Annotated in this window: 235 protein-coding genes, 3 tRNA genes and 6 pseudogenes (1 of these 244 running past the window's edge); 103 read left to right on the top strand and 141 right to left on the bottom strand. The window is 61.8% G+C overall.

Translation table 11 applies throughout. The annotated features are described in order from the left end of the window. Window positions 1–820, bottom strand: the 5' portion of a protein-coding gene (recA, locus tag NKI32_RS08715) for a recombinase RecA (protein ID WP_023669117.1). 284 nt of this gene lie to the left of the window's left edge; 820 of the gene's 1,104 nt are visible here — the first part of the coding sequence; the start codon lies at window positions 818–820; its stop codon lies beyond the left edge, outside the window. A 282-nt stretch (window positions 821–1,102) separates the two neighbouring features. Here recA and NKI32_RS08710 point away from each other — a divergent pair, with 282 nt between their 5' ends. Both NKI32_RS08710 and NKI32_RS08705 read left to right on the top strand, forming a co-directional pair. After that, a complete protein-coding gene (locus NKI32_RS08710) occupies window positions 1,103–2,047 on the top strand; it encodes a carbohydrate kinase family protein (protein ID WP_353002508.1) in 945 nt (314 codons plus the stop codon). A 70-nt stretch (window positions 2,048–2,117) separates the two neighbouring features. Continuing rightward, complete coding sequence (locus NKI32_RS08705) at window positions 2,118–3,035, top strand: pseudouridine-5'-phosphate glycosidase (protein WP_353002507.1); 918 nt, start codon at window positions 2,118–2,120, stop codon at window positions 3,033–3,035. 200 nt (window positions 3,036–3,235) lie between these two features. Here the strand turns inward: NKI32_RS08705 and NKI32_RS08700 are convergent, their stop codons facing one another. After that, entirely contained in the window at window positions 3,236–3,559 is a 324-nt protein-coding gene (locus NKI32_RS08700; protein ID WP_352624552.1) for a TfoX/Sxy family protein, read from the bottom strand. Between the two features lie 83 nt (window positions 3,560–3,642). Here NKI32_RS08700 and NKI32_RS08695 point away from each other — a divergent pair, with 83 nt between their 5' ends. Then, a complete protein-coding gene (locus tag NKI32_RS08695) occupies window positions 3,643–4,140 on the top strand; it encodes a GFA family protein (RefSeq protein ID WP_023669121.1) in 498 nt (165 codons plus the stop codon). A 143-nt stretch (window positions 4,141–4,283) separates the two neighbouring features. Here NKI32_RS08695 and sufA read toward each other — a convergent pair whose 3' ends face one another. The 7 genes from sufA to NKI32_RS08660 form a co-directional block, all read right to left on the bottom strand. Beyond that, window positions 4,284–4,664, bottom strand: coding sequence for a Fe-S cluster assembly scaffold SufA (gene sufA / locus NKI32_RS08690; protein WP_013532156.1), 381 nt, complete (start codon window positions 4,662–4,664; stop codon window positions 4,284–4,286). A gap of 105 nt (window positions 4,665–4,769) precedes the next feature. Further along, window positions 4,770–5,156 carry an SUF system Fe-S cluster assembly protein gene (locus tag NKI32_RS08685; protein ID WP_023709315.1) on the bottom strand — a complete coding sequence of 129 codons (387 nt, stop codon included), beginning with the start codon at window positions 5,154–5,156 and terminating at the stop codon, window positions 4,770–4,772. Window positions 5,157–5,177: 21 nt separating this feature from the next. Further along, window positions 5,178–6,419, bottom strand: coding sequence for a cysteine desulfurase (locus NKI32_RS08680; protein WP_023684864.1), 1,242 nt, complete (start codon window positions 6,417–6,419; stop codon window positions 5,178–5,180). A gap of 137 nt (window positions 6,420–6,556) precedes the next feature. Further along, on the bottom strand, window positions 6,557–7,825 hold the full coding sequence (sufD, locus tag NKI32_RS08675; protein ID WP_353002506.1) for a Fe-S cluster assembly protein SufD: 1,269 nt from the start codon (window positions 7,823–7,825) through the stop codon (window positions 6,557–6,559). A 40-nt stretch (window positions 7,826–7,865) separates the two neighbouring features. Beyond that, on the bottom strand, window positions 7,866–8,621 hold the full coding sequence (gene sufC, locus NKI32_RS08670; RefSeq protein WP_353002505.1) for a Fe-S cluster assembly ATPase SufC: 756 nt from the start codon (window positions 8,619–8,621) through the stop codon (window positions 7,866–7,868). 27 nt (window positions 8,622–8,648) lie between these two features. Then, the gene (gene sufB, locus NKI32_RS08665; protein WP_023706434.1) at window positions 8,649–10,166 is read right to left on the bottom strand and encodes a Fe-S cluster assembly protein SufB; all 1,518 of its coding nucleotides are present in this window, start codon (window positions 10,164–10,166) and stop codon (window positions 8,649–8,651) included. Window positions 10,167–10,353: 187 nt separating this feature from the next. After that, complete coding sequence (locus NKI32_RS08660) at window positions 10,354–11,517, bottom strand: cysteine desulfurase family protein (protein WP_352624546.1); 1,164 nt, start codon at window positions 11,515–11,517, stop codon at window positions 10,354–10,356. A 256-nt stretch (window positions 11,518–11,773) separates the two neighbouring features. Here NKI32_RS08660 and NKI32_RS08655 point away from each other — a divergent pair, with 256 nt between their 5' ends. Continuing rightward, the gene (locus NKI32_RS08655; RefSeq protein ID WP_023669128.1) at window positions 11,774–12,448 is read left to right on the top strand and encodes an alpha/beta hydrolase; all 675 of its coding nucleotides are present in this window, start codon (window positions 11,774–11,776) and stop codon (window positions 12,446–12,448) included. Between the two features lie 212 nt (window positions 12,449–12,660). Further along, window positions 12,661–13,308 (top strand): FMN-binding negative transcriptional regulator, encoded by a 648-nt coding sequence (locus NKI32_RS08650; protein ID WP_023743150.1) that lies wholly within the window; start codon window positions 12,661–12,663, stop codon window positions 13,306–13,308. 38 nt (window positions 13,309–13,346) lie between these two features. Here the strand turns inward: NKI32_RS08650 and NKI32_RS08645 are convergent, their stop codons facing one another. The 4 genes from NKI32_RS08645 to NKI32_RS08630 are packed head-to-tail and all read right to left on the bottom strand — an operon-like array spanning window position 13,347 to window position 17,016. Next, window positions 13,347–14,243: a phosphatase PAP2 family protein gene (locus tag NKI32_RS08645; protein WP_023743151.1), complete on the bottom strand. Its 897-nt coding sequence runs from the start codon at window positions 14,241–14,243 to the stop codon at window positions 13,347–13,349. Between the two features lie 30 nt (window positions 14,244–14,273). After that, window positions 14,274–15,917 carry an ArnT family glycosyltransferase gene (locus NKI32_RS08640; RefSeq protein WP_352624544.1) on the bottom strand — a complete coding sequence of 548 codons (1,644 nt, stop codon included), beginning with the start codon at window positions 15,915–15,917 and terminating at the stop codon, window positions 14,274–14,276. A gap of 39 nt (window positions 15,918–15,956) precedes the next feature. Then, window positions 15,957–16,289, bottom strand: coding sequence for a lipid-A-disaccharide synthase N-terminal domain-containing protein (locus tag NKI32_RS08635; RefSeq protein ID WP_023748554.1), 333 nt, complete (start codon window positions 16,287–16,289; stop codon window positions 15,957–15,959). After that, on the bottom strand, window positions 16,282–17,016 hold the full coding sequence (locus NKI32_RS08630) for a glycosyltransferase family 2 protein (protein ID WP_023690217.1): 735 nt from the start codon (window positions 17,014–17,016) through the stop codon (window positions 16,282–16,284). Before NKI32_RS08630 ends, NKI32_RS08635 begins: the two co-directional genes overlap by 8 nt. Before the next feature lie 254 nt (window positions 17,017–17,270). Here NKI32_RS08630 and tyrS point away from each other — a divergent pair, with 254 nt between their 5' ends. Next, the gene (gene tyrS / locus NKI32_RS08625) at window positions 17,271–18,524 is read left to right on the top strand and encodes a tyrosine--tRNA ligase (protein ID WP_352624542.1); all 1,254 of its coding nucleotides are present in this window, start codon (window positions 17,271–17,273) and stop codon (window positions 18,522–18,524) included. Between the two features lie 17 nt (window positions 18,525–18,541). On the opposite strand, the gene NKI32_RS08620 is transcribed toward tyrS, so the two are convergent. Beyond that, window positions 18,542–21,928, bottom strand: a complete 3,387-nt coding sequence (locus NKI32_RS08620) for a hypothetical protein (protein WP_353002504.1) — start codon at window positions 21,926–21,928, stop codon at window positions 18,542–18,544. A gap of 162 nt (window positions 21,929–22,090) precedes the next feature. Here NKI32_RS08620 and NKI32_RS08615 point away from each other — a divergent pair, with 162 nt between their 5' ends. From NKI32_RS08615 to NKI32_RS08605, 3 genes and pseudogenes are all read left to right on the top strand, one after another. Continuing rightward, window positions 22,091–22,558 (top strand): peroxiredoxin, encoded by a 468-nt coding sequence (locus NKI32_RS08615; RefSeq protein ID WP_352624538.1) that lies wholly within the window; start codon window positions 22,091–22,093, stop codon window positions 22,556–22,558. Window positions 22,559–22,744: 186 nt separating this feature from the next. Next, window positions 22,745–24,022 carry a M23 family metallopeptidase gene (locus tag NKI32_RS08610; RefSeq protein WP_352514094.1) on the top strand — a complete coding sequence of 426 codons (1,278 nt, stop codon included), beginning with the start codon at window positions 22,745–22,747 and terminating at the stop codon, window positions 24,020–24,022. Between the two features lie 93 nt (window positions 24,023–24,115). Then, window positions 24,116–24,373: pseudogene (locus NKI32_RS08605) on the top strand (ABC transporter permease); the annotation flags it as partial. A gap of 47 nt (window positions 24,374–24,420) precedes the next feature. Here NKI32_RS08605 and NKI32_RS08600 read toward each other — a convergent pair. Further along, window positions 24,421–25,602, bottom strand: a complete 1,182-nt coding sequence (locus tag NKI32_RS08600; protein WP_352624534.1) for a M24 family metallopeptidase — start codon at window positions 25,600–25,602, stop codon at window positions 24,421–24,423. 211 nt (window positions 25,603–25,813) lie between these two features. Here NKI32_RS08600 and NKI32_RS08595 point away from each other — a divergent pair, with 211 nt between their 5' ends. The 5 genes from NKI32_RS08595 to NKI32_RS08575 all read left to right on the top strand — a co-directional run bounded on the left by NKI32_RS08595 (window position 25,814) and on the right by NKI32_RS08575 (window position 30,762). Further along, window positions 25,814–26,980: an ROK family transcriptional regulator gene (locus tag NKI32_RS08595; RefSeq protein ID WP_352624532.1), complete on the top strand. Its 1,167-nt coding sequence runs from the start codon at window positions 25,814–25,816 to the stop codon at window positions 26,978–26,980. Continuing rightward, a complete protein-coding gene (locus NKI32_RS08590; protein ID WP_023706423.1) occupies window positions 26,977–27,741 on the top strand; it encodes an ATP-binding cassette domain-containing protein in 765 nt (254 codons plus the stop codon). The genes NKI32_RS08595 and NKI32_RS08590 overlap by 4 nt, the downstream gene beginning before the upstream one ends. Window positions 27,742–27,782: 41 nt before the next feature. Continuing rightward, window positions 27,783–28,823 (top strand): sugar ABC transporter substrate-binding protein, encoded by a 1,041-nt coding sequence (locus NKI32_RS08585; RefSeq protein WP_352624530.1) that lies wholly within the window; start codon window positions 27,783–27,785, stop codon window positions 28,821–28,823. Window positions 28,824–28,983: 160 nt separating this feature from the next. Further along, window positions 28,984–29,979 (top strand): ABC transporter permease, encoded by a 996-nt coding sequence (locus NKI32_RS08580; RefSeq protein ID WP_352624528.1) that lies wholly within the window; start codon window positions 28,984–28,986, stop codon window positions 29,977–29,979. A gap of 12 nt (window positions 29,980–29,991) precedes the next feature. Further along, entirely contained in the window at window positions 29,992–30,762 is a 771-nt protein-coding gene (locus tag NKI32_RS08575) for an SDR family oxidoreductase (RefSeq protein WP_352624526.1), read from the top strand. Here NKI32_RS08575 and NKI32_RS08570 read toward each other — a convergent pair whose 3' ends face one another. Beyond that, complete coding sequence (locus NKI32_RS08570; RefSeq protein ID WP_352511300.1) at window positions 30,763–31,584, bottom strand: M15 family metallopeptidase; 822 nt, start codon at window positions 31,582–31,584, stop codon at window positions 30,763–30,765. 87 nt (window positions 31,585–31,671) lie between these two features. Here NKI32_RS08570 and NKI32_RS08565 point away from each other — a divergent pair, with 87 nt between their 5' ends. Next, window positions 31,672–32,235, top strand: coding sequence for a hypothetical protein (locus tag NKI32_RS08565; protein WP_031203220.1), 564 nt, complete (start codon window positions 31,672–31,674; stop codon window positions 32,233–32,235). Window positions 32,236–32,312: 77 nt separating this feature from the next. Here NKI32_RS08565 and NKI32_RS08560 read toward each other — a convergent pair. Further along, window positions 32,313–32,388: transfer RNA gene (locus NKI32_RS08560), tRNA-Val, on the bottom strand. Window positions 32,389–32,606: 218 nt separating this feature from the next. Here NKI32_RS08560 and NKI32_RS08555 point away from each other — a divergent pair. After that, a tRNA-Asp gene (locus tag NKI32_RS08555) sits at window positions 32,607–32,683 on the top strand. 45 nt (window positions 32,684–32,728) lie between these two features. On the opposite strand, the gene NKI32_RS08550 is transcribed toward NKI32_RS08555, so the two are convergent. From NKI32_RS08550 to NKI32_RS08540, 3 genes and pseudogenes are all read right to left on the bottom strand, one after another. Continuing rightward, a complete protein-coding gene (locus NKI32_RS08550) occupies window positions 32,729–33,466 on the bottom strand; it encodes a hypothetical protein (protein ID WP_352511302.1) in 738 nt (245 codons plus the stop codon). 26 nt (window positions 33,467–33,492) lie between these two features. Continuing rightward, complete coding sequence (locus tag NKI32_RS08545; RefSeq protein ID WP_352511304.1) at window positions 33,493–33,678, bottom strand: hypothetical protein; 186 nt, start codon at window positions 33,676–33,678, stop codon at window positions 33,493–33,495. 261 nt (window positions 33,679–33,939) lie between these two features. Continuing rightward, window positions 33,940–34,144, bottom strand: a pseudogene (locus NKI32_RS08540) (adenylate/guanylate cyclase domain-containing protein); the annotation flags it as partial. Between the two features lie 833 nt (window positions 34,145–34,977). Here NKI32_RS08540 and NKI32_RS08535 point away from each other — a divergent pair. The 5 genes from NKI32_RS08535 to NKI32_RS08515 all read left to right on the top strand — a co-directional run bounded on the left by NKI32_RS08535 (window position 34,978) and on the right by NKI32_RS08515 (window position 38,004). Next, a complete protein-coding gene (locus NKI32_RS08535; RefSeq protein WP_023745949.1) occupies window positions 34,978–35,238 on the top strand; it encodes a hypothetical protein in 261 nt (86 codons plus the stop codon). 321 nt (window positions 35,239–35,559) lie between these two features. Continuing rightward, window positions 35,560–35,844 carry a hypothetical protein gene (locus tag NKI32_RS08530; protein ID WP_352511305.1) on the top strand — a complete coding sequence of 95 codons (285 nt, stop codon included), beginning with the start codon at window positions 35,560–35,562 and terminating at the stop codon, window positions 35,842–35,844. A 592-nt stretch (window positions 35,845–36,436) separates the two neighbouring features. Beyond that, on the top strand, window positions 36,437–36,703 hold the full coding sequence (locus NKI32_RS08525; protein ID WP_353002503.1) for a hypothetical protein: 267 nt from the start codon (window positions 36,437–36,439) through the stop codon (window positions 36,701–36,703). A gap of 383 nt (window positions 36,704–37,086) precedes the next feature. Continuing rightward, window positions 37,087–37,386, top strand: a complete 300-nt coding sequence (locus NKI32_RS08520) for a DUF1236 domain-containing protein (protein ID WP_023669226.1) — start codon at window positions 37,087–37,089, stop codon at window positions 37,384–37,386. 324 nt (window positions 37,387–37,710) lie between these two features. Further along, entirely contained in the window at window positions 37,711–38,004 is a 294-nt protein-coding gene (locus NKI32_RS08515; protein WP_081726104.1) for a helix-turn-helix domain-containing protein, read from the top strand. 144 nt (window positions 38,005–38,148) lie between these two features. Here the strand turns inward: NKI32_RS08515 and NKI32_RS08510 are convergent, their stop codons facing one another. The 3 genes from NKI32_RS08510 to NKI32_RS08500 form a co-directional block, all read right to left on the bottom strand. Beyond that, the gene (locus NKI32_RS08510; protein ID WP_196814989.1) at window positions 38,149–38,475 is read right to left on the bottom strand and encodes a sensor histidine kinase; all 327 of its coding nucleotides are present in this window, start codon (window positions 38,473–38,475) and stop codon (window positions 38,149–38,151) included. After that, window positions 38,423–38,965 (bottom strand): sensor histidine kinase, encoded by a 543-nt coding sequence (locus tag NKI32_RS08505; protein WP_352511307.1) that lies wholly within the window; start codon window positions 38,963–38,965, stop codon window positions 38,423–38,425. The genes NKI32_RS08510 and NKI32_RS08505 overlap by 53 nt, the downstream gene beginning before the upstream one ends. A 366-nt stretch (window positions 38,966–39,331) precedes the next feature. Further along, window positions 39,332–40,081, bottom strand: a complete 750-nt coding sequence (locus tag NKI32_RS08500; RefSeq protein WP_023708903.1) for a Crp/Fnr family transcriptional regulator — start codon at window positions 40,079–40,081, stop codon at window positions 39,332–39,334. A gap of 270 nt (window positions 40,082–40,351) precedes the next feature. Here NKI32_RS08500 and NKI32_RS08495 point away from each other — a divergent pair, with 270 nt between their 5' ends. From NKI32_RS08495 to NKI32_RS08485, 3 genes are all read left to right on the top strand, one after another. Next, a complete protein-coding gene (locus NKI32_RS08495) occupies window positions 40,352–40,753 on the top strand; it encodes a Ros/MucR family transcriptional regulator (RefSeq protein ID WP_353002502.1) in 402 nt (133 codons plus the stop codon). Window positions 40,754–41,174: 421 nt separating this feature from the next. Next, window positions 41,175–41,426, top strand: a complete 252-nt coding sequence (locus NKI32_RS08490; RefSeq protein WP_023708906.1) for a hypothetical protein — start codon at window positions 41,175–41,177, stop codon at window positions 41,424–41,426. Window positions 41,427–41,865: 439 nt separating this feature from the next. After that, window positions 41,866–42,234: a hypothetical protein gene (locus NKI32_RS08485; protein WP_155923565.1), complete on the top strand. Its 369-nt coding sequence runs from the start codon at window positions 41,866–41,868 to the stop codon at window positions 42,232–42,234. Here NKI32_RS08485 and NKI32_RS08480 read toward each other — a convergent pair. From NKI32_RS08480 to NKI32_RS08465, 4 genes are all read right to left on the bottom strand, one after another. Beyond that, window positions 42,231–42,440 carry a hypothetical protein gene (locus NKI32_RS08480; protein WP_023708908.1) on the bottom strand — a complete coding sequence of 70 codons (210 nt, stop codon included), beginning with the start codon at window positions 42,438–42,440 and terminating at the stop codon, window positions 42,231–42,233. The two genes, NKI32_RS08485 and NKI32_RS08480, sit on opposite strands and share 4 nt — an antisense overlap. A 98-nt stretch (window positions 42,441–42,538) precedes the next feature. After that, entirely contained in the window at window positions 42,539–42,688 is a 150-nt protein-coding gene (locus NKI32_RS08475; protein WP_023834193.1) for a hypothetical protein, read from the bottom strand. 169 nt (window positions 42,689–42,857) lie between these two features. Beyond that, the gene (locus tag NKI32_RS31550; RefSeq protein ID WP_023743175.1) at window positions 42,858–43,250 is read right to left on the bottom strand and encodes a hypothetical protein; all 393 of its coding nucleotides are present in this window, start codon (window positions 43,248–43,250) and stop codon (window positions 42,858–42,860) included. 36 nt (window positions 43,251–43,286) lie between these two features. Next, window positions 43,287–43,718, bottom strand: a complete 432-nt coding sequence (locus tag NKI32_RS08465; protein WP_353002501.1) for a hypothetical protein — start codon at window positions 43,716–43,718, stop codon at window positions 43,287–43,289. A 714-nt stretch (window positions 43,719–44,432) separates the two neighbouring features. Here NKI32_RS08465 and NKI32_RS08460 point away from each other — a divergent pair. The 5 genes from NKI32_RS08460 to NKI32_RS08440 all read left to right on the top strand — a co-directional run bounded on the left by NKI32_RS08460 (window position 44,433) and on the right by NKI32_RS08440 (window position 46,871). After that, window positions 44,433–44,945, top strand: coding sequence for a DUF4142 domain-containing protein (locus tag NKI32_RS08460; protein WP_353002500.1), 513 nt, complete (start codon window positions 44,433–44,435; stop codon window positions 44,943–44,945). 188 nt (window positions 44,946–45,133) lie between these two features. Continuing rightward, a complete protein-coding gene (locus NKI32_RS08455) occupies window positions 45,134–45,490 on the top strand; it encodes a hypothetical protein (protein ID WP_352511312.1) in 357 nt (118 codons plus the stop codon). Between the two features lie 38 nt (window positions 45,491–45,528). Then, on the top strand, window positions 45,529–45,969 hold the full coding sequence (locus NKI32_RS08450; protein ID WP_156033661.1) for a hypothetical protein: 441 nt from the start codon (window positions 45,529–45,531) through the stop codon (window positions 45,967–45,969). Window positions 45,970–46,164: 195 nt separating this feature from the next. Further along, a complete protein-coding gene (locus NKI32_RS08445) occupies window positions 46,165–46,371 on the top strand; it encodes a hypothetical protein (protein WP_353002499.1) in 207 nt (68 codons plus the stop codon). 23 nt (window positions 46,372–46,394) lie between these two features. Continuing rightward, window positions 46,395–46,871, top strand: coding sequence for a hypothetical protein (locus NKI32_RS08440; protein ID WP_352511314.1), 477 nt, complete (start codon window positions 46,395–46,397; stop codon window positions 46,869–46,871). 274 nt (window positions 46,872–47,145) lie between these two features. Here NKI32_RS08440 and NKI32_RS08435 read toward each other — a convergent pair whose 3' ends face one another. The 14 genes and pseudogenes from NKI32_RS08435 to NKI32_RS08370 form a co-directional block, all read right to left on the bottom strand. After that, window positions 47,146–47,463 (bottom strand): hypothetical protein, encoded by a 318-nt coding sequence (locus tag NKI32_RS08435; protein WP_352511316.1) that lies wholly within the window; start codon window positions 47,461–47,463, stop codon window positions 47,146–47,148. 368 nt (window positions 47,464–47,831) lie between these two features. Next, window positions 47,832–48,126: pseudogene (locus tag NKI32_RS08430) on the bottom strand (Rieske 2Fe-2S domain-containing protein). A 27-nt stretch (window positions 48,127–48,153) separates the two neighbouring features. Beyond that, window positions 48,154–49,248 (bottom strand): fatty acid desaturase family protein, encoded by a 1,095-nt coding sequence (locus NKI32_RS08425; protein WP_023709721.1) that lies wholly within the window; start codon window positions 49,246–49,248, stop codon window positions 48,154–48,156. Between the two features lie 117 nt (window positions 49,249–49,365). After that, window positions 49,366–50,541: an aldose 1-epimerase family protein gene (locus tag NKI32_RS08420; RefSeq protein WP_352511318.1), complete on the bottom strand. Its 1,176-nt coding sequence runs from the start codon at window positions 50,539–50,541 to the stop codon at window positions 49,366–49,368. Window positions 50,542–50,551: 10 nt separating this feature from the next. Then, a complete protein-coding gene (locus tag NKI32_RS08415) occupies window positions 50,552–51,334 on the bottom strand; it encodes an ATP-binding cassette domain-containing protein (protein WP_196814833.1) in 783 nt (260 codons plus the stop codon). Then, window positions 51,331–52,335, bottom strand: a complete 1,005-nt coding sequence (locus tag NKI32_RS08410; RefSeq protein WP_050586906.1) for an ABC transporter permease — start codon at window positions 52,333–52,335, stop codon at window positions 51,331–51,333. Before NKI32_RS08410 ends, NKI32_RS08415 begins: the two co-directional genes overlap by 4 nt. 61 nt (window positions 52,336–52,396) lie before the next feature. After that, window positions 52,397–53,338 (bottom strand): sugar ABC transporter substrate-binding protein, encoded by a 942-nt coding sequence (locus tag NKI32_RS08405; protein WP_023689426.1) that lies wholly within the window; start codon window positions 53,336–53,338, stop codon window positions 52,397–52,399. Between the two features lie 55 nt (window positions 53,339–53,393). Further along, on the bottom strand, window positions 53,394–54,308 hold the full coding sequence (locus NKI32_RS08400; protein ID WP_352511320.1) for a sugar phosphate isomerase/epimerase family protein: 915 nt from the start codon (window positions 54,306–54,308) through the stop codon (window positions 53,394–53,396). A gap of 26 nt (window positions 54,309–54,334) precedes the next feature. Further along, entirely contained in the window at window positions 54,335–55,432 is a 1,098-nt protein-coding gene (locus tag NKI32_RS08395) for a Gfo/Idh/MocA family protein (protein WP_352511322.1), read from the bottom strand. Between the two features lie 35 nt (window positions 55,433–55,467). After that, window positions 55,468–56,529, bottom strand: a complete 1,062-nt coding sequence (locus NKI32_RS08390; protein ID WP_352511323.1) for an ABC transporter ATP-binding protein — start codon at window positions 56,527–56,529, stop codon at window positions 55,468–55,470. A gap of 1 nt (window position 56,530) precedes the next feature. Beyond that, entirely contained in the window at window positions 56,531–57,622 is a 1,092-nt protein-coding gene (locus NKI32_RS08385) for an ABC transporter ATP-binding protein (RefSeq protein ID WP_352511324.1), read from the bottom strand. Continuing rightward, the gene (locus NKI32_RS08380) at window positions 57,619–58,575 is read right to left on the bottom strand and encodes a carbohydrate ABC transporter permease (protein ID WP_023834197.1); all 957 of its coding nucleotides are present in this window, start codon (window positions 58,573–58,575) and stop codon (window positions 57,619–57,621) included. Before NKI32_RS08380 ends, NKI32_RS08385 begins: the two co-directional genes overlap by 4 nt. Continuing rightward, on the bottom strand, window positions 58,572–59,432 hold the full coding sequence (locus NKI32_RS08375) for a carbohydrate ABC transporter permease (protein WP_352511325.1): 861 nt from the start codon (window positions 59,430–59,432) through the stop codon (window positions 58,572–58,574). Before NKI32_RS08375 ends, NKI32_RS08380 begins: the two co-directional genes overlap by 4 nt. Before the next feature lie 81 nt (window positions 59,433–59,513). Further along, entirely contained in the window at window positions 59,514–61,127 is a 1,614-nt protein-coding gene (locus NKI32_RS08370) for an extracellular solute-binding protein (RefSeq protein WP_353002498.1), read from the bottom strand. A gap of 353 nt (window positions 61,128–61,480) precedes the next feature. On the opposite strand from NKI32_RS08370, the gene NKI32_RS08365 reads away from it, so the two are divergent. The 4 genes from NKI32_RS08365 (at window position 61,481) to NKI32_RS08350 (ending at window position 65,106) form a co-directional block, all read left to right on the top strand. Beyond that, window positions 61,481–62,509, top strand: a complete 1,029-nt coding sequence (locus tag NKI32_RS08365; RefSeq protein WP_023689433.1) for a LacI family DNA-binding transcriptional regulator — start codon at window positions 61,481–61,483, stop codon at window positions 62,507–62,509. A 416-nt stretch (window positions 62,510–62,925) separates the two neighbouring features. Continuing rightward, entirely contained in the window at window positions 62,926–63,816 is an 891-nt protein-coding gene (locus NKI32_RS08360; RefSeq protein ID WP_353002497.1) for an adenylate/guanylate cyclase domain-containing protein, read from the top strand. Window positions 63,817–64,512: 696 nt separating this feature from the next. Further along, on the top strand, window positions 64,513–64,686 hold the full coding sequence (locus NKI32_RS08355) for a winged helix-turn-helix domain-containing protein (RefSeq protein WP_084014410.1): 174 nt from the start codon (window positions 64,513–64,515) through the stop codon (window positions 64,684–64,686). Window positions 64,687–64,845: 159 nt separating this feature from the next. Next, window positions 64,846–65,106, top strand: coding sequence for a hypothetical protein (locus NKI32_RS08350; RefSeq protein WP_353002496.1), 261 nt, complete (start codon window positions 64,846–64,848; stop codon window positions 65,104–65,106). 276 nt (window positions 65,107–65,382) lie between these two features. On the opposite strand, the gene NKI32_RS08345 is transcribed toward NKI32_RS08350, so the two are convergent. Continuing rightward, entirely contained in the window at window positions 65,383–66,354 is a 972-nt protein-coding gene (locus NKI32_RS08345) for a DMT family transporter (RefSeq protein ID WP_353002495.1), read from the bottom strand. A gap of 137 nt (window positions 66,355–66,491) precedes the next feature. Between NKI32_RS08345 and NKI32_RS08340 the strand changes: the two genes are divergently transcribed. The 5 genes from NKI32_RS08340 (at window position 66,492) to NKI32_RS08320 (ending at window position 71,050) form a co-directional block, all read left to right on the top strand. Further along, entirely contained in the window at window positions 66,492–67,106 is a 615-nt protein-coding gene (locus NKI32_RS08340; protein ID WP_352650110.1) for a CGNR zinc finger domain-containing protein, read from the top strand. Window positions 67,107–67,379: 273 nt separating this feature from the next. Then, the gene (locus NKI32_RS08335; RefSeq protein WP_023682266.1) at window positions 67,380–67,583 is read left to right on the top strand and encodes a CsbD family protein; all 204 of its coding nucleotides are present in this window, start codon (window positions 67,380–67,382) and stop codon (window positions 67,581–67,583) included. A 170-nt stretch (window positions 67,584–67,753) separates the two neighbouring features. Beyond that, complete coding sequence (locus NKI32_RS08330; protein ID WP_352625255.1) at window positions 67,754–69,241, top strand: ATPase domain-containing protein; 1,488 nt, start codon at window positions 67,754–67,756, stop codon at window positions 69,239–69,241. Beyond that, on the top strand, window positions 69,241–70,278 hold the full coding sequence (locus tag NKI32_RS08325) for a sensor histidine kinase (RefSeq protein ID WP_353002494.1): 1,038 nt from the start codon (window positions 69,241–69,243) through the stop codon (window positions 70,276–70,278). Before NKI32_RS08330 ends, NKI32_RS08325 begins: the two co-directional genes overlap by 1 nt. Before the next feature lie 580 nt (window positions 70,279–70,858). Further along, window positions 70,859–71,050, top strand: coding sequence for a DUF3606 domain-containing protein (locus NKI32_RS08320; protein ID WP_023715431.1), 192 nt, complete (start codon window positions 70,859–70,861; stop codon window positions 71,048–71,050). Between the two features lie 13 nt (window positions 71,051–71,063). Here the strand turns inward: NKI32_RS08320 and ligD are convergent, their stop codons facing one another. The 13 genes and pseudogenes from ligD to nanR form a co-directional block, all read right to left on the bottom strand. Further along, window positions 71,064–72,833: a DNA ligase D gene (ligD, locus tag NKI32_RS08315; RefSeq protein ID WP_352625259.1), complete on the bottom strand. Its 1,770-nt coding sequence runs from the start codon at window positions 72,831–72,833 to the stop codon at window positions 71,064–71,066. 96 nt (window positions 72,834–72,929) lie between these two features. Then, window positions 72,930–73,289, bottom strand: a complete 360-nt coding sequence (locus NKI32_RS08310; protein WP_032911339.1) for a DUF4112 domain-containing protein — start codon at window positions 73,287–73,289, stop codon at window positions 72,930–72,932. A gap of 55 nt (window positions 73,290–73,344) precedes the next feature. Then, on the bottom strand, window positions 73,345–73,839 hold the full coding sequence (locus NKI32_RS08305) for a YidB family protein (protein ID WP_352625261.1): 495 nt from the start codon (window positions 73,837–73,839) through the stop codon (window positions 73,345–73,347). Between the two features lie 129 nt (window positions 73,840–73,968). Continuing rightward, window positions 73,969–74,124, bottom strand: a pseudogene (locus tag NKI32_RS31545) (DUF6894 family protein); the annotation flags it as partial. 155 nt (window positions 74,125–74,279) lie between these two features. Continuing rightward, window positions 74,280–76,253, bottom strand: a complete 1,974-nt coding sequence (locus tag NKI32_RS08300) for a D-apionate lactonase family protein (protein ID WP_352625263.1) — start codon at window positions 76,251–76,253, stop codon at window positions 74,280–74,282. Continuing rightward, on the bottom strand, window positions 76,250–77,344 hold the full coding sequence (locus NKI32_RS08295; RefSeq protein ID WP_352625265.1) for an ABC transporter ATP-binding protein: 1,095 nt from the start codon (window positions 77,342–77,344) through the stop codon (window positions 76,250–76,252). The genes NKI32_RS08300 and NKI32_RS08295 overlap by 4 nt, the downstream gene beginning before the upstream one ends. An 11-nt stretch (window positions 77,345–77,355) precedes the next feature. Continuing rightward, window positions 77,356–78,162, bottom strand: a complete 807-nt coding sequence (locus NKI32_RS08290; RefSeq protein WP_352625267.1) for a carbohydrate ABC transporter permease — start codon at window positions 78,160–78,162, stop codon at window positions 77,356–77,358. A gap of 41 nt (window positions 78,163–78,203) precedes the next feature. After that, window positions 78,204–79,190: a carbohydrate ABC transporter permease gene (locus NKI32_RS08285; RefSeq protein WP_353002493.1), complete on the bottom strand. Its 987-nt coding sequence runs from the start codon at window positions 79,188–79,190 to the stop codon at window positions 78,204–78,206. A 41-nt stretch (window positions 79,191–79,231) separates the two neighbouring features. Further along, window positions 79,232–80,887, bottom strand: coding sequence for an extracellular solute-binding protein (locus NKI32_RS08280; protein ID WP_352650121.1), 1,656 nt, complete (start codon window positions 80,885–80,887; stop codon window positions 79,232–79,234). A gap of 120 nt (window positions 80,888–81,007) precedes the next feature. Next, window positions 81,008–82,060 (bottom strand): NAD(P)-dependent oxidoreductase, encoded by a 1,053-nt coding sequence (locus tag NKI32_RS08275; RefSeq protein ID WP_352625271.1) that lies wholly within the window; start codon window positions 82,058–82,060, stop codon window positions 81,008–81,010. 14 nt (window positions 82,061–82,074) lie between these two features. Next, window positions 82,075–82,851 carry an HpcH/HpaI aldolase family protein gene (locus tag NKI32_RS08270; protein WP_023726880.1) on the bottom strand — a complete coding sequence of 259 codons (777 nt, stop codon included), beginning with the start codon at window positions 82,849–82,851 and terminating at the stop codon, window positions 82,075–82,077. Window positions 82,852–82,898: 47 nt separating this feature from the next. Then, on the bottom strand, window positions 82,899–83,204 hold the full coding sequence (locus tag NKI32_RS08265) for a putative quinol monooxygenase (protein WP_023742807.1): 306 nt from the start codon (window positions 83,202–83,204) through the stop codon (window positions 82,899–82,901). After that, complete coding sequence (nanR, locus tag NKI32_RS08260) at window positions 83,204–83,911, bottom strand: transcriptional regulator NanR (protein WP_023689446.1); 708 nt, start codon at window positions 83,909–83,911, stop codon at window positions 83,204–83,206. The genes NKI32_RS08265 and nanR overlap by 1 nt, the downstream gene beginning before the upstream one ends. Window positions 83,912–84,945: 1,034 nt before the next feature. Between nanR and NKI32_RS08255 the strand changes: the two genes are divergently transcribed. The 7 genes from NKI32_RS08255 (at window position 84,946) to NKI32_RS08225 (ending at window position 93,346) form a co-directional block, all read left to right on the top strand. Beyond that, window positions 84,946–86,583 (top strand): methyl-accepting chemotaxis protein, encoded by a 1,638-nt coding sequence (locus tag NKI32_RS08255; RefSeq protein WP_023689447.1) that lies wholly within the window; start codon window positions 84,946–84,948, stop codon window positions 86,581–86,583. Between the two features lie 23 nt (window positions 86,584–86,606). Further along, window positions 86,607–87,074 (top strand): chemotaxis protein CheW, encoded by a 468-nt coding sequence (locus tag NKI32_RS08250; protein ID WP_023700505.1) that lies wholly within the window; start codon window positions 86,607–86,609, stop codon window positions 87,072–87,074. Continuing rightward, window positions 87,071–88,312: a CheR family methyltransferase gene (locus NKI32_RS08245; RefSeq protein ID WP_023734098.1), complete on the top strand. Its 1,242-nt coding sequence runs from the start codon at window positions 87,071–87,073 to the stop codon at window positions 88,310–88,312. Before NKI32_RS08250 ends, NKI32_RS08245 begins: the two co-directional genes overlap by 4 nt. Continuing rightward, the gene (locus NKI32_RS08240) at window positions 88,312–89,016 is read left to right on the top strand and encodes a chemotaxis protein CheW (RefSeq protein WP_081725531.1); all 705 of its coding nucleotides are present in this window, start codon (window positions 88,312–88,314) and stop codon (window positions 89,014–89,016) included. The genes NKI32_RS08245 and NKI32_RS08240 overlap by 1 nt, the downstream gene beginning before the upstream one ends. Beyond that, window positions 89,013–91,286 (top strand): hybrid sensor histidine kinase/response regulator, encoded by a 2,274-nt coding sequence (locus NKI32_RS08235; RefSeq protein ID WP_023669442.1) that lies wholly within the window; start codon window positions 89,013–89,015, stop codon window positions 91,284–91,286. Before NKI32_RS08240 ends, NKI32_RS08235 begins: the two co-directional genes overlap by 4 nt. Window positions 91,287–91,308: 22 nt before the next feature. Then, on the top strand, window positions 91,309–92,328 hold the full coding sequence (locus tag NKI32_RS08230; protein WP_023715424.1) for a chemotaxis response regulator protein-glutamate methylesterase: 1,020 nt from the start codon (window positions 91,309–91,311) through the stop codon (window positions 92,326–92,328). 64 nt (window positions 92,329–92,392) lie between these two features. Next, window positions 92,393–93,346, top strand: a complete 954-nt coding sequence (locus NKI32_RS08225; protein ID WP_023669440.1) for a response regulator — start codon at window positions 92,393–92,395, stop codon at window positions 93,344–93,346. Between the two features lie 13 nt (window positions 93,347–93,359). Here NKI32_RS08225 and NKI32_RS08220 read toward each other — a convergent pair whose 3' ends face one another. The 5 genes from NKI32_RS08220 to NKI32_RS08200 form a co-directional block, all read right to left on the bottom strand. After that, the gene (locus NKI32_RS08220) at window positions 93,360–94,049 is read right to left on the bottom strand and encodes an RraA family protein (RefSeq protein WP_023715423.1); all 690 of its coding nucleotides are present in this window, start codon (window positions 94,047–94,049) and stop codon (window positions 93,360–93,362) included. Beyond that, entirely contained in the window at window positions 94,042–95,214 is a 1,173-nt protein-coding gene (locus NKI32_RS08215; protein ID WP_050588691.1) for an alpha-hydroxy acid oxidase, read from the bottom strand. Before NKI32_RS08215 ends, NKI32_RS08220 begins: the two co-directional genes overlap by 8 nt. A 68-nt stretch (window positions 95,215–95,282) precedes the next feature. Next, window positions 95,283–96,188: an SMP-30/gluconolactonase/LRE family protein gene (locus NKI32_RS08210; RefSeq protein WP_023819371.1), complete on the bottom strand. Its 906-nt coding sequence runs from the start codon at window positions 96,186–96,188 to the stop codon at window positions 95,283–95,285. A 142-nt stretch (window positions 96,189–96,330) separates the two neighbouring features. Next, window positions 96,331–96,735 (bottom strand): MAPEG family protein, encoded by a 405-nt coding sequence (locus NKI32_RS08205; RefSeq protein WP_023682292.1) that lies wholly within the window; start codon window positions 96,733–96,735, stop codon window positions 96,331–96,333. A gap of 194 nt (window positions 96,736–96,929) precedes the next feature. Further along, window positions 96,930–97,862 (bottom strand): LysR family transcriptional regulator, encoded by a 933-nt coding sequence (locus tag NKI32_RS08200; protein ID WP_353002492.1) that lies wholly within the window; start codon window positions 97,860–97,862, stop codon window positions 96,930–96,932. A 91-nt stretch (window positions 97,863–97,953) separates the two neighbouring features. On the opposite strand from NKI32_RS08200, the gene NKI32_RS08195 reads away from it, so the two are divergent. Next, the gene (locus NKI32_RS08195; protein ID WP_353002491.1) at window positions 97,954–98,964 is read left to right on the top strand and encodes an NADP-dependent oxidoreductase; all 1,011 of its coding nucleotides are present in this window, start codon (window positions 97,954–97,956) and stop codon (window positions 98,962–98,964) included. 61 nt (window positions 98,965–99,025) lie between these two features. On the opposite strand, the gene NKI32_RS08190 is transcribed toward NKI32_RS08195, so the two are convergent. The 5 genes from NKI32_RS08190 to NKI32_RS08170 form a co-directional block, all read right to left on the bottom strand. After that, a complete protein-coding gene (locus tag NKI32_RS08190; RefSeq protein ID WP_023753595.1) occupies window positions 99,026–99,661 on the bottom strand; it encodes an SGNH/GDSL hydrolase family protein in 636 nt (211 codons plus the stop codon). Between the two features lie 130 nt (window positions 99,662–99,791). Continuing rightward, entirely contained in the window at window positions 99,792–100,592 is an 801-nt protein-coding gene (locus NKI32_RS08185; RefSeq protein ID WP_353002490.1) for an alpha/beta fold hydrolase, read from the bottom strand. A gap of 272 nt (window positions 100,593–100,864) precedes the next feature. Then, entirely contained in the window at window positions 100,865–101,794 is a 930-nt protein-coding gene (rbsK, locus tag NKI32_RS08180; protein WP_353002489.1) for a ribokinase, read from the bottom strand. 4 nt (window positions 101,795–101,798) lie between these two features. Then, the gene (locus tag NKI32_RS08175) at window positions 101,799–102,251 is read right to left on the bottom strand and encodes an RbsD/FucU family protein (RefSeq protein ID WP_023669431.1); all 453 of its coding nucleotides are present in this window, start codon (window positions 102,249–102,251) and stop codon (window positions 101,799–101,801) included. A 42-nt stretch (window positions 102,252–102,293) separates the two neighbouring features. After that, on the bottom strand, window positions 102,294–103,346 hold the full coding sequence (locus tag NKI32_RS08170) for an ABC transporter ATP-binding protein (RefSeq protein WP_352538792.1): 1,053 nt from the start codon (window positions 103,344–103,346) through the stop codon (window positions 102,294–102,296). A 273-nt stretch (window positions 103,347–103,619) separates the two neighbouring features. On the opposite strand from NKI32_RS08170, the gene NKI32_RS08165 reads away from it, so the two are divergent. The 3 genes from NKI32_RS08165 to NKI32_RS08155 all read left to right on the top strand — a co-directional run bounded on the left by NKI32_RS08165 (window position 103,620) and on the right by NKI32_RS08155 (window position 107,425). Next, entirely contained in the window at window positions 103,620–105,284 is a 1,665-nt protein-coding gene (locus NKI32_RS08165) for an ABC transporter substrate-binding protein (RefSeq protein ID WP_023705031.1), read from the top strand. Window positions 105,285–105,382: 98 nt separating this feature from the next. Beyond that, a complete protein-coding gene (locus NKI32_RS08160; protein WP_023711518.1) occupies window positions 105,383–106,498 on the top strand; it encodes a carbohydrate ABC transporter permease in 1,116 nt (371 codons plus the stop codon). Window positions 106,499–106,507: 9 nt separating this feature from the next. Then, the gene (locus NKI32_RS08155; protein WP_353002488.1) at window positions 106,508–107,425 is read left to right on the top strand and encodes a carbohydrate ABC transporter permease; all 918 of its coding nucleotides are present in this window, start codon (window positions 106,508–106,510) and stop codon (window positions 107,423–107,425) included. Between the two features lie 234 nt (window positions 107,426–107,659). Here the strand turns inward: NKI32_RS08155 and NKI32_RS08150 are convergent, their stop codons facing one another. Together NKI32_RS08150 and hxlB are read right to left on the bottom strand one after the other, a co-directional pair. Beyond that, window positions 107,660–108,403 (bottom strand): creatininase family protein, encoded by a 744-nt coding sequence (locus NKI32_RS08150; RefSeq protein ID WP_353002487.1) that lies wholly within the window; start codon window positions 108,401–108,403, stop codon window positions 107,660–107,662. Between the two features lie 3 nt (window positions 108,404–108,406). Beyond that, entirely contained in the window at window positions 108,407–108,973 is a 567-nt protein-coding gene (hxlB, locus tag NKI32_RS08145) for a 6-phospho-3-hexuloisomerase (RefSeq protein ID WP_353002486.1), read from the bottom strand. Between the two features lie 184 nt (window positions 108,974–109,157). On the opposite strand from hxlB, the gene NKI32_RS08140 reads away from it, so the two are divergent. Beyond that, window positions 109,158–110,180 (top strand): aldo/keto reductase, encoded by a 1,023-nt coding sequence (locus NKI32_RS08140; protein ID WP_353002485.1) that lies wholly within the window; start codon window positions 109,158–109,160, stop codon window positions 110,178–110,180. Window positions 110,181–110,271: 91 nt separating this feature from the next. On the opposite strand, the gene NKI32_RS08135 is transcribed toward NKI32_RS08140, so the two are convergent. From NKI32_RS08135 to clpP, 4 genes are all read right to left on the bottom strand, one after another. Then, window positions 110,272–110,544 (bottom strand): HU family DNA-binding protein, encoded by a 273-nt coding sequence (locus NKI32_RS08135; RefSeq protein WP_023669423.1) that lies wholly within the window; start codon window positions 110,542–110,544, stop codon window positions 110,272–110,274. A 196-nt stretch (window positions 110,545–110,740) separates the two neighbouring features. Then, window positions 110,741–113,152 carry an endopeptidase La gene (gene lon, locus NKI32_RS08130; protein ID WP_023682304.1) on the bottom strand — a complete coding sequence of 804 codons (2,412 nt, stop codon included), beginning with the start codon at window positions 113,150–113,152 and terminating at the stop codon, window positions 110,741–110,743. A 273-nt stretch (window positions 113,153–113,425) separates the two neighbouring features. Next, entirely contained in the window at window positions 113,426–114,700 is a 1,275-nt protein-coding gene (clpX, locus tag NKI32_RS08125) for an ATP-dependent Clp protease ATP-binding subunit ClpX (RefSeq protein WP_023682305.1), read from the bottom strand. 295 nt (window positions 114,701–114,995) lie between these two features. Continuing rightward, window positions 114,996–115,625: an ATP-dependent Clp endopeptidase proteolytic subunit ClpP gene (gene clpP / locus NKI32_RS08120; protein ID WP_023682306.1), complete on the bottom strand. Its 630-nt coding sequence runs from the start codon at window positions 115,623–115,625 to the stop codon at window positions 114,996–114,998. A gap of 309 nt (window positions 115,626–115,934) precedes the next feature. On the opposite strand from clpP, the gene NKI32_RS08115 reads away from it, so the two are divergent. The 3 genes from NKI32_RS08115 (at window position 115,935) to NKI32_RS08105 (ending at window position 118,381) form a co-directional block, all read left to right on the top strand. Further along, entirely contained in the window at window positions 115,935–116,525 is a 591-nt protein-coding gene (locus NKI32_RS08115; protein ID WP_023730886.1) for a hypothetical protein, read from the top strand. 107 nt (window positions 116,526–116,632) lie between these two features. Further along, the gene (locus NKI32_RS08110; RefSeq protein ID WP_353002484.1) at window positions 116,633–117,880 is read left to right on the top strand and encodes a cytochrome P450; all 1,248 of its coding nucleotides are present in this window, start codon (window positions 116,633–116,635) and stop codon (window positions 117,878–117,880) included. Window positions 117,881–117,898: 18 nt separating this feature from the next. Beyond that, entirely contained in the window at window positions 117,899–118,381 is a 483-nt protein-coding gene (locus NKI32_RS08105) for a transporter substrate-binding domain-containing protein (protein WP_353002483.1), read from the top strand. Between the two features lie 253 nt (window positions 118,382–118,634). Here the strand turns inward: NKI32_RS08105 and NKI32_RS08100 are convergent, their stop codons facing one another. From NKI32_RS08100 to NKI32_RS08075, 6 genes are all read right to left on the bottom strand, one after another. After that, entirely contained in the window at window positions 118,635–118,967 is a 333-nt protein-coding gene (locus NKI32_RS08100; RefSeq protein ID WP_373420123.1) for a cupin domain-containing protein, read from the bottom strand. Between the two features lie 209 nt (window positions 118,968–119,176). Next, a complete protein-coding gene (locus tag NKI32_RS08095; RefSeq protein ID WP_023693295.1) occupies window positions 119,177–120,457 on the bottom strand; it encodes an O-acetylhomoserine aminocarboxypropyltransferase in 1,281 nt (426 codons plus the stop codon). A 167-nt stretch (window positions 120,458–120,624) separates the two neighbouring features. Next, complete coding sequence (locus NKI32_RS08090; protein WP_023669414.1) at window positions 120,625–121,146, bottom strand: CoA-binding protein; 522 nt, start codon at window positions 121,144–121,146, stop codon at window positions 120,625–120,627. Beyond that, window positions 121,143–121,919: an AAA family ATPase gene (locus NKI32_RS08085; RefSeq protein WP_023693294.1), complete on the bottom strand. Its 777-nt coding sequence runs from the start codon at window positions 121,917–121,919 to the stop codon at window positions 121,143–121,145. Before NKI32_RS08085 ends, NKI32_RS08090 begins: the two co-directional genes overlap by 4 nt. Before the next feature lie 8 nt (window positions 121,920–121,927). Next, the gene (locus NKI32_RS08080) at window positions 121,928–122,350 is read right to left on the bottom strand and encodes a VOC family protein (RefSeq protein ID WP_023689472.1); all 423 of its coding nucleotides are present in this window, start codon (window positions 122,348–122,350) and stop codon (window positions 121,928–121,930) included. 12 nt (window positions 122,351–122,362) lie between these two features. Further along, entirely contained in the window at window positions 122,363–123,184 is an 822-nt protein-coding gene (locus NKI32_RS08075) for an enoyl-CoA hydratase (RefSeq protein ID WP_023743588.1), read from the bottom strand. Window positions 123,185–123,330: 146 nt separating this feature from the next. On the opposite strand from NKI32_RS08075, the gene NKI32_RS08070 reads away from it, so the two are divergent. The 3 genes from NKI32_RS08070 to rpsI all read left to right on the top strand — a co-directional run bounded on the left by NKI32_RS08070 (window position 123,331) and on the right by rpsI (window position 124,960). Beyond that, window positions 123,331–123,795: a PaaI family thioesterase gene (locus tag NKI32_RS08070; RefSeq protein WP_023693292.1), complete on the top strand. Its 465-nt coding sequence runs from the start codon at window positions 123,331–123,333 to the stop codon at window positions 123,793–123,795. A gap of 216 nt (window positions 123,796–124,011) precedes the next feature. Continuing rightward, window positions 124,012–124,476, top strand: coding sequence for a 50S ribosomal protein L13 (gene rplM / locus NKI32_RS08065; RefSeq protein WP_023669409.1), 465 nt, complete (start codon window positions 124,012–124,014; stop codon window positions 124,474–124,476). A 1-nt stretch (window position 124,477) separates the two neighbouring features. After that, on the top strand, window positions 124,478–124,960 hold the full coding sequence (gene rpsI, locus NKI32_RS08060; RefSeq protein WP_023669408.1) for a 30S ribosomal protein S9: 483 nt from the start codon (window positions 124,478–124,480) through the stop codon (window positions 124,958–124,960). A 267-nt stretch (window positions 124,961–125,227) separates the two neighbouring features. Here rpsI and NKI32_RS08055 read toward each other — a convergent pair whose 3' ends face one another. Further along, entirely contained in the window at window positions 125,228–126,127 is a 900-nt protein-coding gene (locus NKI32_RS08055) for a LysR family transcriptional regulator (RefSeq protein ID WP_353002482.1), read from the bottom strand. A 91-nt stretch (window positions 126,128–126,218) separates the two neighbouring features. Between NKI32_RS08055 and NKI32_RS08050 the strand changes: the two genes are divergently transcribed. Continuing rightward, window positions 126,219–127,091 (top strand): aldo/keto reductase family oxidoreductase, encoded by an 873-nt coding sequence (locus NKI32_RS08050; protein WP_353002481.1) that lies wholly within the window; start codon window positions 126,219–126,221, stop codon window positions 127,089–127,091. A gap of 200 nt (window positions 127,092–127,291) precedes the next feature. Here NKI32_RS08050 and NKI32_RS08045 read toward each other — a convergent pair. Then, window positions 127,292–127,511, bottom strand: a pseudogene (locus tag NKI32_RS08045) (glycerophosphodiester phosphodiesterase family protein); the annotation flags it as partial. Window positions 127,512–127,609: 98 nt separating this feature from the next. Between NKI32_RS08045 and speB the strand changes: the two are divergent. From speB to NKI32_RS08030, 3 genes are all read left to right on the top strand, one after another. Further along, a complete protein-coding gene (gene speB / locus NKI32_RS08040) occupies window positions 127,610–128,611 on the top strand; it encodes an agmatinase (RefSeq protein ID WP_023669405.1) in 1,002 nt (333 codons plus the stop codon). A 29-nt stretch (window positions 128,612–128,640) separates the two neighbouring features. Then, entirely contained in the window at window positions 128,641–129,567 is a 927-nt protein-coding gene (gene argC / locus NKI32_RS08035; RefSeq protein ID WP_023669404.1) for an N-acetyl-gamma-glutamyl-phosphate reductase, read from the top strand. Window positions 129,568–129,628: 61 nt separating this feature from the next. Further along, a complete protein-coding gene (locus NKI32_RS08030) occupies window positions 129,629–130,468 on the top strand; it encodes an aminoglycoside phosphotransferase family protein (RefSeq protein WP_353002480.1) in 840 nt (279 codons plus the stop codon). 53 nt (window positions 130,469–130,521) lie between these two features. On the opposite strand, the gene NKI32_RS08025 is transcribed toward NKI32_RS08030, so the two are convergent. Next, entirely contained in the window at window positions 130,522–131,646 is a 1,125-nt protein-coding gene (locus NKI32_RS08025; RefSeq protein ID WP_023669402.1) for a COX15/CtaA family protein, read from the bottom strand. A 150-nt stretch (window positions 131,647–131,796) separates the two neighbouring features. On the opposite strand from NKI32_RS08025, the gene NKI32_RS08020 reads away from it, so the two are divergent. Continuing rightward, window positions 131,797–132,012, top strand: coding sequence for a DUF2842 domain-containing protein (locus tag NKI32_RS08020; protein WP_023669401.1), 216 nt, complete (start codon window positions 131,797–131,799; stop codon window positions 132,010–132,012). Window positions 132,013–132,027: 15 nt separating this feature from the next. Here NKI32_RS08020 and NKI32_RS08015 read toward each other — a convergent pair whose 3' ends face one another. Continuing rightward, window positions 132,028–133,086: a polysaccharide deacetylase family protein gene (locus NKI32_RS08015; protein ID WP_023693288.1), complete on the bottom strand. Its 1,059-nt coding sequence runs from the start codon at window positions 133,084–133,086 to the stop codon at window positions 132,028–132,030. A gap of 91 nt (window positions 133,087–133,177) precedes the next feature. On the opposite strand from NKI32_RS08015, the gene NKI32_RS08010 reads away from it, so the two are divergent. Beyond that, window positions 133,178–134,407, top strand: coding sequence for a GNAT family N-acetyltransferase (locus NKI32_RS08010; protein ID WP_023669399.1), 1,230 nt, complete (start codon window positions 133,178–133,180; stop codon window positions 134,405–134,407). 3 nt (window positions 134,408–134,410) lie between these two features. On the opposite strand, the gene NKI32_RS08005 is transcribed toward NKI32_RS08010, so the two are convergent. Next, window positions 134,411–135,121, bottom strand: a complete 711-nt coding sequence (locus NKI32_RS08005; RefSeq protein ID WP_353002479.1) for a GntR family transcriptional regulator — start codon at window positions 135,119–135,121, stop codon at window positions 134,411–134,413. Between the two features lie 264 nt (window positions 135,122–135,385). On the opposite strand from NKI32_RS08005, the gene NKI32_RS08000 reads away from it, so the two are divergent. The 6 genes from NKI32_RS08000 to NKI32_RS07975 all read left to right on the top strand — a co-directional run bounded on the left by NKI32_RS08000 (window position 135,386) and on the right by NKI32_RS07975 (window position 141,370). Further along, on the top strand, window positions 135,386–136,486 hold the full coding sequence (locus NKI32_RS08000; RefSeq protein ID WP_023689478.1) for an ABC transporter ATP-binding protein: 1,101 nt from the start codon (window positions 135,386–135,388) through the stop codon (window positions 136,484–136,486). A gap of 34 nt (window positions 136,487–136,520) precedes the next feature. Next, window positions 136,521–137,810, top strand: coding sequence for an ABC transporter substrate-binding protein (locus NKI32_RS07995; RefSeq protein WP_023682324.1), 1,290 nt, complete (start codon window positions 136,521–136,523; stop codon window positions 137,808–137,810). A gap of 237 nt (window positions 137,811–138,047) precedes the next feature. After that, window positions 138,048–138,959 (top strand): ABC transporter permease, encoded by a 912-nt coding sequence (locus tag NKI32_RS07990; protein WP_023823251.1) that lies wholly within the window; start codon window positions 138,048–138,050, stop codon window positions 138,957–138,959. Window position 138,960: 1 nt separating this feature from the next. After that, on the top strand, window positions 138,961–139,779 hold the full coding sequence (locus NKI32_RS07985; protein ID WP_352538782.1) for an ABC transporter permease: 819 nt from the start codon (window positions 138,961–138,963) through the stop codon (window positions 139,777–139,779). Window positions 139,780–139,781: 2 nt separating this feature from the next. Continuing rightward, window positions 139,782–140,528, top strand: a complete 747-nt coding sequence (locus NKI32_RS07980) for an aspartate/glutamate racemase family protein (RefSeq protein ID WP_352741793.1) — start codon at window positions 139,782–139,784, stop codon at window positions 140,526–140,528. Between the two features lie 5 nt (window positions 140,529–140,533). Further along, window positions 140,534–141,370 (top strand): GNAT family N-acetyltransferase, encoded by an 837-nt coding sequence (locus tag NKI32_RS07975; RefSeq protein ID WP_023823254.1) that lies wholly within the window; start codon window positions 140,534–140,536, stop codon window positions 141,368–141,370. A gap of 98 nt (window positions 141,371–141,468) precedes the next feature. Here NKI32_RS07975 and NKI32_RS07970 read toward each other — a convergent pair whose 3' ends face one another. Next, on the bottom strand, window positions 141,469–143,694 hold the full coding sequence (locus tag NKI32_RS07970; protein WP_353002478.1) for a GumC family protein: 2,226 nt from the start codon (window positions 143,692–143,694) through the stop codon (window positions 141,469–141,471). 264 nt (window positions 143,695–143,958) lie between these two features. Here NKI32_RS07970 and NKI32_RS07965 point away from each other — a divergent pair, with 264 nt between their 5' ends. The 4 genes from NKI32_RS07965 (at window position 143,959) to NKI32_RS07950 (ending at window position 148,520) form a co-directional block, all read left to right on the top strand. Next, entirely contained in the window at window positions 143,959–144,522 is a 564-nt protein-coding gene (locus tag NKI32_RS07965) for a polysaccharide biosynthesis/export family protein (protein WP_023669390.1), read from the top strand. Between the two features lie 7 nt (window positions 144,523–144,529). Further along, window positions 144,530–145,660: a glycosyltransferase gene (locus tag NKI32_RS07960; RefSeq protein WP_353002477.1), complete on the top strand. Its 1,131-nt coding sequence runs from the start codon at window positions 144,530–144,532 to the stop codon at window positions 145,658–145,660. An 86-nt stretch (window positions 145,661–145,746) separates the two neighbouring features. Next, a complete protein-coding gene (locus NKI32_RS07955; protein WP_023708658.1) occupies window positions 145,747–147,282 on the top strand; it encodes an undecaprenyl-phosphate glucose phosphotransferase in 1,536 nt (511 codons plus the stop codon). Continuing rightward, window positions 147,279–148,520: an O-antigen ligase family protein gene (locus NKI32_RS07950; protein ID WP_353002476.1), complete on the top strand. Its 1,242-nt coding sequence runs from the start codon at window positions 147,279–147,281 to the stop codon at window positions 148,518–148,520. Before NKI32_RS07955 ends, NKI32_RS07950 begins: the two co-directional genes overlap by 4 nt. Before the next feature lie 66 nt (window positions 148,521–148,586). On the opposite strand, the gene NKI32_RS07945 is transcribed toward NKI32_RS07950, so the two are convergent. Then, a complete protein-coding gene (locus NKI32_RS07945; RefSeq protein WP_353002475.1) occupies window positions 148,587–149,570 on the bottom strand; it encodes a glycosyltransferase family 8 protein in 984 nt (327 codons plus the stop codon). A gap of 47 nt (window positions 149,571–149,617) precedes the next feature. Beyond that, complete coding sequence (locus NKI32_RS07940) at window positions 149,618–150,586, bottom strand: glycosyltransferase family 8 protein (protein WP_353002474.1); 969 nt, start codon at window positions 150,584–150,586, stop codon at window positions 149,618–149,620. 143 nt (window positions 150,587–150,729) lie between these two features. On the opposite strand from NKI32_RS07940, the gene NKI32_RS07935 reads away from it, so the two are divergent. Then, window positions 150,730–150,806, top strand: a tRNA-Pro gene (locus NKI32_RS07935). 289 nt (window positions 150,807–151,095) lie between these two features. Here the strand turns inward: NKI32_RS07935 and NKI32_RS07930 are convergent. Next, the gene (locus tag NKI32_RS07930; RefSeq protein ID WP_353002473.1) at window positions 151,096–151,341 is read right to left on the bottom strand and encodes a hypothetical protein; all 246 of its coding nucleotides are present in this window, start codon (window positions 151,339–151,341) and stop codon (window positions 151,096–151,098) included. Between the two features lie 95 nt (window positions 151,342–151,436). On the opposite strand from NKI32_RS07930, the gene NKI32_RS07925 reads away from it, so the two are divergent. The 7 genes from NKI32_RS07925 (at window position 151,437) to NKI32_RS07895 (ending at window position 154,814) form a co-directional block, all read left to right on the top strand. After that, window positions 151,437–151,649, top strand: coding sequence for a helix-turn-helix domain-containing protein (locus NKI32_RS07925; RefSeq protein WP_352558736.1), 213 nt, complete (start codon window positions 151,437–151,439; stop codon window positions 151,647–151,649). Window positions 151,650–151,742: 93 nt separating this feature from the next. After that, complete coding sequence (locus NKI32_RS07920) at window positions 151,743–152,036, top strand: Y4lK-related protein (protein WP_353002472.1); 294 nt, start codon at window positions 151,743–151,745, stop codon at window positions 152,034–152,036. An 83-nt stretch (window positions 152,037–152,119) separates the two neighbouring features. After that, on the top strand, window positions 152,120–152,671 hold the full coding sequence (locus NKI32_RS07915) for a hypothetical protein (RefSeq protein WP_353002471.1): 552 nt from the start codon (window positions 152,120–152,122) through the stop codon (window positions 152,669–152,671). 126 nt (window positions 152,672–152,797) lie between these two features. After that, window positions 152,798–153,262 (top strand): hypothetical protein, encoded by a 465-nt coding sequence (locus NKI32_RS07910; RefSeq protein WP_353002470.1) that lies wholly within the window; start codon window positions 152,798–152,800, stop codon window positions 153,260–153,262. A gap of 456 nt (window positions 153,263–153,718) precedes the next feature. Further along, window positions 153,719–153,904, top strand: a complete 186-nt coding sequence (locus NKI32_RS07905) for a hypothetical protein (RefSeq protein WP_353002469.1) — start codon at window positions 153,719–153,721, stop codon at window positions 153,902–153,904. Between the two features lie 85 nt (window positions 153,905–153,989). Then, window positions 153,990–154,490: a hypothetical protein gene (locus NKI32_RS07900; RefSeq protein WP_353002468.1), complete on the top strand. Its 501-nt coding sequence runs from the start codon at window positions 153,990–153,992 to the stop codon at window positions 154,488–154,490. Window positions 154,491–154,511: 21 nt separating this feature from the next. Beyond that, entirely contained in the window at window positions 154,512–154,814 is a 303-nt protein-coding gene (locus tag NKI32_RS07895) for a DUF4236 domain-containing protein (protein ID WP_353002467.1), read from the top strand. A 228-nt stretch (window positions 154,815–155,042) separates the two neighbouring features. On the opposite strand, the gene NKI32_RS07890 is transcribed toward NKI32_RS07895, so the two are convergent. Next, window positions 155,043–157,307 carry a phage tail length tape measure family protein gene (locus NKI32_RS07890; protein WP_353002466.1) on the bottom strand — a complete coding sequence of 755 codons (2,265 nt, stop codon included), beginning with the start codon at window positions 157,305–157,307 and terminating at the stop codon, window positions 155,043–155,045. After that, entirely contained in the window at window positions 157,297–157,557 is a 261-nt protein-coding gene (locus NKI32_RS07885) for a hypothetical protein (RefSeq protein WP_353002465.1), read from the bottom strand. The genes NKI32_RS07890 and NKI32_RS07885 overlap by 11 nt, the downstream gene beginning before the upstream one ends. A gap of 384 nt (window positions 157,558–157,941) precedes the next feature. Here NKI32_RS07885 and NKI32_RS07880 point away from each other — a divergent pair, with 384 nt between their 5' ends. Together NKI32_RS07880 and NKI32_RS07875 are read left to right on the top strand one after the other, a co-directional pair. Further along, window positions 157,942–158,208, top strand: a complete 267-nt coding sequence (locus tag NKI32_RS07880; RefSeq protein WP_352825487.1) for a DUF3892 domain-containing protein — start codon at window positions 157,942–157,944, stop codon at window positions 158,206–158,208. A 52-nt stretch (window positions 158,209–158,260) separates the two neighbouring features. Next, on the top strand, window positions 158,261–158,944 hold the full coding sequence (locus NKI32_RS07875) for a hypothetical protein (protein ID WP_353002464.1): 684 nt from the start codon (window positions 158,261–158,263) through the stop codon (window positions 158,942–158,944). Between the two features lie 368 nt (window positions 158,945–159,312). Here the strand turns inward: NKI32_RS07875 and NKI32_RS07870 are convergent, their stop codons facing one another. The 12 genes and pseudogenes from NKI32_RS07870 to NKI32_RS07815 all read right to left on the bottom strand — a co-directional run. Then, window positions 159,313–159,654: a hypothetical protein gene (locus NKI32_RS07870; protein ID WP_353002463.1), complete on the bottom strand. Its 342-nt coding sequence runs from the start codon at window positions 159,652–159,654 to the stop codon at window positions 159,313–159,315. 322 nt (window positions 159,655–159,976) lie between these two features. Further along, window positions 159,977–160,636 (bottom strand): HK97 family phage prohead protease, encoded by a 660-nt coding sequence (locus NKI32_RS07865; protein WP_353002462.1) that lies wholly within the window; start codon window positions 160,634–160,636, stop codon window positions 159,977–159,979. A 204-nt stretch (window positions 160,637–160,840) separates the two neighbouring features. Next, on the bottom strand, window positions 160,841–161,440 hold the full coding sequence (locus tag NKI32_RS07860; protein ID WP_353002461.1) for a hypothetical protein: 600 nt from the start codon (window positions 161,438–161,440) through the stop codon (window positions 160,841–160,843). Continuing rightward, window positions 161,433–161,954 (bottom strand): hypothetical protein, encoded by a 522-nt coding sequence (locus NKI32_RS07855; protein WP_353002460.1) that lies wholly within the window; start codon window positions 161,952–161,954, stop codon window positions 161,433–161,435. The genes NKI32_RS07860 and NKI32_RS07855 overlap by 8 nt, the downstream gene beginning before the upstream one ends. Window positions 161,955–162,296: 342 nt before the next feature. Next, window positions 162,297–163,559, bottom strand: a complete 1,263-nt coding sequence (locus NKI32_RS07850; protein WP_353002459.1) for a hypothetical protein — start codon at window positions 163,557–163,559, stop codon at window positions 162,297–162,299. A gap of 70 nt (window positions 163,560–163,629) precedes the next feature. Further along, a complete protein-coding gene (locus NKI32_RS07845) occupies window positions 163,630–163,794 on the bottom strand; it encodes a hypothetical protein (RefSeq protein ID WP_353002458.1) in 165 nt (54 codons plus the stop codon). After that, window positions 163,791–164,939, bottom strand: coding sequence for a hypothetical protein (locus NKI32_RS07840; protein ID WP_353002457.1), 1,149 nt, complete (start codon window positions 164,937–164,939; stop codon window positions 163,791–163,793). Before NKI32_RS07840 ends, NKI32_RS07845 begins: the two co-directional genes overlap by 4 nt. A 302-nt stretch (window positions 164,940–165,241) precedes the next feature. Continuing rightward, a complete protein-coding gene (locus tag NKI32_RS07835; protein ID WP_353002456.1) occupies window positions 165,242–165,370 on the bottom strand; it encodes a hypothetical protein in 129 nt (42 codons plus the stop codon). Continuing rightward, window positions 165,367–165,573 carry a helix-turn-helix transcriptional regulator gene (locus tag NKI32_RS07830; RefSeq protein ID WP_023834240.1) on the bottom strand — a complete coding sequence of 69 codons (207 nt, stop codon included), beginning with the start codon at window positions 165,571–165,573 and terminating at the stop codon, window positions 165,367–165,369. Before NKI32_RS07830 ends, NKI32_RS07835 begins: the two co-directional genes overlap by 4 nt. A gap of 77 nt (window positions 165,574–165,650) precedes the next feature. Continuing rightward, complete coding sequence (locus NKI32_RS07825; RefSeq protein ID WP_353002455.1) at window positions 165,651–166,016, bottom strand: hypothetical protein; 366 nt, start codon at window positions 166,014–166,016, stop codon at window positions 165,651–165,653. Beyond that, window positions 166,017–167,252, bottom strand: coding sequence for a tyrosine-type recombinase/integrase (locus NKI32_RS07820; RefSeq protein WP_196814992.1), 1,236 nt, complete (start codon window positions 167,250–167,252; stop codon window positions 166,017–166,019). 246 nt (window positions 167,253–167,498) lie between these two features. Next, window positions 167,499–167,807 (bottom strand): annotated as a pseudogene (locus tag NKI32_RS07815) (YbaK/EbsC family protein); the annotation flags it as partial. Between the two features lie 163 nt (window positions 167,808–167,970). Here NKI32_RS07815 and NKI32_RS07810 point away from each other — a divergent pair. Next, window positions 167,971–168,423, top strand: a complete 453-nt coding sequence (locus NKI32_RS07810) for a cupin domain-containing protein (protein WP_023715404.1) — start codon at window positions 167,971–167,973, stop codon at window positions 168,421–168,423. Between the two features lie 77 nt (window positions 168,424–168,500). On the opposite strand, the gene NKI32_RS07805 is transcribed toward NKI32_RS07810, so the two are convergent. Then, the gene (locus NKI32_RS07805) at window positions 168,501–168,782 is read right to left on the bottom strand and encodes a helix-turn-helix domain-containing protein (RefSeq protein WP_023715403.1); all 282 of its coding nucleotides are present in this window, start codon (window positions 168,780–168,782) and stop codon (window positions 168,501–168,503) included. A gap of 296 nt (window positions 168,783–169,078) precedes the next feature. On the opposite strand from NKI32_RS07805, the gene NKI32_RS07800 reads away from it, so the two are divergent. Further along, complete coding sequence (locus tag NKI32_RS07800) at window positions 169,079–169,693, top strand: hypothetical protein (RefSeq protein WP_023669379.1); 615 nt, start codon at window positions 169,079–169,081, stop codon at window positions 169,691–169,693. A gap of 161 nt (window positions 169,694–169,854) precedes the next feature. Then, window positions 169,855–170,055 (top strand): hypothetical protein, encoded by a 201-nt coding sequence (locus NKI32_RS07795; RefSeq protein WP_352787983.1) that lies wholly within the window; start codon window positions 169,855–169,857, stop codon window positions 170,053–170,055. Between the two features lie 234 nt (window positions 170,056–170,289). Here NKI32_RS07795 and NKI32_RS07790 read toward each other — a convergent pair whose 3' ends face one another. Further along, window positions 170,290–170,493, bottom strand: coding sequence for a hypothetical protein (locus NKI32_RS07790; RefSeq protein ID WP_023669377.1), 204 nt, complete (start codon window positions 170,491–170,493; stop codon window positions 170,290–170,292). Between the two features lie 412 nt (window positions 170,494–170,905). Between NKI32_RS07790 and NKI32_RS07785 the strand changes: the two genes are divergently transcribed. Continuing rightward, window positions 170,906–171,175, top strand: a complete 270-nt coding sequence (locus NKI32_RS07785) for a hypothetical protein (RefSeq protein ID WP_023669376.1) — start codon at window positions 170,906–170,908, stop codon at window positions 171,173–171,175. A 73-nt stretch (window positions 171,176–171,248) separates the two neighbouring features. Here the strand turns inward: NKI32_RS07785 and NKI32_RS07780 are convergent, their stop codons facing one another. The 7 genes from NKI32_RS07780 to NKI32_RS07750 form a co-directional block, all read right to left on the bottom strand. Continuing rightward, entirely contained in the window at window positions 171,249–171,551 is a 303-nt protein-coding gene (locus NKI32_RS07780; RefSeq protein WP_353002454.1) for a hypothetical protein, read from the bottom strand. 85 nt (window positions 171,552–171,636) lie between these two features. Beyond that, entirely contained in the window at window positions 171,637–172,179 is a 543-nt protein-coding gene (locus tag NKI32_RS07775) for a MerR family transcriptional regulator (RefSeq protein ID WP_023669374.1), read from the bottom strand. Between the two features lie 134 nt (window positions 172,180–172,313). Then, window positions 172,314–172,637 carry an integration host factor subunit alpha gene (locus NKI32_RS07770; RefSeq protein ID WP_006201891.1) on the bottom strand — a complete coding sequence of 108 codons (324 nt, stop codon included), beginning with the start codon at window positions 172,635–172,637 and terminating at the stop codon, window positions 172,314–172,316. Between the two features lie 104 nt (window positions 172,638–172,741). Then, window positions 172,742–173,713 carry a beta-ketoacyl-ACP synthase III gene (locus NKI32_RS07765; RefSeq protein ID WP_352671432.1) on the bottom strand — a complete coding sequence of 324 codons (972 nt, stop codon included), beginning with the start codon at window positions 173,711–173,713 and terminating at the stop codon, window positions 172,742–172,744. A 9-nt stretch (window positions 173,714–173,722) separates the two neighbouring features. After that, window positions 173,723–174,793, bottom strand: a complete 1,071-nt coding sequence (gene plsX / locus NKI32_RS07760) for a phosphate acyltransferase PlsX (protein ID WP_023700539.1) — start codon at window positions 174,791–174,793, stop codon at window positions 173,723–173,725. Between the two features lie 147 nt (window positions 174,794–174,940). Continuing rightward, window positions 174,941–175,489 (bottom strand): YceD family protein, encoded by a 549-nt coding sequence (locus tag NKI32_RS07755; protein ID WP_023715400.1) that lies wholly within the window; start codon window positions 175,487–175,489, stop codon window positions 174,941–174,943. Between the two features lie 15 nt (window positions 175,490–175,504). Continuing rightward, on the bottom strand, window positions 175,505–176,047 hold the full coding sequence (locus NKI32_RS07750; protein WP_023669369.1) for a ubiquinol-cytochrome C chaperone family protein: 543 nt from the start codon (window positions 176,045–176,047) through the stop codon (window positions 175,505–175,507). A 115-nt stretch (window positions 176,048–176,162) separates the two neighbouring features. Between NKI32_RS07750 and NKI32_RS07745 the strand changes: the two genes are divergently transcribed. Then, window positions 176,163–176,675, top strand: coding sequence for an outer membrane protein assembly factor BamE (locus NKI32_RS07745; RefSeq protein ID WP_023669368.1), 513 nt, complete (start codon window positions 176,163–176,165; stop codon window positions 176,673–176,675). Between the two features lie 100 nt (window positions 176,676–176,775). On the opposite strand, the gene NKI32_RS07740 is transcribed toward NKI32_RS07745, so the two are convergent. Further along, on the bottom strand, window positions 176,776–177,816 hold the full coding sequence (locus NKI32_RS07740) for a helix-turn-helix domain-containing protein (protein WP_352671435.1): 1,041 nt from the start codon (window positions 177,814–177,816) through the stop codon (window positions 176,776–176,778). Between the two features lie 208 nt (window positions 177,817–178,024). Here NKI32_RS07740 and NKI32_RS07735 point away from each other — a divergent pair, with 208 nt between their 5' ends. Further along, window positions 178,025–178,939: a LysR substrate-binding domain-containing protein gene (locus tag NKI32_RS07735; protein ID WP_023753646.1), complete on the top strand. Its 915-nt coding sequence runs from the start codon at window positions 178,025–178,027 to the stop codon at window positions 178,937–178,939. Between the two features lie 58 nt (window positions 178,940–178,997). On the opposite strand, the gene NKI32_RS07730 is transcribed toward NKI32_RS07735, so the two are convergent. Both NKI32_RS07730 and NKI32_RS07725 read right to left on the bottom strand, forming a co-directional pair. Further along, window positions 178,998–179,555, bottom strand: coding sequence for a hypothetical protein (locus NKI32_RS07730; protein ID WP_023715398.1), 558 nt, complete (start codon window positions 179,553–179,555; stop codon window positions 178,998–179,000). 75 nt (window positions 179,556–179,630) lie between these two features. Continuing rightward, the gene (locus NKI32_RS07725) at window positions 179,631–180,092 is read right to left on the bottom strand and encodes an anthrone oxygenase family protein (RefSeq protein WP_353002450.1); all 462 of its coding nucleotides are present in this window, start codon (window positions 180,090–180,092) and stop codon (window positions 179,631–179,633) included. A 301-nt stretch (window positions 180,093–180,393) separates the two neighbouring features. On the opposite strand from NKI32_RS07725, the gene NKI32_RS07720 reads away from it, so the two are divergent. Then, complete coding sequence (locus NKI32_RS07720; RefSeq protein ID WP_245259899.1) at window positions 180,394–180,939, top strand: dTDP-4-dehydrorhamnose 3,5-epimerase family protein; 546 nt, start codon at window positions 180,394–180,396, stop codon at window positions 180,937–180,939. A gap of 1 nt (window position 180,940) precedes the next feature. Next, a complete protein-coding gene (locus NKI32_RS07715) occupies window positions 180,941–181,939 on the top strand; it encodes a glycosyltransferase family 2 protein (RefSeq protein WP_353002448.1) in 999 nt (332 codons plus the stop codon). A gap of 76 nt (window positions 181,940–182,015) precedes the next feature. Here the strand turns inward: NKI32_RS07715 and NKI32_RS07710 are convergent, their stop codons facing one another. The 19 genes from NKI32_RS07710 to NKI32_RS07620 all read right to left on the bottom strand — a co-directional run bounded on the left by NKI32_RS07710 (window position 182,016) and on the right by NKI32_RS07620 (window position 199,841). After that, window positions 182,016–184,157, bottom strand: a complete 2,142-nt coding sequence (locus NKI32_RS07710; RefSeq protein WP_352625361.1) for a sodium-translocating pyrophosphatase — start codon at window positions 184,155–184,157, stop codon at window positions 182,016–182,018. Window positions 184,158–184,417: 260 nt separating this feature from the next. Continuing rightward, window positions 184,418–185,185 carry an ABC transporter permease gene (locus tag NKI32_RS07705; protein WP_031196635.1) on the bottom strand — a complete coding sequence of 256 codons (768 nt, stop codon included), beginning with the start codon at window positions 185,183–185,185 and terminating at the stop codon, window positions 184,418–184,420. After that, a complete protein-coding gene (locus NKI32_RS07700) occupies window positions 185,182–186,120 on the bottom strand; it encodes an ABC transporter ATP-binding protein (RefSeq protein WP_023819344.1) in 939 nt (312 codons plus the stop codon). The genes NKI32_RS07705 and NKI32_RS07700 overlap by 4 nt, the downstream gene beginning before the upstream one ends. After that, complete coding sequence (locus tag NKI32_RS07695) at window positions 186,117–187,280, bottom strand: ABC transporter permease (RefSeq protein WP_352625364.1); 1,164 nt, start codon at window positions 187,278–187,280, stop codon at window positions 186,117–186,119. Before NKI32_RS07695 ends, NKI32_RS07700 begins: the two co-directional genes overlap by 4 nt. Before the next feature lie 316 nt (window positions 187,281–187,596). Then, the gene (gene osmF, locus NKI32_RS07690) at window positions 187,597–188,508 is read right to left on the bottom strand and encodes a glycine betaine ABC transporter substrate-binding protein OsmF (protein WP_023689505.1); all 912 of its coding nucleotides are present in this window, start codon (window positions 188,506–188,508) and stop codon (window positions 187,597–187,599) included. A 178-nt stretch (window positions 188,509–188,686) separates the two neighbouring features. Continuing rightward, window positions 188,687–189,904, bottom strand: a complete 1,218-nt coding sequence (locus tag NKI32_RS07685; protein ID WP_023705069.1) for an MFS transporter — start codon at window positions 189,902–189,904, stop codon at window positions 188,687–188,689. Continuing rightward, window positions 189,901–190,401 (bottom strand): transcription antitermination factor NusB, encoded by a 501-nt coding sequence (nusB, locus tag NKI32_RS07680; protein WP_023669355.1) that lies wholly within the window; start codon window positions 190,399–190,401, stop codon window positions 189,901–189,903. The genes NKI32_RS07685 and nusB overlap by 4 nt, the downstream gene beginning before the upstream one ends. Beyond that, complete coding sequence (gene ribH / locus NKI32_RS07675) at window positions 190,398–190,892, bottom strand: 6,7-dimethyl-8-ribityllumazine synthase (RefSeq protein ID WP_023669354.1); 495 nt, start codon at window positions 190,890–190,892, stop codon at window positions 190,398–190,400. Before ribH ends, nusB begins: the two co-directional genes overlap by 4 nt. 78 nt (window positions 190,893–190,970) lie before the next feature. After that, a complete protein-coding gene (locus tag NKI32_RS07670) occupies window positions 190,971–191,150 on the bottom strand; it encodes a hypothetical protein (RefSeq protein WP_352511371.1) in 180 nt (59 codons plus the stop codon). Next, window positions 191,150–191,767 carry a riboflavin synthase gene (locus NKI32_RS07665; RefSeq protein ID WP_023708666.1) on the bottom strand — a complete coding sequence of 206 codons (618 nt, stop codon included), beginning with the start codon at window positions 191,765–191,767 and terminating at the stop codon, window positions 191,150–191,152. Before NKI32_RS07665 ends, NKI32_RS07670 begins: the two co-directional genes overlap by 1 nt. A 1-nt stretch (window position 191,768) precedes the next feature. Next, window positions 191,769–192,899, bottom strand: coding sequence for a bifunctional diaminohydroxyphosphoribosylaminopyrimidine deaminase/5-amino-6-(5-phosphoribosylamino)uracil reductase RibD (gene ribD, locus NKI32_RS07660; RefSeq protein ID WP_352511373.1), 1,131 nt, complete (start codon window positions 192,897–192,899; stop codon window positions 191,769–191,771). 2 nt (window positions 192,900–192,901) lie between these two features. Then, window positions 192,902–193,396, bottom strand: a complete 495-nt coding sequence (gene nrdR, locus NKI32_RS07655) for a transcriptional regulator NrdR (RefSeq protein WP_023669351.1) — start codon at window positions 193,394–193,396, stop codon at window positions 192,902–192,904. A gap of 138 nt (window positions 193,397–193,534) precedes the next feature. Then, window positions 193,535–194,119, bottom strand: coding sequence for a hypothetical protein (locus tag NKI32_RS07650; RefSeq protein WP_023819340.1), 585 nt, complete (start codon window positions 194,117–194,119; stop codon window positions 193,535–193,537). Window positions 194,120–194,199: 80 nt separating this feature from the next. Next, window positions 194,200–195,513, bottom strand: a complete 1,314-nt coding sequence (glyA, locus tag NKI32_RS07645; RefSeq protein ID WP_352511375.1) for a serine hydroxymethyltransferase — start codon at window positions 195,511–195,513, stop codon at window positions 194,200–194,202. A gap of 171 nt (window positions 195,514–195,684) precedes the next feature. Beyond that, entirely contained in the window at window positions 195,685–195,831 is a 147-nt protein-coding gene (locus tag NKI32_RS07640; protein WP_245265594.1) for a hypothetical protein, read from the bottom strand. A 203-nt stretch (window positions 195,832–196,034) separates the two neighbouring features. Beyond that, window positions 196,035–197,288, bottom strand: coding sequence for a L,D-transpeptidase family protein (locus NKI32_RS07635; RefSeq protein ID WP_023693255.1), 1,254 nt, complete (start codon window positions 197,286–197,288; stop codon window positions 196,035–196,037). Window positions 197,289–197,665: 377 nt separating this feature from the next. Further along, on the bottom strand, window positions 197,666–198,181 hold the full coding sequence (ldtR, locus tag NKI32_RS07630; RefSeq protein ID WP_023672997.1) for a transcriptional regulator LdtR: 516 nt from the start codon (window positions 198,179–198,181) through the stop codon (window positions 197,666–197,668). A 203-nt stretch (window positions 198,182–198,384) separates the two neighbouring features. Continuing rightward, window positions 198,385–198,807 (bottom strand): DUF6163 family protein, encoded by a 423-nt coding sequence (locus NKI32_RS07625; RefSeq protein ID WP_023689511.1) that lies wholly within the window; start codon window positions 198,805–198,807, stop codon window positions 198,385–198,387. Further along, window positions 198,804–199,841, bottom strand: a complete 1,038-nt coding sequence (locus tag NKI32_RS07620) for an enoyl-CoA hydratase/isomerase family protein (protein ID WP_352511376.1) — start codon at window positions 199,839–199,841, stop codon at window positions 198,804–198,806. The genes NKI32_RS07625 and NKI32_RS07620 overlap by 4 nt, the downstream gene beginning before the upstream one ends. A gap of 263 nt (window positions 199,842–200,104) precedes the next feature. Between NKI32_RS07620 and NKI32_RS07615 the strand changes: the two genes are divergently transcribed. Together NKI32_RS07615 and hemB are read left to right on the top strand one after the other, a co-directional pair. Continuing rightward, a complete protein-coding gene (locus NKI32_RS07615) occupies window positions 200,105–200,620 on the top strand; it encodes a pyridoxamine 5'-phosphate oxidase family protein (RefSeq protein ID WP_352511378.1) in 516 nt (171 codons plus the stop codon). Next, window positions 200,617–201,672 carry a porphobilinogen synthase gene (gene hemB, locus NKI32_RS07610; RefSeq protein WP_352511379.1) on the top strand — a complete coding sequence of 352 codons (1,056 nt, stop codon included), beginning with the start codon at window positions 200,617–200,619 and terminating at the stop codon, window positions 201,670–201,672. The genes NKI32_RS07615 and hemB overlap by 4 nt, the downstream gene beginning before the upstream one ends. Before the next feature lie 34 nt (window positions 201,673–201,706). Here hemB and NKI32_RS07605 read toward each other — a convergent pair whose 3' ends face one another. Next, window positions 201,707–202,033 (bottom strand): DUF1330 domain-containing protein, encoded by a 327-nt coding sequence (locus NKI32_RS07605; RefSeq protein WP_023673003.1) that lies wholly within the window; start codon window positions 202,031–202,033, stop codon window positions 201,707–201,709. Window positions 202,034–202,209: 176 nt separating this feature from the next. Between NKI32_RS07605 and NKI32_RS07600 the strand changes: the two genes are divergently transcribed. Together NKI32_RS07600 and NKI32_RS07595 are read left to right on the top strand one after the other, a co-directional pair. Next, a complete protein-coding gene (locus NKI32_RS07600; RefSeq protein WP_023682403.1) occupies window positions 202,210–202,905 on the top strand; it encodes a winged helix-turn-helix transcriptional regulator in 696 nt (231 codons plus the stop codon). Between the two features lie 110 nt (window positions 202,906–203,015). After that, window positions 203,016–203,660 carry a dihydrofolate reductase family protein gene (locus NKI32_RS07595; RefSeq protein ID WP_023689515.1) on the top strand — a complete coding sequence of 215 codons (645 nt, stop codon included), beginning with the start codon at window positions 203,016–203,018 and terminating at the stop codon, window positions 203,658–203,660. Window positions 203,661–203,848: 188 nt separating this feature from the next. On the opposite strand, the gene ppk2 is transcribed toward NKI32_RS07595, so the two are convergent. Beyond that, the gene (gene ppk2 / locus NKI32_RS07590; protein WP_023689516.1) at window positions 203,849–204,769 is read right to left on the bottom strand and encodes a polyphosphate kinase 2; all 921 of its coding nucleotides are present in this window, start codon (window positions 204,767–204,769) and stop codon (window positions 203,849–203,851) included. A gap of 244 nt (window positions 204,770–205,013) precedes the next feature. Here ppk2 and NKI32_RS07585 point away from each other — a divergent pair, with 244 nt between their 5' ends. Further along, window positions 205,014–206,057 (top strand): aldo/keto reductase, encoded by a 1,044-nt coding sequence (locus tag NKI32_RS07585; RefSeq protein WP_352625379.1) that lies wholly within the window; start codon window positions 205,014–205,016, stop codon window positions 206,055–206,057. 20 nt (window positions 206,058–206,077) lie between these two features. Here NKI32_RS07585 and NKI32_RS07580 read toward each other — a convergent pair whose 3' ends face one another. Continuing rightward, on the bottom strand, window positions 206,078–207,049 hold the full coding sequence (locus tag NKI32_RS07580; RefSeq protein ID WP_353002442.1) for a glycosyl transferase family 90: 972 nt from the start codon (window positions 207,047–207,049) through the stop codon (window positions 206,078–206,080). Window positions 207,050–207,227: 178 nt separating this feature from the next. Between NKI32_RS07580 and NKI32_RS07575 the strand changes: the two genes are divergently transcribed. After that, window positions 207,228–207,386 (top strand): hypothetical protein, encoded by a 159-nt coding sequence (locus tag NKI32_RS07575; RefSeq protein ID WP_023673009.1) that lies wholly within the window; start codon window positions 207,228–207,230, stop codon window positions 207,384–207,386. A gap of 72 nt (window positions 207,387–207,458) precedes the next feature. On the opposite strand, the gene NKI32_RS07570 is transcribed toward NKI32_RS07575, so the two are convergent. Together NKI32_RS07570 and NKI32_RS07565 are read right to left on the bottom strand one after the other, a co-directional pair. Then, on the bottom strand, window positions 207,459–207,692 hold the full coding sequence (locus NKI32_RS07570; protein ID WP_245259900.1) for a DUF982 domain-containing protein: 234 nt from the start codon (window positions 207,690–207,692) through the stop codon (window positions 207,459–207,461). A 109-nt stretch (window positions 207,693–207,801) separates the two neighbouring features. Next, on the bottom strand, window positions 207,802–208,467 hold the full coding sequence (locus tag NKI32_RS07565) for a GntR family transcriptional regulator (protein ID WP_023689520.1): 666 nt from the start codon (window positions 208,465–208,467) through the stop codon (window positions 207,802–207,804). Between the two features lie 149 nt (window positions 208,468–208,616). Between NKI32_RS07565 and NKI32_RS07560 the strand changes: the two genes are divergently transcribed. Both NKI32_RS07560 and NKI32_RS07555 read left to right on the top strand, forming a co-directional pair. After that, window positions 208,617–209,882, top strand: coding sequence for a multidrug efflux MFS transporter (locus NKI32_RS07560; protein WP_023682410.1), 1,266 nt, complete (start codon window positions 208,617–208,619; stop codon window positions 209,880–209,882). Between the two features lie 43 nt (window positions 209,883–209,925). Further along, on the top strand, window positions 209,926–210,300 hold the full coding sequence (locus NKI32_RS07555; RefSeq protein WP_023673013.1) for a DUF423 domain-containing protein: 375 nt from the start codon (window positions 209,926–209,928) through the stop codon (window positions 210,298–210,300). 39 nt (window positions 210,301–210,339) lie between these two features. On the opposite strand, the gene NKI32_RS07550 is transcribed toward NKI32_RS07555, so the two are convergent. After that, window positions 210,340–210,483, bottom strand: coding sequence for a hypothetical protein (locus NKI32_RS07550; protein WP_023673014.1), 144 nt, complete (start codon window positions 210,481–210,483; stop codon window positions 210,340–210,342). Window positions 210,484–210,547: 64 nt separating this feature from the next. Next, window positions 210,548–210,691 (bottom strand): hypothetical protein, encoded by a 144-nt coding sequence (locus tag NKI32_RS07545; protein WP_023700561.1) that lies wholly within the window; start codon window positions 210,689–210,691, stop codon window positions 210,548–210,550. Between the two features lie 146 nt (window positions 210,692–210,837). Between NKI32_RS07545 and NKI32_RS07540 the strand changes: the two genes are divergently transcribed. Next, a complete protein-coding gene (locus tag NKI32_RS07540) occupies window positions 210,838–211,920 on the top strand; it encodes a LacI family DNA-binding transcriptional regulator (protein ID WP_352653469.1) in 1,083 nt (360 codons plus the stop codon). A gap of 15 nt (window positions 211,921–211,935) precedes the next feature. Here NKI32_RS07540 and NKI32_RS07535 read toward each other — a convergent pair whose 3' ends face one another. Beyond that, window positions 211,936–213,150: an OpgC family protein gene (locus NKI32_RS07535; RefSeq protein ID WP_352653468.1), complete on the bottom strand. Its 1,215-nt coding sequence runs from the start codon at window positions 213,148–213,150 to the stop codon at window positions 211,936–211,938. A 217-nt stretch (window positions 213,151–213,367) separates the two neighbouring features. Between NKI32_RS07535 and NKI32_RS07530 the strand changes: the two genes are divergently transcribed. After that, complete coding sequence (locus NKI32_RS07530) at window positions 213,368–214,039, top strand: alpha/beta hydrolase (RefSeq protein ID WP_352511390.1); 672 nt, start codon at window positions 213,368–213,370, stop codon at window positions 214,037–214,039. 57 nt (window positions 214,040–214,096) lie between these two features. Here NKI32_RS07530 and sthA read toward each other — a convergent pair whose 3' ends face one another. Continuing rightward, on the bottom strand, window positions 214,097–215,485 hold the full coding sequence (sthA, locus tag NKI32_RS07525) for a Si-specific NAD(P)(+) transhydrogenase (protein WP_023682415.1): 1,389 nt from the start codon (window positions 215,483–215,485) through the stop codon (window positions 214,097–214,099). A 191-nt stretch (window positions 215,486–215,676) separates the two neighbouring features. On the opposite strand from sthA, the gene NKI32_RS07520 reads away from it, so the two are divergent. The 3 genes from NKI32_RS07520 to NKI32_RS07510 all read left to right on the top strand — a co-directional run bounded on the left by NKI32_RS07520 (window position 215,677) and on the right by NKI32_RS07510 (window position 218,068). Beyond that, complete coding sequence (locus tag NKI32_RS07520; RefSeq protein ID WP_023673020.1) at window positions 215,677–216,147, top strand: RDD family protein; 471 nt, start codon at window positions 215,677–215,679, stop codon at window positions 216,145–216,147. A gap of 139 nt (window positions 216,148–216,286) precedes the next feature. Then, complete coding sequence (locus NKI32_RS07515; RefSeq protein WP_353002439.1) at window positions 216,287–217,051, top strand: arginyltransferase; 765 nt, start codon at window positions 216,287–216,289, stop codon at window positions 217,049–217,051. Window positions 217,052–217,171: 120 nt separating this feature from the next. Continuing rightward, window positions 217,172–218,068, top strand: a complete 897-nt coding sequence (locus NKI32_RS07510) for a DMT family transporter (RefSeq protein WP_023829426.1) — start codon at window positions 217,172–217,174, stop codon at window positions 218,066–218,068. Here NKI32_RS07510 and NKI32_RS07505 read toward each other — a convergent pair. Next, the gene (locus tag NKI32_RS07505; RefSeq protein ID WP_353002437.1) at window positions 218,056–219,270 is read right to left on the bottom strand and encodes an AI-2E family transporter; all 1,215 of its coding nucleotides are present in this window, start codon (window positions 219,268–219,270) and stop codon (window positions 218,056–218,058) included. The genes NKI32_RS07510 and NKI32_RS07505 overlap by 13 nt on opposite strands. Window positions 219,271–219,383 lie beyond the last annotated feature (113 nt).

Here is a 219,383-nt window from a genome sequence, read left to right as displayed (position 1 = left end):
TGATGTCGAATTCGACCACCTTGAAGGGCGGCGCCAGCTTGTTCTTGACGACCTTGACGCGGGTCTGGTTGCCGACGACCTCGTCGCGGTCCTTGACCGAGCCGATGCGGCGGATGTCGAGGCGCACCGAAGCGTAGAATTTCAGCGCGTTGCCGCCGGTCGTGGTTTCGGGCGAACCGAACATGACGCCGATCTTCATGCGGATCTGGTTGATGAAGATGACCATGGTGTTGGAGCGCGAGATCGAGGCGGTCAGCTTGCGCAGCGCCTGGCTCATCAGACGCGCCTGAAGACCGGGCAGAGAATCGCCCATCTCGCCTTCGATTTCGGCGCGCGGCGTCAGCGCCGCCACCGAATCGACGACCAGCACGTCGATGGCGCCTGAACGCACCAGCGTGTCGCATATTTCTAGCGCCTGCTCGCCGGTGTCCGGCTGCGAGATCAAGAGGTTTTCCAGATCGACGCCGAGCTTGCGGGCATAGACCGGATCGAGTGCGTGCTCGGCATCGACGAAGGCGCAGATACCGCCTTTCTTCTGGGCTTCGGCAACTGTGTGCAGCGCCAGTGTCGTCTTGCCCGAGCTTTCCGGCCCGTAGATCTCGACGATGCGGCCGCGCGGCAGGCCGCCGACGCCAAGCGCGATGTCGAGGCCCAGCGATCCGGTCGGCACGGTTTCGATCTCGACGACCTGCTCGTTGGCGCCAAGCCGCATGATCGAGCCCTTGCCGAAGGCGCGCTCGATTTGCGACAGCGCCGCGTCCAGAGCCTTTGATTTGTCCACCGCTTTGTCCTCTACAAGCCGCAAAGAATTCTGAGCCATGATACATCACCCCTTGGTCGTCAATGAAGGCCGGACAATCCGTAATCCCTGCCCATTTTGTACTACTTTTGTTCTCGTTTGGCAAGAGGGGTCAAATATCTGAAAAGCAATCTTTATCCGGATTTGTTCTTTTTTTGTCTCACGCCTTCGTTTCCGGATGTATCCACCATTGGGCCAGACGCTCCGGCTGTTTCGATCGGCCGAATCGCCGGCTTGCCTGCGAAGCTCCGCCGCACAGCGTAGCGCTTGTGCGGCTCGAATAACAAAGGTCATATCGCCGGCATGGTGAAATCAGCAAAGATACTGGCGGTGGGCGGCGCCCATATCGATCGCCGCGGCCAGGTGTCGGGCACGTACGTGCCCGCGGCGTCCAACCCCGGCACGATGCGCGAGGATGTCGGCGGCGGCGTATTCAACGCGCTGCGCAGCCTGGTGCGGCGCGGCGTCTCGGCCTCGCTTTTGTCGGTGCGCGGCGGCGATGCCTCGGCCGAGACGGTTGCGCGCGCCATCGCCGACTCCGGCATTGCCGACCTGTCGGCGGTTTTCCTCGACCGCACGACGCCGAGCTACACGGCGCTGATCGATCGCGACGGTGAGCTGATCACCGGCTTTGCCGATATGGCGCTCTACGATTTGGCGTTCCCCAAGCAGATCCGCCGCTCCAAGGTGCGCGAGGTGGTCGCCGAGGCCGATGCGGTGCTCTGCGACGCCAATCTGTCATCAACGGCGCTGGAGCGGCTGGTGGGGCTCGCCGCCGGCAAGCCGGTGTTCGCCATTGCCATTTCGCCGGCCAAGGTGGTGCGGATGATACCGGTGCTGAAGGAGCTCGCGCAGGTCTTCATGAACCGGCGCGAGGCCATGGTGCTGGCCGGCGTCGATGCCAATGCCACCGAGCGCGAGACCATCGACGGACTGCGCTGCAGCGGCCTCACCAGTGGCGTGGTGACGGCGGGCGATGGCCCGGTGCTGGGATTCGACGAAGCCGGCGCCTTCTCTATCCTGCCGCCGGCGCCGAGAAAAGTCGCCGACGTCACCGGCGCCGGCGACGCGCTGGCCGGCGCCACCATCGCTGCTCTGCTGCGCGGCCTGCCCCTGCGCCGGGCATTGCGCGAGGGCGTTGCCGCCGCCACGCTGGCCATTGAAAGCGCCGACGCGGTTCCGGCCTTTACGGCCGCGACCTTCACCGAGGCACTGGCTCTTGTGCCCGACGCACAGGAAATGGCATGAGGGCGGCCAATTGCCATTGCCGGAGCGCGACGTCCAAGCGGACGCGCGGATCTCCGGATCGGAGACCATCATGACACCGCAAAGCGCCCGCCCCTTCATCGACATCCACGCGCCCGTGGCCGAGGCGCTCGCCGCTGGCCGCCCCGTCGTGGCGCTGGAAAGCACCATCATCACCCATGGCATGCCTTACCCCGACAATGGCGCCATGGCCGCCAATGTCGAAAAGATCATCCTCGACAATGGCGCGGTGCCGGCGACGATCGCCGTGGTTGCCGGCCGCATCAAGATCGGGCTGTCCGACGGCGAGCGCGAGTCGCTGGCGATGACCGGCGACGCCATGAAGCTGTCGCGCGCCGATCTCGGCTTTGCGGTGGCGCAAGGCCGCACCGGCGGCACCACGGTCGCCGCCACCATGATCGCCGCTGACATGGTCGGGATAAAGGTGTTCGCCACCGGCGGCATTGGCGGCGTCCACAAGGGCGCGGAAAAGAGCTTCGACATCTCGGCCGATCTCGACGAGTTGGCGCGCACGCCGGTCATCGTCGTCTCGGCCGGCGCCAAGGCGATCCTCGACATCGAAAAGACGCTGGAAGTGCTGGAGACGCGCGGCGTGCCGGTGATTGGCCATGGCTGCGAGACGGTGCCGGCCTTCTGGTCGCGGCATTCGCCGTTCCGCGCGCCGCTGACCCTGCACAGACCGGAAGAGATCGCGCATTTCTACAAGACCAGGGCGGCACTTGGCCTGGTCGGCGGCATGCTGATCGCCAACCCGGTGCCGCAGGACGATGAAATCCCGGCCGACGAGATGGCCGGCTATATCGAGGCCGCGCAGAAGGCGGCGGAAGTGCAGAATGTGACCGGAAAGGCGGTGACGCCGTTCCTGTTGGGCAAAATCCTCGAACTGACCGGCGGCCGGAGCTTGAAGACCAACATCGCGCTGGTCGAGAACAATGCGCGGTTGGCGGCGAGGATTGCGAAGGCGCTGTAGGATCGCCTACGTCGGCGGGACAGCACCCCCCTGGCCTGCCGGCCATCTCCCCCGCAAGGAGGGAGATTAACAGCTTAGCCGCAGGCTCCCATTTTCAACGTTGGTGATTGGCGAAGGCCAATGTGACAACTGATCTCCCCCTTGCGGGGGAGATGTCCGGCAGGACAGAGGGGGGTGGGAAGAAACGCGGCGGTCCCGGTTCACTTCCCCGCCCGGCGTCCCGCCTCATACGCCCGGCGCGCCCACACCCTCATCTCGTCAGGATCATCAAGCGCGTTGTCGGGAATGCTCCAGTACGGCATCGCAACCAGCTTGCCGTGGCGGGTGCCGGTATAGGTCCATTGCTTGCAGCCGGCGGCTTCGAAGTCGGACGCGCTTTGCTCGTCAGCCTTGAGCAGCAATTCGCCGCGCAGCACGATGGCGACGATGACGCCGTCGAAATAGATACCCTTGCCGCCGAACAGTTTTCGGATACTGACCGGGCCGAGGCCTTCGAACAGCTCTTCGATGCGTTCATTGTCCATGCCGCAATCATGTCACCGGGCTTGCCACGGCTGCAATCAAAAACCATGCTGGCAAGTTGAGAGTCATCCGTCGGAGTTTTGTCATGCCGCTGCTGCTCAAGGGATCCTGCCGCTGCGATGCCGTCCATTTCGAGGTGGAGAGCAACACGCCGGTGCCGTTCATGCTGTGCTACTGCTCGATCTGCCGCAAGCAGCAGGGCGGCGGCGGCTTCGCCATCAATCTCGGCGCCGATTACAAGACGCTGAAAATCAAGGGCAAGCGCAATCTCGGCGTCTACCAGGCCGAGATCGCGGACGACGAGCATCCAAAGTGTGAGATTTCGACGGGCGAGCGCAATTTCTGCAAGAAGTGCGGTTCGGCGCTCTGGCTCTACGATCCGACATGGCCGGACCTGGTCCACCCCTTCGCCTCGGCAATCGACAGCGAGTTGCCGAAGCCGCCGGAGAAGGTGCATCTGATGTTGAAATACAAGGCGAGTTGGGTCGAGCCGGTGATCGGCAAGAAGGACAATGCGTTCGACGTCTATCCCGAGGAATCCATCGCCGACTGGCATAAACGGACGAAGATGTGGGTGAAGTGAGGCTCGGAGCGCGACTTCCGATAGTCAGCGCTGCCCCTCATCCGGCCCTTCGGGCCGTTCGTCATTCGAAAAGCCAAGCAATTGGCTTTTCGCCCGCTGCGCGGACCATTTCCTCACCTCCCCGTGAACGGGGAGAAGGAAGATCAGGCCGAAGCGCGCGCCTCAGCCAGCGCCTTCAGGTCGGCGGGCTTCAGTTCGACGGATTCGCCGCAGCCGCAGGCCGAACTCTGGTTCGGGTTGTGGAAGGTGAAGCCGGTGCGCAGCGTGGTCTGCTCGAAATCCATCTCGGTGCCGAACAGGAAAAGGGCAGCCTCGGGCGCGACATAGACATGCGCGCCGTCGCGTTCGATATGGTCGTCCTTGGTATTGGGCTCGGTCACCAGGTCGACCGTGTATTCCATGCCGGCGCAGCCGCCCTTCTTGATGCCGAGGCGAATGCCATGCGCATTGTCGCGCGTGGCGACGATCTCGCGCACCCGGTCGGCGGCCTTTTCGGTCATCGTGATGACGGCGAAGCGTCCCATTCTTTTTCCTCTTCCATTCCATGCAGGTTCAAGGCCTGCCGAATGATTCCTCACCTAAAATGGTGAAGTTTTACCACTGGTGCAAGTGCACCAACCTCAGTCAACCTAGTACCAGCCCACCGCCACCTGCGCCTCTTCCGACATGCGGTCGGGCGACCAGGGCGGGTCGAAGGTCATGTTGACCTCGACGCCGGAGACGCCTTCGACGGCGCCGACGGCGTTTTCCACCCAGCCGGGCATTTCGCCGGCCACCGGACAGCCGGGCGCGGTCAGCGTCATGTCGATCTTGACCGCGCGGTTGTCCTCGATGTCGATCTTGTAGATGAGGCCGAGCTCATAGATGTCGGCCGGGATTTCCGGGTCATAGACGGTCTTCAGCGCCGAGACGATGTCGTCGGTCAGCCGCGCCAGCTCGTCGGCGGGAATGGCCGAGGCGGAAACCAGCGGATTGATGGCTGCTTCCGGCGCGGTGGTGTGGCTCGCATCATCCATGGTCGTCATCCAAAGAACCTGTCACCCGAAGAACTTGCGCGCTTTTTCCAGCGCATCGGCCAAAGCGTCGACTTCGGCCCTGGTATTATACATGCCGAACGATGCCCTGCATGTGGAGGTTACGCCAAAGCGTTTCAACAGCGGCTGGGCGCAATGGGTGCCCGCGCGGACGGCAACACCCTGCCTGTCTATCACCATCGACACGTCATGGGCATGAATGCCCTGCAATTCGAAAGAAATGATGGCGCCCTTGTCCGGCGCGTCGCCGAAGATGCGCAGCGAGTTGATGGCGCGCAGCCGTTCATGCGCATAGGTCTTGAGATCGGCCTCATGGGCGGCAATGCGCTCGCGGCCAACCTTTTCCATGTATTCCAATGCTGCACCCAGGCCAATCGCCTGCACGATCGGCGGCGTGCCGGCCTCGAAGCGGTGCGGCGGCTCGTTGTAGGTGACGATGTCTTCAGTCACCTCCTCGATCATTTCGCCGCCGCCCATGAAGGGGCGCATGCCCTGCAGAATGTCCTTCTTGCCGTAGAGCACGCCGATGCCGGAGGGCCCGTAGACCTTGTGGCCGGTGAAGACGAAGAAATCGCAATCGAGGTCCTGGACGTCGATCGGCATGTGCACGGCGCTCTGGCTGCCGTCGACAAGTACGGGAATTCCACGCGAATGCGCGATGCGCACGATCTCCTTGATCGGGGTTACCGTGCCCAGCGCGTTCGACATATGCGTGATGGCGACGAGCTTGGTCTTGTCGGTCAGGCGCTTTTCGAATTCCTCGATGTGGAAGATGCCGAGATCGTCGACCGGCACCCAGACCAGCTTGGCGCCCTGCCGTTCCCGGATGAAATGCCACGGCACGATGTTGGAGTGGTGCTCCATGATCGACAGCACGATCTCGTCGCCCGCGCCGATATTGGGCATGCCATAGCCGTAAGCCACGGTGTTGATCGCCGCGGTCGTGTTCGAGGTGAAGACGATGTTGTCGGTGCTTGGCGCATTGAGGAAACGGCGCACCGTCTCGCGTGCCTTCTCATAAGCGTCGGTTGCGGCATTCGACAGGAAATGCAGGCCGCGATGCACGTTGGCGTATTCCTGGGAATAGGCGTGCTGGATCGTATCCAGCACCACCTGCGGCTTCTGCGCCGAGGCGCCATTGTCGAGATAGACCAGCGGTTTGCCGTAGACTTCGCGCGACAGGATCGGGAAGTCGCGGCGGATCGCCTCGACGTCGTATGGGGTTGTTTCGATCTTCTGGTCCATTACAAGCTCTCTTGAGGCACCGCCTCACTTCGTCACGCACCCCTCATCCGACCGAGCTTCGCTCGGCCACCGCCCGGGGCGAGTCACTTGCCTCGCCCGTCCTTCGGACCCCACAAGGGGAGAAGGGAAAGAGGCGTTTACCCGTGCGCCACGAACCAGTCGTCCAGCCTTGTTTCCAGGGCCTCGACGATGGTTTCGTCGTCCAGTTCCTCGATCACTTCGGCCACGAACGCCTTCACCAGCAAGCCGCGGGCGCTCTTCTCGTCGATGCCGCGCGCCATCAGGTAGAACAGATGGTTGTGGTCGATCTCGGTAACGGTCGCGCCATGGCCGCAGATGACGTCGTCGGCGAAGATCTCCAGCTCAGGCTTGGTCGAGAACTCGCCATCGTCCGACAGCAGCAGCGTGTTGCAGGCCATCTTGGCGTTGGTTTTTTGCGCGTATTGGTGGACGTTGATGCGGCCCTGGAAGACGCCCCGCGCCTTGCCGGTCACCACGTTGCGGATCACTTCCGTCGAGGTCGTGTGCGGCACGGCATGGTCGAGCACCATGGTCACGTCGGTGTGGGTGTCGCCGGCGAGCAGGTTGATGCCGCGCAGTTTGAAGTCGGCGCCTTCGCCCGTGGTCTTCACCACGATCTCCTGGCGCACAAGCTTGCCGCCGGCATTCATGAAAAACAGCGTCAGCTTCGAATTCTTGCCGAGATGCGCCTTGAACTGCGCCAGATGGGTGGCCGTTTCCGGCTGTTCCTGGACGATCAGCCAGGTCACCTCGGCGCCCTCGCCCAACACCAGCTGGCTGACGGAGCTGGCCAGAGCCGCGCCCTCGCCCGCCTGACGCTCGACGATCGCAGCCTTGGCGCCGGCGCCGACACGCACGGGAAAGCGCACATGGGTCTGTCCGCCGGCTTGCAGGTTCTGCAATTCGATCGGCTTTTCCAGTGCTGCGCCATCGGCGATGTCGACGAAATAGCCGTCGGCGACGAAAGCAGTGTTCAGCGTGCCGATGGCGTCATCGCTGCCATAGGGGTCGAGGCCGGGTGCAATCGAGCCGTCGGTCAGCTTTTCCGACAGGCGCTGGATCGTCACGCCCTCGATCGCGGGGAATTTCGCACTCGAGACGCCGTTCAGAACCGCCAGCACGGCGGAACCTTCGACGATGGGCGTTAGCGTTTTGGCGGCGGCCGTCGGATCGAATGCCGGCACCGCGGTCAACAGCCGGCGCAGGTCAGTGTAATGCCAGGATTCGATGCGCCGCGTCGGCAGGCCGCGCTTGATCGCCTCGATGGCGTCGTCGCGCTTCAGCATCACCGCACCGTCGCCCGGCAGCAGCGACAGCCGCTCGCCGAAAGCGTCGATCAACGCCGTTTCAGCCTGGGTGCGCTGGGGTGTCGAATGCATGTTCATAAGCTTGGCCCTGTCTTTTGGTACAAAATGACCTGGCATCTCACGCGGCTTCGCCGATCACGCCGGCATAGCCATTGGCTTCGAGATCGAGCGCCAGCGACTTGTCGCCGGACTTGATCACCTGGCCCTTGTATAGGACGTGCACGCTATCGGGCACGATGTGCTCGAGCAGGCGCTGGTAGTGGGTGATGACGATGATGGCACGGTCGGGCGAACGCAGCGCGTTGACGCCGTCAGAGACGATCTTCAGCGCGTCGATGTCGAGGCCGGAATCGGTCTCGTCGAGCACGCAAAGTTTTGGCTCCAGCAGCTTCATCTGCAGGATCTCGGCGCGCTTCTTCTCGCCGCCGGAAAAGCCGACATTGAGCGGCCGCTTCAGCATCGCCATCTCCATCGAGAGCGAGGCTGCCGCCTCTTTCACCCGCTTCAAAAATTCCGGAATCTTCAGCGGCTCCTCGCCGCGCGCCTTGCGCTGCTCGTTCATCGCCACCTTCAGGAATTCCATGGTCGCGACACCCGGTATCTCCATCGGATACTGGAAGGCGAGGAAGATGCCCGCGGTGGCGCGCTCGGCCGGGTCCATTTCGAGGATCGACTGGCCGTTATAGAGGATGTCGCCTTCGGTGACCTCATAGTCCTCACGGCCGGCGAGGATGTAGGACAGCGTCGATTTGCCCGAGCCGTTCGGACCCATGATGGCAGCGACCTCGCCGTTTTTGACCGTCAGGTTCAGGCCGCGGATGATCTCGGTGCGGTCATCGACGATGCGGGCATGCAGGTTCTTGATCTCAAGCATTTTTTCTTTCCTGGATATATTGTCCGGTCAGCCGACCGAGCCCTCAAGGCTGATGCCGATAAGCTTCTGCGCTTCGACCGCGAACTCCATCGGCAGCTGCTGGATGACATCCTTGACGAAGCCGTTGACGATCAGCGCGATCGCCTCCTCTTCCGGGATGCCGCGCTGCATGACGTAGAACTTCTGGTCCTCGGAAATCTTTGACGTCGTCGCCTCATGCTCGAACTGCGCCGTCGAGTTCTTGGCTTCCATGTAGGGCACGGTGTGCGCGCCGCACTGGTCGCCGATCAGGAGACTATCGCAATTGGTGAAGTTGCGGGCGTTGGTCGCCTTGCGGTGCGCCGAGACCTGGCCGCGATAGGTGTTCTGCGAGAAGCCGGCGGCAATGCCCTTGGAGATGATGCGGCTCGACGTGTTCTTGCCGAGATGGATCATCTTGGTGCCGCTATCGACCTGCTGGTAGCCGTTCGACACAGCGATCGAATAGAACTCGCCGGAGGAATCGTCGCCGCGCAGGATGCAGCTGGGATATTTCCAGGTGATCGCCGAACCGGTCTCGACCTGCGTCCACGAGATCTTCGAACGGTGGCCGCGGCAGTCGCCGCGCTTGGTGACGAAATTGTAGATGCCGCCCTTGCCCTCGGCATCGCCGGGGTACCAGTTCTGCACCGTCGAATATTTGATCTCGGCATCGTCGAGCGCCACCAGTTCGACGACGGCGGCATGCAGCTGGTTCTCGTCGCGCTGCGGCGCCGTGCAGCCTTCGAGATAGGAAACGTAAGCCCCCTCCTCGGCGATGATCAGCGTGCGCTCGAACTGGCCGGTGTTCTTCTCGTTCATGCGGAAATAGGTCGACAGCTCCATCGGGCAGCGCACGCCCTTGGGCACGAAGACGAACGAGCCGTCGGTGAAGACAGCCGAATTCAGCGTGGCGTAGAAATTGTCGGAGGTCGGCACGACCGAGCCGAGATATTTCTGCACCAGCTCCGGATGCTCGCGGATGGCCTCCGAGATCGAGCAGAAGATGACGCCGGCCTGCGCCAGCTCCTTCTTGAAGGTGGTGACGACGGAAACGGAATCGAACACCGCGTCGACCGCGACACGGCCCGATTTGTAGACATTGTCGCTGGGCTCCTCGAGATCGGAGACGTCGGTCTTCTGCACGCCAGCGAGGATTTCTTGTTCCCGCAGCGGAATGCCGAGCTTCTCGTAGACCTTCAACAGCTCGGGATCGACGTCGCTCAGCGAGGTCGGGCCGGGCGTGCTCTTGGGCGCCGCGTAGTAATAGAGGTCCTGAAAATCGATCTTCGGATAATGGACGCGCGCCCAGGTCGGCTCTTCCAGCGTCAGCCAGCGCCGATAGGCTTCCAGACGCCATTCCAGCATCCAGGACGGTTCATCCTTCTTGGCCGAGATGAAGCGAATAATGTCTTCGCTCAGGCCCTTGGGGGCCTTGTCCATCGCGATCTCTGTCTGGAATCCGTATTTGTACTGGTCGACGTCGATCTTTCGGACCCGATCGATCGTGTCCTGCACAGCAGGCATAAGCGTTCTCCATCCACGCCGGGGTCAAGGCCCGACAGTTTTCAAACTATGGCATCGCCGAGGGCTGCCCATGAGGCGCCGAAGGCGGCGTAAGTTTCATATAGTGCGTCTCGGCCGGGAATTCACCCGGCCACTTGCAAACGCACGGCTCTACCAGGCCGCGAGGCCTGAATTCTTTGTCGCCGCCTCAGGCGGCTTGTTCCCTGCCCGCCCGGCGCTGGGCAATACCGGCCAGCGCAGCACGGAACAGTTCGATATCCCCGGCACTCGTTGCGTGGCCGATGGACACGCGCAAAGCGCCCAGGCTGTCGCCGTAACCCATGGCTTTCAACACATGGCTCGGCCCGACCTTGCCCGACGAACAGGCCGATCCCGCCGACAGCGCAACGCCAGCCAGATCGAAAGCGATCTGCGCCGTCTCGGCCTTGATGCCGGGAATAGCGAAGAATGTCGTATTGGCAAGCCTTGGCGCGCCGGTTCCGAAGATTTCTGCGTCCGGCACCAGTGTTTTGATGATGGTTTCGACCTCGCCGCGCCGGTGCGCGAGCGTATCGACATGGTTCAGTCCAGCCAAAGCCTGCCGCGCCGCGGCGCCAAAGCCGGCGATGGCCGCCAGGTTTTCGGTGCCGCCGCGATGGCCCTTTTCCTGGCCGCCGCCATTGATCAGCGGCTTCGGCATCATCAGATCGGCTGCCGCAACGACGGCGCCGACACCCTTGGGGCCGCCGATCTTGTGCGAAGACAGAATCAAATAGTCGGCGTAAGCCGCCGACATATCGATGGGACCACGGCCCGCAGCCTGCACCGCGTCGACCACCAGAATGCCGCCCGCCGCCTTGACGATTGCAGCGATTGCCTCGATCGGCTGGATGACGCCGGTCTCGTTGTTGGCGGCATGGATCGCGACCAACGGAAGGCCTTCGGCCTTGTCATGCGCGGCCAGAGCGGCTGTCAGCTGAGCGAGGTCGGCAATGCCATCGGCGTCGACGCCGATCCGCGAAACCTGTGTTGCCGGGAAGCGGCCGCCGTTCAACAGGCAAGGGTGGTCGGCCTCGCACACATAGAGCCGGCTCATGCGCACCGTGCCACGGCCCATCTGCCAATCCGGCGTCAGCAGCGTCGATGCGGCTTCCGTCGCGCCCGAGGTGAAGACGACATGCTCGGCCTTGGCGCCGACAAGTGCTGCCACATCGCGCCGGGCAGTGTCGATCAGGCGCCGCGCCGCGCGCCCCTCGGCATGCACCGACGACGGATTGGCGACGAGATCGAGCGCGGCAATCATCGCCTCGCGCGCCTCGGTAATGAGCGGCGCGCTGGCATTGTAGTCGAGATAGGCGCGTGCTGCGGCCATTTTCACCCAATCGATCCCGTCAAGACCCTTTCCGCAAGGATAGCGCGTTATTTCCTTGAAATTGCAAGGCAAGACGTCCTATTTACGCGGCTTGCGGCGAGGATGGCCGGGCCGTCACGGCTGGCTATCCAGTTTTGAACAATTCTAAACTAGCTTCTAAGAAGACGCTTGCCCTGCGTCAAGGCCCGGAAGGGCTGGGGCTAGAGTAAAGAGTTGTTCCGGGCGCCGCGCATTCGTATGCCATTTGGAGTAGTTCATGCCTGAGGTCATTTTCACCGGTCCGGCCGGCCGCCTGGAGGGCCGCTACCAGCCTTCCAAGGAAAAGAGCGCGCCGATTGCCATCGTGTTGCATCCGCACCCGCAATTCGGCGGCACGATGAACAACAAGATCGTCTATGACCTCTTCTACATGTTCCAGAAGCGCGATTTCACCACGCTTCGCTTCAACTTCCGCGGCATCGGCCGCAGCCAGGGCGAATTCGACCACGGCACCGGCGAATTGTCGGATGCCGCCGCAGCGCTCGACTGGGTGCAGTCGCTGCATCCGGATTCCAAGAGCTGCTGGGTGGCCGGTTATTCCTTCGGCTCCTGGATCGGCATGCAGCTTCTGATGCGCCGGCCCGAGATCGAGGGCTTCATCTCGATCGCGCCGCAGCCAAACACCTATGATTTCTCGTTCCTGGCGCCCTGCCCGTCATCGGGTCTGATCATCCATGGCGATGCCGACAAGGTGGCGCCGCCCAAGGATGTGCAGGGCCTGGTCGACAAGCTGCACACGCAAAAGGGCATCACCATCACGCAGAAGACCTTGCCAGGCGCCAACCACTTCTTCGCCAACGACGCCGATCTGCTGCTCGAGGAATGCGCCGACTATCTCGACCGACGGCTGGCCGGCGAATTGTCCGATCCGCGGCCGAAGCGGCTGCGCTAAGAGCAATTCCAGGAAAAGTGTAAACGGGTTTTCCGTCCGGAATTGCGTCAAAACAAAAACTCCCGGTCCGATGCCGTCACAGTCGTGCCCATCATGGGCGCGAAAATGCCATTTCGGCTGATCCAAACGGTGAAGCCAGCCTGACATGTGGCGCGGCTCGGCTGAACGGTGCACAATGCCGGTTCAGCCAGCGCAAGAAGGCATGACCGATCATGTACCAGCCTCCCCATTTCCAGGAAACGCGGCCGGACGTCCTGCACGGGCTGATCCGGACGCATCCGCTGGGGTTGCTGATCTCCAACGGCGCCGATGGCCCGGTCGCCAATGCCATTCCCTTCCTGCTTGATGCCGAGGTTGGGCCGAATGGCCGGCTGCGCGCCCATCTGGCCAGGGCCAACCCGCAATGGCGTCAGCTGGCCGACAATCCGACATCGCCGGTGCTGGTCGTCTTCCAGGGCGCCGACGCCTATGTGACGCCGTCCTGGTACGAGACCAAGCGCGAGACCGGCAAGGTCGTGCCGACCTGGAACTACGCCATTGTCCAGGTGCGAGGAACCGTCAGAGTGATCGAGGATTCCGCCTGGATCGCACAGCAGATCACCGAGCTGACGCTGTCGCAGGAAGGCGCCCGCGAGGCACCCTGGGCGGTGACCGATGCGCCGCCTACCTTCATCCAGTCGCAAATCAAGGGCATTGTCGGGCTTGAGATCGAGATCGCCGAAATCAGCGGCAAGTGGAAAGTCAGCCAGAACCGGCCTGTCGCCGACCGCGTCGGTGTCGCCGAAGGGCTGGAGAAGGAAGCCGCCGGCGCGCCCGACATGGCTCGGCTGGTGCGGAGTTGGGGCGGCATCGACAGCTAGCTGGGGTGGTCTTAGATGGTTCCAAAGGCGTCAGCAATTCAGTTGCCTGCCGGCGCTGCTCCAATGCCGAAATTCGTCTGTCTCGGCGCATCGTTTTGGTTTGGTTTGCGAGCCCGACGGAATAGGCGGAACGTAGTTTTTGCCACCGGCAACCCCGACGCCGTGTAGCGGAAGATACATCCCAGCCGGCCAAGCACCATCGCGCAGACGATGGCAACAGCACAGCCAAGGCCGAATCCGGCGACAGTGTCGCTCGGGTAGTGCGCGCCGATAAAGATCCGGGTCGATGCGACCGACAAGGTTGCTGCCAGCAGCACCCATCTGCGCTGGGGCAACAACAGCAGTGCAATGCCGAAAATGACGCCCATGGTCGTGGCATGGCCGGACGGGAAGCTGGCAAAGCGCGCCTCCAAGGAAAAAGGATGCAGCGACAGATCGCCGAGCTTGTCGAAATTCATCGGCCTGGCTCTGCCCACGCCATATTTCAGCACGTTGACGACCATGGCCGAGAGTGCGATCGAACCCAGCACCATGAAAGCAAAGCAGGTCCAGTTGTAGAAGGTCATCCGCGCGCGCCGGGAAAGGCTGCGCCAATCCGTCAGATTCGCGGCAATCAGCACCAGTACCGACGGGACAAGATACCAGCCGCCTAGGCCGAAGAAGGTAAAAAACTCGGCGATGCGGAAGACATTGGTCGAGCCTGAAGCCCACTGCCTCGCCATGGTCCCTCCAAGATGGTCGAAACGGAGCGACACCGCGATCGTCAGCAAAAGCCAGGCCACAACCCAGACCGACCACAGGATTTTCGGGTAGCGCGCCGGGCGCGTCGCCAGGCGATGCCGTACAATCCCGAAGGTATCGCGGAAATTAGCGACAGACTGCCGGAGCATGGCAGGCAAAGCGGCACGCGCCGGCGATGGCGACTTCATCAACATGCGGAGCTCGGCGCGATCATTGAAGAGCTATCAGTTCGCCACACGGTACAGGCCGAGCGACAATTTATCACCTGACGAATAGTTGATGCCGTCGATCTCGGCGACGCGGCTGGCCTTCTTGCCTTGCCCTGCCAGCAGGTCATCCAGCCGTTTTTCATCGCCGACCGGCGCCAGGCCCAGCGCGCAGGCCGGATCGCCAAGCAGATGTTGCGCAACCCCGTCGACATCGGTCAGTACCGTCTTTGTGCCCACCAGAAATACCAGGCTCGGTTCGTGATATTGCGCGGAGGCGAGCACGCTCATCTCACAGGGACGATCGGCGCGAACCGCCGCCTCGATTTCCCGACTCATCCAAATCGGTTTCAGTGACGGCACGATGACACCGAACAGCAGGGCGTAGGTTATACCGGCGCAAACCGCAGCCCCGCCGATGCGGACCAGCGGCACCAGCGTCTGGCGCGAAACAGCGAGGTAGCCGGCGCCCAATGCTGCCGCGGCGGCCGGAACGCTCCACCATAAAAATGTCTTCATGAGATAGATCGGCGCACCGACGCAAAGCACGGCGAGACCGACGGTCACCAGAACGGTGCCGAATGCGGTCGCCCACCACAGCCATGTCTGCCAGCGCCTGAGCGGCGCATTTGCCTCTTGCGGCGTCAGCGTCAAAAGCCAGCCGATGAGCAGGGCCATGCCGGGATAGGCCGGCAGCACATAATGCGGCAGTTTCGTCGGGATCAATTCGAAGACGAGCCAGAACGGAACGTACCAGGCGAGGCAGAAACGCAGGCGCGGATCGTCGCGCAATCGGTTGAGCGCCTGCAGTCCGGCGCCGAGCGCCACAAGGCCGAACGGCCACATGAACAGGCAATAGGTCAGCATGTAGAAGCCCGGCGGAACGCCGTGCGACTCCTCGCCTTGCGCGACCTTGCCGAGCATATCCTTGCCGACGGCCTGCTGCAGGAAGGCGCCGTTGCTCTTCCAGGTGATGAGGGCGAGCCAAGGCAGCACGATCAACAGCACCAGAATCAGCCCACGCCCGGCTTTCAGCCTCGCCAGCCAGCGCCAGTCGCGCTCGAAAGCAACCAGCGTGAGCACCGTCAGCGCCGACAGCAGCGGTGCAATCGGCCCCTTGATGAGGATCGCCGCGCCCTGCGCAGCCCAGAAAATCCACGGCAGATGGCCGGCGACAGGCTCGTCGCGGCGCGATGCCAGATAAATCTGCGCCAGCGCGCCTTGCGCCAGAACGCAGCAGGCAAGCAGCATCGCGTCGGTCTTGGCGTCACGGCCTTCGAAGGCGGTGGCGAAAATCGCCGCCATGACCAGGCCGGCGGCAAGACCGGCATTGGCGCCGAACAGATTGGCCCCGGTCCAGGCGATTGCGACGACGGCGATGGCGATGCCCAGCGCCGAGATCAGCCGGTAAATCCAGATCGGCGCCTGTGCCCCCTCGCCGCTCAGCGTGACCGCCGCCGATTGCAGCCAGTAGATGCCGATCGGCTTCTGGTAGCGCGACGCGTCCTGGAAGCGGATGTCGATATAGTCGCCGGTCTCCGTCATCTGCTTGGTCGCCTGGACGAAGCGCGGCTCGTCGCGGTCGAGCGGCGGCAAAGAGGCCAGTCCCGACGCCGTCATCATCAGGCTGAACAGGAAGAGAAAGATGTAGTTCCTGCTCATTTCGACACCGGACAGACTGAATTTGGCGGGACTGGTGGCTCAGTCGACCTTGGTCATCGCCGCCTTGCGCTCATTGGCGATGAGCCATAAATTTCTGACATAGATCACCATGCCCATGGCCTGGCCGGCGATGAACACCGGATCCTCACGCTGGATGGCGTAGACGAGCAGCAGCCCGCCGCCGAACAGCGAGAAGAACCAGAAAGCGATCGGCACGACGCTGCGCTTGGCCTTTTCCGAAGCGATCCACTGCACCAGGAAGCGCATGGTGAAGAAGAACTGGGCAACGAAGCCGAGCAGAACCCAGGCGTCGAACTGCTTGACGAAAACCTGGTGCAGCCAGATCGCCAATTCCTGAAACACGTTAGCCATGCGTGATTTCCTCTACCTTTGGCATTCTGCGGCGCCGGCGCCGAAGCCACCAAACGCCGGCGAGATCGAGCGCGCCCTGCAGGCCGCGATCGAAGATGCCGTAATTCGACTTGCCGTGGCGGCGGGAGCGGTCGACGACGTCGCAATGGACGACGCGGTAGCCTTCCTGGATGACAAGCGCCGGAACGAAACGATGCGTACCGTCGAAAAACGGCAGTTTGCGCAAGATATCGGTGTGGATCGCCTTCAAGCCGCAGCCAGTGTCGCGGGTGTCGTCATGCAGGATCGCGCCGCGCAGCCAGTTGGCGAAACGCGATGCCAATTGCTTGATCTTGCTGTCGCGGCGCTTCAACCGCTGCCCCTGCGCGGCGCCGAAATCGGGCCCTGCCCGACGCAGCGCATCGACCAGCACGGGGATATATTGCGGGTCGTTCTGGCCGTCGCCGTCGATGGTGGCGATTATCGAGCCGCGCGCCGCCCAGGCGCCCGAGCGCACCGAAAGCGACTGGCCGGCGGATTTTTCGTGCCGCAGCTGCCGAAGCGGAAACGGACGTTTGGCGGCTTCAGCGGCAAGCACCGAAGCGGTGTCGTCAGTCGAACCGTCATTGACGACGATGATTTCGAAATCGCGCCCGGTCATCGCCGCCTCGATCTCGTCGATCAGCAGCGGCAGGTTCGCCGCCTCGTTGCGGCAGGGAATGACGATGGATATCAATGCGTCCGGCATATCGCGTCGGGCTCTGTCACAAGATATGGCATTCGGTGGATGCCGTGCGGTGCCGTTCCAGCGGATCGAACCCGTTGGCGCGGCGCCTCATTACGCCAGCCGACAGGATGAAGCAAGCATGCGCGGCAGTGCAGAATAGGCTGTCCATGCCGGCGCAAAATCGGAAACCACTTTTGCTTGACGCGCTTGGATGCTAAACGCCCGCGTTCAGGCCATGCCGGGCCGTTCGGACCCGGCGCTTTCAGGAAGAAACAATGTCCGCCTTCAAGTCCGATTTCCTGCGCGTCATGAGCGAGCGCGGCTTCATCCACCAGATTTCGGATGAGACCGGGCTGGATCAACTTTTCGCGAAGGAAACCGTGACCGCCTATGTCGGATACGACGCCACGGCGACCAGCCTGCACATCGGCAATCTGATATCGGCGACCATGCTCTACTGGATGCAGGAGACCGGCCACCGGCCGATCGCACTGATGGGCGGCGGCACCTCGATGATCGGCGACCCGTCCTTCCGTGACGACCAGCGCAGCCTTTTGACGCCCGAGGCGATCGCCACCAACATCGAGGGCATCAAGCGAATTTTTGGCCGCATCCTGCGCTTCGGCGACACTGGCAGCGACGCCATCATGGTCAACAATGCCGACTGGCTGATGAAGCTCAACTATGTCGAGTTCCTGCGCGATGTCGGCCGCCACTTTTCGGTCAACCGGATGCTGACCTTCGACAGCGTCAGGCTGCGGCTCGAGCGCGAACAGTCGCTGTCCTTCCTCGAATTCAACTACATGATCCTGCAAGGCTATGATTTCGTCGAGCTCAGCCGCCGCCACGACTGCCGGCTGCAGATGGGCGGTTCGGACCAGTGGGGCAACATCATCAACGGCGTCGATCTCGGCCACCGCATGGGCACGCCGCAGCTTTATGCGCTGACCACGCCGCTGCTGACGACATCGTCGGGCGCCAAGATGGGCAAATCGGCCAAGGGCGCGGTGTGGCTGAACGGCGACCTCTTCTCGCCCTATGATTTCTGGCAATACTGGCGCAACACCGAGGATGCCGACGTCGAGCGCTTCCTGAAGATCTTCACCCGGCTGCCGCTTTCGGAGATCGCGCGGTTGGCCGCCCTTGGCGGCTCGGAGATCAACGAGGCCAAGAAGGTGCTGGCCACCGAAACCACGGCCATCGTGCACGGCCGCGAGGCGGCGCAACAAGCCGAGGAGACCGCGCGCAAGACCTTCGAGGAAGGCGTGACGGCCGAAACGCTGCCGACCGTGGAAGTGGACGGCGCCGCGCTGGAAGCCGGCATCGGCATCCTGTCGCTGCTGGTCAGCGGGGGCCTTGCCGGGTCCAACGGCGAGGCAAGGCGTCACATACAGGGTGGCGCTGTGCGCCTCAACGACCAGCCGGTGGCGGACGACCGGCGGATGGTGACGCCTCAGGATTTGAGTCCGGAAAACGTCGCAAAGCTTTCAGTGGGCAAGAAAAAGCACGTGCTTGTGCGGCCTGCCTGAGCCGTCTTCTGGGATCCTCAGCGATACTCGAAGATCGACCGGAAAATGCCCGGCGCGATTACCGATAGCGGGTTGATGTCCAGCACCGGCTTGTTGGCGTTGTCCTTAAGCCGGTAGGTGACGCCGATCAGGCCTCGGTCGCGGCCGTTGCCGAGCAGAACGCCGACCAACGGCAACTCGCCGAAGATGCGGTTGAGGCCATAGGCCGGCATGAAGGTTCCGGTCATGTCCATATTGTTGTTCTGGTCGTAGAGCGTGCCTTGGAAGGTGGTGCCGATGCGCGGGCCGCGCAGCACGCCATTCGCCAATTTCAAATAGCCCGACCCCTTGTCGATCTCGGTAAAGCCGCGCTCGAATTTTACCCGCGAGGTGTCGATCTTGCCCTTGACCGCTTCGTTCAGGCTGCGGCTGTCGCCGGCTGGCGTGGTCGATACGATCGACGCAAGCTTCGGTTCATTGACGATGAAGAAGTTGCTCGAATCGACCTGGCCCCACATCGGGCCGTCGGCCGCGCCGCTGAGCGCCAGCGTGATCGATCCGCCTTCCATATGCTCGTAGATGTTGAGGAAGCGCAATATGGCGCCTGCGTCGGCCGACTTCATGGTGAGCGCGCGAGCACCATTGCCTGCCGTATTGCTGATGGCGATGGCGGCGCCGGAACTTGCCGCGGCGCTGACCTTGAGCCTGTTCACCCTGGAGCCGGCGGCACTGTAGTCGAGCTTCAAATTGGACAGGACCTCGTCATGGAACCCGGTTAGCGAATTGACGTCGGCGCTAACCGAAACCGCGTCCGTGCCGGTGGTTTTGGTGGCGGTATCGACATCGGAGGTGAACTGCTTGATCAGCGAGCGGGCATCGAGCGCGTTGCCGCTGACATCGACTGCGAAGCCCTTGCCCGACCGCTTCACCGTCACGGCGACATCGTCGCCCCGGTTCAAGGCGACTTTGCTGAAGCGGGCCGACGACAGCGCGCCCTTGACCAGGACGACATCGCCTTCGACCGAAAAGCTCTTTCCGTCGAGGTCGAAGTCGGACAGCGTCGTGGTATCGCCGGACTTGCTCATGGTAAAAGTGGCATTGGCGGCAATGCCCGGCCCCTTGCTCCAGCCTGCCCAGGGAATGTCCAGCCTGGCGCTCGTCAGGTCGACGTCGACGTTCTGGCTGCCGCCTTCGCCGCTCTTGTCGATTGCCACCTTGATGGTGCCGGAAATCAGCGGCGACAGGCCAGGCATGGCGATGGCGCGCGTCTTGTCGTCGAGCACAAGCGCCACCTTGCGGCTGCGCGGCGGGCCGCCATCCCTGAGCGGCTCGACCAGATCGAGCTCGGCTGGAATGCCGTTCAGCCGCGCCTTGGCAGAGATCACCGCCTTGCCGGGCCCGACTTCGATCGAACCGTCGGCATCGGTCACCATCTGGCCTTCGAACGGCTTGGCGAGCGACAGGTCCTTGTAGTCGAGCGATACCAGCCAATCGAGCTTCGACGTGTCGACGCCGGATTGCAACGGAATGTCGGCCTTGACGTGGCCGGTCACCGTGCCCGACAGGTCGTCCGGCAAGATGCCGACATGGCGCATGGCGTTGATCGGTTCGTAGGAGGCAAGTTCGGCGATGGCCGGCGCCTCGCCGGCGACGTCGATGTCGAGCGCGCCGATCACCGGCGGGTGGTTTGCCGCCTTTACCGACAGTGTGCCATTGCTTGCCGCCACGGTGCGGCCGCTCGGCATATAGACGCTGCCCGAGGACAGCGCGACGTCGACATCGTTGCCGTGGAAGGAAACGACGCCGACGGCATCGCGTATCGGCGGGATGCGGCCGGCGGTGTCGAAACGCGAGCCCTCGACCTGGAAGCGGCCGAACACCTCGTCGGCCGAAAGCGGCACGCCGTTGCCGAGACGCCCCGGAACGACCTGGAACTGCAGGCTGGCATCGACGACGCGGCCGCCAAACAGGTTCTGCAGCACCCACAGCCGCGCGTTCTTGGCCGAGAACCAGGGCCACAATTGCTTGACGTGCGAGACCGCCATGTCGTGGACGTTGAGCGACACCGAGATACCCGGCGGTCCGTTGTCGATGAAGGAAACCGCAGCGGTTCCCAGCACTTCGCTCCCCGATCCCGACCTGATGCCGATCTGGTCGGCGACAAGCTTGCGGCTCTTGACCTGATAGACGCCGGCGATGCGGGCGAAGAAATTCAGCGCCGGCTCGGGCGATTCCGAAGGCGCCAGCGTCGAGCCGTCGCTGGTCAGGTCGTAACGATAGGAAGGCTCCTCGCCGGCCGCGCCGGTCGACGGCTTTGGCCCGATCGAGCCGGCGAAATTGAACGCCGAGCGCCCGGTCTTTAGAACCAGCCTGCCGACATCGATCTTGTTGGAGCCGGAGACAAGGGCGGCGTCGACATCGACATCGGCCGGCAACAGCCCGCGTGTGCCGAGGTCGAGCACCGAGCCGGTTAGCGACAGCGAGCCCGTCAGCCGCGAATCGGTCTCGCCCGAGCCTTCGGATCCCGTGAGCTTCAAAGCCATCGCGCCGGTTCGCCCGCCGGCCGCCGGCGTTGTCTCCGCGACATCCGCCATGTCGATGGCGGCGTTCAAGGCGGTGACGCGCATCGAGCTCGTATCGCGGGTGGCGGTGGCCGTGACGGTGAGCGCGCGGCCATCGACATCCGCCTCGGACGAGAACTCCACGCTGCCGGGGCCCGACTGCAGCACCGTCGCGTTGGCGATCATGACCAGCTTGACCGATCCGGCCTCGGGCAGCTCGAATGCGACATTTTTGAGATCGATGCGGCGCATCGAATCCTCGCGCACGGCATCGAGTGCACGATTGACGTCACTGAAGACGGCGGCGGCCAGTTTTTCCGGATCGATGAGACCGTCTTGATTGCGCAGGCGCGCTGTCCAGTCACCACCCGACGGCATTGCCGCGGTGACGATATGGGCGTCGGAAACCCTGGCGCTGGTCAGCCGAACCTCGCCCGAAAGCAGCGGGATCAGCCGGATGCCGAAGCGGACGCGCCCGGCATCGGCCATCGGCTTGCCGTCCGCCGTCTCGACGCTGACATCCTTGACCTGCAGCGCAATGAAGCTCGATCCGTCGAGTGTCAGGCTGGCAGGACCGACGGCGACTTTGACGTCGAAACCGGCCAGTTTCTCGATCGCCGTTTCGGCTTCCAACCGCAGCCGTTCGTTGCCGATGCCGGTGGCGCCGATGACGTAGACGGCGGCCGCTGCCAGCAGCACAAGGGCTCCAATGCCGGCAAACAGCCGGGCAAGGATGCGAAAGCCGCGGCCGATCCGTGCCTTGCCGAGCGGCGGCACGCGGCAAGCGGACGGGAAAGCCCCCAGGTCGGTGATCTCGTCACGCCTGAACCGGATTTTCTCGTGCTGCGGTTCTTCCTGATCCACGCAATTTTCCGTTGTGCGAATTCGATCGTGGACGAATCCCCGCCCGACACTATAACGACGCAGGCTAGAGCATGATGCCGAAAGGTGTGAGGCGGTTTTCGGACGACATCATGCTCTATCTCTTTGATTTAGGGCCGCGTAACCTCAAACAAGGGCATCGATATGGCTGATCTCGACGTTGGCGACGTTGCGCCGCAATTCGATCTTCCGCGCGACGGCGGCGGCTCACTCAGCCTTGCCTCGATGCGGGGGAAGCCCATTGTACTTTATTTCTATCCGCAGGACGACACCACAAGTTGTACCAATGAGGCGATCAGCTTTTCGCAGCTGAAGCCGGAGTTCGAAAAGGCCGGCGCCGTGGTGATCGGCCTGTCGCCGGACAGCGTGAAGAAGCACGACAAGTTCAAAACCAAATACGATCTCACCGTCGACTTGGTTGCCGACGAGGAGCGCAAGGTGATCGAGGCCTACAATCTGTGGGTCGAGAAGACGATGTATGGCCGCAACTATATGGGCGTCGAGCGGGCGACGTTCCTGATCGGCAAGGACGGGCGGATCGCCGGGATCTGGCGCAAGGTCCGGGTGAAAGGCCATGCCGAAGCAGTGCTGGAGGCGGTCCGCGCGCTCTGAGGCCCCACCGATCTGGCCAACGCCGCGCCCTGCATTAGGGGAATAAGACACATATGCGGTTGGCTGACACCGCTGGTCACTGGCGCGCCCGCTCGACGGCAAAACTTTGTTAACCCTAGTAAAACTTTGTTAACCCTAATAATGTGTAATCGGGCTTCGTTGGTGTCGTAACGAAAGCTTGGTCCCGTGAACCTAACCGGTCAGTCAGCGGTCTTCGGCAGGCGCAAGGAGCCGCATACGGTCATCATTGCGCGGGGCAATGAAATACGGCATTTCACCATCCGGCCGTGGCTCGTCGCCTTTCTCGGCTCGGCACTGGCGGCGATCGCCATCGGCTATCTCTTGGCGACCTCCTATCTCGTACTGCGCGACGATCTGATCGGCGCCACCACGGCCCGGCAGGCGCGCATGCAGCAGGCCTATGAAGATCGCATTTCCGCATTGCGCGCGCAGGTCGACCGCATCACCAGCCGCCAGCTTCTCGACCAGAAACTGATGGAGACCAAGGTCAGCGAATTGATCGAGCGGCAGAGCCAGCTCAGCCAGCGCCATGGCCGCCTTGGCCCGATCCTCGAACGGGCGGAAAACGAGGTCGGCACGCCGGCCGCCGCGGATGTGGCGGCAAAACTCGACGAGCATGCCGAACTGACTGGCGGCGAGCCACTCGCCTATTCGGTCGCCAGCCTCGGTTCGGGCGACACCAGGCCATTCTCGCTGTGGTCGACACGCTCCGACCCGCTGCCCAGCGAAACGGCTGCGGACCGTGCCGACAAATTGTTCGTCTCGATCAATGATTCACTGAAGGCTATCGAAAGCCAGCAACTCACCCGCATCGAGACCCTGGCCGACAATGCCTACAAGAACGCCGACGCCATCACCCAGGCGCTCGAGGCGGCCGGCCTGCCGGTCGACAGCGATTTCGGCAAGAACGAAAGCGATGTCGGCGGGCCGCTGATCCCGCTTGACAGCTCGATGATGTTCGACAGCAAGGTCAAGGAACTCGACGAGGCGCTGGATACGCTCGACCAGTTGAAGAAAGAGGCGCGGCGGCTGCCGCTTGCCAACCCGGCGCCGGGCCACTCCGTCACCAGCCCGTTCGGCGTGCGCACCGACCCCATCCTCGGCACCGCTGCCCTGCATTCAGGCATGGATTTCCGCGCGCCGGTCGGCATGCCAGCCAAGGTCACCGCGGCCGGAATCGTCACCAAGGCCGGCTGGAACGGCGGCTATGGCCGCATGGTCGAGGTCGATCACGGCAACGGCTTTGCCACGCGCTACGGCCATCTGAGCGAGATCGACGTTGCCGTCGGCCAAAAACTCGCGGCCGGCGACATCATCGGCAAGACCGGCAGCAGCGGCCGCTCGACCGGCCCGCACCTGCACTACGAGGTCCGCCACAATGGCGAAGCCATCGACCCGCTGCGCTTCCTGACCGTCGGCAAGAAGGTCGAGCAGTATCTGTAGGGTCAAGCCAGGCGGCTGGTTGCACGCCCCCGCCTCCTTCACCCGTTGTACCATCCTGTTGTTTGGCAATCCGACATCGCGTGCTCCGGCGTCACGTTCTGGAGCCTGCGGCTGCCGCGCGCTTTGCCGATGCCGTTCTCATCGCTGAGGATTGCCTCGGCCACCGCCGTGATCGGCGCCATTGTCGGCGAATGGATCGGCTCCGACCAAGGACTTGGCGCGCTGATCATCCAGGCGTCCTTCAACTACCGGTCGGACCGCCTCTACGCGGCGATCGTGCTGTCATCGGGCCTGTCGATCGTCCTGTTTTGTCTTGTGGTGCTGATCGAGCGCCGGACGATCCAATATTGAGCAGATGCGTCAGGCGGGTCGCGGTGGCGTCCGTCGTGGCTGACCGGTCAGGATTTGACATGGATGTCTCGCGGGAATTTGGTCAGCGTCTCATGGCCGGTCTCGGTCACCAGAATGGTCTCGCTGATCTCGATGCCCCAGCCATCCATCCACATGCCAAGAATGGAGTGCACGACATTGCCGGGTTGCAGCGCGGTCTTGTCGCCGGGCCGCAGGCTGATCGTGTGCTCGCCCCAATCCGGGGGATAGGCGACGCCAATGGAGTAGCCGATGCGCGATTCCTTCTTCAGCCCGTAGCGCTGGATAACCTTGCGCCATGCGGCCTCGACCGCTTCGGCTGTGGTCCCCGGCCTGACCGCGTCGAGCACCGCATCCATGCCTTCGATCACCGCCTTTGCGGTGTCGGCGACACGGGCCGGCGTCTTGCCGAGCTGCATCGTTCGGGCGAGGCCGGCGGCATAGCGGCGGCAGACACCGGCAAGTTCGAGCGCAATCGTCTCGTCCTCTCCAAACCGCCGGTCGCTCCACATGATGTGCGGAGCCGATGCATTCTCGCCGCCGAGGATGGTCGGCGGCAGTGCCGTGATGTCGCCGGCGAAGTCCGCGCTGCCGGCGATCTGCGTCGCCTGGATCGCGGCAATCGCATCGCACTCGCGCACACCTGGCGCAATGACTTCGAAGGCCCGCGCAACAGCTGCTTCAGCCAAGGTCGACGCCTTGCGCAGGTAGGCAATTTCTGGAGCGGATTTCACGGCGCGGATCCAGTTCACCAGGAGATCGGCGTCGTGCCATTTCGCATTGGGCAGGCCGGCGACCAGCCGGGCATGCGCCTTCGGCGAGAAATAATAGGCTTCGAGCTCGATGCCGATATGTCTCGCGCCCCAGCCCTTGTCGACGATCCAGGCCGCTATCCAGTCCATCGGATGGCGATCGGCGCGCTGCACGTGGTCCTCGGGGAAGCCGACCACATTCTCCGGCTTCATCCAGGCCGTCAGCAAGCCGCCTGCCGCATCCATGGCGCGGCCGATCCAGACCGGCTCGGCCTCGTTTTCGATCGGGACCAGCACGACCTGCGGCGTGTAGAACGACCAGCCGTCATAGCCGGTGATGTAATGCTGGTTGGCGACATCGTTGACCACCAGCAGTTCCAGCCCACGCGCCGCCATCTCGGCGCGGATCTTCTTGAGCCGCCGCTGGTACTCATCGCGCGCAAAAGGCAATTCGATCATCGGTTTTCCTGCTGGATTGTTGGCCGGCGAGCCCCGCGCCCGCCTGACGTCATTCACCATTGCGGTGGTTTCAGCCCGGCTGCAATCGGCCAGCGCGACGAATGGGACAGGTCCTGCAGCGCGCCCGGGAACCGTCACGAATTATTTTTGAATTCCATTTGACTGAATAAATTGCCTGTGCAAGTCTTGGTCTTCCTATGGGGCGCGGGACATGGCACTGCGGGGGACCAATCAGGAGTTCGGGCGGCCTTACAACCGGCGCATCGTGCTGGAGTCCATCCGTCTTCACGGTCCCATCGCTCGCGGCGACATTGCCGGCCGGGTCGGCCTCACCGTCCAGACCGTATCGACCATCGTTCGCGAACTCGAAGAGCATGGTTATGTGCTGTCGCTGCGCGAAGAGCCGCGCGGACGCGGGTTGCCGCCGGCGACGCTCAGGATCAACCCCGAGGGCGGCTATGCCGTCGGCGTCCACCTCACCCCGCTGGGGATCGACGCGGCGCTCATCAATCTCAGCGGCGATGTCATCGAGAGCATGCATCGCGAGGCGCCGCATGCGACGCCCGACCATGCCTTCGAGCTGATCGGCGCGATGGTGCCCGAGTTGACCGCGCTGCGGCCCGGCGGACGCGTGCTCGGCATCGGCATGGCGCTGCCTGGACCGTTCGGCGTGGAGTCGATGAGCTTCGTCGGCCCGACGACCATGGCCGGCTGGAAGGATGTCGCGCTGCCGGAACGGCTGGCGGCGTCGACCGGGCTGCCGGCCTTCTTCGAAACCGACATGGCGGCGGCGGCCATGGGCGAACGGCTTTACGGTCTCGGCTCCGGTTATTCCGAATACTACTACCTCTATTTCGGCGTCGGCCTCGGCGGCGTAATCGTGCATGACGGCGCGGTGATGCGCGGCGCCTGGGGCAATGCCGGCGAAATCGGACACATCCCTGCCGTTCCCGGTGGCGAGCCTTGCCCATGCGGCAACAGCGGCTGCCTCGAACGGTATCTCTCGCTGGAAGCACGTCGCCGCCGCAACATCAGCGACGCCGCCTGGGTGGCTGAGATCGCGCCGATCTTCCGCAACGCCATCGTCACCATAGAGAATGTGTTCGACCCCGAAACCGTCATCCTCGGCGGGCTCGCGCCCACCGACCTGCTCGAAAAGCTGGTCGGCGCGGCGGGACAGCTTCCCAATTCGGTCTCGGCGCGGCGCGACCGCAAGACACCGCGCGTGACGGTGGCGACCGGCGGCAAGCATTCGGTGCTGCGGGGCGCTGCCGCGTTGGCCGTTTCGGGCGTGCTGTCGCCGCGCTTCGGCCAGATGTTCATTGCCGAGCGCGAGCGCCGGCCAGACCTCATGCACAGCAAGGGAGTGGCGGCATGACCGAACCGCTGCTGGTACTCGAAAACGTCACCAAGAATTACGGCGCCATCCATGCGCTCAGAGGCATCAGCTTCTCGATCGGCAAGGGCGAGGTCGTGGCGCTGCTCGGTGACAATGGCGCCGGCAAGTCGACGCTGGTCAAGATCATCGCCGGCGGCCTCGAGCCGAGCTCCGGCCGCATGCTGTTCGAGGGGAAGGAATTCCTGGCGAAAACGCCGGCCGAGGCCAAGGCCGCCGGCATCGAGACCGTCTACCAGGACCTTTCGCTCTGCACCAATGTCGACGTCGTCGCCAATTTCTTCATGGGCCGCGAAATCACCCGCAAGGTTCTCGGTATCCCCATCCTCGACGAGCGCGCCATGGAGGCCGTGGTCGGCAAGGCGCTGGCCAGTGCGGGCACCCGCATCCCGTCGCTGCGCACCAATGTCGAGCATCTCTCGGGCGGCCAGCGCCAGGCCATCGAGCTCAACCGCTTCGTGCATTGGGGCGGCAAGCTCGTGCTGCTCGACGAGCCGTTCGCCGCCCTCGGCGTCGAACAAACCAGGCGCGGTCTCGAGATGATCCGCCAGGTGGCCAACCAGGGCATCGGCGTCGTCATCATCACCCACATCATGCAACAGGCCTTCCAGGTTGCCGACCGGATCGTGGTGATCCGGCAAGGCGTCGTGGCCGGCGATGTCGCGCGCAACAAAACAAGTCCCGATGCGGTGATCAACATGATCACCGGTGAGACGCTTGCCGGTGCCGGACCGGCAGGTTGAGGGACAAAAGAGGGGTCCGGTATAAAAGAGGAGCGAACGACATGAAGCGAATACTGGTTCTTGTCTTCGGTATCCTGGCACTGGCTCTTGCCTCGCTCACGCCGGCAATGTCCCAGACCAAGGGCACCGTCTATTACATGGTCCCGACCCTGCTCGATGAATTCCAGACCGGCTCGGTGAGCGCGCTGGAGCTGTTCCTCAAGCAGGTCGGCTATGAGGTGAAAACACTCAACGCCGACAACAAGACCGACGCGCAGCAATCGCAGATGAACGACGTCATTGCGCTGAAGCCGGCGGCGATCATCCTGGCCGCCGTCGATTTCAACGCGCTGAAGCCGTCCATCGAAGCGGCGCGAGCGGCCGGCATCCCGGTGGTCGAGTTCGACCGCCAGATCACCTCGACCCCGTCCGATTTCACCTCGGTGGCGGGCACGGTCGAGATCGGCTACGTCGCCGCCGAGCAGGCGCAAAAGCTTCTGACCGCCAAGAACGGTTCTGTGAAGGGCAAGATCCTGCAGGTGCTCGGCGATCCCGGCGATCCCTACACGCTCGACATCCAGAAGGGTTTCGAGGAGAAGTTGAAGGCGTTTCCTGACGTCAAGATCATCTCGCTGCCGGCCATGCAATGGGAAGCCAGCAACGCCGGCACGATCGTTGCCGACCAGATGCTCGCCAACCCCGACATCGACCTGATCTTCAGCCATGCCGCGCACCTGTCGGTCGCAGCCGTCGCCTCGCTCGAGGCCGCCGGCAAGAAGCCGGGCGACGTCCTGCTGATGAGCTCGAATGGCGCTCCGGTCGGTCTCGACCTGATCCGCAAGGGCTGGCTCAATGTCGAAGTCGAGCAACCGCTCTACGCGCAGGCCGCGGCCGTGGCGATGTTCATGGACAAGATCGCCGGCAAGCAGGAAATCAAGCCTGGCGAGTATGACGTGCTCGGCTTGAAGTCGACCGTAACGAAGGAGAGCTGGGGCCCCAACATCAAGATCCCGGGCGCCGCCATCACCAAGGAAAACGTCGACAATCCGGCCTTCTGGGGCAACCAGAAGCCGCCGACGGACACGATCAAGTCTGTCGAATAGTCGCCTAGCGAAGCGCTCCGGGCCATTGCGGCCCGGAGCCTGCCCATTCACGACGCCGCGTCCCAGGACACCGTGGCGAACCTAAACCCGCGCCTGAACCCGACGAAATCGAGTTGATTTCTCAGCCTGATTTTCTCGGGAGCGCCAACCGGATCAGCCCATGAACCCGCGCAGCCGCAAAGCCCTGGAGTTCGTCCTCGACAACCTCGTCTGGTTCATGCTGATCTTTGTGCTGGTTGTCTTTTCCATCTTCGTCCCGAACTACTTCCAGCTCGGCATCTTCGCCAACATCATCGAGGCCTCGAGCGTTCTCGGCGTGATGTCGATCGGCCTGTCGCTGGTCATCATTGCCGGCCATATGGACCTGTCGGTGGAATCGGTGGCCGCGCTCAGCGCCATGGCGGTCGGCATCCTGTTCTGCTCATCGGGCATCGGCATGGGCATACAGCTCAATCCGCAATGGCTGATGGTTCCGGTTTCGCTGCTCGTTGCGCTGGCCGTCGGTGGCCTCATCGGCGTCTTCAACGGCTATCTCGTGGTCAAGGTGAAGATGAGCGCCTTCATCATCACGCTGGCGTCCTACATCTGGGTGCGTGGCCTGGTTCTGGTGATTTCCGGCGGCCGCTCGGCACAGGATCTGGCGCCGGCCATCCGCTGGTTCGGCATCCAGCGGCTGGCGGGCCTGCCGCTGACCGCCTGGATCGCCGTCGCCTGTTTCGTCCTGTTCTCGCTGATCATGGCCAAGACGCCGTTCGGCCGCCACCTCGTGATGATCGGCGGCAACGAGACAGCGACCTTCCGCGCCGGCATCCGCGTCAACCGCAACCTGATCATCGCCTTCGTGCTGGCTGGCGCCATCGCCGGCCTCGCCGGCTGGCTGCTCGCCATCCGCACCTCGGGCGCCACCGCCAATCTCGGAACCGGGCTGTTGTTCAACGCCTTTGCCGCCGTCGTCATCGGCGGCGTCAGCCTGAAAGGCGGTGTCGGCACCTTGCCCGGCGTCTATGCCGGCGTGCTTTTGCTCTCCTCCATCAACACGGCAATCAACCTGATGGGCCTGCCGGCCAATTTCACCCAGGTGATCCACGGCCTTTTGGTGCTCGCCGCCGTGCTGCTCGACGCCTTCAAGCAAACCATTCGCCAAAGACTGGCATAGGAGACGGCTGGCATGACAGGACGGCTCGAAAGCAAGGTCGCGCTGATCGTCGGCAGCGCGCGCGGCATCGGCAAGGGCATCGCGCAGCGCTTTGCCGAGGAAGGCGCGCGGCTGGTCCTGGCAGACAGCGAAGCCGGGGCCGGTCAAGCGACCGCGGACGAGCTCGGCGCGGATTTCATTCGCACCGACATCTCGCAAATGGCCGATGCAGAAGCTGCGGTGGCGCTGGCGCTGAGCCGCCATGGCCGCCTCGACATCGTCGTGCAGAATGCCGGCATCTATCCCTGGCAGCTGATCGAAAACACCAGCCCGGACGACTGGGACCGGGTGATGGCGGTCAATCTGCGCGGCACGTTCAACGCCACGCTGGCGGCGCTGGCGCCGATGAAGGTGCAAGGTTACGGGCGCATGCTCTACACCTCGTCGATCACCGGTCCGCACGTCACCAGCCCCGGCCACGGCCACTATGCCGCCAGCAAGGCCGGCATCAACGGCTTCATCCGCTCGGCGGCGCTGGAATTTTCGGGCTACGGCATCACCGTCAACGGCGTCGAGCCCGGCAACATCCTGACCGAAGCGATCGAGCTGCATCGCGGCGCCGCCTACATCAAGAACATGGAGGATTCGATCCCGCTCGGACGCCTCGGCAGTCCGCGCGACGTCGCCAACGCCTTCCTGTTCCTCGCCTCCGACGATGCCAGCTACATCACCGGCACCACCATCGTCGTCGACGGCGGCCAGTTGCTGCCCGAAGGCAAGGATTTCCGGCTGCTGCCGCCGTGATCAGCCGGATTTCTTGTACAGCAGCAACTCAGGCCGGTATTCGAAGTGCATGGTGTCGTAGTGATACCAGCGCCCGCCCCAGATGAAGCCGTTTTTCTCGAACAATTCCACGATTTCCAGCGGAATCCGGTTCTTGAAGGGAATGTGGGCCTTCGGGTTGGTTTTGTTCCTGTTGTTGTACCAATAGTCGGAGAAGCCGACATTGATATCGAAGGCCGCTCCGAACGAGTGAACGCTCAACCGGTCGGTGCCGGCGATCGGCCGCCAGACAAAGCCGCCGCCGGGCTTGAGCCCGTAACGGCTCAGCTCCGCGGGCATCGCCTCAAGCGCAGCGGAGACCTTGCCCAGCCGGTCGTTGATGCCGAAAATCCTGGTGACCTGCACGGTCTTCTTGCCGAGCTTCGGCAACCATTTGACGTTGGCGATGTGCTTGCCCACCTCGGCGGCACTTGCCCCGTAGAGCTTCTCGAAGAAAGGTTCATTGCGGATACGGCCGGGATCGAAATCCTCCGCCGGGACCAGCGCGCCCTCGGCTGCTCCGGGATAGACGTAGCGAAACATGTCTTCGATGTCAGGGCTCTCCAGCAGCGCGTCGGCTTCGCGCGCCTTGCCGTCGTCCCACACCATCGTGGTGCCGTCGGTCCAGGTCAGTACATTGCCCGAAATGGTGAAAAGTCCGGGATAGACCTTGAGCAAGGCGGCCTTGGCCGCCGGCTGGTCGACGCCGTCGCCCGCATTCCCTGCATAGGCGAAGCGCCCAATACCAGAGATTGCCAATGCCAATAGCAGTTGTAACATCAGCCGCCGTGGATGGTCGATCATTGTGCTGCCTCCGCGAGGGCTTTCATTCATCGTGCATTTAACAAGGCAGCTGTACCATGCTGGTCGAATCGAACGGGAGACAAAATCATGTCAAAAACCTTCACTGCTTTGATCCGGATGACGTTTACATTCATTTGCCTGGTCGGCCTGGCCTCGTCCGTTTCTATCCTTTTCCCCGCCACCGCGTCGGCCCAGCGCATGCAGAAATGCGCCGATGAAGGCGGCACGTGCCGCCTGCCCTACCCCTCGGAAGTGGTCTACGGCGCGCGCGGCCAGACCACCTCCCGCTTCTTCGATCGTCGTTCCGTGCCTTGCTCGAATCGCGTCTTCGGCGACCCGGCGCCCGGCCGCGACAAGGCCTGCTATATTGCGAGGCGCGATAGCGGTAATGATTATGGTGACAACGACGACGACAATTACGGCAATGATGACAATTACGGCGATAATGATTACGGCCAGGGCCGCGGCAGATGGGTGGCTTGCGCCTCGGAGGGGCGGTTCTGCGAGTTCCGTGGCCGCAAAGTGGTGAGATACGGGGCGCGTGGCCAGTACGTCCAGGGTGTATTCAGGAACGGCGTCACATGCAGCGTCGACGCCTTTGGCGAGGATCCCATCCGCCGCGTGAAGAAGAACTGCTACGTCAAGCGATAGGCTAGCGCGCCGGGAAAGAACGGCGGGTGCGGCTCATTGCGGCCGCGCCCGGCATTCGAGATATGTCGGCCGGGATATGGTGGGCGATGACGGGCTCGAACCGCCGACATCTTCGGTGTAAACGAAGCGCTCTACCAACTGAGCTAATCGCCCGCTCCGGCCGGACCTTTAAGCGGTCGCGACCGGCTTCGCAAGGCCAAATGAACAGCTGCGAGCTTAGCCGCACAGTGGTTTTCGCGGGCAAAGTGCCGCCCGTCAAAAAACCTTCTCCTGTTTGCGTTTATGCTGTCCAGCTGCGCTTGACACCCGGTGGCGAACCCCTTATCCACCGCCCCAACGACGAACACGGCTGACACGTGCTCGTCCAATGCGCGGGTGTAGCTCAGTTGGTTAGAGTGCCGGCCTGTCACGCCGGAGGTCGCGGGTTCGAGCCCCGTCACTCGCGCCATTAATTTCAAGGGGTTAGCTACCGCCCCTTGAAAAGTTTCAACTCTCATTCTCCGGAGAGTTTCAACTTTCTGTATTCGTTCCGTTCCAGGCGAAGCAGCTTTCTGCCCTTGCGGCGGCTGGCATCGGCTGAGCGGACGGCGGCCAGATTGACCGGCATATAGGTCTTCTGCAGCGCCTTGTTCCCGTCGATCGAATTGCCCATCTTGGCCGAGATCGCCTCGACCGACGCGCCTCCGGCATTCGCCTCGACCGCGCCGGAACGCCGCATGTCCATCAGCCGCCGCTTCTCCGCTGTCCCGAACACCAGCGTCCGCAGATCGGCAAAGTCGTCGACCAGAGAATCCTTGGTGTAAGGCACGCCGGCGCGCGGCCGCCCGCCCTTCGGGCCCGGCGCGAAACCGCGCGAGCGAAAGATCGGCGCATCGTCGAGCAGGGTGACGCCTAGTGATTCGACATAGGCCAGCACCAGGCGCTGCGTGCGTGACGATAGCGTGCCGAAAGCCGCCTCGCCACTCTTGCTGCGTGCAATCAGAAAACCCCATTCCTGCGCTGTCTGCATTGCCTGCGCCGGTGTGAGAGTGCGCACGTCGACGGGTGAGAAGCTCGTGTCCCACGCAACGGCGATGATGCAGGCCAGTCCGCGGTAGCCGGAGCGCCAGGCGCACTTGACCATGCGCACCGCCTCGCCTGCCGTCCAGGTCTGGTGGCGCGGTGGTGGCGTCTGGCGGCGGATCGCCTGCGACGGGTCGGAGCCGGCCGGGCATAGCTTCATGCCGGCCATGAAATTATAGAGCGAACGCCACGTCTTTACGGCACGGTAGGCGATGTCGACACCTTTGACCCGCAGCAGACGGCCATACCGTCGTCGAGCAGCTCGAGGGTGATGTCGGCTGGCGGCAGGTCGGCGAAGTACGCCGCCTTGATCGCCGGCACCAGCCGTGGTTGTACCGGGAAGCGGATAGATGACGGTTGTAATGTGTGGGTTTGGCTCATGGCACCAAATCTCTATCCACCGTCCATCGGGCAGGGGATGGGCGCCTTGTCGTTGGGCGGGTGTGAATCTCGCCCTTGTAAGCACCTCCGCCGCATAGCATGAGATTTTCCTACTCCATGATCTCGTTATTTCCCGCATCGAGGGTGGATGAGGCTTAGAATAACGGCCTTTCTCCCCCATGCCTATTCGTCCAATTCTTAATCGCAGAATCGGCCGCCACAGGGCGAGAATACTTATATTCGGCGGCTTCGAAGCCGCTACGCCCAGGCAACCCGGATACCCTCGGCGATGTTGACGCCATTACCCATCAGGTCGTCATCGCGCTCCTGCACGACGTCACCCAGGTGAATGCCAATCCGGAACTCAATGCGACGATCATCGGGCACCCCGCTTGGCAATAGCGTTCTGACGCGCGCAGCGGACTGCTTCCACAACGCTGCTGAACTCGACGAGGCTCCCATCACCGCGATGGACAGACGCGAGCGTTGCCTGCCGGTCGCCTGGACTGCCCCCCGCGCTCCCGCCCCACACAGGATGCCGGCAAGCAGACGCTGAGCCAGGCGCCTCATCTCGGCTCGGGTGGAAATTGACTGCAGTGACGGACACAAGCCTGCTTCGCCACTTACTCGACGCTGCTGAGGAAGGCAGCTTTGCCGCTGTCGCACGAGACTGCGAAGTTGTTTCCCCTTCGTCGCACGACGCGTCGCTGCTCTCACAATATCCGAATTCTTGAAAGGTCCCGATATTCCCGAACTGGACGGCCGATGTTGCGGGCCAAAGAGCGTTAAAAAACGAGGCGCCCGGACCAATCACATTGTCGAGACAGAATTTGCGCTGTCCGGGAATAAAACGCCGCTTGCCGTGGTCCTCCATGCATAAGCTGCTGATTGACCTTGAAGGAACACCACACTGCAAACCTACACATTGACGAGCACGACGGGGTCGGTCGGCGCACTCCAGAACCTCTGGAAGGCGAGAGTTCGGCCGCCTGCGGACGGCTGCACCCAAGTACACTGCCTTGTAACGTCGCCTCAGGGCATACCTTGATGTTATCAGCGATTGCCCGTCGGCCAAGGCACCGGTTTTGAAATTCGCTTGATGGCGTCCCTGCCCTTGCCGTTCGACTCCGTCGAGTCCTTGTGTGTCAATTTGTTGCGACGAGAGCTAGTCCCTGTCGTGCTGGTCCGTCTCGTCTCATCTCTTGGGTCTGCAAAAACCGTAGCAGCATGTTCGCAACCTGTTCACCCATGTTGATTTCACGAGTTTCCGACTGTCGGCATATAAGAGGGAGAGGTCCGATGGATTTCATGTTGATGGTGAACATTGCCGGCGGCATCCTTCTGGCCATCGCGATCCTCTCGGTGTGTCTCGTCGGATGGCTGTTTTACCGTTCGGGATCCGGACAATTGAGAGGCGAAAGCTGTGACAATGAAAAGCCCGCCACCGTGCCAGACCAGAAAACTCATATTTTAGCCCCTGCGAAACAAAGCTCGCTATTCCGCGTTGAGGCTCGTCGAACAACGGAGCTTCACGAATGGATCCGGCAACTGCAGCTGTGATGATTTTGCTTTCTTGCAGTCCCGCCCAGGGAGTCTGCAAGCCACTCGATACATCACCGGCCATGTTCGGATCCCTTGACACATGCCAGTTGGCGTTAGCCGTGAGGCTCGAGGGCGCTCCCAACGGGGAGATCGTCGGGCGATGCAGTTCGATCGACCCCTCCGCTACAGGTTCCGTTCCAGCCGGGTATAGCACGATTGTCGTCACGCGGGGCACAGGGGCGGGTGCGGTGAGCAGTCGCTACATCGTGCCACACAAAAACTGAAGCCAGCCACCGTGAGGCAGCGGGCTATTCATTCTCGACCGGACAATTATAGGCCTTGCCCTCCCTCTATGAAGCCATACTCGGCATCGTTGGCTTCGCGCTCGTCGTCCGCTTCGCCATCGTCGTCGCCTTCCCTGTCATCGGTCCCGGTGACTTCGATGCCACCCGCCAGACAGGGTTCGAGATCCGGGTCGGGCTCTACGAAGTCGAGCAGCTACATCAGGCGTTCTTCATCATCGATCGAGCGACGGACCGCCATGTCCGAAAGGCAGAGGTTCGTGGCTGGATAGCGAAGAATCGCACACGGCTTTCCCTCATTCGCATGGTTCGCAGAAATTAGCATGATCGCCTACTCTCATCTCGTCCGGCGTCGTCTCCCTCAAAGCAGCGCCGGTAAGGCTCGGCGCCCTTCTTGGTTTCTCCCCGTATGTCAAAAGGAGGTCGCCGGGCCTTACCAGGCCCCGCTGCTCATCGCTTGCGGGGTGTCCTGATGGCTGAGCTTGGCCCCGTGGCCTAACGGCCAGAACCAAACGTTCCGAAAAGCTTTCCCAGGCTGGCGGCAGCCGAAGCGCTGCACAGAGGGATCGTCAGACCGCTCCTGGCGCACCACACACAGCGGCACCACCAAGCTGTAAGTCAGGTCCATCGGCCCTGCTGATGAGTGCCCTCAGATGGATTGCGTTTGCCACGAAAAAGGAATCGTACCGGCCCGTTCTCAGCACGTCAGCCGGAACGGGCCATGGGCAGAAGCAGCCGACTAGCTAAAATCGCAAGACGACCGAAGGACCCCGTCGGCGATAGCACCGGACCCGACGGCGCCCGTGTCGCCAGTAACTACGGCAGACTCTTCTCCAGCCCCGCCGGCGGCGGCGGCGCCGGTGGTAGTAATCTGGGTCGTAGTCTGGGTCGTAATCTTGGTCGTAGTAGCGCCGATGGTTGACCGGCTCCACTTCCGCGTGAGTACCTTCGTTGTCGAAGGCGTCTGGCGCGTCGAGTTCTTCGAGAATGCCGCTTTTGGCCGCTGGAACACCGGCCAATGCGTTGATAGGCCGGACCGCGCTTGCAAAGGCTGCTGCCCCTGCAACGCCAAACATCGCTGTCAAAAAGGATCGCCGATGCATAGTAAACCTCCCAACTTACATGAGCTGAACGAAGCGCCCCGCCTGCTGAAGGAGCAGGCCCAGCGCACGGTAAAATAGAGGATTCGCCAGCCGCTCAAGCAACTCGCGAATCCTATGAGCGCAGGAAGGGACCTGGCTGCGCCGATCCAAGACATGTCAGCTAAGGACGACCGCCATTACCAGAAAGGTAACGGCTGTTGCAAAAATCGGTGCGAGCAACCATCGCGCCTGGCCAACACTTTGATCCATTTGTTCTCTCCCGTTGTGGAGAACCAACAACCTGAAGCCCTAATCCGTTCCGCCTAGTCCAAAGGTAAGACCATTGCGTTGTACGGTCGGACTTTAGACCAATCGGATTAGACAAAGGTGCGTAGGCGGGAACGTTTACCCCGGTTCAAAGTTGGTTGCCGGGCAGTGCGGGACGATGATCGTCGTGTGCCGGTCCTTGCAGGAGAGAAGATATGAAGATGCACTTTGTGAACACCGCCGCAGCCATGTTGCTCTTGGCGGGGATCGGCTCCGCCGCCGCTGACGACATTATCATCCAGCCGGAACAGGACACGGTCATCCGTGAGTATGTCAAGAAGCAGCCCTTGGCTTCGGTGAACCTTCCCGGCGTGGAATTGAACGTCGGGACAGCTCTGCCGGAAACTGTGGAGATCCACGAGGTCCCGAACGTCAAATACCGTTACGTGGTGGTCGACAACCGCACGGTCCTGGTCGATCCGGGCACCCGCAAGATCGTGAAAGTTTACGACTGAGATTTCGAACGAACCCACGCTCGCCACCCTTGGGTGGCGAGTGTGTGCATTCAAACGCTACTCAGCCGGACAAATTCAAATTGCCACTCAGCTGGACAATGAACATGACGAACCCTGAACTCGAGGGGACGCAAGCCCTGGTTGCCCGCTTGGCTGATCTCCAAGCAAGAATGCAGGCAGCACGTCTTGTTGGAGCCGAGGTAACAACCGTCCGAAAGGTTGCAGCCATAATCGATGACGGCTTGCGACAGGCCGGCCTCACACCGTTAGAAATCGCAGAAGGTCAAGAGGAACAGTTTAGCGATACTAAATGTTCGACTGGCTATGGACAGCCGAACCCTACTCTCAGCAGATCAAGTCAGAGCAGCACGAGCCCTATTGAACTGGCCGCGTGTGCGACTTGCCGCCAAGGCCAATCTTAGCGAGATGGTGATCAGCGCTTTTGAGAACGGATACAGGAAACCGCGTCCCCACAACATCGCCGCCATCCGCAAAGCGTTTGAGGATGCCGGAATCGTTTTCACCGTCCAAGGCACTCCATCGCTAACCCGCTCAGAAGGTGATAGCGGCCTAGCCGCCGATAATAGACGGTGGCGCGGCCGGGAGAAAAAAGGATAAAGGGGGAAAAGCCCGTGTACCCTCTGCACCCGATCTCTAAAGCGGCCGCTAACCACCCATTATGTCGCTCTACGGGATTGCTTTGGCGGACTGGCCACGTCACTTCCGCCATACCCAATGCAAAGCGATCCCGGCAGAGCTTGGTTACTGCTTCTGCACACGCGGCAGAAAAAGGTGGACGCTTGTTCCTTCACCAGCTTCGCTCTCGATCCGAATGTGCCCGCCGGATTGTTGGACGAAGCCATAAACCTGGCTAAGTCCAAGTCCAGTCCCGCGTCCATCGGGTTTGGTGGTGAAGAACGGCTCGAAGACCTGCGCCAGAATCTCCTTGTTCATGCCGCAACCGGCATCGCGCACGGTCATACGAACGCACGAACCCGCCAGTGAATGCACGTCGTCGATGTCGTCAGGGACATCGCTAGTCTCGATTGTGAGCGTTCCCACGCCGGCCATGGCGTCCTTGGCGTTCATCCAGATTGAGCATGGCGACATCGAGCTGGTTGGGGTCGACCAGAACAGGGCCAAGCGCCGCGTCCAAGTTGCGTTCAATTTTGATTGCACTCCCGAGCGTTCGTTCCAGCAGCATCGAAAGCTGTTCGATCCGTCCGTTCAGATCAATGCCTTCGGGCGTAAGCGACTGGCGCCGAGAAAACGCAAGCAATTGCTGCGTAAGTGCCCCGCCGTTCTGTGTTCGTTTGAGCAGTTCGTCGATCAGGATGGCTGATTTCGGATCGCCGGGATTTTCGGCGAGTTGCTTTTGCAGGAGCCGCAGGCCCGAGTCGAACGCTGCTATCAGATTTTTGATATCGTGAACTATGCCGGCTGCGAGGCGGCCAATTGCTCCGAGCTTCTCGGATTGACGTCGACGTTCCTCCTGCGCACGCTGCGAGGAAACGTTCCGAAGGCTGGCAAGGAGAGCAGGTGTCCCGTCCCAGTTAACCTCCACGACCCAGACGGCCATACGGATAGTCAACGCCCGTGTGGGCCGGTAAGCATTCGAATGCACTCTGCGCGCAAGTGAACCCCTTGCGCTAACGCTTCGACGCGCCATCAAAGCATTGACCGCGCGGTAAAAGGAGCGTGCACCAAGTGAGGCCGGTTTCGTTTGGGGCCTGCGTTTGGCCTGGGGCAAGGCGGCCCCGCCTGCCGCATCAAAAAGAAGCAAGCCAGACAGGCTTGGTATCAACCTGCTGATCATTTCCGCCGCGCCACCATGGCAAAACATGTTTGGGGGGCGATCGCACCGCTGATGGTCAGCGAAGGCCAACAAGTGGTCCGGCTACCCTTGGAGCCAATCCGCATTTCTGGCGATTTTCCCCTGGAGCAATCAGTGCATTGACATGAACTCGGCCGTTTTATTGGTCCTTGCTGAGTGCAGGTAATCGTGCCGGAACTCAGCAAGAAAGGCCAGTCCTTCCCAATCATGGATGGTCAATTGGCCATTCACAAGTGATGTAAGGCGCTTCTCCCGAAGAGACTTGAGCGTGCGGTTGATGTGGACTGCCGACAGCCCTGTCGCCTCGCCAAGGTCAGCTTGAGTCACAGCAAAAGCGCAGGTTTGATCGGACGCGAGTCCGGCGTCTTCCATACGTAGCATGATTTCACAGAGAAGGTGGGCCACTCGGCCAAGCGCTTGGCGCTTCCCGACATTGACCACCCATTCGCGGAAAATCGATGCATCAACCAGTGTCGTTCGCCAAAGATTTGCCGCCAGCCTGGGGTGGCGTTCGCAGAGCAGCCGTATAGCCGAGTGATCTATGAAGCCAACACTGCAAGCGCTCACCGTTCGAACGTCGCTATCCAACAGATCGAGGTGCAGGCTCAACAGATCGGGCATGTCGCCAGGCACATGATAAGCAGTGACCTGACGCTTCCCGTCTCCTGTTACCTTCGAGGTGCTGGCTAAGCCAGCCAGGACCATTATGCACCGGGACGGCTGGTCGCCTTCCCGAACCAAGTTCTGGTTTGCGCCAATCGCAACGATCCTTATTCTTACCGCGTCGAGAGCTTGACGCTCACCTGACGTGAGGGTGAAGGCACGATGGAACTTGGCGGTTAATGGGCTTTGATAAAGCATGTCGGCTCTCCGTTTGGGCGGGAGCGCTATGGTCTCTCAGTCACCCGCGGCCAGCAGAACGCGAATGATGCCCGACCTTATATCATAAACACCGGACCGACTTAACCTGTGATAAGTCTGGCACTGCTTCGGATGGTCCTTTCCTCCATCGGCAAACACAGGCTCAACAGGATTGGTGCTTACGAGGGAAGCGGCCCATCATCGGGCCTCGAGTTGCGCAGCTGCGGCAGCAGCTATAATAGATCGTTCTCAAATTCGAGGACTCACACCATGACCGTCAGCAACAATCCCGTGCCGGTCGCGGGTTTGGCGGACCTGATAGTCTCAGTGCACGCGTCGCTGTCTGGGATTGGCCATCGCGTGGCTGCCGCGACCGAAGAACCAGTGCCTGCGGTAAATCCGAAGAAGTCAGTATTTCCCGATTACATCATCTGTCTTGAAGATGGTAAGCGGTTCAAAACCCTTCGGCGACATCTGCGCGTGGATTTCGGTCTCACTCCTGACGCGTATCGAACAAAGTGGAACTTGCCATCCACTTATCCGATGGTCGCTCCCAACTATGCGGCCTCACGGTCTGCCATGGCGAAGTCGATCGGTCTGGGTAGGAAGGCACCGCAGCCCACGGCAACTGTAACGGGCAAGGCAAGGCCGGCGGCTAAGGCTAAAGCGTAGCTTCCGCGATCACACCATTACCACTGCGGCACCAATCGACGATGTATGCATCGCGGCGGACCTGTCCGCTCTTGGCCGGTGCCCACCCAGGTTCCCCAACCCATGGCGCCGGCCATTTGTGGCCCACACCTCAGTTTCGTATTGCTGCCCAAACTCTTCTTGTTGAAGACCGCTTACGACGTTACAATCCCGTTTGGCCTGATTGCTGGGAGGCAACGCCCTGGCTGATATCATTCCAATTCGCAAAGCACGCCCTTGTGTCGAAGTTGGCGAAGCCTGTGGCGAGTGGTTTGTTCGCGTGGTCGAGGAAGACCAGGAACTCACCCGATCATTCAAGCTCGAATCCTATGCTTTGGCCTTTGCAGAAGGCCAAAGGTCGCGTCTGCATCTCAACACGTTTTCCCGGCTGTAGAGTAGCGCGATGCAGATGTCCGCAGGGTTACTGGCGAATTTGGGCGATAGCATCGAAGCCATTGCCGCCCACATTGCGACCATGGAAACGCGACAACTGCACCAATTGCTCAAGTCGTTGCCATCGAGATCGGAAATCGCCAGCGCGGAAATGGTGATGGGCACCCTGGTCTATCGCGAGATTGAACTGCGCCGCCGGCGGGGGACGGGCGGCAACGTGTTGCCCTTTCCGGGTCTCGTGACTCCACCTATTCAGCAGTAGATAGCGGCGCCGGACCTGTAAAGGCCGCCGCAATTAAGCAACGGGCCTGAGGGCGGGGTAGCGTCTTGATGCCAAGAAACCCCGCCGCGCGCGCAACAGCGGGTTTTCGTAGTCACGGCTACATCCGAGGAATCGACCGCTTAAGGCAGAATTGCTTGGTTGTCGTCGCGTTTCCATACCATTAGATCAACTGTGCCAGATGAAGACGTAAAAAAACCCGTTGCCAATTACGGCAACGGGCTTGAGCTACCGGGTAGGGTCAGGAAGGCAATATGTAGACCCAACAACACGATGCGCCACGCCTCATGATCGAGGTCTTAACCGAACCGCGACAATTCTAACCATCTTGTCGACGTGTGAATAACTTTGCTGACTCCAGATCATCGGCAGGGAAGACGTGATTTGACCTTGGCGGAACAGCCGCTCACGATGAGACGGCTTGGGAAGGCGCGAGATGCAAGTATGCAAAGACATGATTGTGGTGCCGCCGATCGGCGCACAGTTCGAGACGCCTGAATTCCTCGCCGAGATCAGCGCCCTGCTTGATGAGGCCTATCCCGACTACGATTTCTTCACGATCACCACCATAAGCAAGTTTCGGGATGACAGCTTCGTGTTGATCCCGCTGCTCGGCAGCGTCGGTGGTGAAGGCTCCGTTTTAGCGGCTTACCCGGATATGACGGCAATGCAGGAGATGGGCAATCTCCTGTTCAAGCACATCATCGGCCATCACCATCGCGACATTAGGTGCCGCACGTGGCCCCAATCCGTTCCCGGACCTCCGTCTCACATCTGCCCTGGCGGCTAATCCTTTAGTGCATCCGCGCCGCTATCGTCGTCGCGATGACGTTGACGAAGGCGCTTCAGCAGATCGCGTGAGGCTTGGATCGCCCTGCGCGATTGATCCATGTTCTGGCGAAACGTGGCGCGTTCCTCCATGGACTTCTGCCACTTCAGCAAGGTGGCCGTAGTCGCAGTGGCCGCTTGAGCGATATCTATGGGCGTTGCAACCATCGCATCCTCCCAAAAAGGCAATGGTAAACGCAATCTTTATAAGCCCGACGAAACCCTTTCTTCAATCAAAAACGAACATACGGCACATGGCAAAATGGCTATTCGTCGGGCCGCTCGACGGCGGCTTCGTCGACCTCGGCTTCCATCTCGTCGTTGACGGTCTTGGTCTTTCCAAAACCAGCCATCGGCACACCGTCAAAACCCTGCAGCCACCCGTCGGCATGTTCCTGCCAATAATGGCACCTCACGCTCCTTGCCATCCTTGCGCGCTTGGGCGCCGTACATCCAGGCGTAGGTGGCGCGCTCCTGATCTTTCTTAGGCACGGCGATTTGTGTCATCCTCAGCGAACGCCGGCTTGCCCGCTTCACGCTCGACGCCGAGCAGATCGAACTCGTCGTTCGCAAAGCACTTGGCCTTCAGCCAGTTGGTCGACGGTATTTGCTGTCCTTGCGCTTCGACACCTTGCCTTCAAGTCCGGCCTTGTCGAGCAAGTGAAAGATGGTCTTGGCTTCCCCCCGGCAGAGGCTCGCTGAGCTGAATACGCCCGCCGGGCGCGATATAGCGCGGCCTCGGTCAGTCAGCCAAGCGGCATCGCGGTGCATGATAGCACCGAGAATCGCCGCGTACACGCTGCCGACTTCCTCTGCGCAGGATATGCCCAGCTTGTCCGCGCGGTCTTCCATCGCTTGCTCGGCCAGGTCGCTGATGCCAAGCGCGATTGTCTGCTGCGGATGGAAGGACGCTGACTGTAAAAGCCCGCCCAACCTTTCGGCGGGCGGGCTTCCACTGTCGGAACTAGAGAGTGTCATGTCGACAGCCCCGACAGGTCGGAAAGGGGTCGCTGGTTAGCGGCGCGAGATCAGCAGGCAGAGCCGGCGCAGGTCACGGTCATAGGTGTCTTCGTTGCTAAGCACTTCGACGCAGCGCTTCTTCATCCGAGTGACCTGGGCGTTCGACATATCGCCGACAACGCTAGCCAGATTCGGGTTGCTCGAAGCGGTCGGGTTGCTGGGGTTGGCGGCTGGATTGGTTCCAACGCCGACATTTACGTCGGTACCAACCCCGGTGACGACACCGACATTGGCGCTGCCGGTTCCGATGGAAGCAGTCGCTCCGCCAGTGTCGCCGACGGAGGCTGCGGCATTTGCCCCAGAACCGCCTAGGGACACGCTAGCCGTAGCGCCGCTGTTGCCGCCCACATTAGCGCTGGCGCCTCCGCTGCCGACGGATACCCCGCCGACGCCTCCGACACTAATTCCAGCTGCTGTCGCTGGCATGCAAAGAATTGCGAGAACAGATCCGGCAGTCAGACTGCCCCATAAGAATTTCAAAAATTCTTGCCATAGTACGCCTCCTTGTTGCCCTTCAAAGGATGGGACATTTTTGGGCATTTACGGACCCGATAGTGACGCACTAGAGTTTAAAAACAAGCTAACCGCCCGCGAAAGCTGCGTCTTGGGTCATTACTTGGTAATAGCAAGAGTCAGACATAATAAAATTTTACTTTGACTAGGACGTGATTCCTCTACTTGTCATTCAATATCCTTGCCTAAGCACCCCATCGTCAATAATATTGTGCGGTGCAACAAGATTCAGAGATGGACCATGCGACGATCAGTAAGCGGCTAATACCGCCGATCTGACATACAATGCTATATTAGCTCCTCTTGACGAACCCGACCGGCGGGCGGAATCAGAATCCCGTCAGCGCAACCCTACAAAAATCGCACTGGTCTGCCTGAAGCATCGCGACGATGGCCGACGATTTCTTTCGGAGATTTGAATGTCGCACAACGTGCTGCCCACCAGCCGACCGCCGCGCTGAGCTCCGCGCAGTCACCGGTCTTGGCTACGGCCGGATCTATGATGAAAGCCCTGAGCCGGAGCCATCCGGGGTCTACGCCTGCCGCCCCGTATTTATTGTCACAACAAGGGGAACAACGGCAGCTCGGCCGTGTTGGGCCAGTTAAGCAATATTGCAGGAGCACAACATGCATTTCGTCAAAGCGCTTTTGGCTGCGATCGCCATCGGTCTCATCAGCCCGGGGGCAATGGCTCAGACCGCGACGACGTCCCCGCAGGAATTTGTCAAAGCAGCTGCGAGTTCAGACATGTTCGAGATCCAGTCGAGTGAGTTGGCGCTGCGGAAATCGAAGACATCACGAGTGAAGGAATTCGCTCGCATGCTGATCAAGGACCACACGACTTCTTCCAAGCGGCTCATTGCGGCGGCAAAGAAGGACGACGTCGCAGTGGCGCCGGAGATGACAAGCAAGCATGCTGCCCAATTGGAAGCGTTGAGCAACGACAGCAGCGGGGCGTTCGATAACGCCTATATCGACGCCCAGGTGGCAGCGCACCAGGAAGCCCTGACGCTGATGACCTCCTATGCAGAAAACGGTCAGGCAAAACATCTGGCGGCTCATTCGAAAAAGACCGCGCCGGTGATCCGGCAGCATTTCAAACATGCCCAGCAACTGAGCAAGAGCGGTTCTCAGGGCTGAGTGGATCTGGCCACGACGTTGGTTCTTCGCGGCGCTGTGGAGTCTGTGGCCAACACTGCCTCCGCCCTCAGGGACGCTGCAACCTTTAAGCGGTGGTCGATGCAGGAACTCTAAAGGTGCGTCGCTCAGGTAGTCCGGCGTGCAAGCACCAGCGTCGTCGAAGTTGCCAAACGAACAGGAGACCTGACATGCCAAAGCAAAACGAGACCTCGCATTCGAGACGAAGTGACTTCGCCAATGATGAATCCATTCGCCCGGAGGATGCCGCCGTGTTGGACAGCCCCGTGGGCCACGAAGACAGGCACGGCGCGGAGCCAGGTTTCGTGGGAGCCGACGATGTCGACCAGCCGCTCGGCGCAAGGCCCCGCAGCGAAATTACCGGTCGTCATGATGAAGGGGCAGGCGCCAATGAGACGATGGACGGCTTAAGCGAAACCGAGGAACTGACCCGCAGCTACGCCGAGGACATACCAACCGGTGACAATGATGAGGACGAGGAAGACATCCCTGTCTTCGAAAGAGGCCGAAGCAACACCGACCTCTGAGCGGCGCCAAGTTTGAACCCACGGTGAGGAACATGACAATGAGCACATTCGGACTTCGGATTGTGTCTTTGGGGCTCGGGCTTTTTTTGGGACTGGGGGCCTCTCTGATTTTGGGCGCTCAGGCCTCTGCGCAGACCAGTCAGCCGGCTCAACAATCCAGCGACTCATCGCAAACAGGCAAGCACGATCGTCTGCCGGCGCAAGGATCGTCGCCGACCGCCAAGGATGATGTCGGCGTTGACGTCTCGCTCGGCCGGCCGGAGGTGAAGCAACAGGTTGCAAGGCACCTGGGGGTGGCTGAGACCGAGGTACCACTGGCGGTTCATGTGCCGATCGCGCTCGCTTCGCAAGTCTGCCGGCAAGAGGTATTTGCCGCCCGCGCCAATGTAAACCGAAGCTGCACCGCGACGAAGTTCATTCCGGAAATCGCCGAGGCGGCACGCAACCATCCACAAACCTCCGCGGTACCGGAGCAGTAGCATCGAAATGTCCGAACCCGGCGCGACGGTCGCGCCATGCTTACCCTAGGATAGCGCTCCAACCCGGCGTAAATCAGCCCCACCGCCGTCTGTTGGCGGCATGCATGATGGCGTTCGCCGCCGTCTCTTAACCAATGTGAATGCTGTCGCTCCGCAGCCACGCTACGAGATCCTGTCCGAAGCGGAGGCAGGCAGATGCCACTGGAGTGCCTGATCGATCAATATGTGAGCAGCCGCAAGCGGCGGGGTCTTTTGTCGACACGGCATGCTCTCGAGGCGTTGAAAGAGGCCCTTCCGGCGCTGTCGATCGGCGAAAGCCATCTTGTCAATATGATCGCCGAGCGAGCGCTCGCCTTTGGCCTCGCCATCCACTTCGATCATTCCGGCGAGAATCCCGGGTAAGACATCCACGAGAGCGTCTGCTGATGCCACAGGACGAGGAACTCGGTGTCGCGAAGTTCCATCTTCATTGCCTGGCGGTCGGGCAAATCATTCCGAGGCTGCTCCCGTCCGTGTTCTGGGCGGGTGGTGAAGGTCGCCGACGCGATGCCACGGCGTGCGCCGACCTCACCCCGGCATTCGACAACCCTCCAGCTTTCGCCAGTTGGAGCTTTCGTCTACTTGCAGCAGCCCTAGCGAGGCTCGATCAGCCTCCGCGTTCGGCGGTTTCGGAAGTTTTGCTCCAGCGGGCGGTTCGGGCCGACGAATTGAGGTTGAAGGAGAAGATGATGACGGACAACAAAAGCGAGCGTGATTTTGGCGACAGGAACCGGGTCTCGTCCAACGAACGCAACGAACACTTCCATTTTGCCCAGCAGAACGGCATAACGCCTGAGCAGGCGATGGAGCTCATCATAGCCGCCGGGAATGACCGCGCCTCGTTGCGGCTGCGAAGGAATTGAAGTCAGTTTCCCGGGGCGGCTCGCTTACGGCATGTCGACCTTGAGCCGTGGTGAGAATTTGAGTGTATCGTCATGCTGACGCACACGCGGGCAGGTCGAGCGTGAAAGTGACAATTGTACCCTGCCCAACATGCGGCAAGCACTGGAGGTTCGAGGCTGCGCAGATCTCCTATCGTGACCCCGAACCATAATCCACTCCAACCCGAGTCCTGGACGCACGGCGCAGCAACGAGCCTACTTCCTGCCGTCGTTCAATAATAATCCCGCGCCGCAGTCAGCCAGCGAGATCACCGTCGTCTGCCGGACGCGTGTCGGCTTCCAAACTGACAAACGCACCGCCTTTGTAGCGACGCTTTCCAGCCACGATCACCTGCGCAGCTTTGCCGCGCTCGCTGCGCACCAATAATTTCCATCTCCTTCCCTCAAACTGATCTTGCGCAGGCGGTCGTTTTCCCGCTGGCAGGCGCTGTCCTTCCGCTTCGATCGCGGTAGCGCCCAGTATCAACGCTGGCGGATCAAACCGCACAATCAGCACCTCAAAGCTGATCAGCAGAAGCAGCAGTGAATCAGGATCTTGTCGATCAGGGTCCAAAGGGGCCGAGCACATATGTCTGGGCACGGTGACCGTGGCATAGCCGGCGCTGCAATGACGGCGTCGGCGCCCGGAGCCGGAAAGCCCAACTAAGAAAATCGTCGGCGGTGCCGATCTCGAAGAAATTCTAGCCCGGCACGGTGAACAGGCTGGGGGCCGCATTGCGATATAGGGTTCAGCACAGCTCCGGCGGCACCGAGTTGATCGACCCACTCCCGCTCGACGGCCCCGGCTACGTCCATGGTCAGCACGCGCAGCATGGTCAGCTGGCGCTTCATCGCGCGCAGATCGCGACGGTCGGCCTCTTTCGGCTCATGAAAACGTCACTCTGTGTTTGCTAGACGCGGTGCTGGATCGGTTACCACGCGTCAGATCTGGATCACCACGTTGCCGGCCTCGATTCTCACCGGATAGATCGCGAGATTGACGCAGACCGGCGCGCCCTGGCCTGGCCGGTGTTGTAATTGAAGCGGCCATTGTGCTTCGGGCATCGATGACGTCGCCGATCACCAGCTTTCGGCTAGATGCGCCTTCTCATGCGTCCAATATCCGTCGGTGGCGAAGAACTCGTCATCGGGCGAGCGGCAAACCGGGAGGATCGAAGCAGATGACATCCTCTTTGGAGATGTCGTCCACCGCGCACGCTTCGATCCAGTCAGCAATCTCCGGCTCCGGCAAAATTCGCTGTCGCTATTCAGCGGCCGCCGACATATCCACCTGGTGAAATTCGCCGCGATAGGGTCTGGCTGTCGGCGGCAATTTCCGCTTAAGATAGAAATCCTCATATTTCAGCTGTCGAAGCAGCACCGGCCAGACCTCGCGATAGGCATGCCACATCGACGGGTTCGCCACCGGCAGGTCGTGCTTGATCAGCTCGTGCAGTCTTGGCAGCGCATGATAGGGCACCATCGGGAACATATGGTGTTCGACGTGATAATTCATGTTCCAGTAGATGAAGCGGCTGACCGGGTTCATGTAGACGGTGCGCGTGTTCAGCCGGTGGTCGACGACATTGTCGGCCAGGCCGATATGCTGCAGCAACCCTGTCAGCACCATGTGCCAGCTGCCATAGAGGCGCGGCAGGCCGATCAGCACCAGCGGCAGCAGCGACCACGTGAACAACGCCAGCCCGACTGTCGCCGCATAGATGGCGACATGCCAGCGCGCAGCGATCACCGCCTTGTGCTGCTCCATCTCGGGGATATAGCTCTTCTCTTCATCGGACAGCTTGCCGAACGCCTGGCGCACCAGCGTCGGCAGCGAATAGCGGAAATCGAGAATACCGGTGAAGGCGAGCGCCGCCCGCAGCAGATCTGGGGGGCGCATGACGGCGATTTCGGCATCGCGGCCGACGATGATGGTATCGGTGTGATGGCGGGCATGGCTCCAGCGCCATTGCACTGGGTTGCGCATCAGCATGAAGCTTGAGATCTGGTAAACGACATCGTTCATCCAGCGCGTCCGGAACGCGGTGCCGTGGCCGCATTCGTGCCAGCGCGAGTCGCTCGACGAGCCGTAAAGCACGCCATAGACGAACAGGAACGGTACCACCCACCACGTGCCCCAGAACCATACGATGCCGGCGGCCGACACCAGGATCGCCGCGACCCAGATGATCGTGTCGCGGATCGCCGGCCCGTCGGAGCGTTGCATCAACTCCTTGATCGCCTTGCGCGGGACATCGGTGTGATACCATTCGGCCGAAGCCAATCCGGTCTCGATGGCGCGCTTGGTGCTTTCACCGACCAGGCTGTAGTCGCGCTTCCTGCTTGCCGTCATCGTCATCTCCGTTTCCCGCCTGCGCTCCGCAAGGGCCGCCTGGGGTCGGCCGGGCCGCGCCTGCTTCCGTATTCCGGCGCACTTCCCGCCCGCCGCGGCAACCGATCGTGTGTTTCAAGCCGGTCACGCCTGCAGTCTCGCAAAAGCGCCCGACGGCGCAGGGTAATCCTGTTGCGGCTGCCGGGCGATCGACCCTATCCTCGCTTCCGCTTGGGCGATCTGACCGGCACCGTCGAGCACCCGGAACACGGCGTCATAGGAGCGGCTTTCGCCATGGTCCAGCCAGATCATCTCGCCCCGTTCGCGCGCGGCGAGATTGCCGAGAACATGATGCGTCGAGGGTTCGATTCCCAACGCATATAGGCCTGCCTGGAAGTTCTGCCACTGATAGGTGCAGGGCAGCTGATCCTTGCGGGTAACGACCTCGAAGCCGAGGCCCAGGTGGTCATTGACGACGGCCACCGGCACCTCGCCCGCCGCATCGGCGCCAAGCTCGTGCTCCCAGACCTGCTCGCTGAATCCCAGCTGCGGCGCCGGCACGGTTCGGTAGCCGACTTTCTGCGCCTCGTAGCGTTCGCCGGCGTGCGCCGCCCAGACGACATCCCGGATCGGCGCCAGGTAACGCGAACCCTCGTCGAGCAGGGGATGGCTGACATTGACGTGATAGAAATACATGTGCGGCGTGCGGCTGAAACCGTGATTGACGACGCGGTCCGACAGCCGGATCTCGGTGCCGCCGACATCGGCCTCGATGCGGCGCAGCAACTGGAGATCCTCGCCGAACACGGTTGCCTGCTGGACGATGCCTTCCGCCCACAGCACGCAGCGGTCGCCGTCCCAGGCCTCGCCGTAGCCGGTCAGCCGCGCCGGCACGGTGCCGATGCGGCCATGCAGCGAGTGCAATACCCGCTTGCGCCCGGGATAATTGTAGCTTTCGGCCGGCACGTCTTGCCGGCCCAGTATATGATCGAGGCCGCAGGTGACGAGCAGCCCCGAGAACGACCGGCCAAAGGCGAAACCGTCCTCCCCTTCATGCTCGTGCAGTCCGGGGTGGCGAAAGCCGCTCGGCGAATGCCAGCCGATCGCCTGGCCCCGGAAGTCGCAATCGGCGATATCAAGCGCCCGGTCGACCAGCGCCGTGAAGCGCAGGCCGGAGCCGGTGCGGAACTCGAGCATCCGGATGCCGCGCTCCACGCCGTCGCCGAGCGTCATAAGCCGCACACCGGCAAACTGCGACAGCATGCCGGACCGCTCGGCCACCTGCCTTCGCGACAGCGTCTTGCCGTAAAGCTCTACCATGCGACGTCCTTCACTTTGCCCTCGCCTCCTTGAGCAAGGCCGACATGTCGGCGCCGGTGATGATGCTTTCCACCGTCAACAGGTCGGTGTCGGCGACCGTCTGTTCCGCGACGATTTCGCCGCGGCGCATGACGATGATGCGGTCGGCGACCTGGAACACGTGGTGGATGTTGTGGGTGATGAGCAGCACCGAGTGGCCGGCGTCGCGCACCTCCTTGACGAAGCGCAGCACGCCGTGGGTTTCCTCGACGCCAAGATTGTTGGTCGGCTCGTCGAGTATGATCACCTTGGCGGCGAACTGCATGGCGCGCGAGATCGCGATCGATTGCCGCTCACCGCCCGAGAGCGTGCTAACCAGTGCATCGGCATCGAGCTTTTTCGAAATGCCGACCCGCTTCAGCAGCGCCGAGGCGGCGTTGCGAAGCTTGGCGAGGTCGAGGGGCGCGAACACGCCGAGCCAGCCGAAATTGACCGGCTCCCGACCCAAGAAAAGATTGCGCGCGATGCTGAGGTCCGGCGCGAGCGATGTGTCCTGATGGATAGTCTCGATGCCGAGGTCCATCGCGTCGCGCGTCGAGCGGATCGACGCCTTCTCGCCGCGCACGAAGATGTCGCCGTGGTCGGCCGGGAAGACGCCGGAGATCGCTTTGATCAGCGTCGACTTGCCGGCGCCATTGTCGCCAAGCAGGGCAACCACCTCGCCTTCGTTGAGGGTGAACGAGGCGTTCTTCAGCGCACGCACGTTGCCGAAGGACTTTTGCAGGTCTTGCAGACGCAGCACTTCCATCCTCAGCTCCTTGCGGCGTTCTTCTGCAGCAAAGCGTGCAGGATGAGCATGGCGAGGATGATGACGCCGACGAAGATGTTGTATGCCAAGCCCGGCACACCGATCAGCACGATGCCGTTGCGGATGGCGCGCAGCATCAGCGCGCCGACGATGGTGCCGAGGATGGTGCCGCGCCCGCCGGTGAGCGCCGTGCCGCCGACCACCACCATGGCGATCACTTCGAGTTCGTAGCCGGTGCCGGCCACCGGCGAGGCGGCCGAAATCCGGAACGCGCTGATCATGCCGGCCAGCCCGGCCACCACCGAGGTCAGGATGAACAGCCAGATCTTGACCGCGTCGGCCGGCACGCCGCGCGCCACCGCTGCGTTGCGGTTGCTGCCGATCGCGCTGATCCAGTTGCCGAGCTTGGCGTAGCGCAGGATGTAAATCGCCAGCAGCGACAGGCCGATGAACCACCAGAGCGAGGTGTAGAACCGGAACGAGCCTACATTGAAGCTGCCGGCAAGCAGCGTGACGAAGAAGCCGGGCTGGTCCCACGACTTCAGGGGGAATCCCTGCGTGATGTAGAGCGCCGCGCCGCGCACGACGAGCAGCATCGACAGCGTGACCAGGAACGAGGAAATGCCGATCTTGGTGACGATCAGCCCGTTGATGGCGCCGATCGCGATGCACAGCACAAGCCCGGCCAGGAGGGCGACGCCGATGTCGATACCGCCATTCTGCACCAGCAGCATCACCACGACGGGCGCAAGGCCGAACACGGCGCCGACCGACAGATCGAACTCGCCCGCCGTCAGCAGCAGCGTCATGCCGAGAGCGATGATGCCGAGCTCGGGCAGGAACGCCATCATGTTGGATATGTTGAGCGGCGACAGGAAGTTGCCGTCGGCGATGGCGAATACCACGAGCAGCACGATGAGGATGATGAGCGAGGAGAATTGCGGCGAACGCAGCAGCGCAGACCTGCCCTTCGCTCGCTGCGTGTCGTCGTCTGCTGTGATTGCCATATCTGTCAGGACCATGCGTTTCGTCCGGCGCCCGCCATTTCGGGGCGGGCGCCGATTGTCGTCACTTGTTGTAGAGTTTCAGGATCGGCTCGACGCTCGAGGCGTCGTAGAGGCTGAATGTGTGAATGTCGTAGCCGATCGGCTCGCCAGAGGCCGCAAGCCCGAGCAGCGCCACCGGCATGAAGCCCTGCGCCGACGGGTACTGCCAGGCCGCAGCATTGACGAAGCCGGACTTGACCGCCTCGGCCGTCTCCTTTGAGTTGCCCCAGCCGACGACCGGGACCTTGCCGGCCGACACACCGGCCCCGTCGAAGACGCGTTTGATGCTTGCTGCCACGGAATCGCCGAGTGCAATGATTGCCGGCGGATTGTTGGCGACCATGTAGTCGGTCATCTTGGCGATGATGCCGGCCGGGTCGGTGCCGCAATCGACCACGTCGTACTTGATGCCGAGCGGATCGAAGACGCTGGCGATGCCCTCGGTCTCCAGCTGCTGGTAGCTGGCGCCCGGCACTTCGACCGGCAGGAACACCTTGTCGCCCTGCTTCACCATCTTGTGGTCGACGAGATACTTGGCCCAGATGACGCCCGCTTCCCTGAGGTCGGCCCCGACATAGGCCTGCCGCCCGGTCGCCGGATCGTCGGTGTTGAAGAACACGATCGGTATGCCGGCGGCCTTGGCGGCCTTCACCTCCTCCGTCCACAGGCCGGGCTGAGCCGAGGTGGTGGCGATGCCGTCCGGCTTGGCGGCGAGCGCCGAGTTGAAAGCCTCCTTCTGCGCCGCCATGTCGCCGCCGCTGAACGAGATCTTGCAGGTCACCTTGAGCTGGTCGCAGGCCTTGGTCGCGCCGGCATTCCAGTCGATCCAGAACGCGTCCGAAGGGCCACCATGCGACAGCAGATAGAAGGTCTTCTGGCCGTCCTGCGCGAATGCCGGCAGGCTCAAGGAGACCCCGGCCACCAGCGTTGCCGCGGCAGCCACTTTCAATGCGAATTTCAACATTCATTCCTCCCTTGGTTGGAGTTGCGCCGCCATGCGCCGGCGGCGCAACCGGCGCTCACAGGCCGTTGGCGCGGAACTTCCCGTCGAGGAATTTCTTCGCGCGCGGCACGTCGTCTTCCGAGAGATGCTCGATGATGACCGGGATGTTTGGGTGCTTTTCCGCCAGCCGCTGCAGATAGAGATCGTAATTCAGCGATCCCAGCCCGGGCGCCGGCAGCTCGATCTCGCCGACGCCGCGGAAGGTGTGGCTCTCCATCGCATCCTCGTCGCCGATGTCGGCATGCTTTTCCGACTTGTCGCTGCCCGAACGCTTGACGTCCTTGGCATGCGCGATCTTGATCTTGTCGGTCAGCGTATCGAACACCTGGTTCAGGATCTGGTCCATCCTGTCGATGTTGTGGGTTTCGAAATAGTTGGTCGGATCCATCAGCAGGCCGAGGCCGGGATGGTCGACGTGGGCGAACATCTTCACCGTCTCCTCGACCGAGCCAACGACGTTGTTGACGTAGGTCTCGAGGAGGAAGACCGCGCCATGGTCATAGGCGGTCTGGGCAAGCTCGGCGATCACCTTGCGGCATTCCTCGAATCCTTCCTCGGTCTTGTTCTTCGGGTGATGCACCCAGTCGGATTCGGTGTTGTAGGTACCGGTCTCGGAGATCACGTAGGGCGAGCCGAAGCTGCGGGCGTTGCGGAGGATCTCCTTGAGATAGCCGACGCGCTTGTCGCGCTCGGATTTGTCGGGATGGATGATGTTGGTGTAGCCCGACACGCAGCAGATCGGCAGGTTGTTGTCGCGGAAGACGTCGCGCACCTGCTTGGCCTTTTCCTCAGTGATCTGCCCGGCCGACAGATCGATATCCCTAAAATGCAGGTCGAGCTGCACCGTGTTGAAACCGAGCCCGCGGATCTTCTTTGCCGTCTCTTCGAGGCCGTACGGGAAATAGCCCGTGAAAATACCTGCCTGCATCATGATGTGAATTCCTCCCTGTAAGCGATTCAGTTGGCTGATTTTATCGAGATTTCGGAAAGCTTGACGGTGCGGCCCTCGTGGATCGAGCGATAGCCGGCCTCGACCAGTGCCATTGTCTTGACGTTGTCGGCGACGGAGAGCGCCGGCGGCGCGCCTGTCTTCACCGCATGCTGCAATTGCTCCATCACGCCGATGAAGGCATGCGGGAACCACATCGTGTCCCAGCTCGGGCTGACCCATTCGCCGCCGGTCGTCTCGGTCGACGCGTAGGTCAGCGTCGAGGCAGCGCCTTTCGGCCAGCCGATCGTGCCTTTGGCGACACCCTTGGTGCCGTCGACGCGCCAGTTGATGTGCTGGTCGTCCAGATAGCCCTCCTGGCGCGGTCCGGACCAGACATCCTCCAGCGACACGGCGAGCACGCCGGAGGGAAAGCGCAGCGTCGAGACGGTGATGCCGTCGCTATGCTCGAATGTCGTGCGCGGGTCCTTGCGTGTCAGCGTGGTGATTTCCGAGGGATCGCCGAACAGGAAGCGCAGCACGTCGAGATGGTGCACGCTCATATTGGCGAGCGTCAGCCGGTCGTAATCCTGAAGGAAAGTCTGCCAGTGCGGGATGGCATGCATGTCGATCTGCGCGAAGACGATGTCGCCCAGCGCGCCGCTGTCGATGATCTGCTTCAGAACGCGCATCGACTGGTCGTAGCGCATGTTCTGGTTGACCGAGAGGATCTTGCCGGACTTTGATGCTTCGTCGCGCAGCTTCACGGCTTCATCGACCGACAGCGCCAGTGGCTTCTGCGCCAGGATCGCCTTGATGTGAGGCTGCTTCAGCGCATGGCGGATCAGCGCCGGCTGCTGGTCGGGCGGAAAGGCAAGGTCGACGATCTCGACCTCAGAATCCTCGATCAGCTGTTCCGGCGTGTCGTGCACGGTCGGGATGTCCCAACGCGTGGCGACCTTCTGCGCATTGGAACGGGTCCGCGAGGCGATCGCCATCACGTTGAACCCCGCTTCGCGATAGGCTGCCAGATGGCACTCGGCCATGATCATGCCGGCGCCGATGCAGCCGATACGGTATTCTTTCGTGCGGACCTTCACGTCCGGCTCGAAGCCTTCGCTCGCCATGTCTTCCTCCCGCAATTCTGTTTTCGCAGCCGCGATCATCTCGCCAACGCGCCTCCGTCCTGCCCGAAATAATGCACCCGGGCCGGCTCGCAGGATATCGCTACCGCCGCATCCGGCCTGATGTCGGGCTGGCCGCGCAGCAGCGCCTTCAGCCGCGCCTCTCCGGCGGCGAGCGTTACCACCGTGTAGCCGCCAAGCGGCTCGACCTCGAACACGCGTGCCGGGCGGCCAACGCCCCCGTCGACCCAGGGCCGGACCTTGATGTCCTCCGGCCTCAGCCCGATTTCGATCGCGTCGGCCGGAGCAGCGCGATCGTCGATGCTGACCGCGCCTTCGGCGGCCTCGATGCCACCGTCGCCGCGCACGGATTTGAGGATGTTCATGACAGGCGAACCAAGCAGTCGCGCCACATAGGTGTTCGCCGGGCGGTCGTAGATCTCGGACGGGGCGCCGATCTGCCGGATCCTGCCATTCTCCAGAATGGCGATGCGGTCGGCGATCGACATCGCCTCTTCCTGGTCATGGGTGACGTAGATCAGCGTCTTGCCGAGTTCGCGCTGGATGCGCTTGAGCTCGACGCGCGTTTCCTCGCGCAGCCGCGCATCGAGCGCAGAGATCGGGTCGTCCATCAGATAGGCGTTCGGGTCGCGCACCAGGGCGCGGGCTATGGCCACGCGCTGCCGCTCGCCACCGGAAAGCTGCGCCGGCGGCTTGTGCAGGATATGGCCGATGTGGAGCTTGGCGGCCACGTCGGCGACACGCTTCTCGATCTGGGCCTCGGCGACCTTGCGCTCGACCAGCGGGAAACGCACATTTTCGCGCGCGCTCATATGGGGGAACAGCGCCAGGTTCTGGAACACCATGGCGACATTGCGCTCGGCCGGCGAGACGGTGTTGACCGGTTTGCCGCCGATCAGGATCTCTCCGGCGTCAGGCGTCTCCAGCCCGAGCACCAGGCGCAGGATTGTCGATTTGCCCGACAGCGGCGGCCCGAAGAAGCAGAAGAATTCGTTGTCATTGACGGTGAACGACGCGTCGTCGACGGCGAGCGTCGTGCCGTAACGCTTGCTGACATTGCGAAAGACGATATCGGCCATGTCAACCTGCCTTCATCGCAATGCCGCTGCGGGCATCGAAGACACGCACGGACGATGCCACGGGGGCGACGACGGCAAGCTCGCCGATCGACAGTCCGACAGCATTGTCGAACACCGCCTTCACGGCGGTCTCGCCATCGCCGAGATGGACGATGGTCCTCGCGCCGATCCGCTCGACGAAGCTCACCGGCATGGCGAGGCCCTGCCCGCTCTGCACCAGCGACACCTGTTCGGGCCGGAAGCCGTAAAGCACCTCAGAGCGCGATCCGCGCAAGGTGGCGGCCAGCGCATCCGGCAGCGTCGGCGTGACCCCCAGTGGCCCGAGATCGACCACCAGGCCCAGGTCGCTCTCCGCCGGCCTTCCCTTCAGCAGGTTCATGCCCGGAGCGCCGATGAAGCGGGCGACGAAGACATTGGCTGGATTGTTGTAGACTTCCAGCGGCGTTCCCACCTGCTGCAGCACGCCGTGATCCATGACGGCAATGCGGTCGGCCATGGTCATGGCCTCGAGCTGGTCATGGGTGACGTAGACCATCGTCTGCCTGAACTGGCGCTGCAGCTGCTTGAGCTCGGTCCGCATTACCGCCCGGAAGGCGGCGTCGACATTGGACAGCGGCTCGTCGAGCAGGAAGATGGCCGGCTCCATGATCGCCGAGCGTCCGATTGCCACCCGCTGCAGGATGTTGACCGAGAGCCGGTCGGCCTTGCGGTCGAGCAGCGGCGTCAACTGCAGCAGCTCGGCGGTGGCGCCGACGCGGCGGTCGATCTCAGCTTTCGCCGCACCACGCATCCGCGGCCCATAGGCAAGGTTCTGGCGCACCGTCATATGGGTGAAGATGGCATAGTTCTGGAAAACGAAGCCGACGCCGCGGCGGCCCATGGGCACGCCGGCCATGTCGCGCTCGCCAAACAGGATCTTGCCGCTGGTCGGCTCCTCCATGCCGGCTATCATGTTCATCGTTGTCGACTTGCCGCAGCCCGAAGGCCCGAGCAGCGCCATGAACTCGCCATCGGCGATGTCGAGGTCCATGGTCTTCAGCGCCGTGAACTCGCCAAAGGTCTTGACCAGGTTGCGCAGCTGGATCGCACTCATGCCGGCACCAGCCTTGCGCGCGCCATGCGCTTCATGGCGAATACGGCAACGATCGAAAGCACGACCAGGATGGCCAGTGCGATCGCCGCCACATAGCCCCAGATCAGGTCCTGCGTCGTGACCTTGTAGATGTAGACGGAGATCGTCTCCGTGGCGACGCCGGGGCCGCCGCCGGTCATGATGTAGAGCGTGTCGAAGATCTTGAAGTTCTCGATGACACGGATCGCCAGCGCGATGATGATGATCGTCTTCATCTTCGGCAGCACGATGGTGACGAAGCGCTGCCACGGATTGGCGCCGAGCAGGGTCGCCGCCTTGATCTGGTCCTGCGGCACGCCGACCAGGCCGGCAAGCAGAATCAGGAACATCAGCGGCGTCCATTGCCAGATATCGGCGATGATCACCGCGATCAGCGCCAGTGTGGGGTCAGACAGCCAGGCGATGGTGACGCGGGAACCGCTGAGTGCCGACAGGATGTCGTTCAGCGGCCCGCCCGACTGGAACAGCATGAAGAACATGTAGCCGGCCACCGCTGGAACCACCATCATCGGCATCAGCAGGATCGAATAGAAGATCCGCTTGCCCGGAAAATCGTCCGCGAACAGCGTCGCCAATGCCAGGCCAAGCAGGAATTCGACGGGCACGCACACGACCATGACGATGGCCGTGCGCCTCAGCGCGCTCCAGAAGCGCGCATCGGCGGCAAGGTCGGTGTAGTTGGCGAAGCTGTTCCACATCTCCCATGCGTTCCACCAGCCGAGGCCGGAGAGCGGCGACCAGTCGGTGACGCTGATGTAGAGCTGCATCAGCAGCGGGAAGACGGAGATGAAGAGCACCAAAACCTGCGCCGGCAGCGTCAGCCGGAATCCCAGCCGCGCTCCCTCGTCCCGCAGCGCGGGCTTGCCAAGCGCGGCCTTTGCGTCCTTCGAGACAGTCACGGTCACCGCGCTCATTGCTTGAGCGCGCCGAACGTCAGGCCGCGCACCAGATGGCGCTGGATGGCAATGCCCATGATGACCGGCGGCACCGCGGCGATAAGACCGAGCGCGGCCTTGGCGCCATAGAGTTGACCGGTCATCGAGGAGGACAGCGAGGCCATGTAGACGGGGATCGTCACCCATTCGCGCGTCGTCAGGAGCAGCGCGATCAGATAGTCCGACCAGTTGAGGATGAAGACGAAGAGGGCGGCGCTGGCCAGCGGTGCGCGCATCATCGGCAGCGTGATGCGGGTGAAGACGCGCAGCCACGAACAACCTTCGACAAGCGCCGCTTCCTCGATCTCGCGCGGCATGTCGTCGAAGAAGGTCTTCATGAGCCAGAAAGCGAATGGCAGGGTGACGATGCCGTAGATCAGCGCCAGGCCAAACCAGCTGTCGGTGAAGTTCAGGAAGGCCCACATGATCATGACCGGGATCATCACCGCCATTGGCGGAAACAGCCTGAGCTGGATCAGCGCCAGCGGCAGGTTCTGGCCCGAGCCGAAACGCGACAGCCCGTAGGCCGCAGCCGTGCCCGCCGACATCGCGATCGCCGTGCCGAACACCGCCGACAGCAGCGACGACAGGATCGGCTTCAGCGCGGTGCGGTCGAGCGCCACGATCAGATTGTTGTTGGATTCACCGAAGACGAACTGGAAATTGCCGAGCGTCGGGTTCTTCGGCCACCATGTCAGGTCGGCGCCGGTCGCCGACCATTCGGCGATCGGCTTGAAGGCCATCGACACCATCCACAGGATCGGCACCAGCGTCACCGCCATCGCCGCGAAGATCGCGGCGTAGCGGAATATCTCGAAGGGGACGGAACGCTTCATCTGGCTGCTTTGCTGGTGGCGTTGACTGCGGCGGGGAGGAACAGATGCTCTTCCCCTCCAGCGCTGATCCAGGGAGACGGATCAGCTGATCGGGTCGAGAACAGTCGGCCAGGCCTCCTTGTTCGTCCTGATGGCTTCGAGCAATTTGTCCTCGCCGATGCGGCGGGCGATCTTCTTCCACTCCGCTTCCGTGTCGGCCATCGCCTGTTCCGCTGTCTTGGCTTTGGTCAGCGACGCCATCAGGTTTTCGTCCAATGCGTTGTGGAAGGCGGTGGCGCCGGGATAGTTGATCGTCGGCACCGTGCGGGCGACGGTCTCGCGCACCACGTCGATGTGGTAGGCGTGGTAGGTCTGGCGCACCAGCGGATCGGAGAAATCCGAGAGCCGGAACGGATCGAGATAGCCGCCCGGATTGGCGCTCATCCAGGCATAGATGCGGGCGGAGCCCAGCCACTGCAGCAAGAGGTAGGCGACCTCCTGGTTTTTCGACTGAGACGAGACCATGCCGGTCAGCGAGAACCACAGCACGGAACGGCTGATCAGCTTGCCGTCGACTTCGCGGCCGGGCGGCAGCATCGAGCCGATCTTGCCGGTGACGGCAGAATCCTTGTTGCCGGCATTGTCGAGGAATTTCGGCAGGTTCGAGAAGGCGCAGGTCATCGCCGCGCCGCCCTTGGCGAAATTTCCATACTGCTCCGGCCAGCCCCAGGAGATCGCGTCCGGCGAGTGATGAACCAGCGAGCCGACATATTCGTTGGTGGCGGCAATGCCGTGCTCGGAATTGATCAGCGGCTTGCCGTCGTCGCCGAACAGGAACTGGTTGGGCGATGCCATCGAGACATAGCGCTGATACCAGTTGGTGTAGCCCCAGCCCTGGTTGCGCAGGTCGGTGGAGCCGAACAGGCCCTTGTCGGGCCGCTGGAAGAAGCCCGCGATGTCACTGTGCTGCTTCCAGGTCTTCGGCGGCGCCAGATCGTAGCCGAATTTGTCCTTGAACGCCTTCTGCTCGGCGGCGTCGCCGAACAGGTCGCTGCGGTAGACCCAGGTCTGGAAGTCGCCGTCCAACGACACGCCATAGTTGGACCCGCGATATTTGTTGAGCAGCGACACGCCCTTGGCGCCGTCGACATAGCCGGTCTTGGGATCGTCCCATTCGGGCTTGTACTGGGCGACGAAGTCGTCGAGCTTGGCGATGCCGCCGGTCTCGGCGAGGTCGCCTAGCCGGTTCCATTCCGTCGAGTAGATGTCATAGGCCCCACCCTTGGTGGAGATGTCCTGCATCGTCTTGGTGAATTCCTGGCCGTTCGGCAGGCCGACGATCTCGATCTGGATGCCGGTTTCCTTTTCCCACAGCTCCTTGATCGACGGCGCACCCGCAGGGAAAGGCTGTGTGAGTTGGCCAATCGAGCCATCCGACAGGCCAAGTACGATCTTGGCCGGTGCCTTGCCAGCTCCCTTCAAGGCCTTGGCCGCCTCAACGGCACGGCCTTCCGGCGTGTCGGCGCCATATTGATAGCGCTCGGCGCCCTCGAAACCGGTGGGGCCGCCGACCATGCCTGGCGCCAGCGCGTCGGCCGCAAGGGCACGGCCGGGACGGATGAATTGCGGGGCGATACCTGCCGCGGCTACGAACACCGCCGCCTTTCCTCCGGACGCCAGCAATCGGCGTCGCGATATGCGGATCAGATCAGACATTGGAATTCCTCCCTCAGGGCCAATGTTTCCTCCACGAGCCCATTGAGGGATATTGACGGCAGCACCGGAAGGCTGTCAACATCATAAATACTCAAAATACATCGTAACACCGCAACCGCGGAGAAAATACGTCATGCAAAGGTCGACACACGGGCTCAATGCCTCGATGATGGGAAATCTGCCTATCTGGCACGCGACTATCACGCCGGGCGACGCGATTTAGCCCAACCTCCTTGCGCATCGGCTAAGGCTCGATACATCATTTCCCATCAGAATCGCTGATGGCTGGCAGCTGTGGCCGTCGGACGGGCTAGCGGCATTGTGCGATCTGACGCATTGAGGAGATGAAGACGGTGCGTTCCACCTTGACTGACATAGCCCGGGAAGCCGGCGTTTCCGCCGCCACCGTCGACCGCGTGCTGAACAACAGGCCCGGTGTGCGGGCGCGCACGCGTGAGATAGTGCTCGAAATGGCGCATCGCCTCGGCTACATCGCGGAGGGCCCGAACGGAGCGCCGCCCAGGCCCTCACCTGGAGAGGTCATCCGTCTCGACTTCGCTCTGCCGGCCGGCACCAATTCCTTCATCAAGATGCTGCATCGACACATCGAGGCGCAGGCCCTAGCGCGCCCCGATCTCGACGTCCACATCGCCACCATAGAGGGCTTCAACCCCGACCGGCTCGCCCGCCTGCTGCAAGAATTGCGTGGACAGACACAAGGCGTCGGCGTGATCGCGCTGGATCATCCAACGGTGCGCGAGGCGATCCGCTCGCTGTCAGCCAATGACGTCAAGGTGGTGACCATCGCCTCCGACATCCTGCATGTTCCGAGAGTGGCCTATATCGGCATCGACAACCGCGCCGCGGGGCGGCTGGCCGGCTATCTGCTCAACCGCTTCATGGGATCGGAACGCCCAAGCAAGGTGGCGCTGTTTGCCGGCTCGCTGTCCTATCGCGGCCATGAGGAACGCGAGATGGGATTCCGGCACATCTTGACCGAGGAGTCGCCCAATCTCAAGATCGTCGAGATGCGCGAAATGCTGGATGACCGAGAGAAGGCTTATTCAGAAGCATCAGCGCTTCTGGACCGGCACCCCGATCTTGCCGCGATCTACAATGTCGGCGCCGGCAACACCGGCATCGCTCGGGCGCTCAAGGAGCGTGGACGCGCCAAAGACATTCTCTTTCTCGGCCACGAGGTGACAGACGGCACCAAGGAACTTTTGTTGGATGGGACGCTCGATGCGGTCATAGATCAAAATCCGCGCGTCGAGGCGCGGGAAGCGCTCAACATTTTAAGCCACTCTGTCAGGCACCTGAACTATGAACCGCATCAACCACGACTTCAGGTGATCTTCAAAGAGAATATACCTGAAATCTGATCAATGGATCCGTGATCTTATCGCAAAGCACAGCGTTGGCGTCGCCACCGGTCCCAAATACGAACGAGAGCCCGAATGATCTCGTCAAAGCCGCCGATCTGGCACTATTCCGTGCGAAGTCGGAGGGCCGAGATCGGGTCGTGGTTGATGGTGCATGAGAAGGCCGTCGCCCGTTGCAACTCGGTCAGCCTTTCCGAACCTAAAAAGACCAAGTCCACTCATAGCACCGAAGTCGCGAACGATTGGGGCGAAGAGGGTTCTGGATGCCGGCACGAAGCCGACGAATGGCATACGCCCGACCGTCCGCGACGATCACCTGAAGCATCGCCCCGGCCCCAGGCGCACGAGCAGATATGTCGCAGGCAACCTCGTGTGTTATACACGCACGCTGAGTTTTTGGGTCGGACACGAGATCGATGGACCAGGAAACGCTTCTTGCCGCAGTCCTCTTAGCTGATGTCGTGGGCAGCACGCCACTCTATGAGCGGATCGGAGACGATGCCGCTCTACAGCAGGTCTCGGATTGCCTGGACACGATGCGCGAGATCGTCGCCAAGCACGGTGGTGATTTCATTTACTCGAAGGGCGATGACATACTCAGCCTCTTCGAGAGCCCGGAAATGGCGCTGAGGGCCGTCTGCCAAATCAGCCACCAACTGACTAAAGGTCCGTTAAGCGCCCGTATCGGATTGCATTTCGGGGCGGTCATTCGCGCGCGGGGCGCGATATTCGGTGACGTTGTCAATGTCACAGCAAGGTTGTCCACCACGGCGAACCCCGGAGAGGTGCTGATCAGCCAGAGCTTCTGCGAAGCCCTTTCCCCGAGAAGCCGCAAGGGCCTGCGGCTCCTCGACAAAATGGCATTGAAGGGGAAGCAAGAGTTCTTCGATGTCTATACCCTGTGGAGCGACGATGGGGCCCCCGGTACGCAGATCACCAGCCATGGCGCCACTACAGATAGACGCTCGGTCCTGCCGCGGCAGATTCATCTGGTCATCCGCTACAGAGATCAGCTGCGATCCTGTCGAAACGGCGAATCCGTGACAATCGGCAGATCGGCGGAATGCGACATCATCGTCGAGCGGCCCTGGGTATCGAGGCGCCACGCCGCCTTCACCATATTGAATGGCAGAGCTCGGCTTCTCGAACGAAGCTCTTCGGGCACGTTTGTGTCCATGGGACTGGGCCATGAAGTATTCGTACGCCGTGAAGATATTATCCTCTTCGGCTCCGGCGCCATCTCGCCTGGAGTGAAGTCGGCACTCGACGAAGCCCAGCTTCTTCACTACGAAATTGTCTCGGATTGACCCGGCCCGGATACTAGCTCGACCGGTTTCGAGCTGGTTCGCTGGCGCCTCAATGTCGCGCCGTACTCTTTGACAGCCATTGGAATCGACCGTTCACAAATGTGCCAAGGCCAATCCAGGAACGTCTGCTCTCGAAGTTGAACTGCGAAGAGCTGACTTCCGTTTCCCTCGCTGAGTTCGACGGAGCCGCGGCCGGTGCATCCCCCTCGCAGGATGCGGAGTTCTACCTGCTCCGAGGCCACATTCTGCAGGTGGATGGTTTCGGCAGCAAGCTGGCCCGCTCGATCGATGACGCGCTAGGTCTTGCCGCGAAAAGGCCGGTGCGTGGGAATTGTGCTGGACTGTCGGCCAGACAATGAGCTGGCGACGGGAGCGGCCGGCTGAAGCGGGATGCCCGGACCAATTCCCTGCCCTGTGTCGCCTTGATATCCCCAGGCGCTGAAGGTCAGCACAGGCTGTTGCAGCCCGGGTCGACGAACGCTTCATCAGACCATTTGCGCCGCAATAGCTCCTCGACCACCTGCGAAGGCTCGCGATTGGGCTACCGTCACGAAATTGGCGCAGAAGCGCAGACCACTGACATATCGCGACGTCGAGATGGAGCTCGATACCACCGTGTTTGCAGCACCGGGGAAAATTCCTCTTGGGCCGATCGAGTTCAAGTTGCTGCGCCACATGGCTCGAGAATCCTGAAAGGTGATCAGCCGTGATGAATTCATCGCAGCTGGCTGGTCGCAGAAAGCCAGTGTGAGCGCCCAGGTGGTCGACGTTCACATGAGCCAGTCGCGAAAGTTGTTGAAGCAGTCGTCGCAGAGTTGCCATTCGCACCGTGCGGCTTGCCGGCTATTCTCTCGGGACACTGCGGGCTGACAATCTCGGCGGTTGGGTTCAGAAAGGTCGCTGCGTGACGCCGCAAGGGGACCAACGCGATGGGAAAGGTCTTGGCAGCTAGGGGACTTAACGCCACCGACATTGCAGCCGTGGCGCTGCTCTAATCGAGAGAAAGTCTGGGCGTATAGAACAAGCGACATGAGCATGTCGGATTGTTTGCATTCAAACAACCTTTGCGACGCTATCCGTGCCTTCGCCTTGCTGGTGCCGGAGGAAATCATGACGTCGCCCGACAATTCGGTCGAACTCGTTCGCGACAAGAAGTGGACGGTCCGCGTCACCGCCTACGGCAGCACCCTGACGTTTCCGTTCGAAGCAGAAAGCTATGCACGTTCTTATGCCGATGGTCAGGCATTCCGTCTCGGCGTTCAGGTGGCGGAACTGAAGCGATGCGGCTGACACTTTGTCGACGCGTTGGCGGATAGCCTGCATCGCGATCGGAACGAATAAGTCGCTGATTGCAGCCTCGCGATTTTTCCATCAAATCCCGCCTGCAATCTTGACAGCAACTCGGCAAAATCCCTCGCCGACTAGTGTTGTCATATGAGCTGGAGCTTTCCTCGCCGCCGGTGGTAGGCGGGATACGCTGCCGGGAAAGCCCTCTTTTCGCATAGACGCGAACCTTGTGCTTTTCCATCTCAAGGCTGATTGGCGGCTGGATGCGCGCGCCGTCTTTCATATTCTGCCATCGGCCCGCGCGGAGCGTGGAATCAACGGCGGGGAAGCGGATGATGTTTCCTGTTTGCGCTCGCGTAGCGCAAGAAACGCTGCGAAGAGCATGATAGCCATGCCGATGATGTCGATCAGGCTAACCTCCTCGCCGTAGGTGATGATGCCAAGCACGACGGCAATCACGGGTGAGACGAAGGCAAATGCTCCGGCGCGCGAGGCGCCGATTTCGTGCAGGAGCCGGATAAAGAGTGTGTAGCCTATGAACGAACCAAACAGCACGAGGAACAGCCACCCGGCCCAGGCCGGCCAGCCCCAATCGCCTTTCAGAGCCGCGGCCGCGCCTGGCTCCACAACGAGTGAGATGAGAATTAGGAATGCGCCCCCGAAAAGGGTGGTGAAGCCGGCGATGAAGTCCGATGAATATACCTCAAGAAGCGGCCGCGCGAGCACCGAACCCCATGCATAGATTACAGCTGCCGACGCCACCGCTGTCATCGCCAGCAGCCGGAGCCCCCTGCCCTGCTGGTCTGCGTGTGTCCAACTAGCATAGGCTTCGGGCCCGAACAGGACGCACAGACCGGCCGCACCGAGCAAAATCGCAAAGAGCCTGCGGCCGTCATAGCGTTCGTCCCCCAGAAGCAACGCAAACCCAAGCAGCGTGACGGGGGTCAGCGAAAGCTCAAGAACAGCCGCGGTGCCCGTATCGATGTAGAGCATGCCCCAAAAGAGTGGGCCATAGCAAATCGGAATCATGAACAACGTAACAACGAAAAGGCGCGGCCAACTCCTTTTCGCCACCCGTGGTAGAGCAGCGCCCCTTAGGCGCGTCGCACTGAGGATCAGCAAGCCGGCTACTGTAAAACGCGTGCCTGCGAACATCAGAGGCGGCACGGTGGCGATCCCTGCCTTGATACCGATCCACGTGGTGCCCCAGATCACACATAAAACCAAAAATGTCGCTGTGTTGCGGTTCATCGGAAGCAGCCTTCGCTGGGCGTTGTTGGTTCGTCGTAACGGCCAAAAGACGTTTATTTCGTTACAACGGCCTCTTGCCAATACGGTTCCGCCAACCGATGTTTCCGGGGATGGATTGTGCGAAGACTATCGTCGACATGCGCATGGTTGGCGGTCACGCCTGCCTGGACTTCGTCAACACGGTCGACGCGCGACGCGATGTATGGGGGCCAGACCTCTTGCAGACCTATGCCGACCTGGTCGTCTGGGCTGGACGTGCCGATTTGATCGACGTCGATGAGGCGCGAGCACTGCTCGCGGAGGCTTCCGCCCGCCCGCTCCTTGCGGAGGCGGCATTGGAAAAGGCCAAGATTTTGCGCGAGGCCGTTTACGCGGCTCTCCAGGCCGAGGCGGCAGGCGCCCGGGTGCCGGACGATGCCTTGCAAATCGTGCGCGATGCAGTCGCCCTAGCCCTGCCGAAGCGCTCGCTTTTCCCGTCCGGCGACCGCCTCGCTTGGCAGTGGACCGACGCAGCCAGTCTGAACACGATCGGCCACCGCGTGGCCTTTGAGACAGCCGAGTTTTTGGTGTCCAGGAATGACCGCCGCCGCGTGCGCGAGTGCACCGGGCCGAACTGCGGTTGGCTTTTCATCGACACCTCGCGTGGCGGGCGCAGGCGGTGGTGCTCGGATGAGAGCTGCGGCACACGCAGCCGGGTAAGGCGCTTCAGGGCAAAAACCGCAGGGAACATGGCTCCCAACAGCAAGAATTAGTATCTGACGCCAGGCTTGGATGACCAACGCAGCATAGTTGGCTTCACGTTATCCCTGTCGCTGTTTGTCCAACGAAGCTGGTCTCGCGAGCGACTGTGGCCAAGACTGTGGAGAACACAGCCGGCGCGGCAAGCCATCATCGCGTTCCAGAGCGGGTTGCTTCGGGGCCGCCTACCTCGCCACGCTTCGATCGGTCGATCTGCTCAAACTTGACGGGAACTCCGGTAGCGTTACGGCGTTTTTCTCAGTCCGAAACAAACAAGGATAGGTGCCATGGACTGGAACCGTGTCGAAGGCAATTGGAAGCAGGTAAAGGGCAAGGTCAAGGAACAGTGGGGCAAACTCACAGACGATGATCTGGACCGTATTGCCGGTAACCGCGATCAGTTGGAAGGCAAGATTCAGGAGCGCTACGGCATTGAGAAGGACCGCGCTCAGCGCGACATCGATGACTGGTACGGCCGGCAAGGCTGGTAGGTCGCCGGTTCCAAACTGAACTTGAAAAAGGGCTCCGAGAGGTACGGCGCCCTTTTTTGCCGCGCTTCCTGTCGCCTTTTCGTCTCACGACAATAGCGCTCACCGAGAGACGTGGAACCGCCAAAGGTGCCCGTCGTTATCTGGTTCTCGAAATTACATTGGGGGATTAGTTGGACAGAGACGACGCCTCAGCGATCGCAACTGGAGTTAGTGGGCTCGACTACATTCTTCGTGGCGGCTACGCCAGGAACCGCTCCCATCTTATCGAAGGGAAACCAGGTTCTGGAAAAACCACTCTTGGCCTCCAGTTTTTGATCGAGGGCGCCAAGAAAGGCGAGACATGCCTTTACATCACTTTGTCAGAAAGCAAGCGCGAACTGCTCTCGGTTGCTGGCCGTCACGGCTGGGACCTGAAGGGGGTGCAAATTCTTGAACTTGTGCCGCCAGAGCTCAGTTTCGATCCGGCGCAGCTACAGACATTGATCCATTCCTCGGAATTGGAACTCGGCGAAACCGTGCAGTCTGCCATGGCCGAGATCGGACGCGTCAGACCCGATCGCGTGGTGTTCGATTCGCTCTCTGAAATTCGACTTTTATCGCAAGGGTCATTGCGGTATCGGCGCCAGGTGTTGGCATTGAAGAGCTTCTTCATGCTCAACAATGTGACGGTGCTTATGCTCGACGACCTGACCGCTGAGCAGGATGACCTCAATTTGCATTCGATCAGTCACGGCGTCATACGGATGGAGCAGCTGTCGCCCGTCTATGGTGGAGAGCGCCGGCGGCTACGCGTGATCAAAATGCGTGGCGTGCAGATCCGGGGCGGCTTTCACGATTTCGTAATTCGCCCAGGCGGCGTTATCGCCTATCCGAGGCTCGTTGCAGCCGAGCATGAGGTGGCCGAGCATGATACGCCGGCCATGAGCAACAACCGGATCGACACCCTGCTTGGCGGCGGGCTGGCCCGTGGTACCAGCACGATGCTGATGGGGCCGTCTGGCGTTGGCAAGTCTACCATTGCCTGCACCTATTGCTATGCCGCACTCGAGCGTGGCGAGCGTGTGCTGGTGCTGTTGTTTGACGAGACAAGGCGCATTTTCTTGGCGCGCGCCGCCGGGCTCGGCATGCACCTGGAGCCGTTTGCCGAGGACGGCACGCTGATGCTTGAATCTGTCAATCCGGCTGAGCTTTCACCAGGCGAATTGTCTTCGCGCATCCAAGCGGCCGTCGAAGAATCCAATGTGCGGATCGTCGTGATCGACAGCCTAACTGGCTATCTCAATGCCATGTCCGAAGAACAACATCTGGTGCTTCAGATGCACGAGATCCTCACCTATCTCAATCAGAAGGCAGTGGCGACGATCCTGCTGTTGGCCAATCACGGGCTGTTTGGGCAAACGGCAGCGCCGGTCGACATGACCTATCTCTGCGATTCCATCATGCTTCTGCGCTTCTTCGAGAACGCAGGTCAGTTGAGACGCGCGATTTCGGTTGTCAAGAAACGTGTCGGCCCCCACGAAGAGACGATTCGTGAGTTTAAAATCGGCGGTAACGGCGTGGCCGTAGGTGAGCCACTGGAACAATTCCGCGGCATCCTGATGGGATCTCCGGAATTTGAAGGCAAGCCGACAGACCTTCTGAGGGATAAGGCGCTGTGATGTCGTCCAGCCCCGCCGTTCTCGTGCTGGCGCCGCTTGGCCGTGACGCGAGGATCGCGGCCTCCATCCTGGCTACAAACCAGATTGCCTCGCGTGTGTGCGGCAGCTTGGAAGAGGCAGTGCCGCTTCTCGACGAGGCTCAGTGCCTTGTCGTGGCCGAGGAGGCCCTGCTCAGTTCCGATCGAACGCAGTTTGCGGCCTGGCTTGAAGCCCAACCCGCATGGTCGGATTTTCCGATCGTGCTTCTGACGATGCGGGGGAACGAAGTCGACACGCGGATGGCATTTCTGGACCGCTATCTGATCGTGCTTGAACGGCCATTTCTGGCTTCGAGCCTCGCCAACTCGGTGCGCTCCGCCTTGCGTGCCCGCGCCCGCCAGCGTGAGGTCCAGTCCTACATCGAACAGAAGCGGGAGGTCGCCGATCGGCAGAAATTGCTCATCCGCGAGCTGCATCACCGCGTCAAGAACACGCTGGCCAACGTTCGCGCCATGATGGGCGCGACGGCCAGGTCGAGCGGCAACATCGACGATTTCGTACGCGATTTTTCAGCAAGGCTCGTTTCCCTGGCCGAGACCCATTCGATGCTTACCGACGATTATTGGCAGACTGCCTCCCTGCACAAGCTGATCGAAAGCGAGCTTGACCACTATGAGACGCGCGACAGGCCGCGTATCGTTCTGGAAGGCCCGAACGTAGCGCTAGTCGCCGACATTGCGATCCCCGTTGGGATGGCTTTCCACGAACTGGCCTCCAATTCGTCGAAGTTTGGCGCGCTTTCGCAAACGGGAGGCCGCCTTGATGTCCGCTGGTCGTTAGGCGGGTCCGGCGACACACAGATCGTCAATCTTGACTGGCGGGAACGAGATGGGCCGAAAGTCGAGCAGCCCAGTCGCCGCGGGTTTGGCACGACACTTCTGGAAAAAGTCGTGACCGTGCAATGCAACGCCAAGATCGAATTGAACTACCATCGTGACGGCTTGCAGTTCACCATGGCCTTGCCGTTGCAAAACACGCGCCTTGTGCCGGCCTACTGAGCGGCAACGGAGAGGCAGGCTGGGCACCGCGATCGGCATTAACTGAGCGTCACTCGGCAGGCTGGTCTAGCGCTTTAGCCAAAACATCAGTTCCGAAAAAGACCGCCTCTATATCTCCCATATGCCTCTGCAACATTGCGAGAGCTCCGGCGTGGTCTATGCGGCCGACCTTGGTGATGAAGTCGAACTCGTGCCGCGGCGCTGTGACCCGGGTCATGCGTCCTAGACGAAACTTTGGGCTCCCGGAGCGCAGCTTTGTCGCCTTCGTGGTCACCCCCCGCCATTTTGATCACGATCCTCGTTGATAGCCCGGATGCGCATCTGAATCATCTGCGACCCGTCGGGGTTCCGACTGGCGTCGTAAAAAACCAAGAGGCCCGCAGGCAGGCTCGATCGACGGTCAGCTATCCCGAACAGCAAACGAAATCACCCTCGCCTTTGGCCAACCAACTTTCGCCAGATCACCTTCGCAATGCCTGCGGCCCCAGTACGGTCAGACAGCCCGCGCCTCTGGCGGCCGAAGTGAGGCGCCGGGAACATACAACGTCGGTCGTTGTTTCTCTGATCAGGAGGAAAGATAATGGCAGACGATAAGAGCAAGCGTGATTTTCGAGATCGCAATCGTGTATCAGTCGATGAAGATTATGAGGTTCGCTATTTCGCCAAACAGCATCGTATCACGCCAGAACAGGTCCGCGAGCTAATCAGAGAACACGGCAACGACCGGAAGAGGCTCGAACGCGAGGCAAGAAAACGGGCTGATATCGGCTGATGGTCGCGACGCATCACGCGGCTTTTCGACGAGCGGGTCTGAAAGGCTGCGCGAGCGTGAAAACGTCTGGCCGGATGCCCGCCTCGACTTGCTTCCATGTGACCGGGTGGGCAATTGGGAAGCCGGGCCGCGCTCGCGGGGAAAAAGCGCCTATTGCGGTATTGCCCCGTCCGTTGCGGAGATAGTCGAGAAAGATCCGGCCTCCTCGGGCTGCGGGGTCAGCTGACAACAGGTATCGGTCAGGATCGGTATCAACCAGACGGTGGGCGAGCGACTTGGCCAGTTTCCGGGCGCTGTCATGGGTCATCTTCGCAACGAGCGGGGCCATCAAGTGGATGCCTTTGCCGCCAGTGACCTTTGGCCAGCTCTCCAAGCCTGCCGCTTCCAAGATGCCCCGTAGCGCCAGCGTGGCCTCGATCACAGCGTCCCATGGCACGCCTTCTCCGGGATCGAGGTCGAGGACGAGCCGGTCCGCATGTTCGATGTCTTCAATCGTCGCGTTCCAAGGATGAAGCTCAACGGCATCCATCTCGACCAAGCCAAGCAGACCATCCATGTCATCTATCCATACCCGAATGCCTTCGCCGCCTTCGCGCTTTTGAACGCGGAGCTGGTGCACGGACGCCGGTATCCGAGGTAGCGGTCCCTTGTGATAGAAGGTTGCGCCAGAGGCGTGGCGGACCAGCTTCAGCGGTCGCCGAACCAGATGAACTAGAACTTGATCAGCGACCCGCCGCCAATAGTCTGCCAGCTCTTCCTTGGAAGGTGCAACCGCATCGGGTAGCAGCTGGAGAATGTTCTCGCGCGGGACGCCGTGTTGTCCTTCCGACCTCCGCTTGGAGGGCGATGGAGGCTTGGGCGGGATTGCCTTAAGATCCTCGCGTAGTCCCTTGAAGACCGCCTCCCGCAAGATGCCGCGGTCAGACACGCCACTGAATTGTACCTCGGCAAGAACGTCTGGTTTGACCCATGTCGCCTTGGGCTTCTTGATCGGCTCCGACAGCGGTGACTTGGCGACAACAAGCGGATTAAGCCGCTCCCTAACGCGCCGGGCTGCGTCCAGCGTATAGCCGGTCTGGGCCTTCCCGGCATAAAGCAGCCGGTCGCCCTCTCGCCTGCCGATGTACAACGATGCGATGCGGCGCGGCTGCGCGCCAAGTTTCTCGACGAAAGCCACGATTGGAAAAGTGTCGCTCTTGACACATTTGACCTTGACCCAACTGGTCTGGACGCCCGAGCGGTAGTGAGCATCCGCTCGCTTCGATACGATTCCCTCTATGCCCATCCGGCAGGCATGGTCGAGCATATCCTTGCCGTTCACCTCCAGATGCTCGGCATAAGTCAGGGTTGGCTCGGTTTCGGTCAGCAGCTTCTTCAGCGCAGCCTTGCGCTTCACTAACGGTTGTTCCCGTAGATCACGGCCATCGAGGTACAGGAGGTCGAAAGCGTAGAGAGTCATCCGCAGCGAACTTGGGTTGCCCAGCTCACGTTCCAGGGCTTGATAGTCCGGCAGGCCGGTGTCGCCCAGGACGACAGCTTCACCATCGATGATAGCGGATTTGACCGGCAGGCTTGCCGCGGCCTGAACAATCCTCTTGTAACGGTGGGACCAATCGTAGCCGCGACGCGTGAATGCTCGCGCCTTTCCGCCTTCAACGACCAGCTGCGTCCTGTAGCCGTCATATTTGATCTCGTGAAGCCAATCTCCGCCTTCGGGAGCTTTCTCGACCAGTGTGGGCGATTGGAACTCGATGAACGAAAGCCGGTCAATGGCACTGGTCATATGCTCGCGACTCCAGGAATCGCGACTCAAGCCCCAGCGCCCCTGTCGGTTCCGAGCCTTTTAGAAGAATTGCATCGCGACGATTGGTTATCCGCCTCACTTGTTGATGTGGCGGCGCAGCAGAGTGATGTTGCGATTGTTCGCCTTAAAATAGACGTCGAAGATCGAGCCGAGAATTGGGACACTTCCTACGAGCGTATCCAGCAGCACGTTGCCTAGCATGCGGGCGACCAACCCATTTCCGGCACCGACGTTTCGAGCTCGCAAGACGATGTAGGCCGAGACAATGCCCGTCGCCGCATCTCCGAGTACGGGGACCAGACCTACGAGCGCATCCAGTCCAAAACGAATTGATGTGCCTGGAATGCGCCAGCGGGAATCGAGTAGCGCGGCCAATAGATCCAACTCGGCAAGTACGTTTGCTGTATCACCACCGTGACCGCCCTGCCCGATCATGCCAACTCGCGCGCCAGTACGATTTGGTATCTCTCCCTGATGGATAGCCGTCACCTTAGATATCGCTTTGACCGCCTGAATTCGCTTGCGTCCTGTGCGATGGCACGTCGTCGAGCAAGGTCGTCTCACCGGAGCTTTTCGGCGCCTCAACGGGCAATTCACCAGTAGGCGTCATTTTGCTGACGGCCTCAGGCAAATCTCGCGTGATCCGGCTTATGAGCTCCTCGCGCGAAAGGCCGGTCTGCATCGAGAGGGAAGTCAGGGTGTCTTCGTCTATGGCTGCTTCCACATCGCTCGGCTGGATCGGCTCGTTCGGCCCGGTGCCTACCCACGAATCGACCTTCGATCCGGCGCCTGCCCCTCTGAACCGGTCGAGAATATCGCCAAGCGCGGTCCCCGAAACGCCTTTTGAAAGCTGATCCAGAATCCCGCCTTGCGGATCATTTGGGTTGCGATCACCCGCTCCACGGATCATGTCGCCGATCTTGTCGCGATTTTGGTATGCCAAGACGCCGAGCATCGCGATCGCCAATTTTCCCAGGTTAGCCATTGGTACCTCCACTGTTCAATGGACAAGGGCTCAACATCACAAAAGTTCCGACTGGCGACGATCTAATTGAATAAGGGCTGGCGTATCGACACAGACGTGAGCGGTGCTGCCTAACCGGCTTGTTTCCGTTTACGGTGCGGCTTCGGCCTCGCAGACGTTGATCGTGCAAAGCTCGTTGCCTGCCTGATCGCGCATGCGCACTAACCATCCGGTCATATCGTCATCGCCCAGATCAGCCAACAGGCCAATTACGCAACGGATCGCTTCGGCGCGAGCGGCCTCAAAACTTGGCGTCTCGGCAGGCGGAACCTAGCGAGCCTGGTCGCCGTCGCGATAGTACAACGTATAAGCGAGATGGATTCCACGCGCTGCCTTAGAGTATGGAACTACCACCCTCATCTTTGACGGGGGTTTGGCCAAACAGCGAACATCGGCTAGGCCTAAGACGATCGATCGAGGTCGACTCGCGCGACGGCGTAGGCGCCAAGCGAGATGCTTTGATCATCCAGCGGTCTTGCGGAACTTTCCATGAAGTCGGGATCGGTTGCCGCCCGCTCGAACTGCTCGGCGCCGAGAAGAGCAATGCGGGCGCTGCTCGGCAAATCCGAAAGCCGCACAGATTGCGTCTTGGCGGTAAGGTTAGCGACCCACAGGGTCACGCGGCGATCTTTTTCAGCCGCGATCGTGGCGACGCCGTCAGCGCCGGAAGTTCCTACGGACAGCAAGGTGGCTCCGCCGAGCTTTGAGAGACCAGCCAAGACATGGAAAGCGGGATAGACCGTTGGGCCATCCTGCTGATCATACCATGGCTGCACGAAATCAGCCTTCCTATGGATTTGGCCAAAGGGGCCGGCGAAGTCACCGAACGCGACGGCCTCGATTCCTTCGCGAGCGCAGGCCGCGAAATATCCGACAGTCCAAGCCGCATTGAACAGCCCGCGCTGACGAGGATCAATGCGCGATAGACAGACGCGAGCGTTCGCTTCATTCGGCGCAGTGGATTTTCCGTATGGGTTCTCACGGCAGCCGAGCTGGATGGGACCGATACGCAGTGGCAAGCGTTCCCCCATGAAAGCATGCGCGGAGCGGATTAGATGGGGGATTGCCTGAAGTGTCTCCATCACCGAGACATCATCTGCGGCGTGCACGCTTGGACAGGTGGTGAAGGTCACGTAGTCGAGCGCTTCGGCTGGCGGACGCTTGCGGTTGAGTTCGGTGAAGTAAGCGGCCATGCCGCCGCCCAGCGCGATGCCCGGGAAAGCCCGGCGAGCGGCGGAGTAGCTTTCGTGGAAGCTGGGCATAGTCGGCCACGGTGCTCCCGGCTGTACGGATGTCATGTCCTGCGCCGGAAAGACGGAGACAGCTTCTAGTTTGAGGCCGAGTGAGTGGACAGCATCCGCGACCGGCGCCAATTCGCCGAATGGATCGCGCGTGCCCTTGGTGATAATCTCGAGGACCACTCCAGCGCCGGTCAGCCGTGCGAGCGCGGCGTAGCTTTCTAGTTCGTCCTGGCCGTGTGCGATCCGGAGATCGACTTGGCAGACCATCCACTGAGGAGCCATTCGTCGTAGGAGCTCGGGGGTTTCGAGCGCGTGCTTTGCCTCGTCGGCGGCGACGCCGACGCCAGTGCGGGGCACTCGGCCGACCGGTCCGCCGATCGTCAGGTTGATGAGTGGATTGCGATTTTCAGACGTCCCGGCAGGGAGCGTTCCTGACACGTGAAGCCGGACGGCCTGCGTGAATTTCTGGCCCTTGGGCAGTCTGTAAGGCCACGGGCGACGCAGAGGGCGGACATATGTTTTATACGAGGCGTCAGACCAATTGCGTTGGTCCTCCATCTCAAAGGCATCACCCTCCATGGTGCATGTCGCCCAGATCCCAGGCGCGATCTCGTGCGACAACGCCCGGATGTCGGTGAACGGACATTTTGGATCGATGTGGTCCGGAAAGAACGATAGCTCGTCGTGACCATCCTCATGCAGCACCTTTATCGGCTTGCCGGCGAAGCCCTCGATCGGATGAAGGACGACGAAGCCGGTCCGATTCGTCAAAACGTCAGTCTCGGGCTCTGCCTCCGCCACAAACGACAGCGCACCATCGCCACTGCCTGAGACGCGCGCCCGGTAAATCAGGCGGCCGGATGTTGCGGCACATGTTGCACGGTATGCAATGGCGAACGCATCCGGCCTCTCGTCGATCCGGAGATCATCGAGAACGGTGGTACATGTTCCCCAGTTTTCGTCCCGTACAAGAAACGAGATTCCGCGCAAGATCTCGATCGTCCCGACGTGGATGTAACGCAACGCCCCATTGTCGAACGCGACCGACAAGGATCCGGCGCGCAGTGTGCGCAGCGGTGCCTCGAGCTCTTCGGTGCCACACAAGCGGACTGCCAGGGAAGCTGCCGAGGTCAAATTGCGCGCTCCGTCGTGGCGTCGAAGATCGAGGCCCGGTTCATGTTGATGTCGATCGCAAGCTTCTCGCCCGGACGGCTGACATCGTGCGCCTGCAGCTCAGCCATCACCGGCGCGCCGGCCAGTCGGAATGTCGCGTAACTGCGCGAGCCGGTCGGCTGCAGCAGGTCGATCGTTGCCTCATAGCGAAACGTGCCCTGCTCCGGCGTTGCAGTGTGCGCACGAGTGAGGTGTTCTGGCCTCAACCCGAGCAGCACCTGCTGTCCGTCCGCGACGCCCTTCAGCCCCCTGCCGCGCGCTAAAGGCAGCAGTGCATCCGCGAGCCGGATGGCAGCGGCGCCTGCGTCCAAGGCAAGGGTACCTGGCAGGAAGCTCATCCGCGGCGAACCCAGGAACCCAGCGACGAACGTTGAGGCCGGGTGCTCGAACAACTCGAGTGGCGCGCCCTGCTGCTCTATCAACCCGTCGCGCATCAGCACGATGCGGTCAGCCAACGTCATCGCTTCGATCTGGTCATGGGTGACGTAGATCATCGTTGTCGCAATGTCCTGGTGAAGGCGTTTGATTTCGCCGCGCATTTCGTCGCGAAGCTGTGCGTCGAGGTTGGACAGCGGCTCGTCGAACAAAAAGATGCGGGGGTTGCGGACTATGGCGCGGCCGATGGCGACGCGCTGGCGCTGGCCGCCGGATAATTGGCGCGGAAAACGCCCCAGCAAGGGGGTGATGCCAAGCATGCGTGCCGCCTCGGCCACGCGCACCTCGACCTCTGGCTTCGGCATCTTGCGAGCCTTGAGGCCAAAGCCAATGTTCTTGGCCACGCTCATATGCGGATAGAGCGCATAATCTTGAAACACCATTGCCACGTCGCGATCGCGCGGCCGGAAATCATTAACCACCTCGCCGCCAATCTCGATCGTGCCTTGTGAGCTCTCCTCCAGTCCTGCGATGGTCCTCAGCAGAGTGCTCTTGCCGCAACCGGAGGGCCCAACCAGGACCGTGAACTCGCCGTCGCGGATGTGGAGGTCAATGCCGCGCACGGCATGGAATGCGCCGTAGCGCTTGTGCAAGCCGGTAATTCTGACTTCGGCCATGCCTTCCCTTCCTATCCGCGAACGGCGCCGAGCGTCAGCCCGCGCACAAGATGTCGTTGAGCAAGCACTCCAAGGGCGATCGACGGCACAAGGGAGACGATGGCAAGGGCCGCGGCTTCGCCATATTGCGCGCCCTGGAAGCCGATGAAGGCGCGGAAGACCGTTGGCAGCGTAAAGGCAGTTCGGCTGGTCAAGATCAGAGCGAAGAAGAACTCCGTCCAGCATGCAATGAAGGCGAAGACAGCCGCCGCGACAATGCCTGGTGCTGCGAGCGGCACGGCAACGCGCCAGAACGCCTCCCATCTCGTGCAGCCATCGACGAGGGCCGCCTCCTCCATCGACTTCGGCATGCCGCGGAAATAAGCAAACATCATCCAAACGGACACCGGCAGCGTGAAGACCGTATAGGCGATGATCAGGCCGACATGAGTGTCGTAGAGCCCGACCTGGCGATAGATCAGGAACACCGGCAGCACGATCCCGATCGGCGGCAAAAAGCGCTGCGACAGCACCCAGAAAGACAGATGCTTGCCGCCGGTGTCGTAGCGCGCCAGGCTATAGGCCATCAGCGTGCCGAGCAGCGCCGAAAGCACCGTGGCCGAAAGCGAAATAATCAGGCTGTTGATGAGCCCGTCGAGACCACGATAGGCGAACAGCGCAGCTTTGTAGTGGACAAGCGTCGGAGCGGCGGGGAACCAGACAGGCGGTACGGTGAGGTAGTCGTCGCTGGGCTTGATGGAGGTGTTGAACATCCAGTAGAGCGGCCACAGCACGAACACCAGGAAGAACCCCAGCAGCACAATTCGGCCGATCGGCAACGACCGGCGTTTCCTGGGGCGGGCGGGCGCGAGGGCGGCCATCAGACCGGTTCTACCTTCAAGAGCCGACGCACCAGCAACGTCACGATGAGCGCCGTAAAGATCAGGAACAGCCAACTTCCTGCTGTTGCCTGCGACAGATGAAACTGTGTGAAGCCGATGGTATAAAGATAATAGGAGGCCGTGTAGGTTTGTGTTCCCGGGCCACCCCCTGTCATGATGAAAATGGTATCGAACATACGGATTGCGTCGAGCAGACGGAAGGTCAGCGCCAGCAGCATCATCGGCCCGAGATGCGGGAGCGTGATCGCCCAAAAAACCTGCCAGGCGTTGACGCCGTCGAGTTCTGCCGCCTCATAGAGATTGGGTGGGATTGCGGTCAGCCCGGCGAGCAGGATGACGAACATGAACGGCGTCCACTGCCAGACATCGGCGATGATCAGCGAGACGTAGAGCCACGGGCGCTCCGTCATCCAGCCGATCGTAACCTCCTGCCCCAATAGTTGCGTCAGGATATAGTTCGTCGGTCCGAAAGGCCGCTGTAAAAGCAGCGTCCAGGCTTGGCCGACGATGACCGGGCTGATGAACAGCGGCACGATCAGGATCGACATGATCACACCGCGGCCCGGAAAGCTGCGCACCATTGTCAGCGCCACCAAGAGGCCGAGAACGAATTCTATAGCGACGCTGATGCCCGACAGCGATGCTGTCAGCAACAGGGACCAACGTGCTACGGGATCGAACACGACCCGCTCGAAGTTCTTCAATCCGACAAAGGCGTGGCCCGGCACCTGGAAGTCGTAGTTGATGAAGGATACCACCAGCGAGAACAGAAGCGGATAGATCGACAGTGCCAATATCAGCAGCACAGCGGGGCCGACCAGCAGCCACTTGAAATGACGGTCTGCCCATTGAGCAAAGGCAGACAGCCGGGGCGGTGCGCCGGCTGCCTTCAAACGACGGATCGTGGCGGTGGGCTGCATAGGCTTATCCAAAATCGCCGCTAGCGGGGAGGTGTTGCGAGCCAAGCGCCCGCAACACCGATTGCTCCAGAGAAGTCCGCCTGCCCTCAGAGGGTGACCGCCATGCCAAGTTTTTCCACCGTGTTGTCGGCGGTGGCGCCAGGCAGTTTCAAGAACTCGGTGTAGAAGCCCTTCTGCGAATCCACACCCAGTCGGTCGGTCGTCTCGTTCCACTCGGCGGCCGCCGTTTCAAGCGACGCCTTCGGATCCGCACCAGCCCACACCGCCGTGCACATGCGATCGATGCTCAAGAAGTAGTCCTGCGCGCCTGGCATGATCGGGTCGAGCAGACCGACATTTGCCGAGTTGTTGAGGTTGGCAAGGTACTCCTTGGCACTCGGGAAGAGCGCGCCGTAGAGCTCGGACTTGAAGTGCGAGATGCGGTACGGGTCGCGTAGAGCGTAGGGCAGCATGCAACGTGCCAGCGAGACGGGTGGCGAGCATACCCACTGCATGAACAGATACGCCGCCTCAGGGTTGGGCGAGTCGGCCGACAGTGCCTTGTTGTAGCCGGTGGCATGTTCCGGATTTCCCGGAACCACGGCATAGCCGACCTTGCCGGCGATCTGGGACTGCGGAATGAAGTTGATTGCCGTGGCCGACTGCGAATAGTTCGCCGCCATACGGCCGCTAGGAGGCCAGGAATAGATCATCGCGACTTTGCCGGTCAGGAAAGCCGCCCACAAGGAGACGGCGTCGAGTTCGTTGTTGCCGGGGATCGAGGCCTTGTTTGCGGCGAGCATGTTTGTCAGCGTCTTCACGCCGGCATCCGAAACCAAACCTGCCTTCATGTCGTCGCCGAAGAGTTTTCCGCCGTTGGCCCGGTACTGCTGCAGAAAGTCGAACTGATTGCCGGGGCTGCCCGCCTTGCGGAAATGTCCCGCGCCATAGACCTTTGGCGCCATCTGGTCGGTGATGAACTGGGCGATCTGGGCATATTCTTCCCATGTCTTGGGCGGTCCAAGCTTGGCGTTGAACTTCGCCTGGTAAGCCTCCACCATTTTAGGATCCTCGAAAATGTCCTTGCGGTAGTAGAGAGCGAACATGTCGCCGTCGTCGAAGAACCCCCAGATCTTGCCCTTGTAGGTCGGCAGCGCCTTGTACAGGGGATGATAGTCCTCGAGGTCTGCCGGATTCATGTATTTGGCGATGTAGTCGTCTAGAGGGGCGATGACGCCGCCATCGGCAAGCGACGGCGTCCAGGCCGGCGAGATGTCGAGGACGTCATAGGCACCCGAGCCTGCGATGTGCTCGGCGACTGCCTTGGAGTACTGGTCCGGGTTCGACAGCTCGACGACATTCGACTTCATCCCGGTAAGCTGCTCCCACATCGGCCCACTGAAATTGCGCGGGTCGAGTGCCTGCAGGCCAGCCTCGTAGGTCATGTTGAGGGTGACGCCCGAATGCGCCTTGGCCGCCTCCGCCGCGCGAAAGGCGGAACCGTCCGCAGGCCCTTCCTTCGATGCTTTCAGGGCTGCGGCCTGCGCCTGGCCGAGCGGCGACGTGGCGTCCGCCAATTCCAATGTTTGCTGCGCCAGCGCCCAATCGGTCATCATCCCCAGCAGCGGGCCGGACACGGCCAACATGCCGGTCATCTGACCGAAGCGGGTGATGAAAGTTCGGCGGGTGGTTTCGCCGCGCATGAAGGCGTCGACCTCTGCTTCGAGACCTGCCTGAAAGTCACGTTTTTCACGATCGTTCATAGTGCTTGGTCCTCCCATTTTCCTTTTGCTTCACTCGTCCGCCGGCGCAGCGGTCAAGCATTTCCTGCCGTAAGGTCGCCGCAAAGAGGCCGCGGCGGCGCGCCGAAAATCAGTGTCCTCCTAGGTTCCAAAGCGGGCGGCGAGCCCAGACAGCCTGGTCTTCCATAGCTCGCTCGAAAGCACCTCGCGATTGACCACGCCGCGCGGCTCGCGACCACGCTGCACCTCCATTACCGCTTTGACGTCGGCGGCACCGTTGCCGGCAAAGCACTGGTCGGTCCAGCAAAGCGCGTGCGGCGCCAGGATGACATTGTCGAGTTTGAGGATCGCATCGTCTGCCTCGGGAGGCTCTTGTTCCAGCACGTCGAGACCGGCGCCGGCGATGCGGCGCTCCTGCAGCGCTTGCGTCAGCGCTTTCTGGTCGACGATCGGGCCGCGCGCGGTGTTGATCAGGTAAGCTGTCGGCTTCATCAGGGCGATCCGCTCGGCATTGACGATGTGGTGGGTCTGGGGCGACAGGGGGCAACTCACCGACAGCACGTCGGCGCGGCGAAACAGATCCTCCAGCCCGACCAGCTCGACACCCAGGTCGGCAGCGACCCTCGTGTCGGCAAACGGGTCATGGGCAATGAATTGCATGTCAAAGGGCTTCGCCAAGCGGAAGACCTCGGCACCGATATTGCCGATGCCCAGCGACCCAAGCGTACGCCCGACGAGGCCGACCCCCATATGTTCGGAGCGCTTCTCAAAACCAACAGACCCTTTGCGGGTGAGCGCGTCCTTTGTCAGCAGCTTGCCGGTCAGCGCCAGCATGAAGGTGATGACGGATACGGCGACGGGCCGTCGCACGCCATCGGGCGTGATGACCAAGGCAATACCGGCTGCGGTGCATGCCTCAAGGTCGACAGTGTCGTAGCCGACCCCGAAGCGGGCAATGACGGCCAGGCGGCGGCTCCTGGGGACACTCGTGGCATCGAAACGATGGGCGAGGAGGATCAGCGCATCGAAATCCTCAAGTTGGTCGGCGCGAAGCGGACTGTTTGACTCCAGGAACACCATCTCGACACCTGTCGCATTGCGCAGCGGCTCCAGATCGAAATCTGGGTAGGTCGGCGAGCCGTCCGGCCTGCGGAAATCACCGGAAAGCGCCACCCTGAATTTCACGCTGTCCATCGTCTCCTCCGCTCCTATTGGCACCCGGCCCGGATCTTGGAAACCGCGTCGGCGATCGCGTCGTGCAGGACCCAAACGTCGCCTGAATAACAAATGAAATCGAAGCCCTGTGCGTAGAACTCGTGTCCCTGGGCGACGTTGGGCACCAAGCGTCCAAGCGATTTGTTGTGCTTCTTGGCGGCGGCAACGATTTTGGCCATTGCAGCAGTGAAAGTGGGGTGGGCGAAGTCGCCAGGAATGCCGAGCGAGACGGACAGATCGAAATGTCCGACCCACAGACAATCGACCCCGTCCAGTCCCGCGATGCCGTCAATGTTCTTGACGCCGTCGGCGGTCTCGATCAGGCAGATGAACGTCGAGCGCTTGTTGGCGGCCTCGAATTTATCAGCGACCGAGCCTGGCCGGTAGCGGTCATGAGCGATCTGCAGCGCCACGCCGCGGGCGCCGGCAGGGTGGTACTTCATGGAATTGATGATGTGCTGCGCCTGTTCGACGCTGCTCACCATCGGCGCGATCAGGCCTTCGGCGCCCATATCCATGGCGCGGGCAAGGAAGTGGTAGTCCTGCGATGGCACACGCACCATGACCGGCAGGTCAGCCGCCTCGAAATAGCGAATCGCACTCTTCAGCGTCTCCAAGCTAAATCCCGAATGCTCCATGTCGAAAAAGACGAAATCGCAGCCAGCGGACTTCAGGATGTGACCGATTCCCGGCGTGGCGAACTCGGCGACGAGCGTACCGAGCTTGACCCGCCTGTGAGAAGCTAACGCCCTGAGACTTGGCTCTGACATGCACTTCCTCCCGTTCGCCCCAATGGGGCAATCCGCCTACGTTCTCTTCAATGCGTGGCCTCAAGAACGAGGTCGCAGGTCGTCACCAACTTGGTCACGACGAGCGGCGCGCTCCGCGTATTGAATTCGTCGAAATGAGCGGTGCGGCAATGGTCCTCGAATGCGGCCTCGCTATCGTAAATTTCATAGAGCAGGACCCGATCCGGTTCGCCACGCGCCTCCGTCACGTCAAAGCGGCGGCAGCCGGCCTCGGTGCGCATCGACGCGGTTGCATTGGCGTCGACAAGTTCTCGGAACCTGTCCCGGGCACCAGGCCTCAGGCGGAAATCGACCCAGACGACAAATCCGGTCATCACTTGGGCCTCGCAAGTTGCAGATACCGCTTGGCCACATATTCGAGATGGCTGCGCATGGCCGTCTCTGACGCGTCTGGATCGCGCGCGGCGACGGCCTCGAAGATTTCGCGATGAGCCTGGTAAGCCTTGCGGTCTTCACCCTTGGCCAATGTGGTGCGACGCTGTTCGAGCAACCATTCAGCCAACGCCGCGTGAATAGCTGTAAAGATCCGATTGCGGGTGATTACCGCCAGCACGTAATGGAAGTCTACGTCCGTGCGCTCGAAGCGCGCCAGGTCGCCGATTGATTGACGGTTGAGTTCGAGCGCCTCCTTGAGGCTCTCAATGTCTTCCGGGGTAGCATGCACAGCGGCGTTGCGGGCAAGGCCGACCTCGAAAAACAACCGCGCGCTCTGGAAGTCGTGAACCCCTCCCGGCGCCGAAATCATGTGCCGAGCCGGCCCTGAAAGGGCGTCGATCACGAATTGAGGAGTGGGTCGAGTGACGCGGGCACGCTCCCCCGATTTTACCTCGACAAGGCCCATTTTGCTCAGATGCAGCAGCGCCTCACGGATGGAAGGCCGCCCTACCCCGAACTGCCGCATGAGTTCCCGTTCAGATGGGAGACGGTCGGCTTCGGCCAACTCTCCCTCTCGGATCATCCGCTCGAGGTGCGCTGCCACCTCGTCCGAAAGCTTCCGCTGTTTGATCAGAACTCCGATCATGTGGCATACCTGTTATACCAATCAGGTACGTTATGATCCCATAGCACCCCTTGTCAACGAGATCTAAGCATCCGGTGGCCGGGCCCTTAAAGCGACTCCGTCGTTGTCGAGGCGTCCTTTGCGACGCCTTCAATGTCTTCACGAAGATTTCAGTAACTTGAGGGAGAGCGAGCACAATCTGCTCGGTGTTCCGATCGGGAACGGTCTTCGAACCCTGGGTCGGTGGTCAGTTTGAACCTGCGGTGTGGACCCCAGGAGTGCCACCGGGCCGTGTGCTGGCCGAGACCTACCCAACCGCCTGCTTATGAGCTGGGACATGAGCCCTCGATGGCAAGTAGACCTCGACCTGAGCAAGATCAGCGAATGGAAGCGGGTTCACAGCCGAGGCGGAAAACGCGAACTCTCGCTGCTGGACCCCTTTGGCAATACGCCTGCTCCATCTGCGCTCGTCACGTTGTGCTCATCCTTGTGCGGTTGGCGGCCGCCGCTTGAGGATGCGCATTTGAAACTGTCTCAAGATCATTTTAGTCCTGAGGGGCCTCAGGCGGGGGCGCTTGCCATTTAGTTATCGTCACCTGCGCATGTCGAACCCGTACTCGGCGCCAATCTACGCGCTGGCCAGTTTGCGACATGTGGTTTCGGCGATCCGCTTTCAGTGCGACGATCATGCTGGACGGCTGATATGAGGCGCGTTCCCGCCTGGCAGCTTAGGGGCAGCAAGCAGGACGTCGGCTTTCTTGCCTCGACCTGGCCTAAGCAGTCATTCAATTCGTGGCCTCAAGCAGCTCGTCCACGCTCCTCCTGACGCGGCGTGCCATCCAGCCGATCTCGGGCTGATGTGCGTGGACGGCAGTCGTCCTTTGACCACCGCTTCTGGCGGCGCCGATTGGCGAGCCGCCTCGCCATCATTAGCTATGGAACGGAAAAGAAACCATTCAGCATCAGACTACCGCTTTTCGACGCACCTTTTCGAATATGTCGGAACGAGCGCTTGTCGCGCAGCCCACGATGCCCCCCATTGGTGAACCGGTTCCATGAAGAGTCTGACAATACGCCACCGCATCCTCGTCAGTTTCGCAGCCGTTCTGGTGGTCATGTCCGTGATAGCCCTCATCGCGTACGCCTGGTTTCTTCAGGCGGGGGAGGAGGCGACTGAGGTCGAGAAGGGCATCCTTCCGGACCTTTATCACAGTACCGAGATCATGACGGGCCAGATGGCGGCCCATAGTCTGCTTCAGGAATATGCCCTTCAGGACAACCCGTCAGACAGAAGCACGGTTGAAAACGCGATCACGACCAATCGCAACCAGGTGCAGCGGTCGATGGACGACTATGAGGCAACGATCGTCTCCGATATCGACAAGCAGAATTATGCAGCCGTCAAACAACTCGCCAACCAATTCCGTCTGGCTGAAACTGCTGTGCTGGAAACAAGCCGGGCTGCCTTGTCGAAAGGTGAAACTCCCAATGAAAGCCCAGCTATCAAGAACGAAGTAGAGCCGATCTTTGTAAAATTGCAGTCCGCTCTGCAGGCCATGGTTGAGGATCACAGAGGCGAGGCAAACAGCGCGACGCAGCGGATCAGCTCGATCGTCAGAACGGCCGAAGTCGGTTTGAGCGTTGGCTTGTTGATAGCCCTCGGGCTAGCCCTTCTTTTGGGTTACCAGCTGTTTCGCGCCATTACAGGTCCGCTCACCCGTTTGGTCGACGCGGTTCAATTGATGCGGCAAGGCGACTTCAGCGAACGGCTCGATCTGAGGCGCCGAGACGAATTCAGCGTGCTTGCCGACGGCTTCAACGCAATGGCGGACGATCTCACAACCCTCATTGGTCAGGTTCAAAGGTCCAGCATACAGGTCGGCACGTCGATAACTGAGATCGCCGCCACCTCCAAGCAACAGCAGGCAACTGCGACTGAAATCGCAGCGACCACAACAGAAATCCGAGCGACAGCCAAGGAAATCTCCGCCACATCAAACGAACTGGTCCGCACGATGAACGAGGTCTCCACAGTTGCCGAACAAACCGCTGCCGTGGCTGGCGGGGGGCAAGCGGGGCTGACCCGTATGGAAGAAACCATGCAGCAGGTCATGGAAGCGGCTGGCGCGATCAATTCCAAACTGGCGATCCTGAGCGAGAAAGCCGGCAGCATCAATCAGGTGGTGACGACCATCACCAAAGTGGCCGATCAGACGAACCTGTTGTCGCTCAACGCTTCCATCGAGGCGGAGAAGGCAGGCCAATATGGCCGGGGTTTTGCAGTGGTGGCGACGGAAATCCGAAGGCTCGCGGACCAGACAGCTGTCTCCACCTACGATATCGAGCAAATGGTCAAGGACATCCAGTCGGCAGTCGCGGCCGGGGTGATGGGCATGGACAAGTTTTCCGAGCAGGTCCGTCGGGGTATGCAGGACATCCAGCAGGTCGGCGGGCAACTCTTCGAGATCATTCAGCAGGTTCAGGGGCTGGTGCCACGTTTCGAAGTCGCCAATGAAGGCATGCAAGCACAGGCGACCGGCGCGGGGCAGATCAGCGACACGCTAACCCAGCTAAGCGAGGCAGCTCAGCAAACAGTCGAGTCCCTTCAGCAATCGACGCTCGCGATCGACGAGCTCAATCAAGTCTCAGGCGGCATGCGAAGTAGCATATCGAGGTTCAAGCTACGAGCATAGCGAGCCGGCAGTAGGAGGTGACAATGCTATTCCTCGCCTTCAGCATGGGTCCGGATCGCTACTTGATCGATGTCCACAAAATTGAAGAGGTGCTGCCCTATATCGACGTGAAAGTTCTTCCGGGTGCGCCAACTGGTGTGGTGGGTTTGGTCAGCTATAACGGAATACCCATCCCCCTGATCGATGTCACCCTTCTTGCGCTTGGCCGACCATCGGAGCGCCTGTTGAGCACCCGGATCGTTGTGACGCGCTATCCGGCGGATGATGGCGAGCGACGCCTGCTGGGGCTGATCGCGGAACGGGTGACGGATACGATCGAGCGAGACCCGGCCGATTTCGCGCCGTTCGGACTGGAACCAGGAACCCCGCCCTATCTTGGGCCGGTGGCTTCCGATGGTTTGGAGATCATTCAGTGGGTCAAAGTGGAAGCGCTGCTTTCGGAAGAGATTCGTACCGCTTTGCTCCGCCAGGCGGCAATAGGTGATCAATGACCGGAGCAATAGAAAAGCTCCTGACGGAAACCATTGGACTGGACAGTGCCAGCGTTGGTCCGACAGTGGTTCGTCAGGCGGTCAGAGAACGGATGGAAGCATGCCGGATAACCAACCCTCAGGCCTATAGGCAACACTTGGCCGGTTCCTCGCAGGAGCTGCAGGAGCTGATCAATGCGGTGGTGATCCCAGAGACCTGGTTCTTTCGCGACCGAGAAGCGTTCACGATGCTGGCGCGGCATGCGCGCGCGCACAAGCCTGCTCAGCCGATAAGAATCCTGAGCCTGCCATGTTCAACCGGCGAAGAGGCTTACTCGGTCGCCATGGCCATGTTCGATGCCGGCTTTGAGGCGCATGAGTTCAAGATCGATGGCGTGGACGTCAGCAGCCGCAATATCGCGACGGCTGAACACGCCATCTATGGCCGCAATTCGTTTCGCGGCAGCCATTTAGAATTCAAGGATCGCTATTTCGAAGCGGCCGAGGGCGGGTTGCGGCCTGTTGCTGGGGTGCTGAAACAGGTTCGGTTCATGGTAGGAAACTTGTTCGGTTCTCACGCGCCTTTCGGGCAAGAGGTCTATGACATCCTGCTTTGCCGCAATTTGCTGATCTATTTCAATCGAGAGCTGCAGGATCGCGCATTGATCTGCCTGAAGGACCTGCTGGCCAAAGACGGACTTCTTCTGGTCGGTCCGGCGGAAGCAGCTCTTCCAAGGGTGCATGGCTTTCTTTCCGCTGAATGGCCATTGGCCTTCGCCTTTCTGAAATCGGAGCCCGTCAAGACCACGGCGCCGAAGGTTTCGGCCGCCGTCCCGGTGCGGACGCCAAGCCCTAAGGTCAACAAGAGCGAGCCTCTTCGTCCGTTCCGACCGACAATTGGCAATGAAGGCCGCGGGCAGGCTCCGGCCAAGCCGCTTGCACGCGCCTCGGAAAGCCTCATCGCGGTTGAACGGATCGCCAATGCAGGACGCGTAAAGGAGGCACAGGAGGTCGCCCTGGCGCATCTCAGGGAGTTCGGTCCTTCCGCAGAAATCTTCTACCTGCTGGGCCTCGTCCAGGATGCGGATGGTTCTGCACCCGAAGCCGCGCAAAGTTATCGCAAGGCGCTCTATCTCGCGCCAAATCATCGAGAAGCTCTTGTCCATCTGGCCTTGCTGCTTAGCAAGCAAGGCGACCATAACGGCGCCGAGGCGCTGGCCGGCCGGCTGGGTCGGGTCCAGAAAAGGAGCGGCAGTTGATGGCGGCTTCGACAAGGATCGCTCAGCCGGTGGAGCAGATCGAAATCAACGACTGCTGGCGGCAAATAGGCGTACGGGGTGACAAGTCATGTCCGCTACTAGAGCAGCATCTCCACTGCCGCAATTGCCCGACCTACAAGAAGATCGCACGACGCCTCCTCGACCGTGCAGCTCCCTCGGCATCTCGCGACGAATGGCCTGACAACGCTGGTCGTGCAGGGATCGATTCGGCAGACAACGACGCGCTGCAGACGGCCGTTCTCTTCCGTTTGGGGGAGGAATGGCTGGCACTTCCAGTCGGTATTTTTCATGAAGTGGCTGAATCTCGTCGCGTTCATTCACTTCCACATCGCAGGAACAGTGCACTGCTCGGCATTGCGAATGTCCGTGGTGAATTGCTCATTTGCCTTTCCCTGGCCGAATTGCTCGGGATAGACGAGCGCAAGGAAGGGGAACAAGGCACACGAACCAAGGTATTTCGCCGCCTTGTCGTGGTAGGCGAGCGCGACAAGCGGGTTGCTTTTATGGTTGATGAGATCCACGGCTTACATCGGTACCAGGAACGCGACACTCTCGCTGTTCCGGCCATGATTGGGAAGGCACTGTCTGCCGCTACGGTTGCCGTGCTGCCATGGCAAGGACGAGCCGTTGGCTGTCTCGATCCACGACAACTGCTCACGATGCTGGATCGGAGCATCGCATGACAGATGAAGACTTCAGCCAGGTTTCGATGCTCAGCCTCTTCCAGGCCGAACTGGAGACGCAGTCACGGGCTCTAACCTCTGGACTTCTGGCACTCGAACGCGATCCTATAGCCGCCGACGCCCTGGAAGCATGCATGCGTGCCGCGCATTCTCTGAAAGGAGCTGCCCGCATCATCGACCTGATGCCCGCAGTCAAAGTTGCAAATGCGATGGAAGACTGTCTGGTCGCAGCGCAACGCGGGCATCTGAGGGTGCGACGGGAGCATATAGATGCGCTTCTGCAAGGTTCTGACCTTTTGAAATTGATCGCATCGGGATCATCGAGCGAGAGCGCCAACTCAGAAGTCGAAACCTTTCTCGCGAAGTTCGAGGGGTTGTCCCTCCCCCAGGCAAAGCCCGGGCCCCAAGATTCTGCAGCTGATTTCGCAACTCCAGATCATGCCCAGGAGCAACTGGCGACGACCTCTTCAGCGAACCTCCTCGTTGGGGCGGTACCGCAAGCCCACGGCAGCATCGGCTCTGATAGAATGGTTCGGGTGACGGCAGACAGCCTGAACCGATTGCTCGGGCTGGCTGGCGAGTCGCTGATGGAAGCTCGGCGGCTCAGGCCATTCGCTGACGGGCTGCTACGGCTGAAGCGACTTCAATCGGACCTCGCAAGTGCGTTCGACAATCTTCATGCAGTGCTGCCGCCGGTTTCAAACGATGCGGCGGTGGTGGAGGCGCTGGCTGAAGCGCAGCGAAAGCTTCGGTTGAGCCAAGCGTTCCTGGCGCAGCGTTTCGATGAGTTGGATTCAGTGGATCGGAAAGCGACCGATCTTGCCAACAGATTGTACGACGAAACGTTGGCGAGCCGGATGCGGCCTTTTGAGGACGGCGTGCGACACTATGCGAGAATGATCCGCGACCTCGGTCGTACCCTTGGCAAGCGGGTGCGACTGGAGATCGTAGGCGGCTCGACCGGCATCGACCGCGATATCCTCGAGCAGCTCGATGCCCCTTTGGGGCACCTTCTGCGCAACGCTGTAGACCATGGGCTTGAACCGCCTGAGGAGCGCCTCGCGATGGGCAAACCCGAAGAGGGGCTCATCAGGCTCGAAGCGAGGCACAATGCCGGGCTGCTGCAGATAGCCGTGGTGGACGACGGCAGGGGGATAGAGCTCTCGAAGCTGCGCGAGACCGTCGTCGCCCGGCAACTTGCAACCAGGGAAAGTGCTGAAACACTCAGCGAAAGCGAATTGCTCGCGTTTCTGTTTCTGCCAGGCTTTTCCATGAAAGCGGGCCTTACCGACGTCTCAGGTCGCGGTGTGGGGCTCGATGCAGTGCAAGCCATGACGAAGGAAGTCCGGGGAGTCGCAAGCGTCTCCTCAGAATTTGGCCACGGAACCCGATTTCAACTGCAATTGCCGCTGACACTGTCGGTCCTGCGCACGCTGCTCGTCGATGTCGATGGAGAGCCCTATGCTTTTCCACTCGCTGCCATTTCCAAGACTTTGAAACTGCAGCGGACGGAGATCAACGTCCTGCAGGGCCGGCCGCATTTTCGATTAAACGATCGACAGATCGGGCTGGTCACCGCTCGCGAGGTGCTCGATCGAGGTGAGCCCGGATCGGAACCGAACGAACTATCGGTCGTCGTCGTAGATGCGGGTCGGGGCGATGCGTACGGCCTGATCGTTGACCGTTTTCTCGGGGAACGCGAGTTAGTGATCAGACCTCTCGATCCACGGTTTGCCAAGATCAAGGACATCAGCGCAGCGGCCCTGATGGAAGATGGTTCGCCCGTTCTGATCTTCGATGTCGACGATCTGATCCGATCGGTGGAAAAGCTTGCATCGTCCAGCGGATTTCGAGCTCTTCGGCGCGCCGCGGGCGGCCCCGAAGCGAGCAGGCGCAAGCGCGTGCTCGTGATTGACGATTCACTGACGGTTCGCGAACTCCAGCGCAAGATGCTCGGCAATTACGGTTATGAGGTCGAAGTGGCGGTAGACGGCATGGACGGGTGGAATGCCGTCCGGTCTGGTCCTTTCGATCTCGTCGTCACCGACATCGACATGCCTCGCATGGATGGCATCGAGCTGGTGAGTTTGATCAGAAAGGACGCTGATCTCAAGAACACACCCATTATGATCGTTTCATACAAGGATCGGGAAGAAGATCGCGCGCGCGGGCTCGACGCAGGTGCGGACTATTATCTGACCAAGAGTAGTTTTCAGGACGAGGCGCTGATCCATGCCGTCGTGGACATGATTGGCGAGGCGGCTGAATGAGATCGAGATTGGAAGCCAGCGAATGAGAATCGGCGTAGTCAACGACATGCCGATGGCGGTTGAACTTCTGCGTCGACTGGTCCTGTCGACCGGCGAACATCAGGTCGCGTGGATCGCGACCAATGGGCGTGAGGCGGTCGAGGTCTGCAGACGTGATCTGCCGGATCTGATACTCATGGATCTAGCGATGCCAGAGATGGACGGCGTGGAAGCGACGCGCAGAATCATGGCGGAAACCCCGTGCTCAATCTTGCTGGTGACCGCCAGTATCGAAGCCAACCTCGCCGGCGTCTACGAAGCAATGGGTCATGGCGCGCTTGACGCAGTCGATATTCCGTCGGTGGGCATCGAAGGCAACGCGTCCTCGCAATCCGCCCGGCTTTTGACGAACAAGATACGAACGATAGGCAAGTTGATCGGTGATGCGCCTACCCAGGCGAAAAGGCGGATGTCACGTGCGGCTGAGCCGTCAACTCGACGCCTGATAGCAATCGGCGCCTCTGCGGGCGGGCCGGCTGCCGTTGCCGCAGTCCTGAGCGCGTTTCCCGTTGATTTTGGCGGCGCGATTGTGCTCGTCCAGCATCTCGATGCTCAGTTCGTTCCAGGCCTTGTTGATTGGCTAGGGCAGCATACGCGTCTCCCGATCCGTCCGGCGGGGGAAAGGGATAGCCCTCAAGCGGGCACCGTTCTCGTTGCCAGTTCTGCGGATCATCTGGTTTTCAAGTCAGCTCAGCAACTTGGCTATACGCCCAGCCCCAAGGACAATGTTTATCGGCCGTCCGTAGATGTGTTCTTCGAAAGTGCGGCGCAATGGTGGCCTGGCCCGGTGATTGGTGTTCTGCTCACAGGCATGGGCAGGGATGGTGCGCGCGGGCTGAGACAGCTCCGTGACAAGGGGCATCTCACAATCGCGCAGGATAGAGCAACCAGTGCCGTCTATGGCATGCCGAAGGCCGCCGCCGACATCGGCGCGGCTGTTGATATTCTTCCTTTGGGTGCGATCGGCTCACGTATAATCGAAGCCTGCGAGCGCTCCACGTGAAAGGCCCCTTCCGATGACGCAAGAACCAGAGTTGGTCCCGCCACTCGCAGATAACTATTCATCCATGGTTCTGCTCATCGATGATCAGATCATGGTTTGCGAGGCGGTCAGGCGCGCTCTAGCCAACGAGCCCGATATTTCCTTACACTTCTGCACCGACCCGTTGAGAGCGATGACGGTCGCGGATGAGGTAAAGCCAACCGTTATCCTGCAGGATCTCGTGATGCCAGGGGTCGATGGGCTGCATCTGGTGCGAGAATACAGGAAGCATGCGTCGACACGCGCGGTGCCAGTCATTGTGCTGTCGAGCAAGGAAGATCCAGCCACCAAGGGCGAAGCCTTCGCTGCGGGCGCGAACGACTATCTCGTCAAACTGCCGGATCGTATCGAGTTGATTGCACGCATTCGATATCACACGCGGGCCTATCTGGATCACGTCCAGCGAGACTCGGCACACCGAGCGCTGAGGGAAAGCCAGCGACAGCTGATCAGTGCAAATCTAGAGCTTGAACGTCTGACGCGGATCGATGGCCTGACGGGTCTCGGCAACAGGCGCTATTTTGACGAATATCTGGCGGCTGAATGGAAACGCGCTTTTCGCGCACAGTCCCCACTGTCGCTGTTGATGATCGATGCCGACAACTTCAAACGATACAACGATACCTATGGCCATATGGCCGGCGACGATGTGCTCAAGCAAATCGCCCGCGTAATCCAGAGCGGTTCCGGCCGCTCCACCGATCTCGCTGCGCGGTACGGAGGCGAAGAGTTCGTCATCGTGTTGGTCGACACTATACTGGAACAATCCAGTGCGATCGCCGAGCGGCTCGTCCAGAGCGTGCGGGAGTTGAACATACCCCACGGCCCGGATCGCGTGACCATCAGCGTCGGCGTCGCAACAGCGGTGCCCACCGAGAACGAGACGCCAAACGATTTCGTCAATGCCGCCGATTTGGCTCTGTTTCGTGCCAAATCGGAAGGACGAAATCGTGTTGCGCTTCATATGTCCCGCAGCTAGAGAAGCTCACATCTCAGTCAACGAAGCGCGCCCTGTTCGATTTGAGGACGACCTTGGCAAAGTCGGGCACTTCAAGACCTTGGCGCACGAGCGCATCAAGTGCCTGCTCGGACGCCCTGATGGCGGCGAGCCGCGCCAGCACAGTCTCAGCCTCCAGGCGGGGGACCACGGCGATACCGTCCCGGTCGCCGACCAGTATGTCTCCCGGCGAGATAGTCACTCCTCCAAGCACCACCGGGAATCCGACCGTGCCTGGACCATTGCGCGCAGGCGAATTCGCAATGACCCCGGCACAGTAGACCGGCAACCCGACAGCCTCGATCCCGACAACGTCGCGCACGAGGCCATCAGTGATGAAGCCGGCGACGCCCTTGTTGCGCGCCATGCCGAGCACGAGATCGCCAGTTACCGCCGTACCGGCAAAGCTGTCGGTGGAAGCGACGATGACGTCGCCACTTGCTGCGGCATCCAGTGCTCCAAACAGGGCGAGGTTGTCGGCGGGGCCGCAGTGACAGGTCACGGCGACGCCGACCATCGTCGCAGTAGCTGGCGACAGTGGCTTGATCGCATAATGCAAGGCGCCGCGTCCCCCCATCGCGTCTACGACCTGGCTAACCGGCACGCCCGCAAAAGCACTGATGATTTCTGCTGCGGGCCGTTCGAAACGGCGCTTGATGGTGAGCAGTGGTGGGTCTTCAATCATGTAGCGGCCCCATTCCCTGAACGAACGAAATACAGTCCGGCCCGAGGTCGCGCAGGCTCCGCGCGCCCATCAGTCCCATGACGCGGTCGATCTCCTTGCGGTAGAGTTCGAGCACGTGGCGTACCCCCTCCTCGCCGGCGACCGCGAGCCCCCACAACTGCGGCCGCCCGATCAGACAGCACGAGGCGCCGAGCGCCAGCGCCTTGACGACGTCGGAGCCTCGCCTGATGCCGCCATCGATAAGCACCGGTATGCGGCCTGCGACAGCCGCGACAACCGCCGTCAACGCGTCCAGCGATGCGGCGGCGCCGTCAAGCTGACGGCCCCCATGATTGGATACGATGATGCCGTCGATTCCCCGCGCTACAGCCTCGGCGGCTTCGCTGGGATGCAGGACGCCTTTCAGCAACAACGGTCCGGACCAGACAGTGCGCAGCCAGTCGACATCGGCCCAGGAGAGTCCGGGATCGAGCATTGCGGCCATGCGGCCCGCCAATGCACCGACCGTCGCCGTATCCCCGGGGCGCGCGTAGTTGCCGAAGGTCAGTTTCGGGAGTCGGGTGCGCATACGAAGAAGCCACGCCGCCTTGGTGGCGGCCGCGAGGGTTCCGGCCAAACCGAAGCGCGGCGGGATGGCAAAACCGTTGCGGATGTCGCGTTCACGGTTGCCAAGCATCTGGTTGTCGATGGTGAGCACCAGCGCGTCGTAGCTTGAGGCACGCGCCCGATCCACCATTTCTCGGGTGAAGCCGCGATCGGTATAGACGAACACCTGCATCCACCGTGGGCTACTTCCGGTGGCTGCTATATCCTCCAGCGTGCAGACGGATCCGTGGCTGGCGCAGTAGAATGTCCCTGCGGCCGCTGCGGCTCGGGCGGCTGCGCGCTCGCCGTCGGGCCAGAACAGCCCAGCCAGGCCGGTTGGCGCGATGCCCAGCGGGATGGCAAGTTTCGCGCCGAAGAGGTCAAGGGAAAGGTCTCGCGTCGTTGCACCGTTGAGTGGTCGCGGCAGAATGGCAACCTCGTTAAAAGCTTGCTCGTTCCGGCGCAGCGTTCGCTCATCCTCGGCACCGCCATCGGCGAAGTCGAACACCGGGCGTGGCAAAGTCCGCCGCGCGGCGACGCGGACCGCGGCCACGCTGTACAGGCACTTCAACGCCGCCATCGAAGCAGACGATGCCGCACCGCCGGCACCGCGGTCATCGCCTGTGTTTGAGGCGGACGAGGAGCTACTCACGGTTGCTTTCCGCCGATGCGACCATGATGCGTCGGTCCACCGCCTCCCGGAACACGCACGCAGGAGAGTGTTCCCTCAAAGGAGGGATCGCTGCCGGTCGCCAGCACGCCGGCATTTGTCACCCAAAGCATCTCGCCCGAGAAGACGCAGTTGGTCGTTGCCTTGCCGCAGACGAAGAAACCCTCCGCTGTCCCGTTGGGCTTCAGAACGTGAATGCCGTTGGCGGCAATATCCGTGACATAAAGGCGGCCATCGGCTCCGACCTTCAGCCCGTCCGGGATCGGATTGGCCCCAGGCAAGCGGCCCAGGTCTTCGACGCAACCATCCGGACGCTGCCGCTTGACGCGACCCGTATAGGACTCCCCCCAAATGATCGAGCCGTCGGCTTCGATCGCCACACCATTGGGGAACGTCGGCTTGTCGAAACCGAGAGCAAGGTACGCACTGCCGTCGGGGTTGACGGCAAAGATGTAGCTGGGGTCCGGGTTCCCCGGGTTGTATGTGCCGGGATCGCTAAAGATAAGCCGGCCGTCAGCAGCAAATACAAGATCGTTTGGACCATTGAGCCGAATGCCTGCGACTTCGCTTAGCAGGATTTCCGGCTTTCCGCCTTCGGCAACCCGCTGGATGGATGGTGTCGTCATCTCCGCGGCCCGCCAAGGTCCGGTCGTGCCGCCGTTTTGGCAGACATAGAGCAGGTCATCCGATCCAAGAACACAGGCGTTGGGCGCTCCGGCAACATACGCTAATTGGCGAGCACTTCCGTCGCGATCTATGGCCGTCAGCTGGCTTCGATAGCTTTCGACGATGACAATTCGGCCATCGGGCAGCACCGTCGGGCCCTCGGGCCAGCCAAGGCCGGTCGCGACAACCTCGACGGCCAGCTTTTCAACCTCGTTCATCGTGCGACCCCCAGAACGGCAGCCTATCAAGATTTGTTGAGCATAATCCAGCCTGGCGGTCACATGACCCGGCGACTCGAAAGATAACTAGACTGACGTGCGCGCTAGGTGGCCCACTTTTGCGTCGGGGCTCCGCCACTCTTCAGATCAACAGCAACCAGCACCAATACGCACCAATCACCATTTGCACAGCGAACGCGGTGAACCTGAGACTGACCGCGAGTTGGCTGGTTGAGACGAGGTGGATCACCGACTGCACTATACGTGCGCCTAACATCGTGGAGGCCAAGGGATCCGTGACATCTGTCTTTGAAATGATGATCGCGACTCCGAGCAGACCTCCGAAGATTGGAAGCCCTTCAATGCAGTTGGCGTGGGCACGGGCTAACCTCCGCATAAACGGGGAGAGGGCTCCGTTATCTGGCGTAAAGCCGTTTGCCGGGACTTGCCCAGAGATCACCAGGTAGCTCCGGATAACTTCCATCACGATCAGCAGGGCCAGCGCCCACGAGATGAAGCCAGTCAATGCGTAAGCACTCGCCGACATGTGCCCTCCCCGTTGCTAGCACTCTAGGTCGTTGTAGCCGATCAACTAGTCTAATGCTATTCGACGAGGAGGGGCGGCCTGTAGTGGGGCCGAAACGGAATAGCAGCTTTTGGACGTTGTGCCCGGAATAGCTGCCGTTCAGCCAATCAGCAGGATTGACCGCTTTCGCCCTTTAGCGACCCTTCCGCGCCAGATCAGTCGATGCTTGAAGCTGCCATTCGCAGAGTGAAAGCGGCGTCGAGCATGGTCAGAAAGGCGCGCACGGCGGGGTTGGCGCGTCGGCTTGCCGGCCAGAGCACGGTGACATTGTTTCGCTCGACCGCGAACGTGGACAGCACTGGGACCAGTTCGCCGCGCTTCACATAGGGAGCCGCCATGAAGGAGGCGCCTATGCCTATCCCACCGCCGGCTGCCAGCATGATGAGCACGGCATCGCTGGCATCGGCGACCACACCGGAATTGGGCACGATCTCGATTTCACGGTCGCCAATCCGGAAGGGCCAGCGAAAGGCCTGGCCTGTGCTCTGATATCGAAGGTTGACGGTGTCGTGCCCTTCCAGGTGATCGGGATGGGTCGGTGTGCCGCGTTCCTCGAGATAGGCTGGCGAGGCGAAGCAGCAAAGCCGATGGGGTGCGATCTTGCGTGATAGTAGCCGGGTGTCAGCCAGATCACCGATGCGTATGGCGACATCGATCCCTTCCTCGATCATGTCCACCATCTGGTCACCCAGCCTGAGATCGACGATCAGGTTCGGATGGAGCCGACGGAAAGCCGGCAAAGCCGGAGCGATCAGATGCAGTCCGATCGGCAGCGACGCGGCCACGCGCAACGTGCCCGATGGTTCGGAGCGCGCGGTCATTGCCGCCTGCTCTATTTCCTCCGCCTCGCGTAGCAGACGCAGCGCGCGCTCATGCAGGTCGCGCCCTTCGGGCGTGAAGGTGAGCGAGCGCGTTGTACGGGTAAACAGCGACAATCCTAAATGCCGCTCGAGCCGCTGGACGCTCTTGCTGACCGCCGACGGGGAAATCGACAGCGCGCGCGCCGCTGCCGTGTAGCTGCCCAGCGATCCCGCACGCGCGAAGGCGATGATGCCAGTGAGCCGATCCAAAGTGATATGTTCCGCCATGGCATTACTTAACCGCCATCGGCACCGATTATCAACCGGCGGTCATGCCGCTAGATTCGCTCCAATGACATGGATGAGCGGAGATTTCACCATGAGCGATAAGATGAAGGCAGTCCGTCTGCACGCATTCGGTGGTCCCGAGATGCTGGTGTACGAAGACGCGCCTAGGCCGGGTGTGAAGCCCGGCGAGGTGCTTGTCCGAGTCCAGGCGGCCGGGCTTAATCCGCCCGACTGGTATCTGCGGGATGGCTATCGCGCACTGCCGCCAGAATGGCGACCCAACGCGTCCTTCCCACTGATTCTCGGCACGGACGTGTCGGGCGTCATTGAAGCGGTTGGCGCTGACGTCGCTGAGTTCAGCATCGGTGACGAGGTCTACGCAATGGTTCACTTCCCCGATAACTTGATGACGGGTAGCAATGCCTACGCGCATTATGTCAGTGTGCCGGCATCGCATGTTGCGTTGAAACCAGCCGGCATCGACCATATTCATGCGGCTGGTGCGCCGATGTCGCTTCTGACGGCATGGCAGTTCTTGATCGAACTTGGCCACGACGAGCCGAATCCGTTCCAGCCCTTACCGCATGAGCCGGTGCCCCTCGACGGCAAGACGGTGCTCATCAATGGTGCCGGAGGCGGTGTCGGGCATCTGGCCGTCCAGTTGGCGAAATGGCGGGGCGCGCGCGTCATCGCGGTGACATCGGCCAAGAACGAGGCGCTGATGCGCGATCTTGGCGTGGATCAATTCATCGACTACAAGACAACCGCGGAAGATGTCGTTCGAGACGTCGACCTTGTCCTCGACGCGGTGGGCGGCGCGGACATGGAGCGCTTCTTCCATGTTCTGAAGCCGGGCGGCGCGCTGTTCCTGGTCAACCCACTGGGCTTCGCTGGTCACGAAGAGACAGAGAGGCTGGGGATCACGGTCTCATCCACACAGGTTCGATCCAATGGCGCGCAGTTGGCAAAAGCCGCCCGCCTGCTCGACGACGGCCTTGTGCGTGTCGTCATCGACAGCACATTCCCGCTGGCCGAGGCATCGCGCGCACACGAGCGCGCCGCCGACGGCAGTATTCAAGGCAAGATCGTGCTGGCCGTCTGAATTGTTGCTTTCAGTCCGACCGACCATCGGGAGTGCAGACGATCGGGCGCAATTACGCCGTTTAGCCGACGAAGACCACCGACCGACGTCCGGCTGAATCGTGCTCGACTACAAGTGCCGCGATGGCTGCCGCGATCTTCGCGCTGCCTTGCACTGACGGTTCGATGGGATTGGCGAAGTCCGCGTCATCATTCGATACCAAGCGCAGGTCGACGAGCGGCAAACCGCGCGAGAACGCCGCCCGGGTGATGACGTCGTTGAGGACCGTCAGGGCAGTTGCGGCAAGTCTACGACGCTGTGGGTCGGGAAAGCGCGCCTCGTAGATCGTGCAGACAGCGGTGGGTAGGTTTTGGCCCAGCGCCCCCTCGAGCATCGTACAGTAGTCGTGCTCGAATTCCTCCCGGATATCGCTGATCCTGTCCAGAACCTCGGCCACCGAACGGGCCCCCTGCTCCAGAATCCCTGCATGACGAAGAGCATCATTGCCACCGACGCTGACGACAAGATGGCTAGCATCCTGGGGGAGCCGTTCAAGCTGCCGCTCGACGCCGCTTGTGACGGCGCCGTCGACGGCGTTTAGCGTTGCACGCCACCCCTCCGGCAACCGCTCCCGCAGCTGCCGCACTACGTCGGGCCCGTGCGCGACATAGGCAGCGTTGTCAAAGATCGAATCCCCGAGAAGGACGACGTGTGGCATCGGATGCTCCGTTGAGGCCTCTGCCAATGCTGCATCAGCAGAGGAGGTAAGGTGGTGGGTTGTGACCGCGGCAGCGAGCACGGTCAGGAGATCAGGGCGAGTCAGGCCACCTACAGAACGGAACGGCATCTCAGCCGTCCAGGAACGCCAGAAGCGCGGCATTCACCGCGCTGGCCTCTTCGCGCAGTACCCAAGTCGCCTTCTCGAACGTCTGCAGGCCCCGATCGTTGCAAAGGGCCAGACTGCGCTCGGCCAGGCCATATTCCAGAGCTTGGTCCTGCATCCCCCACAGTACAAGGGTCGGCGTCGTGATCCGCTCCTTCAGGCTTGGGCGGAAGCGAAGCGCCCGATACCAGTTGAGCATGCCTGTCAGCGCCCCCGGCCGTTCCCAGGCCTGCCGATACTCTGCGATTTCCTCCGCCGTGAAGGCATCTGTTCGGCTGGATTTGATGAGCGCCCGTGCCAGCAGAGCCGAGCGCCCCGCCCCCAGAAAAGCCTCCGGCAGCAAGGGGAGCTGGAAGAAGGCCGCATAGCTGCTCCGCAGGAACTGGGTCGGAGATCGCAAGGAATGGGCAAGCAGCACCTCGGGATGGGGCGCGTTCAGGATGACGAGCCTTTCCAGGCGGTGCGGCAGCTTTGCGCCTGCGGCCCAGGCGACGATACCGCCCCAGTCATGACCGACGAGGTGAAACCTTCCGATGCCGAGCGCGTCGGCGATGGCAACGACATCGCCGACGAGCTTCGGGAGCGTGTATTCACGGATGGCTTTCGGCTTGTCACTGGTGTTGTAGCCCCTCTGGTCGGGAACGATGACCCGGAATCCGGCGGAAGCGAGCGCATCGATCTGCCGTCTCCAGCCGATCCAGAAGTCGCCGGGAGCAGTCTGTCCCGGTCCAGCCGCTAGGCTGGCAGCAGCGGAGGCGTCGATCAAAGTTAATATCTCGCGGAGTTGACGAGGAGTTCTGATAAGCAAGTTTCAATTTCGCGCTTTTTCCCGCAAATTCGAGAGCGTGAGGAATTGAAACCATTCGTTGATTAATCAGGCGTTTTCGCCGGCCTGTCACGCCGGAGGTCGCGGGTTCGAGCCCCGTCACTCGCGCCATTTCTCCTCAGGAGAAATGTGACATAATCGTCTAGAACATGGTCTTGCATGTGGAAATTCAGATCCGGTCGGATCTGAATTCGGTCTCTCCCGCAACGACGTCACCCCTTGGCCAGCAGCGCCTCGACCTCCTGCAGCGTCGGCATGGACGGCGCGGTGCCCGGCCTTGTCACCGAAATGCCGGCGACGGCGCAGGCGAAGCGGACGGCTTGCAGCGGCTCCACGCCTTTGGCGAGTGCGGCGGCCAGGCCGCCATTGAAGGCATCGCCCGCACCGGTGGTTTCGACCACTGCGCCGGCATTGACCACCGGGACATGGTCGGACCGAGCGGCCGTGTGCAGCAGCGCGCCTTTTTCGCCGAGCGTGATGATGACCGAGCCGACGCCTTTTTTGAGCAGGCTGTCGGCGGCGCTGCGAGCGTCGTCGATCGAAGAAACCTTGATGCCGGTCAGTTCCTCCGCCTCGGTTTCGTTGGGGGTCACATAGTCGCACAGCGTGTAGATGCGGTCCGGCAGCTTGGCCGCTGGCGCCGGATTGAGAATGGTGGTCACCCCTGCCCCGCGCGCGATCTCGAGTGCGCGCAGTGCCGCGTCGATCGGCTGTTCGAGCTGGGTGACGAAGACGCCGGCTCCACGGATCAGGCCGGCATTGGCCTCGATGTCTTCAGACGAGATCAGCATCGCCGCACCCGGGCTGACGATGATGGCGTTGTTGCCGGTCGTCTCCTCGATGAAGATATAGGCCGCGCCGGTATAGCTTTGCGGCGTGTCGATGACGGCGGATTTCACGCCCGCCTCTGCCCAGGTCGCCTTGGCCATGTCGGCGAAAGCATCGACGCCAAGCCGGGTCAGGAAAGAGATGTCGGCGCCGAGCTTGCCTGCCGCCACCGCCTGGTTCGAGCCCTTGCCGCCAGGCCCCAGCTTGAAGGAATTACCAAGAATGGTCTCGCCCATGCGCGGCTGTCGATCGGCCCGGTAAGCGGTGTCGGCGACGAAAACGCCCAGAATGACGACAGGCTTGCCCGACGCCATGGCCCTACTCGGCGTCCGGCGGCACGACGCCCTTGCGAAAGGCGAAGCAGCCATAGAAGCGGCGCTCGCCGGTCTGGATGACGCAATAGGCTTTCTTGGCGCGCTCGTAGAAGGCATAGCGCTCGACCGAGATCATCGGCCAGGCCTTGCCTTCCGCCTTGTCGATCTCCTTCTGCACCTCTTTTTGCACCGGCGGGATCTCGTCCGGCTTGCCGACGATCTCCATGCGCGCGGCCGCATCGTCGACGAAAGTGTCCAGCGGATAGAGCGACAGCACCGCCTTGACCACATCGGCCGCCGAGGCGTCGATGTGCAGCAGCTTGCCGAGCACGGTCTGCTTTGCCACCGAATCGGCGGGGAAATTGGTGTCGGCGATGATCAGATCGTCGCCGTGTCCCATTGCCCTGAGCGCCTGGAGCACATCGGCATTGAGCAATGGGTTGATCCCTTTGAGCATAGCAGTCCTCGTCAAACAGGTTTGGTCAAAGTCGATTGGAAATCAGAGCCGGTTGCCGGTCTCGGCGTCGAAGAGATGGACCTGGTCGAGGCGCGGCTTGAGATTGAGCGTGTCGCCGGGCTTGAAGTCGTGGCGCTCGCGAAACAGCGCCACCATCTCGCCCTCGCCGAAACGTACGAAGACCAGCGTTTCGGAACCGGTCGGCTCGACTACCGAGATCTTTGCCGGCACGCCGTCGGGATGGATTTCGAGATGCTCGGGCCGCACGCCATAGACCACGGCCTGGCCCTCCTTGGCGGCGCTGCCGGCCGCAATCGGGAACAGCGTGCCTGCTATCTCGACCTTGTCGCCTTTGCGCACCACGCCTTTGAGCAGGTTCATCGACGGCGAGCCGATGAAGCCGGCGACAAACAGATTGGCCGGCCGGTCGAACAATTCCAACGGCGCGCCGACTTGCTCGATGCGGCCGTCGCGCATGACGACGATCTTGTCGGCCATGGTCATGGCCTCGATCTGGTCGTGGGTGACGTAGATGGTGGTGGTCTTCAGCCGCTGGTGCAGTTCCTTGATCTCGGTGCGCATCTGCACGCGCAGCTTGGCGTCGAGATTGGAGAGCGGCTCGTCGAACAGGAAGACCTGCGGATTGCGCACGATGGCGCGGCCCATGGCGACGCGCTGGCGCTGGCCACCGGAGAGCTGGCGCGGATAACGTTTCAGGTACGGATTGAGGTCGAGAATGTCGGCGGCGCGCTTGACCCGCTCGGCGACCACGGCTGGATCGGTCTTGCGCAGCTTCAGCGCAAACGCCATGTTCTGCTCCACCGTCTTGTGCGGATAGAGCGCGTAGTTCTGGAACACCATGGCGATGTCGCGCTTGGCCGGCGGCAGATTGTTGACGATGCGCTCGCCAATGGCGATCGTGCCGCCGGAGACGGTCTCCAGCCCGGCCACCATCCTGAGCAGCGTGGACTTGCCGCAGCCCGACGGGCCGACCAACACCACGAACTGGCCATCGGCGATATCGACGCTGACCTCGTGCAGGACCTTGACGGTTCCGAACGCCTTGGCCACATTGCTGATCGCGACTTGAGCCATCGTCCCCCCTTTTCTCGCGGTGAAGCTAGCCATTGCCAACGGCAAGGGCAAGTCGGTATGTTATCGATAAAAAGCCATTCGTGTTGACAAGGTAATCGATTACGCAAATATTAGCTGTTGCCAATCCGGCAGTCGGATTTTTATCCGAAAATCGGAGCTCCAGGCGACGCAGGGTGGGGTCCCACGTCCCCGTATGATAAAGGAGAACCGCCGACGTTTCGGCGTCGGAGGGATTGGCATTTTAATTCACGACTGTTGTTCTGGGAGGAATAGATGAGAGTCGGTCTGTACGAAAAACTCGTCCGCGCGGGTGCCACCCGGCGTGACATACTCAAGGGCGCGGCCTCGATGGCCGCGATCGCCGCCGCATCGGGCGCTGGGCTCGGCGCTTTCACCCGCCCGGCTGAAGCCGCCAGCGAGCTACGCTCCAAAATTCTTCAGATCCCCGGCGTCGGCAAGGGTCAGCCGACGGATGCCGATTTCCAGAAGGTCGGCGAACTCTGCCTGGAAGCCACCAAGGCCAACGTCAAGGAAGGCGAATTCGCCGGCGTCGAGCTCACCTTCATGGGCCTCAACAACCAGAACCTGCACAATGTGCTGTTCCGCGGCTTCCTGAAGCCGTGGGAGGCCTATACCGGCGCCAAGATCAGCTGGATCGACCTGGCGCAGGCCGACTACAATGCCCGCCTGCAGCAGTCGATCGCAACCGGCACCGTCGACTTCGACATCATCGAGATGGGCGCGCCCTTCGAAGGCGATGTCTGCGGCAAGGGCCTGACGTCCGAGATGCCCGACTGGGTCAAAGAGCAGATCGACATGAAGGATGTCGTGGCCTATCTGCAGCCGCCGGTCGGCACCTGGGACGGCAAGCAGTACCGGATCACCGTCGATGGCGATGCGCACAACTTCAATTACCGCACCGACGTTTTTGCCGATGCCGACCTCGCCAAGGCGTGGAAGGACGGCGGCGCGACCACCGAATGGGGTGTGCCGAAGACCTGGCAGGAAGTCCAGGCCGTCACAAAATTCCTCAAGGGCAAAAAGTTCAAGGACCAGGACGTCTTCGGCTATCTCGATGCGCCCAAGGCCTGGGGCGGTTTCGGCTTCTACTTCCTCGGCAGCCGCGCCACCGCCTATGCCAAGCATCCCGACGACAAGGCCTGGCTGTTCGATGCCGACACGATGAAGCCGCGCATCAACAATCCGGCCTGGGTGCGCGCCATCCAGGACGTCATCGACGCGCTGCCGTCGGAGCCCGCCGACCAGATCAACGCCGACCCGAACACGACAGCCTTCCAGCAGTTCCTGGCCGGCACCGGTTCGATGGTCACCTGGTGGGGCGACGTCGGCTCCAACGTCAAGACCAACGATAGCTCGGTCATCGGCGACGTCACCGGCTTCTCGATCCTGCCGGGGTCCGACGACGTCTACAATGCCAAGACCGGCGCTTGGGACAAACTCGCCAGCGGCCCGAACTATGCGCCGAACTGCGCCTATCTCGGCTGGGGCGTCTACGTCATGGCCCGCGTCGATACGGACGAAAAGAAGAAGAAAGCGGCATGGTCGGCCGCCGCTCATCTCGGCGGCAAGGACCTGTCAATCTGGACGGCGATGTATCCGTCCGGCTTCCAGCCCTACCGCAACTCGCATTTCGACATTCCCGAATGGGTGGCGGCAGGCTACGACGAGGCGTTCATCACCTCGTATCTGAAGTCGGAAGCCGACAGCTACAACCATCCGAACGCGGCGATCGAACCGCGCATCCCCGGCATCTTCCAGTATTATTCGGCTGCCGAGGACATTCTGGCCAATACATTCGCCGGCAAGATGAAGGCGCAGGAAGGCGCCGACGCCATTGCCGCGGCCTGGGAGAAGCTGACCGACCAGATCGGCCGCGAAAACCAGATCAAGCTCTACAAGGCCTCGCTCGGCGTGTAGGCTGATCCTATCGTGACAACAGGTCCGGCGGTGCAAGCCGCCGGACCTGACCGGCTCGGGCCGGTCGCAGGCTTGGTTTTTTAAACGGACGGGGACGCGTGGCTGACCAGACCACCAATGCATGGCCGGCCAACGCCGGTCCAGCCGATCTGATCTCGCCGGCCCGCAAGCGGGCGGGTTTTGCCCTGATGGCGGCCGCCACGCTTGGCCTGCTGGCGGTGATCGCGTTTGAGATCCTCTACAAGAACGAGATCACCACGCTCGGCTTCGAGACCTGGCGTCCGATCGTCTACGCCTATGTTCTGTGGGGCGTGGCGCTCGGCATCGGCCAGGTGCTGACGCGCGGCGAGGACGGCCAGCGCGCGCTGTTCCTGCTGCCGGCGCTGCTGTTCACCATCGCCATGGTGATCTTCCCGACGCTGTTCGGCTTCTACATCGCGCTGACCGACTGGAACCTGTCGTCCTTTTCCGGCCGCAAGTTCAACGGGCTCGACAATTTCTGGCAGATGCTGGCCGATCCCTACTACCGCAACGCGCTGTTCAACATGGTGCTTTATGTGCTCGCCGTGCTGGTTGAGTATGTGATTGCCTTCGGCCTGGCGCTGCTGCTCAACGCGCAGATCCGGGCGCGCAAATTCTTCCGAGTCGTCTTCCTGATGCCGCTGATGCTGTCGCCGGTCGCGGTGTCGTGGATGATCGGCAAATCGCTGATGGAGTACCGTTTCGGGCCGGCGGCGACGCTGGCGCGCCATGTCGGCTGGGAAAACCCCGCCTTCTTCTCCAACCCGATCACCGCCCGCATCTCGATCATGGTGCTCGACGCCTGGACCTTCATCCCGTTCATGATGATCATGCTGCTTGCCGGCCTGCAGGCGATGTCGCGCGACGTGCTGGAAGCGGCGCGCGTCGATGGCGCCACGCCCTGGCAGACTTTCTGGCAGGTCACCTTCCCGCTGATGCTGCCGGTGTCGGTCACGGCGGTGATCCTGCGCATCATCTTCAAGCTGAAGCTTGCCGACATCATCATTACCGTCACCTCCGGCGGCCCCGGCGGCGCCACGGATTCGGTGTCGAGCTTCATCTACCGCGAATACCGCGACCGTTCGAATGTCGGCTACGGCACCATGCTGGCGATGGCCTATCTTGTCATCATCGTCGTGTTCGTGACCTGGCTGTTGAAATTCGCCAATCGCTTCGTGCGCAACGTGAACTGACGAGGCACAATGAGCGTCCAGACCACCGACTATGCTGCCTCGGAAATCCGCTCACCGCTGGGTTTTCTGGCCAATCGCATCTTCATCTATGGCGCGCTGGCGTTCTGGGCCTTCATCTGCCTGTTCCCGATCTACTGGACCATCACCACCTCGTTCAAGACCGCGGTCGATGTCACGCAAGGACACCTCATTCCGTTCGTCGACTTCCAACCGGACTGGAAGGGCTGGCGCTCGCTCGGCCTGTCGCCGGATTCGATCTTCCAGACCTCGACGGTGCGGGAGGAGTTTTTCAAGCGCTTCATGAATTCGGTCATCACCTCGGTCGGTGCGTCGAGCCTCGCCATCGTCATTGGCAGCCTCGCCGCCTATGGGCTGACCCGCTACCGCTATCAGTTCGCCTGGTTCAAGAACGAGGACATCTCCTTCTTCTTCCTGTCGCAACTGATCCTACCGCCGGTGGTGCTCGCCCTGCCCTTCCTGGTGCTCTACCGCGAAGTCGGCCTGCTCGACACACGCATCGGCCTGATCCTGCTCTACACGCTGATGGTGCTGCCGATCGTCATCTGGATCATGCGCGACCAGTTCAACTCGATCCCGGTCGAGCTCGAGGAGGCAGCGCTGGTCGACGGCCTGTCGATCTGGGGCGCTTTTTTCCGTATCGTCATGCCGATTGCGCTGCCGGGCATGATCGCCGCCTTCATCCTGGCGATGGTGCTGTGCTGGAACGAGTACTTTTTTGCGGCACTCCTGACCTCGACCGACGCCAAGACCATTCCGGTGATGGTGGCGAGCCAGACCGGCTCGCAAGGCATCAACTGGTGGTCGATGGCGGCGCTCGCCACCGCCGCGATCGCACCGCTGGCGGTGATCGGGATTGCGCTGGAGCGCTATCTGATAATGGGCATGACGGCTGGCGCGGTGAAGTAGACGAGAGGCGGCGTGCCCCTCTACTGTTGACCTCGGCGGGACAGCACCCCCCTCTGGCCTGCCGGCCATCTCCCCCGCAAGGAGGGAGATCGGCAGCTTTGGCTGCATCGCTTTTCTTGCGACGTAGGTGATTTGGCGAAAGCGGAAATGACATCTGATCTCCCCCCTTGCGGGGGAGATGTCCGGCAGGACAGAGGGGGGGTGTGAAGGATCGCTACAGAGCGACTTTGTCTGCTAGCGCCCCAATATCGCCCTCAGGTGATCCATGATCATCGCCACACCCTTTCGCCCCAGCTCCGCCGAGGCCTCCGGCGCACTCGCCGTATACCACGCGGTATTCTCGCCAAAACGCCCGGCATCGACCGCTTCCGGACACAGTGCCAGCATCAATGATGTCTCGCCAACACCGGCGTGATCGAACGGATACTTCCCGTTCATGGCAGCCGACATCAGCGGGTGCACCTGCACCCAGTTGAAGAAATTCTCGCCGGCGGCGTGCCCGGCATAATAATCGGCCATCTCGTCTGAGCCCCACCAGCCCTCGCCGCGCTGCTTCTCGAGGAAGCGGAAGATCGCCTGGCGGCCGGCGGCCTTGAAGGCGAGATCAGTCGGCATGCCGGCGGCAAAGTTCTCGGTCTGGTGGTGGATGATGGCGTTGATGTTACGAAAGCCGATGCGCAGCAGGCTGTAGAACAATTCTCCGGCGAACGGCGCCAGCTGGTTGCCGCCGACCTGCACCGAGCCGTTGCCTTCGGGTGCTGCCACCACATAGCTCGCCGCACCGTAGTAGAAAGCCGGCAGGATGAGGATGTCGGCCTCCTTCTCGTAGAGCTCCAGCGTCTTGATGACGGCCAGCGTGTCCATGCCGACAGCCATGTGCTCGCCGTGATATTCGAGCACGCCGAGCGGGAGAGCGACCGGCCAGTTCTCGGCGATCGCCTTGCGGATCTGGTGCGGCAGCATCAGTTCGTAGCGCATGATCTATTCCAGGTTGGTGTGGCGGGTGCGCATGGCCTCCGACGACTGGCCGGTCAGCGCCTTGAGCTTCAGCACCATCACCTCGAACAGCAGGAACAGCGCCCCTTCGAAGACCGAGCCCATCGGCAGCAGCGATGTCTTTTGCGGCCCCTGGTCACGCGCCATGGTCTGCGCCGGGATCAGCAAGGTGAAGTCGGCAAGGGCGACCGCACTGCTGCCTGCCTCGGCGGTGAGCAAAAGCACGGTGGCGCCGGCCTTGCGGGCGACTTGCATCAAGGTGAGCACCGTCGTCGTCTCGCCCGGGCCGGAACTGACCAGGAAGACATCGGCTGCGCCAAGCGGTGGCGTGTTCATGTCGCCGACCACCGACACCTCAAGCCCGAGGTGATAGAGGCGCATGGCGAAACCCTTGAGCTGCAAGGCCTCGCGGCCGCAGCCATAGACGACGATCTTTTGCGCGCGGGCCAGGGTTTCGCAGGCGGTGTCGATGCCGGCTTCGTCGACGCGCGCCAGTACGGCGCCCAGCTCTTGCAGGGCCGTCGAAAACATATCCGAGCCGGCATTCGTCATGAGAGTCCCATCTGTCCGGCTGGGTTGTGGCCGGTGATTTCGGGTTGCGCGCTTTCGGAAAAAGGCTTGTTTTTTGTTCATGCTATCACCGCGAAAATGCCTGTCCAACGGCCATGGCGGCTTTTGCTGAGCCAGCGGCGTGATAGTGTCATGTCAGACAATCAATCCAGGAAATCAGCACGACATGAAGACACGGCATTTCGACCGCATCGGCAATGGCGGCCTCGACTTCACCGAGCTTGGCTTCGGCAGCGCGCCGCTCGGCAACCTTTACCGCGCCGTCCCCGACGAGGATGCCAACGCGACGCTGGAGGCGGCGTGGGCGACCGGCTGCCGTTACTACGACACCGCGCCGCTCTATGGCCTGGGCCTTGCCGAAACACGGCTCAATGCCTTCCTGCGCGGCAGGAAGCGTGACGATTATGTGCTGTCGAGCAAGGTCGGTCGCCTGTTGCGCGCCTGCCCGCCGGAGGAACGAACCGGCATCGGCAAGTTCTTCGACACACCGACGCGCAAGGAGGTCTACGACTACAGCTATGACGGCGTCATGCGCTCGTTCGAGGCGTCGCTGGAACGGCTTGGCGTCGACCGCATCGACATCCTTTTCGTCCATGACCTCGACATCTTCACCCATGGCAGAAAGGAGGCGTCAGACCAGCGCATCGAGGAATTCATGGCCTCGGGCTACAACGGACTGGTTGCGCTGCGCGACCAGGGCGTGATCAAGGCCTTCGGCGGCGGCATCAACGAATGGGAGGTTTGCCAGACGCTGGCGGAGCGTGGCGACTTCGACCTGTTCCTGCTGGCCGGGCGCTACACGCTGCTGGAACAGGAAGCGCTTGCCACCTTCCTGCCGCTCTGTGAGCAACGCGGCATCGGCATCGTTCTCGGCGGTCCTTACAATTCCGGCATCCTGGCGACCGGGCCGAAGCCAGGCGCCTATTACAATTACTCCGAGGCGCCAAGGGACATCATGGATCGCGTCGGGCGCATCGAGGCCGTCTGCCAGCGCCATGGCGTCAGGCTGATCGAGGCGGCGCTGCAGTTTCCGCTGCTGCACCCTTGCGTGGTGTCGGTCATCCCCGGCGGCCAGCGGCCGAGCGAAGTCGAAAGCAACCGCGTCCTGCTCGATGCCAAGCTGCCCGCGGCGCTGTGGGCCGACCTCAAGCAGGAAGGCCTGATGCGTGCGGATGCGCCGGTGGGCTGAAGGCTCGCCTCAGCGGGCTGACGGCCTGCCGCCATCGAGGCAAAAGAAAAGCCGGGCGAACCCGGCTTTTCAACATTCTCTGAAAAAATTTTTAGTTGACCGCGTCCTTGAGGCCTTTGCCGGCCGAGAACTTCGGCACGGTACGCGCCGGAATCTTCACTTCCGCGCCAGTCTGCGGGTTGCGGCCAGTCGATGCCGCACGCTTGGAGACGGTGAAATTTCCGAAGCCGACGAGCCGTACATCGCCGCCCTTCTTCAGTTCGCCAGTGATGACGGAGAACACCGCCTCAACCGCCGACTGTGCGTCACCCTTCGAAATGCTCGCGGATTCAGCGACAGCGGAAACCAGTTCGTTCTTGTTCATAAAAATTCCCTTCCATGAGAAAACCGGAACTTTCGACTCATCCGGCAGGAGAGGGACTTTAGAAAGAAGCGCTCGCAAACCCAAGTCAAAAAGCCGGAAAAAAGTTGAAAAAAGCCCGGAAATGGTGGGTTTTTCACATGAAAAAGCCGGGCTCAAGGCCCGGCTCTCTCTTTGTGCACTGCAACTTTAGTAGTTTCTAATGTGCAAGCGACTTTCCAGCATCGTCAACGGTATCGGTGGAAGCCGGCGGATTGACTGGCTCGACCCACTCGATTGGCTCCGGCATGCGCACCAGCGCGTGCCTCAGAACCTCGCCGACACGTGAGACCGGAATGATCTCCATACCGTTCTTCACATTGTCCGGTATCTCCGCCAGATCCTTGGCGTTGTCTTCCGGGATCAGCACCTTCTTGATGCCGCCGCGCAGTGCGGCGAGCAGTTTCTCCTTGAGGCCGCCGATCGGCAAGATGCGGCCGCGAAGCGTTATCTCGCCAGTCATCGCCACATCGGCCCGGACCGGAATACCAGTCATGACAGATACGATGGCCGTCGCCATGGCAGCACCTGCAGACGGACCGTCCTTCGGCGTGGCGCCTTCGGGCAAGTGGACGTGGATGTCACGCTTGTCGAACAGCGGCGGCTCGATGCCGAAATCGATGGCCCGCGAGCGGACATAAGAGGCCGCCGCCGAGATCGATTCCTTCATCACGTCGCGCAGATTGCCGGTCACCGTCATGCGGCCCTTGCCGGGCATCATGACGCCTTCGACCGTCAGCAGCTCGCCGCCGACTTCCGTCCAGGCAAGACCGGTGACGACACCGACCTGATCGTCAGCCTCGACCTGGCCGAAGCGGAAGCGCGGAACACCGAGGTAATCGGCGAGGTTCGCCGCCGTGATGCTCACCGTCTTCTTCTTCGTCTTCAGGATCTCGGTCACCGCCTTGCGCCCGAGCTTCATCAGCTCGCGCTCCAGGCTTCTGACGCCCGCTTCACGGGTGTAGGTCTGGATGATGCCGCGGATCGCGTCCTCGCCGACGGAGAATTCCTTCGGCTGCAGGGCATGATCGCGGATCACCTTGGGCATCAGGTGACGCTTGGCGATCTCGATCTTCTCGTCCTCGGTGTAGCCGGCGATACGGATGATCTCCATGCGGTCCATCAGGGGCGCAGGGATGTTCAGTGTGTTCGCCGTCGTCACGAACATCACGCTCGACAGGTCGTATTCGACCTCGAGGTAATGGTCCATGAACGTCGAGTTCTGCTCGGGATCGAGCACCTCGAGCAAAGCCGATGACGGATCGCCGCGGAAGTCCTGGCCCATCTTGTCGATCTCGTCGAGCAGGAAGAGCGGGTTGGACTTCTTGGCCTTCTTCATCGACTGGATGACCTTGCCGGGCATCGAGCCGATATAGGTGCGGCGGTGGCCACGGATCTCGGCCTCGTCACGCACGCCGCCAAGCGCCATGCGGATGAACTCGCGGCCGGTCGCCTTGGCGATCGACTTGCCGAGCGAGGTCTTGCCGACGCCGGGAGGGCCGACGAGGCACAGGATCGGCCCCTTCAGCTTCTTCTGGCGGCTTTGCACGGCGAGATACTCGACGATGCGGTCCTTGACCTTGTCGAGGCCGAAATGATCGGTGTCGAGCACGTTCTGCGCAAACGCCAGGTCCTGCTTGACCTTGGAGTTCTTGCCCCACGGGATCGACAGGATCCAGTCGAGATAATTGCGCACGACGGTCGATTCCGCCGACATCGGCGACATCGTCCGCAGCTTCTTCAACTCGGCTTCCGCCTTTTCGCGGGCCTCCTTGGAGAGCTTGGTCTTCTTGATGCGCGCCTCGATCTCGGCGGCCTCGTCGCGGCCGTCCTCGCCTTCGCCGAGTTCCTTCTGGATCGCCTTCATCTGCTCGTTGAGGTAGTATTCGCGCTGCGTCTTCTCCATCTGGCGCTTGACGCGCGAGCGGATGCGCTTCTCCACCTGCAGGACGGAGATTTCGGCTTCCATGAAGCCCATCGCCTTTTCCAGCCGTTCCTTGACGGACAGCGTGGCCAGCATCTCCTGCTTCTCGGGGATCTTGATGGCGAGGTGCGAAGCAACCGTATCGGCGAGCTTGGAATAGTCGTCGATCTGGCTGGCGGCGCCCACCACTTCAGGCGAGATCTTCTTGTTCAGCTTGACGTAGTTTTCGAAGTCGGTGACGACCGAACGGGCGAGCGCCTCGACCTCGACCTCTTCCTCCTCCGGCTCGACCAGCGCCGTGGCGGTAGCTTCGTGGAAGTCCGGACGGTCGGTGAACGAGACGATCTTGGCACGCGAAGCGCCTTCGACCAGCACCTTGACGGTGCCGTCGGGCAGCTTCAGCAATTGCAGCACATTGGCGAGCGTGCCGATGTCGAAGATCGCATCGGGCTCGGGATCGTCATCGGCGGCATTCATCTGGGTGGCAAGCAGGATCTGCTTTTCCTGACCCATAACTTCTTCCAGCGCCTTGATCGACTTTTCACGCCCGACAAAGAGCGGAACGATCATGTGCGGGAACACCACGATGTCGCGCAGTGGGAGGACTGCGAAGACGCCGTCGCTGGGAGCCTTGGATATTTTGGCCATTGTCCAACCTTTCATGTCGCGGCCGCTAATTGAGCCAACCGCGAATCTCATATTAACGACCGGGGATCGTTCCGCCTACCACCGTTTGTGACGGGAGTTTTACAGCACAGAATTCGGCACCACGGCCTTCCGATGTTAGTTGGATGCACGAGGGGCAAAGATCAAGGGTCGACACGTTCGTTCATCCACTCCGTCACAAGGATCGGTACCTCACCACAGCAAAACGGCGCCCCGCGGGCGCCGTTCCATAAAAAGGTTAGGCCAGATGCCAGATCAGGCGCTGACGTTGCCCTTCTTTTCCTTCTGCTCGGAATAGATGTAGAGCGGCCGGGCGCTGCCGGTCACCACTTCTTCCGAAATCACCACTTCGCGCACGCCTTCCAGGGCGGGCAGTTCGAACATGGTGTCGAGCAGGATCGCTTCCATGATCGAGCGGAGGCCACGGGCGCCGGTCTTGCGCTCGATGGCGCGCTTGGCGATCGCCGACAGCGCATTCTCATGGAAGGTCAGGTCGACACTCTCCATCTCGAACAGCCGCTGATACTGCTTGACCAGCGCGTTTTTCGGCTCGGTCAGGATCTGGATTAGCGCTGGCTCGTCGAGGTCTTCCAGCGTCGCCAGGACCGGCAGACGGCCGACAAACTCGGGGATGAGGCCGAACTTCAAGAGATCCTCGGGCTCGACCAGGCGGAACACGTCACCGGTGCGGCGATCCTCGGGCGAAGCGACGATGGCGCCGAAGCCGATGGAAGTCTTCCTGCCGCGATCCGAGATGATCTTGTCCAGCCCGGCGAAGGCGCCGCCGCAGATGAACAGGATGTTGGCGGTGTCGACCTGCAGGAACTCCTGCTGCGGATGCTTGCGGCCGCCCTGCGGCGGCACGGAGGCAACGGTGCCTTCCATGATCTTCAGAAGCGCCTGCTGCACGCCCTCGCCCGACACGTCGCGGGTGATCGATGGGTTGTCGGACTTGCGCGAGATCTTGTCGATTTCATCGATGTAGACGATGCCGCGCTGGGCGCGCTCGACATTGTAGTCGGCCGACTGCAGCAGCTTCAGGATGATGTTTTCGACGTCCTCGCCGACGTAACCGGCTTCGGTCAGCGTCGTCGCGTCGGCCATGGTGAAGGGCACGTCGATGATGCGGGCCAGCGTCTGGGCAAGCAGCGTCTTGCCGCAACCGGTCGGGCCGATCAGCAGGATGTTGGACTTCGCCAATTCGACGTCGTTGTTCTTGCCGGCATGCGCCAGGCGCTTGTAGTGGTTGTGGACAGCCACCGACAGCACGCGCTTGGCGTAGGGCTGGCCGATGACATAGTCGTCGAGAACCTTCAGGATCTCCTGCGGGGTCGGCACGCCCTCGCGCGACTTCACCATCGAGGTCTTGTTCTCCTCGCGGATGATGTCCATGCACAGCTCTACGCACTCGTCGCAGATGAACACCGTTGGGCCGGCGATCAGCTTGCGCACCTCGTGCTGGCTTTTGCCGCAAAACGAGCAATAAAGCGTGTTCTTCGAATCACCGCTGTTGTTGCCGACTTTGCTCATTTTCCTGTCCTTTCATGGCCGCCCGCCGATGGTCTGGCTGAAAGGGCGCATATCCTATCTATCGCGGGAATTCGCCGCCGCCAGTGTCCCGGCTCCCGCAACGCATTCCGTACGAAACACAAATCAGAAAACGTCGCAATGATTCGCGCCAACCCTGCACAAAGCTAAGCCGTCGAAAATCAACATAGCCTTAACGTAGGCAATCCCATCCACCGAGGGAACAGCCAATTGTGGCCGAAATGCCGCAAATCCCAGCAAAAGCGCGTTATCCCGCCATCCAACTGCCATGCAGCGCTTATGCCGCAGCGCCTTCGACCGGCTCGCGCGACGAAATGACCTTGTCGATGAGGCCGAAATCCTTGGCTTCGTCGGCTGTCATGAAATGGTCGCGGTCAAGCGTCTTTTCAATGTCTTCGTAGCTCTTACCGGTGTGTTTGACGTAGACCTCGTTGAGGCGGCGCTTCAGCTTGATGATGTCCTGCGCGTGCCGCTCGATGTCGGAGGCCTGGCCCTGGAAACCGCCGGAAGGCTGGTGAACCATGATACGGGCGTTCGGCGTGGCAAAACGCATGTCCTTGTGGCCGGCGGTCAGAAGCAGCGAGCCCATCGACGCCGCCTGGCCGATGCACAGCGTCGACACCGCCGGCTTGATGAACTGCATGGTGTCGTAGATCGCCATGCCCGAGGTCACCACGCCGCCCGGCGAGTTGATGTAGAGATTGATCTCTTTCTTCGGGTTCTCGGCCTCGAGGAACAAAAGCTGTGCACAAACCAGCGTCGCCATACCGTCTTCGACCGGGCCGGTGATGAAAATGATGCGCTCTTTCAGCAGGCGCGAGAAAATGTCGTAGGCCCGCTCGCCGCGATTGGTCTGCTCGACCACCATCGGAACGAGGTTCATGTAGGTTTCGACGGGGTTCTTCATGGACTACCCTTTTTGGAGATGGGGATTCCGGCGCCGGGAAATCGGGCAGAATCGGTTCTTGATGGTTAGAATGTAAATAGGATGCCGGCTCACCCTAGCGCAAGGCCGCCTCTCCTAGCCATCTGGTTAAGTCGAATCAAGGTTTCCGCGCAAGGGAAGCCCGAAGGCGGCCAACGGCGTTTTTGCGGTGTAGCAATTCCTTAACCCCGTCGCTTAACGAAACGCGGCGAAACCGCTTTCCCCCGGAGAACCATCCCCTACAGTTCAACGTTGAACCTCACCTTCTCGCGTTCAAACAGGGGGAGTGCCATGATCAGGAAAACTGTTTGCCTCGCCATTTCCGGCCTTGCCGGTCTCGGCATGGTGTCCGATGCGGTTGCCGACGGCCGGGCCGCCGAATGCTATGAGCCGGTGCACAGGCCGGCGCTCTATGACACCGTCTATGAAGACGTCATGGTCAGTCCCGGCGGGCAGTTGGTCGACTATGATCCGCCGATCTATGGCACCATGGAGCGCGTCGAGCAGATCGCGCCGCCCCGAGTCACCTATGACATCGTACCGGCGAGAACCCGCACCGTTTACCGCACGGTCCAGGTCGACGATGGCGGCTATGCCTGGGAATGGCGCGTCATCCACGGCCGCAAGGTGCTGTGCAAGGTGTGGCGCAAGGCCCGCTACGCGCGTGTGGCCGAAACGGTGGTGGTTGAACCGGAGCGCACCCGCCGGGTTGTGCTGCCGGCCGAATATGAGAGCGTCGCCCATGAAGTGCTGGTGCGGCCCGAGCGGCGGCACGTCACCCAGATAGCGCCGTCATACCAGAGGATGGCGCGCCGGGTGGTGGTGCAGGAAGGCTCGACCAGCTGGCGCCGCGTGCATATTGCCAGGCATTGCGAGGATTAGACTTCGGTACTTCGCCGAGGTCCGCCTCGGTTGGCTCAATCCATAGGGCCGTCGGGTGCCAACATCCGGTCTGGCACCAAGCCGGCAAGCCGCGGTAATGGTCTGGCATGACCACATCCATGCCGCCCTACCTCGCCTTTGATCCAGCCACGCGCCGCCTGCGGCTCGATCCGCACGAACCGGCGTTTTTCCAGAACCCCTACGACGCCTATGCCGTCCTGCATGGCGCATCGAATGCCTTCTTCTGGGAGGAATTCGGCTTCTGGTGCTTTGGCGGCTTCGACGACGTCAACCGGCTGTTGCGCGACCGCCGCTTCGGCCGCCAGAACCCGGCCGGCATTCCCGACAGCCGCGGCATCGGCGAGGATCGCTCGCATTTGGCCGCTTTCGACGGCATCGAGAGCAATTCGATGCTGGAGCTGGAGCCGCCGGTGCACACCAGGCTCAGAACCCTGGTCAACCGCGCCTTCGTCTCGCGCCAGGTCGAGCGGCTGCGGCCGCGCGTGGAGGCGCTGGCCAATGAGCTGATCGACCGTTTCGAGCCGCGCCAGGTCGATCTATTGCCCAGCTTCGCCGCACCTTTGCCGATCACCATCATTGCCGAAATGCTCGGTGTGCCGGTCGAAATGGGGCCGCAACTGCTCGACTGGTCGCACCGGATGGTGGCCATGTACATGCATGGCCGGACGCGCGAGACCGAGGAAGCGGCCAATCGCGCCGCGCGCGATTTTTCCGACTTTTTGCGCGGCTATGTCACCGAGCGGCGCAAGAAGCCTGGCGACGACCTGCTGTCGCTGCTGATCGCGGCGCAGGAGGATGGCCAGAAGCTGTCGGAAGACGAGTTGGTCTCGTCCGCCATCCTGTTGCTCAATGCCGGCCACGAGGCGACCGTCCATCAAACCGGCAACGCCGTGCGCACGTTGCTGGCGCAAGGCGGCGACCCCGGCCGTTTCTTCACCTCGCCGGAAGCAACCGCTGCAACGGTCGAGGAGTGCCTGCGCTTCGACGCGCCGCTGCACATGTTCACCCGCTACGCCTATCAGGAGGTCGAGGTGACATCCGGGGTTGTCGTACAACCGGGCGTGACGGTCGGCCTGCTGCTCGGCATGGCCAATCATGATCCGCTTGCCTTTGCCGAACCTGGCGCCTTCCGGCCCGGCCGACCAGACCAGAAGAATGTCTCGTTCGGCGCCGGTATCCATTTCTGTATTGGTGCGCCGCTGGCGCGGCTGGAATTGCAGGTGTCGCTGAAAACCCTGTTCGAGCGGCAGCCGCAACTCCATCTTGCGGAGCAGCCGCGCTTCCGCGACACCTATCATTTCCATGGGCTGGAAAAGCTCATTGTGAGCTTGTGAGGACGGCGGAGCCGACGCATGCCCGAGAAAATGAGATTCGCCTTTCTACAGGAACCACCCTTCTGCTTTATAGACGGATCGGGACGTCTGGGCGGCAGCGATGCCCAACTGGCCAAGAGGGTCTGCCTGACGCTCGGGCTGGAACTTTTGCCCATCGAGACCGAGTTTGCCGAGCTGCTGCCTGGGTTTGCCGAAGATCGGTGGGACATAACCACCGGCCTGTTCATTTCCGACGACCGCCGGAAGCTGGTCGACTTCACAAGGCCGATCTGGATGCTGGCGGATGGATTGCTGGTCGCGAAAGACAATCCCCGCGCCTTCGATGGCTATCGGTCCGTCGCCAATGATCGGACGGCGCTGATCGGCGTCATATCGGGCCAGATCCAGCACCGGACGGCCCTGCAAAACGCTATTCAGCCCGAACGGCTAAGGATATTTGCCACCCAGGCCGAAGCAGCTAACGCCGTCGGGCCGGCGTGGTGCATGCCTATGCGAGTGTAGCGCTCGCGCATCGCGGCTATCTGAGCCGGCGACCCGACGCGCCTCTCGACGTCGTCGACGTCCCGGCAGTCGAAAAACAGCCAGCGCCCGGCGCTTTCGCTCTCGCCAAAGGCAGTGCCACCCTGCTCCAGCGCGTCGACTTATGCCTCAGTGATTTGCTTGGCAGTCCCTGGCACAGGGAGATGATGAGCGGATACGGCTTTTCCGACACTGACATCGATCGGCTTTTGTGAAGTCCAAGCGCGCCGCGAGATCAGAGCTTGACCACATACTCCTTGCGGGTCGTTTCAAGCACTTCCCAGCTGCCCCTGAAGCCTGGCCTGAGCACGAAGCTGTCGCCGGCCCGGACCGTGCGCGCCTCGCCGCCATCCTCGGCAACCACCGAGACGCCGGACAGGATGTGGCAGAACTCCCATTCGTCATATTCGATGCGCCATTTGCCCGGCGTCGCTTCCCAGATGCCGGCATAGAGGCGGCCATCGCGCTCCTCGACATTCCAGGTGCGGAACTTCGGATCGCCCGCAATCAGACGATCCGGCGCCGGGGCGCCATGTTCGGCGTCGACGCTGTCGGTCGATATTGCCAAGTAATGCGCGGACAGGGTTTGCCTCCAACAGATTAGTGACTAGTGAGTAGTGCAGTGAGTAGTGACTAGTGAGTAGTGAGTAGTGAGCGGAAAGCGCTCCCTCGAGCGGGTGGCTAATCACTAATCACTGCTAACTAGTGAATACCGACTACTACTCACTACTCACTACTCACTACTCACTACTCACTACTCACTACTCACTCAAAAAATCAAACCTTGGTCAAAGCCTGTTCCAGATCGGCGACGATGTCGTTGACATCCTCGATGCCGACGGAAAGCCGGACCGTGTCCGGTCCGGCACCCGCCTTGACCTTCTGCTCGTCGGAAAGCTGGCGATGCGTGGTCGAGGCCGGATGGATGACCAGCGACTTGGTATCGCCGACATTGGCGAGGTGCGAGAACAGTTCGAGCGCCTCGACGAACTTGATGCCTGCGTCGTAGCCGCCCTTCAGGCCGAAGGTGAAGACAGCACCGGCGCCTTGCGGCGAGTATTTCTTCTGCAGCGCGTTGTTCTTGTCGCTGGGCAGGCCGGGATAGTTGACCCAGGCGACCTTGGGGTGGTTGGACAGCCAGCCGGCTACGGTGATCGCATTGTCGCAATGGCGCTGCATCCTGAGTGGCAAGGTCTCCAGCCCGGTCAGGATCAGGAAGGCATTGAACGGCGAAATCGCCGGGCCGATGTCACGCAGGCCAAGCACGCGCGCGGCGATGGCGAAAGCGAAATTGCCGAAGGTTTCGTGCAGGACAAGGCCGCCATATTCGGGGCGCGGCTCCGACAGCATCGGATATTTGCCGGATTTCGACCAGTCGAACGTGCCGCCATCGACGATGGCGCCGCCGATCGAATTGCCGTGGCCGCCGATGAACTTGGTCAGCGAATGGACGACGATGTCGGCGCCATGCTCGATCGGCCGCACCAGATAGGGCGAGGCCAGCGTGTTGTCGACGATGAGCGGCAAGCCGTGCTTGCGGGCGATGTCGCCGATTTTCTCTATGTCGACGAAGGTGCCGCCGGGATTGGCCAGGCTCTCGATGAAGATCGCCTTGGTCTTGTCGTCTATCTGGCTTTCGAAGGTGGAGACGTCGTTGGTGTCGGCCCAACGCACCTCCCAGCCGAAATTCTTGAAGGCATGGCCGAACTGATTGATCGAACCACCGTAAAGCCTTGTGGCGGCGACGAAATTATCGCCAGGCCGCATGAGATTGTGGAACACGATCACCTGTGCGGCATGGCCGGAAGCAACGGCAAGTGCAGCCGTGCCGCCTTCGAGCGCCGCGATCCGCTCTTCCAGCACCGCCTGGGTCGGGTTCATGATGCGGGTGTAGATGTTGCCGAAGGCCTTCAGCCCGAACAGCGAGGCGGCATGGTCGGCATCGTCGAACACAAAGGAGGTCGTCTGGTAGATCGGCGTGGCGCGTGCGCCCGTCGCCGGGTCGGGCTTGGCGCCGGCATGGACGGCGAGCGTGTTGAAACCGGGCGTGCGGGTCATCGAAAACCTCCCTGAGCGGTAAACGTGTGAATGATGAAATGGTCAATGGTGAGCGATGAATGGTGGTCGCAAAGTCGGCCAGTCCCACCTTGATTGCAAGCCGCTCATATGCGGCTTTACCCGGCTTCCAGGAAAATCCTTCTATTCACCATTCACCATTCACTGCCTTACTTCTGGCGCACACCGAAACTCTGGAATCCCGACCGCATCAGCGGCTTCTTCGACGAAAGCACACCGGAGTTGACGCCGGTCCAGCCGATCTCGCCCGACAGCTTGCCATATTCGATCTTCGGGCAGCGGTTCATCACCACCTTGATACCGGCCGCCTCGGCACGCGCGGCCGCCTCGTCATCGCGCACGCCAAGCTGCATCCAGACGACTTTCGGCAAGGGGTCGAGCTTCAGCACCTCATCGACAATGCCGGGCACCGCTGCGGAGGCGCGAAAGATGTCGACCATGTCGACCGGTTCAGGCAGATCGGCAAGGCTGGCATAGGTCATGCGGCCGAGGATTTCCTTGCCGGCCTGCCCCGGATTGATCGGAAACACCGAAAAGCCCTTGGCCAGCAGGTATTTCAGCACGAAAAAGCTCGGCCTGACATCGTTGGCCGACGCGCCGACCATGGCGATGGTCTTCACAGAATTGAGGATGCCGCCGATGTAGGCATTGTCGTAGCTATCGTGATTCACTCGTCGGTCTCCCTCAGTGCTTCCTCCATAAAGGACTGCGGGTCCGTGCAGAAGTCGCGCATCATGCGAAAATGATCGGTATCGGTGAAATCTGTGGGGTCGAGGCCGAAGCGGCTGATGCGGAACAGCCGCGCGCCCGGACAGGCCATCAGCAGCGGCGAGTGCGTCGCCATGATCACTTGAGCCGTGCCGGACCGGTCCATGCGCCGCAGCATCTTCAGCAGCTCGATCTGCCGCGATGGCGACAGCGCGCTTTCGGGCTCGTCGAGGATGTAGATACCTTGCCGGCGGCAGCGCTCCTCGAAGAAGCGGATGAACCCTTCACCATGCGACCAGGACAGGAAATCCGGCGGCGCCCCGCCAGATTCCAGCGCCGCCTGATCGAGATAGCGGGCAACCGAGTAAAAAGATTCGGCGCGGAAGAACCAACCCGCTGTGACCTTCGGCAGCCAGTGGCCGCGCAACGTGTCGGCAAGCGCTGCACCACTCTCGTCGATGGCGCCGGAGTGGTCGACGGGCATGTAGCCCTTGCCGCCGCCGGCTTCGTCGTAACCGGCCAGCGCGCCGATCGCTTCCAGCAGCGTCGATTTGCCGGTGCCGTTTTCGCCGACAATGATGGTGATCGGCGTGGTGAATTCGAGCTCGAATTCGCGGCCGCGGAACAGAGGCAGGTTCCAGGGATACTTGTCCCAATCTTCCACGCGCTCGGGGTCAATCAGGATGCGTTTGAGATAAGGCGCCTTAAGCCGGGTCAGTTGCTTGCGATAGCCCATGCGGACGCTCAGTCCGGCAGCGAGATGGTGCCGTCATCCGCGATCGGGAAGGCCGGATTGTGTGCGACTTCCCAGACATGGCCGTCGGCATCGGCGAAATATCCATACCAGCCGCCCCAGAAGGCGCGGCCTGCCGGCTTGACGATCCTGCCGCCGGCCTTCTCGGCGGCCGCCAGCACGTCGTCGACTTCGGCATCGGAGCGGGTGTTGTAGGCGAGGTAGACCGCCGACGGTGCTGCGGCGAAGGCAATGCCTGAATCCTCCTCGGCGCTTGGCCTCGGGAACAGGCCGAGAATGGCGCCGCCCATCTGGAAGAAGGCGACGCCATCGGTGATGCCGGCGTGGCGCTTCAGGCCCATGCCCTCGTAAAAGCGCACGGCGCGCTCGAGATCGTCGGTGGCGATGGTGATGATGGAGATGCGCGGTTCCATGGATCGAAAAGCCTATTCGTCCGTCCATTCCGGTTTACGCTTGCCTATAAAGGCGCCGATGCCTTCCTCGGCGTCGCGGGCCAGCATGTTCTCGACCATGACGCGGCCGGTATAGGCATACGCGTCCGCCAACCCCATCTCGGCCTGCGCGTAAAAGGCTTCCTTGCCGGTCTTGACCACCAGAGATGATTTGGAGGCAATGGTTTGCGCGTATTTGGTGACGATCTGATTCAGGTATTCGCGCGGCACGACGCGGTTGACCAGGCCGAATTCCTTGGCGGTTGCGGCATCGATGGTCTCGCCGGTGAGCAGCATTTCCATGGCGTGCTTGTGAGACACGTTGCGTGACAGCGCCACCATCGGCGTCGAACAAAACAGGCCGATATTGACGCCCGGCGTGCAGAAGGTCGCCTCATGCGAGGCAATGGCGAGGTCGCAACTGCCAACCAGTTGCAGCCCCGCAGCAGTGGCGAGGCCATCGACTTCGGCGATGATCGGGAGCGGATGGCGCACGATCTGCTGCATCAACGCCGCGCAAGCCGAAAATGTCTGCTCGAAAAACCCCTTGCCCTTGTCGGCGTCGGCGCGGCGCGCGGTCATTTCCTTGAGATCGTGGCCGGCGCAAAAGACTTTCCCGGCGGCCGCCAGGACGATGACGCGGACCGATTTGTTGGCCTTGGCATGGTCGAGCTCGGCGCTCAATGCCGCCATGACGGAAAGCGACAAGGCATTGGCGGGCGGATTGGCGAGCGTCAGGCGCAGCACGCCCTTGTCCAGCCCGGCGATGACCGGCCCGTCTATGGCAACAGGTTTGATCGAAAGGATTTCGGCCATGACAAGGGTCTCCGCGATTCCGCCGGGCGCCGCCAGACTATCTAATATCGGATCGAGTTTCATCAACACCCATCGCTTGCGCCAGAGGTGTTGCCAGAAGCGCATCATTGCGTTCATACAGGCCCGGCATAGAACGAGAGACCGACATGCCCGCCCAGGACAATCTCAAGCCGGTGCTGACGGCGGCTGAAGTCAATGCGCTGATGGCCAGCGTCTACCCCCAGCTCAACGACGAGTTCACGTCGTATGAGGCGCTCGATGTGTTTCCCGGCGGCTGCACGGTGCGGCTCAACGCCAGCGAACGGCATTTGCGTCCCGGCGGCACGGTGTCCGGGCCCTCGCTGTTCACGCTGGCCGACATTGGCGGCTATGTCTGCGTGCTCAGCCATGCCGGGCCGGATGCGCTTTCGGTTACCGTCAACCTCAACATCAATTTTGTCCGCAAGGCCGAAGCCGGGCCGATCGACGGCCATTGCCGCATCCTGAAGCTGGGCAAGAGCCTGATGGTGTTCGATATCGACATCGTCGCCGGACCGAAGGGACACACGGTAGCGCATGCGACCGGCACCTATTCGATCCCGCCGAAGCGCGCCGCCGATGTGGTAAAATAATACCTTTTGATCAAACCTTTGTTTTTATTACACTTTACGAGCAGACGTGCTTTTCCCGCGCCTTGACGTGCACCACCCCCTCGCCTATAAGCCGTCACGAAGCAGCGGCCCGCAAAGGCCGCCGTTTTGTTATTGGCGGCGGGCAAGTGCCTTGTCGCCAATCCAAGCAACAAGAAACGCCTTCTTCGGAAGGTCAAAATCGAAAGCAGAAAATCCATGGCAACCTTTTCGCAGAAGCCTGCGGATGTGGTGAAGAAGTGGGTGCTGATCGACGCCGAGGGTCTCGTCGTCGGCCGTCTCGCCACTGTCATCGCCAATCATCTTCGCGGCAAGCACAAGCCCACCTTCACCCCGCATGTCGACGACGGCGATAACGTCATTGTCATCAATGCCGACAAGGTGGTGTTCACCGGCAAGAAGTTCACCGACAAGGTCTATTACTGGCACACCGGTCACCCCGGCGGCATCAAGGAGCGCACCGCGCGCCAGCTGCTCGAGGGCCGTTTCCCCGAGCGTGTCGTCGAGAAGGCCGTCGAACGCATGATCCCGCGCGGGCCGCTCGGCCGTCGTCAGATGAAGAACCTCCGCGTCTATGCAGGCACGGAACATCCGCATGTCGCCCAGCAGCCCGTCACCCTCGACGTCGGCGCGCTGAACGCCAAGAACAAGAAGGTTGCATAAGATGGCTGAGCTTTCCTCGCTCGCAGAATTGGGCGCCGCCACCGGCAACACCAACACCCAGCCGGCAGCACCCGTCCATGTCCAGAAGCTCGACAAGTCGGGCCGCGCCTATGCCACCGGCAAGCGCAAGAACGCCATCGCCCGCGTCTGGGTGAAGCCGGGTTCGGGCAAGATCGTCGTCAACGACAAGGAATTCGCGACCTATTTCGCGCGTCCGGTCCTGCAGATGATCCTCAACCAGCCGATCATCGCTTCCAACCGCGCCGGCCAGTACGACATCGTCGCCACCGTCATCGGCGGCGGCCTGTCCGGCCAGGCCGGTGCCGTTCGTCACGGCATCTCCAAGGCGCTGACCTACTATGAGCCGGCACTGCGCGCCGTGCTCAAGAAGGGCGGCTTCCTGACCCGCGACAGCCGCGTCGTCGAGCGCAAGAAGTACGGCAAGGCGAAGGCCCGTCGTTCCTTCCAGTTCTCGAAGCGCTAAGCGCTGCGACGTTCCAGACATCGAAAGGCCGCCTCCGGGCGGCCTTTTCTTTTGGGTCTCGGCAGTCACCCCACCCGGCGCTGCGCGCCGACCTCCCCATCGAGGGGAGGTAGGAGGTCGCGGCAGTTTTGCCGCCCGGACAATCCACGATGGTCCAGCGGCTAGCAAACCAGTTCGACCATAAAAACGCGGCACCCTACCTCCCCTCGATGGGGAGGTCGGCGCGAAGCGCCGGGTGGGGTGATGGCGCCGGCCTCGGTTCAAGTCTCAGAACTTGCCGGCCTTGATGTAATCGATAAACGCCCGTAGCGGCGCCGGAACCAGACGCCGTCCGGGATAGTACAGAAATGGCCCGGGAAAGCTCTGCCACCACGGTTCGAGCACGGGCTCCAGGTCACCGCATTCGAAGTGAGGGCGAAGCCACCCTACAAAGAGAGCGACGATGCCGCTGCCGGCAATCGCCGCATGGACGGCAAGATCGCTCGCCCCGCCGATGCGCACGATCAACGGCCCCGTCGTGTCGACCCGCACCACCTCGCCGTCGCGCTCGAATTCCCACGGCAGCATCGAACCACTGGCAAAACGGCCGCGCAGACAAGCATGGCCAAGCAGATCGCTCGGGTGCTGCGGCCGCCCATGGCGATCGAGATAGGCGGGGCTGGCGCCAGTGGCGAAGCGCTGGACGCGCGGTCCGATCGGCACCGCGATCATGTCCTGCTCCAGTCGCTCGTCATAGCGGATGCCGGCGTCGCAGCCGGCCGCCAACACGTCGACGAAGTTCTCATCGGCGATGACCTCCAGCCGAATGCCGGGATAGGCGGCGAGGAAGCCCGGAACGATGTCGGGCAATATCAGCCGCGCGGCGCTGACCGGGACGTTGAGGCGCAGCGAACCGGCCGGCCTGTCGCGAAAGCCATTAACCACGTCGAGGGCCGCCTCCACCTCCGACAGCGCCGGGCCAAGCCTTCCCAAGAGGCTGAGGCCTGCGTCGGTTGGAACAACGCTGCGTGTGGTGCGGTTGAACAGCCTGACGCCGAGCTGCGTCTCCAGGCGGCGCACCGCTTCGCTCAGGCCCGACGCGCTGCCGCCGCTGGCGCGAGCCCCTTCCCGAAAACCGCCGGCACGCGCCACCGTCACGAAAGCGTTCAGATCGCCAAGGTCCATCATTGTTCGCCATTCCGCACAAGCTGTACGGATTGTACCTTATTATCCCGAGGTTGAGCAGCGTCTATCTTCGCCTCCTCAAAGGAGACCGACCATGTCCACCATCCAAAAATCCGGCACATTCACCCTCGGCAGCCACACCGTGAAACGGCTCGGCTACGGCGCCATGCAACTTGCCGGCCCGCACGTTTTCGGTCCGCCGAAGGATCATGACGCGGCCATTGCAGTGCTGCGCGAAGCGGTGGCCTCCGGGGTCAACCACATCGACACCAGCGACTACTATGGCCCGCATGTAACCAACCAGCTGATCCGCGAAGCGCTGGCGCCCTATCCGCAAGACCTCGTCATCGTCACCAAGATCGGGGCGCGGCGCGGCAGCGACGGCTCCTGGCTGCCTGCCTATTCCGCCAAGGAACTAGAGCAGGCCGTGTACGACAATCTCAGGAATCTCGGCCTTGAGGTGCTGGATGTCGTCAATCTGCGCATCATGTTCGGGGTGATGGGTCCGGCCGAGGGCTCGATCGAGCCGCAGTTGACCGCGCTTGCCGAACTGCAGCGCAAGGGTCTGGTGCGCCATATCGGCCTGAGCAACGTCACCCCAGCGCAGGTCGAGGAAGGCCGTGGGATCGCCGAGATCGTCTGCGTGCAGAACCAGTACAATCTGGCGCATCGCGACGACGACGGGTTGATCGATGAACTGGCGCGCGCCGGTATCGCCTACACGCCGTTCTTCCCGCTCGGCGGTTTCAGCCCGCTGCAGTCGTCGACCTTGTCGGATGTGGCCGCGCGGCTCGGCGCCACACCCTTGCAGGTTGCGCTCGCCTGGCTGCTGCGCCGCTCGCCGAACATCCTGCTGATCCCGGGGACGTCGTCGATCGGGCATTTGAGAGAGAACCTGGCGGCGGCGGAACTGGAGCTGTCGGCCGATATGCTAAGGGAATTGGATGGGGTGGCGAAAGCGGCGTGAAGATTTTGCGGGCGGCGCTGTCACCCCACCCGCGCCTTCGGCGCGACCTCCCCATCGAGGGGAGGTAGGAGGTCGCGGCAGCCTTGCATGCCTCGCAATCGCTACGACTGTCGGAATCTAAAGCGCCAACGCCCTACCTCCCCTCGATGGGGAGGTCGGCGCGCAGCGCCGGGTGGGGTGATGGCGCCGACGTACGATTTCTAATTGATACTCGCCGTATTCGCGGCTCGGCCGGCTTCGCCTCATCCACATAAGGCACCCTAAACCCGTTGGCCCCCAGCCAGCCAATGGCAGCTTTCGGTTCGTCGGTCTGGATGATGGTGGCGCCGCGTTCGGCCCAGAAACCGTGGTCTCGGCCGGCATGCCGGCCCGCACCGCCAGTTCATCGCCGCGGCCGCCGGAGAGGATGCCGCCGGGCCTTGCACCTTGGCGATACAAGTCCTTCGCCAAGCTGTGACTGGCATCTTGCGTGCCGGTTCTGTAGTTGTGGCAGCCCGATGAACAAAGAAGGACCCGTAATGGCGAACCAGACCATCGATAACGCCTTCACCGCCCGCTCCAAGACGGGGCCTTCCTTCGAGCCGACCTATGCCGGCGCGCTGTCGTTCATGCGGCGCAAATACACCAAGGATGCAAAGGGCGCGGACGCCGTCGTGTGGGGCATTCCGTTCGATGCCGCCGTCACCAACCGGCCGGGCGCGCGCTTTGGGCCGCAGGCGATCCGCCGCGCCTCGGCGATCCTCGACAACGACCCGCAATATCCGTTCTCGCGCGACCTGTTCGAGCATCTCGCCGTCATCGACTATGGCGATTGCCTGCTCGATTCGGGCAATCACCAGAAGACGCCAGGCACGATCGAGCGCGAGGCGGCGAAAATCCTGAAATCGGGCGCCTTCCTGTTGTCGCTCGGCGGCGACCATTTCGTCACCTGGCCGCTGCTCAAGGCACATGCCGCCATCCACGGGCCGCTGGCGCTGGTGCAGTTCGATGCGCACCAGGACACCTGGCCTGACGATGGCAAGCGCATCGACCATGGTTCGTTCGTCGGCCGCGCCGTCAATGAAGGCATCATCGACCCCGACCGCTCGATCCAGATCGGCATCCGCACGCATGCCCCCGATACGTTCGGCATCAAGATCCTTTACGGTCACGAGATCGAGGAGATGCGGGCTTCCGACATCGCCTATGCGATCGTCGACCGCACCGGCGGCAGGAAGACCTATCTCACCTTCGACATCGACTGCCTCGACCCGGCCTTTGCGCCCGGCACCGGCACGCCGGTTGCCGGCGGACCGTCCTCGGCGAAAATCCTGTCGACGCTGCGCCAGCTCGGCCAGGTCGATATTGTCGGCGCCGACGTCGTCGAGGTTGCGCCGGCCTATGATCACGCCGATATAACGGCGATCGCCGGCTCGATGGTGGCCATGCACTATCTCGGCCTGGTGGCCGAGCGAAAAGCGCGGGCGGAAGAGCTGAACAGCGGCAACCATGGCGCGGCAAACCATGGCCAGGGCATATAGGCCTGAATTAGCAGGGAATTGACGGGCACATGAAACCGAAAATCTTCATCGATGGCGAACACGGCACCACCGGCCTGCAGATCCGGGCGCTGCTGGCCGAGCGCGGCGACCTCGAGATCATCTCGATCCCGGCCGAGCGCCGCAAGGAAACGGCGGCGCGCGCCGAGTTCCTCAATGCAGCCGATGTCGCCATCCTGTGCCTGCCGGATGCGGCTGCCAAGGAAAGCGTATCGCTGATTGCCAACGACACCACCAAGGTGATCGACGCCTCCACGGCGCATCGCGTCGCCGAGGGCTGGGAATATGGCTTTGCCGAGATGGAAAAGGGCCAGGCCAAGATCATCGCCAATGCAAAACGCGTCGCCAATCCCGGCTGCTGGCCGCAAGGACCGATCGCGACACTGCGGCCGCTGGTCGCCGCCGGCCTGCTGCCGGCGGATTTCCCGATCACCGTCAATGGCATTTCGGGCTATTCGGGCGGCGGCCGGCCGATGATCGAGGACTATGTCGCCAAGGGCGAGGATGCCTCTGAATTCCAGGTCTATGGGCTGACCCTGCAGCACAAGCATGTGCCGGAGCTGCGCACCTATGCGAAGCTGTCGCACGATCCGATCATGCAGCCGGCGGTCGGCAATTTCGCCCAAGGCATGATCACGGTGGTGCCGCTGCAGCTCGGCGGGCTTGACCATGTGCCGGCCGGCGCCGAACTGCACGCGGCAATCGCCGACCATTTTGCCGCCATCAAGGGCGGCGTGGTCGAGGTAGCTCCTTACGAGCACGTGGAGCGCCTGCCCGAGATCAATCCCGAGGTCTATAACGGCACCAATCGGATGAAGGTCTATGTCTTTGCCAATGACGACAGGGCGCAGGCGCTGCTGATTGCGGTCTATGACAATCTCGGAAAGGGCGCCTCGGGTGCTGCCGTTCAGAACATGGATCTGATGCTCGGCCTTTAATTCAGTTGGAGAGAGCATGTTGCCCGAAAACCGCTTAACACTTTTCGGCATCACGCTCTGAATGGACGCGCCTGCATTTCCAAAGCGCTGGAAGATCAGCGCGCCCGAGCTCATTGCGGAGACGTTTTCGAGCCGCATCTGGAAGGTGCGGCGTGAGGACGGCTCGCCGGCCATCGTCAAGGCGCTCAAACCATTCGACGATGTCGAGGACGAGTTGCGCGGCGAGCACTATCTCGCATGGCGGCGCGGCGAAGGCGCGGTGCGGCTGCTTGGCCGGGACGGCCACCGCATGCTGCTCGAATATGCCGGCGACACCCTGCTTTCCGACGTTCTGGCCAAAGAAGGCGACAACCCCGCGACCGCAATCGCGGCCGAGTTGATGGGGAGACTGTTCTCGCCCACAAGACACCCTGCCCCGCCGGACCTGCAGCCGCTGCGGACACGGTTTGCCAGCCTGTTCAAAAAGGCCGGAGCCGATCGCGACGCCGGAGAGCACAGCCTCTATATCGAGGCCGCCGAAATCGCGGACCGGCTGCTCGATGCCCCGCATGCGGTCAAGCCGCTGCATGGCGACCTGCATCACGACAACATTTTGCGCGGTGCGCGCGGCTGGCTGGCGATCGACCCGAAGGGCGTGCTCGGCGATCCCGGCTTCGACGCCGCCAATCTGTTCTACAACCCACTGGGGCGCGACGACCTCTGCCTCGATCCCGAGCGCATCGCGCATATGGCTGAGATCTTCGCCAGGACACTCGGCCAGACGCCGGCTGCCATTCTCGACCATGCCATCGCCTATGGCTGCCTGTCGGCCGCATGGCATCATGAGGACGAGAATGCGGTCGACGAGAACCGCGAGCTGTCGGTTGCGGGAGTGATCCGAAAGGTGCGGCTCAGCTTCTGACCGGCGCAGCCTCGCGCTTTAGACGTAGCGAGGCAGTTCGTTCGCGAAATAGATTATTGCGACGGCCAAGACACCGTAGACGATGTACCTGCGTTCATGGGCGGCCGCGTTGGCAGTGGATAGGCGCCCTTGTTGCCGCGCCAGTGGGCGGCGGCAAATCCCAGCAGGACCAGCGCGAAGGCCTGATGGGTCAGCGCCATGTGCAGCGGCACCTGCATCAGCAGCGTGCCGATGCCGATCGAGGCCTGCACCAGCACCAGCAGAAACAGCAGCGTTGCGCGGCGTGCGTGTGTCGTGCCCGGCAGCCGCCGGCGCGTCGCTATCATATGCCAGAGCGCGATGGCAAAGACCGTATAGGCGCCGAGCCGGTGGACGAACTGCACCGTCTTCGGGTTCTCGAAGAAATTGCGCCAGGCCGGTTCGAGCAGCAGCAGCTCGCCGGGGATGATCTTGCCGTCCATCAGCGGCCAGGTGTTGTAGCTCAGGCCGGCGTCGAGCCCTGCGACCAGCCCGCCGAGATAGATCTGGACCAGCGCCAGCAGCACGATGAAACCGGCCAGTCTTTGCGTCGACCGGCCGGCGGCAGGCTCCGAATGCGGCGCCAGCCCGCGCGCGACCACCATGGTGGCAGTGAAGATCAGGGCGGCAAGCGTCAAATGCGTCGCCAGCCGGTACTGGCTGACGGAGACGCGGTCGACCAGGCCGGAGGCCACCATCCACCAGCCGATGGCGCCTTGCAGGCCACCAAGCAGCAGAATACCGACCAGCTTTGGCCCAAGGCCGCGCTCGATGCGGCGCGTCGCCCACAAGACCAGCAACGGCAGGCCGAAGACCAGGCCGACACTGCGCGCCAGGATGCGGTGCGCCCATTCCCACCAGAAGATCGATTTGAAGGCGTCCAGGCTCATGCCCTTGTTGAGCTCGGCATATTGCGGAATCTTTTGATAAAGCTGGAATTCCTCCTGCCACTCCGCGTCATTGAGCGGCGGTATCACACCGTGGATCGGCTTCCACTCGGTGATCGACAGGCCGGAATTGGTGAGCCTGGTGGCGCCGCCGACCAGCACCAGCGCAAACAGCACCAGAAGCACGACATACAGCCAGCCGCGCACCAGCGCCCGATTTTTCAAGTCGCGATCGCGGTCAATGTAAGGCGCGGCGGCTGATATGGCGGCCATGGTTGGTCCCGGCAGGTTGACGTGGCGGATTGGTGAACCATCGCAACCCGGCTGACAAGACCGGACGGCGCGGCACGCCGTCGCGCCGCATCTCGCGGGTTGCACAGGCGCGCGGTTGGGCCTAAGCGGAGGCGATCAACGAGAACGCTCATGCCCATCCGCCTGAAAAAGCTGATCGGAACTTTCCTGCTGGTGGCGCTGGTCATCATCTATGCGCTGGTCGCGTCGATCATAGCGGTCGCGCAGCTGTCGCAATCCAGCCCGCTGGTGCACTTCCTGTTCTTCCTGTTCAGCGGCCTGTTCTGGGTGCTGCCTGCGATGGGCATCATCAAATGGCTGATCCTGGAGCCGCCGCCGAAAGGCTGAAGAGCCCGCCCCAGGTTAGATGGTGACCACCATTTTGCCGGCATTGGCCAGCGGCGTCGTTAAGCCCGACAACATGGTGCGGATATGGGCGACGCTCTGGTAGCGGCCGTTGATCGAAATGCGCGGCAGCGCGTGCAGGAAGCCGGCGTGCTCGGCGTGCAGCACGCCGTGGCGAGTGGTCACCGCCGAGGCGTAGCCGGCGTCGCGGGCAAAGCCCACTTCGCGGCAGCCGACAGCGCTGGCGTAACCATAGGGGTAAGCGAGATGACGGGGGTCTTCGCCGAGCTGCGCCTGCAGTTGGCGCCTGACGTCGACGATCTCATGGCGCGCATCGGCTTCGTCGAGCCGCTTCAGATTGCGGTGGTTGACCGTATGCGCGCCGATCGTCACCAGCCTGTGCCCGGCCACGGCGCGGATGTCGTCCCAGGTCATCAGCGTGCTTGGGCGCAAGCCATCGAGGTCGATGCCGTTCGAGTGCGCCAGATCGCGCAGCACGGCGCGCTGATCCTCCTCGCGCACCTCGAGCGTCAGATAGGCATGCAGACGCGCATTGGCGTGGAGTTTCTTGCCGTGGGTCGAGCAGTCTATGGTCACCGGCCCCTTCGGCGTCGCCAGCGTCAAACGCTCCCGCGCGTTGACGATATCCTCGACCACGTCCCACCATAAATCGGCGCTGCCGTCGATCAGACCCGGCGCGACATAGATGGTGATCGGCGCGTCGTGCTTTTCGAGCACTGGCAGCGCTTCGGTCATGTTGTCGCGATAGGCGTCGTCGGCGGTGATGGTGGCGAACTGGCCGTCCTTGCCGCCGGCCTTGATGCGCTCGATCGCCTCGTCGAGGGTGACGAAGGCATAGCCCCTCGACTTCATGTCGGCGACGAGAGCGTCGAGGAATCGCGGGGCGATGTTGAGGTGGCGGTTAACGCCGTCCGGCTTCTCCGGCGTGGCGGTGACCCGATGCAACATGAGGATGGCGCCAATGCCGCCGACAAACGGCTTGGCCAGCGGTGCAAGGCCGGTAAAGCGGGCGATATTAAGCGCCAGTTTCCGAACTGCCTCACCACCGTCGATCATTCATTCACCTTTTGCGCCTAGGCTCGATCCAAGCACGGAACGCGCCGACGCGAACTCCTGATCGCGACGAATACGCCTTAAGGATTGAGGTATGGTTGACGCCACCGCGTCATTTGACGGCAATCGGCTCGCCGCAAGCAAGGCGTCTGCGCGCACGCCGGCTGCCGACCAGACCAGTCTGTCGGTGTCGATCGCAGATGCTGCCGCGCTCGCCTCTTACGGCGAATTCTGCCGTTCGGCGCTGTTTGCGCCGGCGCAAAGCGCGGACTGGGTTCGTGCCTGGACGGCGCAGGCTAATCCCGATGCCGTCATTGCCACGCTGACAATCGAGGACAGGCCGGTCTTTGCACTGGCACTGGAAATCACGCGAACTGGTCCATTCCGCGTCGCCCGCTTCATGGGCGGGCGCCATGCCAACGGCAATTTCGCCGCCGCCGATCCGGCATGGCTGGCAAAGGCAGATGCTGGGGGGATCCGCAGGCTGGTGACGGCGATCGGCAAGGCGCGTCCCGACATCGATCTCGTTGCCTTGGAAAGGCTTCTGCCCGACCTCGATGGTGTTGCCAATCCGCTGGTGGCGTTCTCCAACTTTCCGAGCCCAAACCTGTCGCTCGCCGTCAATCTCGACGGTGGTTTCGATGCGCTGCTGTCGCGTGTGGGCGGCAAGCGCAAGCGCAAGAAGCACCGTTCGCAGACACGAAAATTCGAGGCGGTCGGCGTTCATCGCCGCATCGAGGCGCAGACACCCGAAGACGTGAACCGGCTGCTCGACGCTTTCTTCGAGATGAAGGAGTTCCGCTTCGCCAAGATGGGCATCGCCAATGTCTTCGGCGAGCCGGAGGTGCGGGCTTTCTTCCGTGCCCTCTTCGCCGGCGCGCTGGCCGAGGAGAAACCGGCCTTTGTGCTGCATGGGCTCGAAGTGGCCGGCAAGCTGCGTGCAATCACCGGCTCGAGCCGCTCGGGCAAACGCCTGATCTGCGAATTCGGCGCCATCGCCGAGGACGATCTCGGCCACACCAGCCCCGGCGATTTCCTTTTCTTCGACATCATCGAGGAAGCCTGCCAAACAGGCTTCGATGTCTATGATTTCTCGGTCGGCGACGAGCCCTACAAGCGGCTCTGGTGCGATATCGAGACCCAGCATTTCGAGGTGCTGGCGCCCCTGACGCTGAAGGGACGCGCCCTGGCGTCGGCGCTGCGGCAGGGCGCACGGGCGAAAGCCTTCATCAAGAACAACCCGACGGTCTGGAAGCTGACCAAGATGCTGCGCCGCAAGGCCGCCGGACAGGCAGCGCCCGCTCCCACGGACGACGAAAACTAGCGTTCAGAAATTCAGCGCTTCGCGGAGCGCCGGGCCGGCCCTGACCCGCAGGTCGAGATCCGCCTCGATGTGGTCGATATGGTGCAGCATCAGCCGGCTCACCAACCCGCAATCGCCGCTTTCCAGCGCGCCGACCATTTCCGTGTGCTCACTGTGTCCGCAGGCCGACACGCCGGATCGTCCGTAAAGGGCGATCACCAGCGACGAACGCGCCACCAGCTCCTCCATGAAGCGCTGCAGGATGGCATTGCCGGCGACGGAGGCGAGCAGCAGGTGGAAATCGCCTGATGCCTTGATTTCGGAGCGCCGCGCGGTTGGGCCGCGCTCGGCGATGAAGCGGCCTTCCTCGTCGAGCTGCGCGCGGAACGCAGCGATATCGGTGGCTGTGACCCGCCCGCAGGCGGCAATGGCGATGCCCGGCTCGATCAGCCGGCGCGATGCGAACATCTGGCGCGCTTCCTCGGGCGTAGGGTTGGCGACGAAGGCGCCACGGTTGCGCTCGGTACGCACCAGCCCCTCGAAGGACAGCATCTGCAGCGCCGCGCGCGCGACCGTGCGCGAGACGTCGAACAGCGTGCCGACCTCGCCTTCCGACAGCTTGGTGCCGGGCGTCAGCCGACGGTCAACGATGGCGTCCCGCAGATTGTCGCGAATCGCCTGGGCGCGATCCTGGTTGGCGCTGTCGGCGGAATGGATCTGATCGGCAATGTTCATGGCGATGATGGTTCCCAGCCTCTTTCTAGCGCAACTCGTCGCCTGCGCACGAGAGGCAAAGTGGACACGAAGCCAAAAAAGATTGCATACGATTCTTGCGCGGATCGCGCACAATCGCCCATAATTTGTGCAATGCACAAGATAGCCCACCGGCTAGGCAGTGGGCACGAATTCCGATTTTGCTGATGATTCAAACGCTTGGCCGAATCTCGCCGATTGGCACGCATAATGCATTGGTTGACGCGACCAAACGGGGAAGCCTGAATGTCCAAAGCCGCCGAGATCGACATCGTCTCCGTTTCGAAAGTGTACGGAACGACGACTGCCGTCGAGGCCATCAGCCTGAAGATACCGGCAGGCACCTATTGCTGCCTGCTTGGCCCCTCCGGCTGCGGCAAGACCTCGACGCTGCGCATGATCGCCGGCCACGAAAGCATTTCGTCGGGCGATGTCCGCCTCGGCAACATCGTCGTCACCGACTTGCCGCCGGCAAAGCGTGGCACGGCGATGATGTTCCAGTCCTATGCGCTGTTTCCGCATCTCGACCTTGTCGACAATGTCGCCTTCAGCCTGAAGATGAAGGGCGTCGACAAGGAGCAGCGCCGTGCCAAGGCGCTCGACATGCTCAAGCTGATGCAGATGGAGGCCTATGCGACGCGCCGGCCGGCGCAGCTTTCCGGCGGCCAGCAGCAGCGTGTTGCACTCGCCCGCGCTCTGATCACCGATCCCGAGGCGCTGCTGCTCGACGAGCCGCTGTCGGCACTCGACCCGTTCCTGAAGATACGCATGCGCGCCGAGCTGAAGAAATTGCAGACCTCGCTTGGCATCACTTTCGTCCACGTCACCCACAGCCAGGAAGAGGCCATGGCCTTGGCGGACCTGATCGTGGTGATGAATGACGGCCGCATCGAACAGGCGGCGCCGCCGCGAGATGTGTTCGAAAGGCCGGCCACCGCCTTCGTCGCGCGCTTCATGGGTGACCACAATGTCATCTCCGGCCGGGTTACCGGCGCGCGCGACGGCATGGTCGTCTTCGACGTCAATGGTGGCGCCTCGCTCGCCGCCCGCGGGCAAGGCCGGGAGGCGGGCCAGGAGGTGGGCACGCCGATCGACATCGCCATCCGCACCGACCATGTGCGCATCGGCGAAGCACCCTCTCCCGGCCTCGGCTTCACCGGCATCGTCTCCAACATCGAATATCGCGGCGCCACGGTGAAGCTGTCGGTCACCGGCGGCGGCATCGACGATTTCACCGTTATCATCGACGATTCCGACTTCTTCGCCAAACCCGTCGCCCTTGGCGACGCCGTACCGCTCGCCTGGGATTCCGAGGACGCCATCGTCCTCGGCCGCCTTCATTCATGAATTCAACGAAGCAAAACAAAACAGGGGAATAGGAATGACAAAAACAGTAGAAACAAAGACCGGAATTTCGCGACGTTCGTTGCTCAAGACAGGTGCGGCCGCCGTCGGCCTCGCCGCAGGCTCGGGCGCCATTACAGGCTTCCCGACCATCTGGGCGCAGTCCAACATCACGCTGCGCCAGTTCGGCACCGGCGTGTCGAACCTGAACGCGATCGCCGACAAGTGCAAGGCCGACCTCGGCATCACGCTGGAAATGACGGCGACCGATTCGGACGCGGCCGCCCAGCGCGCCGTGACCCAGCCCGACAGCTATGACATCGCCGACATCGAATACTGGATCTGCAAGAAGGTGTTCCCGAGCGGCGTGCTGCAGCCGATGGATGTCAGCAAGCTGAAATACTACGACGAACTGGTGCCGTTGTTCAAAACCGGCAAGCTGACGCCCGACAGCATCATTGCCCAGGGCACCGCGCCGCACACGGTCGGCTATGTCGAAGCGCAGGACTCAAAGACCTTCGCCAAGGCGCCGACCAAGTGGTTCACCATGGTGCCGACGATCTACAACGCCGATACGCTAGGCATCCGGCCCGACCTCGTCGGCCGCGACATCACCACCTGGGCCGACATCATGGACCCGGCCTTCAAGGGCAAGACCGCGATCCTTAACATCCCGTCCATCGGCATCATGGATGCGGCCATGATCATGGAGGCCACAGGCAGCATCAAATATGCCGACAAGGGCAACATGACCAAGGAAGAGATCGACAAGACGATCGACTTCCTCATCAAGGCCAAGCAGGCCGGCCAGTTCCGCGCCTTCTGGAAGTCGTTCGACGAGAGCGTCAATCTGATGGCATCGGGCGAAGTGGTCATCCAGTCGATGTGGTCGCCGGCCGTCGCCGCCGTCCGCTCCAAGGGCATCGCCTGCCGCTTCCAGCCGCTCAAGGAAGGCTACCGGTCATGGGGCGGCGGCCTTGGCCTTGCCGCCCATCTCAAGGGCGCCGAGCTCGACGCCGCCTACGAATACATCAACTGGTATACGTCGGGCTGGGTCGGCGGCTATCTCAACCGCCAGGGCTACTATTCCGCCAATATGGTCTCGGCCAAGAAGTTCATGTCCGAGGACGAATGGGGCTACTGGATCGAAGGCAAGCCGGCCAAGGGCGAGATCAAGGCGCCGGACGGCACCGTCATGGAAAAGGCCGGCGCCGTGCGCGACGGCGGCTCGTTCGAAGAGCGTATGGGCAAAGTCGCCTGCTGGAACTCGGTCATGGACGAGGACCGCTACATGGTGAAGCGCTGGAACGAGTTCATCGCGGCCTAGAGCGGACGCGTTCACTGTGATGTTGCGATCCTTCGCGCCCCCCTCTGTCCTGCCGGACATCTCCCCCACTTGGGGGGAGATTGGCAGCGTCATGGCCGGCTCTTCGTTAGCAACGTTGGAGTTTGGCGAAGGCCGTTATGAGAGTTCGATCTCCCCCCTCGTAGGGGAGATGTCCGGCAGGACAGAGGGGGGCGCGAAGGATCGCAAGTCATCGCGATCACGCGGAGGATTTTCCCAATGACAGTCGCGCTCGAACGCCCCGCCATCGCAGCAGCCAAGCCCGCCAGACGCCGGCGCTTCTCCATCAGTGCCGTCACGCCCTACCTCCAATCGGCGCCGCTGGCGCTCATCCTCGGTGCGTTCCTGCTCTTGCCGATCATCATGATCGTCGTCGTCTCCTTCTGGGATTATGACTTCGCCGCCATGTATCCGGATTTCCTGACGACGAACTATTCCGACGTGCTGGGATCATGGGTCACCTGGAAGACCTATCTCAACACCATCAAATTCGCTGCCATCGTCTGGGCTCTGACCTTGTTCATCGGCTTCTGGGTCGCCTATTTCCTCGCCTTCCATATCCGCACCACCGCCATGCAGATGGTGCTGTTCCTTGTCTGCACGGTGCCGTTCCTGACCTCCAACATCATCCGCATGATCTCGTGGATCCCGGTGCTTGGCCGTAACGGGTTGATCAACTCGACGCTGGTGCAATTGGGGCTGGTGCCAAAACCCATCGAATGGCTGCTCTATTCGGAATTCGCCGTGGTGCTGGCCATGGTGCATCTCTACACGCTGTTCATGGTAACGCCGATCTTCAACACGCTGATGCGCATCGACCGCTCGCTGGTCGAGGCCGCGCGCGATGCCGGCGCGTCCGGCTGGCAGGTCTTGTGGAACGTCGTCATCCCGCTGGCCAAGCCCGGCATGGCGATCGGCACCATCTTCGTCGTCACGCTGGTGATGGCCGATTTCTCCACCGTGCAGGTGATGTCGGGCGGCCAGAGCGCGTCGGTCGCACTGATGATGAAGAACCAGATGTCGCTGCTGCAGTATCCCGCAGCCGCCGCGAATGCCGTGGTGTTGCTGGTGTTGGTGCTCTTGATGGTCGCCGGCATCCTGCGCATCGTCGACATCCGCAAGGAGCTTTGAGGTGAGCCACGAAAAACGCACCCTCGAATTCTATGTGCTTGCGGCCTTCTTCACTCTGTTCGTGCTGTTCCTCTACGGCCCGCTATCGGCGATCCTGATCCTTTCTTTCCAAGGCGAGACCGGCGGCCTCACCTTCCCGCTCAATGGCGTGTCGCTGCACTGGTTCGCCAATCTGTTCGAGCGCCAGGCGGTCGGCGATTTCGGCGGCAGCTTCAAGCGCTCGCTCGTGCTCGGCCTCATGGTGATGATCGTCACCGTCGTCGTGTCGCTGCTGGCAGGGCTCGCTTTCCGGCAAAAATTTCGCGGCGCCACCGCTTTGTTCTACCTGGCGGTCGCCAGCCTCGTCGTACCCTCGATCATCATTTCGCTCGGCATCGGCGTCGTCTTCCAGCAGGTCGGCTTCCGCCCGGCCTGGTACACCTCGGCCTTCGGCGCGCACCTAACCTGGACCTTGCCCTTCGGCGTGCTCATCATGTTCGCCGTCTTCAACCGCTTCTCGCCCGCCTATGAGGAAGCCGCGCGTGACCTGGGCGCCAACTCCTGGCAGACCTTTGCCCATGTCGTGCTGCCGATGATCGCGCCGAGCCTGATCGGCGTCGGCCTGTTCGGCTTCACGCTGTCCTATGACGAGTTCGCCCGCACGCTGATGACGTCGGGCACCTTCAACACGCTGCCGCTCGAGATCTACGGCATGACCACCAATGTCACGACGCCGGTGCTCTACGCGCTGGGAACGGTGACCACCGTGTTCTCCTTCCTGGTGATCCTGGCCACACTGGGCGCCATCCTCTATGTCGGCCGCAAGCGGGCCAGGGTTTGATTGTGCGGATACTGGTGGTGAATCCCAACACGACGGCGAGCATGACCGAGACGATCGCGGCGGCGGCGCGCGCCGTTGCCGGCGCCGGGACCGAGGTGATCGCGGTCACCTCCTCGATGGGTCCGGCCTCGATCGAGGGCTATTATGACGAGGCATTGGCCGTGCCCGGCCTTTTGATGGAGATCGCCTCCGGCGAACGCGCCGGGGCGCAGGCCGCCATCATCGCCTGCTTCGACGATACCGGCCTGGATGCGGCACGCGCCATGGCCTCCATTCCGGTCATCGGCATCTGCGAGGCCGCACTCAGTGTCGCCTCCTACATTGCCCAGCGCTTCACAGTGGTGACGACCACCGAACGCTCGCGTGTCCCTGTCGAGGGGCTGGTGCAGCGCTACGGCATGGCCGGGCGTGCCCGCGTGCGCGCCGCCGACATTCCCGTACTCTCGCTTGAAGACGCTGCTTCCGGCGCTGTCGAGAAACTGCGCGCCGAGATCGCCCGCGCCATAGCGGAAGACCGCGCCGAGGCCATCGTGCTCGGCTGCGCCGGCATGGCCGACCTGGCACACCGGTTGCAGCAAGAGTTCGACCTGCCCGTCATCGACGGCGTCGGCGCCGCCCTCAAACAGGCCGAGGCGCTGATCGCATTGGGCCTGTCGACCTCGAAGCGCGGCGCCTATGCCAGTCCGCTGGCCAAGCCCTATCGCGGCGTGCTGAAATCCTTCTCGCCGGGGGTGATCGCCGCGGAGTGAACGCTATGAAGCCTACCGTCCGCGCATTGTCTCCGCCGGAACTGACCGTTCTCATCGACTGGGCGGCGGCTGAAGGCTGGAACCCTGGCCTTGATGATGCCGCCGCGTTCCGGCCAACCGATCCTGAAGGGTTCATCGGCGCTTTTGTCGACAACGAGATGACCGCCGCCATCTCGGCTGTCGCCTATGGCGGCAACTTCGGTTTCATCGGTCTCTACATCTGCCGACCAGACATGCGCGGCAAAGGCCATGGCAAAGCAGTCTGGAATGCGGGCATGGCCAGGCTGGCCGGCCGAACGGTCGGCCTCGACGGCGTCGCCGCGCAGCTGGCGAATTATCGCCGCACCGGTTTTAACTCGGCATACGAAACCATCCGCTTCAGCGGCCGTATCGCGACCCCGCCCGTCCGAAGCGAAGGGGTGCGCATGATAACCACGCAACTCGTGCCCGACATCATCGCCTATGACGCCCGCTGTTTCCCCGCGCCTCGACGAGCCTTCCTGCACCGCTGGGCGCAGCCGCCGCATTGCGGGTTCGCCGCGATCAGTTCACTCGGCACCATAGGCTACGCCGTGGCTCGTCCCTGCCGTTCGGGTTACAAGATCGGCCCGCTGTTTGCCGACGACACCGAGACGGCGATGCAGCTCATGGGCAGTCTGGCTGCCGCATGCGAAGGTGGCGACCTGCATATCGACGTTCCTGCCGAAAATTTCGATTTCACCACGGCGCTTTCAGCAATTGGTTTCAGGCCGACCTTCACCACAACGCGCATGTACAAGGGCCCGCCTCCGAAGGTCGACTCGCGCCGAATATTTGGCGTGACGACCCTGGAGTTGGGGTAGATCCCGGCGCCGGCTGACAGGCTTGGTTTTTCGGGAGCCGGCGGGCGATGGACGAGCCGATCCGTAGTAGCGCCGCCTAAGTCGAATTGTCTGATGTCTCAGGCGGCGCTACGTCGTCCCGGCACGGGGTTACCCGGCGTCTCGTGGCCGATCGGCGTCACCAGAGTGAGGTCGGGATAGCCGCTTTCGATCAGCTCGACGGCGGCCTGCGCCACCTCATCGTCCGCCTGCAGCATGGACATGAAGACCTCGGTGCTGTCGCCGACCAGTCGGCTGATGCCTTGCGCATCGGCCGGTCCGCATTCGACGATGACCAGATCATAGGCGGTGGTCAGCGACTGCATGATGATCGGCAGCCGGTCGGCGGCGCGCATGGCGCGCACCGGATCGGCGGTGCCGACGGGAACGACGTGGCAGTCCGAATAGAGGTCGGCGTGGATGACGTCGCTGAACTGCGCTTCCGAAGCCAGCAGATTGGTGATGCCGGGGAAAAGTCCGCTGTCCAGCATCGGCCGCGACGCCGCGCCCGATGCGGTCAGATCGAGCAGCAGCACGCGCAGGCCGGCGTCGGAGACTTCGCGCGCTACCAGCACTGCCGAGGCCGCGGCCTCATCGCCTTCGGGCGAGACGAAGATGGCGCGCGCAGCACCGCTGGCGATCAGCTTCTCCGCCGCCTTCTCGACATCGATCTCGCCAAGGCTGGAGCGGACAGGTTCAGGTTCGGCTTGCGGTTCTGGATCGGCAGCCGCTGCTCCTTCCAGCACTGAAGGAGCCGGCTCCTGCTCCGGCTCGGGCGCCAGTTCAGACTCCATGGCCGTCCGCTGATCGACCACCTCCTCGGCCACGACTGCGGCCGGTTCCGGGTCGACGACCGGCGCCGACATTGCCGGCATCGCAACCTGTTCGATGCGGTCCAAGCGGGCGCCGGGCGCCGGGCGCATGGCGCGGCCGGAAAACAGCTCCTGCAGCAGCGTGATGACCGACATCAGCAGCAGCGAGCCGACTAAGGCGGCGCCGACGATCGGCACGAGCTTGGGGAAATAGGGTTCCGACGGCACGCGCGCCTCGGAAAACACGCTGGCATCGACCGGCAGGTAATTCTTGCGCGAGGACACTTCGCGGAAGCTCGCCATATAGGATTCAAGCTGCTGGCGCCGGACGTTCGCCTCGCGCTGCAGCGCATCCAGCTGGACCTGCTCCTCGCCGGCCCGCGACGACGCCGCTTTCAGCTTGTTGACGTCCGATATCAGCTGGTTTTCGCGCGCCTGGGCGGTCTGCGCCTGCGTCAGCAACCCGCGCATGATCTTTTGTGCCTCGTTGCGGATCTGGCCGTCGAGATCGGCTAGCTGCGACCTCATCGCCCGCAGGCGCGGATGGTTGTCGAGCAAAGTGGTGGAAAGATCGGCAATGTTGGTTCTGAGCTCGATCTGACGCTCACGCAGCCGCTGGATCAGATCGGACGACAGCACTTCGGGTACAGCGTCCAGCGAACCGCCATTCTGCAGGGCCTGGCGCACCCTTTCGGCCGTTGCCTCAGCCGAAGCGCGGCTGGCGCGCACACGCGACAGCTCGCTCGACAGCTCGGACAATTGCTGTGTCGCCAGCACCGAATTGTTGCCAGCCATCAACAGGTCCGACTGAGCGGAGCGGAAGGCCGCGACCTTGGCCTCTGCATCCCTGACCTGCTTCTGCAGCTCCTCGATCTCCGGCCCGAGGAAGGCGGTCGCGGCGGCGTTCGACTTGGTCTTGGCGTCCGCCTGATAGGCCAGGTAGGCCTTGGCGATGGCGTTCGGAATGTCAGCGGCAAGCTGGGGATCTTCAGAGGAAAATTCGACGGCGATGACGCGGGTCTTTTCCACGCCATAAACATTGAGGTTGTCGCGCATCTTCGTCAGCACGCGCTCTTCGAGCGGAATTTCTTCCGGATCGCTCTTCAGCCCGGCAATGACCAGGAGCCGGGTGACCGGCGACATGCCGAGCGCATAGTTGAACTCGGGCTTGTCGCCCAGCTTAAGGTCGGCAGCCACCTGCTTGAGAATGTCGGACGAGGAAATGACCTGAACCTCGGTTGCTACACCTTCCGCATCGAGCACAGGTTTATCGTCTTCATTGGTGCCGGCAGGCCGCGTATAGGCCGATTCGCTCAACTGGATTTTCAGCTGCGTCGTCGCCTTATAATGCGGCGTGGCAAGCCACGCGAACGCGAAGGCGAGACCAGTGACGAGAAGCGTGATCACAAGAATGCGCAGCCAGTTCCGCGCCAGGCTGGCGAAGAGCTGTCTCAGGTCGACATCGACATCTGCGGCCGCGGACTGGTCGGACATGCATTCCTGCTCCGGACATGAGGCTAGATGGTAGCGTAAACAACTATGGTAACTCAGCCGTTAAGATCGCGGTAAGCAGCTGTTAGGGTTTGCTGACATCCGGTAAACAAAGCCAGCAAAACTATACGGCTTTTTGTCGATTGCCGCCAAATCGGCCGCGTCCCTTTACCGGCCATTAACCCTAACAGGATGATAACGAACCCAGATCCTTAAGGTTTGCCGCCGTGTCCTGGCGGCCATAGCGACGAAGGTGTGTGTCCGATCATGAAAAGCGCTGCTGGTCTGTTTCGCGCTCTGCTGGCCGTGTCGATGCTCGCCGGCTGCTCCAGCTACCGGCCGACGCCGGCGGCCTTCCACGAGGTACTCGACCAGCCCTATCGGCTCGGCGCCGGCGACCGTGTCCGCGTCACCGTATTCGAACAGGACGGTCTGACCAACACCTACAGTGTCGATCAGTCCGGCTACATGTCCTTCCCGCTGGTCGGCGCGGTGCCGGCGCGCGGCCACACGGCCCAGCAGCTGGAAAAAGCGCTCGCCGACAAACTGCGCCAAGGCTATCTGCGCGACCCCGACGTGTCGGTCGAGATCGATCGCTACCGGCCGATCTTCGTCATGGGCGAAGTGGGCGCCGCCGGCCAGTATTCCTACGTGCCGGGCCTCACCGTGCAGAAGGCCATCGCGATTGCCGGCGGTTTCTCGCCGCGCGCCAACCAGGAAAGCGTCGACATCACCCGCGACATCAACGGCAAGGTGATGACAGGCCGGGTGGTTACCTCCGATCCGCTGCTGCCGGGCGACACGGTCTACGTTCGCGAACGCCTGTTCTGACATCAACGTGGCGGACCAGCTCAGGATCGTCCACTGCTTTCGCTCACCCGTCGGCGGGATCTTCCGGCATGTGCGCGACCTGACGGAGGCCCAGCTCGCCGCCGGACATGTTGTCGGCATCGTCTGCGATTCGACCACCGGCGGCGAATACGAGGAACGCCTGTTCGACCAGATGAAGGACAGCCTGGCGCTCGGCATCCATCGCACGCCGATGCAGCGCCATGTCGGGCCGGGCGACTTCGCCTCGGCCTGGCGCACTTACAGGATCATCAAGGAATTGCAGCCGGACGTGTTGCACGGACATGGCGCCAAAGGTGGCGCCTATGCCCGTCTGTTCGGCTCATTGTTGCGGGTATCTAGGTCTCGCGTAGCCCGCCTCTATTCGCCGCATGGCGGCTCCCTCCACTATGATGAAACGACGACGACCGGGAAGCTGTTCTTCGCGCTCGAGCGCTTCATGGCGCGCTTCACCGACTGCCTGCTGTTCGTCTCCGACTATGAGCGGCGCACCTATCGCAAGAAGGTCGGCGAACCGCCTATCCCGAACACGCTGGTCTATAACGGCCTGCGCGCCGCCGAGTTCGAACCGGTGGTCGCACAGCCCGACGCAGCCGACCTGCTCTACATCGGCATGATGCGCGACCTCAAAGGACCTGACATTTTCATCGACGCGCTGGTGCTGGCCGGGTCCCAGCTTGAGCGCCGCTTGACCGCGGTCATGGTCGGCGATGGCGACGACCTGCCGCGCTACCATGCGCAGGTGAAACGGCTGGGGCTCGAAAAACAGGTCCGCTTCTTGCCGCCTATGCCAGCCAGGGAGGCCTTTGCACTGGCCGACCTCGTGGTTGTGCCGTCGCGCGCGGAAGCCATGCCCTATATCGTGCTGGAGACGCTGGCCGCAGGCAGGCCGATGATCGCCACGGCCGTCGGCGGCATTCCCGAAATCTTCGGTGAGGGATCCCCTGCCCTGATCCGTCCCGATCCGCGCCAACTCGGCGACAAGGTGGGTGAAGCGCTGCGCGATCTCGACGCATACCGGCGCGCCATGCCCGACACCGCCAGGCTCAGGGCGCGATTCGGCGCCGATGTGATGGCCGCCGAAATCGAAAAGGCCTATTTCGCCGCGCTCAACAGATAGACGACCGTCCAAAACCACAAGTTGTTCTCAAGGTTTTTTTAGCTCTCTTTCTGCTATCGTCATGGCGGAACCTTGTGGGAAACCCGATGAACGAGACCGACCCCACGCGCCGCTTTTCGGCCGATGCGGTGCGCAAATTCGGCAGTCCTGCCGAGAGCCCCACGCCCGGCGGCATGAACAGTGTTGCCCGCCAGGTCGCCTCGCAATACCGGCGCGATACGATGTCGCCGGTCATGGTCAGCGGCGTACTGCGCATCGTCGAATTCGGCTTGCTGTTCCTGTCGGGGCTCGCGCTCTACTTCCATTTTGTCGGCTTCTTCAACTATCTCGCCTGGCAATATCCGCTGACCATTGCCGCGGCGTCATTCGTGGCCGTGGTGCTGCTCGACGTCAGCGATTGCTACCAGATCTCCGCCTTGATGCGACCGATCTCCAATCTCGGTCGCGTGCTGATGGTCTGGGCCGGCACCTTCGCGCTGATGGCGCTGACGGCCTTCATCATGAAAATGTCGGAGGATTATTCGCGTCTGCTGTTCGGCACCTGGTTTGTCGTCGGCCTGCTTCTGCTGTTCGGCCTCAGGCTGGTGATGTCGAAGCTGATCCGGCGCTGGGCGCGCAACGGCCGCATGGAACGCCGCGCCGTCATCGTCGGCGGCGGCAAGGCGGCCGAGATGCTGATCCGCTCGGTCGAGAAGCAGCCAGACAACGACATCCGCATCTGCGGCATCTTCGATGACCGCGGCGACAAGCGCTCGCCGCCGATCGTGGCCGGCTATCCCAAGCTCGGCACCATTTCGGAGCTGATGGAATTCGCCCGCATCGCGCGCATCGACATGCTGATCGTGTCGCTGCCGCTGACTGCCGAAACGCGCGTGCTGCAACTGCTGAAGAAGCTCTGGGTGCTGCCGGTCGACATCCGGCTCTCGGCGCATTCGAACGCTTTGCAGTTTCGCCCGCGCGCCTATTCCTACATCGGCTCGGTGCCGATGCTCGACATCTTCGACAGGCCGATCAACGACTGGGATTCGGTCGCCAAGCGCGCCTTCGACATCGTCTTCTCGCTGATCGGCATCATCCTGTTTTCACCGGTGATGCTGGCGACTGCCATCGCCATCAAGCTCGACAGCAAGGGTCCGGTGCTGTTCAAGCAGAAGCGGCACGGCTTCAACAACGAGATCGTCGAAGTCTACAAATTCCGCTCCATGTACACCGACCGCTCGGACCCGACCGCCAAGCAGACGGTGACCAAGAACGATCCGCGCGTCACCCGCGTCGGCCGCTTCATCCGCAAGAGCTCGATCGACGAGCTGCCGCAGTTCTTCAACTCGCTGTTCGGCACGCTGTCACTGGTTGGCCCGCGCCCGCATGCGATTGCCGCGCAGTCGCACAACCTTCTCTACAATGAGGTGGTCGACGGCTATTTCGCCCGCCACAAGGTCAAGCCCGGCGTTACCGGCTGGGCGCAGATCAATGGCTGGCGCGGCGAGATGGACACCAATGAGAAGATCCGCATGCGCACGGAATATGACCTCTATTACATCGAGAACTGGTCGATGCTGTTCGATCTGCGCATCCTGCTCATGACGCCGCTGCGGCTGCTCAACACGGAAAACGCCTATTGAGCGCGATTTCCCATGATGTGCCGCAGGCTGCGGTCAATGCCAAGCTGATCGCGCTGATATCCTCGGGCGCGGTGTTTTTCGGCGTCTTCCTCTCAGGCTTCGTCATCGACGAACCGGCGCCCTACGATCTTTTCATGCTCGGGCTGATCGGGGTGTGGGTGCTGTTTGGCCTGCGCATATCGCGCGCCGCCGTGCCGCTGCTCGTGCTGCTGATCACGATGAACATCGGCGGCATGATTGCCATGACGCAGATGGCCGATCTCGCCAACACACCGCTCTATCTCGCCGTCTCGCTGTTTCTCGCGTTCACCGCGGTGTTCTTCTCGTCGGTGACGGCGGTGCAGCCCGGCCTCTACCGGCTGATCTTCATCGCCTATGTCGTCTCCGCGGTGGTGACCTCGCTGCTCGGCATTGCCGGCTATTTCCACGCTTTCCCGGGCGCTGAAATCTTCACCAGATACGACCGCGCCCAGGGCGCCTTCCAGGATCCGAACGTGTTCGGACCATTCCTGGTGCTGCCCGGCATCTATCTGCTCTATCTCCTGTTGACCGGCTCGATCGCGCGCATGCCGCTTCTGGCGGTGCCGCTGCTGATCATCACCGCCGGCATTTTCTTCTCCTTCTCGCGCGGCGCCTGGGGCATGTTCGCCGTCTCGGCCATCCTGCTCACCGGCGCCCTGTTCCTGCAAAGCAACAGCGGCAAGTTCCGGCTGCGCGTCATCATCATGACCATTGCCGCCGTCACCCTGCTGGTGGTCGCCATGATCGTCATCCTGCAGCTGCCCGGCGTCGGCGAGATGTTTTCCAGCCGCGCCCAGCTGGAACAGAGCTACGACACGGCGCGCCTTGGCCGCTTTGCCCGCTACACGATCGGCTTCGAGATGGCGCTCGAACATCCGCTCGGCATCGGCCCGCTGGTGTTCGGCACCATTTTCGGCGAAGACACGCACGACATCTGGCTGAAGACGCTGATGGATTATGGCTGGCTCGGCTTCGTCTCGTTTCTGTCGCTGACGCTGTGGACGATCGCGGCCGGCTTCCGCATCCTTTTGCGCGACCGGCCGTGGCAGCCCTATCTGCTCTGCGCCTACGTCGCTTTCATCGGCAATATCGGGCTCGGCACATTCATCGATATCGACCACTGGCGCCATGTCTACCTGCTGCTCGGCCTGATCTGGGGAGCGATCGCGCTGGAATACAGGCATCAGCGGGGATTGCGGGCGGTGGCGGCAAGCTAAACCGATGGGAAGCCGCCGAGTTCGGATGAATTCGCCTTCAGAACGAATTGCGACCGACGATTTCGTCTATCTCGCGATACCGGTCACCCGCTCGGGATACCGCACTGCCAGCATCGATTTGTCGGCGTGATCGGCAAAGATGGCGCTGACCTTTTCGGCGTCGAACCGCGCCCGTCGCTTGCGCTTCTCGTCGTTGAGCAAAATCCCGCTGATGGCGTCGAACTTGCGGCCGAGGTTTTTCAGTATGCCTCTCTTGATCGGCCAGCTGCTGCTGAAACGGCCGGCCCAGGGAGTGCCTTTCGCCAGATCGCGATAGATCGCCATGGCGCCGACCTCGACACCGATCGGCGGACGGTCCCAGGGCTTGCCCCAGGCGAAGTGGCGGGCGTAGCAGCGGCTGAAAGAAATCTGGCTGGTGTAGTTGGTCATCACGTTCCAGAACGGGTGCATCGTCTGCCACCCGCCCTCGAAAGCCACGTTCAATGCACCTTGATCCATCCCGTAAACCTGCTCGGAGGCCAACTGCCGGGTACGCTCCAGAAGCCCCTCCTGCCTGACCAGTGGCATGTTGAACACCAGCACGCCGGCATTGAACTTCGGCGCGCCTGGCTGCATCGGTAAATGCTGTCGATACTTTACGTCGAAATAGGTCTGCTCATCGTGTGCGGCCAGCAGCGGAGCGTTGAGCGGGACGTTGCAGAGGTCTTCTATCGATCTGTTGAAAAGCACATCGGCGTCGGAATAGGCGATGCGGTCATATGGTTCGAACTCCGGCAATTGATCGGCAAACAGCCTGATGTAGGTCGCAAGGGTTGGGTGCGTTCCGCGGTTGAAGTTTGTCGCTTCCATGAATTTCGTGACATCCAGGATGCGGATCTTCCCACCGAGCAGACGCTCTCCGATAGCTCGGTCTTCGTTGGAGATGACACCGGTGTGCAAAATAAAGCCGTCGAGGTGGTCCGACACATTCAGCACGCGGCGCGCCGCCAGGCTGGCATACGGGAAATACCTCTGGTCGGTGGCGAAAAAGAAACACGAATTTTGCGACATGCTACAACCTGTTGCCTGACCCACTCGCGAGAGCTCCGTTGCGGGTCTCAGGCGAAACCACCGAGTACTTCCGGAAACTGAACAGCCATCGCCCCGGCGTCAGCATGCTCGGCATATATCTTATGCACCTTGCTGCCGTCGTACCGTGCGCGCCGCCGATACCGATCCTTGTTCGGCAACATCCCCATGATACCGTCGAACCTGCGGGCGTACCGCCTCATGACGCCCCGCTCGAAGGGAATACGCTGCCGGAAGGGCTCAAGCCATGGCGTATCCCTTGCCAGATCGCGCCAGACGGCAAGCGCCTCAGGCTCCACATCGACCTGGCTCCCCCATGGCTTGCCGCCGGCGAAATGCCGCGCATAGGCTTGGGCGAACCGAAACTCCTTCGTATCGTTGGACATCAAATTCCAGTTCGGGTGCATCGTCTGCCACTTGCCCTCGAAGACGATGTTCAGCGCGTTCTGATCGTTCATTTGCCCGGCAACGGCAACATCTCTGGCGCGGTGCAAAAGTCCCTGTTGACGCACCGGCGGCATGTTGAAGACGATGATGCCGGCGTTGAAATAAGGCGCCCCCGGCTGCATCGACAGTTTGTTCCGATAGCCCGGGCGGAAATACATGTAATCGTCGTGAGCGGCCAACAACGGAGCATGAAGTGTCTGGCCCACGAGGTCCGCGATATCTCGATTGAACAGAACATCGCAATCGACATGGGCGATGCGGTCATAGTCCCCGAACTGAGGCAGTTGGTCGGCGAAAAGCCGAACAAAAGTGCCGACATTGCTTGGCCGGAAAGTACGGCCGGCGTCCGCAAACAGCGCCGATACGTCCATTATGCGAACGCGGTTCTTCAACAGGCGTTCAGCAACACGCATATCGGTATCGCGTGCGCCGACATGCAGGATGAAGCCCGGCGTTGCGTCTCCCGAAACATCCAGAATTCTGCGCGCCGCCAAGCATGCATACGGAAAATAATTGGCGTCGGCCGCCAGAAAAAAACAGGAATTTGCCACACGCAATCCTTCGTATCGATATTGGGCGAGCCATATCGCCTTGGCGTTGCGGCGACAAGGCCGAATGCTGGCGACTTTCAGGCCCGGCGCGCCGTTTTAGCGCTTGCACCATACCCCTTGAAAATATATGGCTTTGCGCGGTCCGGAGTGTAGCGCAGCCCGGTAGCGCACTTGACTGGGGGTCAAGGGGTCGTCGGTTCGAATCCGGCCACTCCGACCAATTAAAACAAGGACTTAGCTGCTTCCCCCAGAGGTGGCTATAAAGTTTCTAGCCAGATTGTAGCCAGCTACGATGATAAAGCTCCGCCGCTGCGGGGCTGACTGATTCCGTTGTACATCACTCTACGTGGAACCTGCAGACTGCGAGAAGGTTGGGTCTGGTGACGGCGGAGCATTTGCCCGTCCCTCAATAGGCAATGCCGGGTCTCGTAAACCCTCATTCGTCGTCACACCTCACATTACGAAAAACCCCGCCGAAGCGGGGTTGTCGTTCGCGAATCGTAGAGCGTTCAGGCGGCCAGCAAAATCTCGCCGGCCAGGTACTCCTCGTCGGCGGCAAGCGCCGCAGGAACGAGCCGGCTGCCGTGGACGATGACAAATGCTGCTTCGTCATCATAGATGCGCTCCACAACGTAGAGGCCTCGACCGCACGGGCCAGCCAGGATGTGCCCAAGCCACTCGCCGTCCGTTACACACTGGCGAAGGGCGAACAATGGCGTGCTCACCGCTTCCACGTTAACTGTCATCGAATTCATTGCATGGCTCCTCGTTGCGTTTCAAATGATCTGATGTTATTCAAAATGAACAAGGCAAGGCTCCGTGTCAAGCGGATTGTATAGGGTTATGCAAAATGTCTATCTCTTCTGAGCAATCTCGGGCCGCCAGGGGGCTTTTGAACTGGTCTCAGGGAAAGTTGTCGGAAGCTGCGGGGGTCGCCCGGGCAACGATCGCAGAATTCGAAGGCGGCAAGCGTCGGCCAATCGCCAACAACCTCGCCGCCATTCGCGCGGCGCTCGAGGCGGCCGGCGTCGAGTTCATCAACGGCGGCGTCAAGCTGCGCTAGATCAGGCCAGACAACCTGTGCAACTCCACAGGTTGCTATGGAGCGCGGAGCTCTGGCAGCTTTCCAGCCAAACGCCAGCAAGGAGATTTACAAATGGCCCGCACGCAACGGCTGATGAATGCCAGTGAGATCCCTGCTTTTGTCGACCAGGTGATCAAGGCCGGCTGCGATATCTGCGCCATTGGGGATGACATGTACGTCCTCGGCGAATTCGAGGAGCAGGACGCAGCAGAGGAAGAGCTCGAGCGAATCGGGGAAGAGTTCGGAGATCGTGATTTTTTGCTGCTTGAGATCGTGGCCTATCTGAAGTCGATCGGCAGGCATATCGATCCCAAATCGCCCATGGAGACCTGGTACGGCAACGAAGGAAATCGAAGGTCGCACTAAGCCTAGCGCCTACCGGTTTCACCAATTTACCAAGTTAGTACAATGGTTTGACTCTTCGTGGGCTTTGTGGAATTCCTCCCGAAATGTCAGATATTCCATCGCCGTCCCTTCTAGGAACGATCCACACCGCAAAAGAAGCTGCGAGCCGGCTCAAGATGACGCGGCGGGGCGTGATCACGCTCGGCAAGCGATATGGGTGCTGCTCACTGGACGGTAGAAACGCGCTTTTTTCAGAGCAAGATTTGCTCGACATCTGGCAGATTATGCGGGCTCCAGCCACTGCCACCAAGCGCCCTACCGCCAGCGCGATCGCTTTCTATACAGCGGATGCTTCCTACAAGGACCTTCTTCGTAAAGACCAACGAAAAATCGACGAGAAGCGCCGCCAACGCAAAGAACGAGAGACCGCCGAACGTGAGCGGCGACTAGAGATAAAGCGGGACGCCTCCCGCGCAAAACTTGATGCTAAAATTGCAAAGCGGGGCGCCGCCTTGGAAGCAAAGTCGGCTTTACGCGCGGCAGCGGATGCCGAACCGCTCGACGTCAACAATCGCGACCCGGCGTACTGGACGGAGGAGCGCAAGTTGCGTCTGCGTGATGAGCGTATTGCCAGGCTGAGCAGGGATGCGAAATGATACCCGAACCCCGCACCGTCACCAACGCAGCACTCGATCGCTTGCCGCTCGCCCACTAGGCCATTGAATTCCGCCGAACCCCGTGACCATCTGGGCCACACACTGCCTCGAGCCCACATAGAGGAAATGAAAAAGCCGATCCAAAGCGCGCCGACCGGCAAGCCAAAGTCGCTGATCTCAGTCGAAACAAGATATGAGACCCACAAGTTGCTGTTCCTAGCTACGATGGAGCGGCAATTCGACTATGGGAAATGGGTGCTTGCCTCGCTTCTCGCCGTCCATGCTGGATCCTTGTTGGCGATATCCCAAGCGGGGTCAGCCACTGCGAAGCTATATCAGGCGTGCGGCCCGCTGCTAATTTACGGGGTTGCAACAACGCTCGTCGCGGGTGGGTTAGCCTGGGTCAACTTTTCAGTTGCCGCGGTCATCTATGCTGGTTTCCTCAAGGACATACGTGAAGGTCGGGAGCCGGCCCTAACCGGGAGCAAAAGCATTGTTGCAAGGCTGACCTTCTTAGTGACGCCGATTGTTGCAATTGCCTCACTTGTGCTGTTTCTGGTGGCAGCTGTAAGGGCGGCGAACGTCATTTGACCAATCAGGTCAATTAGCCTCGTCTGGCAGAGCTTGAGACAAGATTTGCACCGCTGACCAGGCGGCCGAATACCTGCTGGACTCGGCGACGGTTATTCCAGATCGCCAAGCGTCATGGCCTACATCGGGCATTTTGGACGCCCAGCGCTTTGAGCCCCAAGTGCCGCGGCCAGCCGCCGCGAAGTCTGCGGCGCCCTATTCCCTCCGCAGCTTGCGAGATATCGTCCTCGATAGGAAAAGAGCGCTGCAAGAACGCAAGGCTGCTGATTGGCTCCGCAGCGCCGGCGCCCGCCAGGAGCAGAGAGCGTTGACCGCTGAATTAGATCGCAAGCTGAAGGTGGCCAGGGCGCCCGCTGATCCGGAACCGCTCGATCACACCAATCGCGATCCGCGCTTTTGGACAACGGTCCGCAAGCGGCGGCTACGGGCCGAGCGCAAAGCTAACGGAAGTGAGACATGACCAAGGCCGAAATGAAGCAGCGCATCGAGGATTTGGAAACCAAGTCGGGCCAAGCGTACCAAATCATCGGCAACTTACTCTGGCGGTGCGGCCTGCACGAAAGTGAAGAAGGCACGAGGGCATTGGATTATTTTAGCCAAGACGGCTTTGATGACGATTTCCTGCCATGGCCAAGGGCCTAAGATTACACACTTGGGCGTAACCAGCTTGCGCTCAAAGCTCATTAGCCCCAAAGTATCCTTGGGGATTTCTGCGGGGTAATGAGGGATGAAACCTATAGTTTGGCTTGCAGCCGCGGGTGCCTTCAGCGCATGCGCGGTGGGGGCTTCTATCGCAACTGGCTTTTACAATCCATTTGACAGCAAGATGACCCGTATTTGCGAGGATATGCTGACCGATAGGCTCCGTTCGCCATCGAGCTACCGGCGAATAGAGATTTCCCACTACAGCGACCAGATCCCAGTTGAGGAGTTTCGCAAGATCAAGGAAGCCGAAATTGTAAATGACAAAGACTATGTAACCTTGAAGCGGATCCTCGATCTTACCATTGGTTCCATGAGCAAAAACCACCTGCCGGTCATGTTCAAAAAATACATCAAGTATGACGCGGACAACGCCTATGGCACCCCGATCCGCGGTCTGGCCGAATGCACCCTTCTGGCCGAAAACGGCAAGGAATCGTCGGCGTCCGTCTTTGACGTCCGGTTGGATGGCACGACCAAGACCGAATACCTCACGAAACTCATTCTGGAGAGCCAACAAAACTAGACGCTAGGGAGGGCGACGTTCATGGGGTGGCGTTTTCGTAAGTCGGTTCGGCTTGTTCCGGGCGTTCGGCTGAATGTAGGCAAGAAAGGTGTCAGCGTTTCTGCGGGGACGCGTGGCTTCAAGACGACGATTGGAACCTCGGGGCGCACGACAGCGGTCGGTATTCCCGGCACCGGGCTTTCTCATACCTCACGGAAAGGCAGAGGTCGCAAGACCGAAGTGGCGCCGCAGATAGCGCGCTTTCCAGCATCGACATGGTGTCCGAGCCCTCCCAGAGGTCGCCAGTCAGACGATGGGTCGGCTGGGCCATCCTGTTGTTCATAGGCGTTTGCTTGTATGCGCGATACTCGGGCTAGCAAACTGCATTAGGGGCACCGCGGAAACCACCCACAACGGCCCGACGCTTCCCTAACGGCTTAGGCGCTCTCCGTCCAAACGACCAGTTCGTATTTTTCTCGGCCCGGCTGGATGTTGCCGTCAACGGCCCTTTTTGCAGGGCTTTGCGCGAGTACTTCGGTTAGGCTTCTGTGGTCGCGTTCATTAAATCAACCATTAAGTCATTCCCCTCTGCTTGGCTTCCCGCAGCGCTTTGACGACGTTCATGGTGAAGTCTTTTTGGTACGCTTTCAGCGCTGCCGTTACTTGCTGGCCGGAGTCACCATTGCCGCCCTGTACCGAAATCTGTGGTGCAAACACGATGCTGTTTGACTGCGATGAACTGTTGGCCTGTATCGAGGGCACGCGCGGTATCACCTGCGAACCGCGGGGCAGGTTCAGAAGCTCTGGACCCTCTTCGCCAACGATCGCCAAGCCGCCCGGGTGGTTGTTCGTGCCGTTCGCGTAGCCGGGAATGCCCAGCATCTGCGAGAAGCCGCCAGGCGTAGGATTGAACGAAGATCCGCCGCCACCGGTTAGCAGTCCAAGAATACCGCCAAGGATGCCACCACCACCGCCGGCGTTGCCGGCCTGCATAATGGCGTCGATCAGATCGTTCTCGATCTTGTCGATGATCTTGTCGAGTGCGTTTTCGGCGATGTTGGCAAAGTCCTGCCAGTCAAGCTTGCCGTCATCCAACGCACCCCGCAGATCGTCAAACGCACCCTTCAGCACATCGCGCTGCAGATCTTGCATTTCCTGCGCCTTGCGCAGTTCCTCAGCCTGCTTTGCATAGGCATCCGAGACCGAATTAATAGCGGCGACCTGGGCAGGCGAAAGCTGCACGTTCTGCCAGTCGGCATCGCCCTTTTTGCGAGCCTCTTCCCGAACCTGCTTGAGGGCGGTTTGCTCAAGATCAAGCGCCGTCTTACGCTGCGTCTGCGCCTCGAATGACAGACCGAGGGCGTTGTACTCCTCGGTAAGCGCCGTGGTGCGGTCGCGGATGGATTGCAGATCCTCCGCAAAGCGATCATCGGCGGTTTTCTTGGGTGCTCTGCTTGCCGCGCCGCCGCCGCGCCTAGCTGCCTTCTCGAGCTCGAGCTGGTACTTAGACTTTGTCGCGTTTGCTCGATCGGTCTGAACTTGATCTTCGTTCTGAAACTTCCCGCCGCCACTAAAGACAGGCGGCAAGGTACCGAGCGGCGAGAGCACTTGCGCAGCCTGTGCAGCATCGACACGGGCTCTCTGGGCTGCTGCCGCGGCGGTGCCGATCGCCAGCGCAAGATTGCCGAATGCCTCCGCTAGGGCATTGGCAGCCGGAATGCCGGTGTTGGTCTGGATATCGGCAAGCGCGGCCTGCACCGCCTTGGCGTCTTCGGCAGTCGCGGTCTGGTCGGCAACCTTGCCGTCGAGGATGCCGAACGCGGACTGCAGCCTGGCGACGTCGGCTTCCCTGCCGCCCATGGTCCCCAAATCCGCGATCAGCTGACCAAGATCGGAGCGGACGTCGTTGATCCCTTTCCTTGTCCCCTCGAAAGAGCCTTCGATAACAGCACGAGCCGCGCCTTGGACGTCGCCCTGATCAGAGAGCTTGGCCCGCTCGTCGGCGTAAGCCTTGATGCCCGGCAGCGCATCGCCCCACTTGGCGGCAACCTCCTGAATAAGTTCAGCTTCGGCCTTGAGCGTCTCGGCGTTCTTGTCGGCGCCCGATGCGAAGCTCGTAAAATATTCGATTGCCGCTGCGGTAAGTCCAACGACACCAATCGTGACCAGCGACACAGGGCTGATAATCGATGCAAACGCTTCACCGAGGCCAGCTATTACGCCCTTGGTGCCGCCCATTGTCCCGAGCACGGATGACAACTGCGTACCTTGCTGCAATGCAATCTGTATGGGCGACATGCCCATCGCCGCGGTGACGCCAATATCCTGAAACTGGGCCGCGATGTTGGCGGTATTGAAGTTACCACCGGTGCGCCTCACACTTGGCGTATCGGCCAGCGCCGCATTGCGCTTCTTGATTGCCGCGATATCTGACAGCGCGGCCGTACGCTCACGGTTAATAGCCGCAGTCATCTCGTCGGCAGAAACCGCTCCCAGGCGATGCGCAGTCTGTATCTCCGCAACGGACGCCTGATAGCGCTTGATAGTGGAAAATACCGGATTGATCTTGGCGCGAAGGCGCTCGAATTCCTTGCCCTGTTCAGCTAGCGCACCTTGCCACTCCTTGGCACCCTTGGTACCGATACCGACCATCTCATTGACACGCGCTTGCAGCGCTGTGGTCATTGATCTGTCAATGCCTTTTCCCAGACCATCGAACTGCTTTTGAATGCCAGACGTGGTCTGGCCGATTGAATCGCCGAGCTGCCTCAGTTGCCTTTTGACGGTGCTAAGATCGGTACTGACGCTAATAAGAAGGTCGTCGGTTCTATCGGACATCCGACGCCTCCCGCGCCATCTTCGCCAGCAAGGCCGCCCACGGCGCTTTATTCGGCATGTCGCGGATGAGGGACGCCGCGCCGGCAAGCAGGCTCGCCGCGATGTACGGGGTGTCAAAAGCTGCGGTGCGGAGTGTATTCACGAGATCCGCGACGGCCACCGAGGCGACCGCGTTCTCTAGAGCGTCGATCGCCTGTTGTTGGGCACGGTTGCGCGCCGCGCGGGAGGCGCGTTTGGTTGTGTTGGTCATGTTTGGATTTCCTTGAGCTTAAAGCCAGTCGCAAAGGTAGATGGGCTCGCTGGGCTATCGACGCTCTGACACAAGACAGCGTTGCTGTCCTACTGAGTGGAGCGAATACTGTTAACAAAAGTTACTGGCTATTTACTGGAAGCCATTTCCTGCGTAAAAAAGAGGCAGGTATTGATTCGTACCTGCCTCTGTCTTTTGCGTACTCACGGTCTTGTGGTGCCGAGTGAACGACTAGACCGCAAGTCTGCGCTCTCAACAAGTGCAGAACTGGTGCCCTGAGGCTTCTTTGAGAAGCCACAGGAGCGTAGAAAATGGTAAGACATCCTCCCAAGCTGCTCTGCCTTATCGAGTGCTCCAACAACGCGCTCGAAAGGAGCAACTCTAATGGCAGACGTTCAGGTAACTTGCATCAACAAGCATCCGAGAAACAATCCACACGAGGGCATTACCCACCTCGGGAATGTGACCGGTAAATGGACCAGGGCCGACGTGATCGGTTGGATCGAGAGCAAGGCCCACACCTTCTTCACAAAGGTCGGTAACAACCGCGCCAATATTGGCGTGGTTGACGGGCCTAATGGCAAGTACGTCCGTACCTATGCGGATGGCAAATGGAACGATAACTTGCTAGCGCTTCCAGAGTGCGCATAATCTAACTCGAGAAAAGATCGTCGCCGGCTCTTAGAGTTGGCGGCGATCAATAGTGTGCGAACAGTTCAACCTCGGGATTGAAAAAATGCCACGTGACAACTTTCCACGCGATGTAATCGACCGCATGGGTAAGCGAGTGGGCATGAAGTGCTCCAACCCGGATTGCAGGTTGCCCACGGCGGGGCCAGATGCGGAGGATGGAGCGACCAATACCGGTGTAGCTGCCCACATCACAGCGGCATCGCCCCGAGGCGCCAGATACGATGCGTCTATGACGCCGGAACAGCGGTCCGCTATCACCAACGGCATTTGGCTATGCCAGTCGCACGCCAAGCTGATTGACGACGATGAGCTAACTTACACGCCTGCGGTTCTGCACGCGTGGAAGTCGACCGCCGAGGCTATGGCAAAAGTTGAAGCGGCGGGGTTTGTCATTCACCGAGGGAGATCGTTCGGCGATCTTGAAAAAAAGGCCCCGAAGCTCGTTGCAGAGATGCGCCATGACCTTCGCAAGAATCCGTTAGTGCGCGAGATTGTCATCCTTTCTCGTAAAAGGATGTACCACAATGTCGGCAACGATAAAGTGGTCTTTATGTATTTTCTTCAAGACCATGATGATCTCGGAGGTGCTATCGACGTGATGGAAAACTATGGTGCTATATTCGATGTGACAGCTGGCAAGATACCTCGCTACAAACTACACGAAGATTTTGCCGAATATCTGGCCGGGCGATAGGCTTCAGCCCGCTCGCCCTTGAGTAGCAATCCAAGCCGCATAAGGTACGCGGACTGTGTCTCGTCTTCGAAGAATGGTGACGCCAAATCCGCACCACGCCTCCGCTCGCCGGCATAGGGGAGCGCATACTTCCACCAATTAGAAGGACGCGTGCCTGCCGGATTGTTCTTCAGCCATTCTCTAATCGCGCGCTCGCCGTCGCGTCGCCAGAGTTCACGCAGATCCTCGTCGCCGAGAAAGTATTGGAACTTTAGCCAGTCGTTGCGGCGAGGATCTGACTCAGGCGGGATTTGTCCATCGCACGCCCAAACAATCCAGGCATCCGAAATCGCCACTTTTCGCTTTGATTTTCTCAGTTTTCTGGGCATTTAGTAACCCGTGTTGTCGGCTAGCGCTGGCGGCCGGGACACATCTTCGCCATCTCCGAAATCAAGAGCGAGCTCTCGTAGAAGCCTGGCATAGGCCAGTCTTGAGTCTCTTTCGATGGCGACACAGGGGTGCGCGCGCGGACAGCCGAAGCGGTCGATGAATGTGACACCGTCCGCAGCAAGCGTGACGCGGGCTTGCTCGCCGCGATCAAGCGCCTCGCACGCAAGAACCAAGAGCTTCACGTGATGCTCGTCCAAATCGAAGTTCTCGATGACGGATCGAAACCATTTCTTCCCGGCCAGCGACAGGTGCGCAGGCGGCTTTTTAGCCTTTTCGGCCATTTTTCACCTATTTCGGATTCCGGATTCAACGGGGGAGAGAAAAATGTACACTCTTGGGACCACGCCGGTCCTAGCGACCCAGGCCCTAGGTATCCAATGGGGCCTACCCTTTCGGGGTCAAACCCTCCATCATACCACATCGGTCGGCCTCGTCAAGGTCAAAATGCGCAATATTCTTGCGTTTTGACGATTTCTGGTCGATTTCGGTCGGTTTCGGGTCGATTTCCGAAATATTCGTGCCGGTCAATCCGGCGCGTCGAAGTATCGCCAAGCATCGTTCAAGTCACAGCGGCCAGAAGGCAGAGGCTTTTTCGAGTGGCTGTTAGGTGTCATTCAAATACATAAGGTGTATTTGCTTCGACCATTCTGCGGCGTCAGCATTTACTGCTGGTGTAGCGGTATGCGACCTGACCGCAGCATCGAGACGGTTCACGCTGTCTTTGATTCCGGTTACCGCCTCGTTTAACCTAGCAACCATCCCGAGCGTCCCGAGCCTCAGTTCGTCCTCAAGCGTCAGACTTGTTGCCGCCAGATCGATCAGCCGGACGCTCGCATGCCTCACGGCACCCGCCTTGCAGACGCTGATTTCTCGCAGTTTCGCCTTGGTGACGAGGCGAACTTTATGACCTCGAAGTTCCTTCTCCGTGCTGGCTAGAACGTCGACGCCGACTGAAACATCGGTGCGTCCATTAGAGGCAACCATAGACGCCAGGACGGCGCCACCTTGGGTCGGCGGGAGCTCGAACTCGAATGCGAGACCATCTGCATGGTCGACAACGCGCAAGCCGGCTCGCGTGTCGCCAACCGCCGTGCTGCCAATATGGTCGATTTGAACGTTGACTACGTCGGCCGCCAGTGACGCTGAAAAGCAGCCAGGCAGGAATGCGACAAGTCCATCCCGCTCAAAGGGTTGGCCGTATGTGGTGGCAAAGCCACGTAGTGCCGGCCGCTCGAAAACGGATTGCTCGTGATTCGCGAGCATTAGGCCGGTTGGAGCCTTTCCCAGGTCACGCGCCGCAAGCCGAGCAGCGAACGCAGTCCGCTCCGCCATCCTGCGCACGTTGACACCTGGCACCGCTATCCGGTCGGGTCTCACAGGCGCACCTCGGCCGCAAGCATGGTGGTGCTCATTTGGTTGGTGGTGCTCATTTGGTTTTCCTGCTTGTTTGATACAAAACCGTCTCCATCATTTTGGGCGAAGCTCCTTTGGGATATCGCGCGCCGGCATCAGCCCGGCTGCAACGAAGTCGCGCAGCGCGCTGGCGATGTTGCTGTTTGCGCCGACTGTGTTGCCCAGCCAGAAAGGCAGATGGTGCCCGATATCGCCGGAGTTGTAGCCTGCGCTATGGATCTGATCGGCGAGGCCGTTGATCGAGATTTGGGCGGTGTGGGCGGAGATCATTGCAGCGGCAAAGTCCGCAATATATTTCTTATAGACAGGCATAGCTCGTTCGCGGAGCAACGACGAGGTGCGCGAGCGTTCCGTATCCGCCTCTCGACGCAGAACGGCCAGGGCGTGATCTAGGTCTCGCACCCGTTCGGCGATCTGTTTCCGACGCTCTCTGCCGCTTCCGGTAGACTTTGGGGCGGCCCGTCCCAAGATTGCCGCAGCGCGAGCTGCCGCACCGCCGTCGGTGGTCTCGGCGTCTGGGTCCGGAGCGCGAGCTATTTGCAGATCCTCCGCCAACAGCGCAGTTCGCTCCGCGCCAAGCGGCACCGCCTTCGCTTCAAGATCGATCAGAGTTGGATTGAGATCATTTGGGATAGTGAATTCAGATTCAGTCATCAAAGTTTTCCTGATTCAAAAGTTCGCGCGCGATGGCAAAGACTGCGGCGACTGGGATTTCGAAGAAGGCTGCAGCAGCGGGGGGCTCCTCGCCGTATCTGGCTAATACGAGATTGCTGCGCCGGTTCCTCAAGGTTGCTCTGGCGGTGATCTCCAGCGATGCCACGGTCTGGCCAATCCGGATCGTATCGACGTCATTGTCGATCGTACTTGCGCCCGTAGCGGCTTCAACGATTGCAATCATCTCACGCTCGGCAGTCGCCTCGCCTTGACCATCCGCAAGTCGGAGGGCGCCAACCTGGCGCTCTTGGTCTACTGCGGCGGTAGCGGACATGGCGCTAAGACCGAGCAATATCCGCGCGATATCGCCTGCATCGAATGGAGGAGCGTGCCGGAAGCCCTTCGGTATCCGCCCTGCCTCCCTTAGTCGCCTTAGCGTAGTGTCGACCATGGCGCGAGGCAGCCTTGTATGTGCCACGAGCGAGTCGGGTACGACTTCGGTATAGAGCCGCATCGGGCTTCTCCTGTAAAATGTCCGAAAATCCGATATGCGGATAAAACTGCACCGGCCAGCGCTAGCGGGACGAAAGCGCGTGGCCGGGAGGTCAGGGCCTTACGGCGCGACTATGCCCGCCCGGTACATCCGTGGTGCAGGCAATATGAAACTGGCCCGTCGCCGCGAGGGGCAAAGGCGACGGGAGATCGCACCACGACCCGAAGGTGGTGGTGTGATTGGTTGCCGGCGCGCTGGCGACGCTACCGGCTTAAGCGCCGACCTGGGGGGACGGCGCAAAGAGGTGGAAGGATTTCGCCCCTTCCTACTATTACCCGCCGAGGCGCCGGTGGAACGGTACTACTAGGCGGCGATTGCCGATTTAATTTCAGAAAGCGCCTTCAGAACCAGTTTTTTCCCGACTTTTGACGCGCTGCTTTTGGCGTATCCGCGGTCGATAGCAATCTTCGCATACGTTTCGTCATCGTTGGCGGCAGTCACTATCGACATCACGCGGTCGGGCACGCGTGCTAGAAAGTCAGCGGCGTCAATGGCTCGGTCAATCTCGGACAGTGCCATGTGTGCCGGCGCGGAGGTTTTGCCAACTCCGACACCTTTCCCTTCTGTGATTCCCGCCAACTGGCCGTAGAGATACGGCATCGCAGCGGTCTGCTTGCCAAGCGCGAGATATCCAGCCGCTACGGACTGTTCTTCGGCTAGCTGCGCGGCCTCGTGCTCATCTTCGGACGAATGCCGTGCCTGGCTCGCTTCTGTGGCGTCCACCCAAGGCCGCTTCCGCACGCCATTCTGGCCATAAGCAATGAGTTCGCCCTCGTAGAATTGCAGCCCGTGGAACTTGCCAGCGCTGTCCCGGCCGCCAATTTCTATAAGCTCCTTAACGGTAATTCCTCGCTTGTTTTTCCGACTGTCATACCGAACGCCGCCGGCAAAGCGCACAATCGTCCCGTCTGACTTGACAGTGACGCGGGGACGCAAACCGTCGCTGTAGGCGGCGAGGAATGCCGGGATGGACGGTCTGATGGATGATGCCGTCAATTTGGTTTCGAGACCCCATCCGCCGTTCACCGTCTCATCGTCGGCATTTTGGGCGAAGTTGTCGTTCGCGGCGACAAGGCTTGCCGGTCGCAAAAGCTCGGAAACCACGTCGAGCGTCGCGCCCGCTTCCGTGCCAGCTAGGTCCCGCGATATGCGTGTGCCGCGAAGCGCGTCGTCGTATCGGCCCGTGGCAGCGGCTACCGTCTTGATATGCCCAGGCCGAGGGGCGTCGTTTGGCAACGTGACGACGCTGGTTGCGGTCTTCACGATGGTGGGTGCCTGCCGTGCTCCAATCCAGACATCCCAATCGGCGGGTTCCTCCTTCTTCTTTGTGGCCGTGCGACAGCTTTTCGAAGTCAGCCAATTTCCAGGCTCAACTGGCCACGTGCACGGCTTGCCGCGAGTTGAATAGTTGTTGCTGACTGCGGCCACACGTCGCCCGACCTTGATTGTATCAGGCGATGTGTAGAATCGGAACTCCGAGTGCAGATGGTCACACCTGTTCCATGCAAAGCAGTTATCGTTATTCGCAACGAGTCCGAATCCGTGCTCGATTTGGTTGGTAGTCATGAAAGTCCCCAGGTAGGTTTTGAGAACCGGTCGCCAGACCGGGATGCAGACCGTTAGGCCCGTATGACAATTAGGATTTTTCCCGATTTTTTCCCGTTGCAGGCTCGTTATCGTTCGCCGCTTCTTTCACGAGCTTTCGGAATTCATCCCAGTTCATGCGCCGGCCGCGAAACGGTTTGGCGCTTTCGCTGACGGCTTTGCTGGTTGTCGTTCGGGCTGTGGTGGTAGCGGTCATGCTGCTTGCTTTATCTCCTGATCGGGATACCGATGCCACTTCTCGAATTCCTCGCCATCGTCGCCGTCCCAAAAATCGATGAGCACGCGCCGCCCTGCCAGATCTGCAATGTCGTCAATGCCAAGGTCGCGCATGACGTCTTCTTGCCGGCTACCTAAGAACATTTCGTAGGTTGGCTTTTCGTCGGATCTGGCGTCGTTCCATCGCAGCATAATGCGTGCATCACCTAAGCCCTCGATCATCGCGTCGCGTCGAAAGGCACCCTTACGCTTGGTTGGCATCTTGACGGCTGGCGTGACCATCCGATCGGCTTCGTCGTACTTCTCCGCGGCGAGCCATTTTTGAAGCGGCAAACGCTTCGTGCCTGGCTTCGCACTTGCCGCCCACGAGGCGGCCCGAGCGGCAATGTGTTCAACGTTCGGGTTCACGATCACGGCGAATGCTTCGCGAGCGGATGTCTTATTGCCCAGCTTGCCGTAAGCCAGCCACACCTTTTCAAAACCCACCGTCCCCGCCGTGGCGGCCGATAGGCAAGCCGCAGGCGGCGCCGAAGGCGCGGTGGATACTCTACCTACCTTCCCCGCGTCTCTGAGCGGGTCAGGTAGTAGAGTCTTTGGCCCGGTAGCGTGGGCCGGTTCGGCGTCAACTGGCCCGGTAGCGTGGGCCACTGGTGGCCCATTAGCGTGGGCCGGTTCGTCTTGGATATCAACCGGCCCATTAGCGTGGGCCAGTTCCGGGAATCTGCCCTGTGCGGCAAGGTCAAGTACGTTGACGACAGGCACGTAGCGGCTAGCCCCTTTGCCCTTGCCTCGGCCCTGAAAGGTGCGGACAACCCAGCCTGTGTCCATAAGCGCGATGATGGCCCGCTGCACCGCGTTGCGCGAAGGAACGGTCGCGCCTTCGGGAGCGCGTTGCTTCATCGCCTTCGCGACGTGTCGCTGCGACAGGAGTGCGTCGCCATGCTCGTCGTGGTACCATCCGACCAGGAACCGGTAGACTATGCGGGCTGTTTCATACAGACGATTATCTAGGTCAATAAGTTGCGCCATTCGGAACTGCGCGACGGGGCTTGGGAATGCGTCGACCTTGTGCGTCCAGTAGGCGCGGCTTTCGCCAATTTTCTGCTCAGGCTTGGCTGCGGTCATTGAGGGCGATTCCTTCGCGATATGCGACGCTTGCAGCGCGCGACAGTTCGGTAGCGAATTCACGCGAAAAGGTGGCGGTCGGTCGGCCGTGGTTATTCGCGGAGTAAGTCAGATAGCGACCGCCAGACTCGACGAGGCGAAGGCCGCAAAGGCGAACGTCTGGCGATATCTCGACGTCATAGTGGGCAACAGCGCGCCCATCCACGCCCGGAGGCGCGGGTCTGATTTCTAAGATTCTCACTGTTGTATTCCAGTTGTCGGTAGGGTTGGCGCCGGGTTGGATCCGGTCGTTTGTTATGTGGTTATGCGTCGGCGTAGCGAGCGACCGCTTCGGCCAGCAGGGCGGCTTCTCGCTGCGCCTTGCGCCACGCGCTCAACGCCTCGATCTCGGCCGCGAGTTCTGCGAGGGTCATTTTGGCGATGCGCTTCATGCTGCGGCTCTCGCGCGTTTGTTGTCGTTTGAAGGCAGGCGCCGATTTTCAGCCACCCATGCGTCGAGATCGTCCGTGCTGTAGATGACGCTGTTTCCAAGTTTGACGTAGGCCGGCCCGGTTCCGTAGCATCGCGCTTTGTCGAGGAATGACTTGGACAGGCCGACATAATCAGCGGCTTGGCTTACTCGTAGGTTTGCCATGTGTTTACCTCCGTTGACGGTGTTGCATGGAGATAGATGGGCGTTTCGCCAATCTTCTTTAGGCAAACAAATTCAATTTATTCGCGGTCCTGATCTTCCTTAGCTCGGTCGTATGTCGCGACTGCGCCGCGTACGTGCGTCTCTGAATACCCAAATTTCTCAGTCATCCGGCGCATTGCCTCTTCGTACCGGACGCCGTCATTTCGAAGCCCGTTGAACTGCTCGCCGATATCAATCCAATGCCGCGGAAGTGCACGTGTCCTCCCGCGTGGTCTCTTCGACGGCTTGAGCATGCCGGCGGCCAGCCGTTGCACTACTGCGCCCGCCTTGCCTGAGCGCAGGAGATCGATCAACAGCGTTTTGGCGTCCTCGATACGCCCCTCGCTTAGCGCCGATTCAATTGGAATCGCCTGAAGGCTGAACCCTTTCGGAAGTGGTGCCATTCACTTGCCTCCGATCGCATCGGAGATCTTTCCAGCGATCACGTTGGCTGCGGCGCGTGTCGGGTTGACGTCGACATGCGCGTAACGTTGCGTCGTCGCCGCGTCGGCGTGGCCTAATAGCTTGCCGATGATCTGCAGCGACATGCCGTCGCCAGCGCCGACACTGGCGAAAGTATGGCGAAGATCATGAAGGTGAACGTCCCCTAAGCTGGCCCTGCCTGCAATAGCAGCCCATGGCTTCTTTAGATCGGCGCGCGGTGCCTCATGCTCCGTTGCTGCTGAGTGACCGGCGATCACATATTTGCCAATGCGAGGCAGGCTATCAAGCTCCGCCTGCGCGGCTGCAGAAAGCACAACGGTTTTCTTCCCTGTTTTTGAATCGGGCAGTAGCAAAAGGCCGCGCCTTTCGTCATATTCGGCCCACCTCAAGTTTAGGATTTCCCGCAACCGGCAGCCGGTCAACATCAGCAGCCGAATGGCTCCCGTCACGTGTGGCCCGTAGACGGTCCTGTTCTTCTCTTTCGGCGCGTGCTTGCTGGCGGACAACTTGTGTGGAATGCCAATCGTTTCGGCCTCGCGCATGGCGTCGCCAAGACGTGCCATTTCCTCCGCGGTGAGGTACCGCTCGCGGGATTCCTCACGGTTACGATCGATCTTCGCAGCGGGATTAGTTCCTTCGGGCACATAGGCGCGCTTGGCGCCCCAAACATAAGAGGCGGAAAGCAAAGCCATCGCGCGATTTGCACTGTAGCGAGCCTTCTTCGACATAGCTGAGTGGGCACGCTGGACGTCAACGCGGGTAAGGGCAAAGGCTTTTGTGGCGCCAAGCAGCGGCTCGATGTGCTTGGCCAGCGTGATCTTGTAGAACGCGCGCGTTGACGCCTTCATTTCCTTACCGGCGATATAGTCCTCGACCAGCTTCTTGACTGTGCAACTGGCCCGTTCGTCCGACCGCTCTTTGACCAAATCCTTGCCAAGCGCAGCGTTCGCAATCGCCCTGCGCGCCGCCTCGCGCGCCTCGCTGGCTTTTAGTGTACCGACGCGGCCGAGCTTCAATCGCTTCTTGGCGCCGCCAGCCACCGGCCGATATTCGGCGAAATACGTTCCCGTGTTGCCTGTCGTCCGGTAGAGGCCAAACCCGGCCAGGTCATCGTCGAAGTAGTATGTTGTCTTGTTCGGCCTTGCGCCTTCCATGATGCCTGAAACTGCCGCTGCCGTGATCTTGATTGTAGCCACGCCCATCCCCTTTATAGCCACTATGTAGCCAGCATTTAGGCATAGGCAGTGTGTTAGTCAAGCGGGCTTAGGTTGGACAACGTTGTATTTCTGCCGATTTTGCCTACTTTGTGCAACGCTAGGAATGGCTATAAAACCGGATATTTTAAACTGGGGGTCAAGGGGTCGTCGGTTCGAATCCGGCCACTCCGACCATTTTTAGACAGGGCTTGCCCCCAAAGGTCCTGCTTCTCAAATCACCAACATTCATCCTTGGCAGAGGTCGACCCATTCGGCGTTGACGATTTGTGCCATGCGCTGCGGGCTGAGCCTTACAGCGGCGTTGGTGGCGCCGGCCGCGGGCACGACTTCATCGAAGGCGCGCAGCGAGACGTCGCAATAGACCGGCAGCGGCGCCGGCAGGCCGAATGGGCAGACGCCGCCGACGGGATGGCTGGTAATCGCGACAACCTCGTCGGCGTCAAGCATGCGCGGCTTGCCGCCGAAACGGTCCTTGAATTTGCGGTTGTCGAGCCTCGACATGCCGCCGGCCACGATCAGCATGGTCTCACCGCCGAACGGCTGCAGCGATACCAGGCCAGGCGGGTCGCACCGCATGTCAGCAACGCAAGGCGCATCCCCCGTGCGGGAGATGTGTTCGGGCTGCTGCCTTGGTAGGTCGCAATGGATCAGGGCCGGCGCTGATGCTGTGCTCCCACGACCAACCGGAGAGATCATCATGCTCAAGCTCGCCTCGGCTCTGGCGCTGCTGCTTGTCGGGACGGCGCCGCTGCTTGCCGACGACATGCCGATAAACGCGGACGCCATCAAATGGGGCCCTGCTCCTGCTGTCTTGCCCGCCGGCGCGGACATGGCTGTCATCGCCGGGGACCCCTCGAAGGATGGCATCTACGTGCTGCGGTTGAAGCTGCCGGCCGGCTACAGGATTGCCGCGCACAACCATCCCACCTCGGAATATGTGACGGTGATTTCCGGCAATTTTCATATCGGCATGGGCGACAAGCTCGACGAGACCAAGGGCATCGAACTGACCGCCGGCGGCTTCGGCGTAGCCCCACAGGGAATGAACCATTACGCCTGGACGACAAGCGCTACGATCGTCCAGGTTCATGGCGAGGGGCCGTTCGCGATCACCTACGTCAACCCGGCGGACGATCCGAGCAAGAAGTGACATTCGCCGTTGGGCGAATGCAACAAGCCCGCCAGGGCAAACCATGGCGGGCTTGTTGAACGACGCTTGGCCGTTGTTTATGAAACGGACCGGTTTTCCACAGGCGCCGTGGGCGCCGGGGCATCGATCAGGGCCGTTTCCGGCAATTGCAATGCTGCGGCGATCCGGCGAAGTTTCGTCGGATCGGTGTCCTTGCCGCTCTCTATGTCGGCAATCTCGCTGGTCGACAGACCGCAGGTCAGGGAAAGCTCTTCAATACTGTATCCCTTTGTCTCCCGGATGGCTTTGAGGCCGGGGTGCTCGAGCGCAACGTCGGCCGCCAGCCTGGAGAAGGGTTCGTGTTTTGCAGTTTGGGCCATTGGCAACTCCATGGGGCTAAAGAGTTTTGGATCAAATGATAGGGTGTTGCCTGAGAGCCGGGACAATGCCCGCTTGACGGCGATTTGCCAAGGCCCAAACCGACCGTCACAGCATCGTGAACCGGCGTCAAAACCGCAGGCGCCAGGGCACATATAGGATCTCCGCCCCGATCTCCCAATCAAGTTCTTTTGAAGGGCCGCAGGCCGAAGTGTTCAGCGGTTTTGCGCCGCTCGCGCGTTAGCCTGATGTTGCTGGCAGCCGCATCGGGCCAGCTTTTCCCAAGAGGATCAGATCCATGACATTCAAGACATCAGCCATCGTGCTCGCCACGATTTCAGGCCTCGCTGGCGCGAGCATGGTCGCGGCGCAAGCCGCCGAGGCCGTGCGCATTCGCGGCACGGTGACCGCCTTTGCCGGAGCGACGCTGACGGTGAAGACCCGCGAAGGCGCTACCGACGCCATCGCGCTGGCTGAAGGGTGGAAGATTTCCGGCGTCGCCAAGGCGGATGCCGGGGATATCAAGCAAGGCGATTTCCTCGGCATTGCCTCTGTTTCGAAGGCCGATGGCGGCAGCGGCGCGCTCGAGGTGGTGATCTTCCCGGCCGCGCTGAAGGGCGCCGGCGAAGGCGACCGCCCGTGGGATCTCGAGCCCAACAGCCGGATGACCAACGGCACGGTCGCCGATGTCACCGAGATTGCAGGTCGCACGGTGACGCTGACCTACGACAATGGCCAGAAAAAGCAGATCGCGATCCCGCAGACGACGCCGGTGGTGACCTTCGCGCCGGCGACGCCCGCCGACCTCAAGCCTGGCGCTGTGGTGTTCGTCAACGCCGAGCGCGGCAGTGACGGCAAGCTGACCGCGGGCCGGGTCGTTGTCGGCACAAACGGCGTCATTCCGCCGATGTAAGTTGCCGACGAAGCCGCCAGACACAATCCAGAAACAAAATTCTACAGTCCGGAAAAACTGTCGAAAAGTTCGGAGGCGATAGTCATGACTGCGGGGTTCACCGGCACCGATCTTGCTCGGTGACGGCCAAATTCAGCCCGCGCAGAAAAGGAAACGAAGTCATGAAGAAGTCCCTCCTGTCGGCTCTCGGGCTGGCTTTTGCCCTGGCTGTCTCTCTGCCGCTCATCGGCGCCAGCAGCGCCGACGCAGCACCGCTGCACAAGAAGCATCACCACCATCATCATCATCACAACAAGCATCACCGCCATCACCATCACCACCACCACCACCACCACAAGAAGGTGGAGGCCAAGAAGGCCTGACACGGCCGACTTGCCCAACGGGAAGGCTGGCCCTGGAGTCCTCGCCAAGGCCGCCTTCCCGTTGGTTTTTGCCAGGCGACACGTGGAAAAGCTGAAGGCAGGATTCGATGGCGCCGATGCGCCAGAACGCGAGCAACCACAGCGCACCCCAACGAACGTATCAGGCGCAAGGCCGACAACACAGCGGTTGCCAGTTGCAGGACACCACGGGTCTCTCAATGCTGTCGGAACCCGCTAGGACGGCGCCGCGAACGCGAGCACTATTGCGATCAAAATCAAAAGCGGTCCCATCCATTTGAAATGCTTCGCGACCTGCAGCCACCATGGCTGCTGACCTTTCTGGGCCTGAAAAGGACTTTGGAGCAGCCCAAAACCAACGCCTGTCATCCACAGCCCAGCGCAGAACATGATGAACTCGTCGATGTAATTTGCGACCACGCCCGTCTCCTCCGCCGGTACCTTTGGACTGGCGTTATAGTCGCAGCCGGGAGTGGCAGAAAGCGCGGTGCCAAGTGGCGGCAATGACTGCTGCCGCTACCTGACAAGAGCTGGCGCGGACTAGGTCTTGGCCGGCCATTTGGGCACGCCACGGTGTGACCTTCGCATGGGATGCCGCGCCGCTACCTCAGCGGCCTTCACGCGAAAATGCATGATCGATGCCGGCCCCGCCAGGCGCCGTCCGTTGGCGAAGGCTAAAAATCGACGTCGCGAAAAAACGCGAAGAAAATTCGAACCACGCATGAACCTTTGCTTTGGAGGCCGCACTAACCGGCATGGACGCCGAGAAGGCGATCCCAACACAGAAGGACGCCATGGTGGCGATCCTCGATCCAGAGAAGGAAATGCTCAAATGACCAACTTCAAGCGCATCACGCTCGCCGCGGCCCTCATCGTCTCGGCCTTCGGTTCGGCTTCCGTTCCGACCTCGGCTTTCGCCAACGGCACGCATCCCACGGGCGACGGCGGCGCGGTTTGCAAGGGCTCCGGTCATTGCCTGGTGCTCTCGATCGAGTGCAAAGGCACCTATACCGACGCCACGGACAAGAATGGCACTGTCTATGGCAAGTGCAGCCAGACCGCGCAGGTTTCGCCGCAGGCCAAGATCAAGCTCGCCAAGTAATCGGCCGCAGATCAGGGAAATGGCGGTCGTCCGCGAGACGGCCGCCATTTTCTTTTTGTTTTCGTGAATTGTTTTAGCGCCGGCTGAGCAACAAGCTGGCGAGAAGGCCGACCACGACCAACCCAACAGCAGCGGCTGTTGCCGGACGATCGCGCGCCGTCTTTTCGATCGCCCTGCCCTGCTTCCTGATCGCCGGCAGCGCATCGCTGACAAGGTCGGCAAGCTGCCCATAATAGTCCGAAGCGGCATCGCGCCCGTCCTCGTAGTAAGCACCGCCGCGTTTGGCCACGACTTTGCGCAACGCGGCGAGCTCTTTGGAAAGGGTCGCGACCTGCTTTTGGAGATCGAGATCGGAGAGGGTCGAAAGCGATACCATGATTGTTTTTCCTTCTTTTGAGAGAAGGCCAAACGCATGGCCGCAGAACCGGTTCCGGTCTGCTTGCCCGAGGGCAGCTGAAAGGTTAGCGCACCTGGTCGAGCAGGCGCTTGCACTCCAGGAGGTCAAACAGCGCCTCCTGCAGCAAGGCCCGGTTGTCGCGCGACAGTTTCGATGCGCCGGGCTGGACCGGACCTTCCTCCTCGGTCTTGCCCAGGCCGAAAAAGCGGCGGCTGGGTTTTACCTTGGGCTGACCGACCAGCATCTCGTCATCCATGCCGCGCGGCTGGGCGGCTGGCGTCAGCGGCACCTGATCGGCCTGCCTGCGCTGCGAGATCGCTTCGACGGCAGCCATGTCGCCATTGCCGATGGCGACCAGGAAATGGTTGCCGTTCTCGCGCAGCAGTTTCTGCACGCCCTTGATCGTGTAACCCTGGTCGTAGAGCATGTGGCGGATGCCCTTGATCAGTTCGACATCCTGCGGCCGGTAGTAGCGGCGGCCGCCGCCGCGCTTCATCGGCTTGATCTGGTTGAAACGGGTTTCCCAGAAGCGCAGCACGTGCTGCGGCAGATCGAGATCCTCCGCGACCTCGCTGATGGTGCGGAAAGCGTCGGGGCTCTTGTCCATGGGCGAAATCCTCACGCTGGACGGCGATCCGGCCCAGTCTGCCGAATCGGGTATCATTTCAGCGGTTTATGAAACAATATTCAAGCCCGGCGTCAAAACGGCCCGGCGTTTTCAACCGAAGCCTGCGGCAGAACCTATTTGCCGCCCTTGGCCTTGCTGTTCTGGTGCGAGCGCAGGATACGGCTTTTCAGCACGTTCGACGACTTGAAGGTCATCACCCGGCGCGGCAGGATCGGCACTTCCTCGCCGGTCTTGGGATTGCGGCCGATGCGTTCGTTCTTGGAACGGACGTGGAAGGTGGCGAAGGACGACAGCTTCACCGTCTCGCCGCGTACGATGGCTTCACAGATTTCGTCCAGCACCGCTTCGACGAGTTCTGCCGATTCAGTGCGTGACAAGCCGACCTTACGGTAAACAGCTTCGGCAAGGTCGGCGCGCGTAAGTGTCTTTCCCCCCATGCGACCGTCCCATCAGTTCAAAAAACATAAATCGATACAGGTAAAGGCAGAGCCTAAGTAATTGATCCGGCAAGGTCAAGGACCGAAACCGGACCGTTCGGCACTTACCAGCGAACGAGAACCGCGCCCCAGGTGAAGCCTCCGCCCATCGCTTCCAGGAGCACGAGATCACCCTTCTTGATGCGACCGTCGGCGAAGGCCACCGAAAGCGCCAGCGGCACGGAAGCAGCCGAGGTGTTACCGTGCAAATCGACGGTGACCACCACCTTTTGCTCAGCAATCCCGAGCTTCTTGGCCGAAGCGTCAATAATGCGTTTATTGGCCTGATGCGGCACGAACCAGTCGAGGTCGTCGGCGGTTATGCCGGCCTGCGAAAACGTCGCCTCGATGACATCGGTGATCATGCCGACGGCGTGCTTGAACACTTCGCGGCCTTCCATCCTGAGATGGCCGACCGTGCCGGTGGTCGAGGGACCGCCATCGACGAAAAGCTTGTCCTTGTGGGCGCCGTCGGAGCGCAGGCTCATCGCCAGCACGCCACGGTCGGCAATGCCGCCGGTGCCCTCATCCGCTTCCAGCACCAGCGCGCCGGCGCCGTCGCCGAACAACACGCAGGTCGAGCGGTCGCTCCAGTCGAGGATGCGGGAAAAGGTCTCCGCGCCGATCACCAGCACGCGCTTGGCGAGGCCGCCTCTGATGTAGAGGTCGGCGGTGGTCACCGCATAGACGAAGCCCGAGCACACCGCCTGCAGGTCGAAGGCAAAGCCGTGATGCATGCCGAGCCGGTTCTGGATCTCGACGGCGGTCGCCGGAAAGGTGTTGTTGGGCGTCGAGGTCGCCAGCACGATCAGGTCGATGTCGGCAGGCGAAAGACCAGCATTGTCGAGCGCTGCGCGCGCCGCCGCCTCGCCCAGGGATGCCGTCGTCTCGTCATCGGCGGCGATATGGCGCTGGCGGATGCCGGTTCGCTGGGCGATCCACTCGTCCGAGGTCTCGACCATGCCTTCGAAATCGGCATTCTTCATGATGCGGCGGGGCAGCGCAGCACCGGTGCCGCGCACGACTGATCTGATCAAAGCTCTTTCCTATTCCTTTTCGTCGACGGTGGCGTCGGATTTCCTGCTTGCCTGGGCATGCGGGTTGCGCGCATGGAACAGGTCGAGATCGGCCTCGATGCGGTCGATCAGATTGTTGCGCACCATGTCGTAGCCAAGCTCGATGGCCGCCGCGAAACCGTCCGAATCGGCGCCGCCATGGCTCTTTACCACGATGCCGTTCAGACCCAGGAAAACACCGCCATTGGAGCGGCCCGGATCGAGCTTTTCGCGCAGGCGGTCGAAAGCGCCCTTGGCGAAGACATAGCCGATCCTGGCCATCAGCGTGCGGTTCATCGCGGCGCGCAGATAGCCTGAGATCTGGCGCACAGTGCCTTCTGCCGTCTTGAGCGCGATGTTGCCGGCAAAGCCCTCGGTGACGACCACGTCGACCGTGCCCTTGCCGATGTCGTCACCCTCGACGAAGCCATGATAATTCATCGAGGCCATGTTGGCCTCGCGCAGCATGCGCCCGGCTTCCTTGACCTCTTCCTGTCCCTTGATCTCCTCGACGCCGACATTGAGCAGGCCGACTTTCGGCCGGTCGATGCCGAACACCGAGCGCGCCATGCCGGTGCCGAGAATGGCAAAGTCGATCAGCTGGTGCGCATCGGCGCCGATGGTGGCGCCGACATCCAGCACCACGCTCTCGCCGCGCATCGTGGGCCAGATCGCCGCGATCGCCGGACGGTCGATGGTCGCCATCGTGCGCAGGCAGAATTTCGACATCGCCATCAGCGCGCCGGTATTGCCGGCCGAAATGCAGGCCTGCGCGCTGCCACTCTTGACTGCTTCGACAGCCTTCCACATCGACGACTTCCAGCGGCCGTGGCGCAGCGCCTGGCTCGGCTTGTCGTCCATCCTGACCGCGACTTCACAATGGTGGAACTCGCTGACCTCGGCCAGTTTGGGGAATTTGGCGAGTTCGGGGCGCACCAATTCCTCGCGCCCATATATGACGAAGCGGATGTCGGGACGCCTGACGGCGACCGTCATGAGTGCCGGGATGACCACGTTTGGCCCGTGATCGCCACCCATGGCATCGATGGAAATCCTGATCACGCGGTCTTTATCTCACTAGCTTGGGCCAGGGCACATGGCCCGCGAAAGAAATACGAAACTCGCGAAATTCAGGGGCTCGCGAAGGTTCGGCGAAAATAGCGGTTTTGGGCTGCCGCACAACCGGCTTTTCTCCGATCGCTTCGTGTTTTAGGATTTTCCAAGCAAGGATCGCAGCTTTTGCTGGAATTCATTCTCGACGGGCTCGTTCGGGCCGGCGGCATCGAGCGAGGCGCCTGCCTTGCGCGGATAGGGATCGATCGCCAGCCCGAAGAACTGTTCGGCGAGCGCGCCGACGTCGATCGTGTCGCCGGAGAAAGTTTCCGGGCTGTCCGGCCCTTCGGCGTCGAGCAGGATTTCGCCACCGCCTTCGAAACCTTGCCGTCCGAGTTTGGATTGTTCGGGCAGGAACAGCGCCTCGACCTCTTCGTCGATATGGGCCGCGACCGGCTCAAGGGTGACGATGCAGGCCTGGGTGATATCAGCCTCGACGCGGCCGCTGACCTTGACGCCATTGCGCTTCCACGGCGCCACCAAAAGCTCAGCACGGTAGTTTTCGACCGAAAGCAGCTCGTGCTCGCGCGCAAGCATTGCGCGCTGCGCGGCGTCGGCGTCGATCACCACCTGCAAACCTTTGTGCGGCAGGCGGCCGACATTGGCCGCAAATGAGACCGGGCTAGGCGTGTCCACATGTTTCATCTTGGTCTCCCCTCCTCACTCCGCTTTCGCGACGGGAAACGCCACGGCACCGGAAACGATCGATTCGGACGGCTGTGCTTCAAGCTGCCTTGCGGCATCGATTACATAGGACGCCAGCGGCAAGGCTTGCGGCCAGGCGCCGGCATCGGGTCTGACATTGCGCGCCAGGGCGGCAGCAAGCGCGTCGCGGTCGCTGCGTTCCAGCGCGTCGTCATAGGCGGCGGTACGGCCGTAGAACATTTTGGCCAGCCTCTTCATGCGCTTGGGCACGCCGACATCGCCAACGCCCAGTTCCCGCAGCGAATGCTCGACATCGAGAAAGAACTCGTCGATCAGCACCTGCGCGACCTCATGCGCGACGCCCTCTTCGCCGCGGAGCCGGTGCTGAAACAGGAACATATGCAGCGACAGCATCTCGAAACGGCCGAGCGGCGTATCCGGCACATTCCAGTGGGAATAAAACACGGTCTGCCGCGCCGCCGCCACGATTTGTGCGTAAAGCGCCTCGGTGATAGCGCGGTTGGCGTTGCGTTCGCGGCCAAAAAGGCGCTGGAACATTGAGGGTGGTCTCCTGGGGACCGATTGTTTGAATGGGCCTTGTTGCATCGGCAAGCAAGCTGGTTTACCGGTTTTGCCGCCCAGCGCAAGTTGCGGCCAGCTAATGGAGTTGTTGTTGCGCGCGCTGAAATTCAAGTCGACTTTTCTGCCTGGGGCCACCGCCGCGGTTTCGCTGGTGCTGGTGGCTTCCGCGCTGTCGGGCTGCAATTCGTCCAAGATGTTCGGCGACCTTAACCCTAGCGAGACGCTGACGCAGGGCTATGTTATCGACCAGCAGGCGGTCGATTCGGTGCCGGTGGGCTCCAGCCGCGAACAGGTGCTTCTGGCGCTCGGCACGCCATCGACGAAAGCCACCTTCGACAATGAGGCGTTCTATTACATTTCGCAGACGCGCAAGCGCTATGTCGCTTTCGACAAGCCGCGCCTGGTCGACCAGAAAGTGCTCGCGGTCTATTTTGGCGAGGACGGGCGCGTCACCCAGATTGCCAATTACGGTCTGAAGGACGGTAAGATTTTCGACTTCATCTCGCGCACCACGCCGACCGGCGGGAAGGACCAGAACTTCCTCAGCCAGATCATCAAAGGCGCCAGCAAGCTGGCGCCCCCCATTCCTGGCGGCGGCGCCTAAGAAGCGACCGCCTTCCTCAGATTTTTGCTTCCCCCGAAGCGACACCATCTCAGGCGACCAAAAACCCGCGGGAGCGATCCTGCGGGCTTTTGTTTTGAGGTCATGCGGCCGCAACACCCGTCGCGCTTTGCAGCGCGTGGCCTGTTCGGCCGCCGGGCTCCAGCGAGGCGCGGTGCACAGCCGCACTCTGCCGCGCTTCCGAAGGCGTCATGCCGAAATGCCGGCGGAAGGCGTGGTTGAAGGTCGAGAGATCGCCGAAGCCGGCGTCGAAGGCGATGGCGCCGATGGTGCGGTGTGCCAGGCGCAGGTCGGATAGCTTGCTGCAAACCAGCGCCAACCGCCGGCCAAGCACGAACTGCGACAGCGAGGTCCCCTCACCCTCGAACAGCTTTCTGATATAGCGCGCGCTGACGTGGTGGCGCCCGGCCAGCGCGTCGGACCCGACATCGCCGGAAGCCAGATTGCTTTCGATATCGGCTTTGATGGCGCGCAGCCGCGCGGCGCGTATGCCGCGACCTGCGGCGACCTCGGTGGCGTCCTGCGTTGCCCCAACCACGACCGCGACAAGGTCCTGTATGTGCTTGGCGGCAAGCCAGCGCAATTCGGATGCGGCCAGGTTCGGCTCCTGCATCAGCAGACGGACATAGCTGGTCAGCAGCAAGAACTTTTCGCCCACGCATGACATCGGCGTCATCAGGGCGGCATCCGCATTCGCAGCCATGGGCCCGAGCGCTGCCTTGGGGATGGTGATGAAGAGATGATGCGACATCGCCCGTTCGATCACATGCGGATCAGAGGAGGACAGAAGGATTGCCTGGCCGGCCTCGATGCTGGCCTCGCGGCCGAGATGCGAGAAGGTGGCAGCGCCCTCCAGACACATGAAGAAAATGTAGTCATCGGTCCCCTTGGCCATGGCGCGGGAACGGATGGTGCGGAAGGCGGTGGTCCTCGAATCGGCAATGCCGACGCCCGGTAGCCGCAGGATGGTCGCGTCGACGGAGAGCTTTTCCTCCGTGACGTTAAAATCCATGTCGGTCACCATCCGGCGCAACAGGTCGCAATAGACGTTTCGCCATTCCGCTCGCGGCCACATGGCGGTCGAAAAGCGCGCATGCGCAAACTCGGGGGGTCGAATAGTCATGGGGTACTCCCAAGCGATTGTCTTCATTTCACTGTCGTTCGTAGTCGAGGCTCGTTCCATGAACGGCCTCTCATTCGACGGCGGCAATCGGGGGGCGCTGGATGGCTACAATGATTTGCGCACTTGGACAAAAGACTATTTACGAAGCTATGGATGAGCTTTGTTCATTCATGCTAAGGAACCCATGGGCGGGATCGGGTAACGGCAGATGACAAGACGGCTTCCACAACTGGAATCCATTCGGGCTTTCGAGGTCATTGCCCGGCTGGGCAGCTTCAAGCGCGCCGGCGATGAGCTGAATGTTACGCCAAGCGCGCTCAGCCACCGCATCGCCGATCTCGAAGCCGATCTCGGCGTGCTTCTGTTCACCCGCCATGTCCGCCGCGTCGAACTCACGCTTGAAGGCGAAAGATTGTCCGCGGGCGTGCGACGTGCATTGCTGGAAATCCAGAGCACGGTCGCGAGTGTCGCGCGCAACGAGCGCACGAGGCTGAGGGTCACCGCCATTCCTTCGCATGCCGTGCGCTGGCTGGCCCCGCGTCTGCACAGGTTTCGCAAAAAGCATCCCGAAACAGAGATCGACATCAATGCGGATCTTGCAGTCGTCGACCTTTCGCAGCGAACAGTCGACATCGCATTGCGCTTCGGCGGCGGACACTATCCGGCCGTCGAGACCGAATGGCTGATGGCGGATGCGATCTTTCCTGTCGTCAGTCCCGACTATCTCGCCGCCAACGGCCCGGTCAGAGACCAGCACGATGTGCTGCGACTGTTTCGCATCCTCGACACGACGGCCGAAAATGACGAGAGCGGCGCCAATTGGCGCCACTGGTTCGAGAGAAACAATCTGCCGCTGGATACGGTTGGCGACGGCATGAATCTGAATGGCACCTTGTTGGCGGTCGAAGCGGCGGCGAGCGGTCTGGGCGTCGCTATCGCGAGGAAGTCGCTGGTCGAGAGCGATTTGCGCACCGGCAGGCTCGTCCGCCTCCTGACCACGGACATACCGACGAACTGGAACCACTACGTCGTCGTGCACCCGTCCATCTCCGCCTGGGAGCCTGCCAGATCGTTCATCAACTGGCTGAAGGCGGAAGCCGGCGACAGCGCCGGCGCCGGTTGACCTCGGCGGCCGTTTGGGAACTCTCCTCGGGAGGACAGCAGAAGGCGCCCCCCGGTGCTCAAGGACTCATTGCACCGGCCGGTTGCTCATCCTTGCGGCCCGACTGGTTCGCGGCCTTGGCGGCAAGCGCTGCCGCCATCTGGCTCTCCAGCTCGCGCAGCTTGGCGTCGAGTGTCGCCATGCCACCCCAGCCGAATGTCGCGCGGTACAGCGGTGCGATCTCGGGCGTCAGGAATTCGACGAGGGTTTCGTCCTCGACCCAGACCTTGAGCACCTTGAACAGGCGCGCATCGATCAGCTCGTTATGCCAGCCCATGCGGGCGGCAATGCCCTGGATGGTTTCGGTCGAATTGGGCGTGCTGAGCAGCACATGCGAGCCGGAGCGCAGGCGCATATTCGGATCGAAGCCGATGCCGAGCGGCGCTTGCTGATCCAGAACCGTGCCGCACGGCAGGATTTCGATCAGCGAGCCGAAATCGTCGCCGAGGCAGACGAACCATGCTCCCTCAGGAAATGGCGGCGACGGCGCACGAACCGCAGTGGCGACAAGCATTTCGGCAAGGACGCTGGCGACGGCCTGCGGATCGCGGGCGTTGAATGAAGCGTGGTGCAGCATGGCAATACTCCTGTTTTCAACGGCGGCGGCCGGCAGAAGTGCCGACCCATGGGGTGGCGTTCCGCAAAAACTGAATCATCGGCTGAGCGTCAGGATGACCGCGGCAAACAGGCAGGCGTATTCGGCCAGTCCAAGCACAAGGCGCAAATTGTGGTTGGCCGCCCAGTTGTCGCGGGTCTGCGCCCAATCATCGGGGATGGTCACCGGCGTCCAGCTCTGCACCTGTTTGTTGAGCGGCACCTGACGGCTGACGGTGAAGCCAATGTCGATCACCACCAGCGCCGCGGCGACGATGGTCAGGATGCGCGGCAGGCCGGCATCGACCGCAAACATCGCCATCGCCGCGATCAGCACCAGCGTCGTCAGCCTGACGAACGGCATCACCCGGGTAAACGTCCGGTCGCGCATCTGATGCATGGCCATGTACTGGCCGGCGGTAAGATCATCGATGCGAAAATCGTGGATTACACCCGAGACGTAGATGCCGGCAATAATTCCAGCCAGCGCAAGCGAAGCCGCCATCAAGAAAATGTCCATGTCTTTTCCCTGCCCGAATGTCGTTTCCCTGGCCAAAATCGCCGCAGAGGCGAGCCCGACACCGCGTCGATCGCAATGTCCTGGCCAATGGCCCGGGTATTAAAGCAGGCGAACGGTCCGGGCTTGGGTAGGATGGAACGATGTTTTGGGCAACGCGGCCCTCCGATTGCGTCGGAAACATCAAGTGCCGTGAGATCGAAGCCTATCAGCAAACCTTGACGCGTACTTGCCAGCGACCGGTCAAATTCGTATCAGACCGTGCTGGCCAATGGCGCATCACGCTGAATTGGGAGGAGCATCCGTGCCGGAAAAAACCCGGACAAAACCGACAGGCTGGATGGCGACCGGAACGGCTGACGGCCAGGTGGTCACGCCTGACTGGATACCCATCGAGCCGGTGGCGATCGATGGCGTGAGGGTCAAGGAGATCAGGCCGGTCGCAACCTCCACCGGCTATCTGACCGAGATCTTTCGCGAGGAGTGGGAGCTCGATTCGGAGCCGGTCGGCCAGGTCTTCCAACGGACCTTGTATGCCGGCGCGGTGACTGGCTGGCATGCACACGCGGTGACCACCGACCGGCTGTTCTGCTGCGTCGGCAGCGTTCGCATTTCGCTGTTTGACGGACGCAAGGCCTCGCCGACCTTCGGCGCCGTCTGGCACAAGATTATCGGCCCGTTGCGCCCGGCGGTCGTCATCATTCCACCCGGAATATGGCACGGTGTTGTTTCGCTCGGAGCGGAGACGGCGGTGCTGCTCAACCTCGTCGACAAGGCCTATGCCTACGATCAGCCCGACCATTGGCGCCTGCCGCCAGACACCGACCACATTCCCTACAGACTGGTGTAGCGTGGAAGCATCGGCGCAGCGCGATCAGGCCGGCGGCGAACCGCTGGTTTCGATCGTGATCGCGACGCACAACCGGCCGGCAGCACTGCGGCAGGCATTGACCAGCGTCATGCGCCAGACGTTGCAAGACTGGGAAGCCTTGGTCATCGGCGACGGTTGCAGGCCGGACACGGCGGCCGTTGTCGCTGAATTTGACGATGCCCGCATCGTCTACATCGATCTTCCTGTCAATTTCGGCGAACAGTCCGGTCCCAACAATATCGGCTTTGCCAGGGCGCGTGGCCGCTTCGTCGCCTTGCTCAACCACGACGATCTGTGGTTTCCCGACCATTTGGCGGCGATGACCGGCTGGATCGACGCCTCGGGCGCCGACGTGGTGCTGGCGCGCGGCGCCGTCATCCAGCCGCCGTCGGCGGCCGGCAATCCTGTCAATTCGATCTTCGGGATCGGCAGGGACGGTTTTTACGACCCCGTCACGACGGAAGGATTTGGCTCGGCACACATGTTTCGCCGCGCTTCGTTCAGCCTGCTCGGACCTTGGCGACCCGCCAGCCAGTGCTTTTGCGAAAGCTCGCAGGACTGGCTGTTTCGGGCATGGCGAAAGGGCGCGGTGATCGCGACGATGCCGCACCTCACGGTGATCAAGTTGCATTCCGGCATACGCAAGGGTTCCTATCTCGGCGACAATGCGCAGGAACAGAAGGATCTTCTGGACGCCATGCAGACGCCGGACGCCTTGCGCGTGAAAATCCTTGGCTGCGCGGGCGAACCCATTCGCGTGGCAGCATCGAGTTATCTCAGGCGCAGGCTGATGGCGGCTCTTGGCATCCATCCCCGCGCCCGCGCCTTCCGCCGCAAGTATAAGCGAGGCGCCTTCCTTGCCAAGCTGCGGCGCCTGCGTGGCCTGGCGCCGATGCCTGAGCGCGAACCTGGCGTGAGCGAATTGCTGGATCGCTACAGCAAGCGCGGCGATGCCGGGACCGAGCCGGATGAGGGTTGACTGCCACCAGCGTAAATCTCAAACAAAAACCGCGGGATCGCTCCCGCGGGTTTGTTCCTGAAGCAGTGGCGTTGCCTTAGCCGTGCGCGAGCACGGCCAGCAGCAGAAGCGCCACGATGTTGGTGATCTTGATTGCCGGGTTGACCGCCGGGCCGGCGGTGTCCTTGTAGGGATCGCCAACCGTGTCGCCGGTGACCGAAGCCTTGTGCGCTTCGGACCCCTTGAGGTGCTTGACGCCGTCCTTGTCGACAAAACCGTCCTCGAACGACTTCTTGGCATTGTCCCAGGCGCCGCCGCCCGAAGTCATCGAGATGGCGACGAATAGGCCGTTGACGATGACGCCGAGCAACGAGGCGCCGAGCGCCGCAAAGGCGGACGCCTTGGAGCCCGAGATCAGCTGCACGCCGAAATAGACGACGAGCGGCGCCAGCACCGGCAGCAGCGAGGGGATGATCATTTCGCGGATCGCCGCCTTGGTCAGAAGGTCGACGGCGCGGGCATAGTTTGGCTTGGAGGTGCCGGCCATGATGCCCGGATCCTCGCGGAACTGCTTGCGCACTTCCTCGACGATGGCGCCGGCCGCACGGCCGACGGCCGTCATGGCGATGCCGCCGAACAGGTACGGGATCAGACCGCCGAAGATCAGGCCGGCTACGACGTAGGGATTGGAGAGGTCGAAGGAGACATCGCCCATGCCCTGGAAGTACGGATATTTGTCGCCATTGGCGGCAAAGAACTTCAAATCGTTCGAATAGGCCGCAAACAGCACCAGCGCGCCAAGACCGGCCGAACCGATGGCATAGCCCTTGGTCACCGCCTTGGTGGTGTTGCCGACCGCGTCGAGCGCGTCGGTGGAGTGGCGCACTTCCTTGGGCAGGCCGGCCATTTCAGCAATGCCGCCGGCATTGTCGGTGACCGGGCCGAAGGCGTCGAGGGCGACGATCATGCCGGCCAGGCCGAGCATGGTGGTGACCGCGATCGCCGTGCCGAACAGGCCGGCGAGCTGATAGGTCGAGATGATGCCGCCGACGATGACGATTGCCGGCAGTGCGGTCGATTCGAGCGACACCGCAAGTCCCTGGATGACGTTGGTGCCGTGACCGGTCACCGAGGCCTGGGCGATGGAGTTCACCGGGCGCTTGTTGGTGCCGGTATAGTATTCGGTGATCACCACGATGAGACCGGTCACAACGAGACCGATCAGGCCGCAGATGAACAGGTTCTTGCCGATGATGGTCATGCCGGCGACGGCGCCGACCTCGCCCCAGCCGACAGTTGCCGAGGTGGCGACGCCGAGACCGACGATCGACAGCAGGCCGGTGACGATCAGGCCTTTGTAGAGGGCGCCCATGATCGAGCCGTTGGAACCGAGCTTGACGAAGAAGGTGCCGACGATCGAGGTCAGGATGCAGGCACCGCAGATAGCGAGCGGGTAGAGCATCGCCGCACCCAGAGCCGCGGTGCCGCCGAAGAAGATGGCGGCCAGAACCATGGTGGCAACGACGGTCACCGCATAGGTTTCGAAGAGGTCGGCGGCCATGCCGGCGCAGTCGCCGACATTATCGCCGACATTGTCGGCGATGGTGGCCGGGTTGCGCGGATCGTCTTCGGGAATACCGGCTTCGACCTTGCCCACGAGATCGCCGCCGACGTCGGCGCCCTTGGTGAAGATGCCGCCGCCCAGACGGGCGAAGATCGAGATCAGCGAAGCGCCGAAGCCGAGCGAAACCAGCGCATCGATGACGATGCGGTCATTGGGCTGCAGGCCCATCGGGCCGGTCAGAATATAGTAGTAAATCGACACGCCGAGCAGCGCCAGGCCAGCCACCAGCATACCGGTGATGGCGCCCGACTTGAAGGCGATGTCGAGACCGGCGGCGAGGCTGTTGGACGCCGCCTGCGCGGTGCGCACATTGGCGCGCACCGAGACGTGCATGCCGATGAAACCGGCGGCGCCCGAAAGCACGGCGCCGATCAGGAAGCCGACCGCGGCGGTGATCGAAAGCAGCCACCAGGCGAGCACGAGCACGACCACGCCGACGATGGCGATGGTGGTGTACTGGCGCGCCAGATAGGCCTGCGCGCCTTCGCGGATGGCGGCGGAGATTTCCTGCATGCGTGCATTGCCCTGATCGGCTGCAAGAACCGATCGTGTCGCCCAGATGGCGTAAAGAATTGAAAGCAAGCCGCAGGCGATGACGGCAGAAATGATGGTCATTGCCGAATTTTCCTCGATTGATGGCCCAAAAGAACCCCTCCCTGGGCCGTTGGTGCGGGGAGCGGATAAGCCTAGGCGGAATCCGTCCTTCGCAGCGGTGTATGCGAAACAGGGCTCGGAACGTCAAGATATTGTTCGGTTTTTGCCCCGCTTTCAGCCAAAAGGTTTAGGCCACAACATTCCCATTGCCGATGCCCTGCTATTAGATCGATTGAAATGACGCCGCGTCAGTCAATGCTTTGCCCGCAGTCCAGCGAAGGTCAGTCGCCAGTCTCCTGCCCCATCTTGCGCGCGGTGTAGCGCTCGATGGCGGACAGTCCGTCATAGATCAGCACCGCCAGCGCCGCGACGATCAGGCCGCCTTGCAGGACGAAGGCGAGATTGTTGGATAGCAGGCCGGCGATGATCACCTCGCCCAGCGTCTTGGCGGCAACCGTCGAGCCGATCGTCGCCGTGGCCAGGCTGATCACCACCGACAGCCTTATTCCGCCCAGAATGATCGCGGCGCTCAGCGGCAATTCGACCTTGACCAGTCTTTGCCAGCCCGTCATGCCGGCGCCGCGCGCGGCCTCCATGATGTTGCCCGGCAGCGTTGTGAGGCCGGTCAGCGCGTTCTCGAAGATCGGCAGCAGGCCGTAGAGGAACAGCGCAATCAGCGTCGGCTTCTCGCCGAAACCGACGGCGGGCACCGCCAGCGCCAGCACCGCCACCGGCGGAAAGGTCTGGCCGATATTGACCAGACTGCGCGACAGCGGCAGGAATTCGGCGCCCGCCGGCCTGGTCACCAGGATGGCAAGCGCCACGGCAACGATGGCAGCGGCGACGGTAGCGATCAGCACGGTCCTGAGATGCAGCAGGGTCAGCGTCAGCAGGCTGCCCTGATTGTAGATCGCCGGCGCATTGTTTTCGGTCAGCGGCTTCAACAGCGGCTCGAACCAGCCGGGATTGGTGACGAAGGCTATGAGAAGCACCACCAGGGCAAGCCTGAGCAGCGAAGGCAGCCAGGCTTTTAGACCGGCCCCTTTCATGCCGGCCTCGCCGCGCGCTTCACCAGCCCGTCGACGGTGACGCGGCCGAGCAGCTTGCCGTCTTCGCCCTTGACCGGCAGCGCCGGCCGGCCCGACCACAGAAGCTCGGCCAGCGCGTCGCGCTGGCTGGCGTCGCCTGGGATCGCCTCGCCTTCGGCAGTCCCCTTTTCCACGGCGTCGCGCACGCGGCCGAGCGACAAGAGCCGGAACGGCTTTTCGCTGGCGCCGACCAGGGTTTCGACGAAGGCGTTCGCCGGCCGCGCCAGGATCTCTTCTGGCTTGGCGTATTGCACCAGCTTTCCGGCATCCATGACGGCGATCTTGTCGCCCATGTGGACCGCCTCCTCCATGTCGTGGGTAACGAGGATGATGGTGGTGCCGAAGCGCTTCTGGATTGCCAGCAGGTCCTCCTGCGCCTTGGTGCGGATGATCGGGTCGAGTGCGCCGAACGGTTCGTCCATCAGAAGCACATTGGGCTCGGCGGCGAGCGCGCGGGCGACGCCGACACGCTGCTGTTGCCCGCCGGACAGTTCGTGCGGGTAGCGCGGGCCATAGGCCTCGGGGTCGAGCTGGTAGAGTGTCATCAACTCATCGACGCGGGCCTTGATGCGGTCCTTGTCCCAGCCCAGCAGGACCGGCACGGTGGCGATGTTCTGCGCAACGGTGCGGTGCGGGAACAGGCCGTGGCCCTGGATAGCGTAGCCGATGCTGCGGCGCAGCTCGTAGCCGGGCAGCGTGCGGTTGTCGTTGCCGTCGAGCTTGATGACGCCGGCGGTCGGCTCGACCAGCCGGTTGATCATTCGCAGCAGCGTCGTCTTGCCGGAACCGGAGGTACCGACAATGACGCAAACCGTACGCGGCTCGACGACCATGGACACGTCGTTGACCACGGTCGTCGCGTCATAGCGCTTGGTAATGCCTTCGATCTCGATCATGCCGTTTCAACCCTGCGCCTGGTGGCGGTCATTTCGATCACTGCGTCGAGGATGATGGCCGCGGCGAAGGCCAGCGCTACCGTCGGCACGGCGCCGAGCAGCACCAGGTCCATTGCGGTCTGGCCGACGCCCTGGAAGACGAAGACGCCAAAGCCGCCGCCGCCGATCAGTGCGGCGATGGTGGCCAGGCCGATGTTCTGCACCAGCACGATGCGGATGCCGGTGAGGATCACCGGAAAGGCCAGCGGAAACTCGACGCCGAACAGGCGCTGGCCATCGGTCATGCCCATGCCGCGCGCTGCATCATTGGCCGCGCGGGGTACGCCGGCAAGCCCGACCACGGTGTTGGCCACCACCGGCAGCAGCGAATAGAGGAACAAAGCCACGAAGGCGGGCGCGGTGCCGATGCCTCTGATACCGAGCGCTGCGGCACCCGGAACATGCGCGGCGACCCAGCCTAGCGGCGCGATCAGCAGGCCGAACAGCGCGATCGAGGGTATGGTCTGGACGATGTTGAGCACATTGAGCACGCCGGCCCGCAACCGTTCGACGCGGTGGCACAGGATGCCGAGCGGCAGGCCGACGATCACCGCCGCCGCCAGCGAACCCAGCGCCAGTGTGATGTGCTTGGAGCCTTCGGCCCAGAAACTATCGGCGCGGTTTGCATATTCCTTGAGGAGCGACAGGCTGTCCCACTGCCCCGATATCAGCAACGAGCCGATGGCCAGCGCCGCGAGGACGAGCACGCCGATGCGGGCAGGTGGCGACAGGTTGAGCCTGGTCAGCACGTCGGCGAGCAACAATGTGAAGGCAAAGATCAACAGCCAGAACCCGGAAGCCGGCGAGATGCGGGCGAAGGTGTTGCCGGCCGGCGTCAGGAAGGTGCCGGCGACACCGATCAGGATGGCAAGGGCGGCGAGCGCCACGACGCTTGCGGCCAGGCGCAGGACAAGCGGGGTCTTCAGCAAGGCAACAATTGCGGCCACGACGACGACTGCCAGCAGCAGCGGCCCGATCGTTGCGGGCAACGCCTCCAGCATCGAGCGCGCCTGACCGGGGACGATACGATTGGCGCGGAAGGTGGCGAACGGGGCCAGAAACGCCGCATTGGCAACGATCGCCGCGATAACCATGCCGAGCTTGTCGAAACGCAGGGTCATGGATGCCCCTCATGAGGAGCGATTTTCCACGTTGCGCAGACTACGCTGGTGATCGGCGAAAGCCGACGCGAAATCCGATCTCCCCCTTTGCGGGGGAGATGGCCGGCAGGCCAGAGGGGGGTGTGAAGGATCGCCAGCTTTCGAGCGTCGGCCTGTTCAGAAGCAACCCTGTCGAGGCACGCACCTGCTACCGGTTGTGAGGTCGGCGGGACAGCACCCCCCTCTGTCCTGCCGGACATCTCCCCCGCAAGGGGGGAGATCAGCAGCTTCCAGAGAGGGGTGTCTCGCACCAGCGTCACGATCAGCTATGCGCTGACTACTTCAAAAACCCGTTCTTCTTCAAAAAGTCCTCGGCAACGCCCTTGACCGGCTCGCCTCCGACCTGGACGCGGCCGTTGAGTTCCTGCAGCGTGACGAGGTCGAGCTTGGCGAACACCGGCTTCAACAGCGTCTCGATCTCCGGATGCTCTTTCAGCACCGCTTCGCGGATGATCGGCGCCGGCTGGTAGACCGGCTGCACGCCCTTGTCGTCGGCGAGCACGACCAGGCCGGACGGCGCGATGCCGCCGTCGGTGCCGTAGACCATGGCGGCGTTGGCGCCGTTGGTCTGGTTGGCGGCAGCACCTATTGTCGCGGCGGTGTCGCCGCCCGAAAGCGTGATCAACTGCTCGGGCTTCAGCGTGAAGCCGTAAGTGGTCTGGAACGCCGGCAGGGCTGCCGCCGAATTGACGAACTCAGCCGACGCCGCCAAAACCACCGTGCCGCCGCCGGCGACGTATTTGCCGAAGTCGGTCAGGGTCGCCAGCTTGTTGGTCTCGGCAACCTCCTTGCGCAGCGCGATCGCCCAGGTGTTGTTGGCCGGTGACGGCGACAGCCAGACGATCTTGTTGGCATCATAGTCGAGCTTCTTGGCGGTCTCATAGGCCTTGGCGGCATCCTTCCAGACCGGATCGTCGGCCTTCTCGAAGAAGAAAGCGGCATTGCCGGTGTACTCGGGATAGATGTCGATCTCGCCGGCAGTGATCGCCTTGCGTACGACCGGCGTGCCGCCGAGCTGGATGCGGTCGGTGGTCTTGATGTTGTTGGCGTTGAGCACAAGCTGGATGATGTTGCCGAGCACGCCGCCCTCGGTGTCGATCTTCGAGGAGACGACCACCTGGGCATTGGCGGAGGCGGCCGTGATGCCGAGCGCCAACGCCGCCCCGGCCAGAATCTTGACTGAAAACATTGTGAAAACCCCTTGCTTTGGACCGAAATGCGGTGGCCGCATATGAGCATGGCTCCAACGCCCCGTCGGGGCACACGGTTTCATAACAATGGGTACAGACGCAATAATTTTGTGCGGTCGCCGCGATTTCGGCCGACGCCATGCTGACAGGTCGTGCCAAGCCAAAGATAGAACCGGATCAGGCGCGGGCTTTGCGTGATCCGGTCAGTTTGAGCGCGCCAAGGGCGACGAAGCAGAGGGCGACGACCGGGAAAACCAGCCAGTTCAGCATCTCCCAGCCCCACGCATTGTAGATGGCGCCCGACATTAGCGAGGCGAAGGCGACGGAGCCGAACAGGACGAAGTCGTGGAAGCCCTGCACCTTGCTCTTTTCGGACGGATGGTAGCTGTCGGCGACCATGGAGGTGGCGCCGATGAAGGCAAAATTCCAGCCGAGGCCAAGCAGGATCAGCGCCGTCCAGAACTGCCATAGATGCAGGCCGGACAATGCCACCGCGGCGCAGCCGATGAGCAGGACCAGGCCGGTTGCGACGATGCGTTCGGCGCCGAAGCGATGGATCAGCGATCCGGTGAAGAAGCTCGGCGCAAACATCGCCATCACATGCCAGGAAATGCCGAGCGTGGCGTCGTCCGTCGACAGGCCGCAGCCGACCATGGCCAGCGGCGCGCCGGTCATGACGAAACTCATCAGCGCATAGCTGCCGACGGCGCAAAACAGTGCCGCGACGAAACGCGGCCGGGTGACGATCTCGGACAGCGGCCGCGCGTCGCTTGACGCGACTTCCGCGTGGCCGGGAGCCTTGGCCGGGATGCGCAGGAATGACAGGATGATGGCGCCGGCCGCCGCCAGAACCGGAATGGCCACGAACGAGCCGGCAAACATCACCGGCGCCAGCAATTCGCGGGTGAAGATGACGATCTGCGGCCCGAGGATCGCGGTGATGACGCCGCCGGCCAGCACGAAGGAAATGGCGCGCGCCTTGAATTCGGGCGGAGCATTATCGGCGGCGGCGAAGCGGAACTGCTGGACGAAGGCGCCGCCGACGCCGATCACCAGCAGCGCGAAAGCGAACAGCCAGAAGCTGGCGTGGAACAGTGCCAGCGTGGAGATGACGCCGCCAAGCGCGGTCACGATGGTGCCGGTCATGAAGCCGCCGCGCTGGCCGAGCCAGCGGATGATGGCCGCGGCCGGCAACGCGCCGAGCGCCACGCCGATGTTGAAGCCGGTGATTGGCGCCGTTGCCAGCGACTTATCGGGGCCAAGCAGATATTGCCCGGCCAGCCCGCCCATGGAAATGGCAATCGGCGCGGCCGAACCGATAATCGCCTGCGACGTCGCCAGGATGATCGCCGTGCGGCGCGCTTCCCTTGCTGCGCCGGGGACGGTGCCGGTCACAATGCGTCCTTGCCGCGCCCCTCGCCCCGCACCCGGCGCGACACACGGTCGAGCACGGCGTTGGTCAGCTTCGGCTCGTCTTCCTCGTAGAAGGCCTTGGCGATGTCGACATATTCCGAAACGATGACGGCCACCGGCACGTCGTCGCGCTTCATCAGTTCGTAGACGCCAGCGCGCAGGATGGCGCGCAACGTCGAATCGAGTCTGGACAGCGGCCAGTCTTCCGTCAGCGCCTGGCGTATGATCGGATCGATGGTCGTCTGGTTCTCGACGACGCCGGCCAGGATGGCGCGGAACCACTGCGCGTCGGCCTCCCGATAAAGCGCGCCGTCGACTTCCTTGCCGAGCCGGAACGCCTCGTATTCGGCGGTGATCTCGAAGACGCCGCTGCCGGCCACGTCCATCTGGTAAAGCGCCTGCACGGCGGCCAGACGGGCGGCGCCACGCTTATTGGCATGGCGTGTCGCGGGCTGGCCGGGCGAAGCGGGTTCGCTCACGATTGCGCTCCCAGCTTCTCCTTGAGCGCGATCATGGTCAGCGCCGCGCGCGCGGCAAAGCCGCCCTTGTCGCCCTCCGAGCGCTTGGCGCGCGTCCAGGCCTGCGCGTCGTTCTCGGTGGTCAGGATGCCGTTGCCGATCGCAATCGCTTCCTGCACCGAGAGATCCATCAGCGCGCGGCTCGATTCATTGGCGACGATGTCGAAATGATAAGTGTCGCCACGAATGATGGTGCCGAGCGCGACAAAACCATCATAGTCCTTGCCGCCCTCGCCCATGCCGTCGAGCGCAAAAGTGATCACTGCTGGAATTTCCAGCGAACCGGGAACGGTGATGACGTCATAGGTCGCGCCGGCTTCGTCGAGCGCGCTCGTCGCGCCGTCGAGCAGCGCGTCGGCAAGATCGTCATGAAAGCGCGCCTCGATGATCAGAAGGTGGGCCTTCTTCTTCGGGCGAATGAACGCTTTGCCGTGTTGGGATGTGCCTGCCATGAATGTCTCCGGGGGTAGCCGGTGACTTAGGCCGAAGCCGGTTTGATCGCAAGCGGAAGATTGCTGGAGGTGAGGCCGTCAGATACCGGTAGCCTCGCGATACCGACGCACTGTATCGCGAAGACGATCGTTTATGGGCTGAGCATTGATCAGAGCTTCAGGGAAAACCTTGCGATCGTTGACCGACAAACTGAGGCCGAGCGCGTCCTCAGTGTGGAGCTCTTCCCGCTGCCCGAAGTGAATTTCGTCTCTTGTCATCACAAACCTTCCTTCGCGGCCTCGACCAGCCGCGCGGCGTAGCGGGCCATGGTGTCGATCTCGAGGTTGACCTTGTCGCCGACCTTGCGCTCGCCCCAGGTGGTCACGGTCAGCGAATGATGGATCAAAAGCACGTCGAAACGGGCGCCTTCGACCTTGTTGACGGTGAGTGAGGTGCCGTCGAGTGCGACGGACCCTTTGGGCGCGATGAATTTCGCCAGTTCGCGCGGCGCCTCCAGCGTGAAGCGAACGGCATCGCCTTCATCCTTGCGCTCGGCGATTTCGGCCATGCCATCGACATGACCCGACACGATGTGGCCGCCGAGTTCGTCGCCGATCTTCAGTGCCCGCTCGAGATTGACCTTGGTGCCTGATTTCCAGCCCGACGCCGTGGTCAGCCTCAGTGCCTCTTCCCAGGCTTCGACCTCGAACCAGCGGGCGTTCGAGCCGCCATCTGGCAGCGCCGTCACCGTCAGGCAGACGCCGCCGCAGGAGATCGAGGCACCGATGGCGATCGTCGCGGGGTCATAGGCGGTGTCGATGCGCAGGCCGACGCCTTCGCTCAGCGGCTTGACGGCCGCGACGGTGCCGATATCGGTGACAATTCCAGTGAACATTTCAGATATCTCTCACCCATTCGGCATAGCTGTCTTCCCCGAAGCGCATCTCGCGCAATTTGCGGAAGCCTGCCGGGATATGGTTGGCGTCGATGGGCGATGCAATGCCGCCCTCGCCGATCGCTTCCGGTCCCTGGAACAGCACGATGCGGTCGATCAGTCCTTCGGCGAGGAAGGCGCTGGCCACCTTGGCGCCGCCTTCGACCAGAACGCTGGCCATGCCGAGCGCGCCGAGATCCTCGAGCAGTTCCGGCAAGGCCACGCCGCCTTCATGGGTTTCGGTGCCGATGAAGCGCACGCCGGCACGCTCCAGCACCGACCGCCGTAGCGGATCAGCCTCCAGGCTCGCGGCGACATAGAGCGGCACCCGGTCGGTGCCGGAGACCAGCTTCGAGGCTTCCGGCAGCCTGATCTGGCGGTCGAGCACGATGCGCGCCGGCGAGCGGTTCTCCAGCCCCGGCAGCCGCACGGTGAGCGCGGGATCATCCTCCAGCGCCGTGCCGATGCCGACCAGTATGCCATCGGCTTCGGCGCGCATCAGATAGACTTCGCGGCGGGCGATATCGCCGGTGATCGCGACCTGGCCGGCGCCATGCCTGCCGATCTTGCCGTCGCTGGAAAGCGCAAGCTTCAGAATCACTTCCGGGCGCTTTTTCAGGGACCGAATCAAATAGCCGGCCATCTGCTCGGCGGCTTCCTCGGCCAGCACCTTTTCGACCACTTCGATGCCGGCGGCGCGCAGGATGGCATAGCCTTTGCCGGAGACGCGCGGATCGGGATCGCTGGCGGCGCCCACCACCCGCGCCACTCCGGCATTGACCAGCGCGTTGGCGCAAGGCGGGGTGCGGCCATGGTGGGCGCAGGGCTCCAGCGTGACATAGGCCGTGGCGCCGCGCGCCAACTCGCCGGCTTCAGTCAGCGCCTCGGTCTCGGCATGCGGCCGGCCGCCAACGGCGGTGACCCCTGTGCCGACGATCATCGGGCCGGGGCCATCGTCGCGAACGATGATGGTGCCGACCGAAGGGTTGGTCGAGGTGCGGCCGGCATTTCTGCGCGAGAGCCTCAGCGCTGCCGCCATGAAACCGCGATCGAGAGCCTGCTGATCGGCCTTCCCTGACGTTTGGGTTGCCATGCTCAGCCGGCGTCCTCTTCGCTCTTCAGCTCGTCGCCCTTGAGCTCGTCGCCTTTGAGCTCACCCAGCACATCGTGGAAATCCTTGGCCTCACGGAAATTGCGATAGACAGAGGCGAAGCGGACATAGGCGACGTCGTCGAGCGACTTCAGCGCTTCCATGACGAGCCGGCCGACCTCGCCCGAGGCGATTTCAGTCTCGCCGGAGCTTTCGAGCTGGCGCACGATGCCGGTGACGGCGCGGTCGATGCGCTCGGGATCGACATTGCGCTTGCGCACCGCGATCTCCACCGAACGCAAGAGCTTGTCGCGGTCGAACGGCACCTTTCTGCCGGACTTCTTCACCACCACGAGGTCGCGCAACTGGACGCGCTCGAAAGTGGTGAAACGGCCACCGCAATCGGGACAGACGCGCCGCCGGCGGATCGCGGCGCCATCCTCGGCGGGGCGCGAATCCTTCACCTGCGTATCTTCGGACTGGCAATAGGGACAGCGCATGGAGAGCCTTCAGGTTGGCGATTCTGGCGGAACGATAGGCTTAGAGGTTTTTGCCGGGACGGCAAAGGTTCGGCAACGGCCGCTCGCGCCCTCAGAGATAGCGAGGCGGGAGGAAAATTGCCAGCCGCGCCAGATATGTCAGGGGGCGACGTCCTTGGTCGGGAAGCCGCAGGACGTTCCGAGGTTGCGGTAGGCCTTGGTGAAGCCATCCATCGGGATGCTGGCGACAGCCTGCTTGCCGAACGTCACATCGAGCGAGATGACCTGGCGCATGGCCCGCAACAAAGCGAGACTGGTCTTGACCTGGTTGTCGACGGTCCAGCTCGGGCGGCCGGCATCATTGGAATAGACGGTCGCGGAAACCTTGACGCCGGGGTCGCCAAAGGTCGCGGCGATCTTCTTGCCGGTCGGCAGGTCCTTGTTGGCGATCGTGAACATGATCGCCGGATAGGCATCGGGCGGCAGGGCGTCGCCAGTCGAGATCGAAAGCGTCAGCGTGCCGGCATTGCCGTTGCCGTCGAGAAAGGCCGTGGAGGCCGCACAGGTCTTGTGCGAATCCTGGCCGGTGTCGAGCGCATCAATGATGGTGGTCCACCTGCGAAAGGTGTTGGTGCCCGGGATATCCGTGCCCGGCTGCGTCTGCTCCTGGGCGATCGCGCCCGACACGGCGACAGCGGCAAGCGAGCCGAGAAAGGCCAGAACGGCAGGATGGAACATGCGCATCGTCAGATCTCCAACAGGCCGCGCCGCCCGAACAGCAACCGGCGCAGAGCGCGGGATAAAAGACGAAGCGCCGCTGGCGGTCAACCGAGATAGGGATAGAGCGGGAAACGATCGGTCAGCGCCACGACCTTGGCCTTCACCGCCGCCTCGACCGCCGCATTGCCTTCGTCGGAATTGGCGACCTTCAGCCCGTCCAGCACTTCGGCGATCAGCTTGCCGATCTCGCGGAACTCGGCATGGCCGAAGCCGCGCGTGGTGCCGGCCGGCGTGCCCAGACGCACGCCAGAGGTGACGAAAGGCTTTTCCGGATCGAACGGGATGCCGTTCTTGTTGCAGGTGATGTTGGCGCGGCCGAGCGCTGCCTCGGCGCGCTTGCCGGTGGCGTTCTTGGGCCTGAGATCGACCAGCATCAGATGATTGTCGGTGCCGCCGGAGACGATGTCGAGGCCGGTTTCCTTGAGGCTCGACGCCAGCGCCTTGGCGTTGGCGGCGACGCTCTCGGCATAGAGTTTGAAACTCGGCTTCAGCGCCTCGCCAAAGGCGACCGCCTTGGCGGCGATGACATGCATCAGCGGCCCGCCCTGCAGGCCGGGGAAAACCGCCGAGTTCATCTTCTTGGCGATGTCCTCGTCATTGCACAGGATCATGCCGCCGCGCGGGCCGCGCAGCGACTTGTGCGTGGTTGTGGTGACCACATGGGCGTGCGGCAGCGGTGACGGATGCACGCCGCCGGCAACCAGGCCGGCGATATGGGCCATGTCGACCATCAGATAGGCGCCGACCGCATCGGCGATCTCGCGAAAGCGCTTCCAGTCCCAGATGCGCGAATAGGCGGTGCCGCCGGCCAGGATCAGCTTCGGCTTGGTCTCATGCGCGGTCTTTTCGATCGCGTCCATGTCGAGCAGATGGTCGTCCTTGCGCACGCCGTAGGAAATGACCTTGAACCATTTGCCGCTCATGTTGACGGGCGAGCCGTGCGTCAGGTGGCCGCCGGAATTCAGGTCGAGGCCCATGAAGGTGTCGCCGGGCTGCAAGAGCGCCAGGAAGACCGCCTGGTTCATCTGGCTGCCGGAATTCGGCTGGACATTGGCGAAGTTGCAGCCGAACAGCTTTTTGGCGCGCTCGATAGCGAGTTCCTCGGCGACGTCGACGAACTGGCAGCCGCCATAATAGCGCTTGCCCGGATAACCCTCGGCGTATTTGTTGGTCATGATCGAGCCCTGCGCCTCGAGCACGGCGCGCGAAACGATGTTTTCCGAGGCGATCAGCTCGATCTCGTGACGCTGGCGGCCAAGCTCGTTGCGGATCGAGCCGAAGATCTCCGGATCGGCATCTTCCAGCGTGGTTTCGAAGAAGGATTCGAATTTGTTCGACGCTGCCGCTGCAGTTGCCATGGCCTGAAATCCTTCGGTTCGGGGCATTTATCTATGCATATCGTTGCCCCGAAACCGCTGCACGGTTCCGGGCGACATGCATTGCCGCGCCATTAACACAGTTGTTTTCGCCTCGCCACGTTTGCAGCGCGAAATTTGCTGGCCGGATTGCGCCAGAGCGGCCCTGAACCGCTATTTTCGCTCCTGCCGCCCCTGCAGCAAGGCTTCGGTGAGCGTGATCTCGGTAAACAGCGCCCGCGCCGTATGGTCGTTGATCGCGCCGCTGCTTAACATGTCGCGCACGGCGATGCGCTCGGCCTCGATGCCGGCAAGCCGCATTTCGAGCTCCAGCCGCCCGGCTTCGCGGGCCTCCGTCCGGGCGTCGTCGGCCTCGTCCGAGGTGGCGATGCGGCGCCGGTAGCCGGCGACGATGTTCTCGGCGGCGGCAAGCCTGGCGCATGGCCGGCGCCACCAGCCCCGCCTCGTGGGACTTCGAACGGAAAGGCCACTTGCGGTGGCCTTTCCTGACTGAGATCAGCCGCTTAAAGCGAAGAGGTGATCTGCAGTTCGCTGGCGCCATCGAGCGCGTAGACGTCGTCGCGGAACTGCACGACTCCCGAACCCGTCGACCAGGCCGACACATAGAGGAAGTGGACCGGGACCGGGTTGACGACCTGCACCGGCGTGTTCTCGCCGGTCTTGATGGTCGCCTCGAAATGCTGGCGGTCCCAGCCGGGCGTGTCGCGCAGGATCCATGTGACGAGGTCGCGCACGTTCTGGACACGCACGCAGCCCGAGGAATCGAAGCGCATCATCTTGCCGAACAGGCTCTGCTGCGGCGTGTCGTGCATGTAGACGCCGTCGGGGCTGGGGAAGTTGATCTTGACCGAAGCCATGGCGTTGCCGGAGCCCGGATCCTGGCGGAAGCGGTATTTTGCGGCATCGTCCGTCGACCAGTCGACAGTCATCGGATCGACTTCGCTGCCATCCGGCGCAAACAGGCGGATGTGGCTGTCCTTGAGATAGTCGGGGTTCTTCCGCATCAGCGGAATGATGTCCTTGCGCACGATCGAGACCGGCGCGTTCCAGTAAGGATTGACGATGATCTCGTTGATCTTGGAATTGACCACCGGGGTCTGGCGGTCGATCTTGCCGACGATTGCGGTGTGGCGCAGCACGACGCGATCGTTCTCGACCGCCTCGATCTGTGCCGCCGGGATATCGACCAGCACATAACGGCTGCCCAGCGTGCCGGCCTTTTCGCGCAGGCGCTCCAGATTGGTCTGCAGCTGACCGAGGCGGATCTGCGCCGAAACGTTCATCGCGGCATAGGTGTATTTGCCCATGGCGCCGTCGGCCGGCAGGCCATGGCGCGCCTGGAAGCGCTTGACCGCGGCGTCGACATAGGAATCGAACGACGTCGAAATGCCGGCGCTCTGCGCCAGGTCGCCCGAAACCATCAGCCGCTTGCGCAGCGGCACCACGTCCGGATCGTCGACGCCAAGCTGCAGCTTCTTTGTCGCCGGCACCTCGCCCCAACCGCCCTGGGCGACGATGTTCTGATACTGCGCCACAGCCTGTTCGGTGAAGGCGACCGTCTGTAGGCTGAAGATCGGCAGCGTCGAGGCGACCTTGCCGCCTTCGGAGGCGCGGGCGTCGAACTGGTCGTCCCAATTGCCACGGTTCGAAGACTTCAGGATGTCGTCGATGACATCCTGCGCGCTGGCGGCATTGGCAACCATGGCAACGGCGAGCGCTGAAGCTCCGGAAAGGAAAAAGCGGCGGCTGGTTCTCATGGACGTTCCAGACATTCTTGTCGTGTTGGCTTGTAGCGTTTGGCTGTTGCAGCGTTCGGCTACGTGCTCGATTTTGGGCGATATCGCCCGCACTTTAAAGTTGGCATTGTTAAGAATTAGCCAACCATGACCTGCGTCACCTGGCCGTAAAAACCGGACGGCGATGCGACCTTACAGGCGCGCGAACAGCTTTCGCCGCCGCATACCCACACCCCTCGCTTCCACCGCGAATATGGCGGCAACGTGGCTTTGCGCCGAATTTGGAACGCCGGCGGCTCGAAAAGAAAAGGCCGGTGCTTTTCGGCACCGGCCTGTTGGCTGAGACTTTCCTCCGGCCGCGCTTCTTCCGGCGCAGCTGCTATTCAATGGCCCGCTGATTACATCCGGTAGGCGATGGTGTCGTTCCAGAAGCGGTCGAGGCGCTGCAGCGCGCGGTTCATCTGCTTGAACTCTTCGCTGTTGATGCCGCCGACCTGTTCGATCGAGCCGACATGGCGCTCATAGAGACCGGCGACGACTTCCGCCACTTCATTGCCCTTCGGCGTCAGCGAAACGCGGACCGAACGGCGGTCGATGCGCGAGCGCTGGTGGTTGATGAAGCCGAGATCGACCAGCTTCTTCAGATTGTAGGAGACGTTCGAGCCGAGATAGTAGCCACGCGAGCGCAGCTCGCCGGCGGTCAGTTCGGAATTGCCGATATTGAACAGAAGCAGCGCCTGGATGGCATTGATGTCGGAACGGCCGTTGCGGTCGAACTCGTCCTTGATCACGTCAAGCAGACGGCGATGCAAACGCTCCACCAGCTGAAGCGATTCCATGTAAAGCGAACGGATAGCCTCGCGGCGATCATCGGATACGTTGGCGGTCTTCGCCGCCGGACGCGAATTGATCATTGTCTTTGCCTCTCGTTTGTCGCCCTGGTGATTTTTTGTTTTTCACCTTGATTGCGACACTATCGAATACTCATAAAATTCGACTTAAACGCTAGGGCTAACAAGAGCTTACCGGTAATAGGTTTCGCAAGACGCTTAACGAACGGTCACCCGAGCAAGGATAATTAACCTAAAGATTTAGCCAATGGCTGCGGGGCGGCGTTTCAGGCGCGCGCGGGGCGCTTGCGCATCCAGATAACGACGCGGAAGGCGATGTAGAGCAGCGCCACCGCGGCATGCGAGAAGACGATCAGCGGCCGGTGGCCGTACAGATTTGGGAAGCCGGCATACATGATGGTCTCGGTCACCGCGCAGATGAACCAGATCACCGGGCCCCACGACGCCAGCATCCAGAGGCCGGCGGCGGCGAAGGGGAAGAACACGGCCAGCATCACCGCCACGACCTGCCAGTGCACCGGCATCAGGTCGAAGCGCCACAGCGGGCCGGGATAAAAGCCGATCAGCCGGATCCAGTACAGGATGCCGAACAGCAGGCAATAGCCCGCTATGACGCGCTGGAACCAGGCGAAGATGATCTCGACACCCGAGGGCTGCAGCACGATGCGCCGCGACGTGACCTCGCTCACAGTTCGAGCTCCCGTTCGAGCGGCGCGAAATAGGCGTCCACCGAAGCAGCGTCAACCTCGGCCAGGCTTGCCGGCCGCCATTGCGGCGTCGAGCCCTTGTCGACGATGGCGGCGCGGATGCCTTCATAGAAGTCGTGCCCGGCCAGCATGCGGTTGAGGATGCGGAACTCCATCTTCATGCAGGCTTCCATCGACAGCGTCAGCCCGGCGCTGATCTGGCGCCACGCGACATTGAGGCTGGTCGGCGAGCGGGTGCGGATGGTGGCCAGCGTCTTGGCGGCAAACTCGTCGGCGCCTGCCGCCCGCTCCAGGCTCTCGAGGATTTCGGCGAGCGAGGGTTGGGAAAAATGCCGGGCGATGGCTTCCAGCACCGGCTGGGCGGTTTCGCGCCGGGCCGGCACGAAGAAGCCGCGCAGGACCGATTCCGGATCGCCATTGGCGCAGAGCCGGTCGAGAAAGGCAGCCTGGTCGGCGGCCTTGATGGTGTGGGTGGCCAGGCCCGACCATAATGCATCGCCATAGCGGATGCGGTTGCCGGTCAGCGCCAGATACATGCCGAAGCTGCCGCCAAGGTCGGGCAGAAGATGGCTGCCGCCGACATCGGGGAAGAAACCGATGCCGACTTCGGGCATGGCGAACTGGGCGTTCTCGGTCAGCACGCGCTGCGAGCCGTGGAACGAGATGCCGACGCCGCCGCCCATCACGATCCCGTCGATCAGCGCGACATAGGGCTTTTTGTAACTGTTAATGCGGGCGTTGAGCCGGTATTCGTCGGCGAAGAACTCGACCGGCGGCTTTCCGGCGCGGGCCTCGTAGACGTGCATGATGTCGCCGCCGGCGCAAAACGCCCTGCCCTCGGCCTTGACGATGACGACATCGACGCCGGTATCGCGCTCAAAAGCGTCGAGCGCCTTGTCCAGCGCCTTGATCATGCGATGTGTCAGCGCATTGAGCGCCTGCGGCCGCGTCAGCGTGACGACGCCCGCCTTGCCCAACTGTTCGAAGCGGATCTCGTCGCCGCCGCCAAAATCCATCGTCAGAGAATCCCTCCCCGCGCCTGCGGGACTGAAGTGCTAAAGGTGGCGCATGGGTGCGTCAACCGGCGGGCGCGGTTTGGATTTTCGCAAGGGAACGCGACCGTGCTTTGCCCCCCGCAGAAATGCGCGCAGAATTGCCGGGCGAAACAGCCTTTCTTCTGATGCAGAAACAAACGCATGACGCTTGAAACCGCAGCGCCGAGCCATGGCTGGGAGATGCGAAAAAGTTCGACCCGGATGATGTTCTCAGCCGCCCGCTGATGGCCAATCTGGCGACCGTGACACCTGACGGCGCGCCGCGCAACGCGCCGATGTGGTTCATCTGGGAGGACGCTGCAATCTGGCTGCTCGGCTCGACCGGGGCAAGTGCTGTCAAACACCTCGAACGTGACCCGCGCTGCGCCGTGGAGATCGTCCATTTCGACAATGAGGCCGGCATCCTGCTGCATCTCGGCCTGCGCGGCTCCGCCACCATCGAGCCGATGGCGCCGAAACGCTTCAAACGGCTGCTGCACAAATATCTCGGCCCGGAGGCGACCTGGAACCGCTGGTTCATCGACAATGTCGCCGACATCGGCCATCCGGACGGGCGCCTGATCCGGCTTGCCCCGAAGAGCATCTTCACCAACAATGTGTCGTTCTTCAAAACCGGCCCCGAGCTGGGCGTGGCCGCCGAAGCCGTAAGCAGCGCGTTATCGACTGGCACAATCGTGTCGCATTGGTCAGCGGCAAGGCCTCGTGGTAAAAGCCGCCTCGACCCGGAGTTTTTGCGATGAACAAATTCACCCCCGCGACGAGCAACAAATTCGCGCCGGCAAAGCCCGGCGGTGCGCGCAGCGTCGACGAGATCACCGGCAGCCGCCGCTTGCGGCGCATGCGCAAGGCCGACTGGTCGCGCCGCCTGGTGCAGGAAAACCGGCTTACGGTGAACGATCTGATCTGGCCGATCTTCGTGATCGACGGCAAGAACACGCGCGAGCCGATCGCCGCCATGCCCGGCGTATTCCGCCTGTCGCTGGACCTCGCCGTCAAGGAGGCCGAGCGGGCCGCTAAGCTCGGCATTCCGGCGATCGCCACCTTCCCCAATGTTGAACTCAGCCTGCGCGACCTGACGGGATCGCACATCCTCGACCCGGAAAACATCATCAACCGCGCAACCCGCGCCATCAAGGACGCGGTGCCGGAGATCGGCATCATCACCGATGCCGCGCTCGATCCGTTCACCTCGCACGGCCATGACGGCATCTTGCGCGACGGCATCATCGTCAATGACGAGACAGTGGAACAGGTGACCGCCGCGGCCGTCATCCAGGCAGCGGCCGGCGCCGACATCATCGCGCCGTCCGACATGATGGACGGCCGCATCGGCGCCATCCGCGACGCACTCGACGCCAACGGTTTTTCGGATGTGGCGATCATGTCCTATGCGACGAAATTCGCCTCCGCCTTCTACGGCCCCTACCGCGAGGCGGTCGGCACCGCCGGCCTGCTCAAGGGCGACAAGAAGACCTACTATCTCGACCACGCCAATTCCGACGAAGCGGTGCGCGAGGCCGAGCAGGATATCGCCGAGGGCGCCGACATGCTGATGGTCAAGCCCGGCCTGCCCTATCTCGACATCATCCGCCGGCTGAAGGACGAGTTCCAGATGCCGACCTTCGCCTACCAGGTGTCAGGCGAATATTCGATGATCAAGGCGGCGGCCGCCAATGGCTGGATCGACGGCGAAAAGGCAATGCTGGAGAGCCTGCTCGCCTTCAAGCGCGCCGGCTGCGACGGCATCCTGACTTACTTCGCGCCGGAAGTGGCGCAGCTGCTGAAGGGTTAGCCGGAACCTGGATGCTCCGGGTTCCGGCTTTTCCTCACGCCTTTGGCAAATAAGGAATCGTTCCGGCGAGATCGGTATCGTCGATCAGTTGGAAGCGGCTGTCGCTGCCCTTCCGGCGCTCCGCCACAAACGGAGCGTATTGCGGATCGTTGGTGAAGGCTTCGGCTGCCTTTGCCGACGGAAACGCCATGATGGCGATCAGGCTGGTGTCGAGCGGCTTGCCCTCCAGCGTCTTCACATTGCCGCTGCGGGCGAGATACTTGCCGCCATGCTTGTGGACGAGGTCATGCACCGAAGCGGCATAGGCCGGCACCCATTTGTCGTCCTTCACCTTGATGTCTGCGATCACGTAAGCGGTCATTGTCCAACTCCTCATGGATCGGCACCGGACTGCCCGGTGACGTGACCGCTGCCTCGCATGGCGGCGCCGGACCGCTCCAGTCACAGAACTGTACCGGGGGTGCCAGTACAGCTTCTGTACTGGCTGAACTCAGGTTTTCTGAATAAGGTCCGGCAACATCTTTTGGAGCTCACCACATGACACAAGCCGGTTACAAGCAATTCTGCCCGCTCTCCATGGCCGCCGAGCTGCTCTGCACACGCTGGACCATGGTGCTGCTGCGCGAACTGGTGGCGGGATCGACCCGCTTCAACGATTTGCGCCGCGGCGTGCCGAAAATGTCGCCAACCCTTCTGTCGCAACGGCTCAAGGACCTCGAGGCCGGCGGCATCGTCGAGCGGACCGAGATCGCGACCGAGAAGGGCGTGTTCGAATACCGGCTGACCGAGGCGGGCCGGGATTTGCGCCCGGTTGTCGAGGCGATGGGGTTTTGGGGCCAGAAATGGGTCGAGGCCAGGCTGTCGCTCAAAAACCTCGATCCGTCGCTGCTGATGTGGGACATGCGGCGCAATCTGAACCCCAGTCCGCTGCCGGACGGGCGCACCGTGATACAATTCCTGTACCATGACCTGCCGGCGTCAAAACGATCGTGGTGGCTGATCGTCGAGAAGCAGGGCGAGGTCGATCTTTGCTGGTACGATCCGGGCTTCGACGTCGATCTCTACGTCTCGACCGATCTGTGCACCATGACCTCGATCTGGATGGGGCTGACGACAGTTCACAAGGAACGCGACAAGATCAGCCTGACCGGCGATCTCGACGTCGCCGGCAAGATGCAGATCTGGCTTGGGCTCAGCCCGTTTGCGGTGATGCCGAAGCGCGTGGCGGCTTGAGGTCCCTGCGCATTCCACAGATCGGCTTGCCTCTAAAAATACTAGTTGCAAAATGCAATCAGTTTGAATACTGATTGCAAATCACAACTGGTCACCAAAGGGAGTCTTCCATGTCCAAACTGCGCGTCAATGCCTTCACCTTGTCGCTCGACGGTTTCGGCGCCGGTCCTGACCAGGACCTGCAAAATCCGCTCGGCGTTGGTGGCGAAGATCTGCACAAATGGATGACCGGCACCCGCACCTTCCACGAGATGGTCGGCAAGGATGGCGGCAGCACCGATGTGGACGACCGGTTCACCGTCCGCAGCTTCGACAATGTCGGCGCCTGGATCCTCGGCCGCAACATGTTCGGCCCGATCCGCGGCGAATGGCCGGATGAGAACTGGAAGGGCTGGTGGGGCAACAACCCGCCCTATCACGTGCCGACCTTCGTGCTGACCCATCACAAGCGCGACCCCATTGTGATGGAAGGCGGCACCATTTTCCGCTTCGTTACCGGCGGCATCCACGCCGCGCTCGAACAAGCAAAGGCTGCGGCCGGCGGCAAGGATGTCCGCGTCGGCGGCGGCGTTTCCACTATCCGGCAATATCTCAAGGAGAAGCTCATCGACGAGTTGCATCTGGCTGTGTCGCCAGTGTTGCTCGGGAGGGGCGAGAGCCTGTTTGCCGGGCTGGATATGCTGAAGCTGGGTTACCAGTGCACCGAGCAGGTGGCCACGGCGCTCGCCACGCATGTGACGATCAAGCGGGTATAGTGGCGAAGTAACAGGCGCAGGCTTCTTTCTCCCCGTTTTGCGGGGAGAAATGCCCGGCAGGCAATGAGGGGCAGCGCTGCTTTTGGAGGTTAGCAGCGTCCGACGGCTGTGAATTCGTCGATGCCGGCGCTGCCCCTCATCCGCCTTCAGGCACCTTCTCCCCGTGAAACGGGGAGAAGGAAAAGTGCTCAATACTTCTCCGGCACGTAAAGCTCGCGCGGCAGGACCTGGCGCTCGTACTCCGGGTTGAACACCCGCTCGGGCAGCGTGATTTCTTCGTGCGGCACGTCCTCATAGGGCAGCTGTTTGAGGAGATGGTCGATGCAGTTCAGCCGCGCCCGCTTCTTGTCGTTGCCTTCGACGATGTACCACGGTGCCTCTGGGATGTTGGTGCGGGCAAACGTCTCTTCCTTGGCCTTGGTGTACTGCTCCCAGCGCACGCGCGACTGCAGGTCCATCGGCGACAGCTTCCACTGCTTCATCGGATCGTGGATGCGCATCATGAAGCGCATCTGCTGTTCCTCGTCGGTGATCGAGAACCAGTATTTGACCAGCGTGACGCCGGAGCGGACCAGCATGCGCTCGAACTCCGGCACATCGCGGAAGAACTCTTCGACCTGATCGGGTTCGGCAAAGCCCATCACCCGCTCGACGCCGGAGCGGTTGTACCAGGAGCGGTCGAACAGCACGATCTCGCCGCCGGCCGGCAGATGCGGCACGTAGCGCTGGAAATACCATTGTGACTTTTCGCGCTCGGTCGGCGCCGGCAGCGCCACGACGCGGCAGATGCGCGGGTTGAGGCGCTGGGTGATGCGCTTGATGACGCCGCCCTTGCCGGCGGAATCACGGCCCTCGAAAACCACCACCAGCTTCTTCTTGTGGTAGGCAACCCAGGACTGCAGCTTGATCAGTTCCGACTGCAAGCCGATCAGGTCGCGGAAATACTGCATGCGATCGATCGACGGCGGATGCGCGTTCTTGTAGATCTTGGCGATCTCCAGCGACAGCGCCGGCTCCGAGATTTCCAGCTCATAGTCCTCGTCGAGCGTGTCGGCGAGTTCGGCTTCCAGCCAATCCCTGGCCGCAGAATTCTGCTTTAGCTCATTCATTTCCACTGCTCCGCTTGCCGGCTGACATGAAACCCTGAGCCGACTCGATATAGGCCGGCAATGACGGTTTTATTGCAAGCCGCCGGCCAGCCGGTCTTCACTGCAAAGCAGCGAGGCATTGCCGATCCAGCGCCCTGGCATGGCGACAAGCCGCTCAAATTGTCCTACAAATAGCGGACCCGTTCGGGCTTCCCCGCCCTTTCCTGCTAAAACCGCCTCCCCACCAAAACTACGAGGATCAGACATGGAATACCGCACGCTTGGCCGTTCCGGCTTGAAAGTTTCGGCGCTGACCTTGGGAACCATGACCTTCGGCGGCAGCGGGCCGTTCGCTGCCGTCGGCAATTCCGATCTCGCGGAGGCCTCGCGCATCATCGACACTTGCATCGATGCCGGCATCAATCTCATCGACACCGCCAATGTCTATTCCAACGGTCTGTCGGAAGAGATCATCGGCGAGGCGCTCGGCGGCAAGCGCAAGAACGACGTGCTGATCGCCTCCAAAGCGCGCATGCGGATCGGCAAGGGCCCCAATGACGAAGGCCTGTCGCGCCATCATCTGATCCGCGAATGCGAGAAGAGCCTGAAGCGCCTCAGGACCGATGTCATCGACATCTATTTCCTTCACGAATGGGACGGCGCGACGCCGCTCGAGGAAACCATCGCCGCGCTCGACACGCTGGTTGCCCAGGGCAAGATCCGCTATGTCGGCTGCTCCAACTTTTCCGGCTGGCAGGTCATGAAGGCGCTGGGCATCAGCGACAGCCAGCACCAGCCGCGCTTCGTCACCCAGCAGATCCACTACACGCTGGAAGCACGCGAGGCCGAGTATGAGCTCTTGCCGATCTCGGTCGACCAGGGCCTTGGCGTGCTGGTGTGGAGCCCGCTCGCCGGCGGCCTGCTGTCGGGAAAATACCGCCGCGACAGTCCGACGGCGCGCCAGATCGGCGGCTGGTCGGAACCGCCGATCCGCGACGAAGACCGGCTGTGGCGGATTGTCGACGTGCTGGTCGACATCGGTGCGGCACGCGGCGTCTCGGCGGCGCAGGTGGCGCTGGCCTGGCTGCTCGGCCGACCAGCCGTCAGTTCGCTGGTGATTGGCGCACGCAACGAGGCGCAGTTGAAAGACAATCTCGCCGCGGCAAGCCTGACGCTGTCCTTTGATGAACGCCAGCGTCTCGATGCCGTCAGCCGGCCGCCGGTGCTCTATCCCTACTGGCACCAGCAGTTTACGGCGAGGGACCGCTTCGGCCCGGCCGATCTGGTTATGGACCGCAGCGTCATCTGACTTAAGGGCGCCGGAAGCCGCTAGGCCGCGATAAACCGCCAGACCTGCGGATCGGGCTCGATCTGGCCGCTGAGCACGAAATATTTGTAGAGCACGAGCAGGCAGATCGCCTGCTCGGCCCGCTCGTCGGCGAATTTGCGGCAATAGGCGTTGGCCGCCGCAACGATGCGCTGGGCCTCGGCCGGATGTTTCTCGAGATGGTGCACGCGCTCGGCCAGATCGCTGAAGTCGGGCGCCAGCGGCACATAATGGACATCGGGCTCGAGCTGCCCCTCGGCGAACCAGGTCTCGTAAGTCGGCGGCGGCATCAGGCAGAGCGAGTTCGAGCTCATGATCCATTTCAGATTGGTCGCGACATCATTGCCTTCGAGCGAGATGATGTAGCGGTAGCGGCGCTGCTGATCGATGCTGAGATAGGGCTTGCGGTATTCCGCAGGTGCTGTCGCCCTCGGCGTGCCGACATCGCAGAACGGCAGATTGCGGGCTGCATCCAGCAACAAGGTGCGGATCGGATTGTTGAGTTCGCCGCGCCAAACGACGAGCGGATGCTTGTCGGCGAAGGCGACATCGTCGGCCGGCATGTAGAAATGACGGAACTTGTTCAGCTTGAACAGGACGCCGTTGCCGTTGTCGCCCGCTATCGGCCGGTCCTTGACGATCGACGGCATCTTCGGCACTTCGATGACGTCGCCGAATTCCAGGTCGATGCGCAGATCTGGGTCGAAATAACGGGTGAACTCCTTCAGATCGTAATAGTACATGCTGCGGTCCGACGGCAGCCGGCTGACCGGCACGGCCTCGGGGCTGGGGCTAAAAGGCTCCCGCAGCGTGTTGTAGTAATTGAGCCGCTGGCGGACCGATGCGTCGGAAAGCCTGGCCTGATCGAGCAGCCGGCCGAGCCGGCGCCGGAAAAGAACCGGCGGCGCGATGTCGCGCATGGCGTTGCGCGCATAGTAGATCAGCTTCTGTGCGTTTCTTTGAAGCGTGGCCATCGGTCGTTTTGATTCGAAATCGGTCGGCGGCGGCTCCAGCAACTGTCCCGCAGCCTTTTCTAAACCATTGTGTTCGCCATCACGCAAGTCCAGAACCGCTGGCATCTGCCCTCGCGGCGCTGTTGTGTTTGCCGGCCAATGCTTCTAGGCAGGATCAGGCACAGCGAAAGGAAACGATATGGCTCGACCACCGAATTACGGTCAGGAACGCAAAGAGCGCGACCGGCAGAAGGCCGCCAAGAAGGCGGAGAAGCTCGCCGCCAAGGTCGCGGCCAAGGAGCGCGCCGAGCCTGAGAACGAGGCAAGTTCCAAAACCGACACCGAGACAGAAAAATAGGCAAGACAGGATCACCGGCCCGCGAAACGGGCCGGATCCTGGCAAAATGCCGGTGTGATCAGGCCGATGTGATCAGGCCGGGGCCTTGTCGCTGACGAAGACGTTGACCTCGCGCGCGGCGGCGATGAAGGCGCGTCTTGCAATCATCGCCGGCTTGTCGCCGGCCAGCGCGTCATGGCAGGCCTGCAGCGCTTCGCGGTGCTTGGGGCTGCGCTTGCCGGGCCAGCTGTTGAGCAGGTAATCGGAAGCCTCGCGCACCGTACGCAAGAGCTGAGTGCTTCCCTCCGTGCCCGACTTAACGGTCACGGGTGTTTCAAATCGGTTGTTTTCCATGGCCGCCTCTTACGCCATCGGCGTCCGCGAAGCGAGGCCGAAAGCGGATCGCGACGGCGTTCTTTCGTTTTCGTGACCAGTATCAAGCGGCGACGACGGCAAAACCCCTGGCGCGTAGGCCGCGCCGGTCATTGTGCAACGACGTCACCAGGCGGGCGCGGCTGCCGGCTATATGGGCGGAAAGTCGCGCCGCCGCCGCATCGGCATCGCCGGCCCGCACCGCTGCCAGAATGGCGTGATGCTCGCTCCAGGCGCGGCCAAGGGCCGCCTCGTCGCGCACCTCCAGCCAGCGCGCCCGCGACAGCCGCGTCATGGCATCGCGCACGGCCCGAAACAGGAACTCGTTGCCGGAGAGCCGCGCCAGTTCGATATGGAAATCCATGCCGACGCGGTGCCATTCCTCGCGCGGCGTGGCAGTGTCGCAGGAGTCCAGCATCGCCTCGATGACATCGGCTGCGCTCCTGTCGGCCAGCGCCGAAGTCAGCCTGACCGCCGCGACCTCGACCGCTTCGCGGTACACCGCGATCTGTTCCAGTTCGGCAAGGTTGATCGGCGACACGGTCCAGCCGCGCCCGTCGCGGCAGATCAGCCCTTCCGTCTCCAGCCGCAGCAGGGCTGCCCTGACCGGCGTGCGCGAGGCGCCGAAGCGGCTCTCGATCCAGCGCTCCGTCAGCCGCTCGCCAGGACCGACCTCAAGGCCAAGGATCATCTCGCGAAGCGCTTTTTCGACGATCTGCATCTGCGACATAGTTGCTTCCATTGCTGGCGATCGGCCTTGCCCGTTGGTCTTGCCGATCACATTGAGAGCGCCTGATTGACAGCAGCCGGGCTTTGCGTCCATGAGGTACCAAGTTGGTATCCCAAAATGGTATCCGCAGCAAGCGGACAGGATAGGACATGCCGCAGGACAGTGCAGCGCAGGCCGCCGAAGCGCCTTCCACCTACAACATTCATTGGCGGCGCAACCTGCTCGTGTGCTTTGCCGGATCGTTCAGCACGCTTGTGGCGATGACGCTGTTGCTGCCGTTCCTGCCGCTCTATGTCGAACAGCTGGGCGCCGTGGGCCACGCGGCGATCGTGCAATGGTCCGGCATCGCCTTCGGCGCCACCTTCCTTGCCGCCGCCCTTGTCGCACCGCTGTGGGGGCGGCTCGGCGACCGCTACGGCCGCAAGGTGATGCTGGTGCGCGCCAGTTTCGGCATGGCGATCTGCATGTCGCTGACCGGCATGGTGCAGACCGTCTGGCAATTGGTGCTTTTGCGCCTGCTGATCGGCTTTGCCGGCGGTTATTCCTCAGGCTCGACGATCCTTGTCGCCATGCAGACGCCGAAGAAGCGCTCCGGCTGGGCGCTCGGCGTGCTGTCGGCCGGCATCACCGCAGGCTCCCTGGTCGGCCCGTTGCTTGGCGGCGCGCTGCCGCCATTGATCGGTATTCGCGCCACCTTCCTCATCGCGGGCGGCGTCATTTTCCTGGCGGCGCTGGCGACGACGTTCCTGATCAAGGAGATGCCTCGCCCGCCAATGCAGGCACAACCCAAGGAGAAACCAAAGGGCGGTTGGGCGCAGATCCCCGACAAACGCCCTGTCGTGGCGATGCTGGCAACCGGCATGCTGTTCACCTTCGCCAACATGTCGATCGAGCCGATCATCACCGTCTACGTCCAGCAACTGGTCGCGGACGCAAGCCGGGTGACGCTGGTCTCCGGTGTCGTCATGTCGGCGGCGGCGCTGGGCGCCATCCTGTCGGCGTCACGGCTGGGTAAGCTCGCCGACCGCATCGGCCACTGGAACGTCATCGTCGCATCGCTGGCCGTCTCGGCGCTGCTGTTGATACCGCAGGCCTTCGTCACCGAGAGCTGGCAGTTGGTCGGGCTGCGGTTCCTTATGGGTCTGGTGCTGGGCGGGCTGTTGCCCTGCATCACCAGCGTCATCCGCCACAATGTTCCCGATGGGGTCGGCGGCAATGTGCTGGGCCTGGCAATCTCGGCGCAATATGTCGGCCAGGTCGCGGGGCCGCTGCTGGGCGGCTTCGTCGGCGGCCATTTCGGCATGCGCGCGGTGTTTCTCGGCACGTCGGTGCTGATGGCGGGCGGTGCCGCGTATAATTGGCTGGCCCAGGCGCGCCGCACGCGCGACATGCTGGCGATATCGGAAAAATCCTGACAGACAGGTCGCGCCGCCTATCGTCAATCACGGAGCCCGAGACATGAGCATCGCCGAGTCAGCACCAGCAAACAGCGCGCGCATCCTCGTTTTCGCCGGCGGCATTGCCGGCGCGGCGGGCGTGGCGCTGTCGGCGGCTTCAGCGCATCTCGGCGGCGCGTTCGTCGGCACGGCCGCATCCTTCCTGCTCATGCATGCGCCGGTGTTTTTGGCCGTCGGCCTCGCCGGCGCAAACCGGATCTTGCGGATCGGCAGCCTGGTGCTGCTCGTCGGGCTTGTTCTGTTCTGCGGCGATCTGCTGGCACGGGATTTCGTGGGATCGCGGCTGTTCCCGATGTCGGCGCCGATCGGCGGCACCTTGCTCATCGCGGGCTGGCTGGTGATCGCGGCCTCGGCGCTCGTGCGGCAACGGTCCTGACGAGCCAAGAACCCTGCCCCATCAGATATCACACGAGGCTTAATCCTGCCGGTTTTGCGGCAGCAGGTCGCGGTTGCGCTTGGCAGACTTGGTCGGCCGCCGCCTTTCCGGCTGCTCCGTGGCAGGCGAGATACCCCAGTAGTTGCGATAAATGTCTTCGAACAGATGCTTCACGGGATGCATGTTCGTTCTCCTCTTCAAGAACTTGAATCGATCCAATCAGCTGGCACGAAAATGCCGGGGCCGATCAGTTGCGCTTGCGTTTCACAAGGTATTGCAGGTCACGCCTCCACGGCCCGACCTTGTCGCGGCGCTTGCGGGTGGCGGCGTCGGAGACTATGCCCCAATCATTGCCATAGATGTCTTCGAACAGATAATTCACGGGATGCATGGCACCCTCCTCTTGAATCGATCCAAGTTGTACTTGGTGAATCCCTTGGATCGATTCAAATATAGACTCTCTCCGCCGTCCGATCAAGGGAAAATTTGAACCGATCCAACGAAAGTGCTAAACAGGCTCCGGTTCAGGAGACGAAAATGACGGCATTGACCTCCGGCAAGACGAGACCAGTGCGGCTTGCCGACATCGCCAAGGCGGCCGGGGTCTCGCACGGTACCGCGTCCAACGTGTTCGCTCGCCCGGAAATCGTGCGCGAAGAGGTCCGCGAGCGGGTCAAGGCGGCGGCGGAAGCGATGGGCTATGCCGGCCCGGATCCCAAGGGCCGGCTGCTGCGCGCCGGCAAGGTCAACGCCATCGGCGTGGCAACGGCAGAACCATTGTCCTATTTCTTCGACGATCCCTTTGCCCGCGTCATGATGGCCAGCATTTCGCAGGCCTGCGACGCCACCGGCGCCGGAATTTCGCTGGTCTCGGCCGCCAACAGCGAGCAGCTCGCCTGGAACATCCAGAGCGCCCTGGTCGACGGCTTCATCGTGTTCTGCATCGAGGGTGGGTCGCGGCTGGTCGAACTGGCGCGCGAACGCAAACTGCCTTTCGTGGCGCTTGATCTCGATTCGGAAAATGAGGCGGTCGCTGCGATCGGCGTCGACAACGTCGCCGGCGCGGGTCTGGCGGCGCGCCATCTGGCCGAGTTCGGCCATCGCAGCTTTGCCGTACTCGCCCTGGAATCTGCCGGCGCTGGCTTTGGTCCCGTCACGCAGGAGCAAGTCGAGACGACATCCCTCTACTCGGGCACACGCGACCGTCTGCGTGGCTATTTCGGCGAGCTCTCCCGCTTCGGCATCGACGTCTCGCAAGTGCCAATCTACGAAACCCTCAATGACGAGGCGAGCGTTCGGGCCGGCCTCGATCATATTTTCGCGCTGCCGCAGACGCCGACGGCAATCCTGGCCATGTCGGACAAGATCGCGCTGCATGCGCTCGACTGGCTGCGCGAGCGTAACATTGCCGTGCCGGGCGATGTGTCAATCGTCGGCTTCGACGGCGTGCCGGAAGGCGCCGACTCCGAGCCGCCACTAACCACTGTCGCCCAGCCGATCGCCGAGATGGGCCGGCTGGCCGTCAAGGCGATCCTCGAAAATGACGGCTCGCAGCACCGGCAATTGCTGCCGGTCGATCTTGTGGTGCGGGGGTCGTCCGGCCCCTCGCCTGCTAGCTAGGCGGCTGATGTGGGATCATCGGCTTAGCCTTGGCATCGCGGGCATGCCGAAGGTCTGGTGAACGGCTGGCGCTTCTTTGCGAACCGGCTTTTTGCCCAAGCCGATGCCGGACAGCCACTCAAGATAGAAGGCGAGCGCGAATTGCATGGCGATGCCGGCCGAAATCAGCAAGACGTCATAGGCAAAGCCGCCCGGATTGATCAGCTTCATCACCTGCGCCGCCATGGCGATCAGCGTGCCGGCGAGGAACACCGGCAAGGAGCGCTTGCCGAGCAGGGCAAGCGGATGGTCCGGGCTGAGACGGAACAGGTTCGAGAAAGCCGGCAGGGCGACGATCAGATAGCTCACCGCCAATATGTGCAGGAGCCGCGGCAGCGACAGGAACGTCTTGTCGAAGCCGCCGATCACCACGGGCAGGTTAAACCACGTTATCTCGCCCCAGAGCGGGCTGTGCACCCAGACCGCCGCTGCCGCGACATAGGTCGCCGCGGCGCCCACCAGCCAACGATTGACGGGAATTGTGCCGCCGCGCCTGACATGCAGCATGCCGGCAAGGCCGATGTTGAACAGGAATTGCCAGGACAGCGGGTTGAGGAACCAGAAGCCGGGCTCCGGATAGTTCGGCGGCGCGATCTGCCAGAGGCCGGCGACGAGCCACAGCGCGCCGGAAAAGACCAGCGCCGGCAGCGGCCGGTAGCTGACGAAGAGCAGGAAGAGCGGCGCCATCAACAGCAGCGCCGCATAGACCGGCAGGATGTTGTTGTAGCCAAGCTGGTGGCCGAGCGTGACAATGCCGATCATGACCTCCGGCGTGTTCTTCATCAGCGGCTCGATGTTGATCAGCTTGAGCAGTTCCGGCCGCCGGCCGAACACCGCCGCGGCGCAGAACAACGCCATCACAACCATGGTGGTGACGATGTGGGCGCTGTAAAGCACGCCGGCCCGGCGCCACATCTTCAACATCGCCAGCAGCCGGCCGCCCGGCTGGAACTTGGTGCCATATGCGAGTGCGACCGACATGCCGGAAATCAGCACGAAGGCTTCCGCCGCGTCCGAGAATCCGAAATTCTTGTAGGTCAGCGTTTCGAAGACGGTGCCTGGCACGTGGTCGATATAGATGGTCAGGAGTGCGAGCGCACGGAACACGTCAATGCGCGTGTCGCGATCGGGGATACGCGGAGCGCGATCGGCGATACGCGGGGCGCGATCGGGCGGAACTGGCAGGGTCATCGACAAAAGGCCTCAAAGGAGAGCAAGGGTGCTCGCGTTGTTCATGCCGGGATGCGACCATCGGCGCACACCGCTTCGATTCCTCCCGCAGGGAGCATATCGGCGCAGAAACGGTCTGAAATGAGCCTGTTGCAATCACATTTCGCGGAGCGTGAAAATATTCCGTTTTGAAGCTGGCAAAGGACCAATGTCTCCGTGAAATCAATGAGATATGAGCGTGCATCGATATAGCGACGAGAACGCCTTTCTGCATCAGGATCTGGCCTTTCCCTACCGCCTCCTCAAGCCGGAGAATGCCGGCGGCGAGAGCCTGTTTTTACTGCACGGATCGGGTGTCGACGAAACGACGATGGTGCCGATTGCGAGGCAGATCGCCCCCAACGCCACGCTGGTCGCGGTGCGTGGCCGCATCCGCCAAGAAGACGGCTTCCGCTGGTTCGAGCGGATCACGCCGACCAGTTTCGAACAGGCGAGCATCCGTGCCGAAACATCGTACTTTGCCGCCTTCGCAAGCGAGGCCGCAAAGCGCTACGGGCTCGACCTCGCCCGGGCGACTTTCCTCGGCTATTCCAACGGCGCCAATCTGGTTTCCAGCCTGATGCTGCTCAACTCCGGCCTCGTCCGAAAAGCGGCGTTGCTGAGAGCAATGCCCGTGCTTGACGATGCGCCGGCAACCAATCTGACCGGAACGCGCGTCCTGATTGTCGCCGGTGCCGCCGATGAGACCTACGGGCCGTTTGCGCCGCCACTGGTGACGCTGCTCAACAAACATGGCGCCGAGGTCGATGCGCGCATCGTGCCTTCAGGTCACGAAATCGGCGACCCGGATGCCGCCATCGTCCGGCAGTGGCTTGCGGGACCAGCATTGGTCGCACGCCAGGCAGGCTAGGAGACCTTGGTAGACCGCATCGGCGCCCGGCGGAACAGCTGAGCAGATGCTCGTCGCCTAGCCCTGTCCCATCCGGTTCCAAGCATCGAGCCCGGCGATCTTGTAGGCTTCGGCCAGCGTCGGATAGTTGAAGGTGTTGTTGACGAAGAAATCAACCGTGCCGCCGAGGTTGATCACCGCCTGGCCGATATGGATCAGTTCGGTGGCGCCTTCGCCGACGATGTGGGCGCCGAGCAGGCGGCGCGTTTCGACCGAGAACAGCAGCTTCAGAAAGCCGGAGTTGACGCCCATGATGTGGCCGCGCGAGGTTTCGCGGAACCGCGCCAGACCGACTTCATAAGCAGCGCCGCTCTCGCGCACCTGCTCCTCCGACTGACCAACGGTGGAGATTTCCGGCACGGCGTAGATGCCATAGGGGAAGGTTTCCGGCGGCGGTGGCAGTTGCACGCCGAAAGCGTGGCAGGCGGCCACCCTGCCTTGCTCCATCGATGTCGAGGCAAGGCTGGGGAAACCGATGACGTCGCCGGTGGCATAGATGTTGGGCGCACTGGTCTGGAAGGTCTGCGGATCGACCTTGATGCGGCCCCGGGAATCGGCCTCGATGCCGACCACGTCGAGGCCGAGGCTGCCGAGATTGCCGCTGCGGCCGGCGGCGTAAAGCACGATCTCGGAGCGGATGGTGCGGCCATCGGCGAGCGTCACTTCGGCATAGTCGGGTTTTGAGACGATTTCCTTGACCGTACTGCCGAGGCGAATGGTCATGCCGCGGTCGCGCATCTGGTGGATGAAGTCGTCGACGATCTCGCGGTCGACGAAATCGAGGATGGTGTTGCGCGGCTCCACCAGCGTCACCGGCACGTCGAGCGCCGAAAAGATCGTCGCATATTCAACGCCGATGACGCCGGCGCCGATCACCGTCAGCGTGCGCGGCAGATGGTCGAGTTCCAGCATCTCATCGCTGTCGAAGACGCGGATCTTGTCGAAAGGCACGTCGCGCGGCCGGTGCGGCCTGGTGCCGACCGCGATCAGCGCATTGGTGAAACCAACCTCCGAGTAGTCGCCATTGTCTGCCGTCAGGCTGACCTTGTTTGGGCCGACGAATTTCGCCATGGCGCGCACGCTTTTGACGGCGTTGCGCATAAACTGGTGCTGCAGCACCTCGACCTCGTGGTCGAGCGTCTTGTGCAGCCGCTCGACCAGGTCGGCGATGGAGATGTCCTGCTTGACCCGGTAGCCGCGGCCGTAAAAGCCCCGCTCGCGCCAGCCGGACAGGTTCAGCACCGTCTCGCGCAGCGTCTTCGACGGGATGGTGCCGGTGTGCACCGAGACGCCGCCGAGGCGCCGGCCCCTGTCGACCACCAGCACCGATTTGCCGAGCTTGGCCGATTGCACCGCCGCGCGGCGCCCGGAAGGGCCGCTGCCGATGACCAGCATGTCGTAATCCATGTAACCCCGTCCCCTCGGCGTCTTGTTGCGCCGCAGCAAGCTAACGCCATCCGTCCACCAAATTCAATCGGCTCAACCGCGTCACACTGCCGAGCAGGACCGGATGGACGAACCGATCTTGATTCCGCCCGCGGTCTTCACCATTTCAGTGGCGGCGCACCCTAGCGTGGCGCCTGTTGCGAGGACATGACATGAACGCGCGCGTACTTGACGGCGAAATCATCACCAGCAGGCTCGACGACGTCAGGGCCTATGACGGTGTGCGCACGCGGCGGATCCTGGCCTTCATCATCGACTATTGCATCGTGGCGCTGCTCACCATTCCGTTCGCGATCCTGGTGGCCGTGCTTGGCCTTTTGACATTCGGTCTTGGCTGGGCGCTGTATTCCATCCTCGTGCCGGCGGTCGCCATTCTCTACATCTGGAACACGCTGGGCGGTCGCAACCAGGCCACATCAGGCATGAAGATGATGGGCATTCGGCTCGATCGTCTCGACGGCAGCCGTATCGACGGCCTCACCGCCGTTGTCCATTCGGTGCTGTTCTGGGCGAGCACGGTCATCCTGACGCCGCTCGTCCTCCTGGTGACGCTGTTTTCCGATCGCAAGCGCACACTGCACGACCTGCTGCTTGGCACGGTCGTCAGCCGCAGCGACCGTTGAACCGGCGTCCAACCGACGCCAACAGGCATTTGTGCGCAAATGTGAAGGGGTCCGTTCAACCCCGCCTTCACAATCCTGTTGAATTTTTCGCCAGCCAAGCCAAAGGTAGAGCGATTCGCAGGAGTGTTCCCAAGGTTCGATGACGCACCATCCGACCCAGTCGCCGCAGTTCTTCCTGACCGCGCCATCGCCGTGCCCGTATCTCGAGGGCCAGTTCGAACGCAAGGTGTTCACGCATCTGGTCGGCGACAAGGCGCCGGAGATGAACGACCTGTTGACGCAAGGCGGTTTCCGGCGCTCGCAGAACATCGCTTACCGTCCCGCCTGCGAGACCTGCCGCGCCTGCGTCTCGGTGCGCATCCTGGCGCAGGAGTTCACCGCCAGCCGCAACATGAAGCGGGTGATCCAGCGCAATTCCGATCTGATCGGCGCCATGCACGACGCGCAGCCGTCGACCGAGCAGTATTCGCTGTTTCGCGGCTATCTCGACGCTCGCCATCGCCGCGGCGGCATGTCCGACATGACGGTGCTCGACTACGCCATGATGGTCGAGGATACCCATGTCGACACCAAGGTGATCGAATACCGGCGCCGCGGCCCCGACACATTCATCACCGGCAAGGACCAGGGCGAGCTGATCGCCGTGGCGCTGACCGACAAGATGGCCGATGGCCTGTCGATGGTCTATTCCTACTTCAATCCCGAGTTCGAGGACCGTTCGCTCGGCACCTTCATGATCCTCGACCATATCGCCCGCGCCCGGGCCATGGGCTTGCCCCATGTCTATCTCGGCTACTGGGTCAACGGCTCGCGCAAGATGAACTATAAAATGCGCTTCATGCCGCAGGAGCATCTCGGCCCGAAGGGCTGGGAACGCTACGACCACGAAGCGGTCACGCGCTGATTTTTCTTCTTACCAGATCCTGATCTAAACATTTTCAGCCGAGACGATGCTGGTCTTCCGCCCGTTGGCGGGGCGATTGCGCCGACCGGCATCTGCTCAAATCATTGCGAAAGCCGTTGCATGTCCTCTCACAATGCCCACACCAAAGGACTCCTGCTCACCGCGCTTGGCGGGCTGGCGCTGACCATCGACATTCCCCTGATCCGGCTCGCCCATGGCGAAGCCTGGACGATCCTTTTGCTGCGCACCGGCTGCACCTTCGTGGCGGGGCTGATCGTATGGGCCATCTGGCGCTCGTTCAGCAAGAATGCTCCGCAGCTGATACCCGGCTGGTCGGGGCTCGTGGTCGCCACACTCTACGGGCTCGGCGCAATCGCCTTCATCACCGCCGTCTACAACACCTCGACCGCCAATCTGGTTTTCATCCTCGCCTTCTCCACCATGTTCTCGGCGCTGCTGTCGTGGCTGTTCCTGAAGGAGCGACCGCAGCCGCTGACGCTTGCGGCAATGGCGCTGATGATCGTCGGCATCGCGATCATCGTCGGCGATTCCGTCGGCACGGGAAATCTGTTCGGCGATGTGATGGCGCTGTGTTCGGCCTTGGCGATTGCCTGCGCCATCACCGTTTCACGCGCCAGCGGCAGGGATATGGGATTCACCGCGCTGACCGGCGTCCTGCTGCCGTTCGGGCTGGCGGCGCTCATGGTCTCCAAGACCGGTTTTCAGGTGGAGGCGCCATGGTGGATCGTTTTCAACGGCGCCGTCATCATGCCGTTCGCCTTCTTCTGCCTAGCCAACGGGCCGAAATACATTTCAGGCCCGGAAGTGGCGATGTTCTATCTCCTGGAAACGGTTTTGGCGCCGGTCTGGATATGGATGATCTTTGCCGAGACGCCGTCGCGCAACAGCTTGATCGGCGGCGTGATCCTGATCGTCACGCTGGTTGCCCATTCCCTGTGGCAGTTGCATGAAGGGCGCAAGCGCCGGGCAGCGCTCGCCGTCGCTTACCCAGCCTGACTTTTCTTCGCCGGGCCGGCGACAATCTCGATCTGCGGCGGCCCGCCTTCGAGCTCGGCCGCCGCGTCGGGAACGGTGTCTTCGGCCAGTTCCACCTCGCGCAGCCATTCGCGCCAGATCGCGACCAGCAGCGCCATCAGCACCGGGCCGATGAACAGGCCGAGAAAGCCCATTGTCTTTACGCCGCCGATCAGGCCGAAAAAGGTCGGCAGGAAGGGCAATTTGATCGGTCCGCCGACCAGCTTCGGGCGCAAGGTCTTGTCGACGATGAACAGTTCCACCGCGCCCCAGATGAACAGCGCCAGACCCGCCATCGGCGAGCCGCTGGCGGCGAGGTAGATCGACACAAGCGTAAACGACAGCGGCGCGCCACCGGGGATCAGCGCCATCACGCCGGTCAATGCGCCCAGCGTCACCGGCGACGGCACCCCGGCCAGCCAGTAGGCGATGCCCAGCACCAGCCCCTCGCCGATGGCGATCACGGTCATGCCGGTGACGGTGGACGAGATCGTTGCCGGTACGACGCGCGAAATCCGCTCCCAGCGTGCCGGCAGGATGCGTTCGCCGAGGCGGTCGATCTGACCGGCAAAGTGTGCGCCGTCGCGATAGGCGAAGAACAGCGCGATCATCATGAACAGCAGCGTCAGCAACAGACCGAAGGCGCTGCCGCCGGCAGCCAGCACGCCGCGATAGATGCTGCCGATATTGGCGCCGCTGACCAGCTGGATCAGCTCGCCGATGCCGCCGGGATGGCCGAAATTGTCGATCCACTGTTCGTTCAGCCACTCGCCGACGACCGGCAGCGAGGTGATCCAGTGCGGTGTGACCGCACCGTGCCTGTTGGTTTCGATCGCCCAGCCGACCCATTCGCGGACCTCGTTGATGGCGTAGGTGCCGGCAAGCGCTATCGGCACCACCAGGAAGGCGAGGATGAACAGGATGGCGAGCGTCGCGGCGACCGTGCGGTTGCCTCCGACACCGGCAAGCAGCCGGCGGTAGAGCGGCCAGCTGGCAAAAGCAATGACGAGGGCTGCCAGCACGGGAAACAGGAAGCCGTGGAAGAAATAGACGCCGGCGGCAACGATCAGCACCAACAGCCAGCGCGCCGCCGACAGCGGCGGAATGACGGCGGCTCTGAGCGGTGTCGACAGGCCGAACAGGCGCTGCTGACGTTCCGGCTTCTGGATCTTCGCTTCCTTCAAACGGTCAATTCTCCCCGGCCTACACAGCGTTTGTGCACTGTCATAGTGCCGCAATCGTGACGATAGTCCAAATGGCTGGTGAAGCTGCCAATCTCCCCCCTTGTGGGGGAGAT

The sequence above is a fragment of the Mesorhizobium sp. M0761 genome (assembly GCF_040320205.1).
Lineage (GTDB): Bacteria > Pseudomonadota > Alphaproteobacteria > Rhizobiales > Rhizobiaceae > Mesorhizobium.
Note: the sequence above shows the minus strand (reverse complement) of the source record. Positions and strands in the feature narration are given on the sequence as shown.

What these genes read in the sequence shown, in the direction of transcription:
- NKI32_RS08710 (WP_353002508.1), top strand. Translation starts at nt 1,103, where the DNA reads ATGGTGAAATCAGCAAAGATACTGGCGGTGGGCGGCGCCCATATCGAT.
- NKI32_RS08705 (WP_353002507.1), top strand. Translation starts at nt 2,118, where the DNA reads ATGACACCGCAAAGCGCCCGCCCCTTCATCGACATCCACGCGCCCGTG.
- NKI32_RS08700 (WP_352624552.1), bottom strand. Translation starts at nt 3,559, where the DNA reads ATGGACAATGAACGCATCGAAGAGCTGTTCGAAGGCCTCGGCCCGGTC.
- NKI32_RS08695 (WP_023669121.1), top strand. Translation starts at nt 3,643, where the DNA reads ATGCCGCTGCTGCTCAAGGGATCCTGCCGCTGCGATGCCGTCCATTTC.
- sufA (WP_013532156.1), bottom strand. Translation starts at nt 4,664, where the DNA reads ATGGGACGCTTCGCCGTCATCACGATGACCGAAAAGGCCGCCGACCGG.
- NKI32_RS08685 (WP_023709315.1), bottom strand. Translation starts at nt 5,156, where the DNA reads ATGGATGATGCGAGCCACACCACCGCGCCGGAAGCAGCCATCAATCCG.
- NKI32_RS08680 (WP_023684864.1), bottom strand. Translation starts at nt 6,419, where the DNA reads ATGGACCAGAAGATCGAAACAACCCCATACGACGTCGAGGCGATCCGC.
- sufD (WP_353002506.1), bottom strand. Translation starts at nt 7,825, where the DNA reads ATGAACATGCATTCGACACCCCAGCGCACCCAGGCTGAAACGGCGTTG.
- sufC (WP_353002505.1), bottom strand. Translation starts at nt 8,621, where the DNA reads ATGCTTGAGATCAAGAACCTGCATGCCCGCATCGTCGATGACCGCACC.
- sufB (WP_023706434.1), bottom strand. Translation starts at nt 10,166, where the DNA reads ATGCCTGCTGTGCAGGACACGATCGATCGGGTCCGAAAGATCGACGTC.
- NKI32_RS08660 (WP_352624546.1), bottom strand. Translation starts at nt 11,517, where the DNA reads ATGGCCGCAGCACGCGCCTATCTCGACTACAATGCCAGCGCGCCGCTC.
- NKI32_RS08655 (WP_023669128.1), top strand. Translation starts at nt 11,774, where the DNA reads ATGCCTGAGGTCATTTTCACCGGTCCGGCCGGCCGCCTGGAGGGCCGC.
- NKI32_RS08650 (WP_023743150.1), top strand. Translation starts at nt 12,661, where the DNA reads ATGTACCAGCCTCCCCATTTCCAGGAAACGCGGCCGGACGTCCTGCAC.
- NKI32_RS08645 (WP_023743151.1), bottom strand. Translation starts at nt 14,243, where the DNA reads ATGTTGATGAAGTCGCCATCGCCGGCGCGTGCCGCTTTGCCTGCCATG.
- NKI32_RS08640 (WP_352624544.1), bottom strand. Translation starts at nt 15,917, where the DNA reads ATGAGCAGGAACTACATCTTTCTCTTCCTGTTCAGCCTGATGATGACG.
- NKI32_RS08635 (WP_023748554.1), bottom strand. Translation starts at nt 16,289, where the DNA reads ATGGCTAACGTGTTTCAGGAATTGGCGATCTGGCTGCACCAGGTTTTC.
- NKI32_RS08630 (WP_023690217.1), bottom strand. Translation starts at nt 17,016, where the DNA reads ATGCCGGACGCATTGATATCCATCGTCATTCCCTGCCGCAACGAGGCG.
- tyrS (WP_352624542.1), top strand. Translation starts at nt 17,271, where the DNA reads ATGTCCGCCTTCAAGTCCGATTTCCTGCGCGTCATGAGCGAGCGCGGC.
- NKI32_RS08615 (WP_352624538.1), top strand. Translation starts at nt 22,091, where the DNA reads ATGGCTGATCTCGACGTTGGCGACGTTGCGCCGCAATTCGATCTTCCG.
- NKI32_RS08600 (WP_352624534.1), bottom strand. Translation starts at nt 25,602, where the DNA reads ATGATCGAATTGCCTTTTGCGCGCGATGAGTACCAGCGGCGGCTCAAG.
- NKI32_RS08595 (WP_352624532.1), top strand. Translation starts at nt 25,814, where the DNA reads ATGGCACTGCGGGGGACCAATCAGGAGTTCGGGCGGCCTTACAACCGG.
- NKI32_RS08590 (WP_023706423.1), top strand. Translation starts at nt 26,977, where the DNA reads ATGACCGAACCGCTGCTGGTACTCGAAAACGTCACCAAGAATTACGGC.
- NKI32_RS08585 (WP_352624530.1), top strand. Translation starts at nt 27,783, where the DNA reads ATGAAGCGAATACTGGTTCTTGTCTTCGGTATCCTGGCACTGGCTCTT.
- NKI32_RS08580 (WP_352624528.1), top strand. Translation starts at nt 28,984, where the DNA reads ATGAACCCGCGCAGCCGCAAAGCCCTGGAGTTCGTCCTCGACAACCTC.
- NKI32_RS08575 (WP_352624526.1), top strand. Translation starts at nt 29,992, where the DNA reads ATGACAGGACGGCTCGAAAGCAAGGTCGCGCTGATCGTCGGCAGCGCG.
- NKI32_RS08570 (WP_352511300.1), bottom strand. Translation starts at nt 31,584, where the DNA reads ATGATCGACCATCCACGGCGGCTGATGTTACAACTGCTATTGGCATTG.
- NKI32_RS08565 (WP_031203220.1), top strand. Translation starts at nt 31,672, where the DNA reads ATGTCAAAAACCTTCACTGCTTTGATCCGGATGACGTTTACATTCATT.
- NKI32_RS08550 (WP_352511302.1), bottom strand. Translation starts at nt 33,466, where the DNA reads ATGGCCGGCATGAAGCTATGCCCGGCCGGCTCCGACCCGTCGCAGGCG.
- NKI32_RS08545 (WP_352511304.1), bottom strand. Translation starts at nt 33,678, where the DNA reads ATGAGCCAAACCCACACATTACAACCGTCATCTATCCGCTTCCCGGTA.
- NKI32_RS08535 (WP_023745949.1), top strand. Translation starts at nt 34,978, where the DNA reads ATGGATTTCATGTTGATGGTGAACATTGCCGGCGGCATCCTTCTGGCC.
- NKI32_RS08525 (WP_353002503.1), top strand. Translation starts at nt 36,437, where the DNA reads ATGGTTGACCGGCTCCACTTCCGCGTGAGTACCTTCGTTGTCGAAGGC.
- NKI32_RS08520 (WP_023669226.1), top strand. Translation starts at nt 37,087, where the DNA reads ATGAAGATGCACTTTGTGAACACCGCCGCAGCCATGTTGCTCTTGGCG.
- NKI32_RS08515 (WP_081726104.1), top strand. Translation starts at nt 37,711, where the DNA reads ATGGACAGCCGAACCCTACTCTCAGCAGATCAAGTCAGAGCAGCACGA.
- NKI32_RS08510 (WP_196814989.1), bottom strand. Translation starts at nt 38,475, where the DNA reads ATGAACGCCAAGGACGCCATGGCCGGCGTGGGAACGCTCACAATCGAG.
- NKI32_RS08505 (WP_352511307.1), bottom strand. Translation starts at nt 38,965, where the DNA reads ATGGCCGTCTGGGTCGTGGAGGTTAACTGGGACGGGACACCTGCTCTC.
- NKI32_RS08500 (WP_023708903.1), bottom strand. Translation starts at nt 40,081, where the DNA reads ATGCTTTATCAAAGCCCATTAACCGCCAAGTTCCATCGTGCCTTCACC.
- NKI32_RS08495 (WP_353002502.1), top strand. Translation starts at nt 40,352, where the DNA reads ATGACCGTCAGCAACAATCCCGTGCCGGTCGCGGGTTTGGCGGACCTG.
- NKI32_RS08490 (WP_023708906.1), top strand. Translation starts at nt 41,175, where the DNA reads ATGCAGATGTCCGCAGGGTTACTGGCGAATTTGGGCGATAGCATCGAA.
- NKI32_RS08480 (WP_023708908.1), bottom strand. Translation starts at nt 42,440, where the DNA reads ATGGTTGCAACGCCCATAGATATCGCTCAAGCGGCCACTGCGACTACG.
- NKI32_RS31550 (WP_023743175.1), bottom strand. Translation starts at nt 43,250, where the DNA reads ATGACACTCTCTAGTTCCGACAGTGGAAGCCCGCCCGCCGAAAGGTTG.
- NKI32_RS08465 (WP_353002501.1), bottom strand. Translation starts at nt 43,718, where the DNA reads ATGCCAGCGACAGCAGCTGGAATTAGTGTCGGAGGCGTCGGCGGGGTA.
- NKI32_RS08460 (WP_353002500.1), top strand. Translation starts at nt 44,433, where the DNA reads ATGCATTTCGTCAAAGCGCTTTTGGCTGCGATCGCCATCGGTCTCATC.
- NKI32_RS08455 (WP_352511312.1), top strand. Translation starts at nt 45,134, where the DNA reads ATGCCAAAGCAAAACGAGACCTCGCATTCGAGACGAAGTGACTTCGCC.
- NKI32_RS08450 (WP_156033661.1), top strand. Translation starts at nt 45,529, where the DNA reads ATGAGCACATTCGGACTTCGGATTGTGTCTTTGGGGCTCGGGCTTTTT.
- NKI32_RS08445 (WP_353002499.1), top strand. Translation starts at nt 46,165, where the DNA reads ATGCCACTGGAGTGCCTGATCGATCAATATGTGAGCAGCCGCAAGCGG.
- NKI32_RS08440 (WP_352511314.1), top strand. Translation starts at nt 46,395, where the DNA reads ATGCCACAGGACGAGGAACTCGGTGTCGCGAAGTTCCATCTTCATTGC.
- NKI32_RS08425 (WP_023709721.1), bottom strand. Translation starts at nt 49,248, where the DNA reads ATGACGATGACGGCAAGCAGGAAGCGCGACTACAGCCTGGTCGGTGAA.
- NKI32_RS08420 (WP_352511318.1), bottom strand. Translation starts at nt 50,541, where the DNA reads ATGGTAGAGCTTTACGGCAAGACGCTGTCGCGAAGGCAGGTGGCCGAG.
- NKI32_RS08410 (WP_050586906.1), bottom strand. Translation starts at nt 52,335, where the DNA reads ATGGCAATCACAGCAGACGACGACACGCAGCGAGCGAAGGGCAGGTCT.
- NKI32_RS08405 (WP_023689426.1), bottom strand. Translation starts at nt 53,338, where the DNA reads ATGTTGAAATTCGCATTGAAAGTGGCTGCCGCGGCAACGCTGGTGGCC.
- NKI32_RS08400 (WP_352511320.1), bottom strand. Translation starts at nt 54,308, where the DNA reads ATGATGCAGGCAGGTATTTTCACGGGCTATTTCCCGTACGGCCTCGAA.
- NKI32_RS08395 (WP_352511322.1), bottom strand. Translation starts at nt 55,432, where the DNA reads ATGGCGAGCGAAGGCTTCGAGCCGGACGTGAAGGTCCGCACGAAAGAA.
- NKI32_RS08390 (WP_352511323.1), bottom strand. Translation starts at nt 56,529, where the DNA reads ATGGCCGATATCGTCTTTCGCAATGTCAGCAAGCGTTACGGCACGACG.
- NKI32_RS08385 (WP_352511324.1), bottom strand. Translation starts at nt 57,622, where the DNA reads ATGAGTGCGATCCAGCTGCGCAACCTGGTCAAGACCTTTGGCGAGTTC.
- NKI32_RS08380 (WP_023834197.1), bottom strand. Translation starts at nt 58,575, where the DNA reads ATGAGCGCGGTGACCGTGACTGTCTCGAAGGACGCAAAGGCCGCGCTT.
- NKI32_RS08375 (WP_352511325.1), bottom strand. Translation starts at nt 59,432, where the DNA reads ATGAAGCGTTCCGTCCCCTTCGAGATATTCCGCTACGCCGCGATCTTC.
- NKI32_RS08370 (WP_353002498.1), bottom strand. Translation starts at nt 61,127, where the DNA reads ATGTCTGATCTGATCCGCATATCGCGACGCCGATTGCTGGCGTCCGGA.
- NKI32_RS08360 (WP_353002497.1), top strand. Translation starts at nt 62,926, where the DNA reads ATGGACCAGGAAACGCTTCTTGCCGCAGTCCTCTTAGCTGATGTCGTG.
- NKI32_RS08350 (WP_353002496.1), top strand. Translation starts at nt 64,846, where the DNA reads ATGAGCATGTCGGATTGTTTGCATTCAAACAACCTTTGCGACGCTATC.
- NKI32_RS08345 (WP_353002495.1), bottom strand. Translation starts at nt 66,354, where the DNA reads ATGAACCGCAACACAGCGACATTTTTGGTTTTATGTGTGATCTGGGGC.
- NKI32_RS08340 (WP_352650110.1), top strand. Translation starts at nt 66,492, where the DNA reads ATGCGCATGGTTGGCGGTCACGCCTGCCTGGACTTCGTCAACACGGTC.
- NKI32_RS08335 (WP_023682266.1), top strand. Translation starts at nt 67,380, where the DNA reads ATGGACTGGAACCGTGTCGAAGGCAATTGGAAGCAGGTAAAGGGCAAG.
- NKI32_RS08325 (WP_353002494.1), top strand. Translation starts at nt 69,241, where the DNA reads ATGTCGTCCAGCCCCGCCGTTCTCGTGCTGGCGCCGCTTGGCCGTGAC.
- NKI32_RS08320 (WP_023715431.1), top strand. Translation starts at nt 70,859, where the DNA reads ATGGCAGACGATAAGAGCAAGCGTGATTTTCGAGATCGCAATCGTGTA.
- ligD (WP_352625259.1), bottom strand. Translation starts at nt 72,833, where the DNA reads ATGACCAGTGCCATTGACCGGCTTTCGTTCATCGAGTTCCAATCGCCC.
- NKI32_RS08310 (WP_032911339.1), bottom strand. Translation starts at nt 73,289, where the DNA reads ATGATCGGGCAGGGCGGTCACGGTGGTGATACAGCAAACGTACTTGCC.
- NKI32_RS08305 (WP_352625261.1), bottom strand. Translation starts at nt 73,839, where the DNA reads ATGGCTAACCTGGGAAAATTGGCGATCGCGATGCTCGGCGTCTTGGCA.
- NKI32_RS08295 (WP_352625265.1), bottom strand. Translation starts at nt 77,344, where the DNA reads ATGGCCGAAGTCAGAATTACCGGCTTGCACAAGCGCTACGGCGCATTC.
- NKI32_RS08280 (WP_352650121.1), bottom strand. Translation starts at nt 80,887, where the DNA reads ATGAACGATCGTGAAAAACGTGACTTTCAGGCAGGTCTCGAAGCAGAG.
- NKI32_RS08275 (WP_352625271.1), bottom strand. Translation starts at nt 82,060, where the DNA reads ATGGACAGCGTGAAATTCAGGGTGGCGCTTTCCGGTGATTTCCGCAGG.
- NKI32_RS08270 (WP_023726880.1), bottom strand. Translation starts at nt 82,851, where the DNA reads ATGTCAGAGCCAAGTCTCAGGGCGTTAGCTTCTCACAGGCGGGTCAAG.
- NKI32_RS08265 (WP_023742807.1), bottom strand. Translation starts at nt 83,204, where the DNA reads ATGACCGGATTTGTCGTCTGGGTCGATTTCCGCCTGAGGCCTGGTGCC.
- nanR (WP_023689446.1), bottom strand. Translation starts at nt 83,911, where the DNA reads ATGATCGGAGTTCTGATCAAACAGCGGAAGCTTTCGGACGAGGTGGCA.
- NKI32_RS08255 (WP_023689447.1), top strand. Translation starts at nt 84,946, where the DNA reads ATGAAGAGTCTGACAATACGCCACCGCATCCTCGTCAGTTTCGCAGCC.
- NKI32_RS08250 (WP_023700505.1), top strand. Translation starts at nt 86,607, where the DNA reads ATGCTATTCCTCGCCTTCAGCATGGGTCCGGATCGCTACTTGATCGAT.
- NKI32_RS08245 (WP_023734098.1), top strand. Translation starts at nt 87,071, where the DNA reads ATGACCGGAGCAATAGAAAAGCTCCTGACGGAAACCATTGGACTGGAC.
- NKI32_RS08240 (WP_081725531.1), top strand. Translation starts at nt 88,312, where the DNA reads ATGGCGGCTTCGACAAGGATCGCTCAGCCGGTGGAGCAGATCGAAATC.
- NKI32_RS08235 (WP_023669442.1), top strand. Translation starts at nt 89,013, where the DNA reads ATGACAGATGAAGACTTCAGCCAGGTTTCGATGCTCAGCCTCTTCCAG.
- NKI32_RS08230 (WP_023715424.1), top strand. Translation starts at nt 91,309, where the DNA reads ATGAGAATCGGCGTAGTCAACGACATGCCGATGGCGGTTGAACTTCTG.
- NKI32_RS08225 (WP_023669440.1), top strand. Translation starts at nt 92,393, where the DNA reads ATGGTTCTGCTCATCGATGATCAGATCATGGTTTGCGAGGCGGTCAGG.
- NKI32_RS08220 (WP_023715423.1), bottom strand. Translation starts at nt 94,049, where the DNA reads ATGATTGAAGACCCACCACTGCTCACCATCAAGCGCCGTTTCGAACGG.
- NKI32_RS08215 (WP_050588691.1), bottom strand. Translation starts at nt 95,214, where the DNA reads ATGGCGGCGTTGAAGTGCCTGTACAGCGTGGCCGCGGTCCGCGTCGCC.
- NKI32_RS08210 (WP_023819371.1), bottom strand. Translation starts at nt 96,188, where the DNA reads ATGAACGAGGTTGAAAAGCTGGCCGTCGAGGTTGTCGCGACCGGCCTT.
- NKI32_RS08205 (WP_023682292.1), bottom strand. Translation starts at nt 96,735, where the DNA reads ATGTCGGCGAGTGCTTACGCATTGACTGGCTTCATCTCGTGGGCGCTG.
- NKI32_RS08200 (WP_353002492.1), bottom strand. Translation starts at nt 97,862, where the DNA reads ATGGCGGAACATATCACTTTGGATCGGCTCACTGGCATCATCGCCTTC.
- NKI32_RS08195 (WP_353002491.1), top strand. Translation starts at nt 97,954, where the DNA reads ATGAGCGATAAGATGAAGGCAGTCCGTCTGCACGCATTCGGTGGTCCC.
- NKI32_RS08190 (WP_023753595.1), bottom strand. Translation starts at nt 99,661, where the DNA reads ATGCCACACGTCGTCCTTCTCGGGGATTCGATCTTTGACAACGCTGCC.
- rbsK (WP_353002489.1), bottom strand. Translation starts at nt 101,794, where the DNA reads ATGGCGTCGGGCAAGCCTGTCGTCATTCTGGGCGTTTTCGTCGCCGAC.
- NKI32_RS08175 (WP_023669431.1), bottom strand. Translation starts at nt 102,251, where the DNA reads ATGCTCAAAGGGATCAACCCATTGCTCAATGCCGATGTGCTCCAGGCG.
- NKI32_RS08170 (WP_352538792.1), bottom strand. Translation starts at nt 103,346, where the DNA reads ATGGCTCAAGTCGCGATCAGCAATGTGGCCAAGGCGTTCGGAACCGTC.
- NKI32_RS08165 (WP_023705031.1), top strand. Translation starts at nt 103,620, where the DNA reads ATGAGAGTCGGTCTGTACGAAAAACTCGTCCGCGCGGGTGCCACCCGG.
- NKI32_RS08155 (WP_353002488.1), top strand. Translation starts at nt 106,508, where the DNA reads ATGAGCGTCCAGACCACCGACTATGCTGCCTCGGAAATCCGCTCACCG.
- NKI32_RS08150 (WP_353002487.1), bottom strand. Translation starts at nt 108,403, where the DNA reads ATGCGCTACGAACTGATGCTGCCGCACCAGATCCGCAAGGCGATCGCC.
- hxlB (WP_353002486.1), bottom strand. Translation starts at nt 108,973, where the DNA reads ATGACGAATGCCGGCTCGGATATGTTTTCGACGGCCCTGCAAGAGCTG.
- NKI32_RS08140 (WP_353002485.1), top strand. Translation starts at nt 109,158, where the DNA reads ATGAAGACACGGCATTTCGACCGCATCGGCAATGGCGGCCTCGACTTC.
- NKI32_RS08135 (WP_023669423.1), bottom strand. Translation starts at nt 110,544, where the DNA reads ATGAACAAGAACGAACTGGTTTCCGCTGTCGCTGAATCCGCGAGCATT.
- lon (WP_023682304.1), bottom strand. Translation starts at nt 113,152, where the DNA reads ATGGCCAAAATATCCAAGGCTCCCAGCGACGGCGTCTTCGCAGTCCTC.
- clpX (WP_023682305.1), bottom strand. Translation starts at nt 114,700, where the DNA reads ATGAGCAAAGTCGGCAACAACAGCGGTGATTCGAAGAACACGCTTTAT.
- clpP (WP_023682306.1), bottom strand. Translation starts at nt 115,625, where the DNA reads ATGAAGAACCCCGTCGAAACCTACATGAACCTCGTTCCGATGGTGGTC.
- NKI32_RS08115 (WP_023730886.1), top strand. Translation starts at nt 115,935, where the DNA reads ATGATCAGGAAAACTGTTTGCCTCGCCATTTCCGGCCTTGCCGGTCTC.
- NKI32_RS08110 (WP_353002484.1), top strand. Translation starts at nt 116,633, where the DNA reads ATGACCACATCCATGCCGCCCTACCTCGCCTTTGATCCAGCCACGCGC.
- NKI32_RS08105 (WP_353002483.1), top strand. Translation starts at nt 117,899, where the DNA reads ATGCCCGAGAAAATGAGATTCGCCTTTCTACAGGAACCACCCTTCTGC.
- NKI32_RS08095 (WP_023693295.1), bottom strand. Translation starts at nt 120,457, where the DNA reads ATGACCCGCACGCCCGGTTTCAACACGCTCGCCGTCCATGCCGGCGCC.
- NKI32_RS08085 (WP_023693294.1), bottom strand. Translation starts at nt 121,919, where the DNA reads ATGGGCTATCGCAAGCAACTGACCCGGCTTAAGGCGCCTTATCTCAAA.
- NKI32_RS08080 (WP_023689472.1), bottom strand. Translation starts at nt 122,350, where the DNA reads ATGGAACCGCGCATCTCCATCATCACCATCGCCACCGACGATCTCGAG.
- NKI32_RS08075 (WP_023743588.1), bottom strand. Translation starts at nt 123,184, where the DNA reads ATGGCCGAAATCCTTTCGATCAAACCTGTTGCCATAGACGGGCCGGTC.
- NKI32_RS08070 (WP_023693292.1), top strand. Translation starts at nt 123,331, where the DNA reads ATGCCCGCCCAGGACAATCTCAAGCCGGTGCTGACGGCGGCTGAAGTC.
- rplM (WP_023669409.1), top strand. Translation starts at nt 124,012, where the DNA reads ATGGCAACCTTTTCGCAGAAGCCTGCGGATGTGGTGAAGAAGTGGGTG.
- rpsI (WP_023669408.1), top strand. Translation starts at nt 124,478, where the DNA reads ATGGCTGAGCTTTCCTCGCTCGCAGAATTGGGCGCCGCCACCGGCAAC.
- NKI32_RS08055 (WP_353002482.1), bottom strand. Translation starts at nt 126,127, where the DNA reads ATGATGGACCTTGGCGATCTGAACGCTTTCGTGACGGTGGCGCGTGCC.
- NKI32_RS08050 (WP_353002481.1), top strand. Translation starts at nt 126,219, where the DNA reads ATGTCCACCATCCAAAAATCCGGCACATTCACCCTCGGCAGCCACACC.
- speB (WP_023669405.1), top strand. Translation starts at nt 127,610, where the DNA reads ATGGCGAACCAGACCATCGATAACGCCTTCACCGCCCGCTCCAAGACG.
- argC (WP_023669404.1), top strand. Translation starts at nt 128,641, where the DNA reads ATGAAACCGAAAATCTTCATCGATGGCGAACACGGCACCACCGGCCTG.
- NKI32_RS08030 (WP_353002480.1), top strand. Translation starts at nt 129,629, where the DNA reads ATGGACGCGCCTGCATTTCCAAAGCGCTGGAAGATCAGCGCGCCCGAG.
- NKI32_RS08025 (WP_023669402.1), bottom strand. Translation starts at nt 131,646, where the DNA reads ATGGCCGCCATATCAGCCGCCGCGCCTTACATTGACCGCGATCGCGAC.
- NKI32_RS08020 (WP_023669401.1), top strand. Translation starts at nt 131,797, where the DNA reads ATGCCCATCCGCCTGAAAAAGCTGATCGGAACTTTCCTGCTGGTGGCG.
- NKI32_RS08015 (WP_023693288.1), bottom strand. Translation starts at nt 133,086, where the DNA reads ATGATCGACGGTGGTGAGGCAGTTCGGAAACTGGCGCTTAATATCGCC.
- NKI32_RS08010 (WP_023669399.1), top strand. Translation starts at nt 133,178, where the DNA reads ATGGTTGACGCCACCGCGTCATTTGACGGCAATCGGCTCGCCGCAAGC.
- NKI32_RS08005 (WP_353002479.1), bottom strand. Translation starts at nt 135,121, where the DNA reads ATGAACATTGCCGATCAGATCCATTCCGCCGACAGCGCCAACCAGGAT.
- NKI32_RS08000 (WP_023689478.1), top strand. Translation starts at nt 135,386, where the DNA reads ATGTCCAAAGCCGCCGAGATCGACATCGTCTCCGTTTCGAAAGTGTAC.
- NKI32_RS07995 (WP_023682324.1), top strand. Translation starts at nt 136,521, where the DNA reads ATGACAAAAACAGTAGAAACAAAGACCGGAATTTCGCGACGTTCGTTG.
- NKI32_RS07990 (WP_023823251.1), top strand. Translation starts at nt 138,048, where the DNA reads ATGACAGTCGCGCTCGAACGCCCCGCCATCGCAGCAGCCAAGCCCGCC.
- NKI32_RS07975 (WP_023823254.1), top strand. Translation starts at nt 140,534, where the DNA reads ATGAAGCCTACCGTCCGCGCATTGTCTCCGCCGGAACTGACCGTTCTC.
- NKI32_RS07970 (WP_353002478.1), bottom strand. Translation starts at nt 143,694, where the DNA reads ATGTCCGACCAGTCCGCGGCCGCAGATGTCGATGTCGACCTGAGACAG.
- NKI32_RS07965 (WP_023669390.1), top strand. Translation starts at nt 143,959, where the DNA reads ATGAAAAGCGCTGCTGGTCTGTTTCGCGCTCTGCTGGCCGTGTCGATG.
- NKI32_RS07955 (WP_023708658.1), top strand. Translation starts at nt 145,747, where the DNA reads ATGAACGAGACCGACCCCACGCGCCGCTTTTCGGCCGATGCGGTGCGC.
- NKI32_RS07945 (WP_353002475.1), bottom strand. Translation starts at nt 149,570, where the DNA reads ATGTCGCAAAATTCGTGTTTCTTTTTCGCCACCGACCAGAGGTATTTC.
- NKI32_RS07930 (WP_353002473.1), bottom strand. Translation starts at nt 151,341, where the DNA reads ATGAATTCGATGACAGTTAACGTGGAAGCGGTGAGCACGCCATTGTTC.
- NKI32_RS07925 (WP_352558736.1), top strand. Translation starts at nt 151,437, where the DNA reads ATGTCTATCTCTTCTGAGCAATCTCGGGCCGCCAGGGGGCTTTTGAAC.
- NKI32_RS07920 (WP_353002472.1), top strand. Translation starts at nt 151,743, where the DNA reads ATGGCCCGCACGCAACGGCTGATGAATGCCAGTGAGATCCCTGCTTTT.
- NKI32_RS07915 (WP_353002471.1), top strand. Translation starts at nt 152,120, where the DNA reads ATGTCAGATATTCCATCGCCGTCCCTTCTAGGAACGATCCACACCGCA.
- NKI32_RS07910 (WP_353002470.1), top strand. Translation starts at nt 152,798, where the DNA reads ATGAAAAAGCCGATCCAAAGCGCGCCGACCGGCAAGCCAAAGTCGCTG.
- NKI32_RS07905 (WP_353002469.1), top strand. Translation starts at nt 153,719, where the DNA reads ATGACCAAGGCCGAAATGAAGCAGCGCATCGAGGATTTGGAAACCAAG.
- NKI32_RS07900 (WP_353002468.1), top strand. Translation starts at nt 153,990, where the DNA reads ATGAAACCTATAGTTTGGCTTGCAGCCGCGGGTGCCTTCAGCGCATGC.
- NKI32_RS07895 (WP_353002467.1), top strand. Translation starts at nt 154,512, where the DNA reads ATGGGGTGGCGTTTTCGTAAGTCGGTTCGGCTTGTTCCGGGCGTTCGG.
- NKI32_RS07890 (WP_353002466.1), bottom strand. Translation starts at nt 157,307, where the DNA reads ATGTCCGATAGAACCGACGACCTTCTTATTAGCGTCAGTACCGATCTT.
- NKI32_RS07885 (WP_353002465.1), bottom strand. Translation starts at nt 157,557, where the DNA reads ATGACCAACACAACCAAACGCGCCTCCCGCGCGGCGCGCAACCGTGCC.
- NKI32_RS07880 (WP_352825487.1), top strand. Translation starts at nt 157,942, where the DNA reads ATGGCAGACGTTCAGGTAACTTGCATCAACAAGCATCCGAGAAACAAT.
- NKI32_RS07870 (WP_353002463.1), bottom strand. Translation starts at nt 159,654, where the DNA reads ATGGCCGAAAAGGCTAAAAAGCCGCCTGCGCACCTGTCGCTGGCCGGG.
- NKI32_RS07865 (WP_353002462.1), bottom strand. Translation starts at nt 160,636, where the DNA reads ATGCTCGCGAATCACGAGCAATCCGTTTTCGAGCGGCCGGCACTACGT.
- NKI32_RS07860 (WP_353002461.1), bottom strand. Translation starts at nt 161,440, where the DNA reads ATGACTGAATCTGAATTCACTATCCCAAATGATCTCAATCCAACTCTG.
- NKI32_RS07855 (WP_353002460.1), bottom strand. Translation starts at nt 161,954, where the DNA reads ATGCGGCTCTATACCGAAGTCGTACCCGACTCGCTCGTGGCACATACA.
- NKI32_RS07850 (WP_353002459.1), bottom strand. Translation starts at nt 163,559, where the DNA reads ATGACTACCAACCAAATCGAGCACGGATTCGGACTCGTTGCGAATAAC.
- NKI32_RS07845 (WP_353002458.1), bottom strand. Translation starts at nt 163,794, where the DNA reads ATGACCGCTACCACCACAGCCCGAACGACAACCAGCAAAGCCGTCAGC.
- NKI32_RS07840 (WP_353002457.1), bottom strand. Translation starts at nt 164,939, where the DNA reads ATGACCGCAGCCAAGCCTGAGCAGAAAATTGGCGAAAGCCGCGCCTAC.
- NKI32_RS07835 (WP_353002456.1), bottom strand. Translation starts at nt 165,370, where the DNA reads ATGAAGCGCATCGCCAAAATGACCCTCGCAGAACTCGCGGCCGAGATC.
- NKI32_RS07830 (WP_023834240.1), bottom strand. Translation starts at nt 165,573, where the DNA reads ATGGCAAACCTACGAGTAAGCCAAGCCGCTGATTATGTCGGCCTGTCC.
- NKI32_RS07825 (WP_353002455.1), bottom strand. Translation starts at nt 166,016, where the DNA reads ATGGCACCACTTCCGAAAGGGTTCAGCCTTCAGGCGATTCCAATTGAA.
- NKI32_RS07810 (WP_023715404.1), top strand. Translation starts at nt 167,971, where the DNA reads ATGCTCAAGCTCGCCTCGGCTCTGGCGCTGCTGCTTGTCGGGACGGCG.
- NKI32_RS07805 (WP_023715403.1), bottom strand. Translation starts at nt 168,782, where the DNA reads ATGGCCCAAACTGCAAAACACGAACCCTTCTCCAGGCTGGCGGCCGAC.
- NKI32_RS07800 (WP_023669379.1), top strand. Translation starts at nt 169,079, where the DNA reads ATGACATTCAAGACATCAGCCATCGTGCTCGCCACGATTTCAGGCCTC.
- NKI32_RS07795 (WP_352787983.1), top strand. Translation starts at nt 169,855, where the DNA reads ATGAAGAAGTCCCTCCTGTCGGCTCTCGGGCTGGCTTTTGCCCTGGCT.
- NKI32_RS07785 (WP_023669376.1), top strand. Translation starts at nt 170,906, where the DNA reads ATGACCAACTTCAAGCGCATCACGCTCGCCGCGGCCCTCATCGTCTCG.
- NKI32_RS07780 (WP_353002454.1), bottom strand. Translation starts at nt 171,551, where the DNA reads ATGGTATCGCTTTCGACCCTCTCCGATCTCGATCTCCAAAAGCAGGTC.
- NKI32_RS07775 (WP_023669374.1), bottom strand. Translation starts at nt 172,179, where the DNA reads ATGGACAAGAGCCCCGACGCTTTCCGCACCATCAGCGAGGTCGCGGAG.
- NKI32_RS07770 (WP_006201891.1), bottom strand. Translation starts at nt 172,637, where the DNA reads ATGGGGGGAAAGACACTTACGCGCGCCGACCTTGCCGAAGCTGTTTAC.
- NKI32_RS07755 (WP_023715400.1), bottom strand. Translation starts at nt 175,489, where the DNA reads ATGAAACATGTGGACACGCCTAGCCCGGTCTCATTTGCGGCCAATGTC.
- NKI32_RS07750 (WP_023669369.1), bottom strand. Translation starts at nt 176,047, where the DNA reads ATGTTCCAGCGCCTTTTTGGCCGCGAACGCAACGCCAACCGCGCTATC.
- NKI32_RS07740 (WP_352671435.1), bottom strand. Translation starts at nt 177,816, where the DNA reads ATGACTATTCGACCCCCCGAGTTTGCGCATGCGCGCTTTTCGACCGCC.
- NKI32_RS07735 (WP_023753646.1), top strand. Translation starts at nt 178,025, where the DNA reads ATGACAAGACGGCTTCCACAACTGGAATCCATTCGGGCTTTCGAGGTC.
- NKI32_RS07730 (WP_023715398.1), bottom strand. Translation starts at nt 179,555, where the DNA reads ATGCTGCACCACGCTTCATTCAACGCCCGCGATCCGCAGGCCGTCGCC.
- NKI32_RS07725 (WP_353002450.1), bottom strand. Translation starts at nt 180,092, where the DNA reads ATGGACATTTTCTTGATGGCGGCTTCGCTTGCGCTGGCTGGAATTATT.
- NKI32_RS07710 (WP_352625361.1), bottom strand. Translation starts at nt 184,157, where the DNA reads ATGACCATCATTTCTGCCGTCATCGCCTGCGGCTTGCTTTCAATTCTT.
- NKI32_RS07705 (WP_031196635.1), bottom strand. Translation starts at nt 185,185, where the DNA reads ATGAAAGGGGCCGGTCTAAAAGCCTGGCTGCCTTCGCTGCTCAGGCTT.
- NKI32_RS07700 (WP_023819344.1), bottom strand. Translation starts at nt 186,120, where the DNA reads ATGATCGAGATCGAAGGCATTACCAAGCGCTATGACGCGACGACCGTG.
- NKI32_RS07695 (WP_352625364.1), bottom strand. Translation starts at nt 187,280, where the DNA reads ATGACCCTGCGTTTCGACAAGCTCGGCATGGTTATCGCGGCGATCGTT.
- osmF (WP_023689505.1), bottom strand. Translation starts at nt 188,508, where the DNA reads ATGTTTTCAGTCAAGATTCTGGCCGGGGCGGCGTTGGCGCTCGGCATC.
- ribH (WP_023669354.1), bottom strand. Translation starts at nt 190,892, where the DNA reads ATGGCAGGCACATCCCAACACGGCAAAGCGTTCATTCGCCCGAAGAAG.
- NKI32_RS07670 (WP_352511371.1), bottom strand. Translation starts at nt 191,150, where the DNA reads ATGACAAGAGACGAAATTCACTTCGGGCAGCGGGAAGAGCTCCACACT.
- NKI32_RS07665 (WP_023708666.1), bottom strand. Translation starts at nt 191,767, where the DNA reads ATGTTCACTGGAATTGTCACCGATATCGGCACCGTCGCGGCCGTCAAG.
- ribD (WP_352511373.1), bottom strand. Translation starts at nt 192,899, where the DNA reads ATGGCAACCCAAACGTCAGGGAAGGCCGATCAGCAGGCTCTCGATCGC.
- nrdR (WP_023669351.1), bottom strand. Translation starts at nt 193,396, where the DNA reads ATGCGCTGTCCCTATTGCCAGTCCGAAGATACGCAGGTGAAGGATTCG.
- NKI32_RS07650 (WP_023819340.1), bottom strand. Translation starts at nt 194,119, where the DNA reads ATGCGCATGTTCCATCCTGCCGTTCTGGCCTTTCTCGGCTCGCTTGCC.
- glyA (WP_352511375.1), bottom strand. Translation starts at nt 195,513, where the DNA reads ATGGCAACTGCAGCGGCAGCGTCGAACAAATTCGAATCCTTCTTCGAA.
- NKI32_RS07640 (WP_245265594.1), bottom strand. Translation starts at nt 195,831, where the DNA reads ATGCGGCTTGCCGGCATCGAGGCCGAGCGCATCGCCGTGCGCGACATG.
- NKI32_RS07635 (WP_023693255.1), bottom strand. Translation starts at nt 197,288, where the DNA reads ATGAGAACCAGCCGCCGCTTTTTCCTTTCCGGAGCTTCAGCGCTCGCC.
- ldtR (WP_023672997.1), bottom strand. Translation starts at nt 198,181, where the DNA reads ATGATCAATTCGCGTCCGGCGGCGAAGACCGCCAACGTATCCGATGAT.
- NKI32_RS07620 (WP_352511376.1), bottom strand. Translation starts at nt 199,841, where the DNA reads ATGGATTTTGGCGGCGGCGACGAGATCCGCTTCGAACAGTTGGGCAAG.
- NKI32_RS07615 (WP_352511378.1), top strand. Translation starts at nt 200,105, where the DNA reads ATGGCCAATCTGGCGACCGTGACACCTGACGGCGCGCCGCGCAACGCG.
- hemB (WP_352511379.1), top strand. Translation starts at nt 200,617, where the DNA reads ATGAACAAATTCACCCCCGCGACGAGCAACAAATTCGCGCCGGCAAAG.
- NKI32_RS07605 (WP_023673003.1), bottom strand. Translation starts at nt 202,033, where the DNA reads ATGACCGCTTACGTGATCGCAGACATCAAGGTGAAGGACGACAAATGG.
- NKI32_RS07600 (WP_023682403.1), top strand. Translation starts at nt 202,210, where the DNA reads ATGACACAAGCCGGTTACAAGCAATTCTGCCCGCTCTCCATGGCCGCC.
- NKI32_RS07595 (WP_023689515.1), top strand. Translation starts at nt 203,016, where the DNA reads ATGTCCAAACTGCGCGTCAATGCCTTCACCTTGTCGCTCGACGGTTTC.
- ppk2 (WP_023689516.1), bottom strand. Translation starts at nt 204,769, where the DNA reads ATGAATGAGCTAAAGCAGAATTCTGCGGCCAGGGATTGGCTGGAAGCC.
- NKI32_RS07585 (WP_352625379.1), top strand. Translation starts at nt 205,014, where the DNA reads ATGGAATACCGCACGCTTGGCCGTTCCGGCTTGAAAGTTTCGGCGCTG.
- NKI32_RS07580 (WP_353002442.1), bottom strand. Translation starts at nt 207,049, where the DNA reads ATGGCCACGCTTCAAAGAAACGCACAGAAGCTGATCTACTATGCGCGC.
- NKI32_RS07575 (WP_023673009.1), top strand. Translation starts at nt 207,228, where the DNA reads ATGGCTCGACCACCGAATTACGGTCAGGAACGCAAAGAGCGCGACCGG.
- NKI32_RS07565 (WP_023689520.1), bottom strand. Translation starts at nt 208,467, where the DNA reads ATGTCGCAGATGCAGATCGTCGAAAAAGCGCTTCGCGAGATGATCCTT.
- NKI32_RS07560 (WP_023682410.1), top strand. Translation starts at nt 208,617, where the DNA reads ATGCCGCAGGACAGTGCAGCGCAGGCCGCCGAAGCGCCTTCCACCTAC.
- NKI32_RS07555 (WP_023673013.1), top strand. Translation starts at nt 209,926, where the DNA reads ATGAGCATCGCCGAGTCAGCACCAGCAAACAGCGCGCGCATCCTCGTT.
- NKI32_RS07550 (WP_023673014.1), bottom strand. Translation starts at nt 210,483, where the DNA reads ATGCATCCCGTGAAGCATCTGTTCGAAGACATTTATCGCAACTACTGG.
- NKI32_RS07545 (WP_023700561.1), bottom strand. Translation starts at nt 210,691, where the DNA reads ATGCATCCCGTGAATTATCTGTTCGAAGACATCTATGGCAATGATTGG.
- NKI32_RS07540 (WP_352653469.1), top strand. Translation starts at nt 210,838, where the DNA reads ATGACGGCATTGACCTCCGGCAAGACGAGACCAGTGCGGCTTGCCGAC.
- NKI32_RS07535 (WP_352653468.1), bottom strand. Translation starts at nt 213,150, where the DNA reads ATGACCCTGCCAGTTCCGCCCGATCGCGCCCCGCGTATCGCCGATCGC.
- sthA (WP_023682415.1), bottom strand. Translation starts at nt 215,485, where the DNA reads ATGGATTACGACATGCTGGTCATCGGCAGCGGCCCTTCCGGGCGCCGC.
- NKI32_RS07520 (WP_023673020.1), top strand. Translation starts at nt 215,677, where the DNA reads ATGAACGCGCGCGTACTTGACGGCGAAATCATCACCAGCAGGCTCGAC.
- NKI32_RS07515 (WP_353002439.1), top strand. Translation starts at nt 216,287, where the DNA reads ATGACGCACCATCCGACCCAGTCGCCGCAGTTCTTCCTGACCGCGCCA.
- NKI32_RS07510 (WP_023829426.1), top strand. Translation starts at nt 217,172, where the DNA reads ATGTCCTCTCACAATGCCCACACCAAAGGACTCCTGCTCACCGCGCTT.